This window comes from Demequina lignilytica, from assembly GCF_030418305.1.
GTDB lineage: Bacteria > Actinomycetota > Actinomycetes > Actinomycetales > Demequinaceae > Demequina > Demequina lignilytica.
This window is the reverse complement of the sequence record NZ_JAUHPX010000001.1, coordinates 1-230,686: the sequence shown is the minus strand read 5'-3', so window position 1 is coordinate 230,686 and position 230,686 is coordinate 1. Positions and strand designations below refer to the sequence as shown.

Annotated in this window: 212 protein-coding genes and 2 tRNA genes (1 of these 214 cut by a window edge); 136 read left to right on the top strand and 78 right to left on the bottom strand. The window is 71.8% G+C overall.

Annotated features, from left to right (window positions below; all coding sequences use genetic code 11):
• The 23 genes from QQX10_RS01070 to QQX10_RS00960 form a co-directional block, all read left to right on the top strand.
• Positions 1-563, top strand: the 3' portion of a protein-coding gene (locus QQX10_RS01070) for an aminotransferase class IV (protein ID WP_301144336.1). The gene continues 307 nt to the left of window position 1, outside the view; 563 of the gene's 870 nt are visible here — the last part of the coding sequence; its start codon lies off the left edge, out of view; the stop codon is at positions 561-563.
• Positions 564-588: 25 nt separating this feature from the next.
• Positions 589-663: transfer RNA gene (locus QQX10_RS01065), tRNA-Val, on the top strand.
• A gap of 328 nt (positions 664-991) precedes the next feature.
• Positions 992-3,154, top strand: a complete 2,163-nt coding sequence (locus QQX10_RS01060; RefSeq protein ID WP_301144335.1) for a DEAD/DEAH box helicase — start codon at positions 992-994, stop codon at positions 3,152-3,154.
• Positions 3,155-3,241: 87 nt separating this feature from the next.
• Positions 3,242-3,838, top strand: coding sequence for a thymidine kinase (locus tag QQX10_RS01055; RefSeq protein WP_301144334.1), 597 nt, complete (start codon positions 3,242-3,244; stop codon positions 3,836-3,838).
• Between the two features lie 71 nt (positions 3,839-3,909).
• Complete coding sequence (locus QQX10_RS01050; protein WP_301144333.1) at positions 3,910-4,062, top strand: hypothetical protein; 153 nt, start codon at positions 3,910-3,912, stop codon at positions 4,060-4,062.
• 72 nt (positions 4,063-4,134) lie between these two features.
• Positions 4,135-4,644, top strand: a complete 510-nt coding sequence (locus QQX10_RS01045; RefSeq protein ID WP_301144332.1) for a 2'-5' RNA ligase family protein — start codon at positions 4,135-4,137, stop codon at positions 4,642-4,644.
• Between the two features lie 58 nt (positions 4,645-4,702).
• On the top strand, positions 4,703-5,161 hold the full coding sequence (locus tag QQX10_RS01040) for a CYTH domain-containing protein (RefSeq protein ID WP_301144331.1): 459 nt from the start codon (positions 4,703-4,705) through the stop codon (positions 5,159-5,161).
• Entirely contained in the window at positions 5,158-6,702 is a 1,545-nt protein-coding gene (locus tag QQX10_RS01035) for a deoxyguanosinetriphosphate triphosphohydrolase family protein (protein ID WP_301144330.1), read from the top strand. The genes QQX10_RS01040 and QQX10_RS01035 overlap by 4 nt, the downstream gene beginning before the upstream one ends.
• 98 nt (positions 6,703-6,800) lie before the next feature.
• Complete coding sequence (gene thrS / locus QQX10_RS01030; RefSeq protein WP_301144511.1) at positions 6,801-8,783, top strand: threonine--tRNA ligase; 1,983 nt, start codon at positions 6,801-6,803, stop codon at positions 8,781-8,783.
• 28 nt (positions 8,784-8,811) lie between these two features.
• Positions 8,812-9,336 (top strand): HIT family protein, encoded by a 525-nt coding sequence (locus QQX10_RS01025; RefSeq protein WP_301144510.1) that lies wholly within the window; start codon positions 8,812-8,814, stop codon positions 9,334-9,336.
• Positions 9,337-9,996: a phosphatidylinositol phosphate synthase gene (gene pgsA, locus QQX10_RS01020; RefSeq protein ID WP_301144329.1), complete on the top strand. Its 660-nt coding sequence runs from the start codon at positions 9,337-9,339 to the stop codon at positions 9,994-9,996. It abuts the gene before it with no gap.
• Positions 9,993-10,886, top strand: a complete 894-nt coding sequence (locus tag QQX10_RS01015) for a phosphatidylinositol mannoside acyltransferase (RefSeq protein WP_301144328.1) — start codon at positions 9,993-9,995, stop codon at positions 10,884-10,886. Before pgsA ends, QQX10_RS01015 begins: the two co-directional genes overlap by 4 nt.
• Positions 10,883-12,034 (top strand): glycosyltransferase family 4 protein, encoded by a 1,152-nt coding sequence (locus QQX10_RS01010; RefSeq protein ID WP_301144327.1) that lies wholly within the window; start codon positions 10,883-10,885, stop codon positions 12,032-12,034. The genes QQX10_RS01015 and QQX10_RS01010 overlap by 4 nt, the downstream gene beginning before the upstream one ends.
• Positions 12,031-12,939, top strand: a complete 909-nt coding sequence (gene pdxS, locus QQX10_RS01005) for a pyridoxal 5'-phosphate synthase lyase subunit PdxS (protein ID WP_301144326.1) — start codon at positions 12,031-12,033, stop codon at positions 12,937-12,939. The genes QQX10_RS01010 and pdxS overlap by 4 nt, the downstream gene beginning before the upstream one ends.
• Before the next feature lie 7 nt (positions 12,940-12,946).
• Positions 12,947-13,471, top strand: a complete 525-nt coding sequence (locus QQX10_RS01000) for an NUDIX hydrolase (protein ID WP_301144325.1) — start codon at positions 12,947-12,949, stop codon at positions 13,469-13,471.
• Positions 13,468-14,067 (top strand): pyridoxal 5'-phosphate synthase glutaminase subunit PdxT, encoded by a 600-nt coding sequence (gene pdxT / locus QQX10_RS00995; RefSeq protein ID WP_301144324.1) that lies wholly within the window; start codon positions 13,468-13,470, stop codon positions 14,065-14,067. Before QQX10_RS01000 ends, pdxT begins: the two co-directional genes overlap by 4 nt.
• Before the next feature lie 202 nt (positions 14,068-14,269).
• A complete protein-coding gene (locus tag QQX10_RS00990; RefSeq protein ID WP_301144323.1) occupies positions 14,270-15,025 on the top strand; it encodes a YebC/PmpR family DNA-binding transcriptional regulator in 756 nt (251 codons plus the stop codon).
• A 19-nt stretch (positions 15,026-15,044) separates the two neighbouring features.
• Positions 15,045-15,599, top strand: a complete 555-nt coding sequence (gene ruvC, locus QQX10_RS00985) for a crossover junction endodeoxyribonuclease RuvC (protein WP_301144322.1) — start codon at positions 15,045-15,047, stop codon at positions 15,597-15,599.
• A 69-nt stretch (positions 15,600-15,668) separates the two neighbouring features.
• The gene (gene ruvA / locus QQX10_RS00980) at positions 15,669-16,271 is read left to right on the top strand and encodes a Holliday junction branch migration protein RuvA (RefSeq protein WP_301144321.1); all 603 of its coding nucleotides are present in this window, start codon (positions 15,669-15,671) and stop codon (positions 16,269-16,271) included.
• Positions 16,264-17,307 (top strand): Holliday junction branch migration DNA helicase RuvB, encoded by a 1,044-nt coding sequence (gene ruvB / locus QQX10_RS00975; RefSeq protein WP_301144320.1) that lies wholly within the window; start codon positions 16,264-16,266, stop codon positions 17,305-17,307. Before ruvA ends, ruvB begins: the two co-directional genes overlap by 8 nt.
• Positions 17,308-17,444: 137 nt before the next feature.
• Positions 17,445-19,292: a protein translocase subunit SecD gene (secD, locus tag QQX10_RS00970; RefSeq protein ID WP_301144319.1), complete on the top strand. Its 1,848-nt coding sequence runs from the start codon at positions 17,445-17,447 to the stop codon at positions 19,290-19,292.
• Positions 19,289-20,377 carry a protein translocase subunit SecF gene (gene secF, locus QQX10_RS00965; RefSeq protein WP_301144318.1) on the top strand — a complete coding sequence of 363 codons (1,089 nt, stop codon included), beginning with the start codon at positions 19,289-19,291 and terminating at the stop codon, positions 20,375-20,377. The genes secD and secF overlap by 4 nt, the downstream gene beginning before the upstream one ends.
• A gap of 160 nt (positions 20,378-20,537) precedes the next feature.
• Entirely contained in the window at positions 20,538-22,790 is a 2,253-nt protein-coding gene (locus QQX10_RS00960) for a RelA/SpoT family protein (RefSeq protein ID WP_301144317.1), read from the top strand.
• On the opposite strand, the gene QQX10_RS00955 is transcribed toward QQX10_RS00960, so the two are convergent.
• The 3 genes from QQX10_RS00955 to QQX10_RS00945 form a co-directional block, all read right to left on the bottom strand.
• Complete coding sequence (locus tag QQX10_RS00955; RefSeq protein ID WP_301144316.1) at positions 22,748-23,326, bottom strand: hypothetical protein; 579 nt, start codon at positions 23,324-23,326, stop codon at positions 22,748-22,750. The genes QQX10_RS00960 and QQX10_RS00955 overlap by 43 nt on opposite strands.
• 113 nt (positions 23,327-23,439) lie before the next feature.
• Entirely contained in the window at positions 23,440-24,996 is a 1,557-nt protein-coding gene (locus QQX10_RS00950; protein ID WP_301144315.1) for a DUF349 domain-containing protein, read from the bottom strand.
• Positions 24,993-25,820 (bottom strand): peptidylprolyl isomerase, encoded by an 828-nt coding sequence (locus tag QQX10_RS00945; protein WP_301144314.1) that lies wholly within the window; start codon positions 25,818-25,820, stop codon positions 24,993-24,995. Before QQX10_RS00945 ends, QQX10_RS00950 begins: the two co-directional genes overlap by 4 nt.
• Before the next feature lie 67 nt (positions 25,821-25,887).
• Between QQX10_RS00945 and hisS the strand changes: the two genes are divergently transcribed.
• The 4 genes from hisS (at position 25,888) to QQX10_RS00925 (ending at position 29,753) form a co-directional block, all read left to right on the top strand.
• A complete protein-coding gene (gene hisS, locus QQX10_RS00940) occupies positions 25,888-27,246 on the top strand; it encodes a histidine--tRNA ligase (RefSeq protein ID WP_301144313.1) in 1,359 nt (452 codons plus the stop codon).
• A gap of 56 nt (positions 27,247-27,302) precedes the next feature.
• Positions 27,303-29,069, top strand: a complete 1,767-nt coding sequence (gene aspS, locus QQX10_RS00935; RefSeq protein ID WP_301144312.1) for an aspartate--tRNA ligase — start codon at positions 27,303-27,305, stop codon at positions 29,067-29,069.
• A gap of 178 nt (positions 29,070-29,247) precedes the next feature.
• On the top strand, positions 29,248-29,499 hold the full coding sequence (locus QQX10_RS00930; protein ID WP_301144311.1) for a type II toxin-antitoxin system Phd/YefM family antitoxin: 252 nt from the start codon (positions 29,248-29,250) through the stop codon (positions 29,497-29,499).
• Complete coding sequence (locus QQX10_RS00925; protein ID WP_301144310.1) at positions 29,496-29,753, top strand: type II toxin-antitoxin system RelE family toxin; 258 nt, start codon at positions 29,496-29,498, stop codon at positions 29,751-29,753. The genes QQX10_RS00930 and QQX10_RS00925 overlap by 4 nt, the downstream gene beginning before the upstream one ends.
• Here QQX10_RS00925 and QQX10_RS00920 read toward each other — a convergent pair.
• Positions 29,716-30,642 carry an EamA family transporter gene (locus QQX10_RS00920; RefSeq protein WP_301144308.1) on the bottom strand — a complete coding sequence of 309 codons (927 nt, stop codon included), beginning with the start codon at positions 30,640-30,642 and terminating at the stop codon, positions 29,716-29,718. The genes QQX10_RS00925 and QQX10_RS00920 overlap by 38 nt on opposite strands.
• 71 nt (positions 30,643-30,713) lie before the next feature.
• Between QQX10_RS00920 and QQX10_RS00915 the strand changes: the two genes are divergently transcribed.
• Positions 30,714-31,613, top strand: coding sequence for a LysR family transcriptional regulator (locus tag QQX10_RS00915; protein ID WP_301144307.1), 900 nt, complete (start codon positions 30,714-30,716; stop codon positions 31,611-31,613).
• Here the strand turns inward: QQX10_RS00915 and QQX10_RS00910 are convergent.
• On the bottom strand, positions 31,597-33,846 hold the full coding sequence (locus QQX10_RS00910) for an MMPL family transporter (RefSeq protein WP_301144306.1): 2,250 nt from the start codon (positions 33,844-33,846) through the stop codon (positions 31,597-31,599). The two genes, QQX10_RS00915 and QQX10_RS00910, sit on opposite strands and share 17 nt — an antisense overlap.
• 187 nt (positions 33,847-34,033) lie before the next feature.
• Here QQX10_RS00910 and QQX10_RS00905 point away from each other — a divergent pair, with 187 nt between their 5' ends.
• The 55 genes from QQX10_RS00905 (at position 34,034) to QQX10_RS00630 (ending at position 93,734) form a co-directional block, all read left to right on the top strand.
• Positions 34,034-35,584 carry an S-layer homology domain-containing protein gene (locus QQX10_RS00905; RefSeq protein ID WP_301144305.1) on the top strand — a complete coding sequence of 517 codons (1,551 nt, stop codon included), beginning with the start codon at positions 34,034-34,036 and terminating at the stop codon, positions 35,582-35,584.
• Positions 35,585-35,626: 42 nt separating this feature from the next.
• Complete coding sequence (locus QQX10_RS00900; RefSeq protein ID WP_301144304.1) at positions 35,627-36,952, top strand: replication-associated recombination protein A; 1,326 nt, start codon at positions 35,627-35,629, stop codon at positions 36,950-36,952.
• 146 nt (positions 36,953-37,098) lie between these two features.
• The gene (rpsD, locus tag QQX10_RS00895; RefSeq protein WP_062464577.1) at positions 37,099-37,725 is read left to right on the top strand and encodes a 30S ribosomal protein S4; all 627 of its coding nucleotides are present in this window, start codon (positions 37,099-37,101) and stop codon (positions 37,723-37,725) included.
• A 146-nt stretch (positions 37,726-37,871) separates the two neighbouring features.
• The gene (alaS, locus tag QQX10_RS00890) at positions 37,872-40,544 is read left to right on the top strand and encodes an alanine--tRNA ligase (RefSeq protein WP_301144302.1); all 2,673 of its coding nucleotides are present in this window, start codon (positions 37,872-37,874) and stop codon (positions 40,542-40,544) included.
• The gene (gene ruvX / locus QQX10_RS00885) at positions 40,537-41,004 is read left to right on the top strand and encodes a Holliday junction resolvase RuvX (RefSeq protein ID WP_301144301.1); all 468 of its coding nucleotides are present in this window, start codon (positions 40,537-40,539) and stop codon (positions 41,002-41,004) included. The genes alaS and ruvX overlap by 8 nt, the downstream gene beginning before the upstream one ends.
• Positions 40,997-42,145 (top strand): endolytic transglycosylase MltG, encoded by a 1,149-nt coding sequence (gene mltG, locus QQX10_RS00880; RefSeq protein WP_301144300.1) that lies wholly within the window; start codon positions 40,997-40,999, stop codon positions 42,143-42,145. The genes ruvX and mltG overlap by 8 nt, the downstream gene beginning before the upstream one ends.
• A 1-nt stretch (position 42,146) precedes the next feature.
• A complete protein-coding gene (locus QQX10_RS00875; protein ID WP_301144299.1) occupies positions 42,147-42,992 on the top strand; it encodes a shikimate dehydrogenase in 846 nt (281 codons plus the stop codon).
• A 69-nt stretch (positions 42,993-43,061) separates the two neighbouring features.
• Positions 43,062-44,726 (top strand): GspE/PulE family protein, encoded by a 1,665-nt coding sequence (locus tag QQX10_RS00870; RefSeq protein WP_301144298.1) that lies wholly within the window; start codon positions 43,062-43,064, stop codon positions 44,724-44,726.
• Between the two features lie 111 nt (positions 44,727-44,837).
• Positions 44,838-46,541 carry a type IV pilus twitching motility protein PilT gene (locus QQX10_RS00865; protein WP_301144297.1) on the top strand — a complete coding sequence of 568 codons (1,704 nt, stop codon included), beginning with the start codon at positions 44,838-44,840 and terminating at the stop codon, positions 46,539-46,541.
• 17 nt (positions 46,542-46,558) lie between these two features.
• Positions 46,559-47,794: a type II secretion system F family protein gene (locus QQX10_RS00860; RefSeq protein ID WP_301144296.1), complete on the top strand. Its 1,236-nt coding sequence runs from the start codon at positions 46,559-46,561 to the stop codon at positions 47,792-47,794.
• A 99-nt stretch (positions 47,795-47,893) separates the two neighbouring features.
• Positions 47,894-48,337: a prepilin-type N-terminal cleavage/methylation domain-containing protein gene (locus QQX10_RS00855; protein WP_301144295.1), complete on the top strand. Its 444-nt coding sequence runs from the start codon at positions 47,894-47,896 to the stop codon at positions 48,335-48,337.
• A gap of 82 nt (positions 48,338-48,419) precedes the next feature.
• The gene (locus QQX10_RS00850; RefSeq protein ID WP_301144294.1) at positions 48,420-48,848 is read left to right on the top strand and encodes a type IV pilus modification PilV family protein; all 429 of its coding nucleotides are present in this window, start codon (positions 48,420-48,422) and stop codon (positions 48,846-48,848) included.
• Positions 48,845-49,450, top strand: a complete 606-nt coding sequence (locus QQX10_RS00845) for a PulJ/GspJ family protein (RefSeq protein ID WP_301144293.1) — start codon at positions 48,845-48,847, stop codon at positions 49,448-49,450. Before QQX10_RS00850 ends, QQX10_RS00845 begins: the two co-directional genes overlap by 4 nt.
• 85 nt (positions 49,451-49,535) lie before the next feature.
• Positions 49,536-51,323, top strand: a complete 1,788-nt coding sequence (locus QQX10_RS00840; protein WP_301144292.1) for a hypothetical protein — start codon at positions 49,536-49,538, stop codon at positions 51,321-51,323.
• A gap of 10 nt (positions 51,324-51,333) precedes the next feature.
• The gene (locus tag QQX10_RS00835) at positions 51,334-52,116 is read left to right on the top strand and encodes a prepilin peptidase (RefSeq protein WP_301144291.1); all 783 of its coding nucleotides are present in this window, start codon (positions 51,334-51,336) and stop codon (positions 52,114-52,116) included.
• A 61-nt stretch (positions 52,117-52,177) separates the two neighbouring features.
• A complete protein-coding gene (pilM, locus tag QQX10_RS00830; RefSeq protein ID WP_301144290.1) occupies positions 52,178-53,236 on the top strand; it encodes a type IV pilus assembly protein PilM in 1,059 nt (352 codons plus the stop codon).
• Entirely contained in the window at positions 53,233-54,030 is a 798-nt protein-coding gene (locus QQX10_RS00825; protein ID WP_301144289.1) for a PilN family protein, read from the top strand. The genes pilM and QQX10_RS00825 overlap by 4 nt, the downstream gene beginning before the upstream one ends.
• Before the next feature lies 1 nt (position 54,031).
• Positions 54,032-54,898, top strand: a complete 867-nt coding sequence (locus tag QQX10_RS00820) for a hypothetical protein (RefSeq protein ID WP_301144288.1) — start codon at positions 54,032-54,034, stop codon at positions 54,896-54,898.
• Between the two features lie 104 nt (positions 54,899-55,002).
• Positions 55,003-56,187, top strand: coding sequence for a chorismate synthase (gene aroC, locus QQX10_RS00815; protein WP_301144287.1), 1,185 nt, complete (start codon positions 55,003-55,005; stop codon positions 56,185-56,187).
• Positions 56,187-56,714, top strand: coding sequence for a shikimate kinase (locus tag QQX10_RS00810; protein ID WP_301144286.1), 528 nt, complete (start codon positions 56,187-56,189; stop codon positions 56,712-56,714). Before aroC ends, QQX10_RS00810 begins: the two co-directional genes overlap by 1 nt.
• An 11-nt stretch (positions 56,715-56,725) precedes the next feature.
• Positions 56,726-57,832: a 3-dehydroquinate synthase gene (gene aroB / locus QQX10_RS00805; RefSeq protein ID WP_301144285.1), complete on the top strand. Its 1,107-nt coding sequence runs from the start codon at positions 56,726-56,728 to the stop codon at positions 57,830-57,832.
• Positions 57,833-57,865: 33 nt separating this feature from the next.
• Positions 57,866-58,306 (top strand): type II 3-dehydroquinate dehydratase, encoded by a 441-nt coding sequence (aroQ, locus tag QQX10_RS00800; protein ID WP_301144284.1) that lies wholly within the window; start codon positions 57,866-57,868, stop codon positions 58,304-58,306.
• A gap of 45 nt (positions 58,307-58,351) precedes the next feature.
• Complete coding sequence (gene efp / locus QQX10_RS00795) at positions 58,352-58,915, top strand: elongation factor P (RefSeq protein ID WP_301144283.1); 564 nt, start codon at positions 58,352-58,354, stop codon at positions 58,913-58,915.
• Positions 58,915-59,337: a transcription antitermination factor NusB gene (nusB, locus tag QQX10_RS00790; RefSeq protein ID WP_301144282.1), complete on the top strand. Its 423-nt coding sequence runs from the start codon at positions 58,915-58,917 to the stop codon at positions 59,335-59,337. Before efp ends, nusB begins: the two co-directional genes overlap by 1 nt.
• Before the next feature lie 117 nt (positions 59,338-59,454).
• A complete protein-coding gene (locus tag QQX10_RS00785; RefSeq protein ID WP_301144280.1) occupies positions 59,455-60,909 on the top strand; it encodes an HNH endonuclease in 1,455 nt (484 codons plus the stop codon).
• Between the two features lie 110 nt (positions 60,910-61,019).
• The gene (gene pyrR, locus QQX10_RS00780; RefSeq protein WP_301144509.1) at positions 61,020-61,547 is read left to right on the top strand and encodes a bifunctional pyr operon transcriptional regulator/uracil phosphoribosyltransferase PyrR; all 528 of its coding nucleotides are present in this window, start codon (positions 61,020-61,022) and stop codon (positions 61,545-61,547) included.
• Positions 61,548-61,549: 2 nt separating this feature from the next.
• Positions 61,550-62,509: an aspartate carbamoyltransferase catalytic subunit gene (locus tag QQX10_RS00775; protein ID WP_301144279.1), complete on the top strand. Its 960-nt coding sequence runs from the start codon at positions 61,550-61,552 to the stop codon at positions 62,507-62,509.
• Positions 62,506-63,822 carry a dihydroorotase gene (locus QQX10_RS00770; RefSeq protein WP_301144278.1) on the top strand — a complete coding sequence of 439 codons (1,317 nt, stop codon included), beginning with the start codon at positions 62,506-62,508 and terminating at the stop codon, positions 63,820-63,822. Before QQX10_RS00775 ends, QQX10_RS00770 begins: the two co-directional genes overlap by 4 nt.
• A complete protein-coding gene (gene carA / locus QQX10_RS00765; protein WP_301144277.1) occupies positions 63,819-64,934 on the top strand; it encodes a glutamine-hydrolyzing carbamoyl-phosphate synthase small subunit in 1,116 nt (371 codons plus the stop codon). The genes QQX10_RS00770 and carA overlap by 4 nt, the downstream gene beginning before the upstream one ends.
• 2 nt (positions 64,935-64,936) lie before the next feature.
• A complete protein-coding gene (gene carB, locus QQX10_RS00760) occupies positions 64,937-68,233 on the top strand; it encodes a carbamoyl-phosphate synthase large subunit (protein WP_301144276.1) in 3,297 nt (1,098 codons plus the stop codon).
• 120 nt (positions 68,234-68,353) lie between these two features.
• Positions 68,354-69,193, top strand: a complete 840-nt coding sequence (gene pyrF, locus QQX10_RS00755; protein ID WP_301144275.1) for an orotidine-5'-phosphate decarboxylase — start codon at positions 68,354-68,356, stop codon at positions 69,191-69,193.
• 40 nt (positions 69,194-69,233) lie between these two features.
• Positions 69,234-69,548 (top strand): integration host factor, actinobacterial type, encoded by a 315-nt coding sequence (mihF, locus tag QQX10_RS00750; RefSeq protein ID WP_301144274.1) that lies wholly within the window; start codon positions 69,234-69,236, stop codon positions 69,546-69,548.
• Positions 69,545-70,099, top strand: a complete 555-nt coding sequence (gene gmk, locus QQX10_RS00745; RefSeq protein ID WP_301144273.1) for a guanylate kinase — start codon at positions 69,545-69,547, stop codon at positions 70,097-70,099. Before mihF ends, gmk begins: the two co-directional genes overlap by 4 nt.
• A gap of 37 nt (positions 70,100-70,136) precedes the next feature.
• Positions 70,137-70,406 carry a DNA-directed RNA polymerase subunit omega gene (rpoZ, locus tag QQX10_RS00740; RefSeq protein ID WP_301144272.1) on the top strand — a complete coding sequence of 90 codons (270 nt, stop codon included), beginning with the start codon at positions 70,137-70,139 and terminating at the stop codon, positions 70,404-70,406.
• A gap of 7 nt (positions 70,407-70,413) precedes the next feature.
• Positions 70,414-71,655, top strand: a complete 1,242-nt coding sequence (gene coaBC / locus QQX10_RS00735) for a bifunctional phosphopantothenoylcysteine decarboxylase/phosphopantothenate--cysteine ligase CoaBC (RefSeq protein ID WP_301144271.1) — start codon at positions 70,414-70,416, stop codon at positions 71,653-71,655.
• Between the two features lie 238 nt (positions 71,656-71,893).
• Positions 71,894-73,060, top strand: a complete 1,167-nt coding sequence (gene metK / locus QQX10_RS00730; RefSeq protein ID WP_301144270.1) for a methionine adenosyltransferase — start codon at positions 71,894-71,896, stop codon at positions 73,058-73,060.
• A gap of 29 nt (positions 73,061-73,089) precedes the next feature.
• Positions 73,090-75,030, top strand: a complete 1,941-nt coding sequence (locus QQX10_RS00725) for a primosomal protein N' family DNA-binding protein (protein WP_301144269.1) — start codon at positions 73,090-73,092, stop codon at positions 75,028-75,030.
• Between the two features lie 62 nt (positions 75,031-75,092).
• Entirely contained in the window at positions 75,093-76,028 is a 936-nt protein-coding gene (fmt, locus tag QQX10_RS00720; RefSeq protein WP_301144268.1) for a methionyl-tRNA formyltransferase, read from the top strand.
• Positions 76,025-77,371, top strand: a complete 1,347-nt coding sequence (locus QQX10_RS00715; RefSeq protein WP_301144267.1) for an RsmB/NOP family class I SAM-dependent RNA methyltransferase — start codon at positions 76,025-76,027, stop codon at positions 77,369-77,371. Before fmt ends, QQX10_RS00715 begins: the two co-directional genes overlap by 4 nt.
• 52 nt (positions 77,372-77,423) lie before the next feature.
• Entirely contained in the window at positions 77,424-79,571 is a 2,148-nt protein-coding gene (locus tag QQX10_RS13635; protein ID WP_367281250.1) for a PfkB family carbohydrate kinase, read from the top strand.
• 48 nt (positions 79,572-79,619) lie between these two features.
• Positions 79,620-80,288, top strand: coding sequence for a ribulose-phosphate 3-epimerase (gene rpe / locus QQX10_RS00700; RefSeq protein ID WP_301144266.1), 669 nt, complete (start codon positions 79,620-79,622; stop codon positions 80,286-80,288).
• Positions 80,278-81,318: a bifunctional diaminohydroxyphosphoribosylaminopyrimidine deaminase/5-amino-6-(5-phosphoribosylamino)uracil reductase RibD gene (gene ribD / locus QQX10_RS00695; protein WP_301144507.1), complete on the top strand. Its 1,041-nt coding sequence runs from the start codon at positions 80,278-80,280 to the stop codon at positions 81,316-81,318. The genes rpe and ribD overlap by 11 nt, the downstream gene beginning before the upstream one ends.
• Positions 81,319-81,906 (top strand): riboflavin synthase, encoded by a 588-nt coding sequence (locus QQX10_RS00690; protein ID WP_301144265.1) that lies wholly within the window; start codon positions 81,319-81,321, stop codon positions 81,904-81,906.
• Positions 81,903-83,144, top strand: a complete 1,242-nt coding sequence (gene ribA / locus QQX10_RS00685) for a GTP cyclohydrolase II (protein ID WP_301144264.1) — start codon at positions 81,903-81,905, stop codon at positions 83,142-83,144. Before QQX10_RS00690 ends, ribA begins: the two co-directional genes overlap by 4 nt.
• Positions 83,141-83,605, top strand: coding sequence for a 6,7-dimethyl-8-ribityllumazine synthase (gene ribH / locus QQX10_RS00680; RefSeq protein WP_301144263.1), 465 nt, complete (start codon positions 83,141-83,143; stop codon positions 83,603-83,605). The genes ribA and ribH overlap by 4 nt, the downstream gene beginning before the upstream one ends.
• 42 nt (positions 83,606-83,647) lie before the next feature.
• Positions 83,648-83,911 (top strand): phosphoribosyl-ATP diphosphatase, encoded by a 264-nt coding sequence (locus QQX10_RS00675; protein WP_301144262.1) that lies wholly within the window; start codon positions 83,648-83,650, stop codon positions 83,909-83,911.
• A 9-nt stretch (positions 83,912-83,920) separates the two neighbouring features.
• Entirely contained in the window at positions 83,921-84,763 is an 843-nt protein-coding gene (gene hisG, locus QQX10_RS00670; protein ID WP_301144261.1) for an ATP phosphoribosyltransferase, read from the top strand.
• Position 84,764: 1 nt separating this feature from the next.
• Positions 84,765-85,742, top strand: coding sequence for a helix-turn-helix transcriptional regulator (locus QQX10_RS00665; RefSeq protein ID WP_301144260.1), 978 nt, complete (start codon positions 84,765-84,767; stop codon positions 85,740-85,742).
• Positions 85,735-86,652: a helix-turn-helix transcriptional regulator gene (locus QQX10_RS00660; RefSeq protein ID WP_301144259.1), complete on the top strand. Its 918-nt coding sequence runs from the start codon at positions 85,735-85,737 to the stop codon at positions 86,650-86,652. The genes QQX10_RS00665 and QQX10_RS00660 overlap by 8 nt, the downstream gene beginning before the upstream one ends.
• A gap of 41 nt (positions 86,653-86,693) precedes the next feature.
• Positions 86,694-86,903, top strand: coding sequence for a Sec-independent protein translocase subunit TatA (gene tatA / locus QQX10_RS00655; protein ID WP_301144258.1), 210 nt, complete (start codon positions 86,694-86,696; stop codon positions 86,901-86,903).
• Positions 86,904-86,931: 28 nt separating this feature from the next.
• Entirely contained in the window at positions 86,932-87,678 is a 747-nt protein-coding gene (gene tatC, locus QQX10_RS00650) for a twin-arginine translocase subunit TatC (RefSeq protein ID WP_301144257.1), read from the top strand.
• Positions 87,675-88,613: a diacylglycerol/lipid kinase family protein gene (locus QQX10_RS00645; protein WP_301144256.1), complete on the top strand. Its 939-nt coding sequence runs from the start codon at positions 87,675-87,677 to the stop codon at positions 88,611-88,613. The genes tatC and QQX10_RS00645 overlap by 4 nt, the downstream gene beginning before the upstream one ends.
• Positions 88,614-88,675: 62 nt before the next feature.
• A complete protein-coding gene (locus QQX10_RS00640; RefSeq protein ID WP_301144255.1) occupies positions 88,676-91,423 on the top strand; it encodes a DEAD/DEAH box helicase in 2,748 nt (915 codons plus the stop codon).
• A gap of 44 nt (positions 91,424-91,467) precedes the next feature.
• Positions 91,468-92,997 carry an apolipoprotein N-acyltransferase gene (gene lnt / locus QQX10_RS00635; protein ID WP_301144254.1) on the top strand — a complete coding sequence of 510 codons (1,530 nt, stop codon included), beginning with the start codon at positions 91,468-91,470 and terminating at the stop codon, positions 92,995-92,997.
• Positions 92,991-93,734: a polyprenol monophosphomannose synthase gene (locus QQX10_RS00630; RefSeq protein WP_301144505.1), complete on the top strand. Its 744-nt coding sequence runs from the start codon at positions 92,991-92,993 to the stop codon at positions 93,732-93,734. Before lnt ends, QQX10_RS00630 begins: the two co-directional genes overlap by 7 nt.
• Before the next feature lie 50 nt (positions 93,735-93,784).
• On the opposite strand, the gene QQX10_RS00625 is transcribed toward QQX10_RS00630, so the two are convergent.
• Positions 93,785-94,117, bottom strand: a complete 333-nt coding sequence (locus QQX10_RS00625; RefSeq protein WP_301144253.1) for an RNA polymerase-binding protein RbpA — start codon at positions 94,115-94,117, stop codon at positions 93,785-93,787.
• A 137-nt stretch (positions 94,118-94,254) separates the two neighbouring features.
• Here QQX10_RS00625 and QQX10_RS00620 point away from each other — a divergent pair, with 137 nt between their 5' ends.
• The 3 genes from QQX10_RS00620 to QQX10_RS00610 all read left to right on the top strand — a co-directional run bounded on the left by QQX10_RS00620 (position 94,255) and on the right by QQX10_RS00610 (position 98,159).
• Positions 94,255-96,618 carry an ATP-binding cassette domain-containing protein gene (locus QQX10_RS00620; RefSeq protein ID WP_301144252.1) on the top strand — a complete coding sequence of 788 codons (2,364 nt, stop codon included), beginning with the start codon at positions 94,255-94,257 and terminating at the stop codon, positions 96,616-96,618.
• Between the two features lie 229 nt (positions 96,619-96,847).
• Positions 96,848-97,546, top strand: coding sequence for an N-formylglutamate amidohydrolase (locus QQX10_RS00615; protein WP_301144250.1), 699 nt, complete (start codon positions 96,848-96,850; stop codon positions 97,544-97,546).
• Between the two features lie 22 nt (positions 97,547-97,568).
• The gene (locus tag QQX10_RS00610; RefSeq protein WP_301144249.1) at positions 97,569-98,159 is read left to right on the top strand and encodes a hypothetical protein; all 591 of its coding nucleotides are present in this window, start codon (positions 97,569-97,571) and stop codon (positions 98,157-98,159) included.
• A gap of 15 nt (positions 98,160-98,174) precedes the next feature.
• On the opposite strand, the gene QQX10_RS00605 is transcribed toward QQX10_RS00610, so the two are convergent.
• On the bottom strand, positions 98,175-98,309 hold the full coding sequence (locus tag QQX10_RS00605; RefSeq protein ID WP_301144248.1) for a hypothetical protein: 135 nt from the start codon (positions 98,307-98,309) through the stop codon (positions 98,175-98,177).
• 230 nt (positions 98,310-98,539) lie between these two features.
• Here QQX10_RS00605 and QQX10_RS00600 point away from each other — a divergent pair, with 230 nt between their 5' ends.
• Positions 98,540-99,010 (top strand): hypothetical protein, encoded by a 471-nt coding sequence (locus tag QQX10_RS00600; RefSeq protein WP_301144247.1) that lies wholly within the window; start codon positions 98,540-98,542, stop codon positions 99,008-99,010.
• Positions 99,011-99,074: 64 nt separating this feature from the next.
• Here the strand turns inward: QQX10_RS00600 and QQX10_RS00595 are convergent, their stop codons facing one another.
• From QQX10_RS00595 to QQX10_RS00565, 7 genes are all read right to left on the bottom strand, one after another.
• Positions 99,075-99,572 carry a flavodoxin domain-containing protein gene (locus QQX10_RS00595; protein ID WP_301144246.1) on the bottom strand — a complete coding sequence of 166 codons (498 nt, stop codon included), beginning with the start codon at positions 99,570-99,572 and terminating at the stop codon, positions 99,075-99,077.
• A gap of 80 nt (positions 99,573-99,652) precedes the next feature.
• Positions 99,653-103,060 carry a pyruvate carboxylase gene (locus QQX10_RS00590; RefSeq protein WP_301144245.1) on the bottom strand — a complete coding sequence of 1,136 codons (3,408 nt, stop codon included), beginning with the start codon at positions 103,058-103,060 and terminating at the stop codon, positions 99,653-99,655.
• A 149-nt stretch (positions 103,061-103,209) separates the two neighbouring features.
• On the bottom strand, positions 103,210-103,776 hold the full coding sequence (locus QQX10_RS00585; protein ID WP_301144243.1) for a MerR family transcriptional regulator: 567 nt from the start codon (positions 103,774-103,776) through the stop codon (positions 103,210-103,212).
• An 89-nt stretch (positions 103,777-103,865) separates the two neighbouring features.
• A complete protein-coding gene (gene ftsR, locus QQX10_RS00580; protein WP_301144242.1) occupies positions 103,866-104,603 on the bottom strand; it encodes a transcriptional regulator FtsR in 738 nt (245 codons plus the stop codon).
• Between the two features lie 7 nt (positions 104,604-104,610).
• The gene (locus QQX10_RS00575; RefSeq protein ID WP_436968538.1) at positions 104,611-105,033 is read right to left on the bottom strand and encodes an FHA domain-containing protein; all 423 of its coding nucleotides are present in this window, start codon (positions 105,031-105,033) and stop codon (positions 104,611-104,613) included.
• A gap of 40 nt (positions 105,034-105,073) precedes the next feature.
• On the bottom strand, positions 105,074-105,694 hold the full coding sequence (locus tag QQX10_RS00570; RefSeq protein ID WP_301144240.1) for a CDP-alcohol phosphatidyltransferase family protein: 621 nt from the start codon (positions 105,692-105,694) through the stop codon (positions 105,074-105,076).
• Between the two features lie 22 nt (positions 105,695-105,716).
• Positions 105,717-105,866 (bottom strand): hypothetical protein, encoded by a 150-nt coding sequence (locus QQX10_RS00565; protein WP_301144239.1) that lies wholly within the window; start codon positions 105,864-105,866, stop codon positions 105,717-105,719.
• 115 nt (positions 105,867-105,981) lie between these two features.
• Here QQX10_RS00565 and QQX10_RS00560 point away from each other — a divergent pair, with 115 nt between their 5' ends.
• Positions 105,982-106,500 carry a MarR family winged helix-turn-helix transcriptional regulator gene (locus QQX10_RS00560; RefSeq protein WP_301144238.1) on the top strand — a complete coding sequence of 173 codons (519 nt, stop codon included), beginning with the start codon at positions 105,982-105,984 and terminating at the stop codon, positions 106,498-106,500.
• Between the two features lie 45 nt (positions 106,501-106,545).
• Positions 106,546-107,652 (top strand): FAD-dependent oxidoreductase, encoded by a 1,107-nt coding sequence (locus QQX10_RS00555; protein ID WP_301144237.1) that lies wholly within the window; start codon positions 106,546-106,548, stop codon positions 107,650-107,652.
• Here the strand turns inward: QQX10_RS00555 and QQX10_RS00550 are convergent.
• Positions 107,615-110,998 carry a bifunctional proline dehydrogenase/L-glutamate gamma-semialdehyde dehydrogenase gene (locus QQX10_RS00550; protein ID WP_301144236.1) on the bottom strand — a complete coding sequence of 1,128 codons (3,384 nt, stop codon included), beginning with the start codon at positions 110,996-110,998 and terminating at the stop codon, positions 107,615-107,617. The two genes, QQX10_RS00555 and QQX10_RS00550, sit on opposite strands and share 38 nt — an antisense overlap.
• Before the next feature lie 94 nt (positions 110,999-111,092).
• On the opposite strand from QQX10_RS00550, the gene QQX10_RS00545 reads away from it, so the two are divergent.
• Positions 111,093-111,974 carry a LysR family transcriptional regulator gene (locus QQX10_RS00545; RefSeq protein ID WP_301144233.1) on the top strand — a complete coding sequence of 294 codons (882 nt, stop codon included), beginning with the start codon at positions 111,093-111,095 and terminating at the stop codon, positions 111,972-111,974.
• Position 111,975: 1 nt separating this feature from the next.
• On the opposite strand, the gene QQX10_RS00540 is transcribed toward QQX10_RS00545, so the two are convergent.
• Entirely contained in the window at positions 111,976-112,773 is a 798-nt protein-coding gene (locus QQX10_RS00540) for an EI24 domain-containing protein (RefSeq protein ID WP_301144232.1), read from the bottom strand.
• Positions 112,774-112,842: 69 nt separating this feature from the next.
• Between QQX10_RS00540 and QQX10_RS00535 the strand changes: the two genes are divergently transcribed.
• Positions 112,843-114,258, top strand: a complete 1,416-nt coding sequence (locus QQX10_RS00535) for an amidohydrolase (protein WP_301144231.1) — start codon at positions 112,843-112,845, stop codon at positions 114,256-114,258.
• Positions 114,259-114,262: 4 nt separating this feature from the next.
• On the opposite strand, the gene QQX10_RS00530 is transcribed toward QQX10_RS00535, so the two are convergent.
• The 3 genes from QQX10_RS00530 to QQX10_RS00520 form a co-directional block, all read right to left on the bottom strand.
• A complete protein-coding gene (locus QQX10_RS00530) occupies positions 114,263-114,691 on the bottom strand; it encodes an OsmC family peroxiredoxin (protein ID WP_301144229.1) in 429 nt (142 codons plus the stop codon).
• Between the two features lie 118 nt (positions 114,692-114,809).
• Positions 114,810-115,286, bottom strand: coding sequence for a hypothetical protein (locus tag QQX10_RS00525; protein ID WP_301144228.1), 477 nt, complete (start codon positions 115,284-115,286; stop codon positions 114,810-114,812).
• A gap of 24 nt (positions 115,287-115,310) precedes the next feature.
• Positions 115,311-116,165 (bottom strand): HAD family hydrolase, encoded by an 855-nt coding sequence (locus QQX10_RS00520; RefSeq protein WP_301144227.1) that lies wholly within the window; start codon positions 116,163-116,165, stop codon positions 115,311-115,313.
• Positions 116,166-116,206: 41 nt separating this feature from the next.
• Here QQX10_RS00520 and QQX10_RS00515 point away from each other — a divergent pair, with 41 nt between their 5' ends.
• Positions 116,207-116,926, top strand: coding sequence for a gamma-glutamyl-gamma-aminobutyrate hydrolase family protein (locus QQX10_RS00515; RefSeq protein WP_301144226.1), 720 nt, complete (start codon positions 116,207-116,209; stop codon positions 116,924-116,926).
• A 52-nt stretch (positions 116,927-116,978) separates the two neighbouring features.
• Positions 116,979-117,911, top strand: coding sequence for an aldo/keto reductase (locus QQX10_RS00510; RefSeq protein WP_301144225.1), 933 nt, complete (start codon positions 116,979-116,981; stop codon positions 117,909-117,911).
• 9 nt (positions 117,912-117,920) lie between these two features.
• On the opposite strand, the gene QQX10_RS00505 is transcribed toward QQX10_RS00510, so the two are convergent.
• Positions 117,921-118,130, bottom strand: a complete 210-nt coding sequence (locus QQX10_RS00505; protein WP_301144224.1) for a hypothetical protein — start codon at positions 118,128-118,130, stop codon at positions 117,921-117,923.
• 76 nt (positions 118,131-118,206) lie between these two features.
• Here QQX10_RS00505 and QQX10_RS00500 point away from each other — a divergent pair, with 76 nt between their 5' ends.
• Positions 118,207-118,836: an alpha/beta hydrolase gene (locus QQX10_RS00500; protein ID WP_301144223.1), complete on the top strand. Its 630-nt coding sequence runs from the start codon at positions 118,207-118,209 to the stop codon at positions 118,834-118,836.
• On the opposite strand, the gene QQX10_RS00495 is transcribed toward QQX10_RS00500, so the two are convergent.
• The 5 genes from QQX10_RS00495 to QQX10_RS00475 all read right to left on the bottom strand — a co-directional run bounded on the left by QQX10_RS00495 (position 118,824) and on the right by QQX10_RS00475 (position 125,037).
• Positions 118,824-120,098, bottom strand: a complete 1,275-nt coding sequence (locus QQX10_RS00495) for a DUF2254 domain-containing protein (RefSeq protein ID WP_301144222.1) — start codon at positions 120,096-120,098, stop codon at positions 118,824-118,826. The two genes, QQX10_RS00500 and QQX10_RS00495, sit on opposite strands and share 13 nt — an antisense overlap.
• Before the next feature lie 36 nt (positions 120,099-120,134).
• Entirely contained in the window at positions 120,135-121,382 is a 1,248-nt protein-coding gene (locus tag QQX10_RS00490) for an MFS transporter (protein ID WP_301144221.1), read from the bottom strand.
• Between the two features lie 78 nt (positions 121,383-121,460).
• Positions 121,461-122,360 carry an NUDIX domain-containing protein gene (locus QQX10_RS00485; protein ID WP_301144220.1) on the bottom strand — a complete coding sequence of 300 codons (900 nt, stop codon included), beginning with the start codon at positions 122,358-122,360 and terminating at the stop codon, positions 121,461-121,463.
• 46 nt (positions 122,361-122,406) lie between these two features.
• A complete protein-coding gene (locus QQX10_RS00480) occupies positions 122,407-124,356 on the bottom strand; it encodes an acyl-CoA dehydrogenase family protein (RefSeq protein WP_301144219.1) in 1,950 nt (649 codons plus the stop codon).
• Positions 124,357-124,395: 39 nt separating this feature from the next.
• The gene (locus tag QQX10_RS00475; protein ID WP_301144218.1) at positions 124,396-125,037 is read right to left on the bottom strand and encodes a TetR/AcrR family transcriptional regulator; all 642 of its coding nucleotides are present in this window, start codon (positions 125,035-125,037) and stop codon (positions 124,396-124,398) included.
• A gap of 80 nt (positions 125,038-125,117) precedes the next feature.
• Between QQX10_RS00475 and QQX10_RS00470 the strand changes: the two genes are divergently transcribed.
• The 6 genes from QQX10_RS00470 (at position 125,118) to QQX10_RS00445 (ending at position 131,801) form a co-directional block, all read left to right on the top strand.
• Positions 125,118-126,386 (top strand): acetyl-CoA C-acetyltransferase, encoded by a 1,269-nt coding sequence (locus QQX10_RS00470; RefSeq protein WP_301144217.1) that lies wholly within the window; start codon positions 125,118-125,120, stop codon positions 126,384-126,386.
• Entirely contained in the window at positions 126,386-127,732 is a 1,347-nt protein-coding gene (locus tag QQX10_RS00465) for a 3-oxoacyl-ACP reductase (protein WP_301144216.1), read from the top strand. Before QQX10_RS00470 ends, QQX10_RS00465 begins: the two co-directional genes overlap by 1 nt.
• Positions 127,732-128,595 carry a MaoC family dehydratase gene (locus tag QQX10_RS00460; RefSeq protein WP_301144215.1) on the top strand — a complete coding sequence of 288 codons (864 nt, stop codon included), beginning with the start codon at positions 127,732-127,734 and terminating at the stop codon, positions 128,593-128,595. Before QQX10_RS00465 ends, QQX10_RS00460 begins: the two co-directional genes overlap by 1 nt.
• Positions 128,596-128,659: 64 nt before the next feature.
• On the top strand, positions 128,660-130,390 hold the full coding sequence (locus QQX10_RS00455) for an AMP-binding protein (protein WP_301144214.1): 1,731 nt from the start codon (positions 128,660-128,662) through the stop codon (positions 130,388-130,390).
• Positions 130,391-130,422: 32 nt separating this feature from the next.
• Entirely contained in the window at positions 130,423-130,905 is a 483-nt protein-coding gene (locus tag QQX10_RS00450) for a glutathione peroxidase (RefSeq protein WP_301144213.1), read from the top strand.
• Positions 130,902-131,801 (top strand): glutaminase, encoded by a 900-nt coding sequence (locus QQX10_RS00445; protein ID WP_301144212.1) that lies wholly within the window; start codon positions 130,902-130,904, stop codon positions 131,799-131,801. The genes QQX10_RS00450 and QQX10_RS00445 overlap by 4 nt, the downstream gene beginning before the upstream one ends.
• Here the strand turns inward: QQX10_RS00445 and nrdG are convergent.
• Positions 131,788-132,348 carry an anaerobic ribonucleoside-triphosphate reductase activating protein gene (gene nrdG / locus QQX10_RS00440; RefSeq protein ID WP_301144211.1) on the bottom strand — a complete coding sequence of 187 codons (561 nt, stop codon included), beginning with the start codon at positions 132,346-132,348 and terminating at the stop codon, positions 131,788-131,790. The two genes, QQX10_RS00445 and nrdG, sit on opposite strands and share 14 nt — an antisense overlap.
• 5 nt (positions 132,349-132,353) lie before the next feature.
• A complete protein-coding gene (gene nrdD / locus QQX10_RS00435) occupies positions 132,354-134,600 on the bottom strand; it encodes an anaerobic ribonucleoside-triphosphate reductase (protein ID WP_301144210.1) in 2,247 nt (748 codons plus the stop codon).
• A 393-nt stretch (positions 134,601-134,993) separates the two neighbouring features.
• Between nrdD and QQX10_RS00430 the strand changes: the two genes are divergently transcribed.
• On the top strand, positions 134,994-136,508 hold the full coding sequence (locus QQX10_RS00430) for a M15 family metallopeptidase (RefSeq protein ID WP_301144209.1): 1,515 nt from the start codon (positions 134,994-134,996) through the stop codon (positions 136,506-136,508).
• On the opposite strand, the gene QQX10_RS00425 is transcribed toward QQX10_RS00430, so the two are convergent.
• Positions 136,505-137,578, bottom strand: a complete 1,074-nt coding sequence (locus QQX10_RS00425; RefSeq protein WP_301144208.1) for a beta/alpha barrel domain-containing protein — start codon at positions 137,576-137,578, stop codon at positions 136,505-136,507. The genes QQX10_RS00430 and QQX10_RS00425 overlap by 4 nt on opposite strands.
• A gap of 142 nt (positions 137,579-137,720) precedes the next feature.
• On the opposite strand from QQX10_RS00425, the gene ppdK reads away from it, so the two are divergent.
• Positions 137,721-140,444: a pyruvate, phosphate dikinase gene (gene ppdK / locus QQX10_RS00420; protein WP_301144207.1), complete on the top strand. Its 2,724-nt coding sequence runs from the start codon at positions 137,721-137,723 to the stop codon at positions 140,442-140,444.
• Positions 140,445-140,508: 64 nt separating this feature from the next.
• Here the strand turns inward: ppdK and aceB are convergent, their stop codons facing one another.
• Both aceB and aceA read right to left on the bottom strand, forming a co-directional pair.
• Positions 140,509-142,128 (bottom strand): malate synthase A, encoded by a 1,620-nt coding sequence (gene aceB, locus QQX10_RS00415; RefSeq protein WP_301144206.1) that lies wholly within the window; start codon positions 142,126-142,128, stop codon positions 140,509-140,511.
• 27 nt (positions 142,129-142,155) lie between these two features.
• A complete protein-coding gene (gene aceA, locus QQX10_RS00410; RefSeq protein ID WP_301144205.1) occupies positions 142,156-143,463 on the bottom strand; it encodes an isocitrate lyase in 1,308 nt (435 codons plus the stop codon).
• Positions 143,464-143,597: 134 nt separating this feature from the next.
• Between aceA and QQX10_RS00405 the strand changes: the two genes are divergently transcribed.
• From QQX10_RS00405 to QQX10_RS00395, 3 genes are all read left to right on the top strand, one after another.
• The gene (locus tag QQX10_RS00405) at positions 143,598-145,067 is read left to right on the top strand and encodes an XRE family transcriptional regulator (protein WP_301144204.1); all 1,470 of its coding nucleotides are present in this window, start codon (positions 143,598-143,600) and stop codon (positions 145,065-145,067) included.
• Between the two features lie 87 nt (positions 145,068-145,154).
• Complete coding sequence (locus QQX10_RS00400) at positions 145,155-145,829, top strand: Pr6Pr family membrane protein (protein ID WP_301144203.1); 675 nt, start codon at positions 145,155-145,157, stop codon at positions 145,827-145,829.
• 46 nt (positions 145,830-145,875) lie between these two features.
• Positions 145,876-147,723: a DEAD/DEAH box helicase gene (locus QQX10_RS00395; RefSeq protein WP_301144202.1), complete on the top strand. Its 1,848-nt coding sequence runs from the start codon at positions 145,876-145,878 to the stop codon at positions 147,721-147,723.
• Positions 147,724-147,729: 6 nt separating this feature from the next.
• Here the strand turns inward: QQX10_RS00395 and QQX10_RS00390 are convergent, their stop codons facing one another.
• The 5 genes from QQX10_RS00390 to QQX10_RS00370 all read right to left on the bottom strand — a co-directional run bounded on the left by QQX10_RS00390 (position 147,730) and on the right by QQX10_RS00370 (position 152,555).
• Positions 147,730-148,797 (bottom strand): VWA domain-containing protein, encoded by a 1,068-nt coding sequence (locus QQX10_RS00390; RefSeq protein ID WP_301144201.1) that lies wholly within the window; start codon positions 148,795-148,797, stop codon positions 147,730-147,732.
• Entirely contained in the window at positions 148,797-149,819 is a 1,023-nt protein-coding gene (locus QQX10_RS00385; protein WP_301144200.1) for a VWA domain-containing protein, read from the bottom strand. The genes QQX10_RS00390 and QQX10_RS00385 overlap by 1 nt, the downstream gene beginning before the upstream one ends.
• The gene (locus QQX10_RS00380; protein WP_301144199.1) at positions 149,816-150,709 is read right to left on the bottom strand and encodes a DUF58 domain-containing protein; all 894 of its coding nucleotides are present in this window, start codon (positions 150,707-150,709) and stop codon (positions 149,816-149,818) included. Before QQX10_RS00380 ends, QQX10_RS00385 begins: the two co-directional genes overlap by 4 nt.
• Positions 150,710-150,711: 2 nt before the next feature.
• Positions 150,712-151,689: an AAA family ATPase gene (locus QQX10_RS00375; protein ID WP_301144198.1), complete on the bottom strand. Its 978-nt coding sequence runs from the start codon at positions 151,687-151,689 to the stop codon at positions 150,712-150,714.
• 74 nt (positions 151,690-151,763) lie between these two features.
• Positions 151,764-152,555, bottom strand: coding sequence for a S1C family serine protease (locus QQX10_RS00370; RefSeq protein WP_301144197.1), 792 nt, complete (start codon positions 152,553-152,555; stop codon positions 151,764-151,766).
• A gap of 136 nt (positions 152,556-152,691) precedes the next feature.
• Here QQX10_RS00370 and QQX10_RS00365 point away from each other — a divergent pair, with 136 nt between their 5' ends.
• Genes QQX10_RS00365 through QQX10_RS00350 form a run of 4 tightly spaced genes read left to right on the top strand, consistent with a single transcriptional unit; the run spans position 152,692 to position 157,892 of the window.
• The gene (locus QQX10_RS00365; RefSeq protein WP_301144196.1) at positions 152,692-153,687 is read left to right on the top strand and encodes a phosphodiester glycosidase family protein; all 996 of its coding nucleotides are present in this window, start codon (positions 152,692-152,694) and stop codon (positions 153,685-153,687) included.
• A 4-nt stretch (positions 153,688-153,691) separates the two neighbouring features.
• Positions 153,692-154,795, top strand: coding sequence for a bifunctional glycosyltransferase family 2/GtrA family protein (locus QQX10_RS00360; protein WP_301144195.1), 1,104 nt, complete (start codon positions 153,692-153,694; stop codon positions 154,793-154,795).
• Between the two features lie 60 nt (positions 154,796-154,855).
• Positions 154,856-156,238 (top strand): pyridoxal phosphate-dependent decarboxylase family protein, encoded by a 1,383-nt coding sequence (locus tag QQX10_RS00355; RefSeq protein ID WP_301144503.1) that lies wholly within the window; start codon positions 154,856-154,858, stop codon positions 156,236-156,238.
• A 31-nt stretch (positions 156,239-156,269) separates the two neighbouring features.
• A complete protein-coding gene (locus QQX10_RS00350; protein ID WP_301144194.1) occupies positions 156,270-157,892 on the top strand; it encodes a DHA2 family efflux MFS transporter permease subunit in 1,623 nt (540 codons plus the stop codon).
• Between the two features lie 9 nt (positions 157,893-157,901).
• On the opposite strand, the gene QQX10_RS00345 is transcribed toward QQX10_RS00350, so the two are convergent.
• A complete protein-coding gene (locus QQX10_RS00345; RefSeq protein ID WP_301144193.1) occupies positions 157,902-159,119 on the bottom strand; it encodes a cobalamin-independent methionine synthase II family protein in 1,218 nt (405 codons plus the stop codon).
• Positions 159,120-159,180: 61 nt separating this feature from the next.
• Complete coding sequence (gene poxB, locus QQX10_RS00340; RefSeq protein ID WP_301144192.1) at positions 159,181-160,938, bottom strand: ubiquinone-dependent pyruvate dehydrogenase; 1,758 nt, start codon at positions 160,936-160,938, stop codon at positions 159,181-159,183.
• Positions 160,939-161,001: 63 nt separating this feature from the next.
• Here poxB and QQX10_RS00335 point away from each other — a divergent pair, with 63 nt between their 5' ends.
• Positions 161,002-161,601 carry a TetR/AcrR family transcriptional regulator gene (locus QQX10_RS00335; protein ID WP_301144191.1) on the top strand — a complete coding sequence of 200 codons (600 nt, stop codon included), beginning with the start codon at positions 161,002-161,004 and terminating at the stop codon, positions 161,599-161,601.
• An 11-nt stretch (positions 161,602-161,612) separates the two neighbouring features.
• Here the strand turns inward: QQX10_RS00335 and QQX10_RS00330 are convergent, their stop codons facing one another.
• Entirely contained in the window at positions 161,613-162,017 is a 405-nt protein-coding gene (locus tag QQX10_RS00330) for a hypothetical protein (RefSeq protein ID WP_301144190.1), read from the bottom strand.
• 132 nt (positions 162,018-162,149) lie between these two features.
• On the opposite strand from QQX10_RS00330, the gene QQX10_RS00325 reads away from it, so the two are divergent.
• Positions 162,150-163,313 carry an aminotransferase class I/II-fold pyridoxal phosphate-dependent enzyme gene (locus tag QQX10_RS00325; RefSeq protein WP_301144189.1) on the top strand — a complete coding sequence of 388 codons (1,164 nt, stop codon included), beginning with the start codon at positions 162,150-162,152 and terminating at the stop codon, positions 163,311-163,313.
• A 12-nt stretch (positions 163,314-163,325) separates the two neighbouring features.
• Here QQX10_RS00325 and QQX10_RS00320 read toward each other — a convergent pair whose 3' ends face one another.
• The 3 genes from QQX10_RS00320 to QQX10_RS00310 are packed head-to-tail and all read right to left on the bottom strand — an operon-like array spanning position 163,326 to position 164,735.
• Positions 163,326-163,607, bottom strand: a complete 282-nt coding sequence (locus tag QQX10_RS00320; RefSeq protein WP_301144188.1) for a hypothetical protein — start codon at positions 163,605-163,607, stop codon at positions 163,326-163,328.
• 38 nt (positions 163,608-163,645) lie between these two features.
• A complete protein-coding gene (locus tag QQX10_RS00315) occupies positions 163,646-164,332 on the bottom strand; it encodes an SDR family NAD(P)-dependent oxidoreductase (RefSeq protein WP_301144187.1) in 687 nt (228 codons plus the stop codon).
• Between the two features lie 58 nt (positions 164,333-164,390).
• A complete protein-coding gene (locus QQX10_RS00310) occupies positions 164,391-164,735 on the bottom strand; it encodes a DUF2200 domain-containing protein (protein ID WP_301144186.1) in 345 nt (114 codons plus the stop codon).
• A gap of 36 nt (positions 164,736-164,771) precedes the next feature.
• Between QQX10_RS00310 and QQX10_RS00305 the strand changes: the two genes are divergently transcribed.
• From QQX10_RS00305 to QQX10_RS00295, 3 genes are all read left to right on the top strand, one after another.
• Positions 164,772-166,151 carry an NAD(P)-binding protein gene (locus tag QQX10_RS00305; protein ID WP_301144185.1) on the top strand — a complete coding sequence of 460 codons (1,380 nt, stop codon included), beginning with the start codon at positions 164,772-164,774 and terminating at the stop codon, positions 166,149-166,151.
• An 87-nt stretch (positions 166,152-166,238) separates the two neighbouring features.
• Positions 166,239-167,576, top strand: a complete 1,338-nt coding sequence (locus tag QQX10_RS00300) for a flavin monoamine oxidase family protein (protein ID WP_301144184.1) — start codon at positions 166,239-166,241, stop codon at positions 167,574-167,576.
• 337 nt (positions 167,577-167,913) lie between these two features.
• Positions 167,914-169,341: an FAD-binding oxidoreductase gene (locus QQX10_RS00295; protein WP_301144183.1), complete on the top strand. Its 1,428-nt coding sequence runs from the start codon at positions 167,914-167,916 to the stop codon at positions 169,339-169,341.
• Between the two features lie 69 nt (positions 169,342-169,410).
• Here the strand turns inward: QQX10_RS00295 and QQX10_RS00290 are convergent, their stop codons facing one another.
• Positions 169,411-169,689, bottom strand: a complete 279-nt coding sequence (locus tag QQX10_RS00290; RefSeq protein WP_301144182.1) for a hypothetical protein — start codon at positions 169,687-169,689, stop codon at positions 169,411-169,413.
• Positions 169,690-169,713: 24 nt separating this feature from the next.
• A complete protein-coding gene (locus QQX10_RS00285; RefSeq protein WP_301144181.1) occupies positions 169,714-170,367 on the bottom strand; it encodes a class I SAM-dependent methyltransferase in 654 nt (217 codons plus the stop codon).
• 155 nt (positions 170,368-170,522) lie between these two features.
• Here QQX10_RS00285 and QQX10_RS00280 point away from each other — a divergent pair, with 155 nt between their 5' ends.
• Entirely contained in the window at positions 170,523-172,100 is a 1,578-nt protein-coding gene (locus tag QQX10_RS00280) for an SDR family oxidoreductase (RefSeq protein ID WP_301144180.1), read from the top strand.
• A gap of 112 nt (positions 172,101-172,212) precedes the next feature.
• On the top strand, positions 172,213-173,472 hold the full coding sequence (locus QQX10_RS00275; protein WP_301144179.1) for a glycoside hydrolase family 5 protein: 1,260 nt from the start codon (positions 172,213-172,215) through the stop codon (positions 173,470-173,472).
• Positions 173,473-173,478: 6 nt separating this feature from the next.
• Here the strand turns inward: QQX10_RS00275 and QQX10_RS00270 are convergent, their stop codons facing one another.
• From QQX10_RS00270 to QQX10_RS00250, 5 genes are read right to left on the bottom strand one after another with little or no spacing between them, the layout of a single operon-like run.
• Positions 173,479-174,882, bottom strand: a complete 1,404-nt coding sequence (locus QQX10_RS00270; protein WP_301144178.1) for an FAD-dependent oxidoreductase — start codon at positions 174,880-174,882, stop codon at positions 173,479-173,481.
• Positions 174,879-175,328, bottom strand: coding sequence for a GtrA family protein (locus tag QQX10_RS00265; protein ID WP_301144177.1), 450 nt, complete (start codon positions 175,326-175,328; stop codon positions 174,879-174,881). Before QQX10_RS00265 ends, QQX10_RS00270 begins: the two co-directional genes overlap by 4 nt.
• A gap of 22 nt (positions 175,329-175,350) precedes the next feature.
• A complete protein-coding gene (locus QQX10_RS00260; RefSeq protein ID WP_301144176.1) occupies positions 175,351-177,960 on the bottom strand; it encodes a glycosyl hydrolase family 8 in 2,610 nt (869 codons plus the stop codon).
• On the bottom strand, positions 177,957-179,264 hold the full coding sequence (locus QQX10_RS00255) for a glycosyltransferase (RefSeq protein ID WP_301144175.1): 1,308 nt from the start codon (positions 179,262-179,264) through the stop codon (positions 177,957-177,959). Before QQX10_RS00255 ends, QQX10_RS00260 begins: the two co-directional genes overlap by 4 nt.
• Positions 179,254-180,450 (bottom strand): glycosyltransferase, encoded by a 1,197-nt coding sequence (locus QQX10_RS00250; protein ID WP_301144174.1) that lies wholly within the window; start codon positions 180,448-180,450, stop codon positions 179,254-179,256. Before QQX10_RS00250 ends, QQX10_RS00255 begins: the two co-directional genes overlap by 11 nt.
• A 637-nt stretch (positions 180,451-181,087) precedes the next feature.
• On the opposite strand from QQX10_RS00250, the gene QQX10_RS00245 reads away from it, so the two are divergent.
• Positions 181,088-183,349 carry an immune inhibitor A domain-containing protein gene (locus tag QQX10_RS00245; RefSeq protein ID WP_301144173.1) on the top strand — a complete coding sequence of 754 codons (2,262 nt, stop codon included), beginning with the start codon at positions 181,088-181,090 and terminating at the stop codon, positions 183,347-183,349.
• Positions 183,350-183,433: 84 nt separating this feature from the next.
• Here the strand turns inward: QQX10_RS00245 and QQX10_RS00240 are convergent, their stop codons facing one another.
• Both QQX10_RS00240 and QQX10_RS00235 read right to left on the bottom strand, forming a co-directional pair.
• Positions 183,434-184,213: an ABC transporter permease gene (locus QQX10_RS00240; protein WP_301144172.1), complete on the bottom strand. Its 780-nt coding sequence runs from the start codon at positions 184,211-184,213 to the stop codon at positions 183,434-183,436.
• Positions 184,206-185,168, bottom strand: a complete 963-nt coding sequence (locus tag QQX10_RS00235) for an ABC transporter ATP-binding protein (protein ID WP_301144171.1) — start codon at positions 185,166-185,168, stop codon at positions 184,206-184,208. Before QQX10_RS00235 ends, QQX10_RS00240 begins: the two co-directional genes overlap by 8 nt.
• Positions 185,169-185,442: 274 nt before the next feature.
• Here QQX10_RS00235 and QQX10_RS00230 point away from each other — a divergent pair, with 274 nt between their 5' ends.
• From QQX10_RS00230 to QQX10_RS00200, 7 genes are all read left to right on the top strand, one after another.
• The gene (locus QQX10_RS00230; RefSeq protein WP_301144170.1) at positions 185,443-186,324 is read left to right on the top strand and encodes a hypothetical protein; all 882 of its coding nucleotides are present in this window, start codon (positions 185,443-185,445) and stop codon (positions 186,322-186,324) included.
• A 105-nt stretch (positions 186,325-186,429) separates the two neighbouring features.
• Positions 186,430-186,660: a hypothetical protein gene (locus QQX10_RS00225; RefSeq protein ID WP_301144169.1), complete on the top strand. Its 231-nt coding sequence runs from the start codon at positions 186,430-186,432 to the stop codon at positions 186,658-186,660.
• Between the two features lie 85 nt (positions 186,661-186,745).
• Positions 186,746-188,989: a PAS domain S-box protein gene (locus QQX10_RS00220; protein ID WP_301144168.1), complete on the top strand. Its 2,244-nt coding sequence runs from the start codon at positions 186,746-186,748 to the stop codon at positions 188,987-188,989.
• 9 nt (positions 188,990-188,998) lie between these two features.
• Positions 188,999-190,660 carry an FAD-dependent oxidoreductase gene (locus QQX10_RS00215; RefSeq protein WP_301144167.1) on the top strand — a complete coding sequence of 554 codons (1,662 nt, stop codon included), beginning with the start codon at positions 188,999-189,001 and terminating at the stop codon, positions 190,658-190,660.
• A 186-nt stretch (positions 190,661-190,846) separates the two neighbouring features.
• Complete coding sequence (locus QQX10_RS00210; RefSeq protein WP_301144166.1) at positions 190,847-192,151, top strand: ABC transporter substrate-binding protein; 1,305 nt, start codon at positions 190,847-190,849, stop codon at positions 192,149-192,151.
• A gap of 78 nt (positions 192,152-192,229) precedes the next feature.
• The gene (locus tag QQX10_RS00205) at positions 192,230-193,132 is read left to right on the top strand and encodes a carbohydrate ABC transporter permease (protein WP_301144165.1); all 903 of its coding nucleotides are present in this window, start codon (positions 192,230-192,232) and stop codon (positions 193,130-193,132) included.
• 3 nt (positions 193,133-193,135) lie between these two features.
• Complete coding sequence (locus QQX10_RS00200) at positions 193,136-194,020, top strand: carbohydrate ABC transporter permease (protein ID WP_439710158.1); 885 nt, start codon at positions 193,136-193,138, stop codon at positions 194,018-194,020.
• Between the two features lie 28 nt (positions 194,021-194,048).
• Here QQX10_RS00200 and QQX10_RS00195 read toward each other — a convergent pair whose 3' ends face one another.
• Positions 194,049-194,408 carry a UBP-type zinc finger domain-containing protein gene (locus tag QQX10_RS00195; protein WP_301144164.1) on the bottom strand — a complete coding sequence of 120 codons (360 nt, stop codon included), beginning with the start codon at positions 194,406-194,408 and terminating at the stop codon, positions 194,049-194,051.
• A 224-nt stretch (positions 194,409-194,632) separates the two neighbouring features.
• Positions 194,633-194,866, bottom strand: a complete 234-nt coding sequence (locus QQX10_RS00190) for a hypothetical protein (RefSeq protein ID WP_301144163.1) — start codon at positions 194,864-194,866, stop codon at positions 194,633-194,635.
• Positions 194,867-195,098: 232 nt separating this feature from the next.
• Between QQX10_RS00190 and QQX10_RS00185 the strand changes: the two genes are divergently transcribed.
• Together QQX10_RS00185 and QQX10_RS00180 are read left to right on the top strand one after the other, a co-directional pair.
• A complete protein-coding gene (locus QQX10_RS00185; RefSeq protein ID WP_301144162.1) occupies positions 195,099-195,944 on the top strand; it encodes a Sir2 family NAD-dependent protein deacetylase in 846 nt (281 codons plus the stop codon).
• Between the two features lie 433 nt (positions 195,945-196,377).
• Complete coding sequence (locus QQX10_RS00180) at positions 196,378-196,860, top strand: SRPBCC family protein (protein ID WP_301144161.1); 483 nt, start codon at positions 196,378-196,380, stop codon at positions 196,858-196,860.
• 101 nt (positions 196,861-196,961) lie between these two features.
• On the opposite strand, the gene QQX10_RS13630 is transcribed toward QQX10_RS00180, so the two are convergent.
• Positions 196,962-197,162 carry a DUF2510 domain-containing protein gene (locus tag QQX10_RS13630; protein ID WP_367281253.1) on the bottom strand — a complete coding sequence of 67 codons (201 nt, stop codon included), beginning with the start codon at positions 197,160-197,162 and terminating at the stop codon, positions 196,962-196,964.
• Between the two features lie 831 nt (positions 197,163-197,993).
• Between QQX10_RS13630 and QQX10_RS00175 the strand changes: the two genes are divergently transcribed.
• Positions 197,994-199,295, top strand: a complete 1,302-nt coding sequence (locus QQX10_RS00175) for an AAA family ATPase (RefSeq protein WP_301144160.1) — start codon at positions 197,994-197,996, stop codon at positions 199,293-199,295.
• Positions 199,296-199,658: 363 nt separating this feature from the next.
• Here the strand turns inward: QQX10_RS00175 and QQX10_RS00170 are convergent.
• From QQX10_RS00170 to QQX10_RS00120, 11 genes are all read right to left on the bottom strand, one after another.
• A tRNA-Pro gene (locus QQX10_RS00170) sits at positions 199,659-199,732 on the bottom strand.
• 82 nt (positions 199,733-199,814) lie between these two features.
• Positions 199,815-200,864, bottom strand: coding sequence for an alpha/beta fold hydrolase (locus tag QQX10_RS00165; RefSeq protein ID WP_301144159.1), 1,050 nt, complete (start codon positions 200,862-200,864; stop codon positions 199,815-199,817).
• Positions 200,861-201,772: an alpha/beta fold hydrolase gene (locus QQX10_RS00160; protein WP_301144158.1), complete on the bottom strand. Its 912-nt coding sequence runs from the start codon at positions 201,770-201,772 to the stop codon at positions 200,861-200,863. Before QQX10_RS00160 ends, QQX10_RS00165 begins: the two co-directional genes overlap by 4 nt.
• Positions 201,772-202,536, bottom strand: a complete 765-nt coding sequence (locus QQX10_RS00155; RefSeq protein ID WP_301144157.1) for a 3-hydroxybutyrate dehydrogenase — start codon at positions 202,534-202,536, stop codon at positions 201,772-201,774. The genes QQX10_RS00160 and QQX10_RS00155 overlap by 1 nt, the downstream gene beginning before the upstream one ends.
• Positions 202,533-203,189 (bottom strand): TetR/AcrR family transcriptional regulator, encoded by a 657-nt coding sequence (locus QQX10_RS00150; protein ID WP_301144156.1) that lies wholly within the window; start codon positions 203,187-203,189, stop codon positions 202,533-202,535. Before QQX10_RS00150 ends, QQX10_RS00155 begins: the two co-directional genes overlap by 4 nt.
• Complete coding sequence (locus QQX10_RS00145) at positions 203,176-204,726, bottom strand: class I adenylate-forming enzyme family protein (RefSeq protein WP_301144155.1); 1,551 nt, start codon at positions 204,724-204,726, stop codon at positions 203,176-203,178. The genes QQX10_RS00150 and QQX10_RS00145 overlap by 14 nt, the downstream gene beginning before the upstream one ends.
• The gene (locus QQX10_RS00140; RefSeq protein WP_301144501.1) at positions 204,723-205,790 is read right to left on the bottom strand and encodes a branched-chain amino acid ABC transporter permease; all 1,068 of its coding nucleotides are present in this window, start codon (positions 205,788-205,790) and stop codon (positions 204,723-204,725) included. The genes QQX10_RS00145 and QQX10_RS00140 overlap by 4 nt, the downstream gene beginning before the upstream one ends.
• 68 nt (positions 205,791-205,858) lie before the next feature.
• Complete coding sequence (locus QQX10_RS00135) at positions 205,859-206,737, bottom strand: branched-chain amino acid ABC transporter permease (protein WP_301144154.1); 879 nt, start codon at positions 206,735-206,737, stop codon at positions 205,859-205,861.
• Positions 206,734-207,453 carry an ABC transporter ATP-binding protein gene (locus QQX10_RS00130; RefSeq protein WP_301144153.1) on the bottom strand — a complete coding sequence of 240 codons (720 nt, stop codon included), beginning with the start codon at positions 207,451-207,453 and terminating at the stop codon, positions 206,734-206,736. The genes QQX10_RS00135 and QQX10_RS00130 overlap by 4 nt, the downstream gene beginning before the upstream one ends.
• Complete coding sequence (locus tag QQX10_RS00125; RefSeq protein ID WP_301144152.1) at positions 207,450-208,214, bottom strand: ABC transporter ATP-binding protein; 765 nt, start codon at positions 208,212-208,214, stop codon at positions 207,450-207,452. Before QQX10_RS00125 ends, QQX10_RS00130 begins: the two co-directional genes overlap by 4 nt.
• Positions 208,215-208,221: 7 nt before the next feature.
• A complete protein-coding gene (locus QQX10_RS00120) occupies positions 208,222-209,439 on the bottom strand; it encodes a substrate-binding domain-containing protein (RefSeq protein ID WP_301144151.1) in 1,218 nt (405 codons plus the stop codon).
• A gap of 135 nt (positions 209,440-209,574) precedes the next feature.
• Here QQX10_RS00120 and QQX10_RS00115 point away from each other — a divergent pair, with 135 nt between their 5' ends.
• The 5 genes from QQX10_RS00115 to QQX10_RS00095 all read left to right on the top strand — a co-directional run bounded on the left by QQX10_RS00115 (position 209,575) and on the right by QQX10_RS00095 (position 214,495).
• Positions 209,575-210,717 carry a pyroglutamyl-peptidase I gene (locus QQX10_RS00115; protein WP_301144150.1) on the top strand — a complete coding sequence of 381 codons (1,143 nt, stop codon included), beginning with the start codon at positions 209,575-209,577 and terminating at the stop codon, positions 210,715-210,717.
• Positions 210,718-210,757: 40 nt separating this feature from the next.
• On the top strand, positions 210,758-211,684 hold the full coding sequence (locus tag QQX10_RS00110) for an alpha/beta hydrolase (protein ID WP_301144149.1): 927 nt from the start codon (positions 210,758-210,760) through the stop codon (positions 211,682-211,684).
• Complete coding sequence (locus QQX10_RS00105; protein WP_301144148.1) at positions 211,681-212,442, top strand: glycerophosphodiester phosphodiesterase family protein; 762 nt, start codon at positions 211,681-211,683, stop codon at positions 212,440-212,442. The genes QQX10_RS00110 and QQX10_RS00105 overlap by 4 nt, the downstream gene beginning before the upstream one ends.
• A 15-nt stretch (positions 212,443-212,457) precedes the next feature.
• Positions 212,458-212,877, top strand: coding sequence for a DUF1801 domain-containing protein (locus tag QQX10_RS00100; protein WP_301144147.1), 420 nt, complete (start codon positions 212,458-212,460; stop codon positions 212,875-212,877).
• 187 nt (positions 212,878-213,064) lie between these two features.
• Complete coding sequence (locus QQX10_RS00095) at positions 213,065-214,495, top strand: HNH endonuclease (RefSeq protein ID WP_301144146.1); 1,431 nt, start codon at positions 213,065-213,067, stop codon at positions 214,493-214,495.
• A gap of 145 nt (positions 214,496-214,640) precedes the next feature.
• Here the strand turns inward: QQX10_RS00095 and der are convergent, their stop codons facing one another.
• The 11 genes from der to QQX10_RS00040 all read right to left on the bottom strand — a co-directional run bounded on the left by der (position 214,641) and on the right by QQX10_RS00040 (position 223,921).
• Complete coding sequence (gene der / locus QQX10_RS00090) at positions 214,641-216,119, bottom strand: ribosome biogenesis GTPase Der (protein WP_301144145.1); 1,479 nt, start codon at positions 216,117-216,119, stop codon at positions 214,641-214,643.
• Entirely contained in the window at positions 216,116-216,814 is a 699-nt protein-coding gene (locus QQX10_RS00085) for a lysophospholipid acyltransferase family protein (RefSeq protein WP_301144144.1), read from the bottom strand. The genes der and QQX10_RS00085 overlap by 4 nt, the downstream gene beginning before the upstream one ends.
• Complete coding sequence (cmk, locus tag QQX10_RS00080) at positions 216,811-217,557, bottom strand: (d)CMP kinase (protein ID WP_301144143.1); 747 nt, start codon at positions 217,555-217,557, stop codon at positions 216,811-216,813. The genes QQX10_RS00085 and cmk overlap by 4 nt, the downstream gene beginning before the upstream one ends.
• A complete protein-coding gene (locus QQX10_RS00075) occupies positions 217,554-218,609 on the bottom strand; it encodes a prephenate dehydrogenase (RefSeq protein WP_301144142.1) in 1,056 nt (351 codons plus the stop codon). The genes cmk and QQX10_RS00075 overlap by 4 nt, the downstream gene beginning before the upstream one ends.
• Before the next feature lie 13 nt (positions 218,610-218,622).
• Positions 218,623-218,985 carry a chorismate mutase gene (gene aroH / locus QQX10_RS00070; RefSeq protein ID WP_301144141.1) on the bottom strand — a complete coding sequence of 121 codons (363 nt, stop codon included), beginning with the start codon at positions 218,983-218,985 and terminating at the stop codon, positions 218,623-218,625.
• A gap of 74 nt (positions 218,986-219,059) precedes the next feature.
• The gene (locus QQX10_RS00065; RefSeq protein ID WP_301144140.1) at positions 219,060-219,809 is read right to left on the bottom strand and encodes a pseudouridine synthase; all 750 of its coding nucleotides are present in this window, start codon (positions 219,807-219,809) and stop codon (positions 219,060-219,062) included.
• The gene (gene scpB, locus QQX10_RS00060) at positions 219,809-220,354 is read right to left on the bottom strand and encodes an SMC-Scp complex subunit ScpB (RefSeq protein WP_301152013.1); all 546 of its coding nucleotides are present in this window, start codon (positions 220,352-220,354) and stop codon (positions 219,809-219,811) included. Before scpB ends, QQX10_RS00065 begins: the two co-directional genes overlap by 1 nt.
• Entirely contained in the window at positions 220,351-221,196 is an 846-nt protein-coding gene (locus tag QQX10_RS00055) for a segregation and condensation protein A (protein WP_301144139.1), read from the bottom strand. Before QQX10_RS00055 ends, scpB begins: the two co-directional genes overlap by 4 nt.
• Before the next feature lies 1 nt (position 221,197).
• The gene (locus tag QQX10_RS00050) at positions 221,198-222,013 is read right to left on the bottom strand and encodes a ParA family protein (RefSeq protein WP_301144138.1); all 816 of its coding nucleotides are present in this window, start codon (positions 222,011-222,013) and stop codon (positions 221,198-221,200) included.
• Positions 222,014-222,045: 32 nt separating this feature from the next.
• Positions 222,046-222,963 (bottom strand): site-specific tyrosine recombinase XerD, encoded by a 918-nt coding sequence (locus tag QQX10_RS00045; RefSeq protein ID WP_301144137.1) that lies wholly within the window; start codon positions 222,961-222,963, stop codon positions 222,046-222,048.
• 1 nt (position 222,964) lies between these two features.
• Positions 222,965-223,921: a heme o synthase gene (locus QQX10_RS00040; RefSeq protein WP_436968536.1), complete on the bottom strand. Its 957-nt coding sequence runs from the start codon at positions 223,919-223,921 to the stop codon at positions 222,965-222,967.
• A 180-nt stretch (positions 223,922-224,101) separates the two neighbouring features.
• Between QQX10_RS00040 and tkt the strand changes: the two genes are divergently transcribed.
• From tkt to pgl, 4 genes are all read left to right on the top strand, one after another.
• Positions 224,102-226,165, top strand: coding sequence for a transketolase (tkt, locus tag QQX10_RS00035; RefSeq protein WP_301144136.1), 2,064 nt, complete (start codon positions 224,102-224,104; stop codon positions 226,163-226,165).
• A 135-nt stretch (positions 226,166-226,300) separates the two neighbouring features.
• Positions 226,301-227,818, top strand: a complete 1,518-nt coding sequence (gene zwf / locus QQX10_RS00030; RefSeq protein WP_301144135.1) for a glucose-6-phosphate dehydrogenase — start codon at positions 226,301-226,303, stop codon at positions 227,816-227,818.
• The gene (locus QQX10_RS00025; RefSeq protein ID WP_301144134.1) at positions 227,815-228,735 is read left to right on the top strand and encodes a glucose-6-phosphate dehydrogenase assembly protein OpcA; all 921 of its coding nucleotides are present in this window, start codon (positions 227,815-227,817) and stop codon (positions 228,733-228,735) included. Before zwf ends, QQX10_RS00025 begins: the two co-directional genes overlap by 4 nt.
• Positions 228,732-229,454: a 6-phosphogluconolactonase gene (pgl, locus tag QQX10_RS00020; RefSeq protein WP_301144133.1), complete on the top strand. Its 723-nt coding sequence runs from the start codon at positions 228,732-228,734 to the stop codon at positions 229,452-229,454. Before QQX10_RS00025 ends, pgl begins: the two co-directional genes overlap by 4 nt.
• Positions 229,455-229,584: 130 nt before the next feature.
• On the opposite strand, the gene QQX10_RS00015 is transcribed toward pgl, so the two are convergent.
• The 3 genes from QQX10_RS00015 to secG all read right to left on the bottom strand — a co-directional run bounded on the left by QQX10_RS00015 (position 229,585) and on the right by secG (position 230,620).
• Positions 229,585-229,866, bottom strand: coding sequence for a SelT/SelW/SelH family protein (locus QQX10_RS00015; protein ID WP_301144132.1), 282 nt, complete (start codon positions 229,864-229,866; stop codon positions 229,585-229,587).
• A 127-nt stretch (positions 229,867-229,993) separates the two neighbouring features.
• Positions 229,994-230,356 (bottom strand): RNA polymerase-binding protein RbpA, encoded by a 363-nt coding sequence (locus QQX10_RS00010; protein WP_301144131.1) that lies wholly within the window; start codon positions 230,354-230,356, stop codon positions 229,994-229,996.
• Between the two features lie 18 nt (positions 230,357-230,374).
• On the bottom strand, positions 230,375-230,620 hold the full coding sequence (gene secG / locus QQX10_RS00005; RefSeq protein WP_301144130.1) for a preprotein translocase subunit SecG: 246 nt from the start codon (positions 230,618-230,620) through the stop codon (positions 230,375-230,377).
• Between the last annotated feature and the right edge of the window lie 66 nt (positions 230,621-230,686).

The following is a 230,686-nucleotide window of genomic DNA, read 5'->3' as shown; positions in this document are numbered from 1 at the left end:
GTGCCGGCCCGCAGAGCATCGTGATCACGGCGACCGACGCGCCGGCGCTGACCGAGTGCCGGGCGGTCCGCGTGCCATGGCGCCGCAACGAGCGCTCGCCGCTCGCGGGGGTGAAGAGCACCTCCTACGCCGAGAACGTGGTGATGATGGAGTTCGCGCGCTCGCGGGGCGCGGACGAGGCCCTCATGGCGAACACCCACGGCCACCTCTGCGAGGGCACGGCCAGCAACGTGCTGGTCGAGCGCGACCACGAGATCCTCACCCCGCCGCTGGCGGCGGGCTGCCTCGCCGGCATCACGCGCGGACTCGCGCTCGAATGGGGCGCGGATGCTGGGATCCCGATCCGCGTGGCCGCGGTGGGCGAGCTCGGCATGGACGTGCTGGACCGCGCGTTGGAGGGCGAGGCGCACCTTGCGGTGACCTCGTCGACGCGGCGCGTGCAGCCGCTCGCGAGCCTGGACGGCACCGACCTGCGGCCCGGCGCGATGCTCACGCGGCTCGCCGCGGTGTTCGCGGTGCGTGCGGAGCACGACGCGGATCCTGCACCGCGACGGTCCAAATAGCCGCTATAGTTGTCTCCGCACCGCGGGGCGATTGGCGCAGGGGTAGCGCGCTTCCTTCACACGGAAGAGGTCACTGGTTCGATCCCAGTATCGCCCACCACGCAGAGGCCGTCCGGGTTCCGGGCGGCCTCTTCCCGTTCCCGGCGGCGCCGTGATGCGGCGCCCCGGGGTCGGGCGGCGGTAGGCTTCAGGTGTCCCGCGGACGACGCGGGGCCACGGCAGCCGCCCGCGGAGGTTCGCGCGGGCGCCGCGGGCCGCTCCGCTGCACGGGAGCGCGCCGCGCGCGAGCCGTGGGGAGCACGATGCCGGACGGGGTCCGGCGCTCGTGGCGAGGAAGGCACCGTTCGCGGCACGTCTCCGCATCCCCGTGAGGGGACGATGCGGGCGTCGCATCGCCGCGGCGGCACAGGAGGAGTGAGGACGCAGGGATGGCAGGATCAGGCCGAGGCGGCGCGGGGCGCACCCGGACCGGTGGCGGGGCGCAGCGGCGCCGCACGTCGCGGCCCGCGGACAAGGGCCTCATCGGCGTGCTCGCGGGCATCGCCCGCGAGGTCGACGGCGCCGTCCGCACGCCTCCGACCCGGCCCGCGGTCCGCACCAAGTTCCAGGTGGTCGCGCTGCTGGTGCGCGAGGAGCGGGCCCGAGTGAAGTCTGATCCCGAGCTCGCCGCCGCGAAGCGCGAGCAGGAGCTCAAGCGGCTCGACGGCGTGGCCACGCTGCTCGCGAGGATCGCGGCGCGGGACACCGCCCTGCTCGCCCTGCTCGCGGACGACGCCCGGGTGTCCGACTCGGCCCGCCAGTACAAGGCCACCGTGCTGAAGGCCGCCGGGCGCGAGGTGCCTGACGAGCCGGAGCCGGAGGTCCAGAAGCAGACGGACCCCGCCGCCGAGCGCCGCGTGGTGCCGCAGTCGGCCATCCAGCGGCAGATGGTCAACCCCTTCCTGGCGCCGGACTTCGAGGCGGCCGCCGAGCGCCGCGCCCCCCGGGCCCGACGGCTCGCCGGGTGGGAGCTCCTCGAGCCCCTGCTGCGCTCCTTCGAGCAGGACGTCGCGGGCGTGCCCGCGTGCATGCCGCTGCCCGGCGCGGACACCCCCGCCGCCCGGCGCGTGCCGGTGCCCGCGGGGCGCGAGCTCATGCCGCATCAGGCGCAGGTGGTCGGCGCCGCGGCGCAGGGACACCGGACGTTCCTGCTCGCCGACGAGCCAGGCCTGGGCAAGACCGCCCAGGCCCTGCTCGCCGCTGAAGGGGCCGGAGCGTTCCCGCTGCTCGTGGTGGTGCCGAACGTGGTCAAGGCGAACTGGGCGCACGAGGTCGCCCTGTGGACCCCGAGGCGTCGCGCGACGGTGGTGCACGGCGACGGCGAGGAGGTCGACGCGTTCGCCGACGTCGTGATCGTCAACTACGACATCCTCGACCGCCACGTCGGCTGGCTCGGCAACCTCGGATTCCGCGGCATGGTGGTCGACGAGGCGCACTTCATCAAGAACAAGACGTCCCAGCGCTCCCAGCACGTGCTCGCGCTGTCGGAGCGGATCCGGGAGCGCACCGCCCGCCCGCTGCTGATGGCGCTCACCGGCACGCCGCTCATCAACGACATCGAGGACTTCCTGGCGATCTGGGAGATGCTCGGCTGGATCGACGACGAGAAGCCGCTCGGTCCGCTGATGACGGCGCTGGAGGAGACCGGGCTCACCCCGGTGGACCGGGGCTTCTTCGCCGCCGCGCGCGGCGCGGTGATCGACATGGGCATCGTGCGCCGGCGCAAGGCGGACGTGGCGGCGGACATCCCGGCTCGTCGTGTCGCGGACCTCCCGGTCGAGCTCGACGGACCCCTCGGCCGGTCGATCCGCGCGGCCGAGGAGACGCTGGCCCGTCGCATGGTCGCCCACTACCGGGCGGCCTCGGCCGCGCGGGGCGAGGCGGCCCCAGGCGAGGGCATCGACCTCGAGCTCGCCCGGCGGGTCGCCGCGGCGGAGCTCAAGGACGCGACCGAGAAGACCGGTGGCGACAACGTCTTCACCATGGTGCGGAGGATCGGTCAGGCGAAGGCCGGGCTGGCCGCCGACTACGCTGCGCAGCTCGCGCGCAACGTGGGCAAGGTGGTCTTCTTCGCCAAGCACGTCGACGTGATGGACGAGGCCGAGCGGATCTTCGGCGAGCGGGGCATCCGCTACGCGTCGATCCGGGGCGACCAGACGGCGAAGGTCCGCGAGCGCAACGTGACGGCCTTCACCGACGACCCGGAGGTGCAGATCGTCGTGTGCTCGCTGCTCGCGGCGGGCGTCGGGCTCAACCTGCAGGTGGCGTCCAACCTGGTGCTCGCCGAGCTCTCCTGGACGGACGCGGAGCAGACGCAGGCGATCGACCGGATCCACCGCATCGGCCAGTCGGAGCCCGTCACGGCGTGGCGCATCATCGCGGCGCAGACCATCGACTCGAAGATCGCAGAGCTGATCGATGCCAAGTCGGGCCTCGCGGCCCGCGCGCTCGACGGTGCCGAGGTGGCGGACGAGGGGTCCTCGACCGACGTGCAGCTCGAGGCGCTGGTCGCGCTCCTGGTCGATGCGCTGGAGACCGAGGACGCCGGCTGAGGCGACCCGCCCCGCGCGTCGGGATGCGGCGCGACGGGCCGGTACGCTCGGCGTCGAACGTCAAGGCGACAACGAGGGGGACGGCCGGTGGCCAAGCTCTACTTCCGGTACGGGGCGATGAACTCGTCGAAGTCGGCGCTGCTGCTCACGGCGGCGTACAACTACGAGGAGCGCGACCAGCACCCGGTGATCGTCAAGCCCGGCATCGACACCAAGGCGGGCGAGTCGGTGCAGTCCCGCATCGGCGTCGAGCGGCGCGTGGACGTGCTGCTGGGGGCCGAGGAGTCGTTCCTCGCCAAGCTCTCGGCGCACCAGCCGCTCGACCAGATCGATGCGGTCTTCGTGGACGAGGCGCAGTTCCTCACGCCCGCCCAGGTGGACGAGGCGTACGAGATCGCCGTCATGCGCGGCATCCCCGTCCTCTGCTACGGCCTGCGCGGCGACTTCATGACCCGCTCGTTCCCGGGCTCGCTGCGGCTGCTGGAGATCGCCCACGCGATCGAGGAGCTCAAGACCATCTGCCGCTGCGGCTCGAAGGCGGTCTTCAACGGGCGCCGCATCGACGGCGAGTTCGTCAGCCACGGCGCGCAGGTCGCGATCGACGGCCAGCAGGCGGAGTACGAGTCGCTGTGCGGCCGCTGCTACATCCAGAAGGTCGGGCCCGTCCGGCACGACGGAGCCTGAGCGGCGGGGAATGTTCGCGGGGGCGGATCGGGTTGTCGAGAGGGCAAAGCCGGTCCGGAAAGGAGATCCCCATGGACATGGACGAGCTGAAGAAGAAGGCCACGGACGCGCTGCCCTCGGACGACCAGATCGAGAAGGCGGCCGACAAGGTCCAGGAGCACACGCCCGACGGCGCCGATCGCACGATCGGCAAGGTCGAGCAGTGGGGCAAGGACAACAACTAGCGTCCCGAGCACGACCGAGGCGCCGCCCGCGGGGCGGCGCCTTCGTCGTCCCCGGGGTCCTACGGTGAAGGGATGCGCCTGTTCGTGGCGGTTCCGGTGCCGCCTTCCGTGGACGACGCGCTGGACGGCGCGGAGCGGGAGCTCCGCGCGTGGGCGCGCTCCGAGCGGGTGAGGCTCGCCTGGGTGCCCGCCGGCGCGAGGCACGTGACCCTGAGGTTCGTGGGCGACCGCACCGACGGCGACGACGTGGTCGACGCGGTCGAGCGCGCCGCGCACGCGACCGCCGCGCCGACCCTGACGCTGGGCGACCGCGTCGGGCTGCTGGGCGCGTCCGCGGTGGTGGTCCCGGTGGCGGGGGCCGAGGCGGCGGCCGCCACCGTGTCACGCGCGCTGCGGGCTCCGTCCGCACGGTTCGAGGGGCACGTCACCGTCGCGCGGGTGAGGCCGCGCCCCGTGTCCCCGCCGCCGCACGTCCCGGTGCCGACGGTCGCGTGGGTCCCCGAATCGGTCGACGTGATCGAGAGCCGGCCCGGCGGGGCCCCTCGCTACCGGACCCTCGCGTCGCTCCCGTGGGGCGGCTGAGCCCGCCCGCGCATCGTCTCCTGCCTGCTAGCGTGCCGGGCAGGGAAGGGAGGTGCCCGTGGGCGTCGAGATCGAGGTCAAGCACCTGGTGGCGGACGAGGGATGGCGCCTGGTCGCGACCGATCCCGTGCGGATGGCTCAGGGCTACGTCGCCGCAGCCGAGGACCGCACCGTCCGCGTGCGGATCGGGGGCGACCGCGCCTGGCTCACGCTCAAGTTCGGCACCGGCATGTCCCGCGCGGAGTTCGAGTACGTCATCCCCGCGGACGATGCGCGGGAGCTGCTCGACCAGGCCGTGGGAACCGTGCTCGACAAGACCCGCTGGCACGTCGCGCACGCGGGCCGCACGTGGGAGGTGGACGAGTTCCACGGCGCGCTCGAGGGCCTGGTGCTCGCGGAGCTCGAGCTCGACGCGGAGGACGACGACTTCGACCTCCCGCCGTGGATCGGCGAGGACGTGACGGGCCGGCCCGAGTACCTCAACTCATCGCTGTCGACCCGAGGGATGCCCCGATGACGGAGGCCGTCGGCCCCGACCCGCGCGTCGCACGCTCGATCGCCGAGGAGCTCGACGAGTTCCAGGCGGTGGAGTACCGGCCGGAGTTCCGGGTCGACCTCGAGCGGATCCGGTTCTCCCCGTACTTCTCGCGCCTGTCCGCCGTCACCCAGGTGATCTCGCAGTCGGGAGCCGGGCTGGCGGTGCACAACCGGCTGACCCACTCCGTCAAGGTGACCGCGGTGGCGCGCGCGATCGCCGTCGCGCTCAACGGCGACTGGGGCGAGCGGGGCGCGCTCGTGCGCGCGCTCGGGGGCTGCGATCCTGTGGTCGTGCAGGCGGCCGCGAGCGCCCACGACCTGGGTCACCCGCCGTTCGGGCACCTCGGGGAGCAGACGCTCGACCGGCTCGCCCGCGAGCGCTTCGGTCTCGACGAGGGCTTCGAGGGCAACGCCCAGACGTTCCGGATCCTCACCCGCCTCGACGAGTACGACCGCGCGGGCTCCGGCCTGAACCTCACCGCGGCCGTGCGCGCCGCGGTGCTGAAGTACCCGTGGATGCGGGCGGAGGGCGACGGCTGGGACGGCGGGCCCGCCACGCCTCGCGGTCTGGCGCCCGCGCGGCCGGGGGAGGGCGCGTACAAGTTCTCCGCCTACACGCTCGACGGCCTCGACTTCGCGCAGGCCCGCGATGCGTTCCCCGCGATCGCGCCGCTGCAGCAGACGGTCGAGTGCTCGGTGATGGACATCGCCGACGACATCGCCTACTCGTTGCACGACCTCGACGACTTCTACCGCGCCGACCTGCTCAACCAGGCCGCCGTGTCCGCCGAGTTCCGGACCTGGATCCGCGACCGTGCGGCGCTCGCGCAGGTACCCGGCGAGACCCTGCTGCGCGCGCGCCGCACACCCGGCCACGGGCTCGAGCTGCTGCGGCGCCGCGTCGAGCAGAAGGATCCCTGGATCGCGGGCGACGATGCGTTCGGCGAGTCCGTCGCGCGCGTGGCCGACGAGGTGGTGGACGGCCTGCTGTCGGTGCCGTACGACGGCTCGCTCGCGGCGGACCGGGGGCTCGCGGTGTTCATGGCGGGCTGGATCGCGAGGCTCCAGCACTCGGTGGTGGTGACCCCGGACCCGGACATCCGCTCGGGTCACGTCCACCTGGACGCCGCGGCGTGGCACGACGTGACCGTCCTGAAGTTCCTCCAGGAGCGGTTCGTGCTCCACCGCCCCGATCTCGCGGTCTACCAGCGCGGCCAGGCGAGCGTCATCGAGCGCCTGGTGACCAGCTTCGCGGCGTGGCTGGACGACGACGACGAGGTCCGGCGCGCGCCTCGGCGCCTGCTCGATCTGGTGGAGATCGCCGCGGAGGACTACCTGCGGGTGCGCGACCGCGCACCGGAGCTGCTGCCCACGACGGACGCCCAGGCGCTGCGCCGCTACGCGACGGGCCGCGGGATCGTCGACTACGTCGCCTCCCTGACCGACGCCCAGGCGATGTCGGTCGCCAACCTCATCTCCGGCGCCTCCGAGCGGCTGTGGGACGGGGGACAGGGGCTCTGACGGCCGCAGCGCGGCGCGGGGGCGACCGCCGTGCCCGCGGCTCGGTAGCATCGTCCCCGTAGAACCCCACCCGACCGAGGAGTGCCGCTGTGCCCAGCATGACCGTGACCATCGACGGCGTCGAGCGAGAGCTCGAGCCGGGCACGACGGGCACCGACCTGTTCGCCGACCGCCGCGACGTGGTCGTGATGCGCGTCGACGGCGCGCTGTGGGACCTCGCGCGCGAGCTCCCTGCCGCCGCGGCCGTCGAGGCGGTCACTGTGTCCGAGCCGGACGGGCTGATGGTGCTGCGCCACTCGACCGCTCACGTGCTCGCGCAGGCGGTGCAGCAGGTGAACCCCGACGCGAAGCTCGGCGTGGGGCCGCCCATCGAGAACGGCTTCTACTACGACTTCGACGTCGCGCAGCCGTTCACCCCCGAGGACCTCAAGGCGCTCGAGAAGGCGATGCAGCGCATCGTCAAGGAGGGCCAGTCCTTCGTCCGGCGCGAGGTGACCCGCGAGCAGGCCCTCGCCGAGCTCGCGCACGAGCCCTTCAAGTGCGAGCTGCTGACCCACGACACCGAGGGTGCCGAGGGCGCCTCCGTCGAGATCGGCGAGGGCGACATCACCATCTACGACAACGTCCGGCGTGGCGGCGAGGTCGCGTGGAAGGACCTGTGCCGCGGCCCGCACGTGCCGTCCACCCGGGTGCTTCAGAACGGCTGGTCGCTCATGCGCTCGGCGGCGGCGTACTGGAAGGGGTCGGAGAAGAACCCCCAGCTCCAGCGCGTCTACGGCACCGCGTGGCCGTCGAAGGAGGAGCTGACCGCGTACAAGGAGCGGCTGGCCGAGGCCGAGCGTCGCGACCACCGCCGCCTCGGCGTCGAGATGGACCTGTTCTCCTTCCCCGACGAGATCGGCTCCGGCCTCGCGGTCTTCCACCCCAAGGGCGGCGTGGTCCGCATGGAGATGGAGGCGTACTCGCGTCGCCGCCACGTGGAGGAGGGCTACGAGTTCGTCTACACCCCTCACGCCACCAAGGCGCAGCTGTTCCAGACCTCCGGCCACCTCGACTGGTACGCGGACGGGATGTACCCGCCCATGCACATGGACGAGGAGCGCGACGTCGCGGGCAACGTCACCAAGCAGGGCCAGGACTACTACCTCAAGCCCATGAACTGCCCGATGCACAACCTGATCTTCCGGTCGCGCGGCCGCTCGTACCGCGAGCTTCCGTTGCGGCTGTTCGAGTTCGGCACCGTGTACCGCAACGAGAAGTCCGGCGTGGTGCACGGTCTCACCCGCGCCCGCGGCTTCACCCAGGACGACGCCCACATCTACTGCACCCGCGAGCAGATGAAGGACGAGCTCACCACCACGCTGAACTTCGTGCTCGGCCTGCTCAAGGACTACGGCCTCGAGGACTTCTACCTCGAGCTGTCGACGCGGAACCCCGAGAAGTCCGTGGGCTCGGACGAGATCTGGGAGGAGGCCACCGCGACCCTGCGCGAGGTGGGCCTCGAGTCCGGTCTCGAGCTGGTGCCCGACCCGGGCGGCGCCGCGTTCTACGGCCCCAAGATCTCGGTCCAGGCGCGCGACGCGATCGGCCGCACCTGGCAGATGTCGACCATCCAGCTCGACTTCAACCTGCCCGAGCGCTTCGAGCTCGAGTACACCGCGCCCGACAACTCGCGTCAGCGCCCCGTGATGATCCACCGCGCCCTGTTCGGCTCGATCGAGCGCTTCTTCGCGATCCTCACCGAGCATTACGCCGGCCAGTTCCCCGTGTGGCTGGCGCCGGTCCAGGTGCGCGCGATCCCGGTCGCCGAGGCCTTCGACGGCTACCTCCAGGACATCGCCGCCCGTCTCCGGGCGAAGGGCGTCCGGGTGGAGGTCGACACGTCGGACGAGCGGTTCCCCAAGAAGATCCGCACCGCGTCCAAGGAGAAGATCCCGTTCGTGCTGATCGCCGGAGGGGACGATGCGGACGCGGGGGCCGTGTCCTTCCGCTTCCGCGACGGCAGCCAGGACAACCAGGTGCCGGTCGACGAGGCGATCGACCGCATCGTCGCCGCGATCGAGACGCGGGCGCAGGTCTGACGTGCCGGAGCTCGTGGACTCGGAGACGATGGGCGGCGAACCCGACGGCTTCGAGCGCCTGTGGACGCCGCACCGGATGGCGTACATCCAGCACTCGTCCTCGCGCGAGCCGCTCGAGGGCGAGCATGACTGCCCGCTGTGCAAGAAGGTCGCGGACGACGACCGCGCGCACCTGGTGGTCCACCGCGGCGAGCACTGCTACGTGGTCCTCAACCTGTTCCCGTACAACCCCGGCCACCTGATGATCTGCCCGTACCGCCACATCGGCTGGTACACGGAGGCCACGGACGCCGAGCGCGACGAGATGGGCGTGCTCACGCAGCGCGCGATGCGGGTGCTGACGCGGGTGAGCGGCACCAAGGGCTTCAACATCGGCATGAACCAGGGTGTCACCGGGGGCGCGGGCATCTCCGAGCACCTGCACCAGCACGTGGTGCCTCGCTGGGTCGGGGACGCGAACTTCCTGCCCATCATCGGGCGCACCAAGGCGCTGCCCGAGCTGCTCGACGACACCTGGAGGCGCGTCTCCGACGCGTTCAGAGAGGACGACTGAATGTTCGGCAGGCTCCGGCCCTACATGGCCGCCCTGTGGCAGGCGCCCGCGCGGTTCCTGCTCGCGCGAGGCGTCCACCCCAACGTGATGACCGTGCTCGGCACCGTCGGCGTCGTGCTCGGCGCCGTGCTGTTCTTCCCGCACGGCGGCATCTGGTTCTTCTGGGGCGTGCTCTTCATCACCGTCTTCGTGGTGACGGACATGCTCGACGGCACCATGGCGCGGCTCGGCGGCAAGAGCTCGCGCCTGGGCGCGTTCCTGGACTCGACCCTCGACCGGGTCGCGGACGCCGCGATCTTCGGCACGCTCGCGTGGGTCTTCATCGACATCGACCGGGCCACCGCGCTCGGCGCCCTCCTGTGCCTCGCGATCGGCTCACTGGTCCCGTACGCGAGGGCGAAGGCCGAGGGCATGGGCGTCGCCGCCAACTTCGGCATCGCCGAGCGCTCGGACCGGCTCGTGATCTCCCTGGTCGCGACCGGGTTCTACGGCCTCGGGCTGTTCCCGCTGTGGGTGCTGACCGGAGCGCTGTGGCTGCTGACCGTCCTGGCGGCGATCACCGTCGGGCAGCGCATCTGGGCGGTCGTCCGCCAGGCGCGCGCGCACCCCGAGTGGAACGCCCGGCTCGACGGCCAGCCGCAGCCCTATCCGCACGAATGAACGGATTCCTGCTCGCCTTCAAGGCGTCCCGGTACATCCCCGCGCCCGTGATCCACGGGCTCGCGTGGGCGGGGACCATGCTCCAGTGGTCCCGCCGCGCGAAACCGACGGTGCGGCTCGAGGACAACCTGCGCCGCGTCACGGGCCTGGAGGGCGACGAGCTGCGGCGCCTGAGCCGCCGGGGCATGCGCTCGACCGCCCGCTACTACGCGGAGACCTTCACGCTCGGCCGCCTGTCGGGCGACGTGATCGACGCCCGCGTGCGCATGGTGAACGCGGCTCCCATCCACGAGGCGATGGCGCGCGACGGGAGGGTCGTGGTCGCCCTGTCCCACTCGGGCAACTGGGACCTCGTGGGGGCGTACGCGTGCCGGAACATCGGGCCGGTCGTCACGGTCGCCGAGGTGCTGAAGCCCCGCGAGGTCTTCGACGCGTTCGTCGCGCTGCGCGAGAACGTCGGGATGCGCATCCTCGGGCACGAGGGCGGCTCGACCTTTCGCGAGCTGGTACGGATCGGCCGCACCGACGGGGGAGTGCTGTGCCTCCTGGCGGACCGCGACCTGTCGGGCTCGGGGCTCGAGGTCGACTTCGCCGGGCAGTCGGCGAGGGTCGCGCCGGGCCCGGCGGCGCTGGCGATCGCGACCCGCTCCACGCTGCTGCCCATGATGGTCCATTACGAGCGGCTGCGCGGCCGTGCGGCCTGGCGCGCGCGGTCGCGGTGGGGCGTCGTGATGACGTTCGGTGAGCCGCTGCTCCCGGCGGACGCGCCCAAGGACGATGCGGTGGGGCACCTCACCCGGGGGTGGGTGGACTTCGTGGGCGCCCGGATCCAGGAGCACCCCGAGGACTGGCACATGCTGCAGCGCTTCGGATGGACGGAGGGCGCATGAGGATCGGGATCGTGTGCCCGTACTCGCTGGACCGCCCGGGCGGCGTGCAGCTCCACGTGCTCGACCTGGCGGAGGCGCTCATCGCCCGCGGCCACGAGGTGTCGGTCCTGGCTCCCGCCGCGAAGGACACGCCCGTGCCGCCCTACGTCTCGTCCGCCGGGCGCTCGGTGCCGATCGCGTACAACGGCTCGACCGCACGGCTCACGTTCGGACTGGTCGCCGCGTCGCGCGTGCGCGAGTGGCTGAAGCTCGGCCACTTCGACGTGGTGCATCTGCACGAGCCGGGCGCGCCGTCGCTCTCGCTCATCGCCATGTGGGCGCGGATCGGGCCCACCGTCGCGACGTTCCACAGCTCGCAGTCCGAGTCCGCGGCGATGCGGATCGCGAAGCCGTGGATCAAGCCCGGCTACGAGGAGCTGGACGCGCGCATCGCGGTGTCGCCCTCGGCCGCCAAGACCATCCGCGACCACCTCCGGGTGGAGGCGACCCACATCATCCCCAACGGCGTCGACACGTCGCACTACACGTCCGCCGTCCCCCAGCCGCACTGGCAGGGCACGGTGGAGGCGCCGACGATCGGCATCCTCGGGCGCCTCGACGAGCCGCGCAAGGGCCTCGAGGACTACCTCGCCGCGATCCCGATGGTGCGGGAGCGTCATCCGCACGCGCGGTTCCTGGTCGCCGGCAGGTTCTCGGACCGCGTCGCGGCGAAGGCCGCGCGGGCGGGCGCCGAGGTGATCGGCGAGCTCGACGAACCCGCGAAGGCCCGCTTCATGGCGTCCGTCGACATCTACTGCGCCCCCAACCTCGGCGGCGAGAGCTTCGGGATCGTGCTGGTCGAGGCGATGGCCGCCGGGGCGGCGGTGGTCGCGAGCGACCTGGTCGCCTTCCAGGACGTCTCGACCACCGCCGACGGCCACGCCGCCCTGCACCATGCCGTGGGCGACCCGGCCGACCTGGCCGCCCGCATCGTCCACCTGCTCGATCACCCCGACGAGCGCGCCGCCCTGGCCGCCCTGGGCCGCGAATGCGCGGCCAACTTCGACTGGTCGAACGTCGCCCCGCGCGTCGAGGAGACGTACCGTGACGCCATTAGGATGGATGCCGAGTTCCACCCCCACCCCACGAAGGACGTGACAACCCCATGAGCACCCCCGTCGACTCCACGAAGCCCCAGGTAGGCACCGACCTTGTCAAGCGCGGCATGGCCGAGATGCTCAAGGGCGGCGTCATCATGGACGTGGTCACCCCGGAGCAGGCGAAGATCGCTGAGGACGCCGGCGCCGTCGCCGTCATGGCCCTCGAGCGCGTGCCCGCCGACATCCGCGCCCAGGGCGGCGTGTCGCGCATGAGCGACCCGGACATGATCCAGGGCATCATCGACACCGTCTCGATCCCCGTGATGGCCAAGGCCCGCATCGGGCACTTCGTCGAGGCGCAGGTGCTGCAGAGCCTCGGTGTCGACTACATCGACGAGTCCGAGGTGCTCACCCCCGCGGACTACACCCACCACATCGACAAGTGGAACTACACCGTGCCGTTCGTGTGCGGCGCCACCAACCTGGGCGAGGCCCTGCGTCGCATCTCCGAGGGTGCCGCGATGATCCGCTCGAAGGGCGAGGCCGGTACCGGCGACGTCTCGAACGCGACCACGCACATGCGCAGGATCCGCGCCGAGATCAAGGCGCTGACCGCGATGCCCAAGGACGAGCTCTACGTGGCCGCCAAGGAGCTCCAGGCCCCGCTCCCGCTGGTCCAGGAGATCGCCGAGACCGGCAAGCTCCCCGTGGTGCTGTTCACCGCGGGCGGCATCGCCACCCCGGCCGACGCCGCGATGATGATGCAGCTGGGCGCCGAGGGCGTGTTCGTCGGCTCCGGCATCTTCAAGTCCGGCGACCCCGCGACCCGCGCCAAGGCGATCGTCAAGGCCACCACGTTCTACGACGACCCGTCGGTCATCGCGGACGTGTCGCGCGGCCTCGGCGAGGCCATGGTCGGCATCAACGTGGACGAGATCCCCGAGCCGCACCGCCTCGCCGAGCGCGGCTGGTAAGCCTCCGTTGACGGCGGACGCGGGCGACGGGCGGATCCACCGCCTGGGCGCCCGCGTCCTGCTGCTGCGACCCGGCGCCGCGGGACCCGAGATGCTGATGGTGCGCGGCCACGACCCGCACGACGTGGGCCGGACCTTCTGGTTCACGCCCGGCGGCGGGCTGGAGCCGGGGGAGACGATGCGCGCCGCGGCGGTGCGTGAGCTCGCCGAGGAGACGGGCTACGTCCTCGAGGAGGACGAGCTGGTCGGGCCGGTGTGGCGCCGCGTGGCGCTGTTCGACTTCGCGTCGAGACCCTACACGCAGTCGGAGGAGATCTACGTCGGCCGGGTCGCGGACGCCGAGCGGCGCTCCCGCACGGCGGCCGAATGGACGGCGATCGAGCAGGAGACCATCGACGAGCTCGCGTGGATGTCGGAGGCGGACGTGAGGGACGCCCCCATCGAGGTGTTCCCGGTCGCGCTGCGGGAGCCGTGGGCGTGGTTCATGGAGTGGGACGGGGAGACCCGGGACCTGGGAGAGGTGGACGAGTGAGCACCATCGGCGTGCTGGCCCTGCAGGGCGACGTGCGCGAGCATGCGGCGGCGGTCGAGAGGATCGGTGCGACGCCGTCCCGCGTGCGCCGCCTGGCGGAGCTCGAGGCGGTCGACGCGCTGATCATCCCGGGCGGCGAGTCGACCACGATCGACAAGCTGCTGCGGGCCTTCGAGCTCTTCGAGCCGCTGCGGGACCGCATCCACGCGGGGATGCCGGTGATGGGGTCGTGCGCCGGCATGATCATGTTGGCCACGGACATCGTCGGCGCGATCGACGGGCAGCGCTCCCTGGCCGCGATCCCCATGACGGTCCGCCGCAACGCCTTCGGCCGTCAGGTCGACTCGTCCGAGGTGGAGCTCGCCTGGATCCCCGACGGCTCCACGATGCATGCCACGTTCATCCGCGCCCCGTGGGTCGAGTCCTGCGACCCGTCCGTGGAGATCCTTGCGACGGCGACGGGCCCCGACGGCGCGGCGCACCCGGTCGCGGTGCGCCACGGCAACGCGATCGCCACGAGCTTCCACCCGGAGATCGCCGAGCCCGGTGCCGTGCACGACGACCGCGTTCACCGCCTGCTGCTCGACCTGGTCTGAAGCGCCGCATCGTCGCCTCGCCGGGCGGCCTGACCGCCCTCCCCGGACACTCCGCACGGAACCGGTCCCGGTGGTGCGGCGCGTCGGCGCCGACGGGGGTCACCGAGACGGCGTGTCGCCGCGAGCTCCGTGCGGACTGTCCGGGCGGTGGGCACGCACTACACTGGACGGGATTCCAGACCACTGTCGACGAGGAGCACACGTGTCCGGGCATTCCAAGTGGGCGACGACCAAGCACAAGAAGGCCGTCATCGACGCCAAGCGCGGCAAGCTGTTCGCGAAGCTGATCAAGAACATCGAGGTCGCGGCGCGCACCGGCGGAGGAGACCCCGCGGGCAACCCGACCCTGTTCGACGCGATCCAGAAGGCGAAGAAGTCCTCGGTCCCGAACGACAACATCGACCGCGCCGTCAAGCGCGGCTCGGGCCTCGAGGCCGGCGGGGCCGACTACGAGACGATCATGTACGAGGGCTACGGCCCCGGCGGTGTGGCGGTGCTCATCGAGTGCCTCACCGACAACCGCAACCGCGCGGCGGGCGAGGTGCGCATCGGCCTGACCCGCAACGGCGGCTCGCTCGCGGACCCGGGCTCGGTGTCCTACCTGTTCTCCCGCAAGGGCCAGGTGATCGTCTCGAAGGAGGGCGGCACCGACGAGGACGCCCTCATGGAGGCCACGCTCGACGCCGGCGCCGAGGAGATCAACGACCTGGGCGACGTGTTCGAGATCATCTCGGAGGCGACCGACTTCGTGGCTGTCCGCTCCGCGCTGCAGGAGGCCGGCATCGACTACGAGAGCGCGGAGGCGACGTTCCTGCCCTCGATGAAGATCGAGATGGACGTCGACGGCGCCAAGAAGATGCTCCGCCTGATCGACGCGCTCGAGGACAGCGACGACGTCCAGAACGTGTGGGCGAACTTCGACGCGTCCGACGAGGTGCTCGAGGCCGCGCAGGCCTGACGGTCGCCGGCGGGGGACGATGCGCATCCTGGGGGTCGACCCCGGCCTCACCCGGTGCGGGCTCGGCGTGATCGAGTCGGCCTCGGCCCGGCGCGTCACCCTGGTCGACGTCCGTGTCGCGACCTCGCCGTCGACGCTCGAGACCCCGGCGCGGCTCGCCCAGATCTCGGCGGTTCTCGAGGCGGTGCTCGACGAGCACCGTCCCGAGGCCCTCGCGATGGAGCGCATCTTCGCCCGCTCGAACGTCTCGACCATCATGGGCACCGCGCAGGTGTCGGGCGTGATCATGCTCGCCGCCGAGCGCCGGGGCATCCCGCTGTCGCTGTACACCCCGTCCGAGGTCAAGGCGGCCGTCACGGGCGACGGCCGCGCCGGCAAGGAGCAGGTCACCTTCATGGTGCAGCGGCTGCTCGGCCTCGCGGAGGCGCCGCGACCGGCCGACGCGGCCGACGCCCTCGCGATCGGCATCGCCCACGCGTGGCGCGGGGCGGCGGCACCCGTGGGCTCGGGCGCGACCACCGATGCGCAGCGCCGCTGGGCGGAGGCGGAGAAGGCGGCGCGTCGGCGTTCCTGATCCCCGCCGCGTCGGATATCGTGTTCGCACAGGTGTTCGAATCGGCGTGAGCCGGGGAGGGGGGCGCGGGTGATCGCGCAGCTGACCGGGACCGTCGCCCACGTGGGCGCGTCCGCCGTCATCCTGGACGTCGCCGGCGTCGGCTACCGCATCCTCGCGACCCCCGCCTCGCTGGGCGAGCTCCACGCGGGGCGCGACGTCACGGTCCACACGCACATGGTGGTCCGCGAGGACTCGATGACCCTGTTCGGGTTCCTCAGCGCAGGGGAGCGGGACACGTTCGAGCAGCTGCAGTCGGTGCAGGGGGTCGGCGCGAAGCTCGCCCTCGCGATGCTCGCCGTCCACTCGCCCGAGGCGCTGGCGTCGGCCGTGGCCGCGGGCGATCAGAAGGCGCTGACCAAGGTGCCCGGGATCGGCCCCAAGGTCGCCTCGCGCCTGCTGCTGGAGCTGGGCGGCAAGCTGGTGCTGCCCGAGGCGGGCGCGTCCGCGGGGGCGCCGGCGACAGCGGCCGACGCGCGCGGCGAGGTGGTCGAGGCGCTGGTCGGGCTGGGCTACGCGGCCAGGCAGGCGCAGGCCGCGGTGGACGCGGTGGCGCCCGACGAGGTCGCGGCGGCGGAGGCGGGGTCCACCCTGCGGGCCGCCCTCAAGCACCTGGGAGGCACGCGTGGATGACGAGGCGCGGGTGGTCGACGCGGACGCGGACGCGATCGAGCGGTCCAAGGAGGCCGCGCTCCGGCCGGAGACGCTCGAGGAGTTCGTCGGCCAGCGGGTGGTGCGGGAGCAGCTCGGGCTCGTCCTGAGCGCCGCCGTCGGCCGCGGCACGCCGCCCGACCACGTCCTCCTGTCCGGCCCGCCCGGGCTGGGCAAGACCACGCTGGCGATGATCATCGCCGCCGAGCTCGGGACCACGCTGCGCGTCACCTCCGGCCCCGCGATCCAGCACGCGGGCGACCTCGCCGCCATCCTGTCCTCGCTCGACGAGGGCGACGTGCTGTTCCTGGACGAGATCCACCGCCTCGCACGGCCCGCCGAGGAGATGCTCTACCTCGCGATGGAGGACTTCCGGGTGGACGTGGTGGTGGGCAAGGGTCCCGGCGCCACCTCGATCCCGCTGAGCCTGCCGCCGTTCACGGTGGTCGGGGCGACCACGCGCGCCGGCCTCCTTCCCGCGCCCCTGCGCGACCGCTTCGGATTCACCGGGCACCTCGACTTCTACGAGGACGACGAGCTGCGCGCGATCGTGGTGCGCTCCGCCTCGAAGCTCGGCCTGTCGATCGCCCACGACGCCGCCCATGAGATCGCGTCCCGCTCCCGGGGCACCCCGCGCATCGCGAACCGCCTGCTGCGCCGCGTGCGCGACTGGGCGGAGGTGCACGGCTCGGGACGCGGCGACATGGAGGCCGCGCAGGCCGCGCTCGACGTGTACGAGGTGGACGAGCGCGGCCTGGACCGCCTCGACCGGGCGGTGCTGAAGGCGCTGTGCCTGCGGTTCGCCGGCGGCCCGGTCGGCCTGTCCACCCTCGCCGTCACCGTGGGCGAGGAGACGGAGACGGTCGAGACGGTCGCCGAGCCGTTCCTGGTGCGCGAGGGGCTGATGAGCCGCACCCCGCGCGGACGCATCGCGACGGCCGACGCGTGGCACCACCTGGGCCTCGCGCCCCCGGCGGAGGCCGTCGCCGGCGACTCCGGCGGCCGGCTGTTCGGCTGAGCGGGTCCGCGCGCTCCGCCTCTCACGTGGGATGACCTCGATATGTCGCGCACGCGCGTGCCGCAATTCGACGCCTGGGACCCCACCCGCCTAGAATCGCCCGGGGCTCATGACGAGCCGAGACCGTGAGGAAACCTGTGGCACGTGTGAAGAATGGGGCGCGTCGTGCGCTCGTGTGGCTGGGCGCCATCGTCGTGGGGCTCTACGGCCTCCTGGCGGTCGGCGTCCTGACGGGTGGAGCGTCGTGGACGCCCTCCCTGGCGCTGGACCTGGCCGGAGGACGCCAGATCATCCTGACGCCGACCCTCGCCGAGGGCTCGGACCAGGAGATCGACCAGGCGGACCTCGAGCAGGCGGTCGAGATCATCCGCCGACGCATCGACGCGTCCGGCGTGGCCGAGGCCGAGATCTCGACGCAGGGCAACAACATCGTGGTGGCCCTGCCGGGCAACCCCGATGCCGCGACCGTCGACCTGGTGCGCCAGAGCGCCCAGCTCGAGTTCCGCCCTGTGCTCGTGGTGGGCAGCCCGCTGCCGGTGACCGAGGCGAGCGCCACGCCCGAGCCGTCCGCCAGCGCGTCGGCCGACGCGTCCGCGACGCCCGAGCCGTCCGCCTCCGCCACGGACGATGCAGCGGCATCGTCCGACGCCGAGGCCACCGCGGAGCCGACGGCGTCCGCGACCGCCGAGGCCGCCGCATCGTCCTCCGCCAGCGCGTCGCCTGAGGCGACCGCGACCGACGACGCGACCACCTCCGACACCGTCTCGGCGTCCGACCTCTCGTGGGTGACGGACGAGGTCCAGGCCGAGTACGACGCGCTGGACTGCACCGCGGAGGAGAACCTCTCGGGCGTCGCGCCCCAGGATCCCGACGCCGCCGCCGTGGTCTGCGACCAGACCGGCGTCGCGAAGTACATTCTGGGCCCGCAGGAGATGTCCGGCATCGACGTCGCCACCGCGACCTCCGGACCCGAGCTGAGCTCGCAGGGCACGCTCACCGGCCGCTACGAGGTCCGCCTCGAGCTGACCGACGACGGCGGCTCGATCTTCGCCGACATCACCGGGCGCATCAAGGACCTGGAGTCCCCGCGCAACCAGTTCGCGATGGTGCTCGACGGCGTCGTGATCTCCGCGCCGTCCGTGTCGACCACCATCACCGGCGGCCAGGCCTCCATCACGGGCTCCTTCACGCAGGAGTCGGCGCAGCAGCTCGCGAACCAGCTGAAGTTCGGTGCGCTGCCGCTCACGCTGACCGTGCAGTCGGAGGAGCAGATCTCCGCGACGCTCGGTGCCGACCAGCTCGAGAAGGGCCTCATCGCCGGCGCGATCGGCCTGGTGCTCGTGGTGATCTACTCGCTCATCCAGTACCGCGCGCTCGGCCTGGTGACGGTCGGCTCGCTCGCGATCGCGGGCACCATCACCTACGCGTTGATCGCGCTGCTGTCGTGGACCATCGGGTACCGCCTGTCGCTCGCCGGTGTCGCCGGTCTGATCGTGGCGATCGGTGTCACCGCGGACTCGTTCATCGTCTACTTCGAGCGCGTCCGCGACGAGCTGCGCGAGGGACGCTCGCTCCAGGCGGCGATCGACCACGGCTGGCGTCGGGCCCGTCGCACCATCCTGGCCTCGGACGCCATCAACATCCTCGCGGCCGTGGTGCTCTACGTGCTCGCCGTCGGCGGCGTGCGCGGCTTCGCGTTCACGCTGGGACTGACGACGCTCGTCGACATCCTCGTCGTGTTCATGTTCACGCACCCGATCCTGATGCTGCTCGCCAAGACGTCGTTCTTCGGCGGCGGTCACCAGTGGTCGGGCCTGGACCCGCGGCAGCTGGGCCGTGACACGGTGTACAAGGGCCGCGGCAAGGTCGTGCTGGGCAGCAAGCCCACGCTCGCCGAGCGCAAGGCCGCCGAGCGCGCCGCGGCCAAGGAGGCCGACGCGCAGGAGACGACCCCCGCCTCGACCGAGGGGGAGGAGAACCGATGAAGCTCAACCTGGCCCAGTGGGGCAACAGCCTCCACTCCGGTGAGAAGGTCTACCCGATCGTCCCGCAGCGCAAGCGCTGGTTCGCGGTCTCCGCGGTGCTGATCGCCGCCTCGATCGCGCTGCTGCTGATCAAGGGGCTCAACCCGGGCATCGACTTCTCGGGCGGCACCGAGTTCCGCGTCACCGACGCCCCGAACCCGGACACCGCGATCGCGCAGGAGGTGGTCGACGCCGCCGGCGTCGAGGGCACCGCGCGGATCACCGTCCTCGGCGAGAACGACGTGCGCGTCCAGATCGGCGTGGTCGAGTCCGAGACGGCCCGGGAGCTCACCACCGAGCTCGCGGACGCGTACGAGGTCGACGCCGAGGCGGTCAGCTTCACGCAGATCGGCCCGACGTGGGGAGCCGAGGTCGGCAAGAAGGCCGTCCAGGGCCTCGTCATCTTCCTGATCCTCGTCACCGTGGTGATGTCGCTGTACTTCCGCGCGTGGCGGATGGCGGCCGCGGCGCTGATCGCGCTGGCGCACGACCTCATCATCACGGTCGGCGTGTACGCGCTCGTCGGCTTCGAGGTCACGCCCGCGTCCGTGATCGGCTTCCTGACCATCCTCGGCTACTCGCTCTACGACACGGTCGTGGTGTTCGACAAGGTGCGCGAGAACACCGCGAACCTCACCTCGCAGCACCGGTACACGTACGACGAGCTCGCCAACCTGGCGCTCAACCAGACGCTGGTGCGCTCGATCAACACCTCGGTCGTGGCGCTTCTGCCCGTCAGCGCGATCCTGTTCATCGGCGCCTTCGTGCTCGGTGCGGGCACGCTGCAGGACATCGCGCTCGCGCTGTTCGTCGGCATGGCGGTCGGCACGTACTCGTCGATCTTCGTGGCGACGCCGGCCGAGGTCGCCCTGCGCGACTCGGAGACGAAGATCAAGGAGCACACCCAGAAGGTGCTCGCCATGCGCGAGTCCGGCTCCTCGGACGTCACCATCGCGGCGGACGGCTCGGTGCGTGTCGGGGCCGTGGACAAGGGCGCGCATCAGGGTTCGTCCGCTCAGCCGCGCCGCAAGAACCGCAAGGCGTAGCAGGCGCCGGCGGGGGACCGCCGCTCGGACGGCCCGGTGGGACGACCCGCCGGGCCGTTCCGCGTCCCGGCCGGCGGCGGCCCGAACCGGGACCATAGCGCCGTTCCGGGGTGCCCTCGCACCTGGATAGACTGACCGTCTACGAGTCTCGGAGGTGCGCGTGACCGATACCCGGCCCCCGACCGGGACCCTCGGGCCCCTCGGCTTCCTGCGCCGGGGCACCAGGGAGACCAGCGCGATCGACGGTGTGCTCGACACGTACCGCCGCATGTACCCGCGCGGGCGCACCACGCTGATCGAGCAGGCGTACAAGGTCGCGGAGAAGGAGCACCGCGGCCAGAAGCGCAAGAGCGGCGAGCCGTACATCACCCATCCGATCGCGGTCGCGCAGATCATCGCGGACCTGGGGATGCCGGACTCCGTGATCGCCGCCGCGTTGCTGCACGACGTGGTCGAGGACACCGAGTACCCGCTCGAGCGGATGCGCGCCGAGTTCGGCGACGAGGTCGCCATGATCGTCGACGGCGTCACCAAGCTCGACAAGGTCACCTACGGCGACGCCGCGCAGGCGGAGACCGTGCGCAAGATGGTCGTCGCCATGGCGAAGGACATCCGCGTCCTGCTGCTGAAGCTCTGCGACCGGCTCCACAACGCCCGCACCTGGAAGTACGTCTCGGCCGAGTCGGCCCGCAAGAAGGCCCAGGAGACCATCGAGATCTATGCGCCGCTCGCGCACCGCATGGGGCTGAACGCGATCAAGTGGGAGCTCGAGGACCTCAGCTTCCAGACGCTGTACCCGAAGATCTACCAGGAGATCGTCCAGGTGGTGACGGAGCGGGCGCCCGAGCGGGAGAAGTACCTCGCGCAGGTGCGGGCGGAGATCGAGAAGGACCTGCGCGCCATGCGCATCAAGGGCGAGGTCACCGGCCGTCCCAAGCACTACTACAGCGTGTACCAGAAGATGATCGTCCGAGGCCGCGACCTCAACGACATCTACGACCTGGTCGGGATCCGGATCCTGGTCGAGACGGTTCGCGACTGCTACGCCGTCCTGGGCGCGATGCACGCCAGGTACCAGCCCGTGCCGGGCCGGTTCAAGGACTACATCGCGATGCCCAAGTTCAACCTGTACCAGTCCCTTCACACCACCGTGATCGGACCGACCGGCAAGCCCGTCGAGCTGCAGATCCGCACCTACGACATGCACCGCCGTGCGGAGTACGGCCTCGCGGCGCACTGGCGGTACAAGGAGAACACCAAGACCGGCGGCGAGTCGACCGGCGGCCAGGGCGACATGGGCTGGCTCCGGCAGATCGCGGACTGGCAGCAGGAGACCGCGGACCCGACCGAGTTCCTCGACAGCCTGCGCGGGGAGATCTCGCGCGCCGAGGTCTACGTGTTCACCCCGCGCGGCAAGCTGCTGTCCCTGCCGCAGGGTGCGACCCCGATCGACTTCGCCTACTCGGTCCACACCGAGGTGGGGCACAAGACCATCGGCGCCAAGGTCAACGGCCGGCTGGTGCCGCTCGACTCGCGGCTCGAGAACGGCGACACGGTCGAGGTGCTCACCACCTCGGACGAGAACGCGCACCCGAAGCGCGACTGGCTCGACTTCGTGCAGTCCACGCGCGCGAAGAACAAGATCCGCCAGTGGTTCACGCGCGAGCGGCGCGAGGAGTCCATCGAGGCCGGCCGCGACATGCTGGCGCGCGCGATCCGCCGCCAGCAGCTGCCGATGCAGCGCCTGATGAGCCGCCCGACGCTGCTCGCGCTCGCCAAGGAGATGCACTACGAGGACGTCGACGGCCTCTACGCGGCGATCGGCGAGCACAAGGAGCAGGCCTCCGACGTGGTGCGCCGGATGGTCGAGGCGGTCGGCGGCCAGGAGGGCGCGGACGAGGACATCACGGAGATGGCCCGCCCGGGAGTGCCGCCACGCGCCCGCCGCGGCGACGTGGGCGTGTCCGTCCACGGCCTCACCGACGTGGTGGTCAAGCTCGCCCGCTGCTGCACTCCCGTGCCCGGCGACCCGATCCAGGGCTTCATCACCCGCGGCGCGGGGGTCTCGGTGCACCGCGCCGACTGCGACAACCTCAAGCAGCTCCGCGGCCAGCAGGAGCGGTTCATCGACGTCGAGTGGACCGGAGAGAACTCCGGGACCTTCCTGGTGCAGATCGAGGTCGAGGCGCTCGACCGCAACCGCCTCCTGTCGGACGTCACGCACGTGCTGTCCGACCATCACGTCAACATCCTGTCCGCCAACGTGTCGACCACGCGCGACCGGGTCGCGATGTCGAGCTTCCAGTTCGAGATGGCGGACCCGTCGCACCTGGGCGCGATCCTCAACGCGGTGCGCCGCATCGACGGCGTCTACGACGCGCGGCGCGTCACGAACACCAAGCGTCCCGCCTGATCCGCGTCGCGCGCGCGGATGATCGCGGCGAGCGACGCGCGCACGCGGGCGAAGCCCGACCCCTGGGGTCCGTCGAGCCCGAGTGACGCGCGCAGCCCCGCGACCGACACCGCGCCCACGTCGAGCGCGCGCATCGTCACGGCGATGGCGTCGCCCAGGTCCTCCCAGCGGAGGGCGTCGAGGCACGCACGTTCCGGGGGCGCCACGCGGCACCCCTCGTGGGGCTCACCCAGCCGCGCCGTGACCCCCGAGTGGAACACGAGCAGCGGGTCGACGATGCGGTGCAGACCGCGGGGCCCCGCCACGTGCCACTCGGGAGGGGCGGTCGGGACGATGCCGTGGACCCAGAGCGCCGCCGTCCCCGTGAGCACGGTGTGGGCGGGCACGCGCGAGGACGCGTGGTGTGCGCGCAGCCCGGGGGAGTCGGGCACGTCCGCGGGCAGCGCGGCCCCGGGGGCGAAGGGACGCATGGTGCCGTCGCGGAGCATGCGTGCGTGGGCGGGGCGCCCGACCAGGGCGGGGGTCACGATCAGCATGCCTGCCATGATGCGGGCACGCCGCGGCCGCGGGCGTGGGCCTGTGGACAGCAGCCCCGAGACGCCGCAGGGCCCCGCCCATGCGGACGGGGCCCTGCGGGATCGGCTGCGGGTCAGAGCACGTCGAGCCACGACTTCTGCGCGGCGAGCGTGTCCTCGAGCTTCTTGGTGTCCTTCTTCGCCTTCTTGGCCACGGCGATCTCCTCCTCGAGGGAGGCGATCGACGCCTGGAGCTGGGTGGCCATGCCGGAGCTGCGGGCCTCCTTCTCCGGGTTGCGGCGGTCCCACTCGGCCTCCTCGGCGTCGCGGACGGCCTTCTCGACCGCACCCATCCGCTTGGCTAGGCGGGCGGCGTCCGCGCGCGGCACGCGGCCGGCGGCCTCGAAGCGGTCCTGGAGCGGGCGGAGCGCCTGCTTGACGGCCTGCAGGTCCTTGATCGGCAGGAGCGCCTCGGCCTCGACGACCGCGGCCTCCTTGCCCTCCACGTTGCCCGACAGGGCCTCGTCCTCGGCGTCGGACGCCGAGCGCCGGGCCTCGAAGAACGAGTCCTGGGCGGCCTGGAACCTCTTCCACAGCGCGTCGTCGACGCTGCGTCGGCCACGGCCGGCGGTGCGCCACTCGCCCATCAGGTCGCGGAAGCCACGGGCGCCGCGGTCCCAGTCGGTGGTCTGCGCGAGCTCCTCGGCCTTGGCGACCAGGGCCTCCTTGCGCGAGGCGACGTCGGTGTTGGCACGGTCGAGCTCGGCGAAGTGGTGCTTGCGAGCCTTCTCGAAGGCCGAGCGGGCGTGGGTGAAGCGCTTCCAAAGCTCACGCTCGACGTCCTTGGGGATGCGGGCGCCGGCGCGCTGCGCCTCCTTCCACGCGTCGAGCAGGGCGCGCAGCTCCGCCGTGTCGTTCTTCCAGTGGACCTGGCCCTCGGGCTTCGCGGCGAGCGCCTCGGCGGTCGCGACGATCTGCTCGCGTGCGGCGAGCGCCTCCTCACGGGCGACGCGCCGCTCCTCCAGGATCCGGTCGCGGACCGTCACGGCCTCGGAGCGGATCTCCTCGAGCCGCGCCTTGACGGGGTCGAGATCGCCGATTACGGCGGGCGTCGACACGGCGGCGTCGAGGTGCGCGAGGGTCTCGTCGATGTCCTTGGGGCCGAGCTCGGCGGTGGCGAGTCGGGCGTGGAACCGCTCGACGGACGCCTCGAGCTCGAAGTACGCGACCGCGTAGGCGTGCAGCGCATCGTCATCCGCTGCGGGACCCACCTCGACGCGCTCGTCGTCGACGATCACGTAGGCGACGCCGTCCTCGACCAGGCCGTGCGCGAGAGCCTCCTCCATGCGCTCCTCGCTGACATCCGCGACGACGGGCACCGCGACCACGTGGTGCGTGGCCTGCTTCGCGACGACGACGGGTGAGGGCGCCTTGAACGAGCCGGGCTTCGGTACGCCGGGCTTGGGGGCGCGCGGCTTGGGCGCGGCGGCGGGAACCGGGGCCGCCGCGGCGGGCTCCTCGGCAGCCTCCGGAGCCGGCGCCGCCGCCTCGTCCGAGGCGGCCTCCGTCTCCTCGGTCGCGGCCTCGACCGCCTCGACGGCGGTCTCCTCGGCGGTGGGGGTCTCGGTCTCCGCGGGCGCGCCCGCGGGAACCTCGGTGGTCGGCGCCTTCTCGGCGTCGGAAGCGGTCATGAGACGGATACCTCGTTCACGATGACGGACAGGGCCGGGCGACCGTCGGTGTCCCCGGTGATGGTGCCTGCGGCGGCAACACGGTCAACAATATCCAGTCCGTCAACCACGTGACCGAACACGGTGTAGCCGCCGGCTGCGTCCGCGGGGATGGTCGAGTCCTCGTAGACCAGGAAGAACTGGCTGCCCATCGACTCGCCGTCGCCGCCGACGCGGGCCATGGCCAGCGTCCCGGCGGGGTAGACGTCGTCCGCCGGCGCGTTCTCGACGGGGCCGAAGCGGTAGGCGGGGCCGCCCGTGCCGGTGCCGGTGGGGTCGCCGCACTGGAGGACGTAGATCCCGGCGGTCGTCAGCCGGTGGCAGTCGGTCCCGTCGAAGTAGCCGTCTCCCGCGAGGGCGAGGAACGATGCGACGGCCTGGGGCGCCGCGGCGCCGTCGAGCTCGACGACGAGGTCACCCTGGTTGGTCGAGACCGTGGCGGTCCAGGTCGCGCCCTCCGCGGTCGCGGGGTCGGGCGGCTCGGGCGAGACGGCCCAGCCGGTCATCTCCTCGCCGTCGGCGACGTCGACGGCGTCGTCGGTGGAGGTGCCGGAGGTCGCGGTGGCGGACGGCTCGGAGGCGGCCGCGGTCGAGGCGTCGCTGGAGTTGGCCTGAAGGGCCACCAGGATCACGGCCAGGCCGCCTCCCAGCACCAGCCCGGCGATCACCAGGATCGCGGTGATCCGGATCACCCGCTGCTTGCGCGCCTCCTTGGCGGCGCGGCGGGCCTCGTAGTGCTGCTGCTTCTTGGCGGCCTGCGCGCGTGCCTGCTTCTTGGTGGTCATCGTCTCTGCTCCTGGATCGCGACTGCCCGCGCAAGTCTACGGTCACGGATACGGGACAATGGGCGGCATGGCTCGCGTGCAACCACTGTCCGGATTCCCCGAATGGACCCCGCAGGAGCGGCTGGTCGAGGCCCATGTGCTGGCCACGCTGCGGGAGGTGTTCGCCCTCCACGGCTTCGGCGAGATCGAGACCCGCGCCGTCGAGCCGGTCGAGCGGCTCGCGGGCGACTCCGAGGCATCCAAGGAGATCTACGCGATCGGGCGCCTCAACGCCGACGAGCAGGCCGGGCGCGAGGCCAAGCTGGGCCTGCACTTCGACCTCACCGTGCCGTTCGCTCGCTACGTCGAGGAGAACCAGGGGCGCCTCCAGTTCCCGTTCCGCCGCTTCCAGATCCAGAAGGTCTGGCGCGGCGAGCGGCCGCAGGAGGGGCGCTTCCGGGAGTTCTACCAGGCCGACATCGACGTCGTGGGGCGGGACCGCCTCCCTGAGCACCTCGAGGCGGAGGTCGCTATCGTGATGGCGCGCGCGCTGCGCGAGCTGCCGCTGCCCCCGGCCCGGATGCACCTCAACAACCGTGCCCTGGTCGAGGGCTTCTACCGCGGCGTCGGGATCCTCGACGTCGCCGGCGCGCTGCGCTCGGTCGACAAGCTCGACAAGATCGGCGCGGACGGCGTGCGCGAGGAGCTGCACGGCAAGGGCGTGAGCCCCGAGGCCGTCGGTGCGATCCTCGAGCTCGCGGCGATCCAGACGCCGGACGGGTCGTTCGTCGACCTGGTCGAGGCGCTGTGGGACCACGCGCCGATCGTGGACGACGCGGACGAGGCTCGCGAGCACTTCGATCGGGGCGCCCGGTCGCTCGCGGCGCTGGTCGACGCCGTGAACGCCGCCGTCCCCGACACCGCGCTCGCCGATCTGCGCATCGCGCGCGGGCTCGACTACTACACGGGCGCGGTGTACGAGACCGTGCTCGAGGGCCACGAGGACCTGGGATCGATCTGCTCGGGCGGTCGCTACGACTCCCTGGTGGCCGGTGGAGGGTTCCCCGGAGTCGGCATGTCGATCGGCGTCAGCCGGCTGGTGAGCCGGATGCTCGGCGCGAACCTCGCGACCGCGACCCGTTCCGTGCCGTCGGCCGTGCTGGTGGCCGTCACCGACGAGGAGCACCGTGCGGCCTCGTCCGCGCTCGCCGACCGTCTGCGCACGCGAGGCATCCCGACCGAGGTGTCGCCCAACGCCGCGAAGTTCGGCAAGCAGATCCAGTACGCCGACCGTCGTGGGATCCCGTTCGTGTGGTTCCCGCCGGCGCCCGGCGACGGTGGTGACGGCGAGGTCAAGGACATCCGCTCGGGCGATCAGGTGCCCGCCGACGCCGACGCCTGGACGCCCCCGACCGAGGACCTCAAGCCGCGCATCGTCCGCGGCTAGACTGGTACCCGCTCTTCACAACCCCCGCGCTCCTCGCGCGATAGAAAGGCAAGCCCTTGCTCCGCACGCATCTCGCTGGAAACCTGCGCGCCGCCGACGCCGGCGCCACCGTCACCCTCGCCGGTTGGGTGGGCCGCCGCCGCGATCACGGCGGTGTCGCCTTCATCGACCTGCGCGACGCCTCGGGGCTCGCGCAGATCGTGATCCGCGAGGAGGTCGCGCACGCGCTGCGCACCGAGTACGTCATCCAGGTGACCGGCGAGGTCCGTCTGCGGCCCGAGGGCTCCTCCAACCCGAACATGCCGTCGGGTGAGATCGAGGTCGCGGTCAGCGACGTCACCATCCTCAACGAGTCGGCCCCGACGCCGTTCCCGATCGACGAGCACGTCACCGTGGGCGAGGAGGCGCGCCTCAAGCACCGCTACCTCGACCTGCGCCGCCCGGCGCCGCGCTCCAACATCGTGCTGCGGTCCGAGGTCAACAAGGCCGCCCGCCGCGTGCTCGAGCGCCACGACTTCCTCGAGATCGAGACGCCCACGCTGACGCGCTCCACCCCGGAGGGCGCCCGCGACTTCCTGGTGCCCGCGCGCCTGTCGCCCGGCTCCTGGTACGCGCTGCCGCAGTCGCCGCAGCTGTTCAAGCAGCTGCTGATGGTCGCCGGCATGGAGCGGTACTACCAGATCGCCCGCTGCTACCGCGACGAGGACTTCCGTGCGGATCGTCAGCCCGAGTTCACCCAGCTCGACATCGAGATGAGCTTCGTGGACCAGGACGACGTGATCGCGCTGGGCGAGGAGCTCGTCAAGGAGCTGTGGGCGCTCATCGGCTACGAGGTCCCGCTGCCGATCCCGCGCCTGACCTTCGCGGAGGCGATGGCGCGGTTCGGCTCCGACAAGCCCGACCTGCGCTTCGGCCTCGAGCTCACCGAGCTGACCGAGTACTTCGGGGAGACCCCGTTCCGGGTGTTCCAGGCGGAGTACGTGGGCGCGGTGGTCATGCCCGGCGGCGCCTCGCAGCCCCGCAAGACGCTCGACGCGTGGCAGGAGTGGGCCAAGCAGCGCGGCGCCAAGGGTCTCGCGTACGTGCTGGTGCAGGAGGACGGCACGCTCGGCGGCCCCGTCGCGAAGAACCTGTCCGAGTCCGAGCTCGCGGGGCTCGCGGAGGCCGTGGGCGCCAACCCCGGAGACTGCATCTTCTTCGCGGCCGGCCGGACCGGCGCGTCGCGCGCGCTGCTCGGCGCCGCGCGGAACGAGATCGCGAAGCGGGTCGGCCTGATCGACGAGGACCGCTTCGAGTTCTGCTGGGTGGTCGACGCGCCGCTGTTCAAGCCCGTCGACGTGGACGACGACGACGTCGCGCTCGGCCACTCCGCCTGGACCGCGGTGCACCACGCGTTCACCAGCCCCAAGCCCGAGTTCATGGACACCTTCGACACCGACCCGGGTCCGGCGCTCGCCTACGCCTACGACATCGTCTGCAACGGCAACGAGATCGGCGGCGGCTCGATCCGTATCCACCGCCAGGACGTGCAGGAGCGCGTGTTCCGCGTGATGGGGATCGGCGAGGAGGAGGCGCAGGAGAAGTTCGGCTTCCTCCTCGACGCCTTCCAGTTCGGCGCGCCGCCGCACGGCGGCATCGCGCTCGGCTGGGACCGCGTCACCGCGCTGCTGGCCAAGGCCGACTCGATCCGCGACGTCATCGCCTTCCCGAAGTCGGGCGGCGGATACGACCCGCTCACCGCCGCTCCGGCGCCGATCACGCCGGAGCAGCGTGCCGAGGCGGGCGTCGACTTCGTGCCCGAGGAGGAGCCGGCCGAGGCGTAGGCCGAGGCCTCTCAGCCGTCCACGAGCGCGGGATCCCTCCGGGGGTCCCGCGCTCGAAGCGTCTCTGCGCGCGCCGACGCCTGCCCCGCCATGCGCCCGGCAGCGGGACGATGCGGTGGCTGAGGCGACGAGGTGAGTACATTGTGTACACATGGCACACAGGCGTACCCTCGGTGCCATGGACATCGTCTCGACCCGCGACCTGCGCCTGCACCTCGCCGACGTTCTCGGCAGGGCGTCGCATGGCCACGAGCGCATCGGGATCAGCCGCAACGGCAAGCTCGCCGCCGTGGTGATCGGCGTCGAGGACCTCGAAGCGCTGGAGGCATTCGAGGACGCACAGGACCTCGCCGCGTATCGCGAGGCGATGGACGAGGATGACGGCACCAGGATCTCGCTCGACGAGCTGCGGGCGGGCCTCTCCGGGTGACCTATCGGATCGACTTCACGCGCCGGGCGGCGCGCGAGGTGGCGGGCCTCGACCGTGTCCCGCGCAAGCGCGTCCTCGACGCGATCGAGCGGCTCGGTCGCGATCCGCGACCTGCCGGTGCGCGTCGTCTCGTGGGTGCCGAGGGCGTGTGGAGGCTCCGCGCCGGGGACTATCGCGTGATCTACGAGATCGATGATGACGTGATCACGGTGACCGTCATCCGAGTCGCGCACCGACGCGAGGTCTATCGCTAGCCGCCGCCGCGCCCGTTGCGGGCGGCCGCGGCCCGCGGGCGCTCCACAGCACGCCCCCGATCACGAGGGCGCCGCCGACGAGCTCGAGAGGCGCGGGCGCCTCACCGAGCGCGAGCCAGGCGGTCGAGATCCCGACCACCGGCACGAGCATCGAGAAGGGCGCGACGGCGCCCGCGGGATGACGTGCCATCAGCCAGACCCAGATCCCGGAGCCGAGCAGCGTGCCGAGGAGCACCGTGTAGCCGAGCCCGATCCACGCGGGGACGGCCGCGGCGCTGAGCGAGGTCGTCAGCGATGCGCCGATCCGCGCGGGGCCCTCCACCACGAGCGCCAGCGCGAGCATGGGCAGGGGCGGGACGATGCTCATCCACAGCACCAGGTGCAGCGGATTCTCGGCACGAGCCTGGCGGCTCGCGAGGTTGCCGAGCGCCCAGCCCAGCGCGCCCAGGACGACGAGCAGGAACGGTCCCAGCGGGGCGGACGTGCCGTAGGACAGGCCCACGACGGCCAACCCGGCCGTAGCGACCCCGACCCCGACGAGGCGTCGGGCGCCGAGACGCTCCTTCAGCAGGAGGGCGCCGAGCAGCACGGTGAAGGGCGCCGACGCCTGCAGCACCAGCGACGACAGTCCCGTCGGGAACCCGGCGGCCATCCCCAGGTAGAGGAACAGGAACTGCAGCGTGCCGAAGCCCACGCCGTAGCCGATCAGCCAGCGCCACCGCACCCGGGGGCGCGGCACCAGGATGAGGGTGGGGACGGCGATCAGCGCGAAGCGGAGCGCGATCAGGAACAGCGGGGGGAACTGCGTGAGCGACGCGTGGATCGCCAGGAAGTTGAGTCCCCAGAGGACGGCGACGACGATCGCGAGGAGCACGTGGCGGGTGGGCATGGTGTCAGCATGGGCGGCCGGTGCGTGAAGGACAAGCGCACAGAGCTGCAGTGCAAGTTTAGGATGCCTTCATGGAAGTGCGTCATCTCGAGCTCCTGCGCGATCTCAAGGAGAGGGGCACCCTCGGCGCTGTCGCCGCGGCGACCTACCGGACGCCGTCGGCGCTGTCGCAGCAGCTGCGCACCGCGGAGCGCGAGCTCGGCGTGGCCCTGGTCGAGCCGGCCTCCCGCGGCCTGCGGCTGACCTGGGCGGGGGAGATCCTCGCCTCCGGCGCGGACGACGTCCTCGCGGCGATCGCCCGGGTCCAGGCCGCGGTGGATGCCGGCCGGGGCCAGCCGGCAGGGACCGTGCGGATCGGGACGCTCCCGTCGGCGGGCGCGGCGCTGCTCCCCGCGGTGCTCGAGCGGCTCGCGGGGGGCCGGATCACGATCGAGCTCGAGGACTTCGACCTGGCGGAGGCAGACTACGCCGGGCGCACCCTCGATCACGACCTGGTGATCGCCCACAGCCTCGCCGCCGACGTGCCGCTCGGCGCCGAGGGGCTCGTCTCCCGGGTCATCGCGCGGGAGCCCATCGACGTGGCGGTCGCGACCGGTCATCCGCTCGCCGCTCGAACGGCGCTCGAGCCGGCGGACGTGGCCGGCGAGCGGTGGATCGCCGTGCCCCGGGGGTTCCCGTTCGCGACCATCCTGGAGTCGGTCGAGGCCGCGACGGGCGCGACGCTCGACCGCGTGATCGAGATCCGCGACAACCGCCTGGTCGAGTCGCTCGTCTCGCGCGGCGTCGGGGTCGCCCTGCTGCCCCGGTTCTCGACGCCGCGAGGCGACTACCGCCTGGTGCCGCTGCGCGGGGTGCGGGCGGTGCGCAGCATCGTCGCGATCGGTCGCGCCGACCGGGTCGAGCGCCAGGCGGTGCGGGCCGTGCTGGACCTGCTCGCCGATGTCGGCGCGGGCCTCAATGCTGGAGGTTGAGTCGACGGTGGAGGCGGCGGAGCGGCGCGGGCGCCCACCAGTTCCAGTCGCCCAGGAGCGTCATGGTCGCGGGCACCAGCAGCATGCGCACCACGGTCGCGTCGAGCAGCACGGCGAACGCGAGGCCCACGCCCACCTCCTTGATCATCAGCAGGTCGCCCAGGGCGAAGCCGAGGAACACGAGCACGATCACGGTGGCGGCGGAGGTGATGATGCGCCCCGAGCGCTGGAGACCCTTCCTGACCGCCGCATCGTTCGACTCGCCGGCGTCGACGTACTCCTTGACGCGTGACAGCAGGAACACCTCGTAATCCATGGCGAGGCCGAAGCCGAAGGCGACGATGATCACCGCGACGTAGGTCTCGACGCCGCCGGTCGAGGTGAACCCCAGCGTGGCCTCGAGGTGGCCCTCGCCGAAGATCCACGTCACCACGCCGAGCGTCGCGAGCAGCGACAGCGAGTTGATGAGGAGGGTCTTGAGCGGGACCAGCAGGGACCCCGTCATGAGGAACAGCAGCACGAACGTCGCGATGACCACGACGGTGCCGGCGATCAGCGCGCCCTCGCGGATCGCGTCGGTGAAGTCGAGCTGCGTCGCGGCGACCCCGCCCACGTGGACCTCGACGTCCGTGGGGACCTGCCGGATGTCGCGGACGACCGCGGTGGCCTCGGAGCCTGACGAGTCGGCGGCTGCGAGGCGGACGCCGACGAACGTCTCGCCCCCGGCGACCTCGGGCTCGAGGACGGCGGTGACCCCCTCGACATCGGCGACCGCGTCGAGGTACGGCGCGAGCTCGGCAGGGCTCGCGAGCGAGTGCACCGTCACCGCGGGCTCCGCGAGGTCGGGGAAGCCGACGGTGAAGGCGTCGATGTAGTCCCGGCGCTCGTTGCCGACCGGCAGGGCCTCGATGTCCGAGCTGCGCAGGTTGAGCTGGAGCACGGGCGAGGCGAGCACGAGCAGGAGCGCCGTGGTGGCGGCCACCACGAGCCACGGCCGGCGCTGGACCCACCCCGCGAGACGCGAGAAGGCGCCGTGCTCGCGGTCGACGTTCGACGTGGTGCGGATGATCCGGCGCAGGCCGGGGACGCGCGCGAGGAGGCCCGCTCCGACGATGCGGGGCGCCAGCAGGTACAGCACCGCCGGGACGATCGTGAGGGCCGCGATCATCGCGGTGGTCACCACGCCGATCGCGGCGCCGCCGAAGCCGCGCATCATCTCGGGGCTGAAGAAGATCATGCCGCCCACGGACACGGCCACGATGAGCCCGGAGAACAGCACCGTGCGTCCGGCCGTCGCGAGCGTGCGCTCCAAGGCCTCGGCGCGCGCCTCCCGCGGGTCGGTGCCCGCGCGGTGCAGCTCCTCCCGGAAGCGGGAGACCAGCAGCAGCCCGTAGTCGATCGACAGGCCGATGCCGAGGACGGTGACCACGTTGACGGCGCTCTGGTCCAGGTCGAGCAGGTAGGAGAAGCCGTAGAGGACGGCGAGCCCGCCCGCGATCGAGGCGACGGCGCCCGTGAGCGGCGTCGCGGCGGCGAGGAAGCCGCCGAAGACGAACACCATGACGATCAGCGCGGCGGGCAGCGCGACGATCTCCCCGGTGATGAGGTCCTGCTCGAGCTGCGCCGTGAAGTCGTCGAACACCAGGGGGTTGGAGAACGCACGCGATACCGCGTCCGGGTGGGCGGCGGTCATCGCGTCGACGTGCCCGGCGACCAGGTCGGCGATCTCCAAGTGCGTCTCCAGCGGGTCGTCGTCGCCGAAGCTCTCGAAGGTGACGTCGATCAGGTACCCGGTGCGGTCGGCGTCGATCAACGCCGCCATCTGCGCAACCGGATCCACCTGCGCGGCATCGGGATCGGGGACGTAGGCGGGCCCCACCCCCAGCCCGAACGGGCTCGCGACGGTCGCGACGCGGGGGAGCGCGGCGATCTCGTCGACGGCCTCGGCCGTCTCCTGGGCGACCACCGCATCGTCCACGTCGACGCCGGTGACGTAGATCGCGAGGCGCGGCCCCGTCTCCGGGTCCTGCGTGCGGATGCGCGCCTCGTAGACCTCCCAGGAGTCCGAGCCGGTGACGAGCGGCGGACCCGTGGTCACCCGCTGGAACAGGCCCTCGCCGGTGACGCCGACCGTGGCGAGGGCGTACAACCCGAGCGTTCCGAGCACGGCGAGGACGACCACGGTGCGAGGGGCGCGCGCGATGACCCGCGCCAGCCGGACCAGGGGGCTCATGGTCACAGGCTAGGGCGCGGCGCGCGGCACGGACAGGGCGAAACGTGACATTTCTCACCGTTCGGATGCTGGGGTCCGTCTGTGCTCTCCGTTAGGGTCGCAGGGAGCCGCGGAACCAGGCAGGGTTCGGCGGCGCACGCAGCGACCCGGGCTCGCCCCCTCGACGCCCGGAGGGACGGAGGCGAACGTGCGGACCCCCTTCACCCGAGCGCGGACCCTGGCGGGTGCGCTGATCGGGCTCATGCTGGTCGGGGTCGCGACGCCCTCCGCGAGCGCGGCCACGGGCTTCGTGGACGTCAGCGACGACCACCCGTTCGCGACGGAGATCCGCTGGATGGCGGATGCCGGCATCTCGAACGGCTGGTCGACGGGATCCGGGAACGAGTACCGCCCGAGCGCGACCATCACCCGCGACGCGATGGCGGCCTTCCTGTACCGCTACGCCGGCTCGCCGAGCTTCTCCGCGCCCCGCACGCCGTCCTTCAGCGACGTGACCCCGGAGACGTCCGAGTTCTACAAGGAGATCGAGTGGCTCGCGGCCGAGGGCATCTCCACGGGCTGGTCCGACGGGACCTTCCGGCCCCTCCGGTCGGTGAGCCGCGACGCGATGGCGGCCTTCCTGTTCCGGTTCGCGGACGGCGAGGAGACGGACGCCGCGACGGCGTTCGCGGACTCGGACACCTCGGAGCACGCCGTCGCGATCGAGTGGCTCGCGACCCAGGGCATCTCGGAGGGATGGCTGAACTGGCGCGGCCGGGTGTTCAAGCCGAAGCTGAGCATCGCGCGCGACGCGATGGCGGCGTTCCTCTACCGCCTCGAGCACGGCGCGGAGCCGGTGCTCGCCCATGAGCCGGTGTTCGAGTCGCGGGCTCGCGTGTACGTGACGGCGAGCACGGTCTACGTGAGGTCCAAGCCGTCGAGCTCCGCCGGCGTCAAGGCGATGGCGTACAAGAACGCCACGGGCATGTTCGACGGGGCGCGCGAGTACGGCTGGCAGCGCGTCGAGATCGGCGGCACCGTCGGGTGGATCCAGACCACGAACCTCACGCGCACCAAGCCGAGCTCGACCACGCAGCGCATCGGCCTCAAGTCCTCCGAGATCGTGGTGCGCGACTCGCCGTCCACGTCCGGCTCCGTGCTCCTGCGCATCTCCCAGGGCGAGCGCGGGCAGTTCCTCAACATCCGCCGCAACGGCGAGTGGTGGCAGGTGCGCTTCCGCGACACGGTCGGCTGGGTGAAGGCCTCCAAGCTGAACCTGGCGCCGAAGTACAACGCGTCGAAGGCCCTCGCCAAGGCGTGGTCGCAGGTCGGGTACCGGTCGCCGGACTGGAACAACAACAAGTTCAACGACTGGGCCGGTGGCGACAACCCGTGGTGCATGGTGTACCAGATGTGGGTCATGGACCAGATCGGTTTCCCGCAGGGCGTGCCCTTCGAGCTCCTGTTCTCCGACTGGGCGAAGGAGGCGATGGCGTCGGGCGTGGTCGACACGGATGTGAAGGCTTCCGACCTGCAGCCGGGCGACATCGTGCTGGTCGACTGGGCGCCGTACAACGGCCCGACCCACACGGGCATGGTCGACCACGTGGTGAACAGCACCACCGTGGTCCTGGTGGAGGGCAACACGCTCGACGGCACGGGTGACCGGACGCGCGGCGTGTACGTGCGCACCCGGCAGATCGTCGACATGTACGGCGTCTTCGACCCCGACGAGTACGCGCGCGTCCACGGCTACTGAGCCGCGCACGCGCTGTCACCGGCACCGCCTACGCTGGTCCGCATGGATCTGTTCGACTCGGCGCGCACCGGCGCGTCGGGCGTGCCCGAGACCTTGGGCAACGCCCCGCTCGCGGTGCGGATGCGGCCGCGAAGCCTCGACGAGGTCGTGGGCCAGTCGCACCTGCTCGCGGACGGGTCGCCGCTGCGGCGTCTGATCGGCGACGATGCGCCGGCGACCTCGGTGATCCTGTGGGGTCCGCCGGGAACGGGCAAGACCACGCTCGCGTACCTGGTCGCGGGCAACCGGCGGTTCGTCGAGCTGTCCGCCGTCACGGCAGGCGTCAAGGACGTGCGGGCCGTGGTGGACGACTCGAAGCGCCGGATCGCGACCGGCGAGCGCGAGACCGTGCTGTTCGTCGACGAGATCCACCGCTTCACCAAGAGCCAGCAGGACGCCCTGCTGCCCGCGGTCGAGAACCGCTGGGTGACGCTGATCGGCGCGACCACGGAGAACCCGTCCTTCTCCGTGGTGGGCCCGCTGCTGTCGCGGTCGCTGCTGCTCACGCTGCAGCCCCTCGGGGGTGGGGACATCGCCGCGCTGCTGGCGCGGGCGGTGGACGATGCGCGGGGTCTCGGCGGCTCGGTGGACCTCGAGGAGGAGGCGCGCGATCACATCGTGCGCGTCGCGGGCGCGGACGCGCGGAAGGCGCTGACGCTGCTCGAGTCCGTCGCGCAGGCGGCCGACGGCGGCACCGTGACGGCCGCGCTGACCGAGGCGACCATGGACGCGGCGCTGGTGGCCTACGACAAGTCGGGCGACCAGCACTACGACGTCATCAGCGCGTTCATCAAGTCGGTGCGCGGCTCCGACGTCGACGCGGCGCTGCACTACCTGGCCCGGATGGTGGTGGCGGGGGAGGACCCGCGCTTCATCGCGCGCCGGCTCGTGATCCTCGCGTCCGAGGACATCGGGCTCGCGGACCCGCAGGGGCTGGTGATCGCCCAGGCCGCCGCCGACGCGGTGAGCTTCATCGGCATGCCGGAGGGCCGCATCGTCCTGGCGGAGGCGACCGCCTACCTCGCGAGCGCGCCCAAGTCGAACCGCGCGTACGTCGCGATCGACAAGGCGATCGCGGACGTGCGCGCGGGCCGCGCCGGCGTGGTCCCGGGGCACCTGCGCGATGCGCACTACGCCGGGGCCAAGGACCTCGGGCACGGGAAGGGCTACGAGTACTCGCATGACGCCCCCCACGGCGTGGCGGCGCAGGAGTACCTGCCGGAGACGCTCGAGGGCGCCCGCTACTACGAGCCCACGGAGCACGGCTACGAGCGCACGCTCAGCGAGCGGCTGCGCATGATCCGCGGGATGCTCGGCCGGGAGTCCTGAGACCGCGCGTCGTCCGTGGCGTCCGGGCCCGTGCTCTGGTAATCTTTTCTAGCCCTCGCGGACGGTTGGCTGCTGTCGCCGCGAACTCAGCACACACAATCATTTCCAGGTGCGCATCCGCGCGCGCCTGGGCAGTGAAGGAAATCATGACCTCTGTTCAGAAGGCACGTCGCCAGGTCCGCCTGTCGCGCAGCCTCGGGATCGCGCTGACCCCGAAGGCCGTCAAGCACTTCGAGAAGCGCCCCTACCCGCCGGGTGAGCACGGCCGTACCGCCCGCCGCAAGGAGAGCGACTACGCCGTGCGTCTGCGCGAGAAGCAGCGTCTTCGCGCGCAGTACGGCCTCCGCGAGAAGCAGATGACCTCGACCTACGCCGAGGCGAAGAAGGAGTCCGGTCTGACCGGTGAGGCCTTCGTCGAGCTTCTCGAGATGCGCCTCGACGCCCTGGTGCTGCGTGCCGGCTTCGCCCGCACCATCCTCCAGGCCCGTCAGTCGGTCCTGCACCGCCACATCCTCGTGGACGGCAAGATCGTCGACCGCCCCTCGTTCCGCGTGAAGCCCGGCCAGACCATCCAGGTCAAGCCCAAGGCCGTCACCATGGAGCCCTACATGGCCGCCGCCGCCGGTGCTCACCGCGACGTGCTGCCCCAGGTGCCGGAGTACCTCAACGTCACGCTTGAGAAGCTCACCGCCACGCTGGTCCGCCGCCCGAAGCGCGCCGAGGTCCCCGTGACCTGCGACGTGCAGCTGGTCGTCGAGTACTACGCGCGCTGATCGCACCGCGAGGCACTGAACCGCCTCGCACCGCCGAGGGCCGCGGCGTCCCGCCTCACGAGGCTGGGATGCCGCGGTCCTTTGCGTAGGATTCACCACGGGCGTCGCCGCCCGCTCCACCGAGAGATACGAGGACCGAGGACACGATGCAGACCTCAGAGATCGCCACGCGCTGGGTCGACTACTTCGCCAAGCAGGACCACCACATCCAGCCCAGCGCCTCCCTCGTGTCGCCGGATCCCTCGCTGCTGTTCACGGTCGCCGGCATGGTGCCGTTCATCCCGTACATCATCGGCACCGACGTCTCGCCGCACCCGCGCATCGCCTCCGTGCAGAAGTGCATCCGGACCAAGGACATCGAGGAGGTCGGCAAGACCACCCGCCACGGCTCGTTCTTCCAGATGCTCGGCAACTTCTCCTTCGGCGACTACTTCAAGGAAGGCGCGATCAACTACGCCTGGGAGTTCCTCACGGGCCCGGAGTCCGAGGGCAACCTGGGCTTCGACCCGGAGCGCTTCTGGGTCACGGTCTGGAACGAGGACCACGAGGCGATCTCGCACCTCCAGAGCGTGGGAGTGGACAAGTCGCGGATCGTGCGCCTGACGCGCGAGGAGAACTTCTGGGACACCGGCCAGCCGGGCCCCGCCGGTCCCTGCGCCGAGTGGCACTACGACCGCGGCCCCGAGTTCGGGCCGGAGGCGGTGGGTGGCACGGTCGACCCGGGCGGCGACCGCTACCTCGAGATCTGGAACCTGGTGTTCGACCAGTACCTGCGCGGGGAGGGGTCGGGCAAGGACTACCCGCTGATCCGTGAGCTCGACCAGAAGGCGATCGACACCGGCGCCGGCCTCGAGCGCATCGCGTACCTCAAGCAGGGCGTCGCGAACATGTACGAGACCGACGAGGTGTTCCCGGTAATCGCGAAGGCGCAGGAGCTGTCGGGCAAGACCTACGGCGCGGATGGCGGCGACGACGTCCGCATGCGCGTGGTCGCGGATCACGTGCGCTCCGCGCTCATGCTGATCGGCGACGGCGTGACGCCCGGCAACGAGGGCCGCGGCTACGTGCTGCGCCGCCTGATCCGCCGCTCCGTGCGCGCGATGAAGCTGCTCGGCGTCGACGAGCGCACCATGCCCGAGCTGCTGCCGGCCTCGCTCACCGCGATGAGCGCGACCTACCCCGAGCTGGAGGCCAACCGCTCCCGCATCGAGGCGGTCGCGTACTCCGAGGAGGACGCGTTCCGGCGCACCCTCACCAACGGCACCACCATCTTCGACACCGCGGTCACCAAGGCGAAGGCCGACGGCGCCAAGGCGCTGTCGGGAGCCGACGCGTTCGAGCTGCACGACACTTACGGCTTCCCGATCGACATCACCCTCGAGATGGCGTCGGAGCAGGGCATCCAGGTCGACGAGGCGAAGTTCCGCGAGCTCATGAAGGAGCAGAAGGAGCGCGCCCGCGCCGATGCGAAGGCCAAGAAGGGCGGCCACGCGGACGTGGGCGTGTACAACGGCATCAAGGAGGCCTCGGGGCTCACGGAGTTCCGCGCCTACGAGGAGCTGAACACCGCCACCGAGATCACCGCGATCATCAAGGACGGCGTCAGCGTGCCCGTCGCCCAGCAGGGCGAGACGGTCGAGGTGATCCTGCCGCAGACCCCGTTCTACGCGGAGTCCGGCGGCCAGGAGGCCGACTCGGGCGTGATCCGCTCGGCGCACGGCACCCTCGAGGTGATCGACGTCCAGAAGCCCGTCAAGGGCCTGATCGTGCACACGGTCAACGTGGTCGAGGGCGAGGTCGCGCAGGGCGACCAGGTCTCGGCGGAGGTCGACCCCGAGTGGCGCCTGGGCGCCCGCCAGGCCCACTCCGGCACGCACCTCCTGCACGCCTCGCTGCGTGAGGTGCTCGGCCCCGACGCGCTGCAGTCCGGCTCGTACAACAAGCCCGGCTACCTGCGCCTCGACTTCTCGTGGCCCTCGGCGCTGTCGCCCGAGACGCGCTCGGAGATCGAGGAGGTCACCAACCGCGCCATCCGCGCCGACCTGGGCGTGTCCGCGCAGTACATGACGCTGCCCGAGGCGAAGGAGTGGGGCGCGGTCGCGCTCTTCGGCGAGACCTACGACGAGACGGTCCGCGTGATCCAGATCGGCGGCCCGTGGTCGCGCGAGCTCTGCGGAGGCACCCACGTCGAGCACTCGAGCCAGGTGGGGATGGTCGCCGTCAGCGGCGAGTCCTCGGTGGGCTCCGGCTCGCGCCGCATCGAGGCGTTCGTGGGCATCGAGGCGTTCCAGAAGCTCGCGGCCGAGCGCGCGCTGGTGTCCGAGCTCACCACGACGCTCAAGGTGCAGCCGGGCGAGCTCCGGGGTCGCGTCGAGAAGCTGCTCGAGCGCCTCTCGGAGGCGGAGAAGCAGCTCGCCGGCTACCGCCAGGCGGCGATGCAGCAGGTCGCGGCCGGCCTTGTGGAGAAGGCCGTCGACGTGTCCGGCATCCGCGTGGTCACGCATCAGTCGACGAACGCCACGGGCGGCGACGACCTGCGCAACCTGGTCACCGACGTCCGCGCCCGCCTGGGCGAGGGTTCGCCGACCGTCGTCGCGATCGCGGTCGACGTGGACGGCCGTCCCCAGATCGTGGTCGCGACCAACGCCGCGGCGCGCGAGGTGGGGCTGAAGGCGGGCGACCTGGTGAAGACCGCATCGTCGATCCTGGGCGGCGGTGGCGGCGGCAAGCCGGACCTCGCGCAGGGCGGCGGCCAGGACGCCTCGAAGATCCCGGCCGCGCTCGAGGCCGTCGCGGCGGCCGTGGGGGCACGTGCGTAGGGGAGTGGCGCTGAGCGTCGACGTCGGGACCGTGCGGATCGGCGTCGCGGCGTCCGACCCCGACCGGCTGATGGCGTTCCCGGTCGACACCGTCCAGCGGGGCAAGGGCGATGTCGCGCGGGTGGCGGCCATCGCCGAGGAGCGGTCGGCGACCGCGATCTTCGTGGGGCTCCCGCGGAAGCTGTCGGGCCAGGAGGGGGCGAGCGCGGCGGACGCCCGGGGATTCGCGGAGGCGCTCGTGGAACTCGTGGACGGCTCGGTCCGTTTGATCGACGAGCGCTTCTCGACCGCGACCGCCTCCCAGGCGATGCGGAGCGCCGGCCGCGACGCGCGCCGGCAGCGCACGGTGATCGACCAGGCCGCGGCCGTCGTGATCCTGGAGAACGCAATGGACGTTGACAAGAACGGTAATCTCGATGCGGTGACCATCGAGGTGCCGCGCAAGGGGAATGATGACTGACCTTTTCGACGCCGAGGTAGAGGCGACCACCACCACGTCGCTGGACCTGCGGCGCCTGCAGCGCCAGAAGCGCCGGGCCGCGCGCCGCCGCATGACGCTGATCGTGACGGCCGTCGCGCTGGTGCTGTTCGGCATCGGCGCGTCCGTGGCGTACAACTTCATGGGGTCCTTCGAGGGCACCGAGAGCGCCGCCGCGGCCGACTTCGAGGGCCCCGGTCAGGGCACCGTGCAGGTGGTCATCGAGCAGGGCGCGACCGGCTCCGACATGGCGACCGTGCTGTACGACGCCGGCGTCATCGCGTCCACCCAGGCCTTCATCGTCGAGTGGAACAACAACCCCGACTCGTCCTCGATCAAGCCCGGCTACTACTTCATGCACAAGGAGATGAAGGCGGAGTACGCGCTCCAGGCGCTGCTCGACCCGTCCAACCGTGACGTGCGCACCATCACCGTGCCCGAGGGCAAGACGCTCGACTACTACGCGCAGGCGATCGTCAACCTCACGGGCGCCACGCAGGAGGAGGTCGAGGCGGCGATGGCCGACACCTCGGCGCTGGGCCTGCCCGCCGAGGCGGACGGCAACCTCGAGGGATGGCTGTTCCCCGCGAAGTACGAGTTCGACCCGGGCGTGACGCCCACCGAGGTGCTGCAGAAGATGGTGCTCCAGACCATCAAGGTCCTGGACAAGTACGGCGTCGACGCGGCGGAGCGCGAGGACATCCTCACGGTGGCCTCGCTGATCGAGCGCGAGGCGAAGCTCGCCGACGACCGCCCGCTGATCGCCAGCGTCATCTACAACCGCCTCGCGATCGACATGAAGCTCGAGCTCGACTCGACCGTCAAGTACCTGTCGCCGTCGGAGGGCGTGTTCACGTCCGACGAGGAGCGTGCGATCGACTCCGAGTACAACACCTACGCGAACACGGGGCTCCCGCCGGGGCCGATCGCGGGTCCGGGCGAGGCCTCGATCAAGGCGGCCGTGCAGCCGGCGGACACCGAGTACCTGTTCTTCGTGACCGTGAACCTCGAGACCGGCGAGACCAAGTACGCGACCGAGTACGCCGACCACCTCAAGAACGTCGAGGAGCTGCGCGCGTGGGTCCGGGAGAACCAGACCACCACCGAGAGCTCCGACGGCTGACGTGACCGGATCGGCGGCGCCCAGGCACGCCGGGGTGCTGGGCCACCCCATCGGCCACTCGTTGTCGCCGACCCTTCATCGCGCCGCCTACGCCGCGCTCGGGATCGACTGGGAGTACGACGCCTACGACGTCGACTCCGGCGGGCTCGGCGCGTTCATCGAGGGACTGGACGGCTCGTGGGCGGGGTTGTCGCTGACGATGCCGCTCAAGGTCGAGGCCGTCCCGTTGATGGACTTCGTAGAGCCCATGGCGAAGCTGGTCGGCGGCTGCAACACGGTGCTCCTCCAGAACGTGGGCGGCGCACGGCACCTGGTGGGTGCCAACACGGACGTCTGGGGGATCCAGGCCGCGTTCCGCGAGGCCGGGGTGACCGCCGCATCGTCCGGTCTGATCCTCGGTGGCGGCGCCACGGCGACGTCGGCCATGGCTGCGCTGGGCTCCCTCGGCGTGACCGCGCCCTACGTGGCCGTGCGGTCGCGGGGGCGTGCCGGCGGGCTGCTGCGCGCGGCCACGCGCATGGGCGTGGCGCCGCGTTTCGTGACGTTCGAGGAGGTGCCGGTGCTCGCCGCGCACGTCGACGTCGCGGTCTCGACGGTGCCGGCCGCGGCGGGCGCGGACGTTGCGACGTCCCTGGTGTCCGTGAAGGAGGGCGCCGCGCTGCTCGATGCCGTGTACGAGCCGTTGGTGACGCCGCTGGGGGCTCGCTGGGCGGCGCTGGGCGGGGTCAGGATCGGCGGCGAGAGGATGCTGCTGCACCAGGCCGGGGAGCAGATCCGGCTCATGACCGGCCGGGAGGCGCCGCTGGCCGCGATGGACGACGCGATGACGCGGGTGTTGCATATCTGACATTCATGCCCGACCCTGAGGGTGCCGATGTTAGTTTGCGAACGACATCGGGAGTCTGAGGGGACGATTGTGAAGCAGCTTGGAACCATCCTGCTCGAGGATGGCGCGCTCAGCGAGGAGCAGCTCGGCGAGGCGATCGACGAGCAGCAGACCCGTGGGCAGTCCCTGGGTCGCACCCTGGTGGAGATGGGGTACATCTCCGAGGGGCAGCTCGTGCGCGCCCTCGCGTCCCAGGTGGGCATGGAGTTCGTCGAGCTCGCCGACTACCCCGTGGACCGCGCGGCGGTGTCGCTGGTGCCCGCGGCCGTGTGCCGCCGCCACACCATCCTGCCGCTGGCCGTCGACGGGACCGTCATCCGCGTCGCGATGTCGAACCCCGGCAACGTGGTCGCGGTCGACGACGTCCGCACCATCACACGCATGCAGGTGGTGCCGGTGGTCGCGGCGCACGACGACGTCATCACGGCGATCGACCGCTACTGCCGCGCGGACACCGAGCTCGAGGACCTGCAGGAGTCCATCGAGGGCGAGGTCAACCTCGACGAGGAGGACCTGTCGGGGACCGCGATGGAGGACGACGCGCCCATCGTGCGCTTCGTCAACCTGCTCATCACGCAGGCCGTGCAGGACCGGGCGTCGGACATCCATATCGAGCCCACCGAGACCGACCTGCGCGTGCGCTACCGCATCGACGGCGTGCTGCACGAGATGCAGCGGGCGCCCAAGGCGATCTCCGGCGGCGTCATCTCCCGCCTCAAGATCATGTCGGACATCGACATCGCGGAGCGCCGCAAGCCGCAGGACGGCCGCCTGTCCGTCAACCATCAGGGCCGCAAGATCGATCTCCGTGTCGCCACCCTCCCCACGGTGTGGGGCGAGAAGGTGGTCATGCGTATCCTCGACAACTCCACCGCGCGGTTGGACCTCGAGGACCTGGGCATCCGCGAGGGCAACCAGGAGATCTACGCGCAGAGCTTCAACAAGCCCTACGGCATGATCCTGGTGACCGGCCCGACGGGTTCCGGAAAGTCGACCACGCTGTACGCGACGCTGAACCAGATCTCGAGGCCCGAGGTCAACGTCATCACGGTCGAGGACCCGGTCGAGTACCGCATCCCGGGCATCAACCAGGTGCAGGTCAACCCCAAGGCGGGACTGACGTTCGCGTCGGCGCTGCGGTCGATCTTGCGCTCCGACCCGGACGTGGTGCTGGTCGGTGAGATCCGCGACCACGAGACGGCACAGATCGCGATCGAGGCGGCGCTCACCGGTCACCTGGTGCTGTCGACGCTGCACACCAACGACGCGCCCTCGGCGCTGACGCGACTCATCGAGATGGGCATCGAGCCGTTCCTGGTGGGCTCCGCGATCGACTGCGTGGTCGCCCAGCGACTCGCGCGCCGTCTGTGCGAGCACTGCGCCACCGAGTACGAGATCCACGAGAACGAAATCCCGGCGTCGGTGGGGTGGACGCCGGGGGAGAAGGTGCCGACGCTGATGCGCCCGCAGGGCTGCTCGCGATGCTCGAACACGGGCTATCGCGGGCGTGTCGCGCTGCATGAGGTCATGGCGATCGACGAAGATATCGAACGTCTCGCGGTGGCGCGTGCCAGCTCCGCGGATATCGCCCGCAACGCCGCGGAGCGAGGGATGGAGTCGCTCATCCAGGACGGATGGGCGAAGGTCGTGGACGGTGTGACGTCCCTGGAAGAGCTGCTGCGAGTGGTCAAGTAAGCGAAATTGATCGCATTCAGTGGAATTCATCACAGTTATTAAGAACTGGACAATCCTGTCGATAGTGTTACCGCAGACGCAAGGAAAGTGCGTCGCGCTGAGGGAGGACGCATGAGCATGCAGTTCACGCCTGGGGAGCAGCCGTGGCGGCCGACGCCGCCGCCGGCGCAGCCCGCGGCGCCTGAGCAGCCGGCCGATGCCGCTGAGCAGGGTGCTCCTGCAACCTCGCCCGAGGCCGCTGCCGCGGCTCCTGCGGCCGCCGCGCCGCCCGCGTATCAGCCTCCCGTCGCTCCGGCCCAGGCCGCGCCGCAGACCCCGGCCGCCGGTGGCCCCGCGCTTCACCAGAGCGGTCAGGCCCCCGCCCGCTCCTCGTTCCTCGAGGAGCAGCGCCCGCTCGCCGCCGCGCCGCAGATGCCGGCGCCCACGCACCAGCCCTCCGTCCGCGCGCAGGGCATCCCGGCGTCGGCGCAGGAGGCTCCTGCCGCATCGTCCTTCGCCGCCTTCGAGGCGTCGAACCAGGCCGCCGCCGAGGTCGAGGCGCGTCCCGCGCCCGCCGTGGACCCGGCGCAGGCGTTCGCCGCGGCGGCCGCAGCCGAGCTTCCCGGTGTGTCCCAGCGTGCCTTCGCGCCGGCCCCCGAGCCGGTCGAGGAGAAGAAGGAGGCGCGTCCCGCGCCCATCCAGGTGAAGCCGCGCTCGACCCAGATCGGCGCCCGCGTCGGGATGAGCAACGAGCGCCAGGAGAGCGACCTCGACGTCAACGCCGCGCTGCGCGGCATGATGGCCGTCGGCGCGTCGGACCTCCACGTCACGGCCGGTGTGCCTCCGATGGTCCGCCTCGACGGCTCCCTGACCCCGCTCGAGGGCTTCGAGCGCCTGACGCCGGAGAGCCTGCAGCGGTCGCTGTACGGCATCCTCACGCAGGCGCAGCGCGAGCGCTTCGAGGAGGAGCTCGAGCTCGACTTCTCGTACTCCGTCGTGGGCGAGGCCCGCTTCCGTGTGAACCTGTACAAGCAGCGCGACGCGCTCGGCGCGGCCTTCCGTGTGATTCCCTACGAGATCAAGCCGCTCGAGGCGCTCGGCATCCCCGAGGTCGTCGGCTCGTTCTCGCAGCTGCCGCGCGGGCTGGTGCTCGTCACCGGCCCGACCGGTTCCGGAAAGTCGACGACGCTCGCGTCGCTGGTGGACCTCGCGAACCGCTCGCGCAGCGCGCACATCATGACGGTCGAGGACCCGATCGAGTTCCTCCACCGCCACAAGCGGTCGATCGTGAACCAGCGCGAGGTGGGCGCGGACACGCGCTCCTTCAACAAGGCGCTCAAGCACGTGCTCCGCCAGGACCCCGACATCATCCTCATCGGTGAGATGCGCGACCTGGAGACCATCTCGGTGGCGCTGACGGCCGCGGAGACCGGCCACCTGGTGTTCGCGACGCTGCACACGCAGTCGGCGCCGGCCACCATGGACCGCATCATCGACGTGTTCCCGCCGGAGCAGCAGGGCCAGGTGCGCACGCAGCTGGCCGCCGCGATCCAGGGCGTCATGTGTCAGACCCTGCTCAAGCGCGCGGACGGCCCCGGCCGTGCCGTCGCGGTCGAGATCATGGTCGCGACGCCGGGCATCCGGAACCTCATCCGCGAGGGCAAGACCCACCAGATCTACACGTCTCTGCAGGGCGGCGCGTCGATGGGCATGCAGACGATGGACTACCACCTGGCGGAGCTGGTCAAATCCGGCCGCGTCGACTATGAGGCGGCATCGGAGATGGCGCACTCGCAGGAGGAGTTCAACAGGCTCTGCGGTCGGCACGGACGGTAGCGGGGGAGGGCTGAGGGATGGCAACGGCTACTGCGGTCAAGAAGTACGAGTACGAGGCTCGCGACGCCGCGGGCAAGACGCGCAAGGACACGATGGAGGCGCCGTCCTCGGCGGCCGTCGCCTCCCGCCTTCGCGAGCGGGGCTACACCGTGCTGTCCGTCGACGAGGCCGGCGGCAAGGGACTCAACGCCGACATCACGATCCCCGGCTTGGAGCAGAGGATCGGCCTCAAGGACATCGCCATCATGTCCCGGCAGCTCGCCACCATGATCAATGCGGGGCTCTCGCTCCTGCGTGCGATGCAGATCCTTACCGACCAGACGGAGAACAAGTCGCTCCAGAAGGTTCTCGCGGAGGTGCGCACCGACGTCGAGACGGGAAAGTCCTTCTCGATGGCGCTCGGCAGGCACCCGAACACGTTCCCCCCGCTCATGATCAACATGGTCAAGGCGGGCGAGGTCGGCGGATTCCTGGACAGCGTCCTCGTGAGCATCGCGGAGAACTTCGAGAAGGAGGTCGCCCTCCGCAACAAGATCAAGTCGGCGATGACTTATCCGGTGGTGGTCTTCTGCATCGCGATCCTCGCGGTCGCGGCCATGCTGCTCTTCATCGTGCCGGTGTTCGCTGAGATGTTCGAGAACCTAGGAGGCGAGCTGCCGTTCGCCACGCAGATCCTCGTGACCCTGTCGGACATCATGAAGATCGGAGCGATCCCGTTCGTCATCGCGCTCGTGCTGTTCTCGATCTGGTGGGGCAAGAACAAGAACCGCTACGAGGTGCGGGAGAAGGTCGAACCCGTCTATCTGAAGCTTCCCGTGTTCGGCAAGCTCATCCAGAAGATCGCGGTCGCACGCTTCACCCGCAACCTCGGTGCGATGGTCCGGTCTGGTGTGCCGATCCTCCAGGCGCTCGACATCGTCGGCCAGGCCTCCGGGAACGTGGTCATCGAGCGGGCCACCAAGGATGTCCAGAACTCCGTGCGGCGTGGCGACAGCCTCGCCGGCCCGCTGGCGGCGCACAAGGTGTTCCCTCCGATGGTGGTGCAGATGATCGCGGTCGGCGAGGACACGGGCGCGCTCGACACGATGCTCGACAAGGTCGCCGACTTCTACGACCAGGAGGTCGAGGCCACCACCGAGCAGCTGACCTCGCTGATCGAGCCGATCATGATCCTCTTCCTCGGATCGATGATCGGCGGCATGGTCATCGCGCTCTACATGCCCATCTTCAAGGTCTTCGACCTCATTCAATGACACAGGCTTCCGTCCGGTCCGCCGGGCGGTAGAAGAGCTGGACCTGGGGGTTCAGCTCACATCAACCCATAGAGATAGCAAATTCAAAGGAGATTCACCATGCTCGCTCGCATCCGCAAGCAGCTCGAGGAGAAGGACGACAAGGGCTTCACCCTCGTCGAGCTCCTCGTCGTCATCATCATCATCGGCATCCTCGCCGCGATCGCCATCCCGCTGTACCTGAGCCAGCAGAACAAGGCCAAGGACTCCGCGGCCAAGGCGGACCTCGCCACCGTTCGCACCGCCGTCGTGTCGGCGATGACCGAGGACCCCTCGGGCCTCGTCGTCGCGTGGACCGCTGCGGTCGGCCCGAACACCTCGACCATCAGCGTCGACGGTAACGACGTTGCCGAGGTCGGCATCTCGAACGACAACTCGCTCGCCGCGGGCACCGCGACGATCGCGGCCGAAACCATCTCGATCTCGATCACCTCGCCCACCGGCAACGTGTTCACCATCGATGAGAACGGCACGGTCACCGAGACCGCTCCGGCTGCCGGGTAATTTGCTCGGTTGCGGGGCCCTACCCACGGGTAGGGCCCCGCGAACACCGATCGGCTGGCTAGATTGATGGAGGGAGCGTGGGATGGACAGGCATCAGTCGGATGAGGGCTTCGGGCTGGTCGAGGTCATGGTCGCCATGATCGTGCTGGCCATCATCATGGTCTCGATGCTCTCCGTGATCCTCGCCGGCCTGCGGGCGACGGCGAACGCCGCCACCTATGCGACCGCGAACGAGCTCGTGCAGCAGCGCTTGGAGGAGGCGCGAGGCATCGCGGCCTCGACGGACACCGACAAGTGCACCTCGCTCGCATCCTCGATCACCACGTCTGGACCGGCGGTCAACGACGGCCGCGGCGTGCCGATCGTCGTCACGGGCAGCTACACGGGCACGTGCGACTCCGCCGTCGACTCGATCGTGGTCGTCACCATGAGGGCGACGACGACCAATGGCAGCTTCAACTCGCCGATGGCGGAGACGACGACCAACATCTACGTGAAGGGCGCGTCATGAGAGCGGCGCGCGGCGACGAAGGCTTCACGCTGGTCGAGTTCATCGTGTACATCATCATCCTCGCGATCGTGATGGTGGTGGCAGGTACGTTCCTGATCCAGACCCTTGTTCAGCAGCAGCACGTCAAGGACACCGCCGAGGCTGCCGACGCCTCGCAGCTGGCGTTCAAGGCCCTGGAGACCGACATGCGGAGCGCGTCGTGGGCCATTACCGCGCAAGGCGGGGACCTGGTCGTTCTCCAGACACGCGTCGTGGGAACCAATGGTGTCGACCAGGAGCGCTGCGTGGGCTACTACCTCGATCAGACGGACCGTCAGCTGCATCGTTGGTCCTCGACGTCGGGCGTCGAGACCAAGGCCGCGCTGGCCGCACCCAACGCCGCGTCGGCCGCCTCTGTCGCTGCGGACTGGAGGGTGGTGGCAAGCGCCGTCGAACCGGGGTCGGTGGGCCAGGCCTTCACGCCCGTGGGGCAGGCGCTCGGGCGAGGCGAGACGGTGACCATGAGTCTCGAGGCGGAGACGTCAGCTGACTGGCCCGCGGTCGTGTTCGAGAAGTCGGTCTCGTTGCGTCCCCAATCAAGCGCGATCCTCGATTGCTTCTAGGACGGTTGTGATGAAGCGGAACAGCTATCGGTCGGCGACACCCACGCGTGTCGCGGTCTCCGGCGACTCTGGCGTCGCATTGGTCATGACACTTGGAATCCTGCTGGTGGGCCTGGTGATCATGGCGGTCGTGGTCGCCGTCACCGTGGCGAACGCGAACACCACCATCCGTTCGCGCGAAGAGATGACGGCGTTCCAGAGCGCCGATGCCGGTCTCGACTGGGCCATCAACATCCTGGCATCGCAGACGCACGCATCCATGGGGGACGCGTGCGCCGACCAGGTCCCGTCGACGATGACGATCAACGGTGACGACGTGACGCTCACGCAGGAGTACACGGTGATCCGCGGGGGCAGCACAGTGGAGCTGGCCGAGGGAGTGTGCCCTCTGTCGACCGACGCCACCTCCCGCGTGACCGTGCGCTCGACCGCGTCGACCCCTGCTGGTCCCGGCTCCGAAGGTCCCGTCGAGCGCACGGCGGTCGGGGAGCTCATCCCCGTGCCGCCCCAGATCGGCCTGGACAAGGCGATCTTCTCCAACGCCTCGGTCAACCTGGTCTCCGGAACGGTGCTCGAGCAGAGCGACGGAGCCACCGAGCCGGATGCGCACGTGTACTCGAACGGCAACGTGACATGCTCGTCCAACACGGTGGCCGGAGGAACGGTGTACGCGGCGCAGGGTGACGTGACGCTCGGGTCCAACTGCACCATCGCCAACGACATGTGGGCGTCCGGCTTCGTGCACATCGGCAACGGCGCGACCGTGCTCGGTGACGTCTGGGCGGCGAGCAGCCAGCTGGCCGCGACCGGATACGCGGTCACCCTGTCGGGCAACAACTCCGAGGTGACAGGCAGCCTGTTGACGAATGGGGATGTGCTGCTGAGCGGCAGCAAGTCCCTGGCCGGCAACGTCTACAGCTCCGCGGGCTCCGTCTGGCTCGACCAGGTCGACGTGGGCGGAAGCATCTACGCGAAGATCGCGATCGACTTCAAGCAGTCGGGCGTCGGCGTCGATGCCATCGCGGCCACCGGCACGATCACCGGAGACAACAACAACAAGACGACTGTGGGTCGCGACGCCACCGCCGCCCTCACGATCACGGGGCTCAAGAAGGTGTTCGGCACCACCTCACCGCTTTCTCCGACCGGCGCATGGCCCGACCCCGCCGAACCGGCATTCGATTTCGGCGACAACGACCCTGGCTATCCCGATGCGATCGAACCGCCCCTGCGCGAGGATCTTCCGAAGCTGACGATGGAGGACGAGGACCTCGAGTTGTGGGCGGCCCAGGGCTGGACCATCGAGCGCTACTCAGGTGTCTGCACCGCCGATCAGGTCGACCCGCTCATCTCCAGCGGAGGCATCAGCGTCGGCACCGGACGGCTGATCGTTTTCGATGGTTGCTCCGCGCCCGTGCAGATCATCACGTCGGACGTCACGCTTGCGACGAACATCGCGCTGGTCTCCTGGACCGGATTCACCAACCAGAACGCGTCGGACATCACCGGCACGGCCGGTGACGAGCCGACCCTCTACATGATCACCCCGGCACAGGATGGGCTGAACTGGTCCGGCAACGCTCCCGCGTGCCCCGCGTCGACCGAGCTCTACGACATCCGGGTGGGAGCGTTCAAGTTCCACGACGCCAACGTGTTCGCGTATACGCCGTGCGACTTCGACTACAAGACGTCGGTCAACAATGCCTCCGACCCGTGGGTCGGCCAGATCTATGCCGGCGCGGCGTTCCCTGGCTCGGGCGCCTTCAAGCTCCAGATGTCTCGCGTGAATGTGCCCTCGGCAGTGGAGGATCCCACGGACCTCAGTCAGGCCGCCAACCTGACGATCGTCTCGCGCTACGACGAGCACGGGTGACCGGGCGCCCATGACGCTGTTGGGGATCGCAGGCCTGTTCCTGCTTGGTTTGCTTCTCGGCTCGTTCGCCAACGTGCTGATCTATCGCGTGCCCGAGGGCCTCTCCGTGGTTTCTCCGCCGAGCGCTTGTCCGGCGTGCGGTGAACGCATCAAGGCCCAGTACAACGTGCCGGTGATCGGGTGGCTCGTACTCCGGGGGCGTTGTGCGGATTGCGGTGTCCCGATCTCGAAGAGGTACCCGCTGGTGGAGCTCGGGACTGGTGTGGCGTTCGCCGCGACCGCGGCGTGGAACGGCCTCGATTGGATGCTCCCCGTGCTGCTTGCGCTGGTCTACTTCGGGATCGTGCTCACCGCGATCGACCTCGAGCACCGACGGCTGCCCGACCCCCTGACCGTCGCCTTCGCGGTCGCGGTCGCGACGTCGACCATCGCGTTCTCGGTGGCGGAGGGCGAGTGGTCCGGCGCAGTGCGCGCGGTCATCGGCGCGGCCGCGCTCGGTGGGCTCTACCTGCTCGCGTTCATCGTCTATCCCAAGGGCATGGGCTTCGGCGACGTCAAGCTTGCGCCGTCCATCGGTGCGCTCCTGGGTCTGATCGGGTGGCCGGCGCTGGTGGTGGGAGGCTTCGCAGCCTTCCTGTGGGGCGCGGCTGCGGGCGTGGTGGCGATGGCGCGGACCCGCCGCGGTCGGGGGGTGGCGATCCCGTTCGGGCCGTGGATGTTCGCCGGCGCCGTCACCGGGATCGTCGTCGGGCCGACCGTCAGCGGGTGGTACCTGGAAATGGTCGGTTTGTGACGCTTGAGAAGCGCGTGCTGGATGCCGATATCCGGTTCGCGAGGAAGAGGAGGGAACGCTCGTGGGCACCAGAACAGTAGCGATCGATGTCGGAGCATCGACCGTGCGGGTGGCGGAGGTCGAGCTCGGCTCGGGCCCGGATGGTCGTGACGGCGCCACGCTCCACGCGTACGCGGAGGCCGCCGTACCGAGCGGCATCATCCGCGACGGCGTCGCTCAGGAACCCGCCGCGCTCTCGCAGATCATCCAAGGCGTCCTGTCGTCAGTGAAGACGTCGACCAAGAACGTCACGGTCGGCGTCGGCCTCTCGAGCATCGTGGTGCGCGAGGTCGACATCCCCGCGCAGCCGATGGACAAGCTCCGACAGTCGCTTGCCTTCCACGTCCAGGATCAGCTCCCGATGCCGGCGGACGAGGCCATTCTCGACTTCTACCCGACCATGGAGATCGAGGCAGCGGCGGGAGCGACGCTTCGCGGCCTCCTGGTGGCGGCGCCCCGTGAGGTCGTGCGCGACGCGCTCGCCATCGTCGAGAAGGGCGGGGCTCACGTGACGGCCGTCGACCACTCGGCGCTCGGTCTGTGGCGTTCCGGATGCCGTGGCCCGCTGATGGACGGCAACGTCGCGCTCGTGGACATCGGCGCCGACACCACCACGGTGGTCATCTCGCAGGCAGGAGCGCCGCGTCTGATCCGCGCGTTGCCGCAGGGCGGCAGCGACGCCACCAAGGGCGTGGCGAACATCGTCAAGGGTTCCGCGCTCGACGCGGAGGCCCTCAAGCGTGAGATCGGGATGGACATGAGCGTCGGTCCGGACCGCCGTCCGATCGCTGAGGCGTCGGCTCACGTCATGAGCTCGCTGGTCGAGGCCGTGCGGAACACGATGGTCTACTTCGCCTCGTCGAACCCCGGGGGCGGTGCGGAGCGCATCGTTCTCTCCGGCGGCGGGGCGCACATGCGTGGACTCGGCCAGGCGCTCGCCAGTGCAACGCGGCTTCCCGTCGTCATCGCGGAACCGCTCGCGGGCCTGAAGCTGGGCAAGAAGGCGGATCTCAGGACTGTCCAGGGTCGCGAGTTCGAGCTCGCGACGGTGCTGGGCCTGGCGATGAGGAGCGCGAAGTGAACCCCACCGCACAGAAGTACGGAGCCTCGGTGCTCGCGGGAGTGAACCTCATCCCCGCGGACATCGCCGAGCGCAAGAAGATGCGCGCGGTACGGACCACGGCCGTCATCGTGGTGCTCATCGCGGTCGGTGCGGTCGTGGTCGCGTTCCTCCTCGCGCTCGCTGCGCGCGGCGTCGCGCAGCTGGACCTCGACAACGCCAGCCGCGACCAGGAGGCGGCGATCGCGGAACGCGACGGCAAGGCGCAGGTGTACACGGACGCTTTGCAGCGGGAGCGCGAGGAGTACACGTTGGCGCAGATCGGCTTCGGCGAGATCGACTACGCGCAGCTGACCGCGCAGATCCAAGCGACGCGCTCTGACACCGCCAGCTTCGACTCGATCCTGGTCCACGGTCCTACGGCTGACACGCTGGGTGCCGGGCCCCGAGACGATCTGTACGGCGGCGCCGTCGGAACGTTCGAGTTCGAGGCGCGTGCCGAATCGCAGGCGTCCGCGTCCGCCCTGCTTAGGAGGCTTGAGGCTATCCCCGGCATCGCGGACGTGCGTGGTGTCACCGAGGCGTTCGCGACGGAGGGCGGCGTCGACTACTGGGAGGTGTCGGGCACGGGATCGATCACGGCCAAGTGGCTGACGCTACGCCTGGTGCCCGAAGACGGCTTCGCTGGAGTCGACGCCGTGACCGTGGTCGAGGCGCAGGACACCGATGAGGAATCCCCGTTGACGGCGCCGAGCGCCACGCCGAGCCCGTCCGCGGAGCCTACGGCATCGCCGTCGGCCGGAGAGGAGAACTGAGATGCTCAACTCTCGATACGCACCGGTCGTCGCGCTCACCGCGCTCGCCGTGATCGTGATCGGGCTGCTGGGGTGGTTCCTCGCGATCAGCCCGCAGCTGTCGAAGGCCGGCGACCTGGCGTCGACGGCCGACCAGGTCCGCGCGAACACCGAGCAGGTGAGTCTGGCTTCGGCGAAGATCGACCAGTACGCGGCGCTCCTCGCGGAGGAGTCCGATGTTCCTGATCAGATCGCTGCGAACGCACCCTCGCGATTGGATCGCGATGCGTTCCGGACTCGGCTGTGGGACGGGATCGACGACTCGGGTCTCAATATCATCTCGTACGAGATGGATACCTCGAGGCTCGTGGAAGGCTGGGTGATCGAGGCGAGTGCGCTGACCTCCAACCAGGTGGCGTCGCTCTTCCAGACCGGGCCCGTGTCTATCGCGGGCGCTGGGACGCAGCCCGCGCCGGCCACGACCGCGGAGGCTGCGACCACAGATGCGGCGACCGGCGGCTGGAGCCCCGTGGTCTCGCCCTTCGCAGGAGAGAGTCTGATCGATGGCACGCTGGCGCGCGTCGCGGTCACGGTGGTCGTCACCGGCAGCCCCCAGGAGACGTTCGCGTTCTTCGAGGCGATGTCGGCCCCGGGCGACCAGCTCTTCCAGGTGCACGAGGTCACGCAGGAGGCGCGACAGGGCGATGCCTCGTCCATCACCGGTGTGGAGGACGCCGAGGACGGTGATGTGATCACGACGATCACCGGCGACCTCTTCGTCCTCGATGCCGAGGTGTTCCCCGTCGACGAGGGCGAGCTCGAGACGGTGTCGCCGAACGGTGAGGGCTTCATCGAGATCGACGGCGGCGACACTCAGCCGAACGGCTGACCCCCGCCAGTCCAGCGAGCGTCGAGCCCCCGTCCCACCCGGGACGGGGGCTCGGCCCGTCTCATCATCCGGACGCCCGTCCCACCCGTGGAAGAATGTCGACCATGCTCAGATGGCTCACCGCAGGAGAATCGCACGGCCCGGCCCTGGTCGGCACGCTCGAGGGCCTTCCGTCCGGCGTCGAGATCACCAGCGCCGAGATCCAGGCCGCGCTCGCACGCCGCCGGCTCGGCGCCGGCCGCGGTGCGCGCATGAAGTTCGAGCAGGACCAGGTCACCATCCTCGGCGGCGTCCGTCACGGCCTCAGCCAGGGCGGCCCCGTGGCCGTCATGGTCGGCAATACGGAGTGGCCCAAGTGGGAGACCGTCATGTCTGCCGACCCGGTCGACCCCGAGGAGCTCGGCGGCGCCCGCGGCGCCGCGCTCACGCGTCCCCGCCCGGGCCACGCTGACCTGGTGGGCATGACCAAGTACCACTTCGACGATGCGCGGCCGGTGTTGGAGCGCGCGTCCGCCCGCGAGACCGCGGCGCGGGTTGCGCTGGGACAGGTCGCCGAGAACTTCCTCGAGCAGGCCGCCGGCATCCGGCTGGTCGCGCACACCGTGCAGGTGGGCCCGATCGTCGTCCCCGAGGACGCGCCGCTGCCCCCGGCCGATGCCACCCCTGAGCTCGACGAGGACCCGATCCGCTGCTTCCACGCCGAGACCTCGGCCGCGATGCTCGCCGAGATCGACGACTGCCAGAAGGCGGGCGACACCCTTGGCGGTGTGGTCGAGGTGGTGGCCTACGGCGTCCCGGTCGGGCTCGGCAGCCACGTGCACTGGGACCGCCGTCTCGACGCGCGCCTCGCGGCCGCGATCATGGGCATCCAGGCCATCAAGGGTGTCGAGGTCGGCGACGGCTTCCGCACCGCGGCGCGCCGGGGTTCGCAGGCCCACGACGAGATCGAGTACGGCGAGGACGGTGTCCAGCGCCGCACCAACCGTGCGGGAGGCGTCGAGGGCGGCATGACCAACGGCGAGCCGCTCCGCGTCCGCGCCGCGATGAAGCCCATCAGCACCGTTCCCCGCGCTCTCGACACGATCGACACCGCGACCGGCGAGGCCGCGAAGGCGATCCATCAGCGCTCCGACGTGTGCGCGGTCGCGCCGGCGGCCGTGGTCGCGCAGGCGATGGTGGCGCTGACCCTTGCCGACTCGCTGCTCGAGAAGTTCGGTGGCGACTCGGTGCAGGAGGTCCGCCGCAACATCGAGTCCTACGTCGCCTCCATCCCGGAGCACCTCCGCTGATGGCGCCCCGCGCGGTCCTGGTCGGCCCGCCCGGCTCGGGCAAGTCGACGGTCGCCAAGGCCCTGGCGCGCCTGTGGGACGTCGAGCGCCGCGACACGGACGCAGACGTCGAGGCGACCGCGGGCAAGGAGATCTCCGAGATCTTCGTCGACGACGGTGAGCAGGCCTTCCGCACGCTCGAGCGTGAGGCTGTCGCGACCGCGCTGGCCGAGCACGACGGGGTCCTGAGCCTCGGCGGGGGAGCGATCCTGGACGATGCGACGCAGGCGCTTCTCGAGGCGTACGCAGCCCACGGGGGAGCGGTGGCCTTCCTCGACGTCACCCTCAGCGCGGCAGCCCCACGCGTCGGCTTGAACAACGCTCGCCCGCTCCTGGTGGGCAACCCGCGTCGTCAGTGGATGGACCTGATGGAGGCGCGACGCCCCATCTACGAGCGCCTCGCCACCGTCACCGTCCTCACCGACAAGCTCACCCCGGCCCAGGTCGCGCGCGAGATCGCCGACGCGATCGACTGCCAGGCCGACTGAACGGAGCCCGCATGACCTCCCCCCGCATCGTCCACGTCGCGACGTCCGCACCGTACGACGTCACCGTCGGCGAGAACCTGCTGCAGGACGTCGCGAGCGCCGTGCCCGAGTCCGCGATGCGCGTGCTGGTGGTCACCGCGGCGCCGCTTCGCCGCCACGTCGACAACCTCAAGGCGCTGCTCGACTCCCGCGGGCTGACTGTGGTGATCGCCGAGGTGCCCGATGCCGAGGAGGGCAAGTCGGCGGAGGTGCTGGCGTTCTGCTGGGGCGTGCTCGGCAAGTCCGACTTCACGCGCAGCGACGTCGTGATCGGCTTCGGCGGGGGAGCGGTGACCGACCTCGCCGGGTTCGTGGCGGCGACCTGGCTGCGCGGGGTGGGAGTCATCCAGGTCCCCACCACGCTGCTGGCGATGGTCGACGCGGCGGTCGGCGGCAAGACCGGGATCAACACGGCCGAGGGCAAGAACCTGGTCGGCGCGTTCCACGAGCCGCTCAGCGTCTGGTGCGACGTGCGCGCGCTCGACACGTTGCCGCGGCACGACCTGGTCGCCGGCCTCGCCGAGGTGGTCAAGTGCGGCTTCATCCGCGATCCGGAGATTCTGACGATCGTCGGGGAGAACCTGACGATGCTGCGGGGCGAGGGCCGCGAGGGCAGCCTGGACGATGCGACGCGCGCCGTCCTGGTCGAGCTCATCACCCGCGCGATCCAGGTCAAGGCCGACGTCGTGTCGGCGGACCTCAAGGAGTCCTACCTTCGGGAGATCCTCAACTACGGCCACACGTTCGCCCACGCGATCGAGTACACCGAGCGGTACCAGTGGCGTCACGGCGCAGCGGTGTCCGTCGGGATGGTGTTCGTCGCCGAGCTGGCCCACCTCGCCGGCAAGCTGACCGAGGAGGAGGTGGACCGCCACCGCACGATCCTCGCCGGGCTAGGGCTCCCGACCACCTACCCCGGGCATCGCTGGGACGCGCTGCTCACGGCCATGCGCCGTGACAAGAAGACGCGGGGCGACCTGCTGCGCTTCGTCATCCTCAACGGGCTGCAGAACCCGGTCCGTCTCGAGGGCCCGGACCCCGCCATCCTGCAGGGTGCCTACGCGGCCGTGTCGGCCTGAGGTCGTCGAGCATCGTCCCGCTACTCTGACGGCATGAACGTCCTGGTCGTCAACGGTCCCAACCTCCGCCGCCTCGGCACGCGCGAGCCGGAGAAGTACGGCACCACCACGCACGACGAGCTCGCGGTGCTGGTCACCCAGTGGGGAGCCGACCTCGGGCTCGACGTCGAGGTCCGCCAGTCCGACGACGAGGCGGACCTGGTCCACTGGATGCACGAGAGCGTCGATTCGGGCACCCACGTGATCCTCAACCCGGCCGCCTTCACCCACTACTCGTACGCCCTGCGCGACGCCTGCGCGCTGGTGAGCTCCGCCGGGCTGAGCCTGGTCGAGGTGCACCTCACCAACCCGCACGCCCGTGAGACCTTCCGCCACACCAGCGTGATCTCAGGCGTGGCGTCGGGCACCATCGCGGGCTTCGGGATCGACTCGTACCGGCTCGCCCTCGAGGCCGTCGCGCGGCGCGTCGGCTAGAATCGTCTGCGGACTAATCCCAGAAACTTCTGTAAGGACACCCCTGTGGCGACTTCTAACGACATCAAGAACGGCTCCGTGCTCAACATCGACGGCAACCTCTGGTCCGTCATCGAGTTCCAGCACGTGAAGCCCGGCAAGGGCGGCGCCTTCGTCCGCACCAAGCTGAAGAACGTGCTCACGGGCAAGGTGGTCGACAAGACCTACAACGCCGGCGCCAAGGTCGAGTTCGAGACCGTCGACCGTCGCGACATGCAGTACCTGTACTTCGACGGCACGTCGTACATCTTCATGGACCCGCAGACCTTCGACCAGATCCCGGTCTCCGAGGCGGTCATGGGCGACGCGACCGACTACCTGCTCGAGAACGAGTCCGCGGTGATCGGCTCGAACAACGGCAACCCGATCTTCCTCGAGCTCCCGGGCTCCGTGGTCCTCGAGGTCACCTACACCGAGCCGGGTCTGCAGGGCGACCGCTCGTCGGGCGGCACCAAGCCCGCCACGCTCGAGACCGGCAAGGAGATCCAGGTCCCGCTGTTCCTCGAGGTCGGCACCAAGGTCAAGGTCAACACCTCGACCGGCGAGTACCAGTCGCGCGTCAACGACTAGTGGCCGCTCGCACCAAGGCGCGCAAGCGCGCGCTCGACATCCTCTTCGAGGCCGACCAGAAGGGCTCGAACGTCCTCGCGGTGCTCGAGGATCGCCTGCGCGACTCGGGCCGTGAGACCCCGCTGCCGCCGTACTCCGAGGAGATCGTCCGCGGCGTCGTGCACTGGTGGGTCGAGCTCAACTCGATCATCCAGCAGGCCTCGCCCGAGTGGACGCTGCCGCGCATGCCCGCCGTCGACCGCGCGCTGCTGCGCATCGGCGCGTGGGAGATCCTCTGCAACGATGAGGTCGGCATCGGCACCGCGATCGACGAGGCCGTGAAGCTCGCCGCGGACCTGTCCACCGACGACTCGCCGTCCTTCATCAACGGCGTGCTCGGCACGGTGGCGCGCGAGGCGCCGGCGCTGAAGTCGGGGGAGTAGCGCCGCACAAACGTAGGGGAGGGGTCCGTGCCGATCGGCACGGGCCCCTTCATTCTCCCTGTGGACGGTCTCTGATTTGTCCGTTTCGATGTCAGACCCCTCCGGTTGACTGGTCTCATGGCACCGACCACCGGCACCGAGACCCTCGCGCAGCTCCGCGCCCGGGCCGAGTCCGCCGATGGCCTGACGGATCCCGAGATCGAGGCGTTCATGGAGCGGATGGTCGATCACCGACGCGAGGTCGACGTGATCCTCGCGCTCCTCGCATGCCATGTGAAGAAGCGTTCGGCCGCACGTTCCGGGGCTGCACGTCGGCGCGGCTTCCAGACCAGCGCACAGATGACCGCCGCCAAGATCGGCGGCACGGTCGCCGAGGCGCAGCGCCTCGAGGACATGGGCGAGGTCCTGCTCGGCGCTCAGGAAGGGGACGATGCGGGGGAGCAGCACGGCGGGAAGCCGGACGATGCGGGCGCCCAGAATGAAGGACAGGAACAGGCCACGTCCAAGCAGAAGGCGACCGGCCCGACCTTCCCCTACCTTGCGCAGGCCGTTCGCGGCCGCCGTGTGGGTCCCGACGCCGGCGCGCTGATCCGTTCGTTGCTGCTGCGGCATCCCGACGCCCGCGAGGCGTCGGGACTCCAGGTCGATCCCGGGCTTCGCGAGACGCGCCTCGGCAAGCTCCCCCTCGCCGCGGTCGAGCGGGCGACGGTCGACAAGTGCGCAGGCCTGCCGCTGCGGTCCGTGCGGAGCCTGATCGCCCGGCTCGAGGCGGACCTCACGCCCCCGCCTGAAGCCGAGCGGGACTACGAGGAGCTGCGGCGTCGCCGGTTCGTCACCGTGCGGGAGGATCGCGACGGCATGGTGCAGGTCCACGCCCTGCTCGACCCGCTCACCGCCGCGCCGCTACTGGCGTCGATGCGCGGCTATGTCAAGGGCGCGATGAGGCGGAACCAGGACGACCGTGGCGTCGACGACCGCACCCCCGAGCAGATGCGCGCCGACGCGCTCGGGTGGCTCGGCCGCCATGCCACGTCCTGCCGCGCGCCGCACGACGGGATCAAGACCACCGTCAACATCCGCATGACCCTCGAGCAGCTGCAGCGCGCGACGGGACACGGCACCGTGGACGGGATCTCCCGCCCGATCCCTGCCGCCGTCCTGCGTCGAGAGGCCGCTGATGCCTGCGCGATCCCGACGGTCCTGGGCGGGCGGTCCGAGATCCTCGACCACGGCTCGGCCGAGCGACTCTTCACCCGGCCGCAGCGCCGGGCGCTGATCGAGAGGGACGGCGGATGCGCCTGGTGTCAGGCACCTCCCGACTTCTGCGACGCGCACCATCTCACCTACTGGCGCAACGGTGGTCGGACGGACCTGGACAACGGGATCATGCTCTGCGTCGGATGCCACACCTGGATCCATCGAGACGGGTGGCAGATCCGGATGGTCGACGGCAGACCCTGGTTCATCCCGCCCGCCGACGTCGACCCGGCACGGCGGCCGCGGCCCGGGGGGAGACATGCCTCGACCATGAGCGACGAGGATGTCGCGGCAGCACTGGCGGCCGTGGCGTGAACGAGCGGTGCGACCAGGCCGCGTCGGGTAGGCTGTCCACGCAACCCAGACATCCTTTAAGGACCGTCCAGAGAGGCGGGGAAGGAGGTCGCCAGGTGACTGGCACCATCATGGGGGCGGCGGACATCTCCCGCGCCCTGACACGCATCGCCCACGAGATCGTGGAGCGCAACGACGGCGCCGCCGACGTGGTCCTCATGGGGATCCCCACGCGCGGCCTTCCGCTCGCGCATCGTCTCGCCGCCCGCATCGCGGACATCGATCCCGGCTTCGACGCCGAGACCGCCTGCGGCGCCCTCGACATCACCATGTACCGGGACGACCTCTTCAAGAACCCCACCCGGACCATCGGCACCACCTCGGTGCCGGATGCCGGGATCGACGATGCGGTGGTGGTCCTGGTCGACGACGTCTTCCACACCGGCCGCACCATCCGCGCCGCGCTCGACGCGATCCGCGACATCGGCCGCCCGCGGGCCGTCCAGCTCGCCGCCCTGGTGGACCGCGGCCACCGCGAGCTGCCGATCCGCGCCGACTTCGTGGGCAAGAACATCCCCACCGCCCGCTCGGAGCGCGTCAACGTGCACCTCGAGGAGCTCGACGGCGAGGACGCCGTCCTGCTGACCAAGGGGGCGTGACCGTGCGACACCTCCTCGGCACCACCGACCTGAGCCGCGAGGACGCGATCCTCCTGCTCGACACCGCCGCCCAGATGGCCGCCACGCAGGAGCGCGAGGTCCGCAAGCTCCCGACGCTGCGCGGCAAGACCGTGGTCAACCTGTTCTTCGAGGACTCGACCCGCACCCGCATCTCCTTCGAGGCCGCCGCCAAGCGCCTCAGCGCGGACGTCATCAACTTCTCCGCCAAGGGCAGCTCCGTGTCCAAGGGCGAGTCCCTCAAGGACACCGCCCTCACGCTGCAGGCGATGGGCGCCGACGCCGTGGTGGTCCGCCACTGGGCCTCCGGCGCCGCCTACCAGCTCGCCCACGGCGGCTGGCTGCACGGCAGCGTCCTCAACGCCGGCGACGGCACCCACCAGCACCCCACCCAGGCCCTGCTCGATGCCTTCACCGCGCGCCGCCATCTGGTCGCCGACCCGACCGGCCAGGGCCTCGACGGGCTCACGGTCGCGATCGTCGGCGACGTGCTCCACAGCCGTGTCGCCCGCTCGAACGTGCACCTGCTGAACACCCTGGGTGCGCACGTGGTCCTGGTGGCCCCGCCCACGCTGGTCCCCGTCGGCATCGAGCCCTGGCCCTGCACCGTGGTCCACACCCTCGACCAGGCGATCGAGACGTACGACATCGACGCGCTCATGATGCTGCGCGTCCAGCGCGAGCGGATGAGCGGCGGGGGAGACGCCTTCTTCCCCAGCCCCGCGGAGTACTCCCGCATCTACGGCCTCGACGCCGACCGCATGAACCGCCTGCCCGACCACGCCATCGTCATGCACCCCGGCCCCATGAACCGGGGCCTCGAGATCTCGGCCGAGGCCGCAGACTCGCCCCGCTCCGTGATCGTGGAGCAGGTCGCGAACGGCGTCGCCGTCCGCATGGCCGCCCTGTACCTGCTGCTTGCCGGAGAGGAGGGCGCGCAGTGAGCCGCCCCATCGTCATCAAGAACGCGTCGCTGTACGGCGACACCCCCGCCACCCTCCTGATCGAGGACGGCGTCATCACCACGGTCGCCCAGGACGCCGCCTCGATCGCGACGCCGGACGATGCGGTGGTCATCGAGGCGGAGGGTCTCGTGGCCCTCCCGGGCCTGGTGGACCTTCACACCCACCTGCGCGAGCCCGGCCGTGAGGACGCCGAGACCATCGAGACCGGTTCGCGCGCCGCCGCCCGCGGCGGCTGGACCGCCGTCCACGCGATGGCCAACACCAACCCCGTCGCTGACACCGCCGGCGTGGTCGAGCAGGTCTACAGCCGTGGTCAGGAGATCGGCCTCGTGGACGTGTTCCCGGTGGGCGCCGTCACCGTGGGCCTCAAGGGCGAGCACCTCTCCGAGATGGGCGCCATGGCCAACTCGAAGGCGCGGGTCCGCCTCTTCTCCGACGACGGCGTCTGCGTCTACGACCCCGTCATCATGCGCCGCGCGCTCGAGTACGTGAAGGCTTTCGACGGCGCCGTGGTCCAGCACGCCCAGGACCTGCGCCTGACCGAGGGCTCCCAGATGCACGAAGGCGTCGTCAGCGCCGAGCTCGGCCTCGCGGGCTGGCCCGCCGTGGCGGAGGAGTCGATCGTCGCCCGCGACGCGCTGCTGGCCGAGCACGTCGGCTCCCGCGTGCACGTCCAGCACCTCAGCACCGCCGGCTCGGTCGAGATCATCCGCTGGGCGAAGGCCCGCGGCATCAACGTCACCGCCGAGGCCACGCCGCACCACCTGCTGCTGACCGACGAGTCCGCGCGCACCTACGACCCGCTGTTCAAGGTCAACCCGCCGCTGCGCACCCAGTCCGACGTCGACGCCCTCCGCGCCGCCGTGGCCGACGGCACCATCGACATCATCGCCACCGACCACGCGCCGCACGCCAGCGAGGACAAGGACTGCGAGTGGGCCGCCGCATCGTTCGGCATGCTCGGCCTGGAGACCGCGCTCGGCGTCATCCAGAAGGTGCTGGTCGACACCGGCGCCGCCACCTGGCGCGACGTGGCCCGCCTGATGTCGGAGACCCCGGCCCGCATCGGCATGGTCGACGACCGCCACGGCCGCCCCCTCGCCGCCGGCGAGCCCGCGAACGTCACGCTGGTGGATCCGAACGCCACCTGGACGGTGGACGCCGCCCAGCTGGCGTCGCGTGCCCGCAACACCCCGTACGGTGGCATCGAGCTGCCGGGCCGCGCAGTGGCCACGTTCCTGCGCGGCGTCCCCACCCATCTCGACACGCAGCTGGAAGGAGCCTTCGCATGAGGGCAGTGCTCGTCCTGGAGGACGGCCAGACGTTCGAGGGTCGCGCGTACGGCGCGACCGGCGAGACCCTAGGGGAGATCGTCTTCAACACCGGCATGACCGGGTACCAGGAGACCCTCACCGACCCGAGCTACCACAAGCAGATCGTCGTGATGACGGCGCCCCACATCGGCAACACCGGCGTCAACGACGAGGACGACGAGTCCCGCCAGTACTGGGTCGCCGGCTATGTGGTCCGCGACCCCGCCCGCCGCCCCTCCAACTGGCGCGCCCAGCGCAGCCTCGACGAGGACCTGGTCGCCCAGGGGATCGTCGGCATCTCCGGCATCGACACCCGGCAGCTCACCCGCGTGCTCCGCACCGCGGGCGTGATGCGCGCCGGCATCTTCTCCGGCGAGGCGCTGGCGTCGGACGATGCGCTCCTCTCCAAGGTGCGCGGCGCCGCCGAGATGAAGGGCGCCCACCTCGCGGACGAGGTCAGCGTCACCGAGCCCTACGTGGTCGAGCCGGTGGGGGAGCAGAAGGCCCACGTGGTCGCGGTCGACCTGGGCATCAAGGCGATGACCCCCGAGCAGATGGCCCAGCGCGGCATCAAGGTGACGGTGGTGCCCTCGGCGACCACCGCATCGTCCATCCTGGCGATGAACCCGGACGGCGTCTTCTTCTCCAACGGCCCCGGCGACCCGGCCGCCGCCGAGCGCGCCGTCGCCACCCTGCGCGAGGTGCTCGACGCCAAGGTGCCGTTCTTCGGCATCTGCTTCGGCAACCAGATCCTGGGCCGCGCGCTCGGCTACGGCACCTACAAGCTGCAGTTCGGCCACCGCGGCATCAACCAGCCCGTCATGGACCGCACCACCGGCAAGGTGGAGATCACCGCGCACAACCACGGGTTCGCCGTCGACGCACCGCTCGAGGGCGACTCGCAGTCGCCGTCCGGCTACGGCCGCGTCAAGGTCAGCCACGTGTGCCTGAACGACGACGTGGTCGAGGGCCTCGAATGCCTCGACATCCCGGCGTTCTCCGTCCAGTACCACCCGGAGGCCGCGGCCGGTCCGCACGACGCCTCGTACCTCTTCGACCGCTTCCTCGACCTCATGAAGGGTGAGCGCTGAGCATGCCCAAGCGCGACGACATCAACTCCGTCCTCGTCATCGGCTCCGGGCCGATCGTCATCGGTCAGGCCTGCGAGTTCGACTACTCCGGCACCCAGGCCTGCCGCGTCCTCAAGTCCGAGGGCGTCCGCGTGATCCTCATCAACTCCAACCCGGCCACGATCATGACCGACCCGGAGTTCGCCGACGCCACCTACGTCGAGCCCATCACCACCGAGTGCATCGAGCGGATCATCGAGAAGGAGCGCCCCGACGCGCTCCTCCCGACCCTCGGCGGCCAGACCGCCCTCAACGCCGCCATCGCGGTCGCGGAGGCCGGCATCCTCGACAAGTACGGCGTCGAGCTGATCGGCGCCAACCTCGAGGCGATCAACCTGGGCGAGAACCGCGAGCTGTTCAAGGGCGTCGTCGAGCGCTGCGGCGCCGACTCCGCGAAGTCCGTCATCTGCCACACCATGGACGAGTGCCTCGCCGCCGCCGAGGAGCTGAACTACCCCGTGGTGGTCCGCCCCTCCTTCACCATGGGCGGCCTGGGCTCGGGCTTCGCGTACGACGAGGCCGACCTGCGTCGCATCGCAGGCGCCGGGCTGCACTACTCGCCGACCACGGAGGTCCTCCTCGAGGAGTCCATCCTGGGCTGGAAGGAGTACGAGCTCGAGCTCATGCGCGACAAGCACGACAACGTCGTGGTGGTCTGCTCGATCGAGAACGTCGACCCCGTGGGCGTCCACACCGGCGACTCCGTCACCGTCGCACCCGCGCTGACCCTGACGGACCGCGAGTACCAGCGCATGCGCGACGTCGGCATCGCGATCATCCGCGAGGTCGGCGTCGACACCGGCGGCTGCAACGTGCAGTTCGCCGTCGAGCCCGACACCGGCCGCCTGATCGTGATCGAGATGAACCCGCGCGTGTCGCGCTCCTCGGCGCTGGCGTCGAAGGCGACCGGCTTCCCGATCGCCAAGATCGCGGCCCGCCTCGCGATCGGCTACGCGCTCGACGAGATCCCGAACGACATCACCGGCTCCACGCCGGCGAGCTTCGAGCCCACCCTCGACTACATCGTGGTCAAGGTGCCCCGCTTCGCGTTCGAGAAGTTCCCGGCCGCCGACCCGGTGCTCACGACCACCATGAAGTCGGTGGGCGAGGCCATGTCCCTGGGACGCTCCTTCACCGAGGCGCTCGGCAAGGCGCTCCGCTCGATCGACAAGAAGGGCATGAACTTCCACTGGGACGGCCCGGCGCCCGCGGGCGACGAGCTCGCCGAGCTGATCGAGGCCATCAAGGTCCCCACGGAGAAGCGCTTCATCCAGGTGCAGCAGTGCCTGCGCGCCGTCGAGGCCGGCACCATCGCCCTCGAGGACGTCTTCGACGCCTGCCGCATCGACCCCTGGTTCCTCGACCAGATGCTGTTGATGAACGAGGTCGCGACCCGCGTGGCGACCGCGACGGCGCTCGACGCCGAGGTGCTGCGCGAGGCCAAGTCGCACGGCCTGTCCGACCAGCAGATCGCGGACCTCCGCGGCCTCAAGGTCAACGAGGTGTTCCAGATCCGCAAGGCCCTGGGCGTGACCCCCGTGTTCAAGACCGTGGACACGTGCGCCGCCGAGTTCGAGGCGCGCACGCCGTACCACTACAGCTCGTACGACGCCGAGACCGAGGTGCAGCCCCGCGACCGCGAGGCCGTGATCATCCTCGGCTCGGGTCCGAACCGCATCGGGCAGGGCATCGAGTTCGACTACTCGTGCGTCCACGCCGCCCTGACGCTCAAGGACCGCTACGAGACCATCATGGTCAACTGCAACCCCGAGACCGTCTCCACCGACTACGACACCGCCAACCGCCTCTACTTCGAGCCCCTGACGTTCGAGGACGTCATGGCGATCTACGAGGCGGAGAAGGCCGTGGGCCCGGTGAAGGGCATGTTCGTCCAGCTGGGCGGCCAGACCCCGCTGTCCCTCGCGCAGCGCCTCGCCGACGCGGGCGTGCCCATCCTGGGCACCAGCCCCGAGGCGATCGACAACGCCGAGGACCGCGCGGCCTTCGGCCGCGTGCTCGACGCCGCCGAGCTGCCCGCCCCCGCGTACGGCACGGCCCACGGCATCGACCAGGCCGTCGAGATCGCCGAGTCCATCGGCTACCCGGTCCTGGTGCGCCCCTCGTACGTGCTCGGCGGCCGCGGCATGGAGATCGTCTACGACCGCGCTCAGCTCGAGGACTACGGCACCCGCATGGACTCGATCGGCGACCACGCGACCGACGCCCCGCTCCTGGTCGACCGCTTCCTCGACGACGCGATCGAGATCGACGTCGACGCCCTGTACGACGGCGAGGAGATGTTCCTCGGCGGCGTCATGGAGCACATCGAGGAGGCTGGCATCCACTCCGGCGACTCCGCCTGCGTGCTGCCGCCGTTCTCGCTGTCGAAGGCGGAGCTCGAGCGCATCCGGGTGTCCACCGAGGCCCTCGCGAAGGGCATCGGCGTGCGCGGCCTCATGAACGTCCAGTACGCGCTCGTGTCGGACGTGCTCTACGTCCTCGAGGCCAACCCGCGCGCGTCGCGCACGGTGCCGTTCGTCGCCAAGGCCACCGGCATCCCGCTGGCGAAGGCGGCGTCGGAGGTCATGGCCGGCGCGACCATCGCCGAGCTGCGCGCCTCCGGCATGCTGCCCGAGCACGACGCGGCGACGGTCGACATGGCCCAGCGCGTCGCCGTGAAGGAGGCCGTGCTGCCCTTCAAGCGGTTCCGCACCCACGAGGGGATCGCCGTCGACTCCGTGCTCGGCCCCGAGATGCGCTCGACCGGCGAGGTGATGGGCTTCGACGAGACCTTCCCGCTCGCGTTCGCGAAGTCGCAGGCCGCCGCCTTCGGCGGGCTTCCCACGGGTGGCAAGGCGTTCATCTCGATCTCCGACCGCGACAAGCGCTCGATCACCTTCCCGGTGGCGCGCCTGCGCCAGCTCGGCTTCGAGATCCTCGCGACCGCCGGCACCGCGCAGGTTCTCCAGCGCATGGGCATCCCCTCGACCGTGGTCCGGAAGAACTCGGAGGGCCGTGGCCCCCATGGCGAGCCGACCATCGTCGACCTCATCCACGAGGGTGGCGTCGACCTGATCGTCAACACGCCCTCGGGCCAGGGCGCGCGCGCCGACGGCTACGAGATCCGCGCCGCGGCGACCGCCGCCGACATCGCGATGGTCACCACCACGCAGCAGCTCTCGGCGGCGGTGCTCGCCATCGAGGCGCTGCAGGCCGGCCCCTTCGACGTCCTCAGCCTGCAGGACGCCGCCGCCGGCTGATGCGGCACCCGGGGACGCGCCGGGCGGGTTCGCACCCGCGTGGCGCGTCCCCTGCGCATGTTCAAATTCGCAGGTAGAGTGAGTGATGAGCGGCCCCGGGCCGCGTCAGGGAGGTTCCAGATGGCGTTCGGCGCCCAGCTCGCGGCAGCGATGGACCGGCACGGTCCCCTGTGCGTCGGCATCGACCCCCACGCGGGTCTCCTGGCGGCGTGGGGCCTGCCCGACACCGCCGACGGCCTGCGCGCCTTCTCGGACGCCGTCCTCGACGCCGCCGCCGGCGGCTGCGCGGCGGTGAAGCCGAACGCCGCGTTCTACGAGCGTCACGGATCCGCGGGCGTCGCCGTGCTCGAGCACGTGCTGGGCCGGTCGCGGGAGCTCGGGCTCCTCACGGTCCTCGACGCCAAGCGCGGCGACATCGGCTCGACCATGCAGGGCTACGCCGAGTCCTACCTGGTGCCCGGCGCGCCCCTCGAGGCGGACTCCGTGACCGTCTCCCCGTACCTGGGCTTCGGATCCCTGAAGCCCGCCCTCGACCTTGCCGCCGAGCATGGCAAGGGCGTCTTCGTGCTCGCCCTCACCTCGAACCCCGAGGGCGCATCGGTCCAGCACGCCATCGCGCCGGACGGCAGAGCCGTCGCGGCCGTGGTCGCCGACGAGGCGGCCGCGATCAACAGCGGAGCCGAGCCCATGGGTGACATCGGGCTCGTTGTGGGCGCCACCGTCGGCGACGCCGTGCACCGCCTGGGCATCGATCTCGACCGGGTCAACGGTCCGCTCCTGTCGCCCGGCGTGGGCGCGCAGGGGGCCGGACCAGCGGAGTTGTCCCTGGTCTTCGGGAACGCGAAGGCTCGCGTGCTCGTCAATCAGTCGAGGGGCGTGCTGTCCGCGGGCCCCGACGTCGAGAGGTTGCGGACGGCCGTCCTGGACGCGTCCGCCGCAGCCGCCAGCATCCTGCGCTGAGGGTCCCCCTCAGCCGGGTCGAGCAAGGAAGGGAGAGGCCATGGCCACTCCGGAACTGACCGACGAGCAGCGCGCCGCCGCGCTCGTGAAGGCCACCGCGGTCCGGTCCGCGCGTCGCGTGTTCAAGGAGGAGCTCGCGCGTGGGGAGATGAGCCTCGGTGAGGCCATCCGCAAGGCGAAGGCGGACGACGCCCTCGCCGGCATCCGCGTCAAGGACCTGCTGCAGTGCCTCCCCGGGATCGGGCCCAAGCGCGCCCAGATCGTGATGGAGGAGATCGGGATCTCGCTGGCCCGCCGCATCCGCGGACTGGGGCAGCACCAGGTCGACGCCCTGCTCGAACGCGAGCGCCGATGAGTCGACTCGTCGTCCTTGCCGGCCCGACGGCGGTCGGCAAGGGGACGGTCGTACGCGCCCTGCGGGATCTCGATCCCGACGTCTACATCTCGGTCTCGGCCACGACGCGCGATCCGCGCCCGGGCGAGATCGACGGCGTCCACTACCACTTCATCTCCCCGGAGGACTTCGACCGCCGCGTGGAAGCGGGGGAGTTCCTCGAGTGGGCCGTGGTGCACGGGGTCAACCGCTACGGGACCCTCCGGGGCCCCGTCGACGAGCGGCTCGCCCACGGCCAGAGCGTGCTCCTGGAGATCGACCTCCAGGGTGCGCGCCAGGTCAAGGAGACGATGCCGGAGGCCCACTTCGTGTTCCTCGCGCCCCCGTCGTGGGAGGAGCTGGTCGACCGCCTGGTCGGTCGCGGCACCGAGTCCGAGGAGGAGCGCGAGCGTCGTCTCGCCACCGCCCGCGTCGAGCTGGCCGCCGAGAGCGAGTTCGACCAGACCATCGTGAACGACACCGTCGAGCGCGCCGCGACCGAGCTCCTCGGCGTGGTGCGCGCGAGCGGGTAGACTACTGCGAGTCTTTGCGTACGTATAAGGAGTGAACGTGGCCGGAACCATCGCCAACCCCGAGGGCATCACCAACCCGCCGATCGACAAGCTGCTCACGCAGGTCGAGTCGAAGTACGCCCTGGTGATCTACGCCTCGAAGCGTGCGCGTCAGATCAACTCGTACTACGAGGCCCTCGGCGAGGGTCACTTCGAGAACGTCGGCCCGCTCGTCGAGGCCGACTCGACGGACAAGCCGCTCTCGGTCGCGCTGCGCGAGCTGGGCGAGGGCGACCTGCTCGTCCTCGGCGACTCCGCCGCCGAGTAGGACCGACGTGCGCGTCCTCCTGGGCGTCACCGGGGGCGTGGCGGCCTACAAGGTCGCGATCGTCCTCAGGCGGCTCAAGGAGGACGGCCACACGGTTCGGGTGGTCCCCACGCGGGCCGCGCTCGAGTTCGTCGGGCGCGCCACCTGGGAGGCGCTGTCGGGCCAGCCCGCCACCTCCGAGACGTTCGACAACGTCCCCGCGGTCGAGCACGTGCGGCTCGGCCAGCAGGCCGACGTGGTGCTGGTCGCCCCGGCGACCGCCGACTTTATCGCGCAGGTCGCCCACGGCGAGGCGCGGGACCTGCTGGGCAACGCGCTCCTCGCGACCCGCGCCCCGGTGATGCTCGCCCCGGCGATGCACACGGAGATGTGGGAGAAGCCCTCGACGCAGGCCAACGTCGCGACCCTGCGCGCGCGCGGGATCCACGTGCTCGACCCCGCGGTGGGGCGCCTCACCGGGCCCGACTCGGGACCCGGCCGCCTGCCGGAGCCCGAGGCGATCGTCGCGGAACTGTACGCCGTCGCGGACGGCGCGGTCGGCGCCGGGCGCATGCGGCCCGTCGACCGCGAGCCCGGCGGCGGCTGGGGCGACCTGACCGGCGTCCGGATCGTCATCTCCGCCGGTGGCACGCGCGAGCCGCTCGACGCCGTGCGCTACCTCGGCAACCGGTCCTCGGGGCACCAGGGCTTCGCGCTGGCCGAGGCGGCCCGCGAGCGCGGCGCGCTCGTCACGGTGGTCGCGGCGAACGTGTCGCTGCCGCTGTCGGAGGGCGTCGCCCGCGTCGACGTCGAGACCTCCGCGGAGCTCGCGGAGGCGGTGCGCGGCGCGGCCGCCGGTGCCGACGTGGTGATCATGGCCGCCGCCGTCGCCGACTTCCGGCCCGCGGAGGCGTCCGCGAGCAAGATCAAGAAGGACGGCACGGGCTCCCTCACGCTCACCCTGGTCGAGACCGAGGACATCCTGCGCTCGCTGGTCGAGGAGGGCACCCCCGGCCGCACGGTCGTGGGCTTCGCGGCCGAGACGGGGGACGATGCGGCGTCCGCCCTCGAGCACGCGCAGGCCAAGGCGCGGCGCAAGGGCGCCGACCTGCTGGTGTTCAACCCGGTCGGCGCCGGTCGGGGCTTCGGCGACGTCCCCAACGAGGTGACGATGCTGGACGCCGGGGGAGAGGTGCGCGGCACGGCCGCCGGCACCAAGCTCGCGGTCGCGCACGCGGTCCTCGACGCGATCGTCGCCGTCCGCGCCTGACCTCGGCTGACGCGGCGCGCCGCCGCGCTGCCGCCCTGCCGAGCTCCCGCGCCCCGGGACACTCCGCACGGAACGAGTCCCGGGTCTGCGGCGTGTCGCGCCCGATCAGGGGTCCAGGCTCCGCGTGTCCCGCCCAGCTCCGTGCGCAGTGTCCGGGGGGGAGAGAGGGGTGCGAGAGGGGAGGAGGCGAGCAGGGGAGGACGGGAGCGCGTCAGGCCCCGCCACTATGCTGACCGGCATGAGCTCCCTGCGCCTGTTCACGTCCGAGTCGGTGACCGAGGGGCACCCCGACAAGATCTGCGACCAGGTCTCGGACGCGATCCTGGACGAGATGCTCCGGCAGGACCCGGGCTCGCGCGTCGCGGTCGAGACCATGGTCACCACGGGACTGGTGCACGTGGCCGGCGAGGTCAGCACCGAGGCGTACGTCGACATCCCGGGGACCATCCGCGGCGTGGTGAACGACATCGGCTACACGTCCTCGCGGGTCGGCTTCGACGGCGACTCCTGCGGCGTGTCCGTGTCGATCGGCGAGCAGTCGCCCGACATCTGGATGGGCGTCGGCCACGCGACGGACTCCGAGAACGACGAGCTCGGCGCCGGCGACCAGGGCCTGATGTTCGGCTACGCCTGCCGCGACACCCCCGAGCTGATGCCCGTCCCGATCCACCTCGCGCACGCCCTGACCCAGCGCCTCGCGCAGGTGCGCCGCAGCGGCGAGGTCGACGGCCTGCGCCCCGACGGCAAGGCGCAGGTCACCATCGGCTACGACGGCGACCGTGCCGTGTCCGTCGACACCGTGGTGCTGTCCACCCAGCACGAGGAGCGCATCGCCACCGCCGACCTGCGAGCGGCCATCGAGGAGGTCGTGATCGGCCCCGTGCTGGCGGGCTACGAGCTCGACGCCTCTGCGCATCGGTCCCTCATCAACCCGACCGGCCGCTTCGAGATCGGCGGCCCCAAGGGCGACGCCGGTCTGACCGGCCGCAAGATCATCGTCGACACGTACGGCGGCATGGCACGCCACGGTGGCGGGGCGTTCTCCGGCAAGGACCCGTCGAAGGTGGACCGCAGCGCGGCGTACGCCATGCGCTGGGTGGCCAAGAACGTGGTCGCCGCGGGCCTCGCCGACCGCTGCGAGGTCCAGGTCGCCTACGCGATCGGCACCGCGCACCCCGTGGGCCTCTACGTCGAGACGTTCGGCACGTCGACGGTCCCCGAGGACCGCATCGTCGCCGCGATCCGCGAGGTGTTCGACCTGCGTCCCGGCGCGATCATCGAGGCGCTCGACCTGAGGCGCCCGATCTACCGGGCCACCGCCGCGTACGGCCACTTCGGGCGCGAGCTGCCGGAGTTCACGTGGGAGCGGCTCGACCGCGTCGACGCGCTCCGGAGCGTCGTATAGCCGCCTCCCCGCCCCGCACTGTCGCGCACGTGTGCGTCGACAGCGCCCTGCCGCACCTCGACCGGCCCTTCGACTACGCGGTGCCCGACACGCTGATCGAGAAGGTCGCCGTGGGGTCCCGCGTGCGGGTGCGCTTCGCCGGCCGGCTGGTCTCCGGGGTGGTGACCGCGCTGTCGGACTCGAGCGACTTCGAAGGATCGCTCGCCCCGATCCACTCGTCGGCGGGAACCGCGAGCTTCACCCCGCAGGCGATCGCCTTCGCCGGAGCTGTCGCGCGCCGGTACGGCGGCAGCCTGTGGGACGTGCTCCGGCTCATGGCGCCGCCCCGGGTGGCGGCCGTGGAGTCCCGCGAGTGGGGCGTCGTGTCGCCGGACGATGCGCTGCTCGCCGCCGCGGCCGACGCCCTCGAGCCCGCCGCCGCCGCGCTCGGGCTGCCGACGGCCGAGCTCGCCCGCGGCGCTCGCCTGGTGTGGGACGCGATCCCCGCCCAGGACCGCTCGCACGGCCTGCCGATCGACGCGCTGCTCGCACCCGCGGTGCGCCTCGCCGCGCAGGGCCAGAGCGCGATCGTGGTGCTCCCGGACGCCCGCGCGGTCGCCGCGGCCGTCGGGGCGCTCCTCCGGCAGGGCCTCTCCCGCTGGAGCACCCGGTCCGGGGGCCAGTTCACGGTGCTCCAGGCCGACGACGGCGCGCAGACCCGGTACGCGAGCTACCTCGCCGCCATGCACGGCGAGGCGCGGCTCGTCATCGGCACGCGCGCCGCGATCCTGCAGCCGGTGCCGGCCCTGGGGCTGGTGGTCCTGTGGGACGACGGCGCGCCGATCTACGACGAGCCGCACGCCCCGTACCCGCACGCCCGCACCCTGGCCGCCATGCGCACGGACGAGACGGGCGCGGGGACCCTGATCGCGAGCTACGCGCCCTCGGTCGACGCGATGGCGCTCGTGGCGCACGGCTGGGCGGAGCGCGCGGTCGCCGACCGCGCGGTGGCACGCGAGCTGACTCCGCTGATCGACCCGATGGACGGCGAGCGCCGCACCGTCGAGGGCGCGAGCGGCTGGCATTGGATGCCGGGGTCGGTGTGGCGCCGGGCCCGGGCGGCGCTGGACAGGGGTCCCGTCGGGATCGTCGTGCCGCGCGCCGGCTACGTGCGGGCCACCGCCTGCGCACGATGCGACACGTGGGCGGAGTGCCCCGCGTGCGGCGGAGCGCTCCGCAAGGACGGGGCGACCGCTCCGCTGCGCTGCGGCGACTGCGGCGCCGAGCATCCCGACTGGCATTGCCCCGAATGCCACGCCCAGGCGACCAAGCAGCTGCGCCAGGGGGTGGAGCGGATCGCGGAGCAGGTGCATGCGATGGCCGGCGACACCCCGGTCGCGGTCTCGGCCGGCGCCGTCGGGACCCTCGCCGACGGCTCCGTCACCGAGGGCTTCGTGGTCGCGACCCCCGCCGCCCTGCCAGCCGTGGACGGCGGCTACGCGTGCATCGTGATCGTCGGCGCCGACACGCCGGCGGGCGGCGCGCTCGGCGCGGAGCTGCAGGCGCTCCGCTGGTGGCTCGGCATCGCGGCGCTCGCACGCCCGCGCGGCGCCGGCGGCGAGGTCATCGCCGTGGGCGACCTGCCGCCGGCCGTGCGCAGCGCGCTCGTCGGCTGGGGCGCGGGCGAGGCTGCGGTCGACGCGTACGCCGAGCGTGCCGACCTGGGCCTGCCGCCGAACCGCCGCGCGATCCGCCTGTGGGGAGAGCCCCCCGTCATCACGCTCGCCACGTCGGTCCCCGTCGAGGGCGAACGCATCGAGCGTCATCGCGACGTGACCGTGCTGCCCGCCCCGGACGGCGTCACGCTGCTGGCGACCCGGCGGGTCGCGGGCGCCCTGGTCGACGCGCTGCGGGCGCGCCAGCAGGAGCTCTCGCGGTCGGGCGAGGGAGAGCTCCGCATGCGTGTGGACGCGCCGCTCGAGGTGCGCTGACGGCGCCCGGCGACGCCTGTGCCGACGGAGGCCGGGCATCGTCCCGCCCCTAAACTGGAGCCATGCGCCTCCTCTTCGCCGGCACGCCCGAGATCGCCGTCCCGACGCTGCAGGCCCTGGAGGACGCCGGTCATGAGGTCGTCGTCGTGCTCACGCAGCCCGACGCCCCCGGACGGCGGGGGCGGACCCTCCACCCGTCGCCCGTCAAGGCGCACGCGCTCGAGCGCGGCCTCGACGTCTGGACCCCGGAGAAGGCGTCCGCGCCGGACGTGGTCGAGCGGATCCGCGCCCTCGAGATCGACGCGGCGGCCGTGGTCGCCTACGGGCAGATCCTCCGCCCGGCGCTGCTCGACGCGGTGCGGCTCGCGTGGGTGAACCTGCACTTCTCCGTGCTGCCGGCCTGGCGCGGGGCTGCGCCGGTCCAGCGCGCGATCATGGCAGGGGACGACGTCACGGGTGCCAGCACCTTCGTGATCGAGAAGGGTCTCGACACGGGCCCCGTGATCGGCGTGCTCACCGAGCGGATCCGCGTGACCGACACCGCCGGCACGCTGCTCGAGCGGCTCGCGGAGGTGGGCGCGCCCCTGATGGTGCAGTCCCTGGAGGCGCTCGACAGCGGCGCCGCGCGCCCCCAGCCTCAGGACGACGACGGGGTCAGCTACGCGCACAAGCTCACGCGCGACGACGCCTACGTGCGCTGGGACCTGTCGGCGCACCTGGTCGACCGCCGCATCCGGGGATGCACGCCCGCCCCCGGGGCGTGGACCACCCTGCCGGACGGCACGGTCGCCAAGCTGGGCCCCGTCTCGCCCCGCCCGCAGCGCGGACGCACGGCGCCGGGCCAGCTCCGCGAGGAGGGCGGCGAGGTGCTGGTCGGCACGGGCACGGAACCGGTCGCGCTGGGCTGGATCGCGCCCGCAGGGAAGAAGCCGATGGACGCCGCCGCCTGGTGGCGGGGCGCGCGGCTGGGCGAGGGCGCCCAGCTGGGGGAGGCATGAGCCGCGCCCGGGACGTCGCCTACGACTGCGTGATGGCGGTCTCGACGGAGGGCGCCTACGCGAACCTGCTGCTCCCGACCCTGCTCGAGCGGGCGGGGCTCGACGGCCGCGACGCCGGGTTCGTCACCGAGCTCGCGTACGGCGCGCTCCGCATGCGCGGCCTGTACGACGCGATCATCGCCCACGCCGCGCGGCGCGACCCGCAGGACCTCGACGGCGAGCTGCGTGTCGCGCTCTGGCTCGGCTGCCACCAGGCGCTCGCCATGCGCGTGCCGGCGCATGCCGCGGTCAACGAGACGGTGGACCAGGTCCGTCGCGAGCGGGGCGCCGGGGCCGCCAAGCTCGCCAACGCCGTGATGCGGCGCGTCACCGAGCGGGGCGCCGACGCCTGGCTGTCCGTGGTCGCCCCCGGCGACACCCCGGCCTCGCGCGCCGTGCGCCACTCCCACCCGGAGTGGGTGGTCGAGGAGCTGACGCGAGCTCTGGTCGCCGACGGCCGTGCCGCCGAGACGGTCGCGCTTCTCGAGGCCGACAACTCGCCGGCACGCGTGACGCTGGTGGCGCGCCCGGGCCTGGTCGACCGTGACGCCCTCGCCCACGACGCCGGGGGCGAGGCGGGCGAGTACTCGCCGTGGTCCGTGGTCATGGCGGGCGGGCGGCCCGGGGACCTCGCGGCCGTCGCCGACGGCACCGCGGCGGTGCAGGACGAGGGCAGCCAGATCGTGGCCGGCGCCCTCGCGCTCGCCCAGCCCGTCGAGCCCGGCGAGCGCTGGCTCGACCTCTGTGCGGGCCCCGGGGGGAAGTCCGCCCTGCTGGGCGCCCTCGCGGCCGAGGGGGCGGCCACGCTCGACGCCGTCGAGCTCCACCCGCACCGCGCGGACCTGGTGCGCCGCTCCGTCCGGGCCGTGCCCGAGGAGGTCGTCACCGTGCACACCGCGGACGGCACCGCGTGGGGCGAGAGCGAGGCCTACGACCGCATCGTCCTCGACGCCCCGTGCACCGGCCTGGGCGCGCTGAGGCGCCGCCCCGAGGCGCGCTGGCGACGTCACCCGGAGGACCTCGAGGACCTGGTCGGGCTCCAGCGGCGGCTGCTGGCCAACGCCGAGCGTCTGCTGGCGCCCGGCGGGCTGCTCGCCTACATCACGTGCTCGCCGGTGGTCGCCGAGACCCGGGAGATCGTCGCCGGCTCCTCGCTGCGCCAGCTCGACGCCCGCGAGGCCGTCGCGGCCGTCACCGGCACGCCGGCCCGCTTCTGGGGTCCGGGCCCGCACGTCCAGCTCTGGACCCACGTCCACGGCACGGACTCGATGTTCCTTGCGCTGCTGGAGAAGCCCGCGGTCTGAACGCTGTCATGTCCGCGCTAGTCTCGCTCGTAGGGCCTTTCGAGGGAGAGACATGACCCGTCCCGGCGACGCCGCCTACCTGTCCACCCAGCGCGCGAACCTGCTGCGCTTCCTTCCCGCCGCCCAGGCGCCCGGAGGCTTCGGCTGGCTCGACGAGGAGGGCGTGATCGACCCGTCGCATCCCGTCGAGCTGTGGATCACCTGCCGCATGACCCACGTGGCGGCCCTGGGCGCGCTGGCCGACGAGCCCGCCGCCGCCGGCGGCCCGGACCGCGACGCGCTCCTCGCGCTCGCCGCCCACGGCGTCGCCGCGCTCGCCGACGGGCCGCTGCACGACGACGCCCACGGGGGCTGGTTCGCGGCCGTCGTCGACGGCGCGCCCACCGTGACGACCAAGCAGGCGTACGGCCATGCCTTCGTCGTGCTCGCCGCCTCGTCCGCGACCGCGGCCGGCGTGCCCGGCGCCGAGGCGCTGCTCGCGGAGGCCCTGGCCGTCTCCGAGCGGCGGTTCTGGGACGACGCCGAGGGCCTGTCCGTCGAGGAGTGGGACGCCGCCTGGACCACGCTCGACGCCTACCGCGGCATCAACGCCAACATGCACACCGTCGAGGCCTACCTCGCCGCGGGTGACGTCACCGGCGATGCCGTCTGGCACGAGCGAGCGGGCCGCATCGCCGCCCGCGTCGCGTCCTGGGCCGCCGCCAACGACTGGCGCATCCCCGAGCACTTCGACGCCGACTGGTCCCCGATGCTCGAGTTCAACCGCGACGAGCCCGCCCACCCGTTCCGGCCCTACGGCGCCACCGTCGGCCACGGGCTGGAATGGGCCCGGCTGCTCGTCGACGCCGATGCGACGCTCGGCGAAGGCGCCCCGGCCGGCCTCACCGCGGCCGCCGTCGCGCTGTACGACCGCGCCGTGTCGGACGGCTGGGACGCCGACGGTGCCGCGGGCTTCGTGTACACGACCGGCTGGGACGGCACCCCCGTGGTGCGGGAGCGCATGCACTGGGTGCTCGCCGAGGCGGTCAACGCCGCGCAGGCCCTCGGCCTCGCGACCGGGGACGACCGCTACGCCGACGACGCCGCCGCGTGGTGGGGATACGCCGACGAGCACCTGATCGACCATGCGCGCGGCTCCTGGCACCACGAGCTCGACGTCGCCAACCGCCCCGCCGGCACCGTGTGGCCCGGCAAGCCGGACCTCTACCACGCCTACCAGGCGGCGCTGCTGCCCGAGCTGCCGCTGGTGCCGTCCTTCGCGACCGCGCTGCGCGACGGCGGCCCGCTGGGCACCGCGATCCTCACGGTCGGCGAATGCGTGCTCGACGTGGTGCGCATGCCCGACGGAACCGAGGCGGCGCACGCGGGCGGCAGCCCTGCCAACGTGGCCGTCGGTCTCTCGAGGCTGGGCCAGCAGGTGCGCCTCCTGACCGAGCTCGGCGACGACGCCGCGGCGGTGCCGATCCGCGCGCACCTCGACGCGTCCGGCGTCGCGACGGTGATCGCGCCCTCGTCCGTGCGCACCCCGGTCGCGACCGCCGTGATCGGCCCCGACGGCGCCGCGACCTACGAGTTCGACATCGCGTGGACCCTCGAGGCGAGCGGGCTCGACCTGGACGCCGGCCACCTGCACACCGGCTCGATCGCCGCCCACCTCGACCCCGGGGCGGCTGCCGTGACCGCCATGGTCGAGGCGGCACGGGGGCACGCGACCGTCTCCTACGACCCGAACGTGCGGCCCTCGCTGGTGGGGGACCGCGCCGAGGTGGTGGCGCGCACCGAGCACCTGGTGGCGCTGTCGGACGTGGTGAAGGCGTCCGACGAGGACCTGCTGTGGCTGTACCCGGGCGTCGACACCGACGAGGCCGTGCGCGCGTGGTCGCTCCTGGGCCCCGCGCTGGTGGTCGCCACGCTCGGCGCCGAGGGCTCGCTGGCCTGTCTGCGCGGCCACATGATCGCGATCGCGCCGCTCCACGTCGACGTGGCCGACACCGTCGGGGCGGGCGACTCGTACATGGCGGCGCTGCTGGACGGTCTCGCGCGGGCACGCCTGCTCGGACCCCAGGGACGCCAGGAGCTGGCCGCCGTGGACTCCGCCACCGTCGAGGACATCGTCTCCCGCGCCGCGCGTGCCGCGGCGATCACCGTGTCCCGCGCCGGGGCCAACCCCCCGACCCTGACGGAGCTCGACGGCGCCTGACCCCGCCCCGCGTCGGTGGTGCCAGGCGTGCCGCACTAGGCTCGGATCATGGCCATCCAGATCGCTCCGAGCATCCTGTCGGCCGACTTCGCGAACCTCGAGCGCGACATCGTCGCCGTGGCCGAGGCCGACTGGCTGCACGTCGACGTGATGGACGGGCACTTCGTGCCGAACCTGACGCTCGGCCTGCCCGTGGTGGAGCGGATCGCCCAGGTCTCGCCGCTGCCCATCGACGCGCACCTCATGATCGAGGATCCCGACCGGTGGGCCCCGCGCTACGCGGAGGTGGGGGCCACCTCGGTGACGTTCCACCTCGAGGCGGCACGCGACCCGCGCACCATCGCGGCCGACCTGCGGAGCCTGGGCGCGCGGGCCTCGTGCGCGATCAAGCCCGGCACGCCGGTCGAGGATGTGCTGCCGCTCATCGACACGCTCGACATGGTGCTGATCATGACCGTCGAGCCCGGATTCGGCGGGCAGTCCTTCATGGAGGACATGATGCCCAAGTTCCGCACCCTCCGTGCCGCGGTCGAGGCCGCGGGCTCCGACCTGTGGATCCAGGCCGACGGGGGCGTGGCAAGGGAGACGATCGCCACGGTCGTCGAGTCCGGCGGCGACGTCCTGGTGGCGGGCTCGGCCGTCTACGGAGCCGACGACCGCGGCGGCGAGATCCGCGCGCTCCGGGAGCTGGGCCAGGAGGCCTGCCATCACTGCTGACCGCGACCCGTCCGCGACGTCCGTCGACGCCGCGTGGCTCGAGCGCGCCACCGCGCTGTCCGTCAACGGGCCCGCCTACGGCCCGAACCCCCGCGTCGGTTGCGTCCTGGTCGGGGCGGACGGGACGATGCTGGGGGAGGGCTGGCATCGCGGCGCCGGCACCCCGCACGCCGAGCCGGCGGCGATCGCCGACGCGGCCGCGCGGGGCCACGAGGTCGCGGGAGCGACGGCCTACGTGACGCTGGAGCCCTGCTCCCACACGGGCCGCACCGGACCCTGCACCGACGCTCTCACGCGCGCCGGCGTGGCTGCGGTGCGGTACGCCGTGGCGGACCCGAACCCGGAGGCGCAGGGCGGGGGAGCGGTGCTGCTCGCCCGCGGGATCGATGCCCGGCACGTGCCCTACGGCCCCGCCGCCCAGGTCAACCGCCGCTGGCTCGGCGCGGTCGAGCACGGTCGCCCGTGGGTCATCGCCAAGTGGGCGCAGACCCTCGACGGCCGGACGGCCGCCGCGGACGGCACCAGCTTCTGGATCACGGGGGAGGAGGCCCGCGCGCACGCGCACGGCGTCCGCGCCCAGGTCGACGCGATCCTGGTGGGCACGGGCACCGTGCGGGTCGACGACCCCGAGCTCTCGGCCCGCCCGCCGGGCGACGCCGCCGCCCATCAGCCGCTGCGCGCCGTGATGGGGCTCGGCGCCACTCCCGGCGCCAAGGTCTGGCGCGACTCCCACGCGGTGCAGCTGGCCACCCATGACCCCCACGCGGCCCTGACGGAGCTCGCCTCGCGAGAGGTGCGCACGGTGGTGGTCGAGGGAGGCGCCACCGTCACGACCGCCTTCCTGCGGGCCGGGCTGGTCGACGAGCTCCACGTGTACGTCGCCCCGGCCCTGCTCGGGGCGGGCACCGCGGCCGTCGGCGACCTGGGAATCGGGACCATGGCCGGGGCGTTGAGGGCTCAGGATGTGACCGCGACCGCCCTCGGCGTCGATACGCTGGTCACCGCCTTCTTCCAGAGAGGACAGATCTAGATGTTCACCGGCATCGTCGAGACGCTCGGCGCCGTCGTGGCAGTGGAGCACGCGGGTGCCCGGTCACGGCTCACCATCGAGGCCCCCGGCCTCACCGACCTGGTCCACGGCGAGTCGATCGCCGTCAACGGCGTGTGCCTGACCGTCGCGGCGCACGAGGGCTCCTCGTGGACCGCCGACGTCATGCGCATCACGCTCGAGACGACCGCGCTCGCCGGCATCGCCGCGGGCGATCGCGTGAACCTCGAGCGGGCGATGCCCGCGAACGGACGGCTCGGCGGCCATCTCATGCAGGGTCATGTCGACGGCGTCGCGACGCTCGTGGCGCGCGACTCCCAGCCCGAGTGGGATGATCTGACCTTCGAGATCCCCGCGGCTCTCGAGCGCTACGTGGTCCGCAAGGGCTCGATCGCGCTCAACGGCGTCTCGCTGACCGTGGCGGAGCTCGACGGGCTCAGGGCGACCGTGTCCCTGATCCCGACCACGCTGGAGGAGACCACGTTCGGCTCCTTCCAGGTGGGCGACCAGGCGAACGTCGAGGTCGACGTGATCGCGAAGTACGTGGAGAAGATGATGGTGAAGGCATGAACCCGGAGACCCGTGCGCTCGTCGAGCGCGCGCTCGAGGACCTGAAGGCGGGCAAGCCGGTGCTGGTGTCCGACTCGCGCGACCGCGAGGACGAGGCCGACTTCATCATGGCCGCCGGCACCACCACCGCGGACTGGGTCGCGTGGGGCATCCGCCACTCGAGCGGCTACCTGTGCGCGCCCATGCCCTCGGACCGAGCGGACTCGCTCAACCTGCCGCTGATGGTGCCGTCGAGCCAGGACCCCCGCCGCACCGCGTACACGGTGTCGGTCGACGCCGCGACCGGCGTCGGGACGGGCATCTCCGCCGTGGACCGCCACCACACGCTGCGGGTGCTCGCGGACCCGACGGCCACGGCCGACGACCTCATCCGCCCGGGCCACATCCTGCCGCTGCGGGCCGTGCCCGGCGGCGTCCTGCATCGTCCCGGCCACACCGAGGCGTGCGTCGACCTCTGCCGCCTCGCGGGCCTCGAGCCCGTCGGCGTGATCGGCGAGATGGTCAACGACGACGGCACGATGATGCGCCAGGGCGACGCGACCGCGATCGCCGAGCGCGACGACCTGGTGCTCATCTCGATCGCGGAGCTCATCGAGTACCGCCGCGAGATCGGCGACGTCCCCCCGCCCACCGAGGCGCGCCCGCACCGTGTCCTCGAGCAGGGCGAGGCACGCCTCCCCACCCGCCACGGCGAGGTGACCGTGCGGGGCTACCGCGACGCCCGCACCGGCGACGAGCACGTGGCGCTGACGGTCGCGCCCAAGGACGGGATCGTGCCGATCGTGCGCATCCACTCCGAGTGCCTGACCGGGGACGCGTTCGGCTCGCTCCGCTGCGACTGCGGTCCGCAGCTGGACGCCGCGATCGAGCGCGTGGTCGCCGAGGGCGGCGCGGTGATCTACCTGCGGGGCCAGGAGGGTCGCGGCATCGGGATCGTCTCCAAGATCCAGGCGTACGAGCTGCAGGATCAGGGTCTCGACACGGTCGACGCGAACACGCACCTCGGGCTGCCGGTCGACCGCCGCGAGTACGGCGCGGCCGCCGCGATCCTGCACCAGCTGGGCCTCGAGCAGGTGCGCCTGCTCACCAACAACCCCGCCAAGGTCGAGGGGCTGCGCGCCTCCGGCGTCGACTGCGTCGAGCGCATCCCGCACCTGGTGGGCCGACACCCCGAGAACGAGCACTACCTCCGCACCAAGCTGGAGCGGATGGGCCACCTGCTGGGAGACAACGCATGAGCGGAGCCGGAGCGCCGGTGGTCGAGGTCGGCGCGAACGGCCTCACCATCGAGATCGTCGCGAGCCTGTGGCACACGGAGGTCATGGACGGCCTGGTCGCGGGCGCGATCCGCGCCGCCGAGAAGGCGGGCGCGGCCTACCGCGTGACGCGGGTGCCCGGTGCCTTCGAGCTGACCGTGGTCGCCGAGTCCCTCGCGCGCGCGGGCGTGGACGCGATCGCGTGCCTCGGCGTCGTGGTCCGGGGCGGGACCCCGCACTTCGAGTACGTGTGCGACGCGGTCACCCGCGGGCTCACCGACGTGTCCCGCTCCCACGCCACGCCGGTGGGGTTCGGGATCCTCACGACCGACGACGACCAGCAGGCGCTCGACCGCGCAGGCCTGCCGGGGTCGAGGGAGGACAAGGGCGCCGAGGCCGTGGAGGCCGCCCTCGCGACGGCGCTGGTGCTCCGCGGCCTCTGACCCGCGGCCTGCGGAGCCCGCCGGGCCGATAGGCTGGTGCGCGTGAAGACGTTCGAGGACCTGTTCGAGGAGCTGCAGCGGCGCGCCGAGGAGCGCCCCGAGGGATCGGGCACGGTGGCCATGCTCGACAAGGGCGTCCATGCGATCGGCAAGAAGCTGGTCGAGGAGGCCGCCGAGTCCTGGATGGCCTGCGAGTTCCAGTCGCGGGAGGCGGCGGCCGAGGAGCTGTCGCAGCTCCTGTACTGGGCCCAGGTGATGATGGTCTCCAAGGGCCTCACGCTCGACGACGTGTACAAGAACCTGTAGGGGAGAGAAGTGCTCCGCATCGCCGTGCCCAACAAGGGCTCGCTGTCCGATCCTGCCGTCCAGCTGCTCAAGGAGGCCGGCTACAAGCAGCGCCGCGACCCCCGCGAGCTGGTGCTGGTCGACGAGCGCAACAAGGTCGAGTTCTTCTTCCTGCGCCCGCGCGACGTCGCCGTCTACGTGGGGGCCGGGACGGTCGACGCCGGCATCACCGGCCGCGACCTGCTGATCGACTCGGGCGCCGACGCCGTCGAGCACCTCGAGCTCGGCTTCGGCGGCTCGACCTTCCGGTTCGCCGCGCAGCCGGGCGTCGCGTCCTCGGTCGCGGACATCCAGGGCAAGCGCGTCGCCACCAGCTACCCGCTCCTGGTGCAGCAGCACCTCGGCGGCCACGGCGTCACCGCGACGGTGGTCCGCCTCGACGGCGCCGTGGAGTCCTCGGTGCGCCTCGGCGTCGCCGACGTGGTCGCGGACGTCGTCTCGACCGGCACCACCCTCCGCGCCGCCGGTCTCGAGATCTTCGGCGACCCGATCCTCACCTCCGAGGCGATCCTCATCCGCGCGCAGGACGCCCCCGTCGAGGAGATCGCGATCCTCACCGGCCGGCTGCGGGGCGTGCTGACGGCGCGCAAGTTCGTGCTCGTCGACTACGACGTGCCCGGCGACCAGCTCGACGCCGCGATCGCCGTCACGCCCGGATTCGAGGCGCCCACGGTCACGCCGCTGCACGGCTCCGACTGGCACGCCGTGCGCGTCATGGTGCCCCGGGTCGAGATGAACCAGATCATGGACAGCCTCTACGCGGTGGGGGCCCGCGCGATCCTCACCACCGAGCTGCTGGCGGTCCGTGTCTGACATGACGGCCATCGCCCCGGAGCAGCGCCTGCTCAACCTCATCCTCGGGCTCAGCAACACGCGCCACCGGCTCACCCGGGCGCAGATCCGCGACTCGATCGAGGGGTACGCGCCCGCGCCGTCGGGCGCCGACGAGGAGACCGCCGCGGCGGCCGACTCCGCGTTCGAGCGGATGTTCGAACGGGACAAGAAGGCGCTCCGGGAGCTGGGCATCCCGCTGGAGACCGTGGTGGACCCCGCGCACGGCGACGAGATCGGCTACCGGATCCGCCCGGCGGAGGCCGCGATGCCCCCGCTCGAGCTGACCGCGGCCGAGCTGGCCGTGGTGGGCCTCGCCGCCGACTACTGGCAGGACGCCGCGCTCGGCACCGACGCGCGCCAGGCCGTGATGAAGCTCGCCTCGTCGGCGGAGCACGGTCCGCGCGTCGAGCTGCCGTTCGCCGGCCGCGCCACGCGCGTCCAGGACGCCGTCGCCGCGCTCATCGAGGCCGTGGCCGACCGGCAGGCCGTGCGCTTCGAGTACTCCTCCGCGTCCGGCGGGACCGGCACGCGCACCCTCGAGCCGTGGAAGGTGGTCTTCCGCGGCGGCGTCGCCTACGTCGTCGGTCACGACCGCGACCGCGAGGACGCGCGGATCTTCCGCGTGCAGCGCATCGGCGGCGCGGTGCGACGCGTCGGCGACCCGGGCGCCTACGCGATCCCCGAGGAGATCCCGCTCGGCCTGCTGGCCGCGGCGCACACGTCTCACACCGCGACGGTGGCGCTCCGGCCCGAGTCGGGTCACGCCCTGCGGCGGCGGGGGCGCGCCGTCGGCGTCGAGTCCGGCTGGGACCTGGTCGAGGTGGACTACACCCACGACGACGCCCTCCGGGCCGAGGTGCTCGCCCTCGGCGGTGCCGCCCGGATCGTCACGCCCCGCCACCTCGCGCTCGCCGTCGAGCGGCACGCGGCCGCAGCGCTGGAGGTGGGCCGTGGCTGAGACCTCACGGGACCGGCTGGTCCGCCTGCTCGGGATCGTCACCTACCTCGACCACCACGGGAGCACGCCGTTCGCGGAGCTCGCCGAGCACTTCGGCGTCGCACCCGCGCAGGTCCGCAAGGACATCTCGACGCTGTGGACCTCCGGGCTTCCCGGCTACATGCACGGAGACCTGATCGACTTCGACGCCGACGCGTTCGACCGGGACGTCGCCGCGCTGCTCGACGGCCAGGGCGTCGCGCAGGTCCGGCTGTCCTCGCGGGAGGCCGTCGCGCTGGTCGCGTCGCTGTCGACCCTCGCCTCCTCGGGCGTCGCCCCCGAGGTGGTCGACGCGGTGCTCGACAAGCTCCGCGAGGCGCTCGCCGAGCCCGTGATCGTCCTCGCGGAGGGCGACGGCGCCGACGCGGGCGTCTCCGAGCCGCTGATGGAGGCGCTGCGCCGCTACCGCCGCGTCGAGCTGACCTACGTCGACGCCCTCGACCGGCGCACCACCCGGGAGGTCGACCCTCACCGCCTGGTCGTGATCGACGGCGTCGGCTATCTCGAATGCTTCTGCCGCCGCGCGGACGACTACCGCACGCTGCGGCTCGACCGCATCGAGGCGGTCGAGGTGCTCGACGCCGCGGTGTCCACCCCGCCGGGCGACAGCGCGGGCTTCTCGCTGACGCCCGCCTTCCGCGCGACGGTGCGACTCGGTCGCGCGGGACGCTGGGCCCTCGAGGACATCCCGGGGCTCACGGTCGAGGACGCGGAGGACGACGTGATCGCCACGTTCGACGCCGCCGACGCCGAGTGGGTCGCCGGCCGGCTGCTCGCCGTGGCCCCCCAGCTGCGCTCGGTCGAGCCGGCCCAGCTGCGCGGCGCGCTGCATCGTCAGGCGCAGGCGGTCCTCGACGCGCACCGGGCGTAGGTACACTGGCGGGAACCGCTAGCGAAGGAGACGGGACGGCCATGGGCCCTCGCGAGATCATCATCATCCTTGTGATCGTGCTGCTGCTGTTCGGCGCACCCAAGCTCCCGCAGCTCGCGCGGTCGCTCGGCCAGTCGATGCGCATCCTCAAGGAGGAGACCAAGACGCTGACCGACGACAAGTCGTCCGGCGACGCCGCCACCGAGGAGAAGCCCGCGTCGTCCTCGGACGAACCGCGTGAGCAGAAGTAGCGGTCGGCGGGACAATCCCGATGCCCGCATGTCGCTTGCGGACCACCTCCGGGAGTTCCGCAAGCGGTTGATCCTCGCGGCGATCGGCATCGCCCTGGGCATGGTCGCCGGGTGGTTCCTCTACACGCCCGTGTTCGAGGGCCTGCAGGCGCCCGTGCTGGCCGTGGCCGAGCGCAACGACGCGCTCGTGACGGTGAACTTCTCGGGCGTCGCCACCGCGCTCGACATGCAGCTCAAGGTGTCCGTGCTGCTCGGCGTGGTGATCAGCGCGCCGTGGTGGCTGTACCAGCTGTGGGCGTTCGTGGCCCCGGGGCTCAAGCGCACCGAGCGCCGGTACACGATCGGTTTCCTCGGCGCCGCCATCCCGCTGTTCTTCTCGGGGGTCGTGCTCGCCTGGTGGGTGTTCCCCAAGGCGATCGACATCCTCATCTCGTTCACGCCGGAGGGTGCGGCGAACCTGCTGGACGCCCAGACGTTCATGACGTTCGCCATGCGGCTCGTGATCGCGTTCGGCCTCGCGTTCGTGTTCCCGGTGGTGATGATCGCCCTCACCTGGGTGGGGGTCGTCAAGGCGCGCACCTGGCTCAAGGGCTGGCGGTGGGCGGTCTTCCTCATCTTCCTGGCGGCGGCGATCCTCACGCCGACGCCGGACGCCGTCACGATGCTCTTCATGGCCGGCCCCATGGTCGCCCTGTACTTCGCCGCCGTCGGCGTGGGACTGGCCCGCGAGCGGGCGGTGCGCCGTCGCACACCCGAGGAGGAGAGGCTGGCGTGAGCACGCTCGGCATCATCACCAACCCGACATCGGCGTCGGGGAGGGGCGCCCGCTGGGGCGTCGAGGCGCGTGCCGAGCTCGCCAAGGGCGGTCACCGCCTGCTCGACCTGTCGCGCGGCTCCTGGGCCGCCTCGTACGAGGCGGCGATGAAGGCGCGGCGCGACATCGACGCGCTCGTGGTGGTCGGCGGCGACGGGATGGCCCATCTCGGGCTGCAGGTCTGCGCGGAGCGGCGGCTGCCGCTCGGGATCATCGCCGCCGGCTCGGGCGACGACATCGCGGCGTCGCTGGGCCTGCCGCGGCACGACATCCCCGCCGCGGTGCGGCTCATCGAGGAGGGGCTCGCGGGCCGGACCACCCGGGTCGACGTCGGCAAGGTCGACGGGCGCGGCGTCGAGGAGCCCGCCCGGCCCCGGTACTTCGGCGCGGTGCTCTCCGCCGGCATCGACGCCGCGGTCGCCTCGTACGCGCGGCAGATCACCTTCCCCCGCGGCCCCCTCAAGTACCAGGCGGCCACGTTCCACGAGATCCCGCGCTACCGGCCCTACGGGGTCCGCATCAAGGCGGACGGCCGCGAGTGGACCCAGACCTGCACCCTGGTCGCCGTCGCGAACGCCACGGTGTTCGGAGGCGGGCTGCCGATCTCGCCGGGATCGTCGATCGTGGACGGCCACCTCGAGCTGGCGCTGGCGGAGGCGATGTCGCGCACCGACATCATCCGGCTCTTCATGCGCCTCCAGAAGGGCACGCACGTGGACGACCCGCGCGTGCGCATCGTCCCCGTCCGCCAGGTCGAGATCACCCCCGACCCGTCCGGCGCGCCGCTGCCGCCGGCCTTCGCCGACGGCGAGCTCATCGGCGCCACCCCGGTGAGCGTGAAGGTGGTGCCGCACGCGCTGACGGTGCTCGGCGCAGCGGTCGCCGCCCCCGCCTGACGCGCGACGATGCGGCGGCCACGCTGGGCGATCGGCGGCCGCGGGCGGGATAGCCTGGCGGCATGACCAGCCCCGCCGAGCGGTTCGCCGCCTCGCGCCGTCGCGCGCGCCACGGCGACCTCGCCGAGTTCACCGCCGAGCTGTCCTTCCCGCTGGACCCGTTCCAGCAGGAGGCATGCGAGGCGGTCGCCGACGGGCACTCGGTGCTGGTCGCGGCGCCCACCGGCGCCGGCAAGACGCTCGTGGGCGAGTACGCGGTCCGGCACGCGTACCGCCGCGGCGAGAAGTCGTTCTACACGACCCCGATCAAGGCGCTGTCGAACCAGAAGTTCCATGACCTGTCCCGCGCCTACGGGCCCGGCAACGTGGGGCTGCTGACCGGTGACACGTCCATCAACCCGGACGCGGACATCGTGGTGATGACGACCGAGGTGCTGCGGAACATGATCTACGCGGGCTCGAGCACGCTCGACCGGCTCGGCGTGGTGGTGCTCGACGAGGTGCACTACCTCGCCGACCGCTACCGCGGCTCCGTGTGGGAGGAGGTGATCATCCACCTCCACGAGCGCACGGCGATCATCGCGCTGTCCGCGACCGTGTCCAACGCCGAGGAGTTCGGCGCATGGCTGCGCGAGGTCCGCGGCGACACCCGGGTGATCGTCTCCGAGCATCGTCCCGTGCCGCTGTGGCCTCACGTGCTCCTGCGGGAGGGCATCTACGACCTCTACGCACCCGGCGTGGACCCGCAGGATCCCGGCCCGACGCCGCGGCTCAACCCCGAGCTCGAGGCCGTCGCCAAGCGGGCGCGCCACGAGGACGCGCGCGCCCCGGGCGGGCGAGGGCGCCCCACCCGCGGCGGACGCAGGCCCCAGGGGCGCCGCGCGCCGCCCCGGTTCGCGGTGGTCGACGTGCTCGACCGCCAGGGCCTGCTGCCGGCCATCGTGTTCATCTTCTCCCGCGCCGCCTGCGAGGACGCCGTCGAGCAGGTGCGTCACGCCGGCATGGTGCTGACCACGGAGGCGGAGCGCCACGAGATCGCGCGGATCGTCGAGGAGCGGTGCGCCGGCCTGCCGCCGGAGGACCTGGGCGCGCTCGGGTACACGCGGTGGCGCGACAGCCTCGAGGCGGGGGTGGCGGCGCACCACGCCGGCATGATCCCGCTGTTCAAGGAGGTGGTCGAGGAGCTCTTCGCAGGCGGCCTCATCAAGGTGGTCTACGCGACGGAGACCCTCGCGCTCGGCATCAACATGCCCGCGCGCTCGGTGGTGCTCGAGAAGCTCGTGAAGTGGGACGGCCAGGGGCACAAGGACCTCACCGCGGGGGAGTACACGCAGCTGACCGGGCGCGCGGGCCGGCGCGGCATCGACGTCGAGGGGCACGCGGTCGTGGTCGAGCACCCGGGCTTCGACGCGCCCCAGCTGGGCCGCCTCGCCTCGCGCCGCACCTACCCGCTGATCAGCTCCTTCCAGCCGACGTACAACATGGCCATCAACCTGGTCGCCACGCTCGGCGTCGCGCACGCGCGCGAGGTCCTCGAGATGTCCTTCGCGCAATACCAGGCCGACCAGTCCGTGGTCGGCAAGGCCCGACGCGTCAAGGAGATCGAGTCGACCCTGGCCGGCTACGCGGAGGCCGCCGCGTGCGACCGCGGCGACTTCATGGAGTACGCGGCGCTGCGGGAGCGCCTCAACCGCCAGCAGAAACAGGCCTCCCGCGTCGCCAGCCGTGCGCGCAAGGAGGCCAGCGCCGCGACGCTCGCCGCCCTGGTGCGCGGCGACGTCGTCAAGGTCGGCGGGGGCCGGCGCGCGGGCCTCGTCGCCGTGGTCGACCCCGACGACAACCCGGTCGCGCCCCGCCCGCTGGTGGTCACGGACCAGGGCCGGGTGCACCGGCTCGCCATCTCCGAGCTCCACCATGGCCTCGAGCAGGTGGGCACCGTGAGGATCCCGCGCCGGTTCGACGCGCGCAACGCCCGCAGCAGGCGCGAGCTCGCGCAGCTGCTCCACGACAACCGTCACTCGTACGCCGCCGCGCGGCGCCGCCGCGGGGACGATGCGGAGGAGCGCGCCTCGCAGGACCAGGAGCTCGAGACCAGGCGGCTCCTGCGCGAGCACCCCTGCCACCAGTGCCCCGACCGCGAGGCGCACGCGCGGTGGGCCGAGCGGTACCACCGCGCGCTGCGCGACAAGGACAAGGTGGTCGGCGAGATCCAGCGGGCGACCGGGTCGATCTCCCAGGTCTTCGACAAGCGCCTCGAGATCCTCACCGCGCTCGGCTACGTCGAGCCGGCGGGTGACGCGATGGACCTCACGCGCTGGGGCGAGATGATGCGCCGCATCTACAGCGAGAACGACATCGTGATCGCCGAGGCGCTCCGCACCGGGGCCTGGGACCGCCTCAACGCGGCCGCGCTCGCCGCCGCCGTCTCCGCGGTGCTGTACGAGGGGAGGCGCGAGGACGAGACGCGCGCGCCCCGCGTGCCCGGCGGTCCCCACGGGGTGCTCGGCACCGCGCTGCGGGAGACCGTGCGGCTGTGGTCGGCCGTCGACGACATGCAGAAGGAGCGGCACCTCCCGGGCCTCTCCGCACCGCACTGGGGCCTCGTCGGTCCCGTCCACGGGTGGGCGCAGGGCAAGGGCCTGGACGCGGTGCTGCACGACACGGAGATCGCTCCCGGCGACATGGTGCGGTGGTGCAAGCAGGTGATCGACGTGCTCGACCAGATCCACGACGTCGCCCCGTCGGCCGCGCTGCGGGACACCGCCGCGTCCGCCATCCGCGCCATCCGCAGGGGAGTGGTCGCGTACTGAGCGCGCCGTCGGGCGACCGCCCGCGAAGACCTTAGGCTGGGTCCGTGCTGCTGCGACTGAGGAACCTCCTGCTCGCCGCCGGCGCAGGAGCCATCCTCAACCTGGCGTTCCCCGACACCGGCTGGTGGCCGCTCGGGCTGGTCGCCGTCGCGCTGCTGTGGTGGGCGCTCGAGCGCGCGTCGGCGTGGTCGGGGCTGGCGCTCGGCTGGGTGTTCGGCGTCGCGTTCCTGCTCCCGCATCTGTGGTGGGCGTACCTCGCGGTCGGCCCCATCCCCTGGGTCGCGCTGTGCGTCGCGGAGGGCCTCTTCTTCGGGCTGATCGGCATGGCCTGGGCCCACGTGCGCCGGTCGGGCATGCTGGAGGCGCACGCGTGGGCCGCGGCGCCGGTCTTCGCCCTGATCTGGGTCGCCTCCGAGCAGCTGCGGTCGATGGTGCCGTTCGGCGGCTTCCCGTGGGGGCGGATCGGATACGCGTTCATCGACGCGCCCGTGGCGCGCCTGGCCTGGGCGGGCGGGGTGCCGCTCGTCTCGCTCGTGGTGGTGCTCGCGGGCGCGCTGCTGGGCCTCGCGTTCGAGTCGCTGCGTCGCCGCCGGGCGCTGGGCGCCGCGTTCGCGCCCGTGCTCGCGATCGGGCTCCTCGGCGTCGGCTACGTCGTGCCGCTCGACGCCCAGGCGCAGGACGGCACCATCCGGCTCGGAATCGTCCAGGGCAACACCCCGGACCGCGGGCTCGACTCGTTCGACAACGCGCGCGAGGTCACCCGGAACCACCTCGACGAGACGCTGCGGATGGTCGAGGAGGCCCCCGGGCCGATCGACCTGGTGGTGTGGCCCGAGAACGCCGCGGACTACGACCCGCGGGTCGATGACGCCACCTTCGAGGCGGTGACCACCGCCGCCCAGGCCGCGGATGCGCCGATCCTGCTCGGGACCGTCGACTACACGCCGGTCGACGGCCGGTACAACACCTCGCTGCTGCTCAGCACCTCGGGCACGGTCATCGACTCCTACTCCAAGCAGCGCCCGGCGCCGTTCGCCGAGTACATCCCGCTGCGGTCCGTCGCCCGGAACTTCTCGCCGTGGGTGGACCGGGTGGTCGACATGATCCCCGGCACGTCCGTCGCGACGATGGACGTGCCGGTGACGGCGCTCGACCGCACCGTCCGCATCGGGACGGTCATCTGCTTCGAGGTGGCGTACGACTCGATCGTGCGGGAGTCGGTCGCCGCCGGCGCCGAGCTGCTGATCGTCCAGACCAACAACGCGACCTTCGGGAGGACGGCGGAGTCCACGCAGCAGCTGCAGATGACGCGGCTGCGGGCGATCGAGACCGGCCGCGTGGCCGTGCAGGCCTCGACCGTGGGCGTGAGCGCCGTGGTGGACCCGAGCGGCCGCGTGCTGCAGGACACCGAGCTCTTCGAGGCGGCATCGATGTACGCCCACGTGGGCCTCCGGACCGAGACGACGCCGGCGGTCCGCTTCGGATGGTTCATCGGCTGGGGCCTGCTGATCGTGCCCGTCGTGATCGTGCTGATGGCGGTCCGCCGCCGGATCGCCGACAGGTACGACTGGTGAGCGGCACCCTCGTCATCATCCCGACCTACAACGAGCGGGAGTCGCTTCCGCGTCAGATTGCGGGGGTGCTGTCCGCCGCGCCCGAGGTCCACCTCCTGGTGGTCGACGACGGCTCGCCGGACGGCACCGGCGCATGGGCGGAGCAGCAGGAGGACCCCCGGATCCACGTGCTGCGCCGGGACTCCAAGCAGGGCCTCGGGGCCGCCTACCGCGCCGGCTTCGCGTGGGGCCTCGACCGCGGCTACGACCTCCTGTGCGAGATGGACGCCGACGGCTCGCACCGGGCGGTGGATCTGCCGCGCCTGCTGGAGGCCGCCGCCGGCGACGATCGCCCCGCGCTGGTGATCGGGTCGCGCTGGGTGACCGGCGGTTCCGTCGTGAACTGGCCGCGCCACCGGCACGTGCTGTCGGCGGGCGCGAACCTCTACGTCCGGCTGGCGCTCGGCATCGGGGTGCACGATGCGACGGCAGGCTTCCGCGTGTACCGCGCCGACGCGCTCCGCGGGATCGTTCTCGACGACGTCGAGTCCCAGGGCTACTGCTTCCAGGTCGACATGGTGTGGCGCGTGCTGAGGGCCGGCGGGGTCGTGGTCGAGGTCCCGATCACCTTCGTCGAGCGCGACCTCGGGGCGTCCAAGATGTCGAACGCGATCATCCGGGAGGCTCTGGTCAAGGTGACCCAGTGGGGCCTCGCGCACCGGGCGAGCCAGGTCGTCGGCATCGTCCGTCGGCGCTGACCGGACATGGCGAAGGCCCCGCCGTGGCGGGGCCTTCGTGAGCGGGGCGCCTAGCGGCGGCTCGCCCGCAGGAGCTCGAGACGCTCCTCCAGGAGCTCCTCGAGCTCGGGGATGGTGCGCCGCTCGAGCAGCATGTCCCAGTGGGTGCGCTGCGGCTTGACGTCCTTGGCCTCGGGCTGGTTGCCGTCCCGCAGGAGCGCGAGGGCGCCGCAGTGGCACTCCCACGACAGGGGGACGTCGGCCTCCACCGAGAACGGCATCGAGACCACGTGCCCGTTGGGGCAGTCGTAGTGGACCTCGACCCGCTCCGCCAGCTCGGCGTGGTGGATCGACTCCATGCTCTGGGTGCCCAGCCGCATGCCACGCAGTGCGCGATCAGCCATGTCTGCCTCCTTCTCGCAGGTAGATCCTGCACACAGGGGTCAACGTACGGTTGCATGACGTTGTTCCTGGCGCGCGCGGCGGGCCCGGTGGACCATACTGACGCCGTGCCCGACGGCACGGGGGAGGGGAGCGGCTCATGGCAGGTCCGACGCATCCGGCGGATGCTCACGACGCGATCCGCGTGCGGGGAGCGCGCGAGAACAACCTCAAGGACGTCTCGCTCGACCTTCCCAAGCGGCGTCTCACGGTGTTCACCGGGGTGTCGGGCTCCGGCAAGAGCTCGCTGGTGTTCGACACCATCGCGGCCGAGTCCCGCCGGATGATCAACGAGACGTACTCGGCGTTCGTTCAGAACTTCATGCCGACCATGGCGCGTCCCGAGGTCGATCTCCTCGAGGGCCTCACCACCGCGATCACCGTGTCGCAGGAGCGCATGGGGGCAAACTCGCGGTCCACCGTCGGCACCGCCACGGACGCGAACGCGATGCTGCGGATCCTGTTCAGCCGCCTGGCCGAGCCCCGGCTGCCGTCGCCGCAGGCCTACTCCTTCAACGTCGCCTCGTCGACGGGCGTCGGCAGCGTGAAGGTCGCGAAGGGCGCCTCGACGCAGGCGCAGAAGCGCGAGTACACCCTGGTCGGCGGGATGTGCGCCCGCTGCGAGGGCATGGGCCGGGTCGACGACATCGACCTGACGCAGATCCTCGACGACTCGCGGTCCCTGGCCGAGGGCGCCATCACCGTGCCGGGGTACACCGCCGACGGATGGGCGGTGCGCATGTACACCGAGTCGGGCTTCCTCGACCCCGACAAGCCGCTCCGGGACTACTCGGAGCGCGAGCGCGACAGCCTCCTGTACAAGGCGCCCACCAAGGTCAAGATCGCGGGCATCAACATGACATACGAGGGCCTGATCCCGAAGATCCAGAAGTCCATGCTCTCCAAGGACCTCGAGGCGATGCAGCCCCACATCAGGGCTTTCGTGGAGCGAGCGGTGGCGTTCACGACGTGCCCGGACTGCGCGGGCACCCGTCTCAACGACGGCGCCCGCGGCTCCCGTATCGACGGCGTGAGCATCGCGGACGCCTGCGCGATGCAGATCACGGACCTCGCGGCCTGGGCGGGGACGATCGACGCGCCCGAGGCGGCGCCGCTGCTCGAGGGCCTGCGCGCCCTGCTGGACGCGTTCGTCGAGATCGGGCTCGGCTACCTGTCCCTCGACCGTCCCGCCGGGACGCTCTCGGGAGGGGAGTCGCAGCGCACGCGGATGATCCGGCACCTCGGGTCGGCGCTCACCGACGTGACGTACGTGTTCGACGAGCCCACGATCGGCCTGCATCCGCACGACATCGAGTCGATGAACCGCCTGCTCCTGCAGCTGCGCGACAAAGGCAACACGGTGCTGGTGGTCGAGCACAAGCCGGAGGCCATCGCGATCGCCGACCATGTGGTCGACATGGGCCCGGGCGCGGGTGGCAGCGGGGGAGAGGTGGTCTACCAGGGAGATCTCTCCGGATTGCGCGCCTCCGGCACCCTCACCGGAGGTCACCTCGACCACCGCGCGGCGCTCAAGGAGGCTGTGCGCAGGCCGACCGGCGCCATCCAGGTCCGCGGCGCATCGTCGCACAACCTGCGCGACGTCGACGTCGATGTGCCCACGGGCGTGCTCGTGGTGGTCACGGGAGTCGCGGGCTCGGGCAAGAGCTCGCTCATCCACGGGTCGGTCGCGGGGCGCGAGGGCGTGGTGGCGATCGACCAGTCGGCGATCAAGGGATCGCGGCGCTCGAATCCCGCGACCTACACGGGCCTGCTGGAACCCGTGCGCAAGGCATTCGCGAAGGCCAACGGCGTGAAGCCCGCGCTGTTCAGTGCGAACTCGGAGGGGGCCTGCCCGGCGTGCAACGGCGCCGGGGTCATCTACACCGACCTGGGGCCGATGGACACGGTGGAGACGCCGTGCGAAGTCTGCGAGGGCCGGCGCTTCCAGGCCGCCGTGCTCGCGCACACGCTGGGCGGACGCTCGATCGTGGACGTCCTCGAGATGCCGGCGGCGGAGGCGGCGGAGTTCTTCCTCCGGGACGATGCGCGGGTGCCGGCCGCGGCGGCCATCGCGGCGCGGCTGGTGGATGTGGGTCTCGGTTATGTCAAGCTGGGCCAGGAGCTGACGTCGCTGTCGGGCGGCGAGCGGCAGCGGCTGCGCCTCGCGGCACGCATGGCCGAGCGCGGCGACGTGTACATCCTGGACGAGCCGACCACGGGCCTGCACCTGGCGGACGTCGACAACCTGCTCGGGCTGCTGGACAGGCTCGTCGACGCCGGCCGGACCGTGATCGTCATCGAGCACCATCAGGCGGTCATGGCGCACGCGGACTGGATCATCGACCTCGGACCGGGCGCGGGTCACGACGGCGGCCGGGTGGTCTTCGAGGGCACGCCCACGGCGCTGGTGGCAGACCGGTCGACGCTCACCGGTGAGCACCTCGCGCGCTACGTCGGGGCGTGACGCCACGCTCTGCGCGTGATGCCGATAATGTGCATTATGTCAGTTCGCACGCGGGGCGGGCGGGTGAGCCCCTTCCCCCTCAGGCGCGTCCGCTCGCCCGGACGTCAGGCGTGCTGTGTTGGACGCCCACGCGTCACCGGGCGCGGCGCACCCACACATATAAGCAGTATCGCGGTACGGTAACGCCAGCAGAACCCGTGAGCACCACCCTGAGAAGGCTGGAGACCTGGTGACGACGCACGAACTCGATCCCGTCGCGCTCGAGGCGCGCGAGCCGGATGTCTCCTCGCGGTGGCGCGCGATCGACGCACGGTTCCGGGTCGCCCGGGAGGACGCGCGCGACGGCGACGAGGACGCCGCGCTCCACGTCGACCGCGACAGCGCGCTCGTGCTCAGCGCCCCGCACGGCACGCGCCACTATCGCGCCGGCGCGATGAAGCAGGCCGACCTCCACACGGGCTCGCTCACGCTGCTGGCCGGGGAGCTCGCCGATGTCTCCGCGGTCGTCTCCGCCCGGGCTCACGCACCGTGGGACTCCTGGGACGAGCGGGACGACCCGTTCGCCCGCCATCTCAGGGAGTTGCGGCCTCCGGCCCGCATGGTGGTGGACATCCATGGCATGGGCGATCACCACGGTCCCGACTTCTGCCTGGGCACCGGGCCGCGGCCCGGACCGCTCGAGCTGCTCGCGGTCGAGGTCCTCCGCCACGAGCTCGAGGACTTCGACGTGGCGGTCGACGCGCCGTTCGACGCGCGCCCCCACTACACGGTCACGCACCTCGCGCAGCGGCACCTCGGGCTCGCCGGCCTGCAGATCGAGGTCGCCGCGCGGTGGCGCAGCCCTCGCGACGCGGACGCCGCCCCGGGCGCGGCCGCCCTGGCCAGGGCGCTCGGCGCCGTCGACGCGGGCCTCCGCGCCGCGGCCTGACCGTCGGCGGTACCGTGTGGCGATGAGACGGCTCCTCCTGACGCTCGCGACGGCTGCCTTGCTGGCGGCGTGCTCGGCACAGGTGCCCGACGACGCGGAACCCGCCTCGACCGCGATCCCCTCGGCGATCGCCGCACGGCTCGACGCGCTCGACGTGGCGGTCGGCTCGTGGCGTGAGGCCGCTACCGTCGCCGAGGCGCACGCGGCCGCGGAGGACGCGCGCAACCTCGTCGTGGGTCCCGCGGGGCCCCTCTACGGGGACGGCGACGGCGACGGCTCCCTCGGGGTGGATCCCGCGACCGGAGTGCTTCCGGGGCTCGACGGCTCCTCCGGCCTCGCGGGCCCGCCCGCGCTCAACGCCTGCGTCGACGCCGACGTGCTGGGCGGCTCCTGGGAGGACCCGCGGGAGCGGTGGGACATCATGCTCGAGGCGATCGACGCGTGGGCCCCCGGCGGGAACACGTTCCCCTCGCTGCCGTCTCATCCCCAGCGCGTCGTCGGCTGGGCCACGCTCACGCTCGAAGCCGGCGACCTGGACCTCGCGCGCGAGTACGCCGGACACGCCCAGCTGCACGTGGACGTGACCCGCGCGGCCTACGAGTCCTGCGGGTGACGCCCCCGCGCATGCTCAACGGCGCGGGTGATGGTTCCTCCACGCGACCGCCACGGAGGCGATCGCGCCCGCGGCGAGCACCGCGACCATGAAGAAGAATCCGGGCGGGGTCTGGGAGGCGGTGGCCCCCGCGGCCGCGACGATGAACATGTGCGCTCCATCGAGTCATGCGGCGAGGCGCGATGGATCTCACCGGCCTCGTCGCCGGGTGTGGGGACCACCTCCAGTTTATCGCGGCGCGGGTGCTCCACCCCCGTCGACGGTCACGACGCGCCGCGACCGAGTCACGCGTAGTTGGCGTAGGACAATACTTGTGTTACACCAGATATCTAGTTCGTTGGTCCCTGGCGAGCGCGCCCGTACGGTCATAGATTGGCGGTATGTCCCCCATCGTGCACCGCTCCGGATCCTCCGTCGACACCCGCGTCTGGGCCGACCGCCTGGCGGACCTGGTGCTGCTCTCGGTGGACCCCTCCCCTGACGCGAGGCTCGCCGCCGCGCTCGACCCCGAGTGCCCCGCGGTGATCCTGTCGAGGCTCGTCGCCGACGACGACCCCGAGGTGCGCGCCGCCGCCGCCGCCCACGCCGGTCTGGCGTCGCGGACCATGCGCGAGGTCGCGCTGTACGGCGATCAGGAGGTCTGCGCCGCCCTCGCCCGCAACCCCTCCGCGACCACCGAGGCGATCGAGACGCTGTCCGATCATGGCGACCGGATCGTGCGCCTCGCCGCCGCCCGGAGCCCCCGGATGCATGGTGAGCGGCTCGCCGTGCTCGCGGCGGACGACGACGCCATGGTGCGCGCCGCCGCACGGCGGTCCAGGACCGCCTCCGCCCGCCCCCGACACCGGTGATCATGCGAGAGGGCCGCTCCCCCCTGCGGGGAGCGGCCCTCTCGCATCGCAGGGGCGGCGCGCGCTACGCGGCGGCGAGCTCCTCGAGCTTGGCGGCGACGCGCTCGGTCCACTCGCGGACCGCGGTGAAGTCCCGGAAGTCGCCCATCGGGGGGTTGAGCGCCTTGATCAGGGCCTTCTCCCCCACGTTCAGGCGGTCCCAGTTGATGGCGCCCGGGAAACGGGCGTGGTCGTGCGCCTGGACCTCGCGGGCGAAGCCGTCGGACTCGTCGAGCGGCTGCCCGGGCTTCACGACGGTCTCCATGCCGACCGAGAACAGCCAGACGTCCTTCGCGATCAGCTCGTCACGGTGCTGCTTGATGAGCGCCGAGGCGTCGCGGCGCCAGAGGCCGCCGTACACCGCCGAGCCGATGATGACGGCCTCGTAGTACTGGATCCCCTGCACGTCGCAGGCATCCAGAAGGTCGACCTCGAAGCCGTGGGCACGGATGTCCTCGGCGATGCGGGTGGCGACCTCGCGGGTGGCTCCGTACTTCGAGCCGACAGCGACGAGCACCTTCATGATGTCCTCCTTCTCGGATGGGCCAGTCCATGGTCCCGGCAGCCCTCGGACGGGCGACGGGACGATGGTCCCGCACCAGCCTATTCGACCACGAGCACCAGGTCGCCGCCGCCGAGCGCCTCCGACGAGTCGATGACGACGCGCGCGACCGTGCCGGCCACGGGCGTGGTGATCGAGGACTCCATCTTCATGGCCTCGATCACGGCGACCGTCTGACCGGCCTCGACCTGGTCGCCCTCCGACACGCGGGGCGTCACCAGCCCGGTGAACGGCGACGCGATGTGCCCGGGCTTGGAGGCATCGGCCTTCTCGCGCTGGACCACCTCGATCTTGGCGGACAGGTCGCGCACCTGGATCGGGCGGATCTGGCCGTTGAAGTTGAAGATCACGGTGCGCTCGCCGTGGTCGTCGGGCTCGCCGACGGCCTCGATGGTCGCGATGATCCGCACACCCCGGTGCAGCTCGATCACGGCCTCCTCGCCGCTGCCGACCGTGAGGCCGTACAGGTAGTGGAACGTATCGATGACGGAGATGTCGCCGTACGTGTCCACCGCCTTGTCGAACTCCTTGGCCGGTCCCGGGAACAGCAGGTGGTTGAGACGACGCCGGCGGTCCGGGCCGGCGACCGCCAGCACCTCGCGGTCGTCCTCGCTGAGCTCGGGCAGCGTGCGCGTGACATCGCGGCCCTGCAGGGCCTTGCTGCGGAACGGCTCGGGCCAGCCGCCCGGCGGGTCGCCGAGCTCGCCGGCGAGGAAGCCGATGACGGAGTCGGGCAGGTCGTACTTGTCCGGGTTCTCCTCGAAGTCCGCGGGGTCCGCATCGTTCGCGACCAGGTGCAGGGCGAGGTCGCCGACCACCTTCGAGGACGGCGTGACCTTGACGAGGTTGCCGAGGATCCGGTTGGCGGCCGCGTACATGTCCTCGATCGCCTCGAACTTGTCCGCCAGGCCCAGCGAGATCGCCTGCTGACGCAGGTTGGAGAGCTGGCCGCCCGGGATCTCGTGGTGGTACACGCGCCCCGTCGGGCCCGGCAGTCCGGACTCGAACGGCGAGTACAGGCGTCGCACGGACTCCCAGTACGGCTCCAGGTCCTGCGCCGCGGCGAGGGCGATCCCGGTGTCGCGCTGGGTGTGCTCCAGGGCGGCGACGAGCGCCGACATCGGGGGCTGCGACGTGGTGCCGGCCATCGCCGCGTTCGCGACGTCGACCGCGTCGACCCCGGCCTCGGCCGCCGCGAGCAGCGTGCCGATCTGGCCGCCGGCCGTGTCATGCGTGTGCAGGTGGATCGGCAGGTCGAACCGCTTGCGGAGCTCGCTCACGAGGACGTACGCGGCCGCCGGGCGCAGCAGGCCCGCCATGTCCTTGATCGCCAGCATGTGCGCGCCGGCCTCGACCAGCGAGTCGGCGAGGTTGAGGTAGTAGTCGAGCGTGTACAGCTTCTCCTCGGGCGAGATCATGTTGCCCGTGTAGCAAAGCGTCGCCTCGGCGATCGCGGTGCCGGTGCCCCGGACGGCCTCGATCGCGGGACGCATCTGCTCGACGTCGTTGAGGGCGTCGAAGATGCGGAAGATGTCGATGCCGGTGGCCGCAGCCTCCTCGACGAACGCCACGGCGACCTCGTCGGGGTAGGGCGTGTAGCCGACCGTGTTCCGCCCGCGCAGCAGCATCTGCAGCGCGATGTTCGGCATCTTGGCGCGCAGGTCCGTGAGGCGGATCCACGGGTCCTCGGACAGGAAGCGCATGGACACGTCGTAGGTTGCGCCGCCCCAGCACTCGACCGACAGCAGCTCGGGCGTCATGCGGGCCGTATGGCCGGCCGCGGCGAGCAGGTCGTAGGTGCGCACGCGGGTCGCGAGCAGCGACTGGTGCGCGTCCCGCATGGTGGTCTCGGTGACGGCGAGCGCCTCCTGCTCGCGCAGCGCCTTGGCGAAGCCCTCCGGCCCCAGCTCGAGCAGTCGCTGACGCGAGCCCGCCGGCGGCTCGGCCTCGAGGTCGATCGCGGGCAGCTTGTCGCCGGGACGCACCACGGCCTCCGCGTGCTCGCCGTGGGGCCGGTTCACCGTGGTGTGGCCCAGGAACGCGAGCAGCTTCGACGAGCGGTCCTGGTTCTCCCCCACCTGGAGCAGCTCGGGGTGCTGGTCGATGAACGCGGTGGTGACGCCGCCGGCGCGGAACTCGGCCGAGGAGAGCACGTTGCGGAGGAACTTGATGTTGTTGGTGACGCCGCGGATGCGGAACTCGGCGAGCGCGCGCTCGGCGCGCGTGATCGCGGTCTCGAAGTTGTAGCCGCGGCACGTGAGCTTCACCAGCATCGAGTCGAAGTGGCCCGTGATGGTGTTGCCGGCCATACCGGTCGCGCCGTCGAGGCGGACACCGGCGCCGCCGGGCGAGCGGTAGGCGACGATGCGCCCGGTGTCGGGGAGGAAGCCGTTGGCGGGGTCCTCGGTGGTGACGCGGGTCTGCACCGCGAAGCCCGTGACGCGGACGTTGTCCTGGCGCAGGCCGAGGTCCTCGAGCGTCTCGCCGGAGGCGATCCGCATCTGCGAGCTCACCAGGTCGACGCCGGTGACCTCCTCGGTCACGGTGTGCTCGACCTGGATGCGCGGGTTCATCTCGATGAAGACGTGCTGGCCGGCGCGCTCGCCCTCGGTGGCGACCAGGAACTCGACGGTGCCGGCGTTCACGTAGCCGAGGCTGGTGGCGAACTTCACCGCATCCGCGCAGAGCGCGTCGCGGATCGCCGGGTCGAGCGCGGGCGCGGGCGCGATCTCGATCACCTTCTGGTGGCGGCGCTGCACCGAGCAGTCGCGCTCGAAGAGGTGGATGACGTTGCCCTCGGCGTCCGCGAGGATCTGCACCTCGATGTGGCGCGGGCCCAGGACGGCCTGCTCGAGGAACACCGTCGGGTCGCCGAACGCGTTCTCGGCCTCGCGCATCGCCGAGGCGAGCAGCTCCGGCAGGTCCTCGGGGCGCTCGACGCGGCGCATGCCGCGACCGCCGCCGCCCGCGACGGCCTTGACGAAGACCGGGTAGCCGATGCGGTCGGCCTCGGCGATGATGAACTCGGGGTCACGCGAGGGCTCCGAGGAGTCCAGCACGGGCACGCCGGCGTCGCGGGCCGCCTTGAGCGCGGCGACCTTGTCGCCGGCCTTCGCCAGCACCTCCGGCGGCGGGCCGATGAAGGTCACGCCCTCCTCGGCGCAGCGGCGCGCGAAGTCCACGTTCTCGGACAGGAAGCCGTAGCCCGGGTAGATCGCGTCGGCGCCGGCCTGCTTGGCGACCTCGAGGATCGACTCGATGTCGAGGTACGCCTTGACCGGGTGTCCCTCCTCGCCGATCTGGTAGGCCTCGTCGGCCTTGACGCGGTGCTCGGACATCCGATCCTCGTGCGGGAACACCGCGACTGTGCGGGCACCGTTCTCGAATGCGGCCCTGAAGGCCCTGACGGCGATCTCTGCGCGGTTTGCCACGAGGACTTTGGCGAACATCTGCTTCCCTTCGACGTTGGGGACATCCTGCCAGGTTTCGGGTGCCGAGTCAGCCGCGGTGCGGGGCGTCTCACATGGCGGGACGTGCGGGTGGGGGCGCCGGGGCGCGCGACGACGCGCCGCCCGGTGCGGGCGTGTGGACGCCGGCGTCAGCCGGCCTGGGAACGACGGGCGCGACGCTCCGCCAGGTCGTCGGCGCCCACGGTCTCGAGGTCCTCCGGCCGGTCGGCGGGCAGCGCCAGGAGCGAACCCTCGAGCTCGCGCCAGACCTTGCCGAGAGCGATGCCGAAGACGCCCTGGCCGCCCTGCACCAGGTCGATGACCTCGTCGTCCGACGTGCACTCGTACACGGACGCGCCGTCCGACATCAAGGTGATCCGTGAGAGGTCCTCGACCCCGCGCTCGCGCAGGTGCGAGACAGCCGAACGGATCTGCTGGAGCGAGACGCCGGAGTCGAGCAGGCGCTTCACCACGCGCAGGACGAGGATGTCCCGGAAGCCGTACAGGCGCTGGGTCCCCGACCCCGTGGCGGACCGCACGCTGGGCTCCACCAGGCCGGTGCGCGCCCAGTAGTCGAGCTGACGGTAGGTGATCCCCGCGGCCTTGCATGCGGTGGGTCCGCGGTAGCCCGCGTTCTCGTCGAGGTGCGCGAGGCCGTCGTCGAAGAGGATGCCCTGGTCGAGCCGGGTCACGCCGCGGCCGGACTCGTCGGTCATCGCTCCTCCTAGGTTCAACCTTGACTTCAACGTTAGGGCTCGACCGAGGCCGGGTCAACGACCGCGGGCCGTGTCGCGCGCCGCTTCCCTCATCCTCCCACGCGAAGCCGCACGGACGCGGAGAACACGGCGATCGCGGCCTCTCCGAACTCGGCGGCACGGGCGTCCGCCTCTCCCCCGCCCCGGCGCCGCAACGGGGCCGCCGCATCGTCCGCACGATCAGCCTCGCGCCGCGCGGCGAGCACCAGCGTGCGGAGCGCGCGCACGTCCCCGCCCGCCGCCAGGTACGCGGATGCGGCGACCACGACGTCGAGCACGGCCGGCTCGTAGCCGTCGGGCACGGTGGCGGCGACCAGACCGGCGCGCTCGAGCTCGCCCAGCACGTCCACCGACACTCCCCCGCGCTCCGCGACCTCCGCGGCGCTCAGGTAGTCCGAGGGCGCCTCGCCGATCTCCTGGAGCGTGACCGGCTCGTGCAGACGGCCGCTGTCGAGCGCGTCGAGCTGCTCCTTGATCACCGTGAGCGGGCGGTAGTGGTCACGCTGCTGCCGGAGCACGAATCGCACGCGCTCGACGTCCGCCGGGGAGTACTGCCGGTATCCCGACGGCGTGCGCTGCGGGCACACCAGGCCATGGGAGTCGAGGAACCGCAGCTTCGACGTCGTCAGCGTCGGGAAGCTCCGCTGCACGAGCGCGAGCACGTCGCTGACGCGGAGCATGGGCTCGTGCGAGAGCGCGTGCGGCCAGGTCCCGACCAGCGGCTCGGGAGAGGACGGCGCTACGGCGCGTGGGGACGATGCGGCGGCGTCGCCGGCGGCCGAGGCCATGCGGGGATCAGCCCCGGGCACCCGGATAGAAGGTGAGGCGGTACTTGCCGATCTGCACCTCGTCGCCCGCGGCCAGCCGACGCTCGGAGACGCTCTCGCGGTTGACGTAGGTGCCGTTGAGCGAGCCGTGATCGCGCACGTAGAACTCCACGCCGTCGCGGATGAACTGGGCGTGCTCGCGGCTGACGGTGACGTCGTCGAGGAAGATGTCCGACTTCACCGAGCGGCCCGCCGTGGTGATGTCGACGTCGAGCAGGAACCGTGCGCCCATGTTCGGGCCGTGGTGCACGATCAGCAGCGCGTGGTCCGGACCGAGCGCGTCGACCGCGGCCTGGTCCTGGGCGCTCAGGCGGTGCGGCACGCCCTCGTCGACCGGGGCGGCCGAGTCGAGGGACATGGTCCTCTCGACGGGGCTCTCGTCGTACGTCATGACGCCTCCTCCTGCCATCGGACGATCCCCATCCTAGGGCTCACGCCCCCGCCGGAGGAACGGTGGCGCGCGACCGATTCACGAGATCGACCACGTACCCGACCCCCGACACCCAGTACAGCACCGTGGCGGCGAGCGTGCCGACGAAGAACACGGTCCAGGCGATCGGCCACTCGGCCAGGAAGGCGATGTAGGCCCAGGGCAGGAACACGTAGAGCCCGAAGGTCGCCGCCTTGCCCACGAGGGTGACCTGCGAGGACTCCGCGCCGCGCGCACGAGCGACCAGCAGCGCCACGCCGACCACGGCGTCGCGCGTGAGCAGCACTGCTGTCAGCCACCACGGGATGACGCCGCGCGCGGCGAGGCCGATCACCACCGCCAACGTGAGCAGCCGGTCGGCGGCGGGATCGAGGATGCGGCCGAGCCGCGTCACCTGATCCCACCGGCGCGCGAGATAGCCGTCGAGGAAGTCGGACACGCCCGCACCGATCAGCGCGGCGATCGCCCAACCGTCGTGGCGCCCCGCGAGGAGCACGACGAACACGACGATCAGCACGATCCGGACCGTGCTGATCAGGTTGGGCACGGTCCACACCTGGTCCCGCGGCTCACCCGTGGCACGGGTCGCGGCACCGTCCTCCACGCTCGACTCGTCGCTCACGCGCGACAGTCTACGAGCGTGCTCAGGAGTCGGATGCCTCCTCGGCGACCTTGTCCACGGTCTCCGCCGCGATCCTCGCGGCCTCGTCCTCGGACGCCCCGCGCGCGAGCTCCCGCGCCCTGATCTGCTCGAAACGGTAGTGCCGCGTGTCCGTCACGCTCTGCTCGCCCATCGTGCACCTCCATCGCTGCCTGAGGGACGTCTCCAGCCTATGCCGGAGCCGCGGCGGCGACCACCGCAGCGCGCGGCGCGGTGACACGCCTGCCGCGCCCCCGTACGATGGAGGCGTGACCACTCCTGCCGCCGACGAGCGCGAGACCGCGCTCTGGCGCGCGCTCACCCTGATGGGTCGCCGCCTGCAGGGGATCCTGGAGCAGCGGCTCCAGGCCTCGGTCGGCATCTCGGTCCCCGACTTCGAGATCCTCTCCGCCCTCGCGCGGTCGGAGGACGGACGCATGCGCGCCGGCGAGCTCGGCGAGATGCTCGGCTGGGAGAAGTCCCGCACCTCGCACCACGTCTCACGCATGGAGGCGCGCGACCTCGTGTCCCGCGTGACGTGCCACGAGGACCTGCGCGGCACGTGGGTCGAGATCCGCTCGCAGGGCCGGCTCAAGGCGGCCGCCGCTCAGCGCGTGCACGCGGACGCCGTCCGGGCGGCGCTCACGGACATCCTCGAGCCCGAGGAGACGGACGCGCTCGCCCGCACGGCGATGCGCGTGCTCGACGGCAACCCCCTCAGCACCTGCCGCGTCGAGATCGACCGTCTCGCGGTCTCGCTCGGGGTCGCCCAGCCGACCGCACGGTGACACCCGCGTCCCTCGCGGCCCCGTCGCCCGCCTAGGCTTGTCCCCATGCCCGAGCACATCCCGACCCACGCCGCCGTGGTCGTGATCGGCGCGGGGCAGGCCGGGCTCGCCGTCGCCTACCATCTGCGCCGTCGGGGCCTGACGCCCGGTGACGACCTGCTCGTCCTCGACGCGAACCCCGGCGCGGGCGGTGCATGGCGGCATCGGTGGCCCGGGCTCACCCTGGGGGGCACGCATCGGCTCCACGACCTTCCCGGGATGACCGACACGGGGCTGACCTTCACCGAGGCGGATCCGCACCGGCCGGCGCGGGAGCTCGTCGCCGAGTACTACGGCGCGTACGAGGATCACCACGATCTCCGCGTGGTCCGGCCCGCCCGCGTCACGGCGGTGCGTCGGGACGGGGACGGCTATGTGGTGGAGTGCGCGCCCGGCTCCCCGGTCACCGCCGTGCGGGCGCGTGTGGTGGTGTCCGCGACCGGCACGTGGAACCGTCCCCGGCTGCCCCTGGTCGACGGCCGGGAGGAGTTCTCGGGCCTCCAGATCACCACCGCGGACTACACGGACCCGGCGCCCTTCGTCGGACTCCGGGTCGCCGTGGTCGGCGGCGGGACCTCCGCCCTCACGTTCCTCGACGAGGTGGGCGACGTCGCCCAGGACCTCCACTGGTACACGCGGCGGGTGCCGCTGTTCCACGACGAGGAGGAGGAGCTCACCGCGGAGCGCGGACGCATCGCGGTCGGCATCCAGGACGAGGCGGCGCGCGCAGGCAGGCCGCTGCCGTCGATCGTGGCGGTGACGGGGCTGCCCCGCTCGCCCCTGGTGCGGCGCCTGGAGGGCAAGGACCGGCTGCGGCGTGAGCCGATGTTCGCCTCTCTCGACGCGACCGGCGCCGTCACCGCCGACGGCGAGCACGTGGATCTGGACGCGATCATCTGGGCGACCGGGTTCCGTCCCGACCTCACCCACCTCCAGCCGCTCGGTGTGGTCAACGAGGTCGGCGGGATCGTGGTCGAGGACGGGCGGGTCCCGGACGAGCCCGGGCTGTTCCTCGCCGGGTACGGTCCTCAGGCCAGCACCATCTCCTCGAATCGCGCCGCACGCGTCACGGCGCTCACGATCGCACGTCTCCTGGCCGGTCCTCAGGCCTGAGCGCCGCCTCGCCGGCGGGCCACGGGGTGCCGAAGCGGTGCATGGTCACCGAGACGGCCTGCTCTCGCGCGAAGGGCAGCAGCTCGAGCTGGGGCGCTGCGGTGACGGGCGCGTCGTAGACCGCGACGGAGGCCGTCTGCGCGAGAGGGCGGCCCACGCTCCGCACACGCGCACCGGGCGTCTCGGCCAGCCGTGCCAGCAGGGCCGGCTCGTCCTCGACGACCACCGCCAGCCCGGCGGAGCCGAGCCGGGCCCGAAGGTCGGGATCGGGCGCCACCGGCATCGACACGCCCCCCGTCCCGCCCACCCGGAGGCGGGCGGCGCACACCCGGAGCAGCGCGTCGACGTCGGCGCCGTCCCAGCGGATCTCGGCGGGCACGGGACGATGCCGCAGCGCGTTGCGTTCGCACGCGAGCCCGGAGCGGTCGACCGGGGCGGCCATGCGCGCCCAGACGGGCGCGTCGGCCACGACCGCGGCGTGGACCCAGGGAGCAGCGTCGGCCAGCAGCGCATCGTCGACGTGCGCCGCCTCCAGATCGGCGACCCGCTCCCAGCCGGTGAGCGCGTACAGGTAGGACGGGCCACCGGCCTTGGCGCTCGGCCCCACGACCGACCGCTTCCAGCCGCCGAAGGGCTGACGCTGCACGATCGCGCCGGTGATGCCGCGATCGACGTAGACGTTGCCCGCCTCGACGGCGCCCGACCAGCGCGCGATCTCGTCCGGGTCGAGGGAGTGCAGGCCCGCGGTCAGCCCGAAGTCGACGGCGTTCTGGATCTCGAGGGCGTGGTCCAGGTCCCGAGCGGCGATCAGCCCGAGCACCGGGCCGAAGCACTCGGTGAGGTGGAACCAGGATCCCGGCTCGACGCCGGTGCGGATGCCCGGGCTCCAGACGCGGCCCGCGGGGTCCAGGCGGCGCGGTTCGACCAGCCACCGCTCCCCCGGCTCGAGGGAGGTGAGCGCCCGCAGCAGCTTGCCCTCCGCCGGCCCGATGAGCGGGCCGACCTGCGCGGAGGCGTCCGTCGCCTCCCCGACCGCGAGCGAGCGGGTCGCGTCGACCAGCTGGCCGAGGAACCGCTCCGAGGTCGCGACGGACCCCACGAGGATCGCGAGCGAGGCCGCGGAGCACTTCTGCCCCGCGTGCCCGAACGCCGACGCGACCACGTCGCGCGCGGCCAGATCGAGGTCGGCGCTCGGCGTCACCACGATCGCGTTCTTGCCGGAGGTCTCCGCGAGGAGCCGCAGGCCCGGGCGGATGCGGTGGAACAGCTCGGCGGTCTCGAAGGCGCCGGTGAGGATCACCTGGTCGATCCGCGGGTCGCCGACCAGCCTCTCGCCCAGCGTGTCGGGGTCGAGGTCGACCAGCACGAGCGCGTCGCGCGGCACGCCCCCCTCCCACAGCGCCTCCGCGACCACGGCGGCGCAGCGCGGCGCCTGCTCCGCCGGCTTGAGGACCACCGCGGAGCCGGCGGCGAGCGCGGCGAGCACGCCTCCTGCGGGGATCGCGACCGGGAAGTTCCACGGCGGGGTGACCAGGGTGACCGCACGCGGAACCGGCCTCGCGCCCGCGAGGCTCACCAGGTCGAGGGACCGGTCGGCGTAGTAGCGCGCGAAGTCGATCGCCTCCGAGACCTCGGGGTCGCCCTGGTCGAGCGTCTTGCCGGCCTCGCTCATCATGACCGCGATGAGCTCGTCGCGGCGGCGCTCCATCGCGTCCGCTGCCGCGCGCAGGATCGCGGCGCGCCGCTCCGGGGCGAGCGCCTGCCAGCCACCGGCCCCGGCGGATGCGGTGGCGAGCCGGTCGTCGAGCGCGGCGGGGTCGGCCACCCGTGAGGCCGTCACGGTCGCGCGCCCGAGCTCGCCGGCCTGGGCCAGGCGGCGGACCCCGGCGGCCCAGCTCCGGGCGTCGGGCACGGCCGGGTCCGTGTCGGAGGCGTTCCGGAAGGCGCCGCCCGCCGGTCCGGCCTCCGCGCGGCGCCGGTGGCTGGCTGCCGCGGGCCGGCCCGCCAGCGCGAGCGCCGCCTCGAAGCGCGCCCTCTCGCGGGCGAACACGTCCGGGTCCCGGTCGAGGTCGTACAGCGAGGACATGAAGTTCTCTCGGCTCGCCACCTCCTCCAGCCGTCGCACGAGGTAGGCGAGGGCGACGTCGAACTCGGCGGGATGCACCACCGGCGTGTAGAGCCGGAGCGGGCCGACGTCCTCGGCGACCGTGGCGGCCACATGCTCGCCCATGCCGAGCAGCATCTCGAAGTCGACCGCATCGTCCACGCCGCGGCCGCGCGCGAGCAGCAGCGCGAACGCCACGTCGAAGAGGTTGTGGCCGGCGACGCCGACGCGCACCGCCCCGGTCCGCTCGCGCACGAGCGCGCGGTCGAGCAGCCGCTTGTAGTGGGCGTCGGACTCCACCTTCGAGCCCCAGGTGGCCAGCGGCCATCCGTGCAGCTCCGCGTCGACGCGCTCCATCGACAGGTTCGCGCCCTTGACGAGCCTCACCTTGATGGGGGCGCCGCCGTCACGGACGCGCCGCTGCGCCCACGCCGTCAGGCCGTCGAGCGCGGCGAGGGAGTCCGGGAGGTAGGCCTGGAGCACGATTCCCGCGGTCAGCTCGCGGTGGCGGGGCGCGTCGAGCAGCCGGGTGAACACCGCCACGGTCAGGTCCAGGTCCCGGTACTCCTCCATGTCGAGGTTGACGAACGTGCCGGTGCGGGCGGCCGCGGCGTACAACGGGTCGAGGCGCGCGCAGATCTGCTCCACCGCATGGTCGAACGCCCACGGGTTGTGGGGCGCGACGGCGGCGGACACCTTGAGGGAGACGTAGTCGACGTCGTCCCGCTCGATGAGCGCGAGGGTGCGCTGAAGCCTGCGATCCGCCTCGCCCGCGCCGAGCACCGCCTCGCCCAGGAGGTTGAGGTTGAGCCGGCTCCCCGCCCGCCGCAGCCGCGCGAGGGCCTGCCCCATCCGTGCCGGGGTCGCGTCGACCACCAGGTGCCCGACCATGCGGCGCACCACGAGCCTCACCGTGCCCACGACGATCCCGGGCACGACGCGCGAGGCCGTCGAGCCCGCTGCCAGCAGGCCGCGCTGATACGCGGGGAGGAAGGACAGGTCGCGGCCGACGACGCGCCGCAGCGAGGCGGCGGCGACGCGCCGGTCCTCGGGCCGGACCACGCCGTCCACGAGCGCCGTGAGGAACGGGAGACCACCGGGGTCGACCAGGAGCCGCGCGAGCATCCGCGCCGAGCCGTCGATGGGGTGCGCGCGTGACCGCGCGAGCCAGTCATGGACCTGGGCGGCGACCTCCGCGGCCGTCGGGGCCTCCGTCGCGATGCCGGGCGTGTCGATGGTCATGTCGCTCCCTTCCGGCATCAGTGTGGGACAGCCCAGGATGAACCACCAGCGCACATTGGTTCCGCACATCGTTAAGTTCTGCTTCACTGGCACCATGCTCGATCTGGTCCGCCTCGCCACGCTCCGGGAGCTCGCCCAGCGCGGGACCGTGGCGGCCGCCGCCGACGCCCTCGGCTACACGCCGTCCGCGGTCTCCCAGCAGCTCGCCGGGCTCGAGCGCCAGGCGGGCGTCCCGCTCACCATGCGCGCGGGACGCGGGCTCCGGCTCACGCCGGCCGGCGAGCGCCTCGTCGCCCGCGCGGAAGAGCTGCTCGCCACGATGGAGATCGCCGAGGCGGAGCTGCGCTCGGGGACCGCGCCCGCCGGCACGGTACGTGTCGCGGCGTTCCAGTCGGCGTCCCTCACGATCGTCCCCCGCGCCGTGGCCATGCTGCGCGAGACCGATCCCTTGATCCGCACGGTGGTCACGGAGAGCGAGCCCGGCGCGGCGCTCGCCGAGACGTGGTCGCGGGACTACGACCTCGTCGTCGCGGAGGAGTACCCGCACCACTCCGCCCCGCACTACCCGGGCGTGGTGCGCCGGGACCTCACGCGGGACGAGCTGCGCCTGGCGGTCGGGGGCCGGTGGGTCACCGCCACCTCGGTCGCGGCGCTGGCCGACGCGGTGTGGGTGATGGAGCCCGCCGGCACGGGCACGCGGCACTTCGCCGAGCAGACGTGCCGTCTCGCCGGGTTCGAGCCGGACATCCGGTTCGTGACCCCGGACCTCCAGGCGCATGTGCAGCTGGTGCGGGACGGTCTCGCCGTCGCGATCCTGCCGGGCCTTATGGCGGAGCACGCGGGACTGCTCGAGGACACCCACCCCCTGCCGGGCGCCCCTCTGCGCACCATCTTCACCGCGATGCGCGAGTCCACCGCGGACGACGGGGCGGTGGACCGCGTGCGGCGCGCCCTCGAGGAGGCCGTCGCGGGCTGAGCTACGCGTCCGGCCGCTCGGGCTCGAGCGACGGGCCCGGGGTCACGCCACGCACGAGGATGGTCGCGCCCGCGATCGTGGCGGGCATCGCGAGCACCGCGCCCAGGGGGATGAGGAACAGCAGGAAGACCGCCGCGCCGAACGCGACGGTGCGGGCCCGGTACGGGCGCAGCGCGCTGATCCGCTCCCGCCTGCTCACGACGCCCCGCCGGGCGAGGGGGTACGACGTGAGCTCGAGGGCGAGCAGGCGCCCGCCGATCAGCGCGCCGAGCGCGAACGCAGTCGCCGAGCCGGCGATCGGGATCAGCCCGACCGCGAACAGCGCCAGGGAGACCGCGATCGAGATGGCCACCGTGATGAGGCCCTCCCCGACGCCCCGGATCGCGGCCCGCGTCCAGGGCTCGTCGGGGACCGCCTCGACCAGCCCTCCGAGCCGCTCGTCGACGCGCCTCGAGATCGCCTCGAAGAAGGGCTGGCCGATCGTGAGAGTCAGCGTCGCGAACAGGAGCACCGCGACCAGCCCGCCCGCGACCACCACCGCGATGGCCGCCGCGATCGCGAGCAGGTCGCCCCACCAGCCGTCTCCCCCGATCCCATGGCCCACCCGGTCACCGAGCCAGTCGGCGCGCGACACGACCACCGCGACGACCAAGGCGAGGACCACGAGCGACACGAACCCCGGCACGGCGCCGAGCAGCATCGCGCGGGGATCGGTCGCCCACGTACGGAGCCCTCGGAGCGCCGCGCGCACGCCCTCGACGGGCTCGCGCCACCACGCGGAGGACCGGGGAGCGGACATGCGCCGATGCTAGCGACAGTGTCCGGCGGGGCTACGCTTCGTGACGTCGTGAGTCCCGGAGGTGCCCCCTTGACCCGCATCACCTTCACCCGCGCCCGTCCGGTCGGCAGGGACGGCGAGGTCGCGTTCGCCGTCGAGGACGGACGGATCGTCGCGGTCGACGACCCCGCGCGACCCGCCGACCACGTCGTGGACCTCGAGGGCCGGTGGGTCATGCCGGGACTGTGGGATCGCCACGTGCACTTCACCCAGTGGGCCCGCACCTGGGGGCGGCTCGACGTGTCGGCCGCGTCGTCCGCTGAGGAGGTCTGCGCGTCCGTGGCGCTCGCCCCGCCGGACGGGCTGCTGGTCGGTTTCGGCTTCCGGTGGGCCACCTGGGAGCAGCCGCCGACGCTCGACGGGCTGGACGCCGCGCGAGCCGCCCCGACCGTGGTGCTGTCGGGCGACCTCCACACCTCATGGGTGAACAGCGCCGCCGCGCGGGAGCTCGGGCTGCCGCGCGCCGGGGTGCTGCGAGAGGACGAGGCCTTCGCGGCGCAGCGGGTGCTCGACGCGGCCCCGCCCGCGCCGGAGGCGCTCGCGGCGGTGATCGCAGCGGCCCACGCCCGGGGCCTCGTCGGCATCGTCGACCTCGAGATGGCGGACAACGCCGCGGTCTGGACCGAGCGCGTGCAGGCAGGCGCGCCGCCGCTGCGCGTCGTGGCCGGCTTCTACCGCGAGCTGCTCGACTCGCGCATCGCGCAGGGCGCCACCACGGGCCTCGGGGTGCCCGGCACCCGGGGGCTGGTCGTCCACGGACCGCTCAAGGTCATCACGGACGGCTCGCTGAACACGTTGACGGCGCACTGCCGTGATCCCTACCCCGCGGGCGGGCACGGGATCCAGAACGTCCCCGGCGAGGAGCTGGCGCGGCTGCTGTCTCGCGCCCATGCCGGGGGGATCCACGCGGCGGTGCACGCGATCGGCGATCGGGCGAACACGATCGCGCTGGACGCGTTCGCGGCCTCCGGTGCGCGCGGCTCCATCGAGCATGCGCAGCTGCTCGCGGAGGACGACCTGCCCCGGTTCGCCGCGCTCGGCGTGGTGGCGAGCGTGCAGCCGGAGCACGCGCTCGACGACCGCGACGCGACCGACGCGTTGTGGGGCGATCGGGCCGACCGCGCGTTCGCGCTGCGCTCCCTGCTCGACGCGGGGGCGCGCCTGGCGCTCGGGTCCGACGCGCCGGTCGCGCCGCTGGACCCGTGGATCGCGATCGCCGCGGCGGTCGCGCGCACGCGCGACGGACGCGCGCCCTGGCATCCGGAGCAGGCGATCACGGTGGTCGAGGCGCTGGCCGCCTCCACGCGGCACGACCTCTCCCCCGGCGCTCCGGCGGACCTGGTCGCGCTCGACCAGGACCCGCTGGCGGCCGACGGCGACGCGCTGCGGCGGATCCCGGTCGCGCTGACGACGGTCGCGGGCGCCGTGGTGCACGACGCCCGCTGACTCGTCAGCCGACCAGGGTGGCGTCCGCCAGGGTGATCGGCACGCCGGCGAGCGCCTGAGACACCGGGCATCCGGCCTTCGCCTCGTCGGCGAACCGGGCGAAGGCGTCCTGGTCGAGGCCCGGCACGGTCCCGCGGACCGTCAGGATGCTCGCCGTCACGCCCTTGCCGGCCTCGAAACGCACCTCCGCGCCGACCTCGAGGGCGTCCGGCGGGGTGCCGTTGCCCTCGAGGGCGTGCGACAGCGCCATCGAGAAGCAGGACGCGTGCGCGGCGGCGAGCAGCTCCTCCGGGGTGGTCGCGCCCTCCTGCCCCGCGGACCGCGCCTTCCAGGTGACGGCGAACTCGCCGTTGCCCGAGCCGAGCGCGACGGTGCCGGCTCCGTCGCTGAGCCCGCCGTTCCAGACGCCTGCGGCCTTGCTTGCGATCTCCATGAGTCCTCCTCCGGGTGAGGGCCGCTGCGCGCGGCCGGCGCGTCGGTCGCGCCCTCGGTGTCACGCTAGCGCCGCGCGGAACATTCCCGCATCGGCGTGCGTGCCGGCGCCGCGGAGGTCAGCGCACCGGTGTGAGCGGCCGCTCAGGGAGCACGCAGGAGCTCTCGCGTCGAACCCTCGCGACGAACGCCCAGGCCAGCAGGACGATCGCGCCGCCGGCGAGGTACGGCTGGATGGGCTCGAAGAACTGGATCGCGCCGGTGTAGCCCAGCGCGAGCAGCACCAGCTTGTTGCACACCGGGCAGCCCACCGCGAAGAACGTGACGAGCGCACCCGCCATGCCGAGCCGTCCCTCGCGCGGACGCTGCGCCTCGTCGGGCGTCGCGACGTAGGTCGCCGTCACCAGGCCGGACAGGACGGCGGACAGGCCGAGCGCCCAGTACGACCACGCGGTCGGGGGGATCTCCCTGCCGAAGACCGGGTTGGGGATCAGGTCGGTCGGGAGGGCGATGAGCAGGTAGGTGGCGGCGGCGGTGGCGGCGGCCACCATCCAGCGGCGGGCGGGCCAGGCGCGGAGCGCGTCGAGGACGTCCATGGCAGGACTATACCCCAGGGGGTATCAGGACGATGCCAGCGGGTGGTCGAGCAGACGGCGCAGCGTGGTGATCACGCCCGCGTCGACGTTCGAGGGGGCGCGGTACCGCGCCCGCTGCGCGACCTCGGGATGCGCGTTCGCCATCGCGAACGACAGGTGTCCGCGGTCCATCATCTCCAGGTCGTTGAGGTAGTCGCCGAACACGACCGTCTGCTCCGGGGTGACGCCGAGCGCCTCCTGGAGACGGGCGACCGCGACCCCCTTGTGCACGCCGGTGCGCATGATGTCGATCCAGTGCCGATCCGACACGACCACGGCGAGGTCGCCCTGGAAGCGCTCCAGGACCGGCGCCGTGTCATGCGCCGCGTTGCCGAAGTCGTACACCGCCACCTTCAGGATGGCGTCGTCGACCGCCGCGAGGTCGTCCACGATCTCGAGCGCGGCGTAGTACGGCGACGCCTTCTCCACGAACGCCGCATCGTCGCGCTCGATGTAGGCCGAACGCTTGCCGCACACGACGGTTCCCACATCGAAACCCGCCCGGGCGTGGTCCCGCACGGCGGCGACGATGTCGCCGAGCACACCGTCCGGCAGCGGCGACGAGGATATCTCGACGCCCCCGCGCGCCACGTACGACCCGTTCTCCGCGATCACGACGAGCCCCTCCCCCAGGCGCTCGAACTGACGCGCCAGCGTCGCGTGCTGGCGTCCGCTCGCGGGCGCGAACACGATCCCCCGACCCCGCATGTGGTCGACGAGCGGCCATAGGGCGTCGGGGATGCGCTTCGCCGCGTCCAGCAGGGTGCCGTCCATGTCGCACACCACCAGCCGGATGTCGTGAGGGCCGTCGGGGACGTGGAACGAGTCGGGGGTGCTCACGGCAGTCAAGCCTAGCCGCGCGACCCGGCTAGATTGCCGACGTGAGCACGCCCCCGATGATCGCGACCACCACGTACAGGGAGGTCGCGTCGACCGGCATCTGGACCCAGGAGGCCGTCTGGCTGCCGGACGCCTACCTCGCGCCCCTGCGTCGCGCGGGCGGCACCGCCGCCGTCCTCCCGCCCGACGCGCCGGACCGGGCCGGCGCGGCGCTCGACCGCATGGACGGGCTCTACCTGACCGGGGGCTACGACGTCGATCCCGCCCTCTACGACGCCGCCCGCCATCCGGAGACCGACGCCCCGCGCGCGGACCGCGACGCGTGGGAGCTCGCCCTGCTCGCGGCGGCCGTGGAGCGCGGCATGCCCGTGCTCGGCGTGTGCCGCGGCGCCCAGCTGCTCAACGTCGCCCGTGGCGGCACGCTGCACCAGCATGTGCCCGACGTGGTCGGCCACACGGGCTACCAGCGGGGCGACGCGGTGTTCCGCCCGGTCGAGGTGTCGGTCCAGCCGGGGACGCTTCTCGCGCGGTGCCACCCCGCCAGGCGCGCCGTGCCGGTCTACCATCACCAGGCGATCGACCGGCTCGGGCGCGGCCTGGTGGTGTCCGCACGCAGCGCGGACGGGCTGATCGAGGCGATCGAGGACCCGTCGCTCGCCTTCTGCGTCGCCGTCCAGTGGCACCCGGAGCATGACCCGGGCGAGCTCGGCCTGTGGGAGGCGTTCGTCGAGGCGTCACGCGCCTACGCCGCGCGGGCCTAGCCTGGGGACAGGGCCCCGTCGCGGGCCGACGCCGACGTCGAGGAGGACCACCATGAAGACCATCGCCATGCCGGGGACGGAGATCGTCGCGCCCGCCGTCGTGCTCGGGCTCATGCGGATCGTCGAGAAGAGCGACGACGAGGTGCGCGAGCTCGTCGCGGCCGCGCGCGACGTCGGCATCGACTTCATCGACCACGCCGACCTCTACGGTCCGCCATACCACGGGTGCGAGCGCCGGTTCGCGGAGGCGATGCGGCTGAGCCCGTCCGAGCGCGACGCGTTCACCATCCAGACCAAGTGCGGCATCCGCCAGCCCGGACCGTACTTCGACTTCAGCTACGACCACATCGTCGACTCCGTCGAGGGCTCGCTCGAGGCGCTCGGCACCGACCGCATCGACATCCTGCTGCTGCATCGTCCCGACGCCCTGGTCGAGCCCGACGAGGTCGCGCGCGCCTTCGACCATCTGCACGCCGCGGGCAAGGTGCTCCACTTCGGCGTCTCGAACCACACCCCTGGTCAGATCGAGCTGCTCAAGCGCTCGGTGCGCCAGCCGCTGGTCGCCAACCAGATCCAGCTCTCGGTGACGCACGCCCCGTCGATCGCCAGCGGGATCGCCATGAACATGGGCGACCTGGACCAGTCGATCGACCGGGACAACGGGATCGTCGACTACTGCCGCCTGAACGACATCACCCTCCAGGCCTGGTCGCCGTTCCAGTCCCGCTTCTTCGACGGCCCGTTCCTGGGCAACCCCAACTACGCGGAGCTCAACGCCGTGATCGACCGCCTCGCCTGGAAGTACGAGGTGCCGGCCGAGGCGATCGCGGTGGCGTGGCTGACCCGCCACCCCGCGCAGATGCAGGTGGTGCTGGGCACCACGACCCCCGCGCGCGTCGTGGCCGCCGCGCAGGGCGCCGACGTCCACCTCGCGCGGTCCGAGTGGTACGAGATGTTCCGCGCCGCCGGGCACACCGTGCCCTGACCGGACGCCCTACAGCGGCGCCTTCCAGTGGAAGTCGCCGGCGATCGCCTCGCCCATCGCCTTCATCGCGTTCGCGATGGTGCTCTGGTAGACGCGCGAGTCGTCGGACTCGGCCTGGTCGGCCTTGGCACGCGCGCTGGCCTCGTGGAACGCGAGATAGGCGACGATGCGATCCCGCTCGGCTCGCTGGCCGGCGGCGTGGGCGTCGGTGTCGGTCATGAGGATCCCTCCACGGTCGGTGGCGCCATCCTTCCACGCGCACGAGGCCACGTCCGACGACCGCGATACTGGGCGCATGCCTCTGCTGAGATCCGTCCTCTCCCCCGGCTGGCCCGGCCCGACCGCGTCGCCGGACCGCGTCGCCCTCCTCCTGCACGGTTTCGGCTCGCACGAGCACGACCTGCCTGGCCTCGCCGCGTTCCTCCCGCGGGGACTCCCGTGGGCGTCGCTGCGGGCGCCCCTCGAGATGGGCTACGGCGCCGCGGCGTGGTTCCCGCTCTCCACCGACGGGGCCATGGACGTCACCGCGATCCGGTCGGCGGCGGACGCCGTCTGGGACTGGGTCGAGGCGACCCTGCCCGACGACGTCCAGGTGGTGCCGATGGGCTTCTCGCAGGGCGGCCTGATGGCGCTCCAGCTGCTGCGGACCCGCCCCGAGCGGGTGGTCGCCCCGGTGGTGCTCGCCGGGTTCGTCCACGAGGGCGAGGAACCCGCCGACGCCGCGCTCGCACGCACCCGCCCCCCGGTGTTCTGGGGGCGCGGGGACGCGGATCCCGTGATCTGGCCGGAGGCCGTCGCGCGCACCGCGCGGTGGATCGACGCGCACACCGTCGCGACGCGCCACGTCTATCCGGGCCTCGGGCACGCCGTTCACGAGGAGGAGATGGGCGACGTGCGCGCGTTCCTCGCGGCTCAGCTCGCCTGAGGAGGCCCGCCGAGCAGCGCCGCGGCGGCCTCGGCGATCGCGTCCCGGTCCACGGGATCGGTGAGCGCGGACAGCGACCTGCGGGCCGCCTCCTCCGCCATCGCCCGGATCGGCTCGGCCTTCTCTCCGGGCGCCGCGTGCGCGAGTCCGGCGAGCGCGTGCTGGAGGCGCACGCCGACCTCGACCACACCGGCACCGTCCCGCGCGATCGGTCGGAATCCGTCCACCAGGAGGTCGCTGAGCTCGACGCGAGCCATGTGGACCCCCGGATGGGAGACCTCCCGCTCCTCGGGCACACCCTGCACGTCGGCGAGGACCCGTTGCAGGGCCCCGAGCACCTCGATCGCGGTTCCCTGGTCGTTGGTCGACGGCGACAGCGCGCGGCTCGCGATCTCGGCGAGGGCGACGACCCCGAGCCGCGGATCCTGCTCGTAGGTGCGGTGACGTTCGACGAGGAAGGCGTCACGCACCGCAGTCCGTGCGGCCTCGCCCGGGCCACCCTCGACGAGCGCGAGGGTGTCGCCGGGGCGCACGTCGTCGCCCGGCACCACACGGGCGTGGATGCGCAGCCCGTGCTCCTTCGCGGCCGCCGCGAGCCGGTCCATCGCGACCACCGTGAGGAATCCCGTGCGCTCGGCGCCCACGGCCACCACGGGTCCGGCGGGGTCGCTCGGGGGCTCTCCTCCGAGGTGAGGGCGGCGGGCATGCGCGCGCAGGGTGTCCGCCGCGGCATCCTCGACGCGATCGAGGATGTCGGCCATCCGGCCGAACCTGGTGAGGTGCTCGATCCATCGCACGAGCGTGACCACGACCCACGCGATCACGAGCAGCGAGCCGATGAAGACCAGCATCTTCCCGCGCTCCGCGACATAACCGCTGGCGAGGGCCACGATCCCGGCGATGGCGAACACGAACGCGCCGAGGAAGCCCGCGAGGGCGTTCTGCGAGGTCGGGTCCTCGATCAGCAGACGCGTCGCGCGCGGAGTGGCGGCCCGGGCGGCAGACGAGTACGCGGAGATCAGCGCGGTGAGCGAGAAGGTGGTCACGGCGAGCATCGACGACGCGAGCACCGAGAGGATCGTGGTCACCGAGTCCTGGCCCAGGTCGATGCCCGCCAGCTCCGGGGCGCGCTGTCCGACAGCGCCCGCGACGATCACGAAGGCGACCGCGGCGAGCGACTGCAGCGTCAGCCGTCCCCACATCCGGCGCGACAGACGCCGCAGCGCCATGACCCAGGTCCGCTCCATCGAGGCCTCCCTCATCCCCGCCATCATGCCCGGTGGTGCGAGGACGGGCGGTCAGCGCGCGCCGACGGGCACGCGCGCCGTCGACGGGAGGGCCTCGCGGCGCGCGGACCGGGCCGTCAGCGCAGCCCCCGCCCACGCGAGCAGCACGCCCGGCACGCAGAGCGCGAGTCCGAGCCAGGTGGGCGCCACGTAGCCCCAGCCGGCCGCGATGACGGCTCCGCCGAGCGCGGCACCCAGGCTGTTGCCCAGGTTCAGCGACGAATGGTTGACGGCCGCGGCGATGGTCTGGCTGTCACCCGCGACGTCCATGAGGCGGGTCTGGATCGCGGGCGACAGCGCCGCGGCGGATCCCCCGACCAGGAACCCGCCGACGAAGAGACCCGCCGGATGGGACGCGGTCAGCGCCAGCAGGACGAGCGATCCCGCGAAGGCGGCGAACAGGATGAAGATGGCGCGCACGGCGCCGCCGTCCGCGAGCCGCCCGCCCCAGGCGTTGCCTGCCGTCATGCCCAGGCCGACCACGACGAGGACGAGCGGCACGAGCCCCGAGGCCGTGCCCGTGACCTCGGTGGCCAGCGGGGAGATGTACGAGTACACGGCGAAGAACCCGCCGAAGCCGAGCGCGCCCGTCCCCAGCGCGAGCCAGACCGCGGGGCGTCGGAACGCGCGCAGCTCGCTCCGCACGGTCGCCTGCGGGTCGCCGGGGACCCGCGGGACCAGCAGCGCGATGGCGAGCAGCGTGGCCCCGAAGAGCGCGGCCACCACCACGTACGCGATGCGCCATCCGGCCTGCTGGCCGAGCGCCGTGATGAGGGGCACCCCGACCACGTTCGCGATGGCGAGGCCGGACAGGACGTAGGCGACGGCCTGGCCGCGCCTGCCGGGACCCATCAGCTGCGCGGCCACCAGTGCGGCGACGCCGAAGTACGCCCCGTGCGGGAGCCCGGCGACGAAGCGGGCCGCGACGACCGTGCCGAACGTGGGTGCGACCGCGGAGGCGAGGGTCGCGAGGGTGAACGCGGCCGCCAGGGCCATGAGCAGGCGGGTGCGGGGCAGGCGTGCCGCGAACGCGGCGATGGTCGGCGCGCCCACCACGACCCCCGCCGCGTAGGCGGAGATGAGCAGGCCCGCGCGCGCGATCGCCGCCTCGGGCTCCTCGCCCGCGAGGTCCGGGAGCAGGTCGCGCGCGATCTCGGGCAGAAGGCCCATCGCGACGAACTCGGTCGCACCGATCGCGAATCCGCCGAGGGCGAGCGCGAGCAGCGCCAGGCGCGTGCGCGCGGGGCTGAGGTCTGACACAGGGGCACCGTTCTTCTCGGGCGGCGCTCCCCGTCGAGCTCGCGGTTGTCGCGACCGGAACGTCGCGACGCCCGCATCCTATTCCGCGGGCGCGCGCCCCTCGCCCGCTCCGGGACGGAGCTGGTCGAGCAGCCACCGCGCCCCGCGGACGTCCGCGAACGGGCCGACCCGCGCGGCGAGGCCACGATCGGAGGTGACCACCGTCACGCGCTCCCCCGCGGCGTGGCGTGCCTCCACCCGCGAGACCACCGCATCGTCCCCCTCGCCGGGAGCGTCATGGACGTCGACGCCGTCCGCTCGCGCGCCCCGCGCCCGGCCCTCGACGACGAGCTCGACGCGAGGGAACCATCGCCCCTCCGGGAGGTCGAGCGCTCCCGCGTCGATGCCCGCGGCCGCCCACTCGGCCACCCGGCCGGCGAGCCGCTCGGCGGCGCCGCGGCGATCGCGCCACCATCCGTCGGGAACGGAGCCGACGACGTTCGCGGCGTCGACCACCACGGCCGGCGCGAGCCCGAGCATCCCGTGCAGGCGGGGCCATGCGGCGCCGAAGCCGGGATGGAGCTCGAGGGAGGCGACCTGGTCCACGGGGATCCAGGCGAGCTCCTGGCTCTCGTCGTCGGTGGCGTGCGGCTCGAACGGCGTGGTCACGCGCGCGACCACGGTGGTGTACGACCAGAAGCCCAGCTCGAGGGTCGAGGTCGCCGCGACGCGCAGCGACCCGGGCGGTACCGAGGCCTCCTCCCACGCCTCGCGGAGGGCCCCCGGCACCGCAGCCTCGCCCGCGTGGCGGGCGCCTCCCGGGATGCCCCAGGTGCCCCCGTGGTGGCTCCACAGCGCGCGATGCTGCAGGAGGACGCCGCGGTCCGGGTCGTGGGCGACCAGCCCCGCGGCTCCGAAGCGGCCCCAGTAGCGCGTGCCGTCCGGCGCCTCGGCCCAGGCGTCGCCGGGATCCCGGGGCGCGTGGGGGTCGAAGGGCACGGGCCCAGCCTCGCACACCCAGGGAGGCCGGGCCCGCGGCCACGCGTCAGTCCTCGAGGAACGCCGTCCCCAGCCACGCCTCGGGGACGCCCAGGCCCTCGACGAGCGGCAGCGCGTGGGGGCGGAGCTCGCGGCACAGCGCGTCGATCTGATCGCCCAGCGCCTTGCTGCGTCCGAGCGACATGCGGTGATGCTCGACGAACCAGGCGCGGTCCTCGTGGATCGAGGCGAGGGCATACAGGCTGCAGAGCCTCTCCAGCACCTCGCGCGTCTGAGCGTCCAGGTCCTGCTCGAGGGCGGTGATGAAGGCGCCGAGCACCTGGCGCTGCACGTGCGCCCGCGCGGCGAACTGCACGTGCCCGCCCAGCCGGTTGAACGCCTCGAACTGGTCGCCGCCGCTCTTCGAGGCCGCGCGCATCCGACGCGCCAGGGAGTCGAGCGAGTGCCGTGCGCGCTCCTCGAACATGAGGGCGTGCCAGCCACGGTCCACGAGCGTGGTCTCCTCGGGACGCCTGCGCGCCCCGTCGGCCACGCGCTCGACGATCACGTTCGCCGCGGTCCGCTCCACCATGGCCTCGCCGATCATGCGGGTGGTGGCCTGCACCACACCGGAACGGTCGAGCGCGCTCCACGACTCCTTGACCCCGGTCAGCAGGGCCTTCGCCACCAGCTGCATGAGGACCGTGTTGTCACCCTCGAAGGTCGCGAAGATGTCGACGTCGCCGCGGAGCTGGGTGAGCCGGTTCTCGCTCATGTAGCCGAAGCCGCCGCAGGCCTCCCGCGCCTCCTGCACCGTGGCGTTCGCGAACCACGTGGTCTGCGCCTTGAGCCCGGCGGCGCGGGTCTCGAGCTCGCGCTGGTCCGCCTCCGTGTGGTCGGCCGGGCCCTGGACCTTCACGAGCAGCTCGACCAGCTCGTTCTGCGCGAACCCGTACGCATAGGCCTCCGCGACCCTGGGCAGGAGGCGACGCTGGTGCGTCAGGTAGTCGAGCAGCAGCACGCCCTCCGGCCGGCCCGCCGCCGGGAACTGGCGGCGGCGGAGCCCGTGCCGCACCGCGATGGAGAGCGCGCGTCGGGCCGTGATGCCCGCGCCGCCGCCGATGCAGACGCGACCGCGCACCAGCGTCCCCAGCATGGTGAAGAAGCGCTTGCTGGTGCTGGAGATGGGCGACGTGTACACGCCCTCGTCGGTGACCCCGCCGTAGCGGTCGAGCAGCATCCGGCGCGGCACGCGGACCCGGTCGAACTGAAGCGTGCCGTTGTCCACCCCGAGCAGGCCGCCCTTGTGCCCGTGGTCGCCGGTGGTGACGCCGGGCAGGTCGACGCCATGGTCGTCCCTGATCGGGACCAGCACCACGTGGATCCCGTGCTGCTCGCCGTCGACCACGAGCTGGCCGAAGACGGCGGCCATGGTGCCGTGCCTCGCAGCGTTGCCCAGGTACGCCTTGCGCGCGCTCGGTGTGGGCGAGTGGATCTCGATCTCGTCCGTCTCCCGCACGTACGTGAGCGTCGTCTCGAGGTGCTGGACGTCGGAGCCGTGGCCCAGCTCGGTCATCGCGAAGGCGCCCAGCAGCGTCAGGTCGGTGATGCCGGGGAGGAACGTGCGGTGGTGCCACTCCGTCCCGAGGTTGGTGACCGCCCCGCCGAACAGCCCGAACTGGACCCCGGACTTGATGGTGACGGACAGGTCGCCATGCGCGAGCATCTCGAAGGTGGTGACCGCGGTGAGCGGGTCGGACACCGCGTTCGCACCGTCGGGGACGCCCGAGTGGCCGAAGCCCCGGCGTTCGAGCTCGATGAGCCGGGCGAGCGTCCACTCGCGCGCATCCTCCATCCCGACGGCGGGGTCCAGGTGCATCCCGTCGGCTGGGAAGGTCGCACGGCCCACCGCCCTCTCGGCGGCGAAGGGCCCGTCGAGGGCCGCGCGGAGGCGGGCGCCCAGCACGGTCAGCTGCTCCTCGGCGATGGGCGACGGGGTCTCGTGGGTCAACGTCATCGTTGCTCCTCGGTAGGGGGTGGTCGGGGTGGGTAGGGATCAGGCCCCGAGCGGGGCGGGTGGACGGGCGTCGGCGAGCGCGCCGGCGAGCAGGGCGTCGATCTCGGCGACCACCTGGCCGCGGGGAGCCCGCGGATCGCCGGCCATCCAGCGGTCGGCCGCCGCGCGGACGAACCCGACGATGCCGTGGCCCCAGGTCCCGGCGCAGGACGCGTCTCGACCGGTCGCGGTGAGGTGGGCCGCGATGGCCTGGCCGACGTGGTCCCCGATGAGCGACGGCAGGGATCCCGCCGGGTCGCCAGGGTGGTCGGCCGTGGCCACCGGGCGCTCGAGCACGAAGCGGTAGATCTGCGGATCGCGCTCGACCAGCGCCAGGTACGCGTCGGCGAGGTCGTGGATCAGGTGGCCCAGGTCGCCGTCCGCGCTGTCCTGCAGCGTGCGTGTCAGGCCTGCATGGATGTACGCGTGGACCGACTCGACGACGGCGTCGTAGAGCCCTGCGCGGTCGCCGAAGTGCCGGTAGATCACCGTCTTCGACGTGCCCGCGCGGGCGGCGATCTCATCCATGCCGACCCGCGCGCCATGCACGCGGATCGCCCGGAGAGCATGCGACACGAGCTCGCGCCGTCGGTCCTGACGGTGCTGCTCCCAACGGGTGTCGCGCCCGTCTGCGGTGGTCATGGCACCACAGTACCCAGTACTCGCGGTATCTGCTACTGTCCGTATCGGATAGTCCCCCACGACAGGAACCCGGAGGCACCATGCACCACACCGCTGTGGTGGTCGGAGGAAACCGCACGCCGTTCGCCAAGGTCGGCGGACCCCTCGCGGAGGCCTCCAACCAGGATCTTCTCATTGCCGCGCTCGACGGGCTGATCGCGCGCCACGGACTCGCGGGCGCGCGCATGGGCGAGGTAGCGGGCGGCGCGGTGCTGAAGCACCCGCGCGACTTCAACCTCACCCGCGAGGCGGTGCTGGGCACCTCCCTCGCCCCCGACACGCCCGCGTGCGACCTCCAGCAGGCCTGCGGCACGGGCCTCGAGGCTACCGTGTACATCGCCAACAAGATCCGTCTGGGTCAGATCGACGCGGGCATCGCGGCCGGCGTCGACTCCGCGTCGAACGCCCCCGTCACCGTCAGCGAGCCGCTGCGGCGGATCCTCGCCCGGGCGAGCCGCGCCCGGAGCGCTGCGGAGCGCATCAAGGTGCTCGCCCGCATCCGCCCGAGCCACCTCGCCCCCCTCGCCCCCGGGGTCGCCGAGCCCCGCACGGGGCTGTCGATGGGCGAGCACCAGGCCCTCACCACCGAGCGCTGGGGCGTGACGCGGGAGGAGCAGGACCGGATCGCCGCGGACTCGCACCGCAGCCTCGCCGCCGCATGGGACCGAGGCTTCTTCGACGACCTGGTGACGCCGTACCTCGGCGTGACGCGGGACGCGATCCTGCGTCCCGACACCACCGTCGAGAAGCTCGCGACCCTGCGCCCCGCCTTCGGCGGGCCCGAGGGGTCGATGACCGCAGGCAACTCGACCGCGCTGTCCGACGGCGCCGCCGCGGTCCTGCTCGCCTCCGAGGACTGGGCGCGGGAGCATCACCTGCCCATCCTCGCCAAGGTGGTGGACGCGGAGGTCGCGTCGGTGGATCACCCCGGCGGCGACGACCTCCTCCTGGGCCCGGTCGCCGCGACGGGCCGGCTGCTCGCGCGGCAGGGCCTCGGCATCGCCGACATGGACCTGGTCGAGATCCACGAGGCCTTCGCCTCCACGGTGGCGGCGACGCGGAAGGCATGGGCCGATCCGGAGCACTGCGCCGCGCTCGGCCTCGACGGGCCGATCGGCACCATCCCGGACGACCGTCTCAACGTGACGGGCTCGTCCCTCGCGGCCGGTCACCCGTTCGCTGCGACCGGGGCGCGCATCGTCCCGACCCTCGCGAAGCTGCTCCACGAGCGCGGTCCGGGCTCGCGGGGCCTCATCTCGATCTGCGCCGCCGGTGGGCAGGGCGTCGTGGCGATCCTGGAGGGCATGTGATGTCGACGCTCGAGCGTATCTACGGCACCCCGGTCGGCAAGGCGGTGGCGCGGAAGGCGGGGGTCCACGAGCCGCCGCGCCTGCGCCGCGGGCGCCGGCTCCCCGCGGGACCGATCGTGCACGCCTCGCTGGGCGACTCGACCCTCGCGGCCCGCACCCTGCGTCTCCTGGGTCTCCCGGTGGAGGCCCCCGTGACCGACGACGGCTCCGCCGCACCCGGCTACGGCGCCCCGATCGGCGCCGTGGTCATCGACGCCACGGACCTTGAGCGCGTCGATCAGCTCGAGACCATCCGCGCGGTCCTCCGCCCCGCGGTGCGCTCGCTCGAGCCGTCGGGTCGCGTGATCCTGCTCGCCCGACCGGCCACCGGCGATTGGGAACGGCGCGCCGTGACGCGAGCCCTCGACGGCATCACCCGCACGGTCGGGAAGGAGCTGCGCAAGGGGGCCACCGCCACGTTGATCCTCGCGGGCGCCGACGCCGGGCCGGGCGACCTCGCGACCACCCTCGCGTTCGTCCTCGAGGGGCGGTCCGCCTTCGTGGACGGCCAGGCATGGACGGTGCAGGCGGCGGGGCTCGCGGAGGAGCGCCCGTCCGACCGGCCCCTCGACGGCCGCACGGTGGTCGTGACGGGCGCGGCCCGCGGCATCGGCGCCGCGATCGCGCGCACCCTGGCCCGTGACGGCGCCGACGTGGTGGCCGTGGACATCCCGGCCGCGGGCGAGGCGCTCGCCCAGGTGGCGAACGAGATCGCGGGCACCGCGCTGCAGCTCGACATCACGGCGGACGATGCGGGCGCCAGGATCGCGGCCCATGTCGCCGGGCGCGGGGCGCGGCTCCACGGGATCGTCCACAACGCCGGCATCACGCGGGACAAGCTGCTCGCCAACACCGACGCCGATCGATGGCGGTCCGTCCTGGAGGTCAACCTCGCCGCCGAGATGCGCATCAACGCCGTGCTGCTCGACCCGGCGACCCCCGGCGGCATCGCCGACGGCGGGCGCATCGTGGGCGTCGCGTCCACGTCCGGCCTCGCGGGCAACAAGGGGCAGACCAACTACGCCGCCTCCAAGGCCGGGGTCGCGGGCCTTGTCGAGGCGATGGCCCCGGATCTCGCGGCGCGGGCCATCACCGCCAACGCCGTCGCACCCGGTTTCATCGAGACGGACATGACCGCGCGCATCCCCTTCATCCAGCGCGAGGTGTTCCGGCGCAGCAACTCCCTGAGCCAGGGCGGCCAGCCCGTGGACGTCGCGGAGACCATCGCCTACCTGCTCTCCCCCGGCGCCCAGGGCGTCACGGGCCAGGTCATCCGCGTCTGCGGGCAGAACCTGGTGGGCGCCTGATGGCCGTGGAGGTGCTGTCCGAGGCCCCCGGCATGGGCGCCGCCTTCGCTCGGGCGATGGTTCCGGCACGCGCGCGAGGCGCGCGTCTGCCCGAGGATCCGGTGCGGCTGGAGGGATACCGGCAGGACGCCGCGCGGCTCGCCGACTACGCGCGGGTCTGCGGCTTCCCGTTGCGCGACACCGTGCCGCCGACCTGGCTTCACGTGCTCACCTTCCCGCTCCACGTGCACCTGCTCGGCGACCGCCGGTCCTCCGTGCGGCTCGTCGGCGCCGTCCACGTGTCCAACTCCATGACCCTGCGCCGCCCCGTCTCGGTGCGCGAGGAGCTGGCGATCGAGGTGGCCGCGCGCGGCCTGCGACCGCATCAGCGCGGGGCGCTGCTGGACCTCGTGGGCACGATCCGCGTCGCCGGCGAGACGGTCTGGGAGGGGGTCAGCACCTACCTGGCCTCCGGCATGGAGGTTCCCGGCGAGCCCGTCGAGCTCCCGCGCGAGCCCTTCACGGCTGTAGTGCCGCACGCGCGTTGGCGCCTGCCCGCCGGCCTCGGACGGGACTACCGACGCGTCTCGGGCGATCCCAACCCGATCCACACGTCGCGACTCGCGGCGCGCGCCTTCGGTTTCCCCCGTCCGATCATCCACGGCATGTGGACGCATGCGCGCGCGCTCGCGGCCCTCGACGGCCGGCTGCCCGAGGCGTACCGCACCGACGTGGCCTTCACCAAGCCGGTGCTGCTGCCCGGCTCGGTCGGATTCCACGCGGCGCTCGCGGACGGCGTGCACAGCGTCGCGGTGACGTCCCGCGACGGCGCGAAGCCGCACCTGCTGATGTCGGTGTCCTCCACGGAGCGCGCCCGGGCCTAGGCTCGTCCCCGAGGCGCCGCGCGCCCTCCCCCGTCCCCCATCGACCATCAACGAGGATGTGAAGATGCACCCGCACTACACCCCGAGCGGCATGGACCCCGTCGGCGGCGACGACCGCCCGTGGTACCGCTTCTACTCCCCCGGCGTCGGCCGTGTCATCACCCCGCCGGCGGCGCGCTCGCTCCCGGAGCTCGTCGCCAACGCGGCCGCCGAGTACGGCGATCGCACGGCGTTCTCCAACCTCGGCGGCACGCTCAGCTTCGCCGAGGTCGACGCGCTCGCCACCCGCTTCGCCGCCTTCCTCCAGCGTGACCTCGGCCTCGCCCGCGGCGACCGGATCGTGCTGCAGATGCCGAACCTGCTGCAGTACCCGGTCGCCCTCTTCGGCGCGCTCCGCGCGGGGCTGGTGGTCGTGAACGCGAACCCCCTGTACACGGTCCGCGAGATGGAGGGGGTGTTCCGCGACGCCGCGCCCAAGGCGATCGTGGTGCTGGCCAACTTCGCCGACAAGGTCGAGCAGGTGCTTCCCGCGACGACCATCGAGCACGTGATCGTCACCCAGGTCGGCGACCTGCTGCCCGCACCCAAGCGTCAGATCGTCAACTTCGTCGCCGGCAAGGTGAAGAAGATGGTGCCGCGGTACCACCTTCCCCGCGAGATCCCCTTCCGCGACGCCCTCGCCCGCGGCGCGAAGGAGACCTGGGCCGACCCGGGGCTCGGCCTCGACGACGTCGCCTTCCTCCAGTACACCGGCGGCACCACGGGCGGCGCGAAGGCCGCGGTGCTCACCCACGGCAACCTCCTGGCCAACCAGGAGCAGTTCATGGGCCAGATCCGGGCCACGCTCGGCGAGGAGCGCCAGTCGGTGATCATCGCCGCGCTCCCGCTCTACCACGTGTTCTCGCTGACCGTGAACTGCCTCGGGTTCTTCCGGTTCGGCGCCCACAATGTGCTGATCACCAACCCGCGCGACATCCCCGCCTTCGTCAAGGAGCTGGACACGTCAAGGCCGGACGGGCTGATCCTGGTGAGCACTCTCGCGGGCGCGCTGCTGGACAACGGCGCGTTCCGCGCGCTCGACTTCGACAAGCTCCAGCTCACCGTCGCCGGCGGCATGGCGGTGCGCTCGTCCGTGGCGGAGCGCTGGCGCAACGTCACGGGCAACGACATCATCGAGGGCTACGGCCTCACCGAGGCGTCCCCCGTGGTCTCGGTCAACCCGACGCACCACCCCGCGCGGATCGGCACCATCGGCGTGCCGCTGCCGTCCACCGACGTGCGGATCGTCGACGACGAGGGTGCGCCCGTGCCCCTGGGAACCGCCGGCGAGCTCGCCGTGCGCGGCCCCCAGGTCATGATGGGCTACTGGAATCAGCCCGAGGAGTCGAGGCGCGTGATCACCGACGACGGCTGGCTCCTCACGGGCGACGTCGCCGTCGAGGACGAGGACGGGTTCTTCCGGATCGTCGACCGCAAGAAGGAGATCATCGTCTGCGGCGGGTTCAACGTGTACCCCGGCGAGATCGAGGACGCGGCGATGCTGCACCCGAAGGTCGCGGAGGCGGGCGCCATCCCGATCCCCAACGAGCACTCCGGCGAGGTGCCCAAGCTCTTCGTGGTGCGGCGCGACGACTCGCTCACCGAGGCGGAGCTGCGCGTCTTCCTCAAGGAGCGGCTGACGGGGTACAAGCGGCCCAAGGAGATCGAGTTCATCGACGAGCTCCCGAAGACCAACGTCGGCAAGGTGCTGCGCCGCGCGCTGCGGGAGATGGAGGCGGAGCGCGGCTCCGCCTGACCGCCCCGGCGCGAGGTGCGACACTGGTGGACATGACCACCATCGCCGACTTCTCCGCCGCCACGCTCAGGGGCGAGGAGCAGCCCCTGTCCGCCTACGAGGGACAGGTGGTGCTGGTGGTCAACACCGCGTCGCGCTGCGGGCTCACGCCGCAGTTCGAGGGCCTCGAGGCGCTCCATCGCGAGCTCGGACCGCTCGGTCTCGCCATCCTCGGCTTCCCGTGCAACCAGTTCGCCGGACAGGAGCCGCTGGACGCGGACGGTATCGGCGAGTTCTGCCAGGCTAACTACGGCGTGACCTTCCCGATGTTCGCCAAGATCGACGTCAACGGGCCCGCCCAGCACCCGCTGTACGGATGGCTCAAGTCCTCCACCCGTTCGCTCATGGGGGACGCGATCAAGTGGAACTTCACCAAGTTCCTGGTCGGGAGGGACGGTCGCGTGATACGCCGCTACGCGCCCACGACCGAGCCCTCCGCCCTCGAGGCGGACATCCGCGCGGCGCTCGCGGTGTGAACGCCGTCGCGGCGGCCCTCGCCGCGGCACGCGCGGTGTCGGGCGGCGCTGTCACCGGCGTCTATCCGAGCCTCGCCGCCACCGACCCCGACCTGCTGGCGGCGGCGCTGCATCGCCTCGGCGAGGCGGCGGACGTGGGCGGGGACGCCGCGCATCCGTTCATCCTCATGAGCGCGGCCAAGCCGTTCGTGCTCGCTCTCGCGGTCGACCTCCACGGGGAGGACCGGGTGCTCTCCCTCACCGGGATGCGCGAGACCGGGCTGCCGTTCAACGACGTGCGCGCGATCCACGCGGGACCGGGCGGGCGCACCAACCCGATGGTGAACCCCGGCGCGATCACCGCATCGTCGCTCCTCGGAGAGGACGATGCGGGCGCCGGCGAGGCGAGGCTGCGCGCGGGGCTCTCCGCGTTCGCGGGTCGCGACCTGGTCGCGGACGGCGCCATGGTCGAGGCGATCCACGCGACCAACCACCGCAACCGCGAGCTCGCCGGCGCGCTCGCCGCCCGGGGGCTGCTCGGCACCGCCGTCGAGGACGCGCTGCACCTCTACACGCTCCAGTCCTGCCTCGCCGTGACCGTCGCCGACCTCGCTCGCATGGGAGCGGTGCTGGCCGCGGGCGGGGTCGATCCCGTCACCGGCGTGCGCGTCGTCAGCCCCGCGGCGGCGCGCGTCGCCGTGGAGGCGATGGCGCTCGCCGGTCTCTACGAGGGCACGGTTGCCTGGCGCGGCGCCGTGGGCCTTCCCGCGAAGAGCGGGATCGCCGGCGGTATGGTCATGGTGGCACCCGGTCGCGGCTCGGCCGCCGCGTTCAGCCCGCCGCTCGACGCCACGGGCAACCCCTTGCGCGCGCAGGTCGCCCTCACGGCGCTGGCGCCCGCGCTCACCCGTCCCTGAGGCCGGCCCACGCCACCGGGACCCCGCGCGCGAGGGAGAGCGGGACGTCGAGCACCCGCTGGTTCGTCGAGCCCCGGAACGCCAGTCGGAGGTCGCGTCGGGCGAGATCGAACGGCCCGTCGACGAGGACGTCGACCTGCGCGAGCAGGTCGCGCTTGTCCTGGGTTCCCGTCACGAGCTCCTCGAAGGTGTACCCCGACCAGCACCACACGTCCTTGGACGGCAGCTCGCGACGCATGCGGCGCACGACGGCGAGGCAGACCTGCGTGTTGAGGAACGGCTCGCCGCCGAGGAGCGAGATGCCCTGCACCGAGGGGTGAGCCAGGTCTGCGAGGATCCGGTCCTCCAGGTCCGCGCCGTACTCCTCGCCGCAGCGGAAGCTCCACGCGTCCTTGTTGAAGCATCCGTCGCAGGCGAAGAGGCACCCGCTCACGTAGACGCTGCAGCGCACCCCCTCGCCGTCGACGAAGCTGAAGGGCTTGTAGTCCGCGACGAAGCCCTGACTGACGCGCTCCGCCCGCCAGTCCTCCGTCGGCGACCGGTGCATCGTCCCTATCCCTCCGGCCGCGACTCGCGGTCCTCGAGCGCCGGCGCGACGCGCACGTCGCCGGGCAGGTGCTTGACGCGCGACGCGATCTCCTGGTGGCGGCCGTGGACCATCGGCCGCTGCTGGGGGTTGCCCAGGTAGCCGCAGGTGCGCTTGACCACGTCGCACGTGCCCGGGTTGGCGTTGCCGCACGCCGGGCACGCGAAGCCGCGGGCGGTCGGGTCGAAGTCGCCCGCGTAGCCGCAGTCGTAGCACCGGTCGATCGGCGTGTTCGTGCCGAGGTAGCCGATCCGGTCGTACGCGTAGTCCCACACGGCCTCGAGCGCCTTGGGGTTCTGGCGCAGCACGGGGTACTCGACGTAGTGGATGAAGCCGCCGGACGCGAGGGGCGCGTAGTCGGCCTCGAAGTCGAGCTTCTCGAAGGGCGTGGGGTTCTTGCGGACGTCGTAGTGGAACGAGTTGGTGTAGTAGTCCTTGTCCGTGACGTCCGGCACCGCGCCGAACCGCTCCTTGTCCATGCGAGCGAAGCGGTCCGTGAGCGACTCCGACGGGGTCGAGTAGACGGAGAAGTGGTAGCCGGTCTCGTCGGCCCACGCGGCCGCGCGGCGCTTCATGGCGCGCAGCACCTCGAGCGTGAGCTCCTTGGCCTCGGGGTCGGACTCCCATGGGTTGCCGTAGAAGACCGTCGCGACCTCGTACAGGCCGATGTAGCCCATCGACACCGTCGCGCGGCGGTCGCGGAACAGCTGGTCGACGTCCTCGCCCGCGGACAGGCGGCGACCGAAGGCGCCGTACTGGTAGAGGATCGGCGCGTTGCCCGGGCGCGCCTCCTTGCAGCGCTCGATGCGGAACACGAGCGCGTCGTGAAGGGTCTCGAGGCGCTCGTCCAGAAGCTGCCAGAAGCGGTCGAGGTCGCCGCCGGACTCGAGGGCGATGCGCGGCAGGTTCAGGGTGACGACGCCGAGGTTCATGCGGCCGTCGACCACGTCCTGGCCGTCCTCGTCCGTCCACCCCTGGAGGAAGGACCGGCAGCCCATCGGGGCCTTGAAGGAGCCGGTGATCTCCACGATCTTGTCGTAGCTGAGCACGTCGGGGTACATGCGCTGGGTCGCGCACTCGACGGCGAGCTCCTTGATGTCGTAGTTCGGGTCGCCCTCCGCGAGGTTGAGGCCCCGCTTGAGGGTGAACAGCAGCTTGGGGAAGATCGCGGTGCGCTGCTCCCGGCCCAGCCCGCGGATGCGGATCCGCAGGATCGCCTTCTGGATCTCGCGCTCGTACCACCCGGTGCCGAGGCCGAAGCCGACCGAGGTGAACGGGGTCTGGCCGTTCGAGGTGAACAACGTGTTGATCTCGTACTCGAGCGACTGCATGGCGTCGTAGATGTCCTTGCGCGTCTTGTCGCGCGCGAACTCCTCCCGCCGCTCCTCGTCGTCGATCCAGTGCTCGGCGTCGGCGAGGTGCTTGGCATGGTTGAGCGCGGCGTAGGGCGCCAGCAGCTCGTCGATGCGGTTGACGGTGCAACCGCCGTACTGGCTGGACGAGACGTTCGCGATGATCTGGCTGATCTGCGCCGTGGCCGTCTGGATCGACCGCGGGGGCTCGACCTGTGCGTTGCCGATCCGGAAGCCCGCCGACAGCATGCTCGGGAAGTCGATGAGGCAGCAGTTCGTCATCGGCGCATAGGGGTGGTAGTCCAGGTCGTGGTAGTGCAGGTCACCCTTCTGGTGCGCGTTCGCGACGTGCGCGGGCAGGAGCTTGAGGCCGATCGCCTTGCCGACCATGCCGGCGGTGAGGTCGCGCTGGGTGTTGTAGACCTCGGCGTCCTTGTTCGCGTTCTCGTTGACCACCGCGGAGTCCTTGGACAGGAGGCGGTGGATCGAGTGGTTCAGGTCGGTCGCCTTGGAGCGGGCGATGTCGCGCGAGACGCGGTAGTCGATGTAGGCGCGCGCCACCTCGTACTCCCCCGCCTCGAGCAGCTCGTGCTCGACCACGGACTGGATCTCGTAGATCTTGACCGCGTCGACGAACCTGCGGTCGAGCTCGGCGTCGATGCGTGCGACGAGAGCGTCGATGGTCTGCTCGTGCTCGGCGGTGAGCTCTCCGTGCACCGACACGAAGGCCTTCGCGACCGCCGCGCCGATCCGCGAGTCGTCGAAGCGCAGCGTCCGTCCGTCGCGCTTGACCACGGTGAGCGCGTGGCGCGTGCCGCCCTCCCGGATAGCCCCCGCGCGCTCCACCTCGACGATGCTCATGATGCTCCCTCCGGCTCCTTCGACCTCGGCTTCGGCGGCAATCAACCACTACATGTAGTGCTTCCCGCCGTCGGACACACTAGATCTCGTGTCATGAGGCATCTAGGTCCTTGGTCCCTGGCGGACGCTCGGGCCCGCGGCCGGGCGGCCGCGGGAACCCTCGTGCACGCACGACCGTTGATCATCCGGATCACGACATCCCCGGCGTGTCGGCTCGCGGCAGCGAGGACCGGAGGTCCCGGACCCCGGCGGATGCAAGCGATTACACTGTCATGATCCGCCCGCGCAGGCCTCTCGCCGCGCGGCCGCTCCCCGTTCCCGATCAGAGACCGCTGCTTGATGCCCTTCCTCCCCCGCGCGCCCCGACCCACGGCAGCCGCGGCGGCTGCCGTCGTGTTCTTCACGGCAGGTGTGACCGCCGGCGCCGTCTACGACGAGGACCGCGTCACACGCGCCGTCGCCCACGCCAGGGCGATGGCCGACGAGGTCGAAGCCAGCCGCGTGCGGCTCGAGGGGTCGCTCGCACGGGCCGAGGCCGTCGCGGCCGACGCCGCCACGGTGGCGGCCTCGGGCGAGGTGGTGGACGCCAGCGTCGCCCTCGCCACCAGCGCCGACGCGGCCGCGCGCGCCGCGGAGCTCCACCAGGTCGCGGTCGAGACCCCCTCGCTCGCGCTGGAGCTGCCGGTGCCGCTCGCCGTCGACGGCTCCGCGACCGGCGCGTCCGTGCTGGCCGGGCTCCACGAGCCCACCGCCACGTCCTCGGACTCGTCCTCGGCCGACGAGCAGACCGCGGACGCCCCGGTCGAGACGGAGGCGGCCATGGCCGCAGGTCACGATGAGGCCGACCTCGATGCGCCCGTGGTCGACGACGATGCGGTGGTCCAGGTCCTCTCCGGCGACGTCGCGTCACCGGACGAGGCCTACGCGGCCGCCGAGCGGCTCGAGCGCGCGGCCGCGGACCTCGAGTCGGCGGCGCGGGAGATCGACGACACCGCCGACCGGCTCGCTGAGGCCGCCGCGGGCGCGACGCTGGAACGCGACGTCGCGACGCTCGCGGAGGCGCAGGCCCACGCGGAGAGCCTCGCCGCCGACATGAGCGACGACGCGAACCTGGTGGCGGAGCGCGTCCTCGACGGCGCGGCGGTCGAGGCCGTCCTCGACGCGGCGACCGCTCTCGGCAGCGTCGCGGCTACGGAGGTCGACGTCGAGGACCCCGATGCCGTCGCCCGCGGGCGCGAGACCCTCTCCGATGCCACCCGAACGCTGGAGGACGCCTACGCGGTGATGGAGGACTCGCACGCGGGCTGGGTGAGCGCGGAGAACGCGCGCCGGGCGGAGGAGAACGCTGCACGCCGCGACACCCATGAGCGCGCGGTCGCGGCGGCCGTCGACGAGCGGACCGCGCGCTACCTCGCGGCCGTCGCTCAGCATCAGGCCGGCTGGTCCGGCCAGCCCGCCGGCATGTCCTACGCGAACGGGCGCCTGCCCGCCGCGGCGCTCTGCCCGCTCCCATTCGCCGCGAGCGCGCAGCTCAGCTGCGACGCCGCCACCGCCCTGATCGCGGCGGATGACGCCTACCACGCCGAGACGGGCGGACACCTGGTGGTCCTGAGCTCTTACCGGTCGTACGCGGCGCAGGTGAGCACCCGCGCGGCGCGGGCCGGGCTCGCCGCCGCGCCCGGGACGTCCAACCACGGCTGGGGCATGGCGGTCGACCTGGACGCCGCCTCCTCGGCATGGCTGCGGGCGAACGGCGCCGACTTCGGCTGGGTGCACCCCACCTGGGCCCGTGTCGGCGGCAGCAAGCCGGAGGCCTGGCACCTGGAGTTCGTCGCTCCCGGCGTGGGCCAGCTCGAGGTGGAGCCGCTCGAGCTCCTCGAGCCCGTCGACTCCCTGCTCGACGACTAGGCGCCGCGCGCGGCCCGCACCTCCGCGCCCAGCCCGGGACGGAACATCGCTCCGGTCGCGCTCATCACGGCGTCGGCGCCGGCGGCACGCATCGCGAGGTGGTGCGAGGCCTCCATCACTCCCCCGACGCCCACGATCGCGAAGCCCGCGCCCGCATCGTCCCTGAGCCTGGCGAGGCGGCGCACCATCTCCAGGCCCGCCCAGCGGATCGCGTCGCCGCACACGCCGGCCACCTCCCGGCCGGGCCCGGGCAGCGCCGGTCGCCCGGCGGCGTCCACGAGGCGGGCCGGGATCGTGTTGATCGCGGCGTACCCGTCGACGATCCCGGCGGTGGCGTGGACCAGGGCGGCCAGCGCGGAGTCGTCCGCGAAGTACGCCAGTTTGAGCAGGAGCGGGACGTCACCCACCTTCTCCTTGATCGCGCCGGCGATCCGCACCACCGCGGCGGTGTCGAAGCACAAGAGGTCGGCCGTGCCCTCGTTCGGGCAGCTCAGGTTCATCTCGAGGACCGGCGCACCGGTCTCGACCACGAGGGAGGCGGCGGCGACGTGATCCGCGACGTAGGCCGAGACCCGGTCCGCGGCCCCCGGTGCCGGGTGGGTGCCCTGGAACGAGCCGACGAGCAGCTGCCCGTCGCCTGCCGCCGCGACTGCGGCCGCCATGTCGGGCTGCCACTCGTCGGGGTCGCGCGATGGGACGCCGAAGGAGTTCGAGATGCTGGCCGTGCCGCGGAAGTCCGCGTCGGCGAGCAGCGCTCCGCGTGCCGTCTCGAGCGACAGGTCGCCGCCGACGTGCACCCGGAGGGTGTTGGGGAACGGATGGCTCGGGTGGCTGCGCGTCCGGACCGTCTTGTAGACGTTCACGTCGTACCCGTGACGGAAGGCGGCGGCGCAGAACGCGGCATTCACCAGGGGGCCGGCGGGGATGCCGAACGCCCGGTGGACGGGACGGCCGAGGAAGCGCTCCGCGGGCGGCGCGACGGCGGCGACGCCCGGCTCGGCGAACGCCCCGAAGGGTCCGTTCGCATAGTTGTCCTCGAAGGAACGGAGCGGGTCGTAGAACGGCGTCACAGGCTCCGAGGCTAGCCGGGCGCCGGCCTCCCGCGCCGGGACCTCGACCGGGACCTCGGGCCATAGGTCCTGGCTCGTGCCTCGTGGGATGGACAGACTGGTGGTGTCGGCAACGGGGCCGACGTGTCCGCGGAGGTGCGCGATGGTGAAGTACGTCTTCGACTTCAGCGAAGGCAACAGGGACCTCAAGGATCTGCTCGGCGGCAAGGGTGCGAACCTGGCCGAGATGACCCGCCTGGGCCTGCCGGTGCCGCCCGGCTTCACCATCACCACCGAGGCCTGCCGGGCCTTCATGGCGGACGGAGCCGCGCCGCCCGAGCTGCGGGTCGAGGTGACCATGGCGGTCCGTCGGCTCGAGGACGCCATGGGGCGCCACCTGGGCGACCCCGACGACCCGCTGCTCGTCTCCGTCCGGTCCGGCGCCAAGTTCTCGATGCCCGGGATGATGGAGACGGTCCTCAACGTCGGCCTGAACGACCGCTCGGTCCACGGCCTCGCCGCCTACGCCGGCGACGAGCGCTTCGCCTGGGACTCCTACCGCCGGCTCATCCAGATGTTCGGCAAGACGGTGCTCGACATCGATGGCGACCTGTTCGCCGGCGCGCTCGACGCGCGCAAGGCGGCCCGGGGCGTCGCGGCGGACACCGCCCTGGATGCCGACGACCTGCGCCACCTGGTGGAGGACTACAAGGGGATCGTGCTCGATCGCACGGGCCGCGAGTTCCCGCAGGAGCCGCGCGAGCAGCTCGACATGGCGATCGAGGCGGTGTTCGGCTCCTGGAACACCGAGCGGGCGCGCCTCTACCGGCGGCGCGAGCGCATCTCCGACGACCTGGGCACCGCGGTCAACGTGGTCGCCATGGTCTTCGGCAACCTCGGCGAGGACTCGGGAACGGGCGTGTGCTTCACCCGCGACCCCGCCACGGGCCGCACGGGCTCGTACGGCGACTACCTGCCCAACGCCCAGGGCGAGGACGTCGTCGCCGGCATCCGGAACACCCTTTCTCTCGCGGACCTCGAGCGGCTGGACCCCGCATCGTCGCGGGAGCTCCGCCAGGTGATGCGGCGGCTCGAGAGCCACTACCGCGACCTCTGCGACATCGAGTTCACCATCGAGCGAGGCAAGCTCTGGATGCTCCAGACCCGCGTCGGCAAGCGCACGGCGGCGGCGGCCTTCCGGATCGCCAAGCAGCTGGTCGACGAGCACCTCATCACCATGGACGAGGCGCTCGAGCGGGTCACGGGCGCCCAGCTCAGCAAGCTCATGTTCCCTCAGTTCGACATGGAGGCCGCCAGGAACCTGCTTGCGACCGGCATGGCGGCGTCGCCCGGCGCGGCCGTGGGCGCGGCGGTGTTCAGCTCGGCGCGCGCGATCGAGTGGGCGGCCGGTGGCGGCACGCCCATCCTGGTCCGACGGGAGACGAACCCCGACGACCTGGGCGGGATGATCGCCTCGGTCGGCGTGCTCACCTCCCGTGGCGGCAAGACCTCCCACGCCGCGGTCGTGGCACGCGGCATGGGCACCACCTGCGTGGTCGGGGCGGAGGCCCTCGACGTCGACGTCGAGGCGCGCAGCTTCGCCGTCGGCGGCACCGTCGTGCACGAGGGCGACATCATCGCCATCGACGGGTCGACCGGCGAGATCTTCCTGGGCGAGGTGCCCGTGGTGCCGTCGCCGGTGGTCCGCTACCTCGAGGAGGGCCTCGACGCGGCGCTCGCCCACCTCGCGCCCGAGGACGAGGAGACCAGGGAGCTGGTGAGCGCGGTCGACGCGATCCTGTCGCACGCCGACACCGCTCGGCGCCTGGGGGTCCAGGCGAACGCCGACACGGCCGAGGACGCGGCACGCGCCCGGATGTGGGGCGCGCAGGGCATCGGGCTGTGCCGCACCGAGCACCAGTTCCTCGGCGAGCGGCGCGTGCTCATCGAGCACCTGATCCTCGCGGCGGACGATGCGGCGCGGCAGGAGGCGCTCGACGCCCTGCTCCCCCTCCAGCGCCAGGACTTCACCGAGCTGCTCGAGGTGATGGACGGGCTGCCGGTGACGATCCGGCTGATCGACCCTCCCCTGCACGAGTTCCTCCCGGACCTGACCGAGCTCGCGGTGCGCGTCGCCCTCGCCAAGGAGCGCGGGGAGACGGGCGACGAGGTCGAGCGCGACCAGGTGCTGCTCGCTGCGGTGAACCGGATGCACGAGGCGAACCCGATGCTCGGCCTTCGCGGCGTGCGGCTCGGCATCGTCATCCCGGGGCTGTTCGCCCTGCAGATCCGCGCGATCGCCGAGGCGCAGGCGGCGCGCACCACGGCGGGGGGCACCCCCCACGCGGAGATCATGATCCCCCTGGCCGCGTCGATCATGGAGCTCCACCTGGTGCGGGACGAGGCCGAGCGCATCATCGCGGAGGTGTCAGCCGAGACCGGTGTCGAGCTGCACATCCCGGTCGGGGCGATGATCGAGCTGCCACGCGCCGCGCTCACCGCCGATCGCATGGCATCCGTGGCCGAGTTCTTCTCCTTCGGCACCAACGACCTGACCCAGACGACGTGGGGCTTCTCCCGCGACGACGTCGAGGGCGCGTTCTTCCACGACTACACGGAGAAGGGCGTGTTCTCGGTGTCGCCGTTCGAGTCGCTCGACCGCCAAGGGGTCGGCCGGCTGGTGCGGATCGCCGCCGAGGAGGGTCGCGCCACCCGGCCGGACCTGCGCCTCGGCGTCTGCGGCGAGCACGGCGGTGACCCCCAGTCGATCCACTTCTTCCACGAGGCGGGGCTCGACTACGTGTCGTGCTCCCCATTCCGGATCCCCGTCGCACGGCTCGAGGCGGGCCGTGCCGCGGTGGCCACCGGCGGCGGCGACACCCGCTGACCGGAGCCGTCGAGGGGTGCGGCCCCAGCAGGACCGCACCCCTCGACCATGCCCCCAGGCCTCCTCAGGCGGCGACCGGCACGCGGTCGGTCAGGTAGCGGGTGCAGCCGGGCAGCGTGACGAACGACGGGTAGGCCTCCTCGAGGCAGGCCTCCGCGAGCAGCGCCGCCGCCTGGTCGAACAGCTCGCCGTCGGGGCGCTCGACCGTCGACATGGTCTCCGCCAGCATCTGCGCGACCAGCTCGCGCGTCACCGGGATCCCCTCGGAGGTCGTCGCACCGGTGCGGATCCACTGCCACAGCTGGGACCGGCTGATCTCCGCCGTGGCCACGTCCTCCATCAGGTTGTCGATGCCCGCCGCCCCCACGCCCCGCAGCCAGCTCTCGAGGTACCTGAGCGCGGCCGACACATTGGCCCGCACGCCCGCGAGGGTGATGCGGCCGCCGGGCACCGTGGTGTCGAGCAGGTCCGCGGCCGTGACGGAGACCTCCGACCGCTGGCGGTCGAGCTGGTTCGGGCGGTCGCCGAGCACCGCGTCGAACTCCGCCTGCGCGACGGCCACCAGACCCGGATGGGCGACCCAGGAGCCGTCGAAGCCGTCGCTGGCCTCCCGGCGCTTGTCCGCGGCGACCTGGGCGAGCGCCTTCTCGGTGGCCTCCGGGTCGCGCCGGTTGGGGATGAACGCGCTCATGCCGCCGATCGCCTGGGCGCCGCGCCGGTGGCAGGTCGACACCAGCAGCTCGGTGTAGGCGCGCATGAACGGCACCGTCATGGTGATCTGCGCCCGGTCGGGCAGCACGTGCTCGTCGCCCCGCTCGCGGTAGGTCTTGATGATGGAGAAGATGTAGTCCCACCGGCCCGCGTTGAGCCCGGCGCAGTGATCGCGGAGCTCGTAGAGGATCTCCTCCATCTCGAACGCCGCCGGCAGCGTCTCGATGAGCACCGTCGCGCGGATGGTGCCGTGCTCGAGTCCGAGCTCCTGCTCGGCGAGCGTGAACAGGTGGTCCCACAGACGCGCCTCCCGGTGCCCCTCGATCTTCGGCAGGTAGAGGTACGGTCCCGAGCCGCGCGCGATGAGCTCCTTCGCGTTGTGGAACAGGTACAGGCCCGCGTCGACCATCGAGGCCGAGCACGCGAAGCGGTTGCCGTGCTCGTCGACGTGCATGAGGTGGCGCGAGGCGAGGTGCCAGCCGCGAGGACGGAACACGATCGTCGGCGTGGTCTCGCCCAGGGTGTACTCCTTCCCGTCGGGTGACGTGTAGGAGATCTCTCGACGGATCGCGTCGCGGAGGTTGAGCTGGCCCTCGACCATGTTCGCGAACGTCGGGGTGTTCGCGTCCTCGTGGTCCGCGAGCCACACCCGCGCGCCCGAGTTCAGCGCGTTGATGGTCATCTTGCGGTCCGTCGGACCCGTGATCTCGACGCGGCGGTCCTCCAACCCGGGCCCGGGTCCCGCGACGCGCCAATGCGGGTCGTCGCGGACGGCCGCCGTCTCCGCGAGGAAGCCCAGGTCCGCTCCCGCGGCGATCGCCTCCTGACGAGCGTGACGGGCCTGCAGGAGGTCCGCCCGCTCGCCGGCGAGCTGCCGGTGGAGCGTGGCGATGAAGTCGAGCGCCTCGGGGCTCAGGATCTCCGCGTAGCGCGGGCCCATGGGCGCGTTCGTCGTGATCGTGGTGTGGCACATGATGGCTCCTAGGGATGCATGTCGGTGCTAGAACTGCTCGGCCTCGGTCGACCCGGCGAGCGCCAGGGTCGAGGCCGTCGGGTTGAGGGCGGTGGCCACCCGGTCGAAGTAGCCGGTTCCCACCTCGGCCTGGTGACGCGTCGCGGTGTAGCCGTGCGCCTCGGAGGCGAACTCCGCCTCCTGGAGCTCCACGTAGGCGCTCATCTGGGTCTCGGCGTACCCCCGCGCGAGCTCGAACATGCCGTGGTTCAGCGAGTGGAAGCCGGCGAGGGTGATGAACTGGAAGGCGTAGCCCATGGCGGCGAGCTCCCGCTGGAACGAGGCGATCTCCGCCTCGCCCAGGTGGCGCCGCCAGTTGAAGCTCGGCGAGCAGTTGTAGGCGAGACGCTTGTGGGGGTGCTCGGCGTGCACCGCCTCTGCGAACCGCCGGGCGAGCTCCAGGTCCGGAGCGGCCGACTCCACCCAGATCATGTCGGCGTACGGCGCGTAGGCGAGGCCGCGGGCGATCACCGGCTCGATGCCGTTCCGCACCTCGTAGAAGCCCTCCGCGGTCCGCTCACCGGTGAGGAAGGGGCGGTCGCGCTCGTCGACGTCCGAGGTCAGCAGCGTCGCCGCCAGCGCGTCGGTGCGGGCGATCACCACCGACGGGACACCCGCGACGTCCGCGGCGAGGCGCGCGGCGTTGAGCGTCCGGACGTGCTGCCCGGTGGGCACGAGCACCTTGCCGCCCATGTGCCCGCACTTCTTCTCCGAGGCGAGCTGGTCCTCCCAGTGCACGCCGGCGGCTCCGGCGGCGATCATGCCGTGCATCAGCTCGTACGCGTTGAGCGGACCGCCGAAGCCGGCCTCCGCGTCCGCGACGATCGGCGCCAGCCAGTCGCGGGTCGTGCCACCCTCGGCGTGCTCGATCTGGGAGGCGCGGAGCAGGGCGTTGTTGATGCGGCGGACGACGGCCGGCACCGAGTTCGCCGGGTACAGGCTCTGGTCGGGATAGGTCTGGCCCGACAGGTTGGCGTCCGCCGCGACCTGCCAGCCCGACAGGTAGATCGCCTTGAGGCCTGCACGGACCTGCTGCACCGCCTGGTTGCCGGTGAGCGCCCCGAGCGCGGCGACCCACTGGTCCGGGCGCTCGCGGTTGACCTGGATCATGTCCCACAGCGCCTCCGCCCCGCGGGCGGCGAGGGTGGCCTGCTCCCGGACCGGACCGCGCAGCGCGACGACGTCCGCGCCGGTGTAGTCACGGCGGATGCCGGTCCACCGGGGGTCCCACTCCCACTCGGACTCGAGCTCGGCTGCGGTCTGGGTCTGATCTCCGGGGCGGATCATGCTGGTCATCGGAAGCTCCTTTGCTCCTCGGGGTGTCCGTATGACCACGGTAGGAGGCACGTTCACCCGAATTCGCGGGGTGAGGCATCAGAACTTCTCGCGAATTTCTGGCCTTCGAAACGCTCGTGTGGCAGAGTCGCGGCATGAGCACGTCGACGACGACGGGAGCCGAGCACGAGGCCGGCCCCACGCCCCTGACCATCGGCCGGCGCATCCGCGCGCTCCGCACCGCGCGCGGCATGACCGTGCAGCAGCTCGGCGAGGCCTTCGGACGGGCGGCCTCGCAGATCTCGGTGATCGAGAACGGGCACCGCGAGCTGCGAGTGTCGGAGCTCCAGGCGATGGCCGCCGCTCTCGGCGCCTCGCTCGACGACCTCCTCGACCCCGAGCCGCCGTCCCGGCGCGACGCCCTGGAGATCGCGCTCGCGCGTGCCCAGGACGGCCCGCTGTTCGAGGCCCTGCAGATCCCGCGGCTGCAGGTGCGACGCTCGCTCCCCGACGCCGCCCTCGAGACCGTCCTGGCGATGCATGCCGAGCTGGTGCGCCTGCACGAACGTCGCGCGTCCACCCCGGAGGAGGCGCGCCGCGCGAACACCGAGCTCCGCGCCACCCAGCGGGAGCAGCACAACCACTACCCGGAGCTCGAGCGGGTCGCCGCCGGCCTGCTGGGCGCGATCGGGCACCACGGAGGACCGCTGTCGCACTCGGCCGCCTCCTCGCTCGCGTCGCACCTGGGCTTCACGCTGCACTACGTGCACGACCTCCCGGTCACCGCCCGATCGGTGACGGACGAGCGGCACGGCCGCCTCTACCTGCCCATCCGCAGCGACGGCGCCGACCGCAGGGTGGTCCTGCTGCAGGCGCTCGCCGCGCACGTCCTGGGCCACGAGGAGCCGCGCGACTACGGCGACCTGCTCCGCCAGCGGGTGGAGGCCAACTACCTCGCCGCCGCGCTGATGATGCCGGAGCGCTCCGCGGTCGACCTGCTCACCGCGGCGAAGGCCGTGCGCGACCTGTCGGTGGAGGACCTTCGCGACGCCTTCGCGGTGAGCTACGAGTCGGCCGCCCATCGCTTCACCAACCTCGCCACCGAGCACCTCGACCTCCCCGTGCACTTCCTCAAGGTCAGCTCCGCCGGGGTGGTCTCCAAGGCCTACGAGAACGACGGCGCCAAGTTCCCCCAGGACGCGCTCGGCAACGTCGAGGGTCAGCGCGTGTGCCGCCAGTGGAGCGCGCGCCAGGTGTTCGAGCGGGCCGACCGGTACGGGATCTACCACCAGTACACCGACAAGCCGAACGGCACCTACTGGTGCACGTCGGCGGTGCAGACCACCGGCGCGGGCGACCACTCCGTGTCGGTCGGTACCCAGTACGTCCACTCGAAGTGGTTCCGGGGACGCGACACGACCACGCGGCGCGCCTCGACGTGCCCGGACCCCGGGTGCTGCCGGGAGCCGCGACACGATCTCTCCGAGCGCTGGGACGGACAGGTGCGGCCCGCGGCCCGGATCAACTCGTCGCTGCTCGCCGCCACGCCCTCGGGCAACGCCACCGGCATCGATCGCGTCGCCGTGTACGAGTTCCTGGACGGTCAGGCCCCGCCGGACGGCTGACCGCCGGGGTCCCGACACACGCCACGGCGAATGTCACGTTTCCATCACGGTTGTGTAAAGTCTTCTTTTGTGAGCAAAGAAGCCGCCTTGACCATCACCCGCATCGTCGCCGCCCTCGGCATTGCCTCGGCTTTGGCGACGCAGGCCTGGGCGGACCTGTCCTACGGCACCTTCACCTGGGATCAGCTCCCCGGCTACTTCACGCCGCTCGCGAACGTCGCGGGCATCGTCGCCCTCCTGGGATCCGTCGGGCACCGGCGCCGCACCGAGCCCCGCTGGGTCGCGATCATGAGGGTCAACGCAGCGACCTACCTGGTGATCGTGGGGGCGGTCTACTGGGCCGTGCTCGCCCCCTTCACCGAGCCGATCTTCCCGTGGGCGAACGCGGTCATCCACGGCGGCTCCGCCGTCATCCTCGTGCTCGACTGGCTCGTGGTGGGCACCCGCCGGCGCCTCACCAGCCGGCACCTGTGGTCGGTCCTCGTCCTGCCCGGCATGTGGCTCGGCTACCTGATGGTGAGGGGCGTCGTCGACGGCTGGGTGCCCTATCCCTTCCTCGATCCCGCTCGCGGCGCGATCGCCGTGGCCGGGTCCCTGCTCGGCATCGCGGCCACCGGCGTCATCGTCGCCGGCATCCTTCACCTGCTCGGTGCCCTCCGGGGGCGCATCATGGCACCCGTGCCCGCACCTGCTCCGGCACAGGCGCGGCCCCATGAGGCGCGCCCGGTGACGCGTGGGCTGGGCTCGACCCAGCGAATCTGACCAGGAAAGCGCCCCGAAGGCCGCCTCGACCGCCTACCGTTGTCCTATGAGCTCCGAGAACGGCGAGGCGCAGGGCGCCGACCAGACCCCGCTGACCACCTTCGCCGACCTCGGGCTCGAGGGCCCCGTCCTCAAGGCGCTGTCGGACGTGGGCTACGAGACCCCGTCCGAGATCCAGGCGCAGACCATCCCCCTGCTGCTGAACGGGCTCGACGTGATGGGCCTCGCCCAGACCGGCACGGGCAAGACGGCCGCGTTCGCGCTGCCCATCCTCGCGCGGCTCGACCGGACCCAGAAGAAGCCGCAGGCGCTCGTGCTCGCACCGACCCGTGAGCTCGCGCTCCAGGTGTGCGAGGCCTTCGAGCGTTACGCGTCGCACCTCAAGGGCGTCCACGTCCTGCCCGTGTACGGCGGTCAGGCCTACGGGGTGCAGCTGTCCGCGCTGCGTCGCGGCGTGCACATCGTGGTGGGCACCCCCGGTCGCATCATGGATCACCTCGACCGCGGGACGCTCGACCTGTCGGAGCTGAGGTACGTGGTGCTCGACGAGGCGGACGAGATGCTCAAGATGGGCTTCGCCGAGGACGTCGAGACCATCCTCGGCTCCACGCCTCCCGGCAAGCAGGTCGCGCTGTTCTCGGCCACGATGCCGTCGTCGATCCGCCGCATCGCCGCGACCCACCTCAACGACCCGGTCGAGATCACGGTCAAGAAGAAGACCACCACCTCCTCGACCATCACCCAGCGCTACGTCGTGGTCTCGTACCCGCAGAAGCTCGACGCGCTCAACCGCATCCTCGAGGTCGAGAACTTCGAGGCGGCGATCGTGTTCACCCGGACCAAGAATGAGACCGAGACGGTCGCAGAGCGCCTGCGGGCGCGCGGCTTCGCCGCGGCCGCGATCAACGGCGACGTGGTGCAGGCGCAGCGCGAGCGCACCATCAACCAGCTGCGCGACGGCAAGCTCGACGTCCTGGTCGCGACCGACGTGGCGGCGCGGGGCCTCGACGTCGAGCGGATCACCCACGTGTTCAACTACGACCTGCCGATCGACACCGAGTCCTACGTGCACCGGGTCGGTCGGACCGGTCGTGCGGGTCGCACCGGCGACGCGATCAGCTTCGTGACCCCGCGGGAGCGTCGACTGCTCGCCGCGATCGAGAAGGCGACGCGGCAGCCCCTCACCCAGATGCACCTGCCCACGGTGGACGACATCAACGCCTCGCGCCTGTCACGCTTCGACGACTCGATCACGGAGGCCCTCGAGCAGTCGACGCGGATCGACCGCTTCCGCGACATCATCAACCACTACGTCGAGCACCATGATGTGCCGGAGGCGGACGTCGCGGCCGCGCTCGCGGTGGTCGCGCAGGGCGAGACGCAGCTGCTGCTCGACGATGCGGACGAGATGAAGCGCATGGAGCTCGCGCCCGACAAGCGCAAGGAGCGGCCGGGCCGCGAGGGCGACGGCGAGCGCGGCGGAGACCGCCGTCGCGAGGCCCGCTCCGGAGGCAGCTGGGTCGCCTATCGCATCAACGTCGGCCGCCGTCACAAGGTGGACCCGCGACAGATCGTCGGCGCGATCGCCAACGAGGGCGGGCTCGGACGTGACGACTTCGGCGCGATCACGATCAAGCCGGAGTTCTCCCTGGTCGAGCTGCCGGCGTCCATGCCGGCGGGCGTGCTCGACCGCCTGGCACGCACGCGCATCAGCGGCCGCCTGATCGAGATCCAGGTGGACCGCGGGCCCGGCGGGGCGCGCCGCGGGTCGGACCGGTCCGACCGGTACGGCCGCGACGACGCGCCGCGGGGCAAGGGCGGGCCGCGGCGCGACACCCGCGGCGGCCGCGACTCCCGTGACGGCGACCGCAGGGGCCGCGGCAACCGCTGGTAGCAGCCCCTAGGGGGTCGTCGCCGCGCGCTGCGGTCGCCGCGTGCGACCCCACCACAGGGAGAGCGCGACGCCGGCAGCGGCCGAGCCGGCAGCGCCCAGCACGAACCAGTTCCCGACGTCGACCTTCTCCTGCTGCACGTCGACCACCTCGGGCAGATCCAGCAGCACCTCGGTCAGGGAGTCCGCCGCGTCGGCGGAGAAGTACTCGCCGCCGGTGAGATCCGCGACCTCCTGCAGCGTGGCGACGTCGATGGTCTGACCACCGCCTCCCCCGCCGCCGCCCATCAGCTGGGAGGTGTCGACCTGCCCCGCGCTGCAGGACGACGAGGCGGACTCGGTTGTCCCGAAGCCGATGGTGTAGACGCGCAGCCCTCGGGCGGCGGCCTCCTCGGCGGCGGTCACCGGTTCCACTCCGGTGGAGTTGGAGCCGTCGGTGAGCACCACGATCGTCTCGGCGGCGTAGCCGGCGTCGTCGTCCTGGTCGGCGCTCGTGGACGTCGCCTCCACCTCCACGCCCGTGGGAGCCACGTCCGGGTCGATCGAGGCGATCGCGTCGATCGAGGCGAGGATCGCCTGCCCGATCGCCGTCCCCCGGGAGGTCGTCAGGGAGTCCACGGCCGCGACCAGGTCGTCCTTGTCCGAGGTGGGCGAGGCCACCACGCCGGCGATCGAGGAGAACGCGACGATCCCGATGCGCGTGCCCTCGGGCTGCGCCTCGATGAACTCGACGGCCGCCTCCTGAGCCGCGATCAGTCGGTTCGGGTCGACGTCGGTGGTGCACATCGAGCTCGAGACGTCGATCGCGAGCATCATGGTCGACTCGCTCGTGGCGACGTCGACGGTCGTCTGGGGGCGGGCGACGGCGACGCCGGCGAGCAGCATGCCGACGCCCAGCAGCGCGGCAGGCACCCACGTCCGGGCACGGGACGACGGCCCGTTCGCCGCGCGCGCGAGGCGCAGCGAGGAGACGCGGACGGCGGTGCGGCGCCGACGACGGCGCATGACCAGCCACACGAGTGCGAGCAGCGGGACCGCGAGCAGCGCGGCGAGCGCGAACGGCCAGGCGAGGGACATCAGAGGGGCCTTCCGGTGCGGATGATCATGAGGGAGCCGCCCACGAGCAGCACGACGAGCGCGGCGCCCGCGACGAGCGCCGTGACCTCCGTCTCCTCGGTCTGGGCCGTGACCCGCAGGTCCAGGCCCGCGGCCACGTCGTCCACCTCGGACGCGTCGGCGAGCTCGTGGTAGCTCCCGCCGGTGGTCTCGGCGACCTGGGTGAGGAGCGCCTCGTCGAGCGCCGTGGTGACGGTGTAACCGTCGACCTCGAGGGTGGTGCCCGCTGCGGTGCCCACCCCGATCGTCTCGATGTGGACCCCGAGCGAGGAGGCGAGCTCGGCGGCGGCCAGCGCGTCCGGTCCAGCGGTGTCCTCCCCGTCGGAGATGAGGACGATCGTGGCGTCGCCCCAGTAGCCCGGGTCGTCGGTCTCGGAGGTCGACGCGGCGGTGCCGGTGGAGGCCGCGGTCGCCGTGGTCTCCGTGCCCGACTCCCCCGACTCCGTCGCGCCGTCGAGCGTGACGGTCTCACCCGTGATCGCGCTCAGCGCGGCGAGGATCGCCTGCCCGAGCGACGTGGCGCCGGTCGCGCTGAGGGAATCGACGGCCTCCTCGGCCGCGAGGTGGTCCTCGCTCGGCGTCTGGGTGGCGAGCGCGCCCTCGGCGAAGGAGACCACGCCGATGTCGACGGTGGTCGGCTGCGCCTCGATGAAGGACACGGCGGCCGCCTGGGCCGCCGCGAGCCGGGTGGGGTCGACGTCCTCGGCTGTCATGGACGCGGAGGTGTCGACGGCGACCACGACCGTGCCCGCGGCGCGGGGGATGGTCACCACCGCCTGCGGCCTCGCCGCCGCCACGAGCAGCAGGGCGATGCCTGCGATCGCCAGGGCGATCGCGACGGTCCGCCCGCCCCCGCGGCGCACCACGAGACCCGAGGCCGCGAGGACCTCCCGGCGACGGCGCTCGACGAGCACCAAGGCGACCGCGAACGCGCCCGCGACGACCGCCGCGGCGACGATCCAGAGGGGTGCGAGGAAGCTCATGCGCGCCTCCCCTGTCGCCAGCGCGCGGACTCGACGACGCGCACCAGGATGGACACCAGGTCCTCGCCGGTCGAGACGGAGTGCCCCTCCGCCCCGGCGCGCCGGACGGCGGTGCGCAGCGCCGCGTCGCGGGCGGCCACCTCCTGCGCGTAGCGCGCACGGAAGGCGGGATCGGACGCGTCGACCAGGAGCTGCTCCCCCGTCTCGGCGTCCTCCAGCGCGACGGTGCCCAGCTCGGGCAGCTCGTCCTCCACGGGGTCGGTGATCCTGATCACCACCACCTCGTGACGGTGGGTGAGGCGCCTGAGGTCGCGCTCCCAGCCCTCCGCGCCGAGCAGGTCGGACAGGACCACGATCAGGCTGCGCCGGCGCACGCAGGTCGCCGCGAGGCGCAGCATGGCGGCGAGGTCCGTCTCGCCGCCGTGCCTCGGGTCCGGAGCCTCCGTCACCGCGCGGGCCACCAGGAGTGCCTGGTCGCGGCCGGACCGTGCGGGCAGGACCCGGGCCTGTCCCCCGTCGTAGAGGATCGCGCCCGCGCGGTCGCCCCCGCTGGTCAGCAGCCGGGTGATCGCGGTGGCGAGCTCCGCGGTCAGCGCGGACTTGTCCCGCTCCGCGGCGCCGAACCGCATCGAGGCCGACGAGTCGATCACGAGCCAGGCGGTGACCTCGCGGTCCTCCTCGTGACGCCGGACGTGGGGCTCGTCCAATCGGGCGGTGACCGCCCAGTCCATGTGGCGCGCATCGTCTCCCGGCACGTACGGGCGGACCGAGGCGACGTCGATGCCGTGCCCGCGCGCGAGCGAGCGGTGGGCGCCGAGCAGGCGCCCGTCGAGCCGTCGGAGGACGGTCCACTCGAGGCGCGCGAGCAGGCGCTCGGGTGCGGTCAGCATGGTCAGCCGGCCACCTTCGCCGGCTCCGGCACCGGCACCACGGCGAGAGCGCGACGCACCAGGTCGTCGGCGGTCACGCCGTCAGCGAGGGCCTCGTAGCTGAGGACGATCCGGTGGCGCAGGATGTCCAGCGCCAAGTGCTGGAGGTCCTCGGGCAGCACGTAGTCGCGGCCACGGAGCAGGGCGAGCGCACGACCGGCGAGGACCAGGTTGATCGAGGCGCGCGGGCTCGCGCCGAAGGTGACGTAGCGGTCGAGGTCGCCCATCCCGTGACGCGCGGGCTCACGTGTCGCCGCGGTGAGACGGACGGCGTACTCGAGGATCGCGGGGTCGGCGTAGATCCCCTGCGCCGCCTCCTGGAGCGCGACGAGCCCGTCGGGGTCGAGCACCTGCAGCGGGGCGGCGCCCGGCGTCACGGCACGCTCGACGATCACGAACTCCTCGGTCGGCGAGGGGTAGTCCACGACGACCTTCATCATGAACCGGTCCACCTGCGCCTCGGGCAGCGGGTACGTCCCCTCGTTCTCGATGGGGTTCTGCGTCGCCATCACCAGGAACGGGCTAGGGACGCGGTGGGTCTCGCGGCCGATCGTGACCTGGCGCTCCTGCATGACCTCGAGCAGCGCGCTCTGCACCTTGGCGGGGGCGCGGTTGATCTCGTCGGCGAGCAGGAGGTTCGCGAACACCGGGCCCAACGACGTCTGGAACTCTCCCGTGCCCTGGTGGTAGATCCGCGAGCCGACCAGGTCGGCCGGGACCAGGTCGGGCGTGAACTGGACCCGCTGGAACTGGCCGCCGATCGCCTTCGCCAGCGTGTTCACGGTGAGGGTCTTGGCCAGACCCGGCACGCCCTCCACCAGGATGTGGCCCTTGGCGATGAGCGCGACCAGGAGCCGCTCGAGCAGCTCGTCCTGACCGACGATCGTCTTCTTGACCTCGTAGAGCACCTGCTCGAGCGTGGCCTGGGGGGTGGTTTCCATGGGGGTGTCCTTCCGGTCGGACGATGCGGTGATGGGAGGGGTCGAGGGGTGGAGGGGGTGCGGATCGGGGATGGTCACTGCTGGGGCCCGCCGTCGCCGGGCTCGCCGTCCTCGCCGGAGCCGGCGAGCGCGGACTGGATGGGGACGGCGAGGCCCACGCCCGCGAAGGTGTCGTCGTCACCAGTGGTGAGCAGCGCGACCACGATCCCCACGACCGTGCCGTCGGAGTCGACCAGCGGTCCCCCCGAGCTGCCGGGGTTCACGGCGGCGTCGAACTGGATCAGCCCGGCCAGCTCCGTGCCGTCGGCGTCGAAGGTGCGGTCGAGGCCGGACACGATGCCGGACGACGCCGACCACGCGAGGCCCAGCGGGGTGCCGATCGCGAGCACGGCGTCACCCACGTCGAGGCCGCCGCCCAGGGTCGCGGGCACCACCACCTCGGGCAACGCGTCCGGCGTGAGCGTGGCGAGGTCCTGAGACTCGTCCGTGGATGCCACCGAGGCGCTCGCCTGCGTGCCGTCGGAGAACGTCACCGTGATGGATGAGGCCCCGTCGACCACGTGCAGCGCCGTCATGATCGAGCCGTCGGCGTTCACGACCACCCCGCTGCCGGTCGACTCGCCCGTCTCGACCACCACGACGGAGGGCGCGACCAGCGCGTAGACGTCCGCGACGGTCGGCTCCTCCGCGTCCTCCGCCGCAGCGGCGGACGCCGCGGCCGAGGGCGCGGCGGCGTCGGCCTCCGCGGTCGCGAGGCGGGCGCCCATGAAGGCGGCACCGAGCACGAGCGCGAGGGCGAGCATCGCGGCAGCCGCGACGGCGATCAGGCGCAGCGGGCGGCGGGCGAGGACGGGCGAACGGGTCATGGCCAGGACGCTAGGGACCGGATCCGAGAGTTCCCTGAGAACCCGCTCCGATCTCCCGGGCAACGTGCCTGGTGTCCGAGCCGATCCCCGGCCCGTCCTCAGCGAATCGTGGGTTCCGCTTCCTACGGTCGATGGCATGACAGCCCCGACCTGGCACCCCGCCGCTCCCCCGGAGCCGCCCGTCACGACGCCCACGCCTCGTCGCCACCGACTGCGCCGGAGGATCCTGGCCGCCGTCGCCGTCCTGCTCCTGATCCTCGGATCGATCACGGCGTGGGCGCTCGACCGCTTCGTCATCGACCATGTGGAGATCGCGGACGTCGCCGCCTACGAGGCGGCGCAGCAGGCGTCGACCACGGGGGCCACCGCCGACGACGTGACCACGTCCACCGCATCGTCCACCTCGACGAGCGACGGCGCCGACGTCACCATCACCCAGTACACCTACGGCACCGGGGACGATGCGGCGACCTACTACGTCGCGGACGTCACCTTCGACGACATCACCCAGCTGCAGAGCGCGTTCGCGAACAACGAGTTCGGGACGAACATCATCGCCGACCCGTCCGAGATCGCCGAGAGCGTCGGCGCGTCCTTCGCGATCAACGGCGACTACTACGGCTTCCGCGACACCGGCATCGAGATCCGCAACGGCGTGATCTACCGCGACGAGGGCGCGCGCACAGGCGCTGTGATCTACGCCGACGGCACCATGGAGATCTACGACGAGACCGCCACCACCGCGCAGGAGCTGGTGGATGCCGGCGCGTGGCTGACCCTGTCCTTCGGCCCCGCGCTCGTCGACGACGGGGCGATCGTGGACGGCATCGAGTCGGTCGAGGTCGACACCAACGTCGGGAACCACTCCATCCAGGGCGACCAGCCGCGGACCGCGATCGGGATGATCTCCGCGAACCACTACGTGTTCGTCGTGGTCGACGGACGCTCCGACTCGAGCGCCGGCGTGACCCTCACCGAGCTGGCCGAGATCATGGCGGGCCTGGGCGCCACCGAGGCGTACAACCTCGACGGCGGCGGCAGCTCGACCATGGTGAGCGACGGCCAGGTGGTGAACTGGCCCGGGGGCTCCGGGAACGAGCGCGGCACCTCCGACATCCTCTGGATCGGGTGACGCCATGTGGATCCTGATCCCCGCGTACGAGCCGGACACCCGGCTGGTCGCGCTCGTGCGCTCGCTGTCCGTCTCATGGCCCGTGCTGGTGGTGGACGACGGCTCCGGACCCGCGTTCACCCCGGTGTTCGACGGCGCCGGCGAGGCTGGCGCGGTGGTGCTCCGTCACCCTCGCAACCTCGGGAAGGCAGCGGCGCTGCGCACCGGATTCGCCTGGGCCGAGCGCCACGCCCCCGGACACATCGTGGTCTGCGCGGACAGCGACGGCCAGCACACCGCCCGCGACATCCGCGCGGTGGGGGCGGAGGCCGTCCGGCGGCTGGCGGCGGGCGAGCCCGACGCGATCGTCCTGGGCTCACGGGCCTTCGTCGGCGAGGTACCGCTGCGCTCCCGTGTGGGCAACAGGGCGACATCGGCGCTCGTGCGCGTGGCCGCGGGTGCCCGCATCGCCGACACGCAGACGGGACTGCGGGCGATCCCACCGGGCCTGCTGCGGTGGGCTCGCGGCGTCCCGGGCGAGCGCTTCGCCTACGAGCTCCGCGTGCTGCTCGAGGCGACGCGCCGGGGGATCGCGCTCGTCGAGGTGCCGATCGAGACGGTCTACCTGGACGGGAACGCGTCGTCACACTTCCGGCCCCTGGCGGACTCGCTCCGCGTCCTGGCGCCGGTCGCCACGTTCGCCGCGTCGTCGCTGGTCGCGTTCGGCGTGGACACCGCCGCGCTCCTCGTGCTCCACGCGGCCACCGGCAACCTGGCGGTGGCGCTCGCCGGGGCCAGGGTGCTCAGCGCGGGCACCAACTTCGCCCTCAACCGCCGCGCGGTGTTCCGCTCGGACGGTCGCGTGCTCCCTCAGCTGGCGCGCTACACGGTGCTCGCGGCGGCGCTGCTCGTGGCCGGGTACGCGGGCGTCGCCGGCCTCACCGCGCTCGGGATCCCGCTGCTGGCCGCCAAGGTCGCCACCGACCTGGTGCTCTTCGCCATCTCCTTCGCCGTCCAGAGGGCGATCGTGTTCGCACCGCGGCTTCGACGCACGCAAACGTCGCACGAGGCCTTCCCAACGCATGCATCTGGGCATGATGCGGAGGTTTCGCGCGCGGTTCACGCGTAGGGAGCCGCCTATCCTGTTCCCGTGAACAGCACGGGGGTGGGTCCCGCACAGCCCGAGAGGATGCACGCGATCTCCGAGGAGGCGCGGCGGATCGTCGAGTCCGTGATCGACTACTCGCGCCGCCGCGCGCTCTGGCAGGACATCCCTCTCGACCTCCCCGACTCACCCGAGCGGCTCGCGCTTCGTGCCTCCGGCTCGATCACCCGCACCGGGATCGGGGCCGAGGAGGCGCTGCGGCTCTGGGACCAGGAGCTCGCGCCGACCTGCCTGTCGACGGACCATCCCGGATACCTCTCCTTCATCCCGTCCGCCCCGAGCAAGGCGTCCATCGCGTTCGACCTGATCGTCTCCGCCTCCTCGATCTACGGCGGCTCCTGGCTCGAGGGCGCCGGCGCCGTGTACGCGGAGAACGAGGTGATCGCGTGGCTCGCCGAGGAGTTCGGCCTGCCGCCGGAGGCCGGCGGCGTCTTCGTGCAGGGCGGCACCATCGGCAACCTGTCCGCCCTGGTGGCGGCCCGGGACGTGGCTCGGCGGCGCAACGCGGCGGCCGGGAGGCCGAACCCGTCACGGTGGGTGGTCGTCTGCAGCGCCGAGTCCCACTCCTCGATCGCGTCGGCGGCGTCCGTGATGGACATCGACGTGGTCGGGATCCGCCCGGGTGCCGACGGCCGCCTCCACGCGGACGCGGTCGAGCGCGCGCTCGACGAGCACGGCGAGGCGGTCTTCGCGGTGGTCGCCACGGCGGGCACCACCAACTTCGGGATCATCGACGACATCGGCGGGATCGCCGACGCGGTCCACGCGCGCGACGTCTGGCTGCACGTCGACGGCGCCTACGGCCTCGCGGGGATGCTGGTCGAGGAGATGCGCCCCGCGTACCGGGGCGTCGAGCGCGCCGACTCCGTGATCGTCGACCCCCACAAGTGGCTCTTCGCGCCCTTCGATGCCTGCGCGTTGATCTACCGCGACCCGCGCGCTGCCCTCCGGGCGCACACCCAGCACGCGGAGTACCTGGACACCCTCGCCGACGGGGGGATGGTGAACCCTTCCGACCTCGCCGTCCAGCTCACCCGACGCGCCCGCGGGCTCCCGCTGTGGTTCTCGCTCGCGACCTACGGCACCGAGGAGTACCGCTCCGCCATCGGCTACGGCATCGCCCTCGCGCGGCGCATCGCCGACGAGATCGCCGCACGACCCGGGCTCACGCTGGTCCGCGAGCCCCAGCTCTCGGTCGTGGTGTTCCGCGTCGACGGCTGGGCGTCCGAGGACTACGGCCGCTGGTCGGAGCGCCTGCTCGAGAGGCAGCATGCGTTCGTCGTCCCCAGCTCCCACGACGGCGAGCCGGTGCTGCGGTTCGCGATCGTGAACCCGCAGACCTCGTTCGACCTGCTGTGCTCGATCCTCGACACGCTGGTCGAGGCGCGCGCCGACCGCGCTGCCTGACGCCCCCCGTCCGGGGGTGTTGACTGGGGCGGTGACCTCCACCCCGCCCCCCGCATCCGGACGGCGCCGCTGGGCCGCGCTGGTGTTCATCAGCGTGGCCGTCGCGCTCATCATCGTCGACTCCACCATCGTCAACGTCGCGATCCCGTCCATCGTGGATGACCTGGGGATCGACTCCACCGAGGTCCAGTGGGTCCAGGAGGCGTACACCCTGGTGTTCGCGTCGCTGCTGCTGCTGTTCGGTGCGATGGCGGATCGCTTCGGCCGACGGCGGCTGCTGCTGGTCGGCGTCGCGATCTTCACGGTGTCCTCCCTGCTCGCCGCCACGGCGCCGAGCGGCGAGCTGCTGATCGCGTCCCGCTTCGTCCAGGGAGTCGGCGGCGCGATGATCCTGCCCACCACGCTCTCGCTGCTCAACGCGACGTTCCGCGGTCGCGAGCGAGCGATCGCATTCGCGGTGTGGGGGTCGACCATCGGTGGCATGGCCGCCGTCGGGCCGCTGCTCGGCGGGTGGCTCACCACGGACTTCTCCTGGAGGTGGGCGTTCGGCATCAACCTGCCGCTGGGCATCCTGATCGTGGCCGGGGTCCTCGCGACGGTGCCGGAGTCGCGCGAGGCCGCCAGGCGCGGGATCGATGTCGTGGGCGCGGCGCTCTCGGTGGTGCTGTTCGGCACGCTCGTGTTCGGCCTGATCGAGGGCCGCACCTACGGCTGGTGGACCGCGACCCAGACCTTCACGGCCGGCTCCTTCGCGTGGCCGTTCGCGCTGTCCCCCATCCCGGTCGCCTTCGGCATCTCGCTCGCCGCGGCTGTCGCCTCGCTGGTGTGGGCCCGAGCCCGCTCCCGCGCCGGGCGTCCCACGCTGCTGGAGCTCAGCCTGTTCGACATCCACTCCTTCCGCAACGGCAATGTGGCGGCGCTGGTGGTGTCCCTCGGAGAGTTCGGGATCATCCTGTCGCTGCCGCTCTGGCTGCAGTTCGTGCTGGGGTTCGACGCGCTGCAGACCGGGTTCATCCTGCTGGCGCTGGCCGGCGGCTCGTTCCTCGCGAGCGGATTCGCCGGAGCGATGGCGGGCCGGGTGGCGCCGGTGGCGGTGGTGCGGGCAGGCCTCGCGCTGGAGATCGCCGGCGTGGTGTGGACCGGGCTGGTGGTGCGGCCCGAGGCGCACTGGGGCTGGTTGGTGCCCGCCCTGCTCGTCTACGGGATGGGAGTCGGGCTCGCCACCGCGCAGCTGACGGGCGTGATCCTGCAGGACGTCCCCGTCGAGATGTCAGGCCAGGGCTCCGGCACCCAGTCGACGTCGCGCCAGGTGGGCTCGGCGCTCGGCGTCGCGATCCTCGGCACGGTCCTGTTCACGTCGACCGGTGCGGTCCTGGGCGACCGGCTCGAGACTGCCGGGGTCTCCGCCGCGCAGGCGGACCAGGTGGTGACCGCGGTGGTCGACTCGGCCGGCGCAGCGATCGCGGGCCTGGTCGCCGACCCCGCGACCGCGGAGGCAGGACAGGCCGCCCAGGAGGCGTTCTCGGACGGCACCCGGTACGCGGCCTTCACCGCGGCGGGGTTCCTGATGATCGGCCTCGCCGCGTCGTTCTCCCTCGGCGGCACGCGACGGCGGGACGATGCGGGAGCCGACAGGGAGGTGCCGGCCGCCTGACGGGGTCCGTCAGCCGTCGAGCAGCGCGGCGGCGCGGCGCGCCCCTTCGCCGAGGGACTCGAGCTTCGCCCAGGCGATCTGCGGGTGGACCCTGCCGCCGAGGCCGCAGTCGGTCGAGGCGATGACGTTCTCCGGACCGACGATCTCAGCGAACCGCACGATCCGGTCGGCGACCAGATCCGGGTGCTCGACCACGTTCGTGGCATGGCTGACCACGCCCGGGAGCAGCCGCGTGCCCGCGGGCAGCGACACGTCGCGCCACACCTTCCACTCGTGCTCGTGGCGGACGTTGCCCGCCTCGAAGGAGATCTCGGCCGCGTCGATCTCGGCGACCAGGTCGACGATGTGCCGCAGCTCGAGGTCCGTGGTGTGCGGGCCGTGCCACGAGCCCCAGCACACGTGGATGCGCACCTGGTCGCGAGGCAGGCCCGCGATCGCGTGGTTGATGGCGTCGATCCGGGTCCGGAGGAAGGCGCGGTAGTCCGCGACCGACGGCTCGGGGTTGATCTGGTCCCAGCTCTCGGCCAGCGACGGGTCGTCGATCTGCACGATCAGCCCGGCCTCGACGATCGCGCGGTACTCCTCGCGCATCACGTCGGCCCACGCCCAGATATGCTCCTCCTCGGACGCGAAGTACGTGTTTCCGATGCGGGCCGCGCTGCCCGGCGCGAGCGACGTGAGGAACCCGGTGTCCAGGCCCGCGGCGTCGAGGCCGGCGCGCAGGTGCGCGACATCCGCCGCGATCGCGTCGTGACCGCGGTAGGACAGCGGGCCGACCGCCATGGGCCAGAACGGGGGCTCGCCCATCAGCACACCGGAGGTCGGATCGAAGTACGCCTCCGCGAACCGGACCCAGTCCCGCCGGTCCTGCATGGTGGTGAGCCGGATGTCGCCGGGGGTCGAGCGCACCGGCGCGGGCGGCGCAGCATCCGCGGGCGGCAGGGCGAGCCCGGCGGTGCGCTGGAACGAGTACGACCACCATGCGCCGAAGTCGTGCGCGGCGGTCATGGCCTTGCCGTACTCGCCGTCGCCGACGAGCGTGATCCCCGCGTCCACCTGGCGACGCACGAGGTCGACCACGGCCGCCGCCGCGAGCTCGCGGTACTCGTCCGTCTGGATCAGGGTGAAGCCGTCGTCGGCCAGCTCGAGCGCCGCGGTGGCGGCGACGAGCGCGGGCGTGCGCGGCAGGGAGCCGGACGTGGTGGTGGCGATGGTCAGGTCGGACATGGGTCGCTCCTGGTCGAGGACGGCGGGACGGCACCATTCTGCCGCCCGCGTCGCCGTCGGATCACCGGGCGGGGATCGCGCCTCCTCGGGAGGTGAGCCGGCGCCACAGGTTCGTGTCGGCCAGGTCGAGCAGCTCGTCGCCGCGCCCGCTCATGACGGTGCGCAGCGCCCAGAGCGCGAAGCCCTTGGCCTGCGCGGCCTCGATCGCCGGTGGCAGCGCGAGCTCCTCGCGCGCGCAGACCACGTCGAGAAGCGCGGGTCCATCGGCCGCGAGCAGGCGATCGACCGCGTCGGGCAGATCCGCCGGGTCCTCGACGCGGATGCCGGTCATCCCCATGGCCCGCGCGACGGCGGCGAAGTCCGGGTTCTCGAGGCTGGTGGCGTAGGTCGGCAGGCCGGCCGCCTTCATCTCGAGCTCGACGAAGTTCAGGGAGGCGTTGTCGTACACGACCACCTTGACGGGCAGGTGGTTCTGGACCGCGGTGATGAGGTCCCCCATCAGCATGGCGAGGCCGCCGTCCCCGGAGAGCGAGATCACCTGACGGTCACGGTCCTCGGCCTGGGCGCCCAGCGCCTGCGGGAGCGCGTTGGCCATCGAGCCGTGGTTGAAGGAGCCGAGGAGCCGGCGGTCGCGGGTCATCCGGAGATACCGCGCCGCCCACACGGTCGGACTGCCCACGTCCGCGGTGAACACGGCATCGTCCTTCGCCCGGTCGGAGACCAGCCGGGTGAGGTACTGGGGGTGGATCGGGGCCTTGCCGTCGTCGTCGGCCAGCGCGTCCAGCTCCTTGCGGGTCCTGCGGTAGTGGCGCAGCGAGTCCTCCAGATGGTCCCCGTCGGTCCGCGCCCGCAGGTGGCGCGCCAGCGCGGTCGCGGTCGGACCCACGTCCCCGACGAGCCCGAGATCGATGGGGGTGCGGCGGCCGAGCCGCTCCCCGCGCAGATCGACCTGGATGATCCTGGCGTCCTCCGGGTAGAACTGCCGGTAGGGGAAGTCGGAGCCGAGGACGAGCAGCGCATCGGCCCGCAGCATCGCCCGGTAGCCGGACGCGAATCCGATCAGGCCGGTCATGCCCACGTCGTACGGGTTGTCGTGCTCGAGATGCTCCTTGCCGCGCAGGGCGTGGACCACGGGCGCCTGGAGTCGCTCCGCGAGGGCGACCACCTCGTCATGGGCGCCCGCCGCCCCTGCGCCCGCCAGGATCGTGACCCTGTCGGCGCCGTCGAGAAGCTCGGCCGCGCGGCGCAGCTCGTCCTCGCTGGGCACCACCACCGGCCGGCTCCGGCGGATGGGCGCCGACGGGCGCCGGTCGGGGGCGTCGGCGTAGAACACGTCGCCCGGGACGACCACCACCGCGACGTCGTCGTTCTCGACCGCCGCTCGCATCGCGGTCTCGAGGACCCACGGCAGCTGGGAGGCGTCGCTCACCAGCTCGGAGTACACGCTGCACTCCCGGAACAGGTCCTGAGGGTGCGTCTCCTGGAAGTAGCCGGAGCCGATCTGCTCGAGCGGGATATGGGAGGCGATCGCGAGCACCGGGGTGCGGTTGCGATGAGCGTCGTACAGGCCGTTGATGAAGTGCAGGTTGCCGGGACCGCAGGACCCGACCGCGACCGCCAGGCCGCCCGTCACGGCCGCATCGGCCCCGGCGGCGAAGGCCGCGACCTCCTCATGACGGACATGGATCCACTCGAGCCGACCGTCCCGGCGCATCGCCTCGCCGAAGGCGTTGAGCGAGTCCCCCGGCAGGCCCCAGACCCGGCTCACCCCGGCATCCACGAGCGTGTCGACGAACAGCTGGGCGACGTTACGGGACATGGTGGCTCCTCACTGGCGGTTCCGGGATGCCCGGCCGGGCCCCTTCACGCTAAACTGCACAGCATGTCCATTAATTCCGCGCCGGTGCAGAGAGGCCCCGGCCGCCCACGGGACGAGGTGCGCCGCGCCCGCATCCTCGACACCGCCGCCGACCTCGCGGCCCAGGACCCTCGGCTGGTCACAATGGAGCGCATCGCCTCCCAGGCCCACGTCAGCCGGACCACGCTGTACAAGTGGTGGACCGCCGCCCACGAGCTCCTCATCGACGCGCTGCAGGAGCGGACCCACTGGTCGCTCGATCACGCCGAGGGCACCGCCATCGCGCGGCTCACCGCGCAGCTCGACGACCTGGTGCGGATCATGACCGACCCCTCGACCGAGGGAGCCCTGCGCGCCGTCGCCTCCGGCGCGGCCACGGATCCCGAGATCCGGCGGCGCTTCCACGAGCACTGGCTCGCGCCCCGGCGCGAGGTCGCGGGACAGATCATCACCGCGGGGATCGGGACCGGCGAGCTGCGCTCGGACCTCGATGTCGAGGCGGCCATCGACGCCGTGTTCTCCCCGGTGTACGAGCGCGCGTTCTACACGGGTGCGCCGCTCGACGACGGCTTCGTGGGGTCCGTCATGCGCATCGTCGCCCCCGGCCTGGTCGCCGCGACCTGACGCACGTCGGTCTACCGGCGCCGAGCGACCACGACGGACGCCACGGCGATGCCCGCGCCCACGGCCATCGCGGCGATGCCCGGGTAGAGGTACCTGGTCCGGAGCCCCTCCTGCAGGTCCTTCCGACCGGAGGCCATGAGGGCCTCGAACTCCTCCCGCGTGCCCTGCCAGATCACGGTGCCCTGCTCATCCATGCCGACCCAGAGGTCCGGATCTCCCTGCGGGTCCTCCGGTCCGACCTGGGCGATCTGCTGCTGGAGAGACCCCGACGGCTGGCTCCCGTAGTCGGCCGAGAACCACGCCACGAGCCCGCCCCACGCGAACCAGGCGAACCCGAGGACCAGCATCGCGATGCCGGCCCGACGGAGGCGACGGCCGGGACGCACCACCGGCGCGCCGTGCGCTGTCGTGCTCATGATGACCTCCGATCCTGGTCGCATCGGGGACACCTCCATCGTCTCACCGCGGCGCTCACGCTGCACCGCCCGACGGTCCGCGCCACGATGGGTACGGGGCGTCCGCACGGTGCGGACGGAGGGAGGAACACCATGGAGCTCGCACGCCGAGCCTTGTCTGCTCAGCACGAGATCGCGTCGGTGCTGTCGCTGTTCGAACAGATCGGCAGGCGCGCCGCCGTGCCGGGGACCCTCGACTTCACGTTCGGCAACCCCCATGAGCCACCGCTGGACGGCCTCGTCGACGCGATCCGGAGCCAGGTCGAGCCGCGCTCGGACACCTGGTTCGCCTACACCACCAGCCAGCAACCGGCGCGGGAGACCGTGGCGGCAGGGCTGTCCGCCGAGCTGGGTCTCGAGTTCGAGCCGGGCGACGTCGCGATGACCCAGGGGGCGTTCGGCGCCATCTCGCTCGCATTCCACCTGCTCACCGACCCGGGCGACGAGGTGGTGGTGCCCGTGCCGGGGTGGTTCTGCTATCCCCCGATGCTTCGCGCGTCGGCGCTGACGCCCGTCCCTGCGGACCTCGCGCACGACACGTTCGACCTCGACCTCGACGCGATCGCCCGTGCGATCACGCCGCGCACGCGCATCGTGGTCGTCAACAGCCCGGCCAATCCCACGGGGCGCGTCCTCCCCCGCGACCAGCTCGAGGCGCTCGCGCTGCTCCTGGACGCCGAGTCGGCACGGATCGGCCGCCGGATCTGGATCCTGTCGGACGAGCCGTACCGGCGCATCCGTTTCTCCGGCGTGCCCTTCGTGAGCCCCGCCGCCGTCTACCCGTGGACGCTCATCGACTACAGCTACGGCAAGATCCTGCTCGCCCCCGGCCAGCGACTGGGCTACCTCGCCCTCTCCCCACTGCTGCCGCGCGGTGAGCGCGATCAGATCCGGGAGGCCTACGACCCGGTCCAGCTCGCGATCGGCTGGGGCTTCCCCGACGCGCTGATGCAGTACGCCGTCCCCGCGCTCGAGGACGTCGGCCTCGACCTCGCGGAGCTCGAGTCGAAGCGCGACCGCATGCATGGCGCGCTCGCGGAGGCCGGCTACACCCTCACGCGTCCCGAGGGCACGTTCTACCTGTGGGGGGATGCGCCCCGTGGGGATGGCGACGCCTTCGCGGCGTCGCTGGCGGAGCGCGGCGTGCTGGTCATGCCGGGCAGCCTCTTCGACCGTCCCGCCCATTTCCGGATCAGCCTCACCGCGACCATGCCCTCGATCGAGGCAGCGCTGCCGGCCTTCCGGGAGCTCGCCTGACGCCCGCCCGTCTCAGATCTCGGTGAGCGCGAGCCCATCGATCGGCACCTGCTCCCAGACCTCGAACGGGTCGTCGGCGACCGCCGCCCGCGCCCTCGGTGCGAGCCGCTCGAAGTCCTCGCGGCTGTCGAAGATCGCCAGGCCCACCAACCGCTCCGACCCCGCGTCGGCGAGCGTGTGGATCGACCGCAGCCCGCGCTCACCGCTGATCGCCGCCCCGTAGCGGTGCATCGAGTCGATGAGCGCGTCGCGGTGCTCGGGGTGCGGGTGGTGGATCGACATCAGGATGAACATGGCCCCAACGTAGGTCCGCACGGGCGTCCCGGCAAGGGTCAGTCGTGGTCGGGCTCTCGCCCCTGGTCGAGCGGGATCAGCATGGTGCGGAACTCCCCCGGACCTGCATGGATGTCCCAGATCCGGTCCGCGACATCCTCGAGTCCGCGCTCGAGCGGCAGCATCGGGATGGCGCCGGGGATCACCAGCTGGCACACGTGCACGCCCTCCGGCGCGAGCGCATCGTGGAGCATCTCGCCGTAGGCGGTCTCCGCCGGGAAGGCGACCGACGTGCCGGCGAAGTCGGGGCGCGCCTTCACGGAGGTGCCGCCGTTGATGAGGACGATGCTCCCCTCTCCACCGGCCCGCATGGCCGGCAGCACCGCGCGCGCGGCGGCGATGAGTCCGAGCGCGGAGAAGCTCAGCGCCTCCGCCGCGAGCTCGGGATCCAGCTCGAGCACGGGCTTGAGATAGGAGCGCGCGGGCAGCGGGCTGTACTGCAGCACCGAGACGGGGCCCAGCTCGGCGGCGGCCCGCTCGAGCGCGGCCGTGAGCGCGGCGGCGTCCCGGACGTCGGCGGCGTAGCCGCGGGCCGTGAGCCCGTCGCCCGCGAGCTCGTCGGCGAGCGCGTCGAGCTTCGCCTGGTCGCGGGACACCAGCGCGATCGCGAAGCCCTCGCGTCCGAACCGGCGCGCCACCGCCGCACCCAGGCCGGGTCCGGCGCCGATGATCGCAAGAGTGGGCATGGAGTCTCTCCTTCGAGCGGTGGGGTCTGCCTCGACCCTAGCGCGATCCCGCGAGGCGTCAGGGAGCGCGCAGCACCTTCTCCATCGCCTTGCCCCGCGCCAGCTCGTCCACCAGCTTGTCCAGGTAGCGGATCTGCCGCATCAGCGGGTCCTCGACCTCCTCGACGCGCACCCCGCAGATCACCCCGGTGATGAGGTCGACGTGAGGGTTCAGCTCCGCGCCGGCGAAGAAGTCCGCGAACGTCGACCGCTCCTCGAGCACCCGGGCGAGGGCGTCGTCGTCGTAGCCGGTGAGCCACGCGATCACCCGGTGGAGCTCCTCGGCCGTACGGCCCTTCCGCTCCAGCTTGGCGACGTAGAGCGGGTACACGTCGGCGAACGGCATGGTGAAGATCCGATGCATGGGGTCAGGGTACGCAGGTGGTGCGACGATGGTGGCATGTCCATCGCCGAGGACGTCGACTACCTCGTGGTGGGGGCCGGCGCCGCTGGCCTCGCGTTCACGGACGCCCTCGTGCACCACGGCGACGCCCGCGTCGCGATGGTCGACCGCCGCCCCGGCCCCGGAGGCCACTGGCGCGACGCCTATCCGTTCGTGCGGCTGCACCAGGCGTCGCAGTTCTACGGCGTGGCGTCGACCATGCTCGGCGCCGGCCGGGTCCAGTCGGCCGGCCCCGAGGCCGGCCTGCAGGAGCGGGCCACCGGCGCGGAGGTCCTCGCCTACTTCGAGGCGGTCCTCGGCCGGCTCCGCGAGACGGACCGCGTGGTGTTCCTCGCGGGCCACGAGCACCTCGGGGGACGCGTGGTGCGGGACCTCGAGACGGGAGCGACGGTCGAGCTCGACGGCACGACACGGGTGGTCGACGCCCGCTACCTCTCGCCGCGGACACCCGCGGACACGCCGGCTCCGTTCGCGGCGACGGACGATGCGGCGGTCTCCCCGGTCGCCGACCTGCCGTCCCGCGCCACGCAGCACGAGCGGTTCCTCATCGCGGGCTGCGGCAAGACGGCGACCGACGCCATCGTCTGGCTGCTGTCAGCAGGAGTCGACCCGTCCGCCATCAGCTGGGTACGCCCCCGCGAGCCGTGGATGCTCGACCGCGCCGCGGTCCAGCCCGACCCGGTCGCGTTCCAGGGGATGGTGGCGTCGCTCGTCGAGGCCGCCCTGGTCGCGACGACTCCGGACGATCTGCTGCTGCGCCTCGAGGACTCCGGGGCGGTGGTCCGGATCGACACGGCGATCACCCCCACCATGGCGAAGACCCCGACCCTGGCGCGCTGGGAGCTCGCGCTGCTGCGGACCGTCGACCGCGTGATCCGGGCCGGCCGCATCCGGGGCGTCGGCGCCCGAGCCGTCGACCTCGACCGCGGCTCCTTCCCGCTCGAGCCGGGCACGCTGACGGTGCACTGCGCGGCCGACGGTCTGCGTCGCCCGGGACTGATCCCGATCTGGACGGACCGGGCCATCACGTTGCAGCCGGTGCGCGCGGGATTCCCCTGCTTCGGTGCGGCGCTCGTGGGGTACGTCGAGGCCACGCGCCCGGACGACGACGCGCTCAAGAACGCCACGTGCCCACCCTCCCCGCTGGCGGACACCCCGCGCGACTGGGTCGACATGATGGCCCACGGCATGCGCGCCACCGCGGCGTTCATGGCGGAGCCGGACATCGCGGCGTGGACGCAGTCGACCACGCTCAACCCGGCACGCCTGCCGGCGGCGGCCGACCGCTCGCCCGCGCTCACGGAGATCCTCGCCCGCATCGAGGACGCGGCTCCTGAGGCCGTGGTCAAGCTCGAGGCGCTCGCCGCGGCGGGATGACGGTGCCGGACAGAGGATCCGGACGCGCCGCAGATCCAGCCGGATCGCCCAGTCTCGGGGGCGCCCCGATTCGCTAGCGTCGGACCGATGGAATCCGTCGACACGATCGTGGTCGGGGCCGGTGTGGCCGGCCTCGCCGCCGCGCGCCTGCTCGCGCTCGAGGGTCGCCGCGTCGTGGTGCTGGAGGCCCGCGACCGCGTCGGGGGCCGTGTCTGGACCGATCGGTCCGGCGGCCATGCGACCGACCTGGGTGCGTCGTGGATCCACGGCGTCGACGGCAGCCCCGTGGCGGCGGCCGCGCGCGCGCTCGGCATGCGCACCGAGGAGCTCACGGTCGGCAGCTACCAGCCGGGCGGACGTCCCATCGCGTACTTCGATCCGGACGGCGCGAGGATGTCCGACGAGCGTGCAGGCGGATTCGTCCGCGACGTCGAGACCGCGCTCGAGGCGCTCGAGCCGGTCGTCGCATCCTCCGCCCCGAACGCGACCTACCGCGACGTCGTCGAGGGGGCGCTCGCGCGCCTCGGCTGGGACGAGGCTCGGGCGGCCCGGGTGCGCGAGTTCCTCGAGCATCGGACCGAGGAGCAGTACGGCGCCTGGATCGAGGACCTCGCCGCCCACGGCCTGGACGACGACGCGGTCGACGGGGTCGAGGTGGTGTTCCCGGACGGTTACGACGCCCTCCCCCGGGCGCTTGCAACGGGGCTCGACATCCGGCTGGGCCAGGTGGTCACGGAGGTGGAGTGGTCGGGCGCGGGCGTGACCGTGCGGACCCCGCACGCGGCTCTCCACGCCGGAGCCGCCGTGATCACCGTGCCGGTCGGCGTGCTCAAGTCGGGCGACCTCCGGTTCTCGCCTCCTCTGCCGGACCCCGTCGCGGGAGCGCTCGAGCGGCTGGAGATGAACGCCTTCGAGAAGCTCGTGCTGCGCTTCCCGACCCGCTTCTGGGACCCCGACGTCGACGCGATCCGCCAGCAGGGTCCCGCGGGCCGCCGGTGGCACTCCTGGTACGACCTGAGCAGGCTCCACGGCGTGCCGACGCTGCTGACCTTCGCCGCGGGACCCACGGCGAGGGCGATCCGTGGGTGGGACGATGCGGCGGTGGCCGAGTCCGTCATGGAGCAGCTGCGGCGGCTCTACGGCGACGGTATCCCGGACCCCACCCGGGTGGACATCACGGCCTGGCACGCCGACCCGTTCGCGCGCGGCTCCTACGCCTACATGGTGCCGGGCTCGACCACGAGCGACCACGACGCGCTGGCCACCCCGGTCGGCGGTGTGCTGCACCTCGCGGGCGAGGCCACGTGGACGGACGACCCGGCCACCGTGCCCGCCGCGATGCTGTCGGGGCACCGCGCGGCGGAGCGCGTGCTCGGGCGGGCTCTCCCCATCGAGGCCCTGTGGGAGCGTTCGCCGTCGGGGTGAGACGCTGCGTTTGACGGCCGGTGGCGGCGGTGCTCCACTGGACGGGAGGGTGGAGACGCGCGATCCACTGGGGAGGGGATGCGCATGGACGGCGACGACGACGTTGCCGGCCGGAGGCCAGGTGCCGGCATGGTCACGCTGATGACCGTCGCCGGCGGTCGCCGCGCGTTCCGTGAACCGCCGCACCCCGCACGCCGGCGCACCCGGCGCGACCGCCGCGTCGCGTCCCACGCGCCGAACACCACGCCCGAAACCCAGGTCAGCGACGATCAGCTGTCGGCCCGGGCGAGGCCAGTCCCCATCGCGGCCGGCACAGCGACCAGGAACGGTCACCATCATGGCCACATCATTGGCACACGACGCCGGCGGCGAGGTCCACCTTGACGCCGAGGAGCTCAGCGCGCTGAGCATGCAGTTCCGCGGGGCGGTCCTCAGCCCCGACGATCCCTCCTACGACGCGGTCCGCGGGGTGCAGAACCTCGCCATCGACCGCCACCCCGGGCTCATCATCCGCTGCTCCGGCGAGGCGGACGTGATCGACGGCGTCAACCTCGCGCGAGAACGGGGGTACGCGCTCGCCGTCCGCTCCGGGGGCCACCATGTCGGGGGTCACGGCAGCGTGGACGGCGGGCTGGTACTCGACCTGCGCAACATGAACGGCGTGTGGGTGGACCCCGCCAACCGCACCGTTCGCGTCCAGGGTGGCGCGACCTGGGGCCAGGTCGACCGGGAGACCCAGGTCTTCGGACTCGCGGTGCCGGGTGGCGTCGTGTCCACGACCGGCGTGGGCGGGCTCACGCTCGGCGGCGGGATCGGCTGGCTGCATCGACGGTGGGGTCTCGCCTGCGACAACCTCGTCTCGGCGACGATCGTGCTCGCGAGCGGCGAGCTCGTGACGGCGAGCGAGGACCAGAACCCCGACCTCTTCTGGGCGATCCGGGGAGGAGGCGGCAACTTCGGCGTGGCCGTCGACCTGACGTTCCATGCGCATCCCGTCGGCCCGGATGTCGCGCTCGCCACCGTGTTCCATCCGATCGAGGCCGGCGCGGAGATCGTCCCCGCGTGGCGCGACCTCGCGCTGTCGGTCGGGGACGAGGTCACGACGCGCGCCCTGTACTGGTCCATGCCGCCCGTCGACGAGCTGCCGCCGCCCGTGCAGGGCCGCGACGTGATGATCGTCGCCGCGCTCTGGGCCGGCGACCGCAGCGAGGGGCAGGAGGTGATCGACGAGTTCACGCGCCTGGGCGATCCGCTGTTCGACATGAGCGGCTTCATCCCGACCTACCGCGCGTTCCAGGCGGGCTTCGACGCGCTCACGGAGAACCTGTACTCGTACTGGAAGTCGCTGTACCTCGACGAGCTCTCGGACGAGGCGATCGCGTACGTCCATGACCGCGCCCTCGACCGGCCGGATCCCGCCGTGCTGATCCACATGCCGATCATGGGCGGCGCGACCGCGCGGGCGGCTGCGGAGGACACCGCGTTCGGCGACCGCAACGCGCCGTTCATGCTCAGCTTCGACGGCGGCACCCGCGACCCCGCGGCCTTCGGCAAGGTGCGCGACTGGGTACGTGAGTCCGTCGAGGGGGCGAGGGCCCTCCAGGGCGCCCGCGGCGCATACCTCAACTTCTCCGCGGACGACTCGACCGACCGCCGGGTGATCGAGCAGCAGTACGGCGGCAACCTCGCCCGGCTGCAGGCGGTCAAGCGCATGTACGACCCCGGCAACCTGTTCCGCGTCAACAACAACATCGAGCCGGCCTAGCCACCGCCCCGGAGGGGTGCGCGGGAGCGCACCCCTCCGGGGGCGCCTCGCGAGTCGCTCGCGGCGCCGTCAGGCCTCATCGCCGTCGCCGGGCGGACGGGTGGCGCGCCGTGCGACGATCCGCACGATCGCGAACCCGATCCACGCGAGCACCGCGGGCACGACGCCGACCGTCGTCAGGATGGCAAGCGCCGTGCTCGACTCGTGGCCGACGTACCCGGACCACTCGCTCGCGATCACGAGCAGGAGGAAGAGCAGCCACAGCGTGGCGGCGGCGGCGATCGTGCCCAGGACCCAGCTCAGCACCTGCACCACGCGGCGGCCACCGCGAGTCTCCGTCGTGCGCATGCCGACCTCCTTCCCGGCGCGACGTCAGCCGCGCCCCGTCGGCCGGCCGGGAGCCCGCCCGACCAGCACATCCGCGTCCATCGCCTCGCCGACCAGCAGGCGGGCGTCGACATCCTCGAAGCCGGCCTCGCACACGAGGCGCCGGAGCCGCGCGAGGTCGAGGTGCCGGGCACCCTTGGGCTGCGGCATGGGTCCCCATCGCCGGAGCACCCGCACCATTCCCGACAGCACCTTCCTGACGGGCAGGCCCTCGGAGGTGAAGTCGACCACGAGGAGCCGTCCCCCGGGCCGCACGAGCCGCCGTGCCTCGCGCACGATCCCCTCGGGATCCTCCGCGATATGCAGCAGGTTGACCGCGACGACCGCGTCGGCGGAGGCCGACGGCAGACCCGTGCGGCAGGCGTCGGCCCGTCGGACCGCGACGTTCTCGTGGTGCTCGAGCCGTCCCGACGCGAAGTCGACCATCGGCTGCGAGATGTCGGTGGCGATCACGCGCCGTGCCCGCGGCGCATAGGCCCGGGTGTAGAGGCCGGTCCCGCACCCGAGCTCGATCACCTCGCCATCGGGCACCTGGACGCGAAGCCACCGCTGCACCCGCCGGACCATGTCGGTCCCCGAGATGTAGGCGTGGTCCTCGTCGTACGTGGGGGCCAGGCTGCCCCACCGTTCCCGTGCCATGGCGATCACCTCGGCTCGTCGTCCCTCGCCCGGCGTCCTCACCTTCCATCATCCTCCCGCCGCGCGCCCCGGGCACGTCGGGAATGCCCGCGGAGGTTCGCGCGGTTCACCCCACGGAGACCCGGGACCGGTGCAGGCACGAGGAAGGGGCCACCATGGGTGACAACGAGGCCGCCGAGGTGGATGTCGAGGCCCTGAGCAGCCCGCTCGGGACCGAGCCGGCGCTCCGGGCCGTGCCGCTGGCCGACGGCCGGGCGCCCCGCGTGCTGGTGCTCGGCGCCACCGGCTACATCGGCGGCCGACTGGTGCCGCGGCTGCTCGCGGGAGGCTACCGCGTGCGGGCGCTCACCCGGTCCGGCCGGAGGCTCGCCGCCCTGCCGTGGGCGGACCAGGTCGAGGTGATCGAGGGTGACGCGTCCGACGCGGACGCGATGGCGCGCGCGATGGCCGACGTCGACATCGTCTACTACCTGGTGCACTCCATGATCAGCGGACGTGACTACGGCCGGCTCGACCGCGCGATCGCCCTCACCGTCGCCAAGGCGGCGGCGGCGCACGGCGTGGACCGCATCGTCTACCTCAGCGGGCTGCATCCCGACGGCGTCGAGCTCTCCGCGCACCTCGCCTCCCGCCAGGAGGTCGGAGACATCCTGATCGCGTCCGCGACCCCGACGATCGTGCTGCAGGCCGGCGTGGTCATCGGCTCCGGTTCGGCCTCCTTCGAGATGATCAGGCATCTCACGGAGGTGCTCCCGTACATGCCGGCCCCGCGGTGGGTGCGCAACACCATCCAGCCCATCGCCGTGCGGGACGTGCTGTACTACCTGCTCGCCGCCGCCCGGGTGGAGGGCGAGGTGAACGACGCCTTCGACATCGGTGGCCCCGATGTCATGCGGTACTCCGAGATGATGAACGGCTACGCCGAGGTCGCCGGGCTCCCCCGGCGCGGGATCACCGCGCTCCCGGTGCTCACCCCCGGGCTCGCCTCCCACTGGGTGGGGCTGGTCACCCCCGTGCCGCGCCAGATCGCGCGACCGCTGGTGGAGTCGCTGCTCCACTCGTGCGTGATGAAGGACGATGCGATCGACGGGCTCATCCCGCCCCCGCCCGAGGGGCTCATGGGCTACCGCGACGCCGTGCGCTTCGCGCTCGGCCGGATCGAGATCGACGCGGTCGAGACCAGCTGGGTCGACTCCCGGGTGATCGGGGCGCCGAGCGACCCCATGCCCAGCGACCCCGACTGGGCCGGCCGCACCGTGTTCCAGGACGCCCGCAGCAAGGCGACGTCCGCACCCCCGGATGCGGTGTGGGACGTGATCACCCAGGTCGGCGGCGCGACCGGGTGGTACTCGGCCTCGGTGCTGTGGGCCACGCGGGGGCTCATCGACAGGATTGCCGGCGGCGTGGGGTCTAAGCGCGGCCGGAGGCGCTACGACCGCCTCACCGAGGGCGACGCGATCGACGTCTGGCGCGTCGAGCACGTGGAGCCCGGCAGGCTGCTGCGCCTCCGCGCGGAGATGCGGGTCCCCGGCAAGGCCTGGCTCGAGCTCGGGGTGGAGCCGGCGGAGGACGGATCGGAGTACCGCCAGCGTGCGGTGTTCTTCCCCCGGGGTCTCACCGGTCGCCTGTACTGGCTGTCGATGCTGCCGTTCCACGGGCTGGTCTTCAGCGGCATGGTGAACCGGATCGTCGCGGAGGCCGAGGGCGGATCCGCGGGAGGGCCTGGGGAATAGGGCAGGCCCCCGGTATCATCGCCGTACGCGTTCACCCGCCCCGCCCGCAGCACCCCTCGACGTCGATCCCTGAGGTCCGGATCCCTACCGGATCGCCCGAAAGGTGACCTCTGTGAGCCTGCCCGATCCACCCGTCCGACGCACCGTCAGCCCGCACGCCGTCTGGCCCGTGGTGCTCGGGATCGGCGCGGTCGCGTTCGCGCTCGCCGGTCCGCTCGCGGGCGGGGACCCGGAGCCCGCTCCGACCGGCTCCACGGTCGCGTCGCCGACCGCCGCCGCGAGCCCGTCGCCCTCGGCCACGCCGATTCCGGACGTGCTCGAGGGGGTCGAGCTGGATCCGCTCCAGGCGGAGCGGCTGGACGAGCTTCGCGGCTTCGTGACCTGGCTCGCGGACAACGACGCCGCCGGGTATGTGGGCGAGGTCGGCTGGCCCACCTCCGATCCCGGGTGGGAGCCGCTGGGGCGGTACTGGTACCTGGTGGCCGAGCAGGAGGGCCTGTGGACCACCGCCTGGGCCGCGGGGAGCCACTGGCCCGATCACTACGCGCTGATCACCTACGGTGACGGCGGCACCGGCTCGCTGGACACGTCGAGCAGCCAGGCGACCGTGATCGAGGAGCTGCAGTCGACGCGCGACGCCGCCTCGACTGCCTCGGATGCACGCCACGGCGTGAACCTCGCGGGCCTCGAGTTCGGCACCGGCGCCGACTTCAGCAGCGCCTCGCCCGGCGAGCTGGGAGTCCAGTACTTCGCCGAGCCCGTGGCGTCCTACGCGTGGCTGGCGGGACGCGGCATCGACCTGGTGCGGCTTCCGATCCGGTGGGAGCGCCTGCAGCCCGAGCCCGGGAGCGCGTTCGACGAGGCTCAGGTCGCGGTCGTGTCCGCGCAGCTCGATGCGGCCACCGCCGCAGGGATCGACGTGATCCTCGACCTCCACAACTACGGGTCCTTCGCCTCGCCCTCCGGCGTCGTGACGCTCGGGTCCGACGACCTCCCGGGCTCTCTGCTCGCGGACGTCTGGCTGCGGATCGCCGACGCCTGGGGGGACCACCCGGCGGTGCTCGGGTACGGGATGATGAACGAGCCCCATGACCTCGGAGGGGGCGACGAGCGCGGCGCCGCCCAGGCGTGGGAGGACATGACCCAGGCGACCGTCGACGCGCTCCGGTCAGCCGGGGACAGCCACCTGCTGCTCATCGCCGGGTACGACTGGTCGAGCCTCGCACGGTGGTCGACGACGCACCCCACCGGCTGGATCGTGGACCCGGCGGAGAACTTCAGGTACGAGGCTCATCACTACTGGGACGCCTACGGCGCCGGGTCGTACGACCTGCCGTACGCGGAGGAGCTGGCCTCCGCGTACGGCGACTAGGTCGGATCAGGACGCCGCCGCCTCGACGCGGAGCGCCGCGCCGTCCTCCTGCTGCGCCACGCGCGAGCCGTCGGCGGCGAGCGCCGCGTTCATGAGCGCCGCGACCTTCAGGCCGTCACGCACCGCGTAGTTGGTGCCGCGGTCCTCGGGGAACACCTGCGAGAAGTTGGCGAGGAAGTACCCGGGCAGGGGCGTCTTCATCTCGGGGATGCGCGACTCGAACGTGACGTCGACGATGTGCTGGGCGTTGCGGAAGCGGAAGACGTGCGACTCCGCGACCTGGTCGCGCGAGAAGTCCGGCAGGAGCTTCTCGAGCCCGGCGTACCAGCGCTCACGTAGCTCGTCCTCGTCCATCGTCATGACCTCGTCGTCGTTCTGGACGTAGTCCCCGACGTAGTAGATGTAGCGGCCGCCGGTGTTCTCGACCCCGATGAGCGAGTCGAGGCTGAGGAACACGAGGAACGGCGCGTCGAGGTCGTGGATCTGGTGCCAGTAGGTGTCGGTGATCGGCTCGGTGGTGGTGATGACCATCAGCGCCGCGCCCAGGTAGTCGATGTCCGTCAGCTGCTTCGAGTACTCGGGCGTCATGGCCGGGTGATCCTGCGCGGCGCGCGCGAGGGCGTTGCTCGGGATCGCGCCGAGGACCGCATCGAACCGCCGCGTCTCGCCGTCGATCACCAGGGCCGGCTTGCCGTCCACCTCCGTGAACGACTGGATCGGCGTCGCCGGCCTCAGCACCGCTCCCCTGGCGGAGAGCTCCTCGAGCCATCGCTCGACCATGATCCGGAAGCCGCCCTCGAAGTAGCCGAGCCGCTCGGTCTGCTCCCCCTTGATCTTCGAGGTCTGCCGCACGTGGATCCGGGTCCACAGCCACGCCATGGTGACCTTGTCCCAGTAGACGTCGAACTTGCCCACCAGCAGCGGCTTCCAGACGATGTCCGTCGCGCGCTTGCCGTTGACCTTGCACAGCCAGTCGTACGCGGTGATGGTCGTGAGCGGCTGCCACTTCTTGAGCGACAGCGTGCGGAGACCGGTCAGACCCGTCCGGACGCGGTCCACGAAGGACAGCGGCGAGAAGGAGAGAAGCTCGAGCGGGGTGGTGAAGCCGTAGGTCCGGCCGCCGTGGAACGCCTTGATCGAGCTGGGGTGGAAGGTGAGCTTGTCGCGGATGCCGAGCTCCTCGGCCATCCCGATCATCCACTCGTCGGTGGTGTACAGGAAGTGGTACGCCCGCTCGAGCGGGAATCCGTCCTCGAGCTCGAACCCGGCGACGAGTCCGCCGAAGGTGGGCGCCGCCTCGTAGACCTCGACCAGGTGCCCCTCCTTCGCGAGCTCGTACGCGGCGGTGAGGCCGGTGAATCCGCCGCCGACGATGGCGACGCGTGCGGGTGTGACGCTGGGCTCGGTCATGATGCCGTCCTTTCATTCGCGGTGGCGAAGGTGATCTTCTTGTTGAGCGTGTACTGCAGCAGGAGCACGACCGGGAGGGTCGCACCCTTGGCCACGAGCGCGTTGGCGCCGAGCCCGTCGATGAGGACCAGCAGGATCAGCGTGCTGACGACGTATCCCGCGCCGGTCACCAGCGCGAAGGACAGGAACCGCGCGACGATCCGGTCGGTGACCTTGAAGTTGAGGACGCTGTTGGCCGCGAAGCTCAGCACCATGGCGGTGAAGGTCGAGGTGGTGTTGGCCGCGATCGGGTGCAGGCCGACGGGAACCGCGAGCACCGCGTACAGCCCGACGTCGACCACGACCGCACCCCCGCCGATCAGCGCGTAGAGGAGGAAGCGCCGATAGCGCGCGAGCAGCGCACGGAGCTGCCCGGATCGGGCGGGGGTGAGGGCGACGGCATCCATGTGGGCCTCCAGGTCCGGTGGGTCAGCTGATCGGAACGGCGAGCGCGGGCGGCACGCGCTCCTGGAATCGGTGCCAGGAGTAGGTCCAGGCGAAGTCCGCGAGGGTGCCGTCCCAGGTGCCGGTCTCGGGGTCGACCTGCGACGCGATCCTCGCGAGATAGATCTCGTGCGCGTCGGCCCCGATGTCGCGCACCTGCGCGACGAGCGCGAGCGCGACCGAGGACGGCAGCCCGGGCGCGTCCGCCGCGTAGCCGACCACCTGCGGGACCAGGCCGTCGAGCAGCTTCCGAGCGCGGGGCTCCCCCGCGATCTCCTCGCGCAGCAGGGTGGGGACCAGGCGGAGGGTGTCCTCGCCCATCACGTCGCCCTCCCCGTCCACCAGGTCGCCCACGGCGGCAAGGTCGCCCTCCTGGGTGAGCACGATCCAGTTGGGGATGGTGCCGCGTTCGTCGAGCACGCGGGCGAGGAACGCGTAGCCGTCGTCGATCAGGCGGTCCCAGTCGTGCCCCGGCAGCTGGGTGGCGAACGTCCTGTACAGGGTCGGGTCGAAGTAGGAGGGGTTGATCAGCTGGTCGTCGACGGAGCCGTCCGCCGACGAGTCGACCAGCCTGAGCCCGTCGAGGGTGAAGGTGCAGCGCTCCCACCAGTCGTCCGCCATGCGCGCGGCCTCGGACCGCAGGTCCGGCGCACCCCACGTCGAGTCGGCCTCCAGGAGCAGCCCGATGAACCGCTGGTCGGCCGAGCACACGGTGTCGCTGCTGCCGAGCTCGCCCTCGCCGTCCTCGTCCGTCAGCCACTGCCAGGAGGTCAGCGCATCGTCCTCCCGGTGCCGCATGTGGTCCGTGGTCCACTGCCACACGCCGCGGAACGCGGCCTCGTCCCCCTCGGCCAGCGCCTGCTCCATCGCCAGCACCTGGTCGAGGGAGGTGGTGCTGACGGCGTCGTCCTCGAGCACCTGGCCGTAGCTCACGATCCAGTCGTCGCGGAACCGCTGCCAGGCATCCTGGAGGACGATCTGGTTGCGGCTCTTGGTCTGCCACACCTGGACCCAGTCGCCGTTGGTCGAGATGCCCGCGTCGAGGTCGACGAAGGCGGAGGAGCCGTCCATGAAGCTGGCGGCGAGCGTCGAATGCTCGAGCAGCTCGGCCATGCGGGGAACGGTGCCCTGCGAGATCTGCTCCACCACCTCGTGGGTGAGCACCAGATAGTCGATCTCGCGCCAGTCGTCCGCGTACGTGTCGCGAAGCTCGGGGTCGTACTCCGCGTGGAAGAAATACATCGCGCCCGTGTACGACTCCTCCTGCACCAGCTCCGGGTAGACGTAGTTGTCGGCGGCGATGAGCGCGTCCGTCGGGACCTCCTGCTCGATCCAGGCGAGGGCGGCGTCCTGGTTCGAGGTCTCGTCCTTGGTGAGGTAGAGCCGGTCCGAGGTCAGCACGTATCCCGCCACCAGCGCCGCGGCGAGCACGGTGCCCACGGCGGGGCGCCGCCAGTCGTCCGGGACCCGGTCCGTGATCCGAGCCGCGAAGAGGCCGACCGCGATCGCGAGGAACGGGATGAGCGGGGCGACGTACAGGTCGATGACGATCCCGCCGCGCGCGAGGAAGGCGACGTATCCGCCGACGAGCGCGAGCACCGCCCACGCGGACGGGTCGCGGAACCGACGCGCCGCCAGCACCAGCAGCAGGCCGACCGTGGCGGCCGCACCGAGCGTCAGCGTGAGCGAGTCCTTGCCCACCCACGACCCCACCGCCTCCATGAAGCTCGACTCGGGCTGCCATGGCCAGGCGAAGTCGCCGCGCCCCAGCTGGAGCTCGAACGTGTCGACCAGGCTGACGTGCGCGGGCTCGCCGTCGGCATCCACCGGCGCCGGGAAGAGCTCCTCGTTCAGGAGCGCGTACACGAAGAACAGCAGGACGGTGCCACCGGCGCTCGCGAACCACTGGAGCACCGCGTGCTTGCGCTGCGCGCCTACCGCTCCGACCCACAGGAGCACGGCGAAGCCGACGCCGAAGAAGATCGCGTTGAGCTTGACCAGGACCGCGACGCCGAACGCCAGCCCGCTCGCGACGGTGGCCCCCAGGGTCAGGGGGCGTCGCAGCAGCAGCAGGAGCGCGAGCAGCACGCCGAGCACCATCAGGTTGTCGAGCAGCACGCGCCGCTGGAAGTAGATCCCGACGGGCGACATGGCGAACACGAGGACGGCGAGGACGCCGGCGGTCATGCGGCCGCCGGCGAGGCGCTTCGCGACCAGGTACACCAGCACGGTGCTGACCAGGTGCACCAGCAGCATCAGGACGCGGCCCGCCTCGAGCATGCCGCCGAACATCGCGCCGCCGCCCGTGAGCCCCAGCCACGATCCGATGGCCATCCACCCCAGGGGAGCATGGTCGTAGCGGTACGTCGCCACGTCGAGCTGACCCTCCGTGATGAAGGCCCAGCCTCGGGACAGGTACGTCGCCTCGTCGTTCTCGAAGTACGGGTAGCCGAGCATGTTCCAGGCATGCAGGAGCCCGCTGACGATCAGGAGCGTGGCGACCAGCAGCACCTCCGCGCCACGGGTGCGCCAGAACGGCGGCCTCGCGGGCGCGGCGGGGGCCGCCGCCTCGGGCGCGGCCTGGAGGACGCTCACGCGGCCTCCGACGCCATCACGGGCACCAGCGCGGGCTTGGGCGCGGGCGTTGCGATCCGGTGGTTGCCGGTGTGGACCGTCTTCTCCCAGCCCCGGCGCCCGGTGAGCTCGCGGTAGGTCGCCCGCACGGCGCTCACCATCAGCAGCCCCTGGTAGGGGATGAAGCTCAGCACGAGGAGCAGGTAGCGATGGGGACCGATCCGCAGGCCCTGATCCTTGCCGAACTCGTAGAGGCCGACGACGCTGGTGCACAGCATCACGGCCGCGAGCAGGAGCGGGACGAAGCTGAGCAGGCTCACCATCACCGGCAGCTTGGTGGTGATGCCGATCAGGATGAAGAGCGGTGCGCAGGCGATGACGATCGCCATGAAGGTGGGGGCGGTCAGCACCGACCCGACCAGGATCTTCTTCCGGAGCCCGGGCAGGTGGAGCCACTCCCCCTTGCGGATAATCTGCAGGAAGCCCTGGTTCCACCGGGTGCGCTGCTTGACGAACGCCCGGGTCGAGTGCGGGACCTCCTCGCGGGTGACGTGCGCCGCGTCGTACATCACGCCGAACCGCTTCCCCTCGATGCTGAGGCGGATGCCGAGGTCCGCGTCCTCGGTGAGTCCGTGCTCGTCCCAGCCGCCCACATCGCGGAGATCCCGGGCGCGGAAGAACACCGTGTTGCCGCCGAGGGGCACCGCTCCCCGCTCCGCGAAGTAGTGCATGCGCGACTTGAACCAGAAGAAGTACTCGAGCACGTTGTGCGCGCTGAACCAGTGGCTGTCATGGTCCATGAGCTGGACGCCGCACTGGAGCACGTCGACGTCGCGCCGCTGGTAGATCGTGTCGACGATCGAGAAGATCTCCGGGCTCACGTCGTCCTCGGAGTCGAAGATGGTGACCAGCTCGTGCTTGGCGGCCGCAAGCCCCAGGTTCATCGCCCGCGACTTCCCCGGCTCCCCGTCGAACACGAGCACGGTGACGTTGCTGAGGTCGTGCTCGAAGCGGGCCCGTTCCGCGGCCTGGATCGTGCTCGTGTCGTCGGCCGTGCAGATGACCATGAGCTCGACCAGGCGACGCGGGTACCGCGCCTCGCCGAGCCTGCGGAGCGTCTCGCCGATCACCTCCGCCTCGTGGCGCGCCGGCAGCAGGACGGTGAAGCCGTGCTGGGGCTTCTCGTAGGTGTCCGGCTTGCCGGCCGCACGGATGCGATCCGGGGAGTCCCAGATGTAGAGCGTCTGGACCAGGCTGGCCACCGCCTGGACCAGCAGCACGACCGCCACGGCCAGGACGGCGAGCGTGAGGATGTCATGCGGCACGGCGGAGCTCCTGAGGACTCGCGAGCGCAGGAGCCGCGACGTCCGAGAGCCGGCGACGCCAGTCCCAGATGTAGTGGCTGCTGACCCAGTAGTTCACCGCCACCGCGATCACGATGCCGAGGGCCTGCGCGATCAGGTAGAACACGCCCAGGTTGGAGAAGACGACGAAGGCGCCGAAGATGACCGTCTGCGTCAGGGCGGAGGCCCCCTCGAACTTCGCGAGGTTGACCAGGATCTGCCGGGGTCCGAGCTCGCCGCCGACCCGGCGGTAGCGCTTGAACGTGAACGCGGTGTGCCAGATGAAGTTCCACAGGATCGAGATCTGGATGGCGGCGGCGGAGAGCAGCCACACGCGGTCGCCCACGGGGTCCTCCGGCATGAAGATCTGGCGCAGGAGCCAGAGCGAGCCGAGGTTCACGAGCGTGCCGGACACCCCCACCAGGAGGAACCGGACGAGCTGCTTGAACGGTGAGTCGTCGTTCAGCTGGACGGCGATCCGCACGAACTCGAGCACGTCCTTGACGCTCGCCTTCGACACGCCGTGCGCCCGCGTGTGGAAGCTGATCGGCACCTCGGTGACGTTCCACCCTCCCGTGGTGAAGGCGTTGGCGAGGAAGATCTGGAAGCCGTAGCCGCGGGCACGCACCCGGTCGAAGTCGATCGACTCGAGGACGACGCGGCGCATGGCGCGGAAGTTGGTGGTCAGCTCCCGGAGGCCGGGGTCGATGCCCCCGACCCCGCGCGCCACGGTGCCGGCGACGCGGGTCCGGACGATCTGGCTGAGCGGCCAGTCGCCGGGGATGAGGCCGCCCGGCGTGTACCGGGATCCCACCGCCACGTCCGCGCCCGACTCGATCGCCTGCAGCAGCGGGACCACGTCGACCGGTGCATGGGAGAAGTCCGCGTCCATGGTCATGACGACCTCGTAGCCGCGGTCGAGAGCCTCGGCGAACGCCAGCTCGAGCGCCTTGCCCAGGCCCTGCTTGGTGCCGCGGGAGAGGATGACCTTGCCGCGGTGCTTCCCGGATGCGATCTCCTCCACGATCTCCCCGGTGCCGTCGGGCGAGCGGTCGTCACGCACCAGGACGTGCAGGTCCCAGCCGGTGCGCTCCCGCGTCCGCAGGGCGAACAGCTCGTCGAGGAGCGCCGCGATGTTGCCGGCCTCGTTGTAGGTGGGGACGATCATGAGCGCGGTGCGTGGCGGTGCGCTCGGAAACGGTGCGGTCGGGCCTGCGTTCGAAGAAGCCATTGCTGAGACGCTCCTGGTCCTGTGCTCTCGAGCACAGCGCCCCCACCGCCCCCGGACCGTATGCCTCTACGACCGTGGACCAGCACAGCGGCGTGGTAATCCCGGGCCGACTCGCCTCACACGAGCCTCCTCACCCGGAACCCCCCAGTACCGCGGCGACGCTGTCTGCCGACACCGTAAACCCGTCCCGATCGGATGTATAGGCCGAATCGGACATACGCACGATTCCACCCATTACGGACACGTGAATTCTTCGTTAACGCATGTTACGTCCCTGGTACATCCAGCCTAGCGGCTCTCCCTCCGTCCCCGGCCGGACGCCCGGGACACGCCTCCCACGGGCCTGGCGGCGGTGCCGGCACGCGCGACTCGTCAGTCCGTACCACATGGCGGATTCCTCCGCTTCACGCAAAATATCACCGTTTCACCACGTATCTCCTGCGAGTTCCGGCACCCCGTGTTAGCGTCCGATTCACCGTGGCTGAGGGGCAACTCACGGTCTATACCCTGGTAAGGAGTGCACGTGGAGCGATTCACGCGTGGATGGCTCGCTGTGGCAGCAGCGGGAGCCACTATGGCGGTCGGAGCCGGCATCGCGCCGGCAGCGGTCGCCGTCCCTGACAACGACGGACCGGGAGACGCGCCGACCTCGGCGACGGCCCGGCCCGACAACCGACCCGGTCCCCTGACCGAGCGTCAGAACGAGCGTCGCAAGGTCGCGCAGGAGCTCATCCTGTCCGGCCAGGCGAGCCCCGGCGAGGACGGCGTCGTCCAGCTGGCGGAGGACAAGTACTACCAGGCCGCCGTCACCGGCACGGGCCAGGTGTTCACGATCCTGTCCGAGTTCGGCGACTCCGGCAGCGGCAAGCTCGGCAACGAGCCGGGCCCCCTGCACAACCAGATCGCGCAGCCCGACCGCACGGTGGACAACACCACCCAGTGGGTCGAGGACTTCTCGCAGGCGTTCTACGAGGACCTGTTCTTCGGAGCGGGCGAGTCCTTCGCGGACTTCTACACGAAGCAGTCGTCGGGCGCCTACACGGTCGCCGGCGAGGTGAGCGACTGGGTGCAGCTGCCCGGCAACGCCTCCACCTACGGCGACAACAGCGTCGAGGACGACGGCGGCGCCTGGCAGTTCATCGAGGACACGGGGAACGCCTGGTACGACGCGCAGGTCGCTGCTGGCAAGTCCCTCGAGGAGATCCAGGCGGAGCTCGCATCGTTCGATGTGTGGGACCGCTACGACTACGACGGCGACGGCGACTTCGACGAGCCGGACGGCTACCTCGACCACTTCCAGGCGGTCCACGCCGGTGAGGGCGAGGAGGCCGGCGGCGGCGCGCAGGGCGGTGACGCGATCTGGTCGCACCGCTGGTACGTCAACTCGACGGACTTCGGCCAGACCGGTCCGACCGTCGACGGCACCCAGGTCAAGTTCGGCGGCACGGAGATCGGCGACACCGGGTACTGGATCGGCGACTACACCGTCGAGCCGGAGAACGGCGGCCTGGGCGTCTTCGCCCACGAGTTCGCCCACGACCTGGGCCTGCCGGACTTCTACGACACCTCGGGTGGCGACAACTCGTCCGGCTTCTGGACGCTCATGTCGAGCGGATCGTGGCTCGGTGACGGCGTCGAGGACATCGGCACCACTCCGAATCACTTCGGTCCGTGGGAGAAGCTGCAGCTCGGCTGGCTCGACTACGAGGTCGTGAGCGCGGGCGCCGGCGCCGCCGGCACCTTCACGCTCAGCCCCGCCGCGACGCAGGTCGACGGCCAGGCGCAGGCGCTCGTCATCGACGTCCCGGACGCGGGCATCACCACGCAGTACACGGCCCCGCTCTCCGGGGACTACGCCTGGTGGACCGGGAGCGCGGACGACCTCAACACCACGCTCACCCGTGAGCTCGACCTGACCGGCATCCGGTCGGCGACGGTCACGGCCAAGGCCTGGTACGACATCGAGGCAGGCTACGACTACCTCTACGCCGAGTACTCGACGGACGGCGGGGCGAACTGGACCCAGGTCGGCAAGCCGCTCGACGGCTCGTCCAACGGCCGTTGGAGCAACCTCCGCTACTCGGTGCCCGGCGGCGAGCCGGTGATGTTCCGATTCCGCTACCAGACCGACGGCGGCGTCCACTACGCCGGCGCCTTCCTCGACGACATCGTCATCAAGAGCGGCGGCACCACGCTGCTGAGCGACGACGTCGAGGGCGGCGACAACGGCTGGACCGCGGCCGGCGGCTTCGCCCGCTCGACGGGCACGGAGACCAGCGAGGGCGACCGCTACTACCTGGCGGAGAACCGCACCTACGTGGGCTACGACGCCACGCTCGAGGTGGGGCCGTACAACTTCGACAAGGCGTACACCGCACCCGATCACGTCGAGCACTTCCCGTTCCAGGACGGTCTGCTGGTCTGGGCGATCGACGAGGCCTACTCGGACAACAACACCCGGGAGCACGTGGGTCACGGCCTCGCGCTGCCGGTCGACGCCAACCCCGTGAAGTTCACCTTCCCGGACGGCACGGCACCCAGCAACCGTCGCCAGGTGTTCGACGCCACGTTCGGCCTCCAGCCCATCGACGCGGTGTCCCTCCACAAGGAGGTGCTCGTCGGCAAGGGCAAGAGCCAGACCGTCGAGTCCGTCGCGGCGGTCGGCGCCGACGGCACCACCATCCAGGACGCGACATTCTCGGACGCCGACCCCGCCGCCTTCTTCAGCGAGACCAACCCGCTCGCAGGAGTGATGGTCGCGGGTCATGGCGTGGAGGTGACCGTCCTGTCGCAGGTCACGGGCGGACCGATGACCGTGTCGGTGGTCAACCCCTGACACGCGGCTGACGGTTCGCGACGCAAGGCGGCGGGCCCGTCCCCTCTCTCGGGGGCGGGCCCGTCGTCGCGCGGGAGCGAGGTCCTACAGCTCCGTCCTGTTCCACCGCCAGAAGGCGACGACGGTGAAGACGATGCATGCCGCCGCCGTCACGACGATCGGGGCGACCGAGTCGAGGGGCGTCCCGTCGATGAGGGCGCCGACCACGCTGACGTCGGACTCGCCGACCGGCACCACCAGCGCCCACGGCAGGACGGCGCTGATGCTCGACCCCAGCAGCTGCTGCCCGAAGGCGAAGGCGAGCGGCGCCGCGATCACCGCGCCCGCACTGGCGACCAGAGTGCCGAGCATCAGGGTGAGCGTCAGGTAGAACATCAGGTTCAGCGCCGCCACGGCCGTCCCGAGCGCGAATCTCAGGGGCGACACCTCGATGCCGGCGAGCGACACCTGCAGGTACATGACCACCGCCGGGATCGCGAGCATCGTCGCGGTGGTCCCGACGGCGTTCGGCACCAGCTTGGACAGCATGAACGCCGGTCGTGACGTGGGCTTCGAGAGCACCCAGGCGGCCGTGCCGCTCCGCTTCTCCCCCACGATCGCGTCCTGCATGACGATCGCCACCGCGATCGCCGCGAACATGGTCATGACCCCGAACAGCGAGAACACCGACGGACCCTCCGGCGCATCGCCCCAGATCATGGCGGCGAGGGCGCCGTTGATCACGGCCGTCCAGAGCAGGGCCTGGATCCACCACGTGCGGGTCCGCCACCAGGACGCGAAGCCCGCGCGCATGAGCGTGGAGAGCCCGCGTCGCCATCCGGACTCGTCGAGCCGGACAAGCCCCTCGACCGTGCCGCTAGTCATCGTCCCGTCCCCCCTCCACCAGGTCGATGAAGATCCCCTCGAGGTCGGTCGTGAGGCGGCCGAACTCCCTCACGACGAGGGCGTCGTCGGCGAGGAGGACGCGCTGGAGCTGCGACTCCGCCGCGTCCGCGTCGGAGACCGTCACGCGCAGCCTCGCCGCCGTTCCCCGGATCGAGGTCTGCACCTCGTCCACCCACGGCTGCCCGAGCAGGGCATCGCGTGCTCGTGCGACGTCGCCCTCCACCTCGACCGAGTAGACCAGTCCGGATCCGCTCGCGAGCACGTCGCCGATCGGCCCCTGGGCGGCGATCTCACCCTGGTTGAGGATGCACACCGTGTCGCTCACGCGCTGGACGTCGTCGAGGATGTGGGTGGAGTACACGACCGTCGAGGTCTCGCGGAACCGTTCCAGGATCGCGAGGACGTCACGGCGGCCCAACGGGTCCAGCGCCGCGGCCGGCTCGTCGAGGATCAGCAGCTCGGGCGCGTGGATCTGCGCCTGCGCGATGCCGAGCCGCTGCCGCTCGCCGCCCGAGAGGCTCTTCACCGGGCGGTCGGCCACGCGACTCAGGCCCACGAGGTCGATCATGTGCGCCACCCGTGCGTCGATGCCCTCGCGCGGCCCCGCGAAGAAGAATCCCGCCGCGAAGCGGAGCGTCTCGCGCGATGTCATGTGCTCGTAGAACCGGGGCTCCTGCGGGAGATAGCCGATCCGCGCGCGGATGTCGGGGCTGTCGCGGACGATGTCGAGCCCGACGATGGTGCCCGTGCCGCCGGTCGGCCGGATGAGACCGAGCAGCATCTTCATGGTGGTGGTCTTCCCGGCGCCGTTAGGGCCGAGGAACCCGAAGATGGAGTGACGCGGCACGCGAAGATCCAGCTGACGGACCACGTCGACACCGTCGTAGGTCTTGGTGAGGCCGCGGGTCGCGACGACCACGTCGTCCGTGCTCATGGAACCCTCCCGTCCGGCCGGGGACGAGGACGTGCCGACGGAGGCGATACCCGCTCCTCGGGGCACGTCGCCGGTCCGGCATCGTCGCGCAGACCTGTTGTCGAAACTACCAAGCGACGCTCCGGCGGGCCAGGACCTTGATCCCGTGCACGGCCCCTGCTCGGCCACGCGCGTGCGTCGGACCGGAATATCCTGAGAGAGGACAGCGATCTCACGCCCCTTCCGCCCGTGGGCCCGGACACCTCCGGATCGTGGCGCCGACAGGAGGCGCATCATGATCGCCCGCGACGACTCCGGCCGGTCCCCCATGAGCGTGCCCGCGGCGGTCGCGCTCCCGCTGGCGCTGCTTCTCGCGCTCACGATCCTGCTGACCGGTTGCGGTCTCAGCGACTTCAGCCGCGAGCGGCTCAGCGTCGTCAAGGGCGATCATGGCTGGCTCCTCGCGGTGGAGCCCGACGAGGAGTTCAGCGTCGATCTGCTCGGCAGCAACGCCTACCCCGACGCGCGATGGGCGGTGGTCGAGTTCGACCCCGCGGTCCTGTCCGCGCAGGGCTCCGAGTTCGAGCCGCCCCGCTTCCCCCAGGTCGCCGAGGACCCGGGAGAGAGCAGGGTCGACGCGACGTTCAGCCACTTCACGTTCGTCGGCGCGGGTCCGGGGTCGACGGCCTTGCGCTTCGAGCTGCTGGCCGACGACGCGCGCATCGACATCGCGCAGTACACGGTCGAGGTGGTGGACGACTCGTGCGCGGCCGCCACGGCCGCGGTCGCCAACCGCTGCGGAGGGGACGGCTTCACGTACATGCCGCAGATCCTCTCCGCCGATCGCTACGCCGAGCGCTTCCCGATGGCGCCGGACACGACCACCGCGGTGCGCCTCGCCGCCACCGCTCTCCATCCGGATGCGCGGTGGCGGGTCGACGCGTACGACGACGCCGTCGTCTCCGTGTCCGAGCCCGTCGCCCTCAGCCCTGCGCGCGAGGAGGGCGACTACGGGCCGGTCGAGTGGGTGGTCTCCCACACGTTCCTTCCGGAGTGGGAGGTCGTGATCACGGGCGTGGCGCCTGGGGAGTCGATCGTGCGCATGAGCCTGGAGGCTGACGGCGTCCTCCTCGACACCTTCATGGTGACGATCGTCGTCGAGCCGGAGGCCTCGTGACGTCGACGGGGCTGCGCGCTCCCCCGGGCGGCCCGCGGCCGCCGGTGCGATGGTGGAGTCATGGGGGGGACGATGCCGAGACGATCTGGGAAGGCGGAGGAGCTCATGGACGACGTGACCGAGGCGGGCCACCTGGCCCGATGGCAGGGGTCCCACTATGTGGTGTCCGGTCCGACGGGGATGGAGATCGGCATGCTGGAACCGACCGACGGCGCCTGGGAATGGGTCGAGTTCGCGACGGAGTACGACCGGGAGGTCGATCTGGGCGCGCGCCTGTACGACAGCCCCGGGGACGCGCTGCACGCGATGCTCGAGCACGGGGGCTGGCTCGTCTGACCGGGCGGCGCGCACGATCTTTTGACGGTCTGCCAGGCCTCCCCTACGTTGGAGGAAACTTGCGAGGCGCCGTGGCGCCGCACCCGTGAGGAGCCGCATCATCCCCGACACCGGCCTGATCCTCATCATCGGCGACGATCCCGCTTGCGCGGCAGAGCTCCAGGAGGTGGTCGAGGCCGGCGGCTACGCCGTCACCACTGCGGCCGGAAGCGCGTTCGCGCTCGACGCCGTGATGCGCGTCTCGCCCGACCTCGTCATGGTGGACCCCGGCATGTCGGGGATCCACCCGCACACCTTCATCCGGGACCTCAAGGCCAATCCCCGCACCCAGGACACGCCGGTCATCCTGATCGCCAACGCCGACGACCCGACCTCCCGCATGCTCGGACTCGAGGCGGGCGACGACCTCGTCAGCCGGCCGTTCGATCCGCGGGAGGTGCTCGCGCGCGTGGAGCGTCAGGTCACCGTCGCCAAGGTGCGCATGGCGCTGCGCGAGTCGGAGGCGAAGTTCCGGTCGGTCATGGAGTCCGCGATCGACGCGATCATCTCCGCGGACGCGCGCGGACGCATCCGTTCGTGGAACACCGCCGCCGCCGCGCTCTTCGGCTACACCGAGGACGAGGTCATCGGGCGCCCGCTCGAGCTGATCATCCCCCCGTCGTACCGGCAGCCGCACCGCACCGGAGTCGACCGGGTGTCCGGCGGGGGCGAGACGCACGTCATCGGCAAGACCGTGGAGCTGTCCGGGCTGCGCGCGAACGGCACCGAGTTCCCGGTGGAGCTGTCGCTCGCCACCTGGTTCCTCGACGATGCGCGGTACTACACCGGGATCATCCGCGACATCAGCGAGCGCAAGCAGGCCGAGGAGAAGTTCCGGTCCGTGACGGAGTCCGCGATCGACGCGATCATCTCCGCCGACCACTCCGGCGAGATCATCAGCTGGAACAAGGCCGCGACCAGGATCCTGGGCTACACCGAGGAGGAGGTGGTCGGACACCGGCTCGAGATGATCATCCCGCCGCGGTTCCACGAGGCCCACCGTGCGGGCATGGCCCGCTTCACGGCGACCGGCGAGGCGCACGTCATCGGCAAGACCGTCGAGCTCGCCGCGATCCACCGCTCCGGGGAGGAGCTGCCGATCGAGCTGTCGCTCTCGACCTGGACTGTGCGCGACACCCGGTACTACACCGGCATCATCCGCGACATCCGTGAGCGCAAGCGCGCGGAGGATGCGTTGCGGACCAGCGAGGCCGAGCTGCGCGAGCGCACCGAGGAGCTGGGGCGCAAGAACGATGCGCTGGTGGAGACGCTCGCCCGGCTCAACGAGATGCAGGACCAGCTGGTCATCCAGGAGAAGATGGCCTCGCTCGGCAAGCTCAGCGCGGGCATGGCGCACGAGATCAACAACCCGGCCGCCTCCGCGCAGCGGGGAGCCGCCCAGCTCCGGGCGGCGTTCACCCGTCTGGACCGGATCCATCGACGCCTGTGCACGGTCGAGCTGGGGAGGCCGGAGCGCGAGGAGATCGACCGGCTCGACGGCCTCATCGTCGAGCGCGCGCTGCGACCCGCCGAGCTCAACGCCGTCACCCGCAGCGATCGGGAGGAGCAGCTCGAGGACTGGCTGGAGCGGCTCGACGGCGGCGTGGCGGGCGACGTCGCGGCGTCCCTGGTGAGCCTCGGGTTCACGACCGACGACCTGGATCGCCTCGAGGACACGTTCGACGACGCGGCGCTCCCGATCGTGGTCGAGTGGATCGGGTTCACGTACACCATCCACTCGCTCTTCTCGGAGATCGCGGTCGGCACGAGCCGCATCGTCGAGCTGGTCAAGGCGCTCAAGACGTACACCTACATGGACCAGGCCCCGGTCCGTGAGACGGACGTCCGCGAGGGCCTCGACAACACGCTCATCATCCTGCACAACAAGCTCAAGAAGGGCGTGACCGTGGTGAGGGAGTACGAGGAGGACCTGCCTCGGATCCAGGCGTTCGCGAGCGAGCTCAACCAGGTCTGGACCAACATCGTGGACAACGCCGTCGACGCGATGCAGGGCGAGGGGAGGATCGTGGTCCGGGCCTTCCACCGCGACCCCTGGGTGGTGGTCCAGATCGAGAACGACGGCCCGGTGATCCCCCGTGAGGTCAGATCCCAGATCTTCGACCCGTTCTTCACCACGAAGGGCCCGGGCGAAGGCACCGGTCTGGGGCTCAACATCTCGCGCTCCATCGTGGTGCAGAAGCACCACGGCGAGATCGATGTCACCTCACGGCCGGGTCAGACCTGCTTCGAGGTCCGCCTGCCCGTCGACTACACCCCGCCGGAACAGTAGAGGTCCGCCATGGCCAAGCCGATCATCCTCGCCGTCGACGACGAGCCGCACGTCCTCAACGCCGTCGCCCGTGACCTGCAGGAGCGGTACCGGGGCGACTACCGCATCGTCAAGGCGCTCTCCGGCCAGGAGGCGCTCGAGGCCGTCCAGGAGTTCAAGCGCCGTGGTACGGCCGTCGCGCTGTTCGTCGTCGACCAGCGCATGCCGGGCATGAGCGGCATCGAGCTCCTCGCCGAGGCGATCGTCCTCTACCCCGAGGCGAAGAGGGTCCTGCTCACCGCGTACGCGGACACCAACGCCGCGATCGCGAGCATCAACGAGGTCGCCCTCGACTACTACCTCATGAAGCCGTGGGACCCGCCGGAGGAGCAGCTCTACCCCGTCCTCGACGACCTCCTCGACGCATGGGCCGCCCACGTGCCCGTGCCCTACGACGGCATCCGCGTCGCGGGCACGCTCTGGTCGCCGCGGTCTCACCAGGTCAAGGAGTTCCTCGCCCGCGGCCAGATCCCCTACCAGTGGCTCGACATCGAGAAGGACGACGAGGCCCGCACGCTCGTCGAGGCGTCCACGGAGGGCAGGAGCGTCCTCCCGGTGCTGTTCTTCCCTGACGGCACGCTCCTCGAGGACCCTGACATGCACGTCCTGGCCGACAAGGTGGGGCTCCGAGCGCCCGCGCTCAAGCCCTTCTACGACCTGATCGTGATCGGCGCGGGACCCGCGGGGCTCGCCGCCGCGGTGTACGGCGCGTCGGAGGGCCTGAAGACGGCGGTCGTCGAGCGCGAGGTGCCTGGCGGGCAGGCGGGCACCAGCGCGCGGATCGAGAACTACCTCGGCTTCCCTCAGGGCATCGGGGGCGCCGACCTCGCTCGCCGGGCCGCCACGCAGGCCCGGCGCCTCGGCGCGGAGCTGCTGGTCGCCCAGGAGGTGACCGGCGTGCGGGTCGACGGGCCCTACCGGATCGTCACGCTGGACGACGGCAGCGAGCTCAGGTGCCACGCTCTCCTCCTGGCCACGGGCGTGGCGCTGCGCACCCTCGACGCCCCCGGGCTCGAGCGGCTGCTGGGCGCCTCCGTGTACTACGGCGCGGCGACGTCGGAGGCGGCCAACTACCAGGATCGGGACGTCCTGGTCATCGGCGGCGCGAACTCCGCTGGCCAAGGAGCGCTGTTCCTGTCACGATACGCCCGCTCCGTCACGATCCTCGTGCGCAAGGACTCGCTGCGCCACAGCATGTCGCAGTACCTGATCGACCAGATCGAGCGCACGGAGAACATCACCGTCAGCCCCAGCACGGAGATCGCGGCCGTCACGGGCGAGCACTCGCTGGAGACCGTCACGCTCGTCGACCGCGCGAGCGAGACCTCGACGACCGTGCGCGCCGACGCGATCTTCATCTTCGTCGGTGCGATGGCGCGCTCGGACCTGGTCCGCGACCTGGTCGAGGTCGACGATGCGGGCTTCGTGCTCACCGGGCAGGACCTCCTGGCGGGCGGGCGCAGGCCGCGCGGCTGGCGTCTGCGACGGGACCCGCTGCTCATGGAGTCGAGCGTGCCGGGCATCTTCGCGGCGGGCGACGTCCGTCACGACGTGGTGCGCAGGGTGGCGTCCGCCGTCGGGCAGGGCTCGGTCGCGGTGACCGCAATCCATCGCTACCTCGACACCGTCTAGGGGCCCGCGACTCGACAACACGCCGGTCCTGGACACACACCGGACGTTGCAGGTCGGTATCGATGCTCCGCATGTTTTGACGCACGGGCGCAACGGGCGTATGCCGGAAGGTGGAGCCGCACGTGTCGGCCCGGCGTCATGAGCGCGACTCCCTACCCAATGCGGCGATGGAGGCGCGGGAAGATCATGTACACATCACGGAAGTACGCCGGTGTCATCGCCGGCGTGTTGGCCGCCGGGCTCGCCTTGACGGCGTGCAGCGGCGACGACGGCTCCTCCTCCACGGAGAGCCCCACCGGGACGACGTCCGACAGCATGGACGGCGCGACCGAGGTCGAAGTGTTCACCTGGTGGACGTCGGGCGGCGAGAAGGCCGGCCTCGACGGGCTGGTGAGCGTCCTCGCGGAGAAGTATCCGGACGTCGAGTTCATCAACGGCGCGGTGGCGGGCGGCGCGGGATCCGCTGCCAAGGACCTGCTGCAATCGCGGCTCCAGGCGAACGACCCGCCCGACACGTTCCAGGCCCACGCGGGCGCCGAGCTGGACGACTACATCGCGGCGGGACAGGTCGAGGACATCAGCGACCTCTACACGGAGTTCGGGCTCACCGACGCCTTCCCCGCCGACCTGCTGGATCTGCTCACCGTGGACGGCGCCATCTACTCGGTGCCGGCGAACATCCACCGCGCCAACGTGGTCTGGGCGAACCCGACCGTGCTCGACGCGGCGGGGCTCGATCCGGCCGCGACCTACGCCTCGATGGACGACTGGTTCGCCGCGCTCGATGCGGTGGAGGCGAGCGGTCAGACAGCGCTCTCCGTCGCGACCACCTGGACCCAGGTCCACCTGCTCGAGACGGTGCTCATCTCCGACCTCGGCGCCGACGCCTACGTCGGGCTGTGGGACGGCACCACTGATTGGACCGGGAGCGACGTCACCGGCGCGCTCGAGGACTTCGAGACGCTCATGGGCTACACCAACACGGACCGTGACGGCCTCGACTGGCCCGATGCGCTCCAGATGGTGGTCGACGGCACCGCGGGATTCAACGTGATGGGCGACTGGGCGGCGGGCGAGCTCGACGCGCAGTCCCTCACCGAAGGCACGGACTACGTCTACTTCCCGGTCCCCGGGACGGCCGGCGTCTTCGACTTCCTCGCCGACTCCTTCACCATGCCGGTGGGAGCCCCGCACCCCGAGGGCGCGAAGGCCTGGCTGGACGTCGTGGGATCCCTCGAAGGTCAGACCGACTTCAACGTCGCGAAGGGATCGATCCCCGCGCGCACCGACGCCGACGAGAGCCTGTTCACCGCGTACCAGCAGAGCGCGATCGCGGACTTCGCGTCCGACACGATCGTGCCCTCGCTGATGCACGGCGCCGCGGCCCCGATCGCACAGCTCAACGCGATCTCGGACGCGACCAGCAAGTTCACCACCGGCGGCTCCGACCTGGCGACCTTCCAGACGGAGCTGGCCGCCGCAGCCGGCTGACGCGACGGCACGGCCCGCCCGATCCGAGCGTCGGGCGGGCCGCCCGCCGCGCCGCATCGTCGCGACCGAGGAGGTGCCATGCTTCGCGACATCCGCAGGTGGGGCCCGCCGGTGCTGCTCATCTCGCCGTCGCTCGTCCTCGTCGGCGTATTCGTGTACGGCCTCATCGCGGTCAACACCTACACGTCCATGACGGACATGCACACAGCGGCGCAGACCACCGGGCGCGCGCCCGTCCAGTTCGTGGGACTGGCGAACTACTGGGAACTGCTCGGGAGCGACTCGTTCCAGCACTCTCTCAAGAACCTCGGGCTGTACACGGTCGTCTTCCTCGGGGGCGCGCTCCTCTTCGGGTTCATGTGGGCCTGGCTCCTCGACCGTCCGGTCAGGTACGAGGGTGTGTTCCGCTCGATCTACCTGTTCCCCATGGCCGTGTCGTTCATCGCGTCCGGAGTCGTCTGGCGATGGCTGCTCAACGCGAACACGGGTGACAACGCGACGGGGCTCAACCGGCTGTTCCAGATGGTCGGCCTGAGCTTCCTGCAGAACGGCTGGTGGAACAACGTCAACGTGGGCATCACGGCGATCGCGATCCCCGCGATCTGGCAGCTGTCCGGCTACATCATGGCGTTGTTCCTGGCGGGCTTCCGCGGGATCCCGGAGGAGCTGCGCGAGGCGGCGAGGGTCGACGGCGCATCCGAGTTCCAGCTCTACCGGATGGTGGTCTTCCCGCAGCTGACACCGATCCTGCTGTCCGCGGTGATCGTGATCGGGCACATGTCCCTCAAGGTGTTCGACCTGATCATGTCCATCTCGAAGCCCGCGAACTACCAGACCAAGGTTCCGGCGATCGACATGTTCCTCTTCAAGAGCCAGTACGACTACGCCAACTCGGCGGCCGTCGGCGCCATCCTGCTGGTCATCGTGGCCGTGCTGATCGTCCCGTACCTGGTCCACGTCGCACGAGAGGGCAGGCGATAGACGATGGCCGTGACCGACGCTCGAGAGGCCACCACCGCCGCGCCCAGGCGGCGCCGGGAGATCGACCCCCGCTACGCTCTGGGCCGCACGGTCAAGTACCTGGTGCTGTTCTTCTTCCTGGTCCTCGTCCTGATCCCCGTCTACGTGCTCCTCGTCACCAGCTTCAAGGGATCCGGTGACGCGACCGCAGCACGCGCATGGGCCCTGCCGTCCGAGTGGGTGCTCGACAACTGGAGCGAGGCGTGGACCACGCTTGCGCCGGCGATCGGACGGTCGCTGATGATGGTGGTCCCGGCGTCGATCATCTCCGCGATCCTCGGGTCGATGAACGGCTTCGTGCTGTCGCGCTGGCGCTTCAAGGGCGCCGACGTGGTCTTCACCGTCATCCTCTTCGGGATGTTCATCCCGTACCAGGCCGTGATGATCCCTCTGCTTCAGCTGGTGCTGGGCATCGGTCTCCCGAGCGGCGTGCCGACCCTGATCATCCTGCACGTCATCTACGGCATCCCGATCACCACGCTGATCTTCCGCAACTACTACCAGTCGATCCCGACGGAGATGGTCGAGGCCGGTCGCGTGGACGGGGCCGGGATGCTGCGCACCTACTGGTCGATCGTGCTGCCGCTGTCGATCCCGAGCTTCGTCGTGGTGCTGATCTGGCAGTTCACGTCCGCGTGGAACGACTTCCTGTTCGCGGTGTTCTTCTCGTCCGCGCAGAACGGCCCCGTCACCTTGGCGCTGAACAACCTCGCCAACGGCTCCATCCTCGCGAACTACGGCGCGTCGATGGCAGGGGCGATCCTCGCCTCGGCCCCGACGCTGATCGTGTACATCCTGCTGGGCAAGTACTTCATCGGCGGCCTCATGTCCGGGTCGGTGAAGGGGTAGCCGACTCCGCGGCAGTTCCGTGAGCGTCTTACCGCGCGGCGAGGATCTCGCGCCAGTCCGCGGGAACGCGCTCGGCGGGTCCGGGCGCGGTCTGGTCCTCCGGGTGGCTCGTCGGCGGGGTCAGGGTCGGCCCGTCGCGGAAGCTCTCGGCACCGTAGTCCCAGAACCAGACCTCGCCCGGCTCGTAGCTCTGCACCACCGGGTGTCCCGTGGACGCCGCGTGACGGCGCGCGTGGGTGCTGAGCGAGCCGTCGCAGCAGCCGACGTGTCCGCACCGTGCGCAGCGCCGCAGGTGCCACCACCATCCGCCGGTCTGCTCACACTCGAGGCAGCCTGGTCCGCTCGGCGGCACGGCGGTGTCGAACACGCCTTCGGTTGCGGTCTCCACAGCGTCCTCCTCATCGAGCGGTGACGGTGGCGTGGCCACCGGATCCTGACGGTCAGTCTGGGATCAGGCGAGTCGTACCGTTCGAGCGTATCCGCTAGCTGGCGGCACGTCACCGTATGCCCACCTGCTCGAGGCTGCATCCGCATTCGATCTCTCGATCGCAAGCGGCGGCTCGGACCTCCTGGTCCGAGCCGCCGGAGCGTTCGACGAACGACTGCCGTGGGTCAGTCGCAGAAGCCGCCCGCGGCGAGCTCTCGCGCGAGCGCGTTCTTCCCCTGGCCCTTGCCGTCGGACGCCTGGACCAGCTGGCCCACGTTGTCGAGGCCGACAGCGCCGGCGTTGACGGCCTTGTGGATCTGGCCGAAGCACGCGGCGTCCGCGGGCGCGGCGTTGGCGGTCCCCGCGAATCCGACCAGCGCGAGGGCGGTGATGAATCCGGTGGCGATGATGCGCTTCATTGGGCTTCTCCTTCCATCGGCGGTCACCCGGTGCGACCGCTTCACCCCCTACTTCCGCCCCAAACCGCCCTTCGGATGCACCCCTGGCGGGCTTCTGCTCTGAGCGAACACGAGAACGGAGCGGCAGACCCCGCCACCGACCGATCCGAGTCCCAGCCAAGCCCCGGCGCCGCGGCGGTCGTGCGACCATCGTCAGCACGGGACGACGCAACGAACCACCGGGAGGGGCCGCGTGACGACTGTGGGAGCGCAGAGCAGTGAGCTTGTCGCTCCGCTGATCTCCCGCGCGCTCGAGGTCCTCGCGGGCCGCCGCATCGCGGTCCTCACCGGAGCCGGGGTGTCGACGGACTCCGGCATCCCCGACTATCGCGGCGACGGCGCTCCTCGGCGCACGCCCATGACCCTCCAGGACTTCATGGGCGACGACGCGAAACGGCGGCGCTACTGGGTCGGTTCGCACCTGGGCTGGAGGACCTTCTCGACCACGCGCCCGAACCAGGGACATCACGCGCTCGCCGGGCTCGAGGCGGCCGGCGTGGTCGCCGGGCTCGTCACCCAGAACGTGGACGGGCTCCACCTGCGAGCGGGCTCGCGCCAGGTGGTCGAGCTTCACGGGGACATGCGCGGCGTGACCTGCCTCGACTGTCGCACCCGCTTCTCTCGCGAGGAGGTCGCGGTGCGGCTCGAGCGCGACAACCCGGCGCTCGCGCTCCCCGGCGGTGTCGAGCTGGGGCCGGACGGCGACGTGATGCCAGAGTCCTGGGAGAACGTCACGGTCCCCGACTGCAGCGTGTGCGCGGGGATCCTCAAGCCGGACGTGGTCTTCTTCGGCGAGCTCGTTCCCGCCGCACGGACCCGCGCCGCCGAACAGGTCGTCGACGATGCCGAAGCCCTCCTGGTCGCCGGATCGTCGCTCGCCGTGAACTCCGGGCTTCGGCTCGTCTCACGCGCCCATCGCCGAGGAGCGCCGATCGTGATCATCAACCGGGGCGCCACCAAGGGTGACCGCCGCGCCGACGTCAAGATCGACGCCGGCACCACAGAGACGCTCGAGGCTCTTGCATCCGCGTTGGCGTGAGCCGCCGGCGACGCCCGCGCGAGCCGCGCCGCACCACGCACGCCCGGGATTCTGAGGGGCTGCGCCCGCCGGCGATCACACGCGCCTCACCAGGACGACCGCTCTCGAGCAGAGGCAGGGCCTGGACCCGAGTCTCCCCTGACGCACGACCCTGCACCGTCGGTGGCAGATGAGGGCTTGTGGCGGGAGCCTGGTGCGATGACGTTCGCGGCGGCGTCCCGCGGGCCCCGTGCAGGAGAGGCGCGTGCCGGGGAGACCTCGGCGCTGGGACCATGGTCTCTTGATTGCGGCGGAGTGGCGGCGTAGGCCGGAAGTGTGCCGCGCGCGAGCGACCCAGGCCTCCCGGCGGTCGAGCCGCCCGGAGCAGGGCCTCCCAACGGGGTCCGCGCCCGTGGCGCTCGTGTGCGGGCGACACCCGGAAGGAGACGGAGCGATGGACGAGAAAGGCCCGGTCGTCGAGGAGTCGGTGCATATCGAAGCCCAGCCTCACGACGTCTACACGTACTGCCTGGACCCCAGGCGGATCCACGACGGCGACCCGGTCACCGTCACCGACGTGACCATGCGATCTGGCGGGGTCGGGACTGTCGCTCACCTCAAGGGCGTCGCTCCGCCGTGGGTGGACGAACGCGTGGAGTTCGAGTACACCGAGGCGGTGCCCGATGAGCTCATCCGCTTCGAGGTGCGCCCCACGCTCCGGTTCAAGGGGATCCGCAAGCGGCCGGTCGCGACCACCCCGTCGACCTTCACCTGGACGTTCACCCCAGAGGAGCGCGGCACCCGGCTCCTGTTCACGGCAGAGATGAGCAGGCCCTCGTTCTTCGACCACTTCGGGGAGAAGTCCGCACACCGGATGATCCAGGCGAGGCTCGGCCGGATCAAGCAGCACGTGGAGGAGGGTGCGCGGGATTCCTGACAAACCTGTGCTCGGCATCGGGAAGCCCTGGACGCACGGCTGCGGTCGGCACCTTGCCCCGGGGAAATCTGGGGCGCGCCTGCGGGCCCACCGGACCACCGCTACGGTGCCGTGTGCTCCGTCCATCGCGCTCCGTCCCAGTACCGCAGGCGAGCCTCCCCCTTGGGATCCGCGTACCAGTCGGCAGGCTTAGCGTCCGCCGGGGGCGGTGGAGGCGGAGGAGGTGGCGGGGGTGCCGCGGCAACGGGAGTAGCAGGTGGTGTGACCGGTGCGGCAGCAAGAGTCCCGTTGATGCCCTGCATGATTAGGGACCTGAGTTGCTCTGCCTCCGCCCGCGCACAACGCATGTCGATGGTGTTCCCCGACGTCACTACGGACACCACGTCGTTCAGCATCGAGTCTCGTCTCGTGGTCACCGACGTGATCGCTCTCATAGGGATCACCTCGGTCCCCGCACCTTTTCTCGACATGATGCCAGCCGGTCCCGCAAGGGCCGACATCCCCATGGTGCCGACTAGGAGCTTGGTGTTGACCGTCTTGCCCCGCTCCCACTCAACCCGGTCTGGGTAGACACGCACCTTGGCGTTCTTGCCATCGATATGCGAGGTGATCTCGTACAAAGCGCCATTGCTCATGTTTTCACCCTAGCTAGGCCCTCGGGCGGGGTCCACACCTACGCAGCCCCTGCATATGAACCTGGCCCCCGGACCCGCGCACAGGATCGCCCGTAGCGCGTCGCTACGCCCCCGAGGCTGAGTCCATGCACCCAGGACGTACCCAGCGGGCATTCGCCACGGCATGAAGAAGGGCCCTGCACCAGAGTCTCCCCTGGTACAGGCCCTACACCGTCGGGATGACAGGATTTGAACCTGCGACCCCTTGACCCCCAGAGCGACCGGCGCGGCACGCCGAGGCCCATCTAGGCGTGCCTCGTGCGGCGCATGGCCCATCTGGTGCCATCGAAACACAGCCGACCTCACGGCGCTTGTGCACATCTTGTGCACGAGCCACGTAGGACGCGCCGGCTCTCCCTACGCGATGTCATGGGCTCCTGCGTGGCTATGTCGAGCCCGAACGCGACGCGAGTATCGTCACCCGAGGTAGAGCTCCTCAAGCAAGGCGGGACACGCACAATGTCGGATCGCAACTTCATCGCCAACGCCTTCGTGCCGTCGAAGGAGATTGCAGACCCGCAGCGGTTCGCCGGGCGCCGAAGCGCGGTCCGCCACCTCGCTGAGGCCCTACATGAGGATGGCAGCCTGATCGTAATTTACGGTCCGCGCGGCATCGGAAAGTCCAGCCTGGCACTACAGGGCAGCAGGATTGCTCAGGGGGACGTCGAGCTACTGAGCCAGTTCGAGTACGAAGAACTCGCCCTCACGGGCGAGCATCGGTTCATCACGCTGTATGTGACGTGCTCGGACGAGACCAAGAACCTAAAGGGCATCCAGCAGCTGATGCTCAATGCTCTGACCTCTCTCAAGCATCGCCTCGACGCCGAGGCTCCCGGTGCAGGGCGCGTACTCGTCGATCGGAAGACTCGCCGAAAGGTGTCGTTCAAGATCTTCGAGGCCGAAACCACCAAGAGCTACGACGAACAGATCAAGGAGCTCGATCTCTCGTCATTCTCGCTCGCAGAGAAGATTGAGCGGCTCTCCGAGACGCTGACCGATGTTTTCGACCAGCCGGTGCTTTTCATCCTTGACGAGGTTGACCGTGTTGCAAGCACGAAGGGACTCGCGAGCTACCTTAAGTCGTACTCGAGTGACCACCTTCGCTTTGCCCTTGTCGGGATCGGGCACACCGTCGAGGACCTGCTTGAGGACCACGAGTCCATTGGCCGACCGCTGCAGCCGGTGCGCCTTGGTGTGATGACGCGTACTGAGCTCATGTCGATTGTCGAGCGCACACAGGCATACCTCGCGGAGGACGATCACTTCTTTGAGTTCACCGAGTCAGCGCAAAATGAAATCGCACGCCTGGCTGGCGGATTCCCTTGGTTTGTTCACGTGGTCGGCAAAGAGATACTCCTCGCGGCGTACGACGAGGGTCGCAGCGGGATTGAGAAATCGCACGTCACGGCACTCCTACGTGAGGGAAACATCTGGGGGCGGCTCGCGCCGGTGCTTGAAGCGCGCTATCAGCGTGCCGTCAAGGATTCGTGGCAGCGAGAGTGCGTACTGCGCCTGCTCGCCGAGTGGACCGACGAGAGCATCCCGACTAGCGAGATCTACCCGAAGGCACGTGCGCTCGGCGTGAGCAACCCGTCAACATACATTGGCCACCTCACGAAAGAGACATGCGGCCGCGCCGTGCGGAAGATCTCGCGCCAAAATCAGTACGCGTTCGTGGACGAGATGTTCAAGGTGTACGTCCGTATGCGCCGGTCAACGTATGCGAATGTGGACACCCGCACACGCGCGGCCATGAAGTAGACGCCATGAGCGCCCGCCGACGCCACAACTCCACGGGCTCGGTAAGTCGCGGTGCAGACCCCGGTGATCCGTCTTCACGCGGTGCGCCATTCCTTCGCGTTCGTGGTCACAGGTGCGGGCGTGTCCGCCGCAGATGCGGTCGCACTCCTCGGTCACACCCCGGATGTGTTCCTCACGACGTAGAACCCGGAGCGTGGCGCCACCGGCATCGCTGCGGCCGTCGCAGGGCTCTCCCGTGCACGTGCCGCCACCGCTTCCAGCGCATCCCGGTGCTTTGTGCACACGCACCATCATGGGACCTCTGGGGGCAAGCAAGAAGGCCGCCCTTCCCGACATCTGCCAGGAAGAACGGCCCTCGTCACGTCGGGCTGACAGGATTTGAACCTGCGACCCCCTGACCCCCAGTCAGGTGCGCTACCAAGCTGCGCCACAGCCCGTGACAGCCCGACTAGATTACCGGACTTTCGAGGGACCGGACGACCATCGGGGCCGCGAGTTTCGCGTGAGCGGGCGCAGGCGTCACCCGAGGTGCTCGACCAGGGCGTCGAGGAAGGCTCCGGGGCGCTCGAGATGCGGTGAATGACCGCAGCCCTCGAACACCACCTCCCGGTACTCACCCCCTGCGTCGGCGTACGCGTCCAGCACCTCCCTGGTCTGCGCGATCATCGGCTGCGCGGGCGCCTCCTCGGCGCCGGGCCACCCCGGGATCGCCCCGAGGGCGCCCAGGTGGTTGAGGTCGAAGAACGAGGTGTCGGAGACGATCGCGTCCTGGTCGCCGCGGATCCACAGCACCGGGACCTTCTGCTCGACGGCGACGATGCCGGTCGTGTCGAACCACCGGGGCGCCATCGAGTTGAGCACGCCCCGCTCCCCCGGCCCGAATCCCGGCCAGCCCTCGGCCTCGACCGCATCGCCCGGGTAGTTGTCGACCCCTGTCGCCGTCGACAGCATCGACTCGACCCAGAGGTCCTCGAGCACCTGGGGCTCGGATCCGGCCGCGACGTACGCCGTGCGGAACACCGACCGGGGAGACACGGGCTCATCGGCGCTGGTGTCTCCCGCGGCGAGCGCGGCGACGAACGCGGGGTTCGCGCCTCCGGCCCCGGTCCCGGCCCAGTCGTCTCGGAGCAGCCGGCCCCCGGCAGCGGTGCCGCCGAAGCCGTACGGCGACACGGGCGCGACGAGCGTGAGCGACCGGACGAGGTCCGGTCGGTCGATCAGGAGCTGCATGACCACGCCCCCGCCCATCGACCACCCGACCAGGTCGACGGGACCCGTGCCGAGCGTCTCCAGGACCGAGACCACGTCATCGCTGAAGTCACGCACCCCGCGCGTCGCGTCGACGGGCAGCGTCGCAGACCCTCCGAAGCCGCGCAGGTCGATCGCCAACGCCCTCACGTCGGACGGCAGCGCCAGCATCGTCGGCTGCCAGAACAGCGACGAGGAGACGTTCCCGTGCACCAGGACCAGCGTGCGGCGGGCGGCGGCGGCCTCGCGCTCGATGACGTGCGCCGCCAGGCGCGGAGTCTCCACGGTGTGGGCCACCAGGCCCTCCATCACAGCGGTCATCGTCCTGCTCCTTCCTCTGATCTCGCACCCGCGGCGGCGAGCAGGTCGGGTGCGACCTCCTCGGCACCCCGGGGCGACATCACCAGCGTGTAGTGGTTCACGTCCGGCACCTCGCGGTGCGCGACGCTCGGGTACAGCCGGAGCAGCTCCTCGAGCCTCTCGGCCGCATACAGACCGGGCGCCTCGTCGAGGAGCCCCCGCGGAGCGGTCAACAGGGTGGTCGGCACCCGCAGATGATCGAGCGCCACGCGCAGCGCGGCACCCGTGTGCAGGTCGACGGTGTCCTCCGCCGTGGTCTCGTAGGTGGTCGCCGGACGCAGCCCGCTTCCGGACTCGACCAGGTCGTAGGCGAAGTAGTCCTCGAGCTCGGGGGTCCAGTCCCGCGCGAAGGCGGGATGCGCGCGCCAGAAGTCGAGATAGGCGGCGGTGTCGGCGAAGGTCATGGACAGCCGGGCGGCCGTGGGGCCCAGCACCGTCGCCACCAGGTCCTCCGGGGTCAGGCCCGCCGGCACTCCGAGCGGAAGGCCCCCGTCGAGCAGGAGCAGCCGGCCCACCCGATCAGGCGCCGCGTCGGCGAGCACGACCGCCACGAAGCCGCCCATCGAGTGTCCGACCACCAGCGGCGCGTCCATGGCGAACGCATCCAGCACCGCGACCATGTCGGCGGCATGCGCGGCCATCCCTGCGGGACCCGCGACCTCCCGGCTGCCGCCGCGACCGCGGAGGTCGGGCGCCACCAGCCGCATGCCCGGCAGCAGCGCCGCGATGTGCGCCCACGCCAGGTGCGACGAGGTCACGCCATGGATCAGGAGCGCCTCGCCGACGGCATCGCCGTCCGGCTCCCAGACGCCGACCGCGAGATCGCCGCCCTCGACGGGGACCGACGTACGTCGGTAGCGGGCAGGCATCACTTCGCCGTCCAGCCGCCGTCGATCGTGTACGAGGAGCCGGTCGCCATCCCCGCGAGGTCGGTCGAGAGCCAGCCCACGAGCGACGCGACCTCCTCGGGCTCGACCAGCCGGCGGACGGCGGTCTCGGTGAGCATCACCTTCGCGACCACGTCCTCCTCGGGGATGCCGTGAACCTTGGCCTGATCGGCGATCTGCTTCTCCACCAGCGGGGTGCGCACGTAGGACGGGTTGATGCAGACGCTCGTGACGCCGTGCGGGCCGCCCTCGAGCGCGGTCACCTTGGACAGCCCCTCGAGGCCGTGCTTGGCGGACACGTAGGCGGACTTGAAGGCGCTCGCGCGGAGGCCGTGGACGCTCGACATGTTGACGATGCGGCCCCACCCCTTCGCGTACATGTGCGGCAGCGCCGCGCGGATGAGCAGGAAGGGCGACTCGAGCATGATCGCGTGGAGCATCCGGAACGCGTCGGGCTCGAACTCCTCGATGGGCGACACCCGCTGCAGCCCCGCGTTGTTGACCAGCACGTCGACGTCGAGCGTCAGGTCGTCGAGCTCACGCGTGCGCGAGAGGTCCACCTGCCACGCCGAGCCGCCCACCTCGGCGGCGACCGCGTCGGCCGCGGCACCGTCGATGTCCGCCACGACAACGTGGGCACCGCGCGCGGCCAGCTCGACCGCGCAGGCGCGACCGATGCCGCTCGCGCCGCCCGTCACCAGCGCCTTGCGGCCTTCGAGGTTCCGCGCCTCCTGGCTGCCCGTCATCGTCGCTCCTCCCCGGGTGCGAGCGCGTTGCGCACCACCCTCATCACAGACTCGAACACTCCGTCGGGCAGGCGCGGCACCTGCCCCTCGGGCCGCTCCCACAGGAGGTAGCGCATCCCGATCAGCTCGCCGATGCCCATCAGCGTCCACGCGGTGACCTCCGGGTCGAGCCCGGGGTCGACGTCGCCCTCGGCCTGGGCCGCGCGCAGACCCTCCTCGTAGCCCTCGACGATCCGCTGGTAGTGCAGCCGCATCGTCCCCGGCGACACGTACTCGGACTCGCGCACGACCCGGTACAGCGCCGGGTGCTCGGCGGTGAATCGGAAGAAGCCGGCGAAGCCCGCCCGCTCCGCCTCGATGCGCGTGGTCGCCCCCGCCATCTCGTCCGACATGGCGTGCCGCACCCGGCGGTTGAGGTCGATCGCGAGTGCCTCGAAGATCGCCTGCTTCGAGTCGAAGTACAGGTAGAACGTGCCCAGGCCGATCCCGGCGCGCTCGGTGATCCGCACGATCGACGCCTCGTGGTACCCGAGCTCCGCGAAGACGTGCTCGGCCGCCTCGAGCAGGCGGGTCCGCGTGGCCTCACCACGCTTGGTCAGCGGCTTCCCGGCCGCCGACAGCGGCTCGACCGCATCCGTCTCATCGACGCTCATCGCGCACCTCCGCACTCTCGCGCAGCGCCTGCGCACGCAGGACCTCGCGGTGGACCTTGTGCGACCCGGTGCGCGGAAGCTCCGGGACCAGGTGGAACCGCACCGGGACCTTGAAGCCAGCCAGGTGGGCGGCCGCGTGCGCCGCGAGCTCGTCCGCACCGAGCGCCGCTCCGGCTCGGGCCTCGACGTACGCGACGCCGCGCTCGCCCCAGACCGGGTCGGGGACGCCCACGACGGCCGCCGCCGCCACCAGCGGGTGGCGCTCGAGCACGGCCTCCACCTCGGCGGGTGCGACGTTCTCCCCCCCGGAGATGAAGATGTCCTTCAGCCGGTCGACGATGCGGAAGGCGCCGTCCGCGCCACGCTCGGCGAGGTCGCCGGTGCGGAGCCAGCCGCCGTCGCGCGCGGCCGCGCTCGCCGGCGGATCTCCCAGGTAGCCCGAGAACACGCTCGGTCCCTGCACCTCGAGCTCCCCGACCCCGGGGCCGTCGAGCTCGAGGCCCGACGCAGGGTCGACGATCCGGACCGTGACGCCCGGGTACGGACGCCCCACGCAGCCGAGCCTCTCGGGCTGCTCACCGGCCGGCAGGCACAGCACGTTCGGTCCCGCCTCCGTCAGGCCGTAGCCCGCAGTCAGCGGCGCGCCGCGCGACGCCCAAGCCTCGAGGAGGTCGAGGGGCGCCGTCGCCCCACCCACCTGGCACAGCCGGAGCGAGCTGAGATCCGCCTCGTCCCAGCCGGGCTCATCGCTGAGCATCCTGTACTGGGTCGGCACCCCCATGGTGCAGGTCACGCCGCGCTCGGCGATGAGCCGCAGGATCCGGGAGGGCTGGAACGAGCTCTCGAGGACCACGGTCGCGCCGACCCACCAGGCGAGCAGCGGCTGCACGTTCCACGCCGCCACGTGGAACTGCGGCAGCATCGCCAGCACCACGTCGTCCTGACGCAGCGGCAGCGCCTGAGCGAGCGCCAGGTTGTTCCAGAAGCAGCTCTCGTGGGACAGGATCGCCCCCTTCGGGCTCGCCTCCGAGCCCGAGGTGTAGACGATCAGCAGCGGGTCCTCGTCCCTGACCTCGCGCGGCACCGCGGCACCCGGTCGCTCGGGCACGTGGGCCTCGATGCCGGCGCTGCCCGCCGGCAGGAGGCGGACCGCGCATCCCCGCTCGGCCGCACCCGCCACCGCCTCGGCCGCCAGGGCGTCCCGCGCATCGTCCGACAGCACGAGCGCCGGGGCGGTCCGTGCCACCAGCTCGGCGAGCTCCTCGGCGGTCAGCCGCCACGACAGCGGGACGAACGCGACGCCGGCGAGCGCACACCCGAAGAACGCGACCACGTGGTCCGCGGTCGACGAGCAGATGGTGGCGATCCGGTCGCCCGGCCCGTAGCCCGCCGCGGTGAGGGCGTCGCCGAGCGCCTGCGCGCGTCCGCCGAGCGTCGCGTAGTCGAGCCGCAGGCCACGGTCGTCGATCGCGATGCGCTCGGGCGACCGGGCGGCCCGATCGAGCAGCCACCGGCCGAGGGTGTGCTCGCCGCTCACGAACGAGCCTCCTCACGGGCCGGCTCGGCGTCGGCGTCCTCGAGGCGCTCGACGGCGGAGCCGTCCACCTGGTCCGCACCAGCGCGCCCCGCACGCCAGCGGCGCAGCCGGCTGTCGACGGTGCCCGCGATGCCGCCCGGCAGGAACATCACGACCAGGATGAAGAGCGTGCCGAGGATGAACAGCGGCTCCGACAGCGGGATCCGCAGCACCGACGGCAGCGACTCGATCACGTCGGAGTTGGCCAGCACGGTGAGGCGCTGGTCGAGCAGGGTGTAGATCACGCCTCCCACGATCGCACCCCAACGGAACCCCACGCCGCCCAGGACGACGATCACCAGCACCGTGATGGTGAGGTCGGCGGACACGGCGCGCGGCACGGTCCCCGACTGCAGCAGCATGTAGGCGACGCCGACGAGCGACGCGCACACGGCGGCGATGACGAACACGATCAGCCGCGCGCGGTTGGGCTCGAGCCCCAGCACGCGCACGCGCAGCTCGTTCTCCCTGGTCGCACGCGCGAGGTGGCCCAGGCGGGAGCGGTCGACCCACAGCGCCACCAGGTAGACGATCACGAGCACCAGGAGCGTGGCCCAGTAGAGGTTCCGGGTGTCGGCGACGCCGACGAGCCAGTCCGGCACGCCCTCGGTGTTGAGGGACAGGCCCTCCTCGCCGCCCGTCACGGCGGAGTTGCGCCGCACCAGGACCGAGCCGGCCTGCGCGAACGCGAGCGTCACCATGGCGAACGGGATGCCGGACACCCGCATCGCGACCACGCCCGTCACCAGGGCGATGATCAGCCCGCCGACGAGCGCGATGAACACGCCCGGGAACAACGGGACCCCGAGGTTCTCGAGAGCGATGCCGAGGCCGTACGCTCCCGCGCCGAAGTACAGGGCGTGGCCGAACGAGAGCATGCCCGAGGTGCCGAGCAGCATGTTGTAGGTCAGCGCCAGCGCCGCGAAGATCATCGCGAGCGACAGGAGCGCGAGGGCGCCCGGCTGATAGGTCGGCGTCGGGAGCACGCCCGGGATCGAGATGTTCAGCAGGGGCAGGCACGCCATCAGGACGACGAGGGCGACCCCGCCGATCGCGGCGAGCGGCAGGCGGCGCGCGGCGGCGCGGGCGGCGTTCACGCGAACCTCCTTCCGAGGAGACCCGAGGGTCGCACCAGCAGCACGCCGGCCAGCGCGACCACGACGATGATGTCGCCAGTGCCCCCCATGTAGTAGTTCGCGAACTGCTGCAGGACGGCGACCAGCACCGACGCGATCGCGGCGCCCGGCAGCGAGCCGAGCCCGCCGATCACGGTGACGATGAACGCGAAGATCAGCAGCGTCGATCCCAGGTGAGCGGAGACGTAGCCCGTGTAGTGCGCGGCGAGCACGCCGCCGACGCCCGCGGCGGAGCCGCCGATGGCGAACACCAGCAGGAACGCCGTGCGCACGTCGATGCCCAGGGCCGTGACCATCGCCCGGTTCTCGACGCCCGCGCGGATGATGGTGCCGAACCGCGTGTAGCGGAGGAAGACCACCAGCGAGATGAGCAGCGCGGTCGCGGCGAGCATGAGGACCCAGTACGTGTTGGGCACCGAGGCGCCGAGCACGCTCGTGGTCTCCTTCATCCATGCCGGTGCCGAGATGTAGATCGGGTCGGAGCCCCAGATCCCCTCGTACAGCGCCACCGCCGCGAACGCCAGGCCCACGGTCACCAGCACCTGCTCGATGTGACGCTCGTAGAGCGGCCGGATGAGCGCGAGCTCGGTGAGCGCCGCGACGCCGGCGCCGACGAGGCCGCCGACCAGGATGGAGACCGCGAAGGCCCACCACGAGGTCGAGTCGAGCCGCCGCGCGACCTCCCAGCCGATGAAGGCGCCGAAGGTGAGGAAGGCGCCGTGCGCGAAGTTCAGGACGTGCATCAGGCCGTAGATGAGGCTGAGCCCCGACGCGACCAGGAAGTACAGGGCACCGAGGCCGATGCCGGTGAGGAGGACCAGGACCAGCGTGCTCATCGGGCGCCTCCCGTCGCGGGAGCCACGCCCACCCCGAGGAGGCGGTGCGTGAGCTCGTCGTCGGCGAGCATGGCGGAGGCGGAGCCGGTGTGCACCACGCGCCCGCCGCTGAGGACCACGGCGTCGCCGGCGAGCTGACGCACCACCTCGAGGTTCTGCTCCACCAGCAGGATCGGGACCGTGGTCGCGGCCTCCGCGAGGGCCGCCGCGACCTGCTCGACGATCAGGGGCGCGAGGCCCTTGGTCGGCTCGTCGACCAGCAGGATGCGGTTGTCGTTGACGAGCGCGCGAGCGAGCGACACCATCTGCTGCTGCCCGCCGGACAGGGTGCCTGCCATCTGCGACCGCCGCGCCACCAGGTCGGGGAACAGCGAGTCGACCAGCTCCCAGTTGGGCTTCTTCTGGCGCACGGCGAGCTGCAGGTTCTCGGCGACGGTGAGGCGGCTGAAGACCTCGCGGTCCTCGGGCACGTAGCCGACGCCGCGCTGGACGATGCGGTGGGTGCGGAGGCCGTCGATGCGCTCGCCCGCGAGGGTCACCTCGCCCCGGCGATCGATGAGGCCCATGATGGAGCGCAGGGTCGACGTCTTGCCGACGCCGTTGCGTCCGAGGACGGCCGTGATGCCGCGGTCCGGGACGGTGAAGGAGACGTCCTCGACCACCTGCTGGCCGGCGATCGAGCCGCTCAGGCCCACGACCTCGAGCACCGCGCTCATGCGGCGCTCCCCAGGTACGCGGCCTGGACCCGCGGGTCGGCCATGATCGTCTCGGGGGTGTCGAAGGCGATGATGCTGCCCGACACCATGACCGCGACGCGGTCGACGAGGCCCATCAGGACCTCGAGATGATGCTCGACCATGAGGACGGTGCATCCCTTCGTACGGTGCAGGTCACGGATGCGCTCGACGAGCCCGGCGACGTCGCCGGAGCCCACACCCGCCATGGGCTCGTCGAGCAGGATCAGGCTCGCGTCGGTGGCGAGCAGGGTGGCGATCTCGAGCTTGCGCTTGTCGCCGTGGGAGATGTCCCCCGCCGCGAGGTGGGCCTTGTCGGCGAGGCCGACGGCCTCGAGCGACTCGATCGCCGCACGCGTCGCATCGTCTCCCCGACCGGGGAACCTCAGCAGCGAGTAGCTGCCACCGGTGGTGGCCTGCGCCGCCATGCGGACGTTCTCGAGCACGCTCAGCCGCGGGAAGTTGCTCGAGGTCTGGAACGTCCGCCCCAGCCCCGCCCGCGCCCTCGCGGGGATCGAGGTCCCCGTGATGTCGCGGCCGTCCATCAGGATGCGGCCGGCCGTGGGCCGGACCACCCCCGAGATCGTGTTGAACAGCGTGGTCTTGCCGGCCCCGTTGGGGCCGATCACGCCGACCAGCGATCCGGCGGGCACGTCGAGGTCGACGTCCTGGAGGATGGTCGCGCCGCCGATCTGAAGGCCGAGGCCCTCGACACGGAGCGCGGGCGGGACTGCAGCGGTCATCGGCGGCCTACTCCGCGGCCTCGGCGGGTGCGACGTCCGCGGCGGCCGCGGTGCCGATCAGCTCGGGCATGTACGCGTCGCCGTCGGCGACCAGCTTCACCTGGTACATGTCCTGGAGCAGCGCGTGGTCGGAGGCACGGACGGTCATGGTGCCCTTCGGGCCCTCGAACTCGTACCCCTCGAGCGCGGCGATCATCGCGTCGACGTCACCGGCGCCCTCCTTGATGGCCTGCACCACCATCAGCGCGGCGTTGAAGCCGTCCGGGCTGAACAGGTCGGGGGTGCCGCCCGCTCCCTCGATGTGCTCGACCATCGCCATGTTGACCGCGTTGTCGGTCGCGCCGGCGAAGTAGTGGTTGAGGAAGGAGATGGACTCCGACGCATCGCCGTAGGCGCCGTAGGTCGCGACGTCACCCAGGCCGGTGACCACCGGGACGGCGTCGAGCACGCCCTGCTGGCTCATCGCCTGCCACATCGAGCCGGAGGTCGCTCCCGCCCAGGCGACGAACACGAGGTCGGGCGACCCATCGATGACCTGCTGGGCGAAGGTGGTGAACTCCGTGATGTCCTCGGCGACCAGCAGCGACGACACCTCGGCGCCCTGTCCGCCGAGGATGGCGTCCACGGCGGCGAAGTTGCCCTGACCGAAGGCGGTGTCCTGGGCGAAGACCAGGACGGACTTGCCGGAGATGTCGTCGAGGAACGTTCCGGCCGTCGCCACGTCCTGTGAGCTCTGGCGGCCCGAGCGGAACGTGTACTCGTTGATCCCGGTGATCGCGTCCGCGGCCGCCGGTCCGGAGATGTACAGCACCTCGTTCTGGGCGGCCTGCTCGGCGAGCGCGAGCGCGACGCCCGACGACACCGTGCCCGCGAGGATGTTGACGCCGGCGCCGATCAGCTCCTTGGCGGCGGTGACGGCCTTGTCGGCGTCGCCCGCGTCATCGCGGTGCTCGATCACGATCTCGGTGCCGTCGATCATGCCGGTGCCGTCGGTCGCGTAGTCCATGCCGGCCTCGAACCCGGCGAGGTACTGCTCGCCGTAGCCCGCGAGCGGGCCCGACTCGCTGGTGACCAGCCCGACGGTGACCGAGGCGGCGGGAGCCTCCCCGGTCGCGGAGCTGGAGGAGGACGATGCGGGCTCCGCATCGTCGGTCGGGGCGCATGCCGCCAGGATGAGGGACAAGGAGGCCAGGGCGCCGATGAGCGCCGACTTCTCTTTACGCATGGGGATTGCCTTTCGCCATTGAAAGTTGCGTACCTGAAACCCGATTCAGGTTATGGCTCACGTTAGGGACATGACATCGTCACGTCAAGCCGATCCGGCTCCGCGTGTCGGAACGCCTGCCCGTACCCTGGACGTATGCGCCGAGTCCTGCTGACGGGTTTCGAGCCCGTGTCGCCCGCCACCGTGAATCCCGCCTGGGACGCCGTCGACCTGCTGGCCCGGACCTGGGAGGGACCGGGCGAGGTGATCGCGCGGCGGCTGCCCGCGGTGTTCGGCGAGGCGCCGCACCGGCTGCGGATGTCCATCGCGAAGCACATCCCGGACGCCGTGGTGATGACGGCGACCGCGCCCGGGCTGCCCGGCGTCGCGGTCGAGCGCATCGCGATCAACCTCGACGACGCGACCCTGCCGGACAACGCCGGCAGCATGCCCGTCGACCAGCCGATCGTCGAGGACGGCCCCGCGGGCCTGTGGAGCACGCTGCCCGACCGTGCGATCGTCGAGCGGCTGTCCGCCGCCGGCGTGCCGTGCGGGCTGTCGACCTCCGCGGGCACCTACATCGGCAACCACACCTTCTACCAGGTGCAGCGCGAGCTCATGAACTGGGGCGTGCCGAGCGGGCTCCTGCGCCTCCCCGCGTCGCCGGCGCTCGGGCTCGGCCCCGAGGTGCCCGCCTTCTCGGAGGAGGAGATGGCGGCGGCGCTGCGCATCGTCGTCCTCACCGTGATGGCGGAGCTGGGGGACGATGCGGCGCACATCCTCCTCGCGCAGGAGACGGCGGGCGCGTCCACGCCGGCAGCGCCGGCCGCCATGCCGGCCCCGGAGCCGGAGCAGGAGCCGGAGGTTGTCGCGCCGCCCGTGCCCGAGGACGTCCCTGTGCCCAGTGCTCAGGCGCTCCCCGCATCGTTCGATCCCGAGGACGAGGACGTCGCCACGCAGCCGTTCCTCATGCCCATCTCGGAGCCGATCTACCAGCCGGATCCCGCAGCCGAGCCGCCCGCGCTCGAGCCCGATGACTCGCCGAGCTTCACCCAGGTGGTGTTCCCCGACCGCGCGACCGCGGCCGCCGCGACCGCCGCGCCGGAGGAGCCCGCACCCGCCACCGCGCCGCTGCACGTCGCGCCTCGCGTCCCGTCGATGGACGCGCCGGAGCCCGCCGCCGCGGCCGAGGAGGCCCCTGAGCCGGTCCAGGAGGCCGAGCCCGAGTCCGAGCCCCGCACGGAGGAGCCGGCGCCGCCGGCGCTGACCTGGGACCAGATCATCGGTGGCCGCGGCTGATCTGTCGCCGGTTCGGCCGCTGACCTGGCACGATCGAATCATGGACTCCCCGCTCGCGTGGTCGCCCGACGTCCTCGAGGGCTTCGAGGCGGCACCTCTGGGCCCCGCGACGCTGGTCCGCTCGACGAACGGTCCCGCCGTGCCGCGGGCGGCGGTGCTCCATGTGCATGGCTACAACGACTACTTCTTCCAGACGCACCTCGCGCGCTTCTTCGTGGAGGCAGGCCTCGCGTTCCTCGCCGTCGACCTCCGACGTGCGGGCAGGTCGCTTCGCGACGGCGACATCCCGCACCTGGTCCGGGACCTGGACGAGCTGGGCGACGACCTCGCGGCGGCCACCGCGGCGCTGGCCGATCTCCACCCGGGACTGCCCTTGGTGGTGCACGCGCACTCGACAGGAGGGCTCGCCGCCTGCCTGTGGGCGGCGGACCGGCCGGCGCCGGAGCTCGCGGGGCTGATCCTCGACAGCCCGTTCTTCAAGGCTCCGACCACGCGGGGCCAGCGCGTCGCGACCGGCGCCGTCCCGTTGCTCGCCCGCGCCCGGCCCCTCATGGTCGTCCGACGCCATCCCTCGATCTACGCGCGTCATCTCCACGTCGCGAACGGCGGCCGATGGGACTTCGACACGGAATGGAAGAACCCCGATGGCGTGCCGGTCCGCGCAGCCTGGCTCGCCGCGGTGCAGCGGGGGCAGGCACGCGTGCGCGACGGCCTCTCCATCGACGTCCCGGTGCTCGCCGCGAGAAGCCACACCTCTGGGCCGGACGAGGAGGACAATCCACTGCTCCAGGTGCAGGACACCGTGGTCGACGTGCGGGAGATCGCCCGCCTCGCGCACCGGCTGGGACCCCGCGTGCAGGAGGCGGTGATCGAGGGCGGGGTGCACGAGCTGTCCCTGTCCTCCCCCGTGCCACGTGCGGCGTACCTCGACACCGTCCGCGCGTGGCTCGCTCAGGTGCTCGCATGACGACGCACCCGTACCTCGCGCCGGGCTTCACGGCGCTGGCCCATCGCGGCTTCTCACTCGACGGGCTGGAGAACTCCATGCGGGCGTTCGAGGACGCCGTCGCGCTCGGATACCGGTACGTCGAGACCGACGCGCACGGCACGCGTGACGGGGTCGCCGTCGCGCTCCACGACGCGTCGCTCGACCGGACCACCGATGCCCGCGGCGACGTGGCCGACCTGCCGTGGAGCGAGGTGCGCACCGCGCGCATCGGGGGGATCGAGCCCGTGCCCCTGCTCGAGGACCTGCTGGGCACCTGGCCCGATCTCCGGGTCAACATCGACGTCAAGGCGGTGTCCGGCATCGTCCCCATCGCCGACGCGATCGAGCGCACGGCCTCCCACGACCGGGTCTGCATCGCCTCCTTCTCGACGCGGCGACGGGAGGCGACGGTACGGCGGCTGTCGCGCGCCGTCGCGACCAGCGCCGGCACCTCGGAGGCGGTCGCCTACTTCTCGCAGGGCGCCGTCGGGCTTCCCGTGCGGCGCGCGCTGCGGCGCGTCGACGCGCTGCAGGTCCCACGGCGCGCGGGGCGCGCGACGGTGCTGACCGCGCGCCATGTGCGCGCCGCGCACGCGGCGGACACGCTCGTGCACGTGTGGACCATCAACGACCCGGCCGAGATGTCCGAGCTGATCGACATGGGCGTCGACGGGCTGGTGTCCGATCGTGCCGACCTGCTCAAGGAGCTGCTGGTCTCGCGCGGCCTGTGGGAGTAGTGCGAGGCTGAGGCCATGGCCAACAACACGCGGCCCACCGATGTCCCCGTCGAGGCCTTCATCGCCGGAGTAACGCCGGACCGGCGGCGCGAGGAGGCCGAGCGCGTGGTCGCCCTCTTCACGGAGGCGACCGGGGTCGAGCCGGTGATGTGGGGACCGTCGATCATCGGCTGGGGCAGCTACCGCTACCGGACGGCGGCGGGGACCCAGGGCGACTGGCCGCCGCTCGCATTCTCCCCGCGCAAGGCGCAGCTGACCTTCTACGGCTTCCGCGACTCCCCCGAGGGCGAGGCCATGCTGAGCGCCCTGGGACCGCACACCACCGGGGTGGGATGCGTGTACGTCAAGAGGCTTGAGGACCTCGACCGGGAGGTGCTCTCCGACCTCGCCGAGGTGACGTTCCACCGCGGCGACCACGACGCGACGGCCCGCTGAGCGTCGTTCCCGTTGGGCCGCCTTGCTGCCTCGCTGCTCTTCTGCCGCGCTGGCTTTCCGCCTCACAGTTCATCCGGGTCGACTGTCGACTGATGTCCACAGGCTCTCGCGCTAGCACCTTCATTCACATGTCTACCAGGGTGGATGATCGTGAATCAATGTCAGACGCTGGTGATGTGATGGCGTCATGGAGATCTCGCTGGCAGCGGTGGCGGATGCGGTGGAGGCGTTGCGCGCCTTCACCGGTGGGCCCGTGACGGATCTCAGCGAGGATGAGCTGGCGCGCGCCCATGCCGCGGCCGCACGCGTGGTGCGGCTGGCTCAGGTGCCCGCCGCGGTCCTCGCCACCGAGATCGCCCGACGCTCCGACGGCGCCGGGGGTGGGATGGCGCGCCGACGTGGTGAGCGCAACGCGGCCCGCCTGGTCGCCAAGCACACCGGCGGGTCGACCCGGGATGCCCACGACCAGATCACGGTCGGGCAGCTCCTCGGCGGAGGGGACGATGCGGGGGCCGACTTCGGTGGGAACGATGCCCCTGGTGGGCCGGGTGATGGCGCGGGTGGTGGCGCGCCGCGGTATCCGCGCCTCGCGGCGGCGGTGACGTCGGGCGCGGTGTCGGCGGCGAAGGCGGCGCTCGTGGTCCGCACCCTGGACGACATCGATGGTGGCGACGACGGGATCGAGGCTCGCCTGGTCGCCAAGGCGATACGGCTCACGCTAGACGAGCTCCGCAAGGTGTGCGTGGAGGTCGTCGCGTTGTGGAACCACCGCCGCCACGAGGAGCGCGAGAAGGCCATGAGGGGCCAGCGGTACCTGACGCTGACCGAGCAGGCCGACGGGATGGTGACGCTGTCGGGACGACTCGATCCCGCATCGGCCGCCCCGATAGCGGCGTGGCTCGATGCCCAGGTCCGGGCAGGCTTCGCCGCCCGCCGTGACGCCGGGCTCGGTCGCGCCGAGCCCGGCGAGGCCGGGCGGATGCGCGTCGACGCGCTGGTGGACCTCGCACGCCACGGCATGCGCTGCGACCGACCCGGCTCAGGGGTGTCGACCACGGTGGTCGTGCGGATCGGACTCAAGGACCTCACCACCGGAGTCGGGATCGGCTCCTGCGATGCGATCTCCACACCGCTGACCGTGTCCCAGGTCCGGGCGATGGCCGTCGACAGCGGATGGCTGCCCGTGGTCCTGGGCGGAGCGAGCCAGCCCCTGGACGTCGGCCGTGCCCGCCGCTTCTTCACCCCCGCCCAGAGGGTCGCGCTGGCCGAACGTGACGGAGGCTGCGCGTTCTGTCATGCCCCCGTCGCGTGGTGCGACGCCCACCACATCCGGCCGTGGTCCGCCGGCGGCCGCTCCGACCTCGCCAACGGGGTCCTGCTCTGCACACGATGCCACCACCGCATCCACGACGACGGCTGGACCGTCCACGCCACCGATACCGCCGTGTGGTTCACCCCGCCCGCCACGGTCGACCCCGCACGCACCCCCCGCCAAGGTGGCAGGGCCGCCCTCCACCTCGACCTCGCCACGGCATCCGGAACCACCCCCACCTCCGGAGGGACGCCGACACCCGCGGCCACGACTGGCGCGCATCCGACGCACGCGCCACCCAGATGACCCCGCCCCGACGGCGCCACCCCACCCGGTGAGCGCCACCGCGGCATGCCGGGATGCGGCGCTCGACGACCGATGCGGATGAAGATGCGGTCGCGCCGCCCCGCAGGACAGCCGCGCAGGCGTGAGCTCGCGAACCCGCCGGCCGCTACTTGCGCGGCTTGCCCCGCTTCTCGCGCACGCGGACCGAGATCTGGATGGGCGTGCCCTCGAAGCCGAAGTTCTCCCGCAGGCGGCGCTCGATGAACCGCCGATACTGCGGGTCGAGGAAGCCCGAGGCGAAGATCACGAAGCGCGGCGGACGCGTGGCAGCCTGCGTCGCGAACAGGATCTTCGGCTGCTTGCCGGAGCGCACCGGGTGCGGATGCTCCGCGACCAGCTCGCCGAGGAACGAGTTGAGACGCCCGGTCGAGATCCGCTGGTCCCAGCTCGACAGCGCCAGATCGATCGCGGGCAGCAACCGGTTGGTGTGCCAGCCGGTGCGTGCCGAGAGGTTGACGCGCGGGACCCAGGAGTGCTGGACCATGTCCTTCTCGATCGAGCGCTCGAGCAGGAACCGCTCGTCCTCGCCAACCAGGTCCCACTTGTTGAACACGAAGATCATGGCGCGACCCGCGTCGACCACCTGCTGCACCACGCGCAGGTCCTGGTCGGTGAGCGGGGTGGATCCGTCGAGGAGCACCAGCGCGACCTCGGCCCGCTCGATGGCGGTCTGGGTCCGCAGCGAGGCGTAGAAGTCCGCGCCCTTGGTCATGTGGACACGTCGGCGGATGCCGGCGGTGTCGACCAGCATCCACGGGCGGCCGCCGATCTCGACCAGCTCATCGACGGGATCGCGGGTGGTGCCGGCGAGCTCGTTCACGACCACGCGCTCGGTGCCGGCGAGCTTGTTGAGCAGCGAGGACTTGCCGACGTTGGGCCGGCCCACCAGCGCGATGCGGCGGGGTGCGTCCTCCGCGATCTCGACCTGCGGAAGCTCCGTCGGCAGGGCCGCCATGGCCGCATCGAGCAGGTCACCGGTGCCGCGACCGTGCAGCGCGGAGATCGGGTACGGCTCGCCGAGCCCGAGGTTCCACAGCGCCGCGGCCTCGAGCTCCCCCTGCGGTCCGTCGACCTTGTTCGCGGCGAGCACCACGGGCTTCTCGGCCTTGCGCAGCAGCCGCACCACCTGCTCGTCCGTCGCGGTCGCGCCCACCATGGCGTCCACCACGAACAGGACGGCGTCGGCCATCTCGATCGCGGCCTCCGCGGCCTGGGCGACCGAGAGGTCGATCCCGGTGACGTTCTTCTCCCAGCCGCCGGTGTCGAGCAGCGTGAAGTCGCGCCCCGCCCACTCGGCGCGGTACGCGACCCGGTCGCGGGTCACGCCGGGCTTGTCCTCGACCACCGCGAGCCGCTTGCCGATGATGCGGTTCACCAGGGTCGACTTGCCGACGTTGGGGCGTCCCACGATCGCGAGGACCGGGAGCGCCTCCTCGGTGTCCGGAAGAGCCTCACCGGTGAGCTCCGCCAGGTCCTCCGGGGTGAGGTCGTACTCCTCGAGGCCGGCACGCAGCGCGGCCTCGCGGATCTCGTCCAGCGACTCGGGGGCGTCCGACTCGTGGGGTGCGGGGAGCTCGTCGCTCATGCCTGGTCCTCTCCGCCGCGATTCTCGCGTCGCGGGTCGTCGAGCGGAAGCTCGAGGTCTGTCGTCTCAAGGGTACGGGCCACCTGCTGCCGCAGCGCCTCGGCGAGCCGCTCGGCCGCCCACTCCTGCTTGGCCCTGCCGCCGCGCACCTCCGGCGGGGGCGTCAGCACCACCGGCTCGCCGAATGCGACCAGCAGCCGACGTCCCGGCCGCGGCCAGATGTTCACCGACTCGCCCGTGCGACGGGTGCCCACGATCGTGGTCGGCACCACCGGCGCTCCCGACTGGATGGCCAGCCACGCGGCGCCGCCGTGGACCGCCGTCGCGGTGCCGGCTCCACGGGTGCCCTCGGGGAACACGCCGATGACGTCACCCCGCCGCAGCACCGCGAGGCCCTGGGCGAGGGCCTCGCGACCCGCCCCCTCGACGGTGATCTGCTGCGCGGCACGCAGGATGCCCCCGAGCGGGCCGGTCATCATCTCGACGCGGATGAGGAAGTGCGAGCCCCGCGGGATCACGCCGTGGACCACGGGCCCATCGATCAGGCCCAGGTGGTTGCACACCACGATCGCGGCGCCCGTGCGCGGCACGTTGTCGCGGCCGCGCACCTCGGTGCGCCAGAGGACGCGCGCGAGGAACCTGCCCACCCAGCGGGACCAGCGCGGCCCCCACCGGGACGGGACGGCAGGGCTCACGCGGTGCCCTCGTCGGCGCCGTCGGCATCCGCGGCGTCGCCGATGCGGGGCGGCGTGGGCGCGAGCTCGGGCCGGACGGCGATCACGAGGTCCATGACAGCCTGGACCGCCTCCTCGATGGTGAGGTCGGTGGTATCCACGGTGATGACGCCGTCCGCGGCGGTGTGGAAGTTCACCACGGTGGCGTCCTTCTTGTCCCGTCCGAGCACGGCCTCCCGCACGGTGGCGGCGTCGGCACCCTCGCCGGCGCGCCGGGCGACGCGCACCTCCTCGTCCGCCGTCATCAGGATGCGGACGTCCGCGTCGGGCGCGATCACCGTGGTGATGTCGCGACCCTCGGTCACGACGCCGCGACCCTCGGAGAAGCCGCCCGCGACCTCCGCCGCGATGACGTCACGCTGCCACTGGCCGAGCGCGGCGCGCGCCTCCAGGTTGGTCGCCACCTTCGAGACCGTCAGCGCGACCGTGTCGGAGCGGATCAGCGAGGTGACGTCGTCGTCCTCGAGGATCACGCGGGGGTTGCGCGGGTCGAGCACCATCGAGACGTTCATGGTCTCGACCATCGCGGCGACGTCGTCCTGGTTCGCGAGGTCGACACCCTCGCGCATGCACCAGAGCGTCCCGACGCGATACGTGGCGCCGGTGTCGAAGTAGGCGAGGCGGAGGCGTCGCGCGACCTCGCGCGCGACGGTGGACTTCCCGGTCCCCGCGGGACCATCGATGGCGACGGACACTCCGGTCATGATGCGGCGATCTCCCAACCTTGACTCTCGAGCGCGGCCACGAGCTCGGCGGCGCGGGAGGGCAGCACGTAGAGCGTCGTGAGTCCCACCGGCTGCCGCGGCGAGTGCTCGATGGTGATGTCCTCGACGTTCACGTCGACCTGCGCCGTGTCGCCGAGCAGCTTGAGCAGGTGGCCCGGCTCGTCGGGGACGATCACGGTGACGCCCGCCCAGTCGCGGGTCGCGCCGCCGTGCTTGCCCGGGATGCGCGCGACCTCGAAGCGGCCGCGCTCGATGAGATCGGTGACGGCCTCGCCGATGTCGTCCGACTCACGCAGGTCCTCGAGGTCGGCGATGATGTGGTCGAGCGTCTCGACCAGGTGTCCGCGGTTGAGGCGGGCGATGTCCGCCCACATGCCCGGCGCGGAACCCGCGATCCTGGTCACGTCGCGCAGGCCCTGCCCGGCGAGCGCGACATCGTCGGAGTGCAGGGCGCCGAGCGCCGCCGCCACCGCGGACGCGGCCACCTGCGGCGCGTGCGACACGCGGGCGACCGCCGCATCGTGCGCCGGCGCCTCCATGGTCACGACGTCGCACTGCAGGGCCGCAGGGACGCGCAGCACCAGCTCGACGGCCGCCGCGGCGGCGCCGTTCGGGCAGATCACCCAGGGACGCGCCTTGAACAGGTCTCCCTGCGCCGCGAGCCCTCCCGACAGCTCCCGGCCCGCCATCGGGTGCGAGCCGACGTACCGAGCGCCGTGGCCCGTGGCGTCGGCCGCCTCGGCGATGGGCGCCTTCACGCTCGCGACGTCCGTGACGACGGCCCCGGGCCAGGCCTGCAGCGCGTGGACCACCACCGCGCCGGCGACCGAGGGCGGCGTCGCCACGATCACCAGGTCCGGCGCGTGGTCCCCGAGCGGGCCCCCGGCCCCGATCGATCGGGCGAGGGCCTCCGCCTGGGCGTCGGCGTCCGCGATGGTGACGGGCCAGCCTTCGGCGGACAGGCCGATGCCGATGCTCGCTCCGATGAGTCCCGCACCGACGATGTGGGTGCGGGGCAGCGTGTCGCTCATGCCGCCGTCTCTCCTACTGCGCGAGGTCGCGCCGCAGCGCGACCGCCCCGCGGAGGTAGACGTGGACGATCCGGTCGCGCGCCCGGTCGGTCTCCGCGTGCATCATCAGCCGCACCACCAGGGGCAGCGCGCCGGGCACGGGCATCTCCTGGGCGCACATCAGCGGGACCGCTCCGAAGCCCATCTCGCGCGCGGCGGCCGCCGGGAAGTCGCTGACGATGTCGGGGGTGCAGGTGAAGATCACCGAGATGACGTCGTCCGTCGTGAGGTCGTTCTCCCGCATGATCGCCGCGACCAGCTCGCGGGTGCGCTCGTGGAGGTGCTCGCGCTCGTCGCGGTCAATCGTGATGGCGCCACGGATCGCTCGGGTGGTCATGGCGACCATCGTATCGGCACCGGGGCGACCCTCCGGCGGTCGCGGTGGTCCCCCGGAGGTCCGGGGCGTCGACCTCAGAGGCCCGCGATGTGCATGAGCTTGCCCACCTCGGCGGGTGTCAGCTCGCGCAGCTCACCGGGCGCCATCACGCCGAGTCGGATCGGGCCGAACTGGGTGCGCACCAGCTCGAGCACGGGATGGCCGACCTTGTCGAGCATGCGACGGACGATGCGGTTGCGACCCTCGTGGAGGGACACCTGGACCAGCGTGGAGTCCTTCGCCGTGTCGAGGATGACGCAGTCCGTGGCGCGCACGGGGCCGTCGTCGAGATCGACGCCCGACTTGAGCAGCGTGCACTGCGCCTTGGTCATGCGCCCCCGCACCTTCGCGACGTAGATCTTCTCGACGCCGTGGGTCGGGTGAGCGAGGCGGTTCGCCAGCTCGCCGTCGTTGGTCAGCAGGAGCAGCCCCGTGGTCTCGGCGTCGAGGCGCCCGACGTGGAACAGACGCTGGTCGTACTTCTCGACGAACGTGTCGAGCGCGGGCCGGCCCTGCGGGTCGCTCATGGTGGACACGACGCCGAAGGGCTTGTTGAGCACCACCGTCACGTGGTTCGCGTCGACGCTGATGCGTTCGCCGTCGACCTCGATGACCACCTCGTCGGGGTCCACGCGCACACCGAGCTGGTCCACGATCTGGCCGTCGACCGTCACCCGACCTGCCTCGATCAGGTCCTCGCACTTGCGACGGGAGCCCACGCCCGCCGCCGCGAGCACCTTCTGGAGCCGCACGCCCTCCGGGCGGTGGATCTCGAGCTCGGCCATCAGCGTCCCTCCCCGTCGATATCGGCGAGGTCGGGCAGGTACGGCGCGAGCGGCGGCAGATCGTCGAGCGAGGACAGGCCCATCCGCTCGAGGAACTCCGTGCTGGTGCCGTAGAGCAGGGCGCCGCCCAGCTCGCCGACCTCGGTGACCAGCCCGCGCGCGGCGAGCGTCTTCATGACGGAGTCGACGTTGACGCCACGGATCTGGGAGACCTGCCCGCGGGTCACCGGCTGGCGGTACGCCACCACGGCGAGGGTCTCGAGAGCCGCCTGGGACAGCCGCGCCGACTGGCCGTCGACGACGAACCTGCCGACGACGTCCGCGAACAGCCGGGACGAGTAGATGCGCCAGCCGCCGTCGACCTCCCGGAGCTCGAAGCCGCGCGGCGCGTCCGGGTCGGCGTACTCGTCGCGCATCGCCTCGAGGGCGGAACGCACCTCCGGCTCGGGAACGTCGAGCGCCACCGCGAGATCGGCGGCGGCGACGGGCTCGTCGACCACCATCAGCACCGCCTCGAGCGCTCCCCTCACCCTCGTGTCGGTCACCTGTCCTCCTCGCCCTGATCCGCCGCGCGCGCGACCCCCAGCGCATCGTCCTCGTCGAACTCCGCGGACACCTCCACGGAGATGTCGCCTCCGGTCCAGCGGACCGTGAGCTCGCCGAGGGAGCGTACCTGATCGAAGGCCACCACGGCCTCACGGAACAGCTCGAGCAGCGCGAGGAACCGCGCGACCACCACGCTGACGTGCCCCGCATCGTTCACCAGCGAGCGGAAGCTGACCGCGCCCTCGCGCTGCAGCCGGCCCGTGATCACGGCCGCCTGCTCGCGCACGCTCACGGCGGGGTTGTGCAGGTGCGCGATGCTCACCGCCGGCGCCGCCTTGGGCTGCAGCGCATGCGCCGCGAGCTGCGCCAGCAGATCCGGGGTCGCCGTCCACACCAGCTCCGGGAGCAGCATCGCGAACTGCGGCTCGAGCGGCACGTCGCGCGGCACCCGACGCGGCGCCTCGAGCATGGCCGCGAACTCCCCCGACGCCTGCTTGAAGGCGCGGTACTGGAGCAGCCGCGCGAACAGCAGGTCGCGCGCCTCGAGCAGCTCGAGGTCCTCCAGGTCGTCGACCTCGCCCTGCGGGAGCAGCCGCGCGGCCTTGAGGTCGAGCAGCGTGGCGGCGACCACCAGGAACTCCGAGGCCTGCGACAGGTCCCAGTCGCTCTCCCACGCGGCGATGGTCGCGAGGAACTCGTCCGTGACGCGGGCGAGCGCGACCTCCGTGATCTCAAGCTGGTGCTTGGAGATGAGGCTGAGCAGCAGGTCGAAGGGTCCCTCGAAGTTGTCGAGGTGGACCTCGAAGCCCTTCGGGCCCTCCGCCGCGAGCTCGGCCGTCACGCTAGGCGGCGACCCCGCGCGCCACGAGCTCGCGAGCGAGCTGCCGGTAGGCCTGCGCGCCCGCGTGGGACGGGGCGAAGGTGGTGATGGGCTCGGCGGCCACGGTCGCGTCGGGGAACTTCACCGTCCGGTGGATCATGGTGTCGGTCACGCGGTCCCCGAAGGCGTCGCGCACGCGCTCGACGACCTCCTGGGCGTGAAGGGTGCGGCCGTCGTAGAGCGTCGGCACGATCGCGTCGATGGTGAGCCGCGGGTTGAGGCGGTCCTGCACCTTGCTGATGGTGTCCACGAGCAGCTTGACGCCGCGCATCGCGAAGTACTCCGCGGCGAGCGGGATCACCACGCCGTGCGCCGCGACGAGCGCGTTGACGGTGAGGAGCCCGAGCGACGGCTGGCAGTCGATGAGGACTGCGTCGTAGTCATCGAGCACGGGACGGAGCGACCTGGCCAGCGCGCTCTCGCGCGCCACCTCGCCCACGAGCTGCACCTCCGCCGCCGACAGGTCGATGTTGGCCGGGAGCAGGTCGAGGCCCTCCACCTGCGTCGGGAGGATCACGTCGCGCGTCGCGACCCCCGTCTCCATCAGCAGGTTGTAGACGGTGCTCTCGAGCGAGTCCGCGTTGATCCCGAGCGCCGCCGAGGCGGCGCCCTGCGGGTCGAAATCGATGATGAGGACGCGGCGCCCGTACTCGGCGAGCGCTGCGGCGAGGTTCACGGAGGTGGTGGTCTTCCCCACGCCGCCCTTCTGGTTGCACAGCGCGACGACGCGCGCGGGACCATGGCCGGACAGGGTCGCAGGGGCGGGGAAGTCGGTCACGCGCCAACCTTACCGCCGCTGGTAGCGACCGCTCAGCGGGCGCGCGGGTGGGTCGCCGCGTAGACCTCGCGGAGGCTGTCGCGGGTGACCAGCGTGTAGATCTGGGTGGTGGTCACGGAGGCGTGGCCGAGCAGCTCCTGCACGACCCTGACGTCGGCACCGCCGGACAGCAGGTGCGTCGCGAACGAGTGGCGGAGCGTGTGCGGCGACACTCCCTCGACCCCCGCGCGCTCGGCCGCGGCACGCAGGATGGTCCAGGCCGACTGGCGCGACAGGCGCCCGCCGCGCGCGTTCAGGAACAGCGCGGGGGTCCCTCGCCCGGCCTGCGCGAGCGGCGCCCGCGCGCGCACCAGGTAGGCCCCGATCTCGCGTGCGGCGTAGCCGCCCAGCGGGACGATGCGCTCCTTGCGGCCCTTGCCGCGCAGCAGCACGCTCTCCTCGCCGGGCTCGAGGACCACGTCGTCGACGTCGAGGCCGACGGCCTCGGAGATGCGCGCGCCCGTCGCGTAGACCAGCTCGAGCAGCGCCCGATCACGCAGCGGCGCCACGCCCTCGCCGGTGCCGGCGGCGTCCAGGATCGCCCCGATCTGGTCGGTCGAGATGGCCTTGGGGAGCCGCTTCGGCACCGCGCGCGGCTTCACCCCCGCGGCGGGGTCCTGCTGCGTCCACCCCTCGAGCACCGCGAAGCGGTGCCATCCGCGCACGGCGATCACCGTCCGGGAGGACGATGCGGGCGCCAGCGCGCGACGGCCGTCGGAGCCGGTGCCGATCGCCTCGGCGAACGCGGCGACGTCGGAGGCGGTGGCCCGGGCGAGGTCGTCGACCCCGCGGCTGTCGAGGAAGGCCGCGTAGCGGTCCAGGTCGCGGCGGTACGCCGCGACCGTGTTGGTGCTGAGCCCGCGCTCGACGGTGACGTGCGCCAGGTAGGCGTCGCGCTGCCGCCCGAGCATGTCAGCGGACCGAGAGCACGTCGGTGATGAACGGATCCACGAGGATGGCGGCGAAGACGAGCGTCAGGTACGTGATCGACGCGTGGAAGAGGCGCATCTCCTTGAGCCGGTCGGCGCCGGAGCGGGCGCGGCGGTAGAGCGACACGGTCCCCCAGAGGAACCAGGCGCCCGCCGCGGCGGCGACGCCCAGGTAGATCCACGTCATGTCCGCGACCCAGGCGAGGGCGACGGTGGTCGCCACCATGGCGATCGCGTACGCGATCATCTCGAACGCGACCTTGCGGGTGGGCGCGATCACCGGGAGCATCGGCACGCGGGCGTTCTCGTAGTCGCCCTTGAACTTCATCGACAGCGGCCAGTAGTGCGGCGGCGTCCAGAAGAAGATGATGAGGAACAGCAGCACCGGCGTCCACGACAGCGACTGCGTGACGGCGGCCCAGCCGATCAGCACCGGCATGCAGCCCGCGGCGCCTCCCCAGACGATGTTCTGCGCGGTGCGGCGCTTGAGCAGCATCGTGTAGACCACGACGTAACCGACGATCGCGAGCACCGAGAGCACCGCGGCGAGCGGGGATCCGACCACGAGCCAGAACCACAGCGTCGAGACCACCGAGAGCGTCCACGCGAAGACGAGCGCGGCGCGCGGGCTCACCTCCCCCGTCACCAGCGGTCGGCGGCTCGTGCGCTTCATCACCGCGTCGATGTCGCGGTCGAGGTAGCTGTTGAACGCGTTGGCGCCGCCCGCGGACAGCGCGCCGCCCACGAGGGTGCCGAGCAGCAGCCCGAGCGACGGCCACCCGTCGGCCGCCAGCACCATGGTGGGCACCGTCGTGACGAGCAGCAGCTCGATGATCCGCGGCTTGGTGAGGGCGACGTACGCCTTCAGCCGGCGCATCGCCGTCGCGCGTCCGGTCAGCGCGGGCACGGGCGCATGGGCCTCGGTGGCGACGGACGGCATGAGCACAGTCTAGCCGTGACCTAGGTCCTCCCCGCCCGCCTCGCCCGCAGCCCGCGCCGACCGGAAGCGGTTGCATCCGGGTGTCGGAATGTTAACGCTCGACAAACGGCGCGCCTCACGGGCGCGACCCGGGTAGGCTGGCCCCGTCAGCCACCCCGAGCCACGTCAAGGGAGACCCCTGTGACCATCAATTGGACCGATGCCGACCGCCGCGCGGTCGACACCCTCCGAGTCCTCGCCGCCGACGCCGTGGAGAAGGTCGGAAACGGCCACCCCGGCACCGCGATCTCGCTCGCGCCCGCCGCGTACCTGCTGTTCCAGAACGTGATGCGGCACGACCCGTCCGACTCGCACTGGCTGGGCCGCGACCGGTTCGTCCTGTCCGCCGGCCACTCGTCGCTGACGCTCTACCTGCAGCTGTTCGCGTCCGGCTACCAGCTGTCGCTCGACGACCTCAAGGCGCTGCGCACCGAGAACTCGCTCACCCCCGGCCACCCCGAGTACGGCCACACCGACGGCGTCGAGATCACCACCGGCCCGCTGGGCACCGGCATCGCATCCTCGGTCGGCATGGCCATGGCCGCCCGTCGCGAGCGCGGCCTGCTCGACCCCGACGCCGCCCCCGGCGAGTCGCCGTTCGACCACTTCGTCTACGTGATCGCGGGCGACGGTGACCTCCAGGAGGGCGTCTCGCACGAGGCATCGGCCCTCGCGGGCACCCAGGAGCTCGGCAACCTGGTCGTGATCTGGGACGACAACCGCATCTCGATCGAGCACGAGACCGACATCTCCTTCACCGAGGACGTCGTCGCACGCTACGAGGCCTACGGCTGGCACACCCAGCACGTGAACTGGATCACCGAGGACGGCTACCAGGAGGACCCCGAGGCTCTCTACGCGGCCATCGAGGCCGCCAAGGCCGAGACCGGCAAGCCCTCGTTCATCCGGCTGTCGACCATCATCGGCTGGCCCTCGCCCACCAAGCAGAACTCGGGCGGGGTCCACGGCTCCGCGCTGGGCGCCGCCGAGGTGGCGGGCCTCAAGGAGGTGCTCGGCTTCGACCCGGAGCAGTCCTTCGTCGTCGAGCCCGAGATCCTCGCCCACATGCAGCAGGTCAAGGAGCGCGGCCAGGCGGCCCACTCCGAGTGGAACGCCGGCTTCTCGCGCTGGGAGGCCGAGAACCCCGAGCGCGCCGCCCTCCTCGCCCGCCTCGTGAACCGCGAGCTTCCCGAGGGATGGGAGACCGCGCTGCCCGCGTTCGAGCCGGGCGCCTCCGTCGCGACCCGCTCGGCGTCCGGCAAGGTGCTGACCGCCCTCGCGCCCGTGCTGCCCGAGCTCTGGGGAGGCTCCGCCGACCTCGCGGGCTCGAACAACACCACCATGGACGGCGAGCCCTCGTTCCTCCCGCCCCGCCGCTCCACGCACTCGTTCCCGGACGGCCAGTGGTACGGCCGCACGCTGCACTTCGGCATCCGCGAGTTCGGCATGGGCACCATCCTCAACGGCATCACGCTGCACGGCCTCACGCGCACCTACGGCGGCACCTTCCTGGTGTTCTCCGACTACATGCGCCCCGCGGTCCGCCTCGCCGCGCTGATGCAGATCCCGACCACGTTCGTGTGGACCCACGACTCGGTGGGCCTGGGAGAGGACGGCCCCACGCACCAGCCGATCGAGCACGTCGCCACCCTGCGCGCGATCCCGGGCCTCGACGTGATCCGCCCCGCGGACGCCAACGAGACCGCCTTCGCGTGGAAGGCGATCCTCGAGACGACCGACCGCCCCTCGGCGATCATCCTGTCGCGCCAGAACCTCCCGGTGCTCGAGGGCACCTCCGCGGACGGCGTCGACAAGGGCGCCTACGTCCTCGCGGGCGGGCACGAGGACGCCGACGTGGTGCTCATCGCCACCGGCTCCGAGGTCGCGGTGGCGCTCGGCGCGCGCGACCTGCTCGCGGCCGACGGCGTCAAGGCCCGCGTGGTCTCCGCGCCGTCGCTCGAGCGCTTCGCTCGCCAGACCGCGGAGTACCGCGAGTCGGTCATCCCCGCCGGGCTCAAGGCCCGCGTGTCGGTCGAGGCGGGCTCCCCGCTGGGCTGGCGCGAGGTCGTCGGCGATGCCGGTCGCGTCGTCGGCGTCGACCACTTCGGCGAGTCCGCCGCGGGCGGCCTGCTGCTCAAGAAGTACGGCTTCACCGCGGAGAACGTCGCGGCCCAGGCACGCGAGAGCATCGCCGCCGCGGGCTGAGACGCCCCGCATCGTCCCAGGAAGGGGGTCCCTCGCGGGGCCCCCTTCCTGCGTCCCGGCGACGGTCGGCCGCGCCGTAGGATGGACCGAGCGCTGTCGCGACCCCTCTCCTCGTCCCCCAGGGAAGGTCCCACTGTGAACAATCCGTTGCGCGATCCCCGGGATCGCCGGCTTCCCCGCATCGCGGGCTCCTGCGGCCTCGTCATGTTCGGCGTCACCGGCGACCTGGCCCGCAAGAAGCTGATGCCGGCGGTCTACGACCTCGCCAACCGCGGCCTCCTGCCGCCCGCCTTCGCCCTCACCGGCTTCGCCCGCCGCGACTGGGACGAGCAGGACTTCGCGCAGGTGGTGCACGACTCCGTCAAGAAGCACGCCCGCACGCCCTTCCGCGAGGAGACGTGGCAGCAGCTCGCCGAGGGCATCCGCTTCGTGCAGGGCACCTTCGACGACCCCGAGGCGTTCCAGCGGCTGCGCCAGACGGTCGAGGACCTCGACCGTGAGCGGGGTACCGGGGGCAACCACGCGTTCTACCTCTCGATCCCGCCGTCGGCCTTCCCCCAGGTGGTCACGCAGCTGCGCGAGTCCGGGCTGTCCGCGCCCAAGGAGGACACCTGGCGCCGGGTGGTGATCGAGAAGCCGTTCGGGCACGACCTCGAGTCGGCGGAGCGGCTCGACGCCGTGGTCTCCGACGTGTTCCCGCCCGACTCGGTGTTCCGCATCGACCACTACCTGGGCAAGGAGACGGTCCAGAACCTGCTCGCGCTGCGCTTCGCGAACCAGCTGTTCGAGCCCATCTGGAACGCCCAGTACGTCGACCACGTGCAGATCACCATGGCCGAGGACATCGGCATCGGCTCGCGCGCCGGCTACTTCGACGGCATCGGCACCGCCCGCGACGTGATCCAGAACCACCTTCTCCAGCTCTTCGCCCTCACCGCCATGGAGGAGCCCGCCTCCTTCGAGGCCGACGACCTGCGCATGGAGAAGGAGAAGGTGCTGCGCTCCACGGTGCTCCCCGAGGACCTCGGCGAGGGCACCGCGCGCGGTCAGTACGCGGCCGGCTGGCGCGGCGGCGAGCAGGTGGGCGGCTTCCTCGACGAGGACGGCATCTCCCCCGACTCCATCACCGAGACCTATGCCGCCATCAAGCTCGAGGTGCCGAACCGCCGATGGGCCGGCACGCCGTTCTACCTGCGGGCGGGCAAGCGGCTGGGCCGCCGCGTCACCGAGATCGCGCTGGTCTTCAAGAAGGCGCCGTCGCCCTACTTCCAGGAGATCTCCGGCGGCGACACCGGCTCGAACGCGCTCGTGATCCGCGTGCAGCCCGACGAGGGCGTGACGCTGCGCTTCGGCTCGAAGGTCCCCGGCACCACCATGGAGGTGCGCGACGTCACCATGGACTTCGCGTACGGCAACGCCTTCACCGAGAGCTCGCCAGAGGCGTACGAGCGCCTGATCCTCGACGTGCTGCTGGGCGACCCGCCGCTGTTCCCCCGCCAGGAGGAGGTCGCTCTCTCCTGGAAGATCCTCGACCCGATCACCGACTTCTGGGAGACCCAGGGCCAGCCGGAGCAGTACCGCTCCGGCACGTGGGGCCCCGCGGGCTCCGACCAGATGATGGCCCGTGACGGACGTGCCTGGAGGCGCCCATGATCATCGAGATGCCCGACACCACCACCGGCGCGATCAACAAGGCGCTCGTGGAGTCCCGCAAGGAGGGCGGCGTGATCACGCTCGCCCGCGTCATGACCCTCGTGATCGACGCCTCCGGCGCCGACGCGGAGCAGGCGATCGCCACCGCGAACGTGGCCTCGCGCGAGCACCCCTGCCGGATCATCGTGATCGCCCCGGGCGAGGCGTCCGAGGCGCGGCTGGACGCGGAGATCCGCGTCGGCGGCGACGCGGGCGCCTCCGAGGTGATCCTGCTGCGTCCCAGCGGCGAGCAGATCGGCCACGACGACACGCTCGTGACCCCGCTGCTGCTGCCGGACGCCCCCATCGTGGTGTGGTGGCCCGCAGGCGTGCCCGAGAACATGTCGCGGCTCGAGCTGGGCCGGATGGCGCAGCGCCGCATCACGGACAGCAAGGGCGAGACCGACCCCGCCGGCACGCTCCTCCACCTGGCGAAGTGCTACAAGCCGGGCGACACCGACCTCGCGTGGGCCCGCCTCACCCGCTGGCGCGCGCTGCTGGCCTCCGCCCTCGACCAGGTGCGGGTGCCCGAGGTCTCGCTCGCGCGGATCCACGGCGACATGAACAGCCCCTCGATCCTCATGCTCGGGGCCTGGCTCAAGCACACGCTCGGCTGCGAGATCGAGGCGACCTACGACGCGTCCGTCTCCGCCCTGCAGCACATCATCCTCGAGACCCCGTCCGGGCCCGTCTCGATCGCGCGTCCGGACGGCCACAACGCGACCATCTCGCAGCCCGGTCAGCCCGACCACGTGATCGCGCTTCCGGCGCGGTCGCTCGAGGACACGCTGGCGGAGGAGCTCCGCAGGCTCGACTCCGACGACGTCTACGGCGAGGTGCTCGAGGCCTTCGCGGGGCAGATGGTGGTCTCGCTGTGACCGCCCCGACCCGGGTGGTGGTCCACACCGACGCCGGCGCCGTCGCCGAGGCCACGGCCGCCCGTCTGCTGCTCGCGATCATCGACACGCTCACCGTGCAGGACCGCGCCGACGTGGTGCTCACGGGCGGCACGGTGGGCATCGCGACCCTCGAGTCCGCCGCCGCGTCCCCCCTCGCCCGCCAGATCGACTGGACCTCGGTCCACGCCTGGTGGGGCGACGAGAGGTTCGTGCCCGCCGGCGACCCCGACCGCAACGAGGGGCAGGCCCAGGCGGCGCTGCTGGGGAGCCTGCCGCTGCCCGAGGAGAACATCCACCGGATGGGCGCGTCGGACGCGTTCGGCTCGGTCGAGGAGGCCGCAACGGCCTACGCGGACCAGATCGCGTCCGCGGGCGTTCCCGCGTGGGACGTCCTGATGCTCGGCATGGGACCCGACGGTCACGTCGCCTCGCTGTTCCCGGGCCATCCGGGCTACGAGGTGCGCGGCGTCGAGGCGCTGCCGGTCCACGACTCCCCCAAGCCGCCGCCGACGCGCGTCTCGCTGTCCCTGGAGTCCATCCGCCGCGCCAAGCGCGTGTGGGTGGTGGCCGCGGGCGCCGCGAAGGCCGACGTGGTCGCACGCGCCCTGCACGGCGACCTGTCGCTGCCCGCGGCGGCGGTGCGAGGCTCAGCCGAGACCCTGTGGCTCGTGGACGCCGAGGCCGTCGCGAAGGTCTGAGGGCCCGGGCGCCCGCCCACGGGACAGCACGCACGGAACCCTCCGCGACACGCCGACGGCCGACCCACGATCGGCGCCGATGACCGGCGTGTCAGCACCACATCCGTGCGGAGCGTCCGTGGGGGTGAGGTCAGTGACGCTTGCCCATCAGCAGGTCGCGGCCCTCGGCCTGCACCCCCGGCTGCTCCGGGAGCAGGCCCCGGACCGTCGCGACGATCCCGTCGATGTCGAACTCTGCGGGCTTCGCGTAGATCTCCTCGCCGTCCGCGCGGAACGTGAACACGCCCTTGCGGCCGGTCTTCAGGGTGACGCCGTCGATCGCGTTGCCGAACTCCTCCAGCAGGCGCGTCTGGGCCTCCGTCGCGCGCGGCAGGTAGCCGCAGGGCACGCAGTACTCGATCTCGATCAGCATGGATGCTCCTTCCGTCGCCGGGACAACCCCCGGACGCGTCCCAACATTCCTGATCCCCACATCGTCCCCGGACACGCGTCAGGGCCGCGGCTCCCGATCGGGAGCCGCGGCCCTGGCACGCGTGCGGTCAGTCCGCGGCGACGGTGTCGCCGCGACGGACGCGGAGCGAGGTGAGCGCCTCGTCGAGAAGGGCCGCGCCCTCCTCATCCGTGCGACGCTCCTTCACATACGCGAGATGCGTCTTGTACGGCTCGTTCCGGATGGGCTCAGGCGGGTTCGCCTGGTCCAGGCCGGCGGGGAGCCCGCAGCGCGGGCAGTCCCACTCGACCGGGATCTCCTGGTCCTCGCCGGTGGCGAAGCTGGGCGAGGTCACGTGACCCCGCGCGCAGTAGTACGAGACGACCTGGCGAGGCGCGGACTCGCCGCGCTCGTCCTCGCCCATGGGCCCTGCGCCGACGCGCGAGCCTCGGATGGCGTTGCCCCCTGCCATGGGATCTACCTCCGTTGGTTAGACAGAAAAGCGGGAGACGAGACCGAGCAGCACCACGATCATGCCCCAGGCGATGCCTGTGGCCCACGTGATGCGCGAGAGGTTCCTCTCACCGACCGCCGAGGACTGGATGCCCGAGGCGATGCCGCCACCGAACATGTCGGTGATGCCGCCGCCACGACCCCGGTGGATGAGCACGAGGGTGATGATCAGCAGCGAGGTCACGACGAGCAGGACCCAGAGGATGGTGGTGAGGATGGTCACGGTTCTCCCAGACGATGTTGAGCGGCTTCAAGTGTACGCGACCGGGGGGGGCCGGGGGGGGGGCCC

Coding starts and splice junctions, on each gene's coding strand:
- QQX10_RS00380 (WP_301144199.1), bottom strand. CDS start 150,709: ATGCTGACCGCACCCGAGCGCCTGCTCGCGCGCCTCGAGTGGACCGTC.
- cmk (WP_301144143.1), bottom strand. CDS start 217,557: ATGACCGGAGTGTCCGTCGCCATCGATGGTCCCGCGGGGACCGGGAAG.
- QQX10_RS01045 (WP_301144332.1), top strand. CDS start 4,135: ATGCGCCTGTTCGTGGCGGTTCCGGTGCCGCCTTCCGTGGACGACGCG.
- pyrR (WP_301144509.1), top strand. CDS start 61,020: ATGGGGGCGGCGGACATCTCCCGCGCCCTGACACGCATCGCCCACGAG.
- poxB (WP_301144192.1), bottom strand. CDS start 160,938: ATGTCCCGTAACGTCGCCCAGCTGTTCGTCGACACGCTCGTGGATGCC.
- alaS (WP_301144302.1), top strand. CDS start 37,872: ATGCAGACCTCAGAGATCGCCACGCGCTGGGTCGACTACTTCGCCAAG.
- carB (WP_301144276.1), top strand. CDS start 64,937: ATGCCCAAGCGCGACGACATCAACTCCGTCCTCGTCATCGGCTCCGGG.
- QQX10_RS00235 (WP_301144171.1), bottom strand. CDS start 185,168: ATGAGCACGGACGACGTGGTCGTCGCGACCCGCGGCCTCACCAAGACC.
- QQX10_RS13630 (WP_367281253.1), bottom strand. CDS start 197,162: ATGCAGGGCATCAACGGGACTCTTGCTGCCGCACCGGTCACACCACCT.
- QQX10_RS00245 (WP_301144173.1), top strand. CDS start 181,088: ATGGCGGTCGGAGCCGGCATCGCGCCGGCAGCGGTCGCCGTCCCTGAC.
- QQX10_RS00010 (WP_301144131.1), bottom strand. CDS start 230,356: ATGGCAGGGGGCAACGCCATCCGAGGCTCGCGCGTCGGCGCAGGGCCC.
- QQX10_RS00785 (WP_301144280.1), top strand. CDS start 59,455: ATGGCACCGACCACCGGCACCGAGACCCTCGCGCAGCTCCGCGCCCGG.
- QQX10_RS00125 (WP_301144152.1), bottom strand. CDS start 208,214: ATGACCGCTGCAGTCCCGCCCGCGCTCCGTGTCGAGGGCCTCGGCCTT.
- QQX10_RS00225 (WP_301144169.1), top strand. CDS start 186,430: ATGGACGACGTGACCGAGGCGGGCCACCTGGCCCGATGGCAGGGGTCC.
- thrS (WP_301144511.1), top strand. CDS start 6,801: ATGACCGTGACCATCGACGGCGTCGAGCGAGAGCTCGAGCCGGGCACG.
- ppdK (WP_301144207.1), top strand. CDS start 137,721: ATGGTGAAGTACGTCTTCGACTTCAGCGAAGGCAACAGGGACCTCAAG.
- nrdG (WP_301144211.1), bottom strand. CDS start 132,348: ATGCACCGGTCGCCGACGGAGGACTGGCGGGCGGAGCGCGTCAGTCAG.
- QQX10_RS13635 (WP_367281250.1), top strand. CDS start 77,424: ATGACCCGTCCCGGCGACGCCGCCTACCTGTCCACCCAGCGCGCGAAC.
- QQX10_RS00855 (WP_301144295.1), top strand. CDS start 47,894: ATGCTCGCTCGCATCCGCAAGCAGCTCGAGGAGAAGGACGACAAGGGC.
- QQX10_RS00900 (WP_301144304.1), top strand. CDS start 35,627: ATGGATCTGTTCGACTCGGCGCGCACCGGCGCGTCGGGCGTGCCCGAG.
- QQX10_RS00540 (WP_301144232.1), bottom strand. CDS start 112,773: ATGTCCGCTCCCCGGTCCTCCGCGTGGTGGCGCGAGCCCGTCGAGGGC.
- QQX10_RS01015 (WP_301144328.1), top strand. CDS start 9,993: ATGAACGGATTCCTGCTCGCCTTCAAGGCGTCCCGGTACATCCCCGCG.
- QQX10_RS00865 (WP_301144297.1), top strand. CDS start 44,838: ATGAGCATGCAGTTCACGCCTGGGGAGCAGCCGTGGCGGCCGACGCCG.
- ribH (WP_301144263.1), top strand. CDS start 83,141: ATGAGCGGAGCCGGAGCGCCGGTGGTCGAGGTCGGCGCGAACGGCCTC.
- QQX10_RS00910 (WP_301144306.1), bottom strand. CDS start 33,846: ATGAGCCCCCTGGTCCGGCTGGCGCGGGTCATCGCGCGCGCCCCTCGC.
- tatA (WP_301144258.1), top strand. CDS start 86,694: ATGGGCCCTCGCGAGATCATCATCATCCTTGTGATCGTGCTGCTGCTG.
- QQX10_RS00305 (WP_301144185.1), top strand. CDS start 164,772: ATGTCCATCGCCGAGGACGTCGACTACCTCGTGGTGGGGGCCGGCGCC.
- QQX10_RS00955 (WP_301144316.1), bottom strand. CDS start 23,326: ATGCTGATCGTGACCCCCGCCCTGGTCGGGCGCCCCGCCCACGCACGC.
- QQX10_RS00210 (WP_301144166.1), top strand. CDS start 190,847: ATGTACACATCACGGAAGTACGCCGGTGTCATCGCCGGCGTGTTGGCC.
- aroB (WP_301144285.1), top strand. CDS start 56,726: ATGACCTCCCCCCGCATCGTCCACGTCGCGACGTCCGCACCGTACGAC.
- QQX10_RS00345 (WP_301144193.1), bottom strand. CDS start 159,119: ATGTCCGACCTGACCATCGCCACCACCACGTCCGGCTCCCTGCCGCGC.
- QQX10_RS00190 (WP_301144163.1), bottom strand. CDS start 194,866: ATGAAGCGCATCATCGCCACCGGATTCATCACCGCCCTCGCGCTGGTC.
- QQX10_RS00285 (WP_301144181.1), bottom strand. CDS start 170,367: ATGGCACGGGAACGGTGGGGCAGCCTGGCCCCCACGTACGACGAGGAC.
- QQX10_RS00930 (WP_301144311.1), top strand. CDS start 29,248: ATGGACATCGTCTCGACCCGCGACCTGCGCCTGCACCTCGCCGACGTT.
- QQX10_RS00325 (WP_301144189.1), top strand. CDS start 162,150: ATGGAGCTCGCACGCCGAGCCTTGTCTGCTCAGCACGAGATCGCGTCG.
- QQX10_RS00355 (WP_301144503.1), top strand. CDS start 154,856: ATGCACGCGATCTCCGAGGAGGCGCGGCGGATCGTCGAGTCCGTGATC.
- QQX10_RS00065 (WP_301144140.1), bottom strand. CDS start 219,809: ATGGCCGAGCTCGAGATCCACCGCCCGGAGGGCGTGCGGCTCCAGAAG.
- nrdD (WP_301144210.1), bottom strand. CDS start 134,600: ATGAGCATCGTCGAGGTGGAGCGCGCGGGGGCTATCCGGGAGGGCGGC.
- pgsA (WP_301144329.1), top strand. CDS start 9,337: ATGTTCGGCAGGCTCCGGCCCTACATGGCCGCCCTGTGGCAGGCGCCC.
- mihF (WP_301144274.1), top strand. CDS start 69,234: ATGGCCACTCCGGAACTGACCGACGAGCAGCGCGCCGCCGCGCTCGTG.
- QQX10_RS00205 (WP_301144165.1), top strand. CDS start 192,230: ATGCTTCGCGACATCCGCAGGTGGGGCCCGCCGGTGCTGCTCATCTCG.
- QQX10_RS01060 (WP_301144335.1), top strand. CDS start 992: ATGGCAGGATCAGGCCGAGGCGGCGCGGGGCGCACCCGGACCGGTGGC.
- QQX10_RS00110 (WP_301144149.1), top strand. CDS start 210,758: ATGGACTCCCCGCTCGCGTGGTCGCCCGACGTCCTCGAGGGCTTCGAG.
- hisS (WP_301144313.1), top strand. CDS start 25,888: ATGGCTCGCGTGCAACCACTGTCCGGATTCCCCGAATGGACCCCGCAG.
- QQX10_RS00335 (WP_301144191.1), top strand. CDS start 161,002: ATGTCCATTAATTCCGCGCCGGTGCAGAGAGGCCCCGGCCGCCCACGG.
- QQX10_RS00600 (WP_301144247.1), top strand. CDS start 98,540: ATGTCCCCCATCGTGCACCGCTCCGGATCCTCCGTCGACACCCGCGTC.
- mltG (WP_301144300.1), top strand. CDS start 40,997: ATGACTGACCTTTTCGACGCCGAGGTAGAGGCGACCACCACCACGTCG.
- QQX10_RS00100 (WP_301144147.1), top strand. CDS start 212,458: ATGGCCAACAACACGCGGCCCACCGATGTCCCCGTCGAGGCCTTCATC.
- QQX10_RS00330 (WP_301144190.1), bottom strand. CDS start 162,017: ATGAGCACGACAGCGCACGGCGCGCCGGTGGTGCGTCCCGGCCGTCGC.
- QQX10_RS00945 (WP_301144314.1), bottom strand. CDS start 25,820: ATGACCACCAAGAAGCAGGCACGCGCGCAGGCCGCCAAGAAGCAGCAG.
- QQX10_RS00360 (WP_301144195.1), top strand. CDS start 153,692: ATGTGGATCCTGATCCCCGCGTACGAGCCGGACACCCGGCTGGTCGCG.
- QQX10_RS00530 (WP_301144229.1), bottom strand. CDS start 114,691: ATGGAGATCGCAAGCAAGGCCGCAGGCGTCTGGAACGGCGGGCTCAGC.
- QQX10_RS00320 (WP_301144188.1), bottom strand. CDS start 163,607: ATGTTCATCCTGATGTCGATCCACCACCCGCACCCCGAGCACCGCGAC.
- QQX10_RS01025 (WP_301144510.1), top strand. CDS start 8,812: ATGGGCGGCGAACCCGACGGCTTCGAGCGCCTGTGGACGCCGCACCGG.
- QQX10_RS00640 (WP_301144255.1), top strand. CDS start 88,676: ATGACCAGCCCCGCCGAGCGGTTCGCCGCCTCGCGCCGTCGCGCGCGC.
- QQX10_RS00550 (WP_301144236.1), bottom strand. CDS start 110,998: ATGACCATCGACACGCCCGGCATCGCGACGGAGGCCCCGACGGCCGCG.
- der (WP_301144145.1), bottom strand. CDS start 216,119: ATGAGCGACGAGCTCCCCGCACCCCACGAGTCGGACGCCCCCGAGTCG.
- QQX10_RS00180 (WP_301144161.1), top strand. CDS start 196,378: ATGGACGAGAAAGGCCCGGTCGTCGAGGAGTCGGTGCATATCGAAGCC.
- QQX10_RS00365 (WP_301144196.1), top strand. CDS start 152,692: ATGACAGCCCCGACCTGGCACCCCGCCGCTCCCCCGGAGCCGCCCGTC.
- QQX10_RS00175 (WP_301144160.1), top strand. CDS start 197,994: ATGTCGGATCGCAACTTCATCGCCAACGCCTTCGTGCCGTCGAAGGAG.
- QQX10_RS00115 (WP_301144150.1), top strand. CDS start 209,575: ATGCGCCGAGTCCTGCTGACGGGTTTCGAGCCCGTGTCGCCCGCCACC.
- QQX10_RS00850 (WP_301144294.1), top strand. CDS start 48,420: ATGGACAGGCATCAGTCGGATGAGGGCTTCGGGCTGGTCGAGGTCATG.
- QQX10_RS00620 (WP_301144252.1), top strand. CDS start 94,255: ATGGCAGGTCCGACGCATCCGGCGGATGCTCACGACGCGATCCGCGTG.
- gmk (WP_301144273.1), top strand. CDS start 69,545: ATGAGTCGACTCGTCGTCCTTGCCGGCCCGACGGCGGTCGGCAAGGGG.
- QQX10_RS00130 (WP_301144153.1), bottom strand. CDS start 207,453: ATGAGCGCGGTGCTCGAGGTCGTGGGCCTGAGCGGCTCGATCGCCGGC.
- QQX10_RS00230 (WP_301144170.1), top strand. CDS start 185,443: ATGATCGCCCGCGACGACTCCGGCCGGTCCCCCATGAGCGTGCCCGCG.
- QQX10_RS00140 (WP_301144501.1), bottom strand. CDS start 205,790: ATGGCGTGCCTGCCCCTGCTGAACATCTCGATCCCGGGCGTGCTCCCG.
- QQX10_RS00820 (WP_301144288.1), top strand. CDS start 54,032: ATGCTCAACTCTCGATACGCACCGGTCGTCGCGCTCACCGCGCTCGCC.
- ribA (WP_301144264.1), top strand. CDS start 81,903: ATGAACCCGGAGACCCGTGCGCTCGTCGAGCGCGCGCTCGAGGACCTG.
- QQX10_RS01050 (WP_301144333.1), top strand. CDS start 3,910: ATGGACATGGACGAGCTGAAGAAGAAGGCCACGGACGCGCTGCCCTCG.
- QQX10_RS00480 (WP_301144219.1), bottom strand. CDS start 124,356: ATGACGTTGACCCACGAGACCCCGTCGCCCATCGCCGAGGAGCAGCTG.
- QQX10_RS00810 (WP_301144286.1), top strand. CDS start 56,187: ATGGCGCCCCGCGCGGTCCTGGTCGGCCCGCCCGGCTCGGGCAAGTCG.
- QQX10_RS00155 (WP_301144157.1), bottom strand. CDS start 202,536: ATGACGGGCAGCCAGGAGGCGCGGAACCTCGAAGGCCGCAAGGCGCTG.
- QQX10_RS00300 (WP_301144184.1), top strand. CDS start 166,239: ATGGAATCCGTCGACACGATCGTGGTCGGGGCCGGTGTGGCCGGCCTC.
- QQX10_RS00665 (WP_301144260.1), top strand. CDS start 84,765: ATGACGGCCATCGCCCCGGAGCAGCGCCTGCTCAACCTCATCCTCGGG.
- QQX10_RS00690 (WP_301144265.1), top strand. CDS start 81,319: ATGTTCACCGGCATCGTCGAGACGCTCGGCGCCGTCGTGGCAGTGGAG.
- pyrF (WP_301144275.1), top strand. CDS start 68,354: ATGGCGTTCGGCGCCCAGCTCGCGGCAGCGATGGACCGGCACGGTCCC.
- QQX10_RS00405 (WP_301144204.1), top strand. CDS start 143,598: ATGAGCACGTCGACGACGACGGGAGCCGAGCACGAGGCCGGCCCCACG.
- QQX10_RS00270 (WP_301144178.1), bottom strand. CDS start 174,882: ATGACCGAGCCCAGCGTCACACCCGCACGCGTCGCCATCGTCGGCGGC.
- QQX10_RS01035 (WP_301144330.1), top strand. CDS start 5,158: ATGACGGAGGCCGTCGGCCCCGACCCGCGCGTCGCACGCTCGATCGCC.
- aceA (WP_301144205.1), bottom strand. CDS start 143,463: ATGACCAGCATGATCCGCCCCGGAGATCAGACCCAGACCGCAGCCGAG.
- QQX10_RS00840 (WP_301144292.1), top strand. CDS start 49,536: ATGACACTTGGAATCCTGCTGGTGGGCCTGGTGATCATGGCGGTCGTG.
- QQX10_RS00495 (WP_301144222.1), bottom strand. CDS start 120,098: ATGAGGGAGGCCTCGATGGAGCGGACCTGGGTCATGGCGCTGCGGCGT.
- QQX10_RS00545 (WP_301144233.1), top strand. CDS start 111,093: ATGCTCGATCTGGTCCGCCTCGCCACGCTCCGGGAGCTCGCCCAGCGC.
- QQX10_RS00240 (WP_301144172.1), bottom strand. CDS start 184,213: ATGACTAGCGGCACGGTCGAGGGGCTTGTCCGGCTCGACGAGTCCGGA.
- QQX10_RS00595 (WP_301144246.1), bottom strand. CDS start 99,572: ATGAAGGTGCTCGTCGCTGTCGGCTCGAAGTACGGAGCCACCCGCGAG.
- QQX10_RS00610 (WP_301144249.1), top strand. CDS start 97,569: ATGAGACGGCTCCTCCTGACGCTCGCGACGGCTGCCTTGCTGGCGGCG.
- QQX10_RS00565 (WP_301144239.1), bottom strand. CDS start 105,866: ATGGGCGAGCAGAGCGTGACGGACACGCGGCACTACCGTTTCGAGCAG.
- QQX10_RS00860 (WP_301144296.1), top strand. CDS start 46,559: ATGGCAACGGCTACTGCGGTCAAGAAGTACGAGTACGAGGCTCGCGAC.
- QQX10_RS00450 (WP_301144213.1), top strand. CDS start 130,423: ATGACCACCATCGCCGACTTCTCCGCCGCCACGCTCAGGGGCGAGGAG.
- rpsD (WP_062464577.1), top strand. CDS start 37,099: ATGACCTCTGTTCAGAAGGCACGTCGCCAGGTCCGCCTGTCGCGCAGC.
- carA (WP_301144277.1), top strand. CDS start 63,819: ATGAGGGCAGTGCTCGTCCTGGAGGACGGCCAGACGTTCGAGGGTCGC.
- aceB (WP_301144206.1), bottom strand. CDS start 142,128: ATGTGCCACACCACGATCACGACGAACGCGCCCATGGGCCCGCGCTAC.
- QQX10_RS00715 (WP_301144267.1), top strand. CDS start 76,025: ATGAGCCGCGCCCGGGACGTCGCCTACGACTGCGTGATGGCGGTCTCG.
- QQX10_RS00280 (WP_301144180.1), top strand. CDS start 170,523: ATGGGTGACAACGAGGCCGCCGAGGTGGATGTCGAGGCCCTGAGCAGC.
- QQX10_RS00470 (WP_301144217.1), top strand. CDS start 125,118: ATGCACCACACCGCTGTGGTGGTCGGAGGAAACCGCACGCCGTTCGCC.
- QQX10_RS00555 (WP_301144237.1), top strand. CDS start 106,546: ATGCCCGAGCACATCCCGACCCACGCCGCCGTGGTCGTGATCGGCGCG.
- QQX10_RS00040 (WP_436968536.1), bottom strand. CDS start 223,921: ATGCCGTCCGTCGCCACCGAGGCCCATGCGCCCGTGCCCGCGCTGACC.
- QQX10_RS00310 (WP_301144186.1), bottom strand. CDS start 164,735: ATGCATCGGATCTTCACCATGCCGTTCGCCGACGTGTACCCGCTCTAC.
- tatC (WP_301144257.1), top strand. CDS start 86,932: ATGTCGCTTGCGGACCACCTCCGGGAGTTCCGCAAGCGGTTGATCCTC.
- QQX10_RS00025 (WP_301144134.1), top strand. CDS start 227,815: ATGATCATCGAGATGCCCGACACCACCACCGGCGCGATCAACAAGGCG.
- QQX10_RS00525 (WP_301144228.1), bottom strand. CDS start 115,286: ATGGACGTCCTCGACGCGCTCCGCGCCTGGCCCGCCCGCCGCTGGATG.
- QQX10_RS01010 (WP_301144327.1), top strand. CDS start 10,883: ATGAGGATCGGGATCGTGTGCCCGTACTCGCTGGACCGCCCGGGCGGC.
- QQX10_RS00845 (WP_301144293.1), top strand. CDS start 48,845: ATGAGAGCGGCGCGCGGCGACGAAGGCTTCACGCTGGTCGAGTTCATC.
- QQX10_RS00625 (WP_301144253.1), bottom strand. CDS start 94,117: ATGGCTGATCGCGCACTGCGTGGCATGCGGCTGGGCACCCAGAGCATG.
- QQX10_RS00215 (WP_301144167.1), top strand. CDS start 188,999: ATGGCCAAGCCGATCATCCTCGCCGTCGACGACGAGCCGCACGTCCTC.
- QQX10_RS00915 (WP_301144307.1), top strand. CDS start 30,714: ATGGAAGTGCGTCATCTCGAGCTCCTGCGCGATCTCAAGGAGAGGGGC.
- metK (WP_301144270.1), top strand. CDS start 71,894: ATGAGCTCCCTGCGCCTGTTCACGTCCGAGTCGGTGACCGAGGGGCAC.
- QQX10_RS00265 (WP_301144177.1), bottom strand. CDS start 175,328: ATGGATGCCGTCGCCCTCACCCCCGCCCGATCCGGGCAGCTCCGTGCG.
- QQX10_RS00390 (WP_301144201.1), bottom strand. CDS start 148,797: ATGTCCCTCGCCTGGCCGTTCGCGCTCGCCGCGCTGCTCGCGGTCCCG.
- pdxS (WP_301144326.1), top strand. CDS start 12,031: ATGAGCACCCCCGTCGACTCCACGAAGCCCCAGGTAGGCACCGACCTT.
- QQX10_RS00370 (WP_301144197.1), bottom strand. CDS start 152,555: ATGACCCGTTCGCCCGTCCTCGCCCGCCGCCCGCTGCGCCTGATCGCC.
- QQX10_RS00015 (WP_301144132.1), bottom strand. CDS start 229,866: ATGCTGATCGAGATCGAGTACTGCGTGCCCTGCGGCTACCTGCCGCGC.
- QQX10_RS00045 (WP_301144137.1), bottom strand. CDS start 222,963: ATGCTCGGGCGGCAGCGCGACGCCTACCTGGCGCACGTCACCGTCGAG.
- secF (WP_301144318.1), top strand. CDS start 19,289: ATGAAGCTCAACCTGGCCCAGTGGGGCAACAGCCTCCACTCCGGTGAG.
- QQX10_RS00605 (WP_301144248.1), bottom strand. CDS start 98,309: ATGTTCATCGTCGCGGCCGCGGGGGCCACCGCCTCCCAGACCCCGCCC.
- QQX10_RS00120 (WP_301144151.1), bottom strand. CDS start 209,439: ATGCGTAAAGAGAAGTCGGCGCTCATCGGCGCCCTGGCCTCCTTGTCC.
- aroC (WP_301144287.1), top strand. CDS start 55,003: ATGCTCAGATGGCTCACCGCAGGAGAATCGCACGGCCCGGCCCTGGTC.
- aroH (WP_301144141.1), bottom strand. CDS start 218,985: ATGACCACCCGAGCGATCCGTGGCGCCATCACGATTGACCGCGACGAG.
- QQX10_RS00315 (WP_301144187.1), bottom strand. CDS start 164,332: ATGCCCACTCTTGCGATCATCGGCGCCGGACCCGGCCTGGGTGCGGCG.
- fmt (WP_301144268.1), top strand. CDS start 75,093: ATGCGCCTCCTCTTCGCCGGCACGCCCGAGATCGCCGTCCCGACGCTG.
- ruvC (WP_301144322.1), top strand. CDS start 15,045: ATGCGCATCCTGGGGGTCGACCCCGGCCTCACCCGGTGCGGGCTCGGC.
- QQX10_RS00590 (WP_301144245.1), bottom strand. CDS start 103,060: ATGTTCGCCAAAGTCCTCGTGGCAAACCGCGCAGAGATCGCCGTCAGG.
- QQX10_RS00510 (WP_301144225.1), top strand. CDS start 116,979: ATGAAGACCATCGCCATGCCGGGGACGGAGATCGTCGCGCCCGCCGTC.
- QQX10_RS00075 (WP_301144142.1), bottom strand. CDS start 218,609: ATGAGCGACACGCTGCCCCGCACCCACATCGTCGGTGCGGGACTCATC.
- QQX10_RS00385 (WP_301144200.1), bottom strand. CDS start 149,819: ATGAGCTTCCTCGCACCCCTCTGGATCGTCGCCGCGGCGGTCGTCGCG.
- QQX10_RS00150 (WP_301144156.1), bottom strand. CDS start 203,189: ATGAGCGTCGATGAGACGGATGCGGTCGAGCCGCTGTCGGCGGCCGGG.
- QQX10_RS00585 (WP_301144243.1), bottom strand. CDS start 103,776: ATGACCGACGAGTCCGGCCGCGGCGTGACCCGGCTCGACCAGGGCATC.
- QQX10_RS00950 (WP_301144315.1), bottom strand. CDS start 24,996: ATGACCGCTTCCGACGCCGAGAAGGCGCCGACCACCGAGGTTCCCGCG.
- QQX10_RS00160 (WP_301144158.1), bottom strand. CDS start 201,772: ATGCCTGCCCGCTACCGACGTACGTCGGTCCCCGTCGAGGGCGGCGAT.
- QQX10_RS00505 (WP_301144224.1), bottom strand. CDS start 118,130: ATGACCGACACCGACGCCCACGCCGCCGGCCAGCGAGCCGAGCGGGAT.
- QQX10_RS00290 (WP_301144182.1), bottom strand. CDS start 169,689: ATGCGCACGACGGAGACTCGCGGTGGCCGCCGCGTGGTGCAGGTGCTG.
- QQX10_RS00375 (WP_301144198.1), bottom strand. CDS start 151,689: ATGGAAACCACCCCCCAGGCCACGCTCGAGCAGGTGCTCTACGAGGTC.
- rpe (WP_301144266.1), top strand. CDS start 79,620: ATGGCCATCCAGATCGCTCCGAGCATCCTGTCGGCCGACTTCGCGAAC.
- QQX10_RS00465 (WP_301144216.1), top strand. CDS start 126,386: ATGTCGACGCTCGAGCGTATCTACGGCACCCCGGTCGGCAAGGCGGTG.
- QQX10_RS00920 (WP_301144308.1), bottom strand. CDS start 30,642: ATGCCCACCCGCCACGTGCTCCTCGCGATCGTCGTCGCCGTCCTCTGG.
- QQX10_RS00250 (WP_301144174.1), bottom strand. CDS start 180,450: ATGATCGTCCCCACCTACAACGAGGCCGGCAACATCGCGGCGCTCCTC.
- QQX10_RS00105 (WP_301144148.1), top strand. CDS start 211,681: ATGACGACGCACCCGTACCTCGCGCCGGGCTTCACGGCGCTGGCCCAT.
- QQX10_RS00475 (WP_301144218.1), bottom strand. CDS start 125,037: ATGACCACCGCAGACGGGCGCGACACCCGTTGGGAGCAGCACCGTCAG.
- QQX10_RS00165 (WP_301144159.1), bottom strand. CDS start 200,864: ATGACCGCTGTGATGGAGGGCCTGGTGGCCCACACCGTGGAGACTCCG.
- QQX10_RS00395 (WP_301144202.1), top strand. CDS start 145,876: ATGAGCTCCGAGAACGGCGAGGCGCAGGGCGCCGACCAGACCCCGCTG.
- QQX10_RS00460 (WP_301144215.1), top strand. CDS start 127,732: ATGGCCGTGGAGGTGCTGTCCGAGGCCCCCGGCATGGGCGCCGCCTTC.
- aroQ (WP_301144284.1), top strand. CDS start 57,866: ATGAACGTCCTGGTCGTCAACGGTCCCAACCTCCGCCGCCTCGGCACG.
- QQX10_RS00135 (WP_301144154.1), bottom strand. CDS start 206,737: ATGAGCACGCTGGTCCTGGTCCTCCTCACCGGCATCGGCCTCGGTGCC.
- QQX10_RS00200 (WP_439710158.1), top strand. CDS start 193,136: ATGGCCGTGACCGACGCTCGAGAGGCCACCACCGCCGCGCCCAGGCGG.
- QQX10_RS00295 (WP_301144183.1), top strand. CDS start 167,914: ATGGCCACATCATTGGCACACGACGCCGGCGGCGAGGTCCACCTTGAC.
- QQX10_RS00575 (WP_436968538.1), bottom strand. CDS start 105,033: ATGACGTACGACGAGAGCCCCGTCGAGAGGACCATGTCCCTCGACTCG.
- QQX10_RS00500 (WP_301144223.1), top strand. CDS start 118,207: ATGCCTCTGCTGAGATCCGTCCTCTCCCCCGGCTGGCCCGGCCCGACC.
- ftsR (WP_301144242.1), bottom strand. CDS start 104,603: ATGGCCTCGGCCGCCGGCGACGCCGCCGCATCGTCCCCACGCGCCGTA.
- QQX10_RS00095 (WP_301144146.1), top strand. CDS start 213,065: ATGGAGATCTCGCTGGCAGCGGTGGCGGATGCGGTGGAGGCGTTGCGC.
- QQX10_RS00835 (WP_301144291.1), top strand. CDS start 51,334: ATGACGCTGTTGGGGATCGCAGGCCTGTTCCTGCTTGGTTTGCTTCTC.
- QQX10_RS00455 (WP_301144214.1), top strand. CDS start 128,660: ATGCACCCGCACTACACCCCGAGCGGCATGGACCCCGTCGGCGGCGAC.